The 230686-nt window shown below is 60.7% G+C and carries 204 protein-coding genes and 5 tRNA genes (2 of these 209 cut by a window edge); 67 read left to right on the top strand and 142 right to left on the bottom strand.

Annotated features, from left to right (window positions below; translation table 11 throughout):
- Positions 1–1129: the 5' portion of a peptidoglycan D,D-transpeptidase FtsI family protein gene (locus Q4S41_RS03000; RefSeq protein WP_305029613.1), read on the bottom strand. Its footprint begins 692 nt before the window's first position; 1129 of the gene's 1821 nt are visible here — the first part of the coding sequence; its start codon is at positions 1127–1129; the stop codon falls past the left edge of the window.
- A 193-nt stretch (positions 1130–1322) separates the two neighbouring features.
- On the opposite strand from Q4S41_RS03000, the gene Q4S41_RS02995 reads away from it, so the two are divergent.
- A complete protein-coding gene (locus tag Q4S41_RS02995; protein ID WP_305029612.1) occupies positions 1323–2207 on the top strand; it encodes a class I SAM-dependent methyltransferase in 885 nt (294 codons plus the stop codon).
- 85 nt (positions 2208–2292) lie between these two features.
- Complete coding sequence (locus tag Q4S41_RS02990) at positions 2293–3246, top strand: Ppx/GppA phosphatase family protein (protein ID WP_305029611.1); 954 nt, start codon at positions 2293–2295, stop codon at positions 3244–3246.
- A gap of 107 nt (positions 3247–3353) precedes the next feature.
- Here the strand turns inward: Q4S41_RS02990 and Q4S41_RS02985 are convergent, their stop codons facing one another.
- A complete protein-coding gene (locus Q4S41_RS02985; RefSeq protein ID WP_305029610.1) occupies positions 3354–7601 on the bottom strand; it encodes a CARDB domain-containing protein in 4248 nt (1415 codons plus the stop codon).
- A gap of 315 nt (positions 7602–7916) precedes the next feature.
- Between Q4S41_RS02985 and Q4S41_RS02980 the strand changes: the two genes are divergently transcribed.
- From Q4S41_RS02980 to Q4S41_RS02970, 3 genes are all read left to right on the top strand, one after another.
- Positions 7917–9878 (top strand): sensor histidine kinase, encoded by a 1962-nt coding sequence (locus tag Q4S41_RS02980; protein WP_305029609.1) that lies wholly within the window; start codon positions 7917–7919, stop codon positions 9876–9878.
- A 72-nt stretch (positions 9879–9950) separates the two neighbouring features.
- Positions 9951–10718, top strand: a complete 768-nt coding sequence (locus Q4S41_RS02975) for a LytR/AlgR family response regulator transcription factor (RefSeq protein WP_305029608.1) — start codon at positions 9951–9953, stop codon at positions 10716–10718.
- A gap of 78 nt (positions 10719–10796) precedes the next feature.
- Positions 10797–11858, top strand: coding sequence for an Ldh family oxidoreductase (locus Q4S41_RS02970; protein WP_305029607.1), 1062 nt, complete (start codon positions 10797–10799; stop codon positions 11856–11858).
- 8 nt (positions 11859–11866) lie between these two features.
- Here the strand turns inward: Q4S41_RS02970 and Q4S41_RS02965 are convergent, their stop codons facing one another.
- From Q4S41_RS02965 to Q4S41_RS02950, 4 genes are all read right to left on the bottom strand, one after another.
- Positions 11867–13273, bottom strand: coding sequence for an MFS transporter (locus Q4S41_RS02965; protein ID WP_305029606.1), 1407 nt, complete (start codon positions 13271–13273; stop codon positions 11867–11869).
- A 172-nt stretch (positions 13274–13445) separates the two neighbouring features.
- Positions 13446–15209, bottom strand: coding sequence for a hypothetical protein (locus Q4S41_RS02960; RefSeq protein WP_305029605.1), 1764 nt, complete (start codon positions 15207–15209; stop codon positions 13446–13448).
- Between the two features lie 211 nt (positions 15210–15420).
- Positions 15421–16263 (bottom strand): murein L,D-transpeptidase catalytic domain family protein, encoded by an 843-nt coding sequence (locus Q4S41_RS02955; RefSeq protein WP_305029604.1) that lies wholly within the window; start codon positions 16261–16263, stop codon positions 15421–15423.
- Between the two features lie 158 nt (positions 16264–16421).
- The gene (locus tag Q4S41_RS02950; protein WP_305029603.1) at positions 16422–17150 is read right to left on the bottom strand and encodes a murein L,D-transpeptidase catalytic domain family protein; all 729 of its coding nucleotides are present in this window, start codon (positions 17148–17150) and stop codon (positions 16422–16424) included.
- Positions 17151–17683: 533 nt separating this feature from the next.
- Here Q4S41_RS02950 and Q4S41_RS02945 point away from each other — a divergent pair.
- Positions 17684–20071 (top strand): alpha-amylase family glycosyl hydrolase, encoded by a 2388-nt coding sequence (locus Q4S41_RS02945; protein WP_305029602.1) that lies wholly within the window; start codon positions 17684–17686, stop codon positions 20069–20071.
- Between the two features lie 73 nt (positions 20072–20144).
- Here Q4S41_RS02945 and Q4S41_RS02940 read toward each other — a convergent pair whose 3' ends face one another.
- The 6 genes from Q4S41_RS02940 to Q4S41_RS02915 form a co-directional block, all read right to left on the bottom strand.
- Positions 20145–22448, bottom strand: coding sequence for a TonB-dependent receptor (locus Q4S41_RS02940; protein ID WP_305029601.1), 2304 nt, complete (start codon positions 22446–22448; stop codon positions 20145–20147).
- A gap of 53 nt (positions 22449–22501) precedes the next feature.
- A complete protein-coding gene (locus tag Q4S41_RS02935) occupies positions 22502–22735 on the bottom strand; it encodes a hypothetical protein (RefSeq protein ID WP_305029600.1) in 234 nt (77 codons plus the stop codon).
- Between the two features lie 151 nt (positions 22736–22886).
- Positions 22887–23273 carry a hypothetical protein gene (locus Q4S41_RS02930; RefSeq protein WP_305029599.1) on the bottom strand — a complete coding sequence of 129 codons (387 nt, stop codon included), beginning with the start codon at positions 23271–23273 and terminating at the stop codon, positions 22887–22889.
- 103 nt (positions 23274–23376) lie between these two features.
- Positions 23377–24069, bottom strand: coding sequence for a HupE/UreJ family protein (locus Q4S41_RS02925; RefSeq protein ID WP_305029598.1), 693 nt, complete (start codon positions 24067–24069; stop codon positions 23377–23379).
- A 97-nt stretch (positions 24070–24166) separates the two neighbouring features.
- Positions 24167–25495 (bottom strand): tetratricopeptide repeat protein, encoded by a 1329-nt coding sequence (locus Q4S41_RS02920; protein WP_305029597.1) that lies wholly within the window; start codon positions 25493–25495, stop codon positions 24167–24169.
- A 119-nt stretch (positions 25496–25614) separates the two neighbouring features.
- Positions 25615–27861: a DUF4331 family protein gene (locus tag Q4S41_RS02915; RefSeq protein WP_305029596.1), complete on the bottom strand. Its 2247-nt coding sequence runs from the start codon at positions 27859–27861 to the stop codon at positions 25615–25617.
- Positions 27862–28168: 307 nt separating this feature from the next.
- On the opposite strand from Q4S41_RS02915, the gene hscA reads away from it, so the two are divergent.
- Positions 28169–30040 (top strand): Fe-S protein assembly chaperone HscA, encoded by a 1872-nt coding sequence (gene hscA / locus Q4S41_RS02910; RefSeq protein WP_305029595.1) that lies wholly within the window; start codon positions 28169–28171, stop codon positions 30038–30040.
- Positions 30041–30089: 49 nt separating this feature from the next.
- Complete coding sequence (locus Q4S41_RS02905; RefSeq protein ID WP_305029594.1) at positions 30090–31445, top strand: O-antigen ligase family protein; 1356 nt, start codon at positions 30090–30092, stop codon at positions 31443–31445.
- Between the two features lie 43 nt (positions 31446–31488).
- Here Q4S41_RS02905 and Q4S41_RS02900 read toward each other — a convergent pair whose 3' ends face one another.
- The 60 genes from Q4S41_RS02900 to Q4S41_RS02605 form a co-directional block, all read right to left on the bottom strand.
- Positions 31489–31965, bottom strand: a complete 477-nt coding sequence (locus tag Q4S41_RS02900; protein ID WP_305029593.1) for a hypothetical protein — start codon at positions 31963–31965, stop codon at positions 31489–31491.
- A 101-nt stretch (positions 31966–32066) separates the two neighbouring features.
- Positions 32067–35723 carry a CARDB domain-containing protein gene (locus tag Q4S41_RS02895; protein ID WP_305029592.1) on the bottom strand — a complete coding sequence of 1219 codons (3657 nt, stop codon included), beginning with the start codon at positions 35721–35723 and terminating at the stop codon, positions 32067–32069.
- Between the two features lie 110 nt (positions 35724–35833).
- Positions 35834–36148: an FtsB family cell division protein gene (locus tag Q4S41_RS02890; protein ID WP_305029591.1), complete on the bottom strand. Its 315-nt coding sequence runs from the start codon at positions 36146–36148 to the stop codon at positions 35834–35836.
- 76 nt (positions 36149–36224) lie between these two features.
- Positions 36225–37496: a phosphopyruvate hydratase gene (gene eno / locus Q4S41_RS02885; RefSeq protein WP_305029590.1), complete on the bottom strand. Its 1272-nt coding sequence runs from the start codon at positions 37494–37496 to the stop codon at positions 36225–36227.
- Between the two features lie 69 nt (positions 37497–37565).
- Positions 37566–38201: a TlpA family protein disulfide reductase gene (locus tag Q4S41_RS02880; RefSeq protein WP_305029589.1), complete on the bottom strand. Its 636-nt coding sequence runs from the start codon at positions 38199–38201 to the stop codon at positions 37566–37568.
- A gap of 101 nt (positions 38202–38302) precedes the next feature.
- Positions 38303–38905, bottom strand: coding sequence for a 50S ribosomal protein L17 (rplQ, locus tag Q4S41_RS02875; RefSeq protein ID WP_305029588.1), 603 nt, complete (start codon positions 38903–38905; stop codon positions 38303–38305).
- 169 nt (positions 38906–39074) lie between these two features.
- A complete protein-coding gene (locus Q4S41_RS02870; protein ID WP_196291022.1) occupies positions 39075–40064 on the bottom strand; it encodes a DNA-directed RNA polymerase subunit alpha in 990 nt (329 codons plus the stop codon).
- A 90-nt stretch (positions 40065–40154) separates the two neighbouring features.
- Entirely contained in the window at positions 40155–40760 is a 606-nt protein-coding gene (gene rpsD, locus Q4S41_RS02865; RefSeq protein ID WP_196291021.1) for a 30S ribosomal protein S4, read from the bottom strand.
- 26 nt (positions 40761–40786) lie between these two features.
- Positions 40787–41179, bottom strand: a complete 393-nt coding sequence (rpsK, locus tag Q4S41_RS02860; RefSeq protein WP_035567868.1) for a 30S ribosomal protein S11 — start codon at positions 41177–41179, stop codon at positions 40787–40789.
- 133 nt (positions 41180–41312) lie between these two features.
- The gene (rpsM, locus tag Q4S41_RS02855; RefSeq protein ID WP_196291020.1) at positions 41313–41690 is read right to left on the bottom strand and encodes a 30S ribosomal protein S13; all 378 of its coding nucleotides are present in this window, start codon (positions 41688–41690) and stop codon (positions 41313–41315) included.
- A 111-nt stretch (positions 41691–41801) separates the two neighbouring features.
- Positions 41802–41918, bottom strand: a complete 117-nt coding sequence (gene rpmJ / locus Q4S41_RS02850; RefSeq protein ID WP_046246595.1) for a 50S ribosomal protein L36 — start codon at positions 41916–41918, stop codon at positions 41802–41804.
- Positions 41919–41939: 21 nt separating this feature from the next.
- Positions 41940–42158 (bottom strand): translation initiation factor IF-1, encoded by a 219-nt coding sequence (gene infA, locus Q4S41_RS02845; protein ID WP_035567874.1) that lies wholly within the window; start codon positions 42156–42158, stop codon positions 41940–41942.
- Between the two features lie 5 nt (positions 42159–42163).
- Positions 42164–42949: a type I methionyl aminopeptidase gene (gene map / locus Q4S41_RS02840; protein WP_305029587.1), complete on the bottom strand. Its 786-nt coding sequence runs from the start codon at positions 42947–42949 to the stop codon at positions 42164–42166.
- Positions 42950–42956: 7 nt separating this feature from the next.
- A complete protein-coding gene (gene secY, locus Q4S41_RS02835) occupies positions 42957–44276 on the bottom strand; it encodes a preprotein translocase subunit SecY (RefSeq protein ID WP_196286032.1) in 1320 nt (439 codons plus the stop codon).
- A gap of 15 nt (positions 44277–44291) precedes the next feature.
- Entirely contained in the window at positions 44292–44741 is a 450-nt protein-coding gene (rplO, locus tag Q4S41_RS02830) for a 50S ribosomal protein L15 (RefSeq protein WP_196291018.1), read from the bottom strand.
- A gap of 13 nt (positions 44742–44754) precedes the next feature.
- Positions 44755–44934 carry a 50S ribosomal protein L30 gene (gene rpmD / locus Q4S41_RS02825; protein ID WP_190925707.1) on the bottom strand — a complete coding sequence of 60 codons (180 nt, stop codon included), beginning with the start codon at positions 44932–44934 and terminating at the stop codon, positions 44755–44757.
- A 5-nt stretch (positions 44935–44939) separates the two neighbouring features.
- Positions 44940–45431, bottom strand: coding sequence for a 30S ribosomal protein S5 (gene rpsE / locus Q4S41_RS02820; protein WP_035567955.1), 492 nt, complete (start codon positions 45429–45431; stop codon positions 44940–44942).
- A 90-nt stretch (positions 45432–45521) separates the two neighbouring features.
- Positions 45522–45872: a 50S ribosomal protein L18 gene (gene rplR, locus Q4S41_RS02815; protein ID WP_245115532.1), complete on the bottom strand. Its 351-nt coding sequence runs from the start codon at positions 45870–45872 to the stop codon at positions 45522–45524.
- A gap of 9 nt (positions 45873–45881) precedes the next feature.
- Positions 45882–46436: a 50S ribosomal protein L6 gene (gene rplF, locus Q4S41_RS02810; protein WP_245115530.1), complete on the bottom strand. Its 555-nt coding sequence runs from the start codon at positions 46434–46436 to the stop codon at positions 45882–45884.
- Between the two features lie 27 nt (positions 46437–46463).
- Positions 46464–46862, bottom strand: coding sequence for a 30S ribosomal protein S8 (gene rpsH, locus Q4S41_RS02805; protein WP_068191741.1), 399 nt, complete (start codon positions 46860–46862; stop codon positions 46464–46466).
- A 281-nt stretch (positions 46863–47143) separates the two neighbouring features.
- Positions 47144–48004 carry an NAD(P)-dependent oxidoreductase gene (locus Q4S41_RS02800; RefSeq protein WP_305029586.1) on the bottom strand — a complete coding sequence of 287 codons (861 nt, stop codon included), beginning with the start codon at positions 48002–48004 and terminating at the stop codon, positions 47144–47146.
- A gap of 146 nt (positions 48005–48150) precedes the next feature.
- Positions 48151–49314 carry a signal peptidase I gene (lepB, locus tag Q4S41_RS02795; protein WP_305029585.1) on the bottom strand — a complete coding sequence of 388 codons (1164 nt, stop codon included), beginning with the start codon at positions 49312–49314 and terminating at the stop codon, positions 48151–48153.
- A gap of 254 nt (positions 49315–49568) precedes the next feature.
- The gene (locus Q4S41_RS02790) at positions 49569–50348 is read right to left on the bottom strand and encodes a hypothetical protein (protein WP_305029584.1); all 780 of its coding nucleotides are present in this window, start codon (positions 50346–50348) and stop codon (positions 49569–49571) included.
- Between the two features lie 79 nt (positions 50349–50427).
- Positions 50428–50697 carry a 30S ribosomal protein S14 gene (gene rpsN, locus Q4S41_RS02785; protein WP_035567891.1) on the bottom strand — a complete coding sequence of 90 codons (270 nt, stop codon included), beginning with the start codon at positions 50695–50697 and terminating at the stop codon, positions 50428–50430.
- A gap of 12 nt (positions 50698–50709) precedes the next feature.
- Positions 50710–51264, bottom strand: coding sequence for a 50S ribosomal protein L5 (gene rplE, locus Q4S41_RS02780; protein ID WP_305029583.1), 555 nt, complete (start codon positions 51262–51264; stop codon positions 50710–50712).
- A 15-nt stretch (positions 51265–51279) separates the two neighbouring features.
- Positions 51280–51624, bottom strand: a complete 345-nt coding sequence (gene rplX, locus Q4S41_RS02775) for a 50S ribosomal protein L24 (protein WP_196291011.1) — start codon at positions 51622–51624, stop codon at positions 51280–51282.
- 3 nt (positions 51625–51627) lie between these two features.
- Entirely contained in the window at positions 51628–51996 is a 369-nt protein-coding gene (gene rplN / locus Q4S41_RS02770; RefSeq protein WP_035567895.1) for a 50S ribosomal protein L14, read from the bottom strand.
- Between the two features lie 9 nt (positions 51997–52005).
- Entirely contained in the window at positions 52006–52302 is a 297-nt protein-coding gene (gene rpsQ, locus Q4S41_RS02765; RefSeq protein WP_196286022.1) for a 30S ribosomal protein S17, read from the bottom strand.
- 5 nt (positions 52303–52307) lie between these two features.
- Positions 52308–52520: a 50S ribosomal protein L29 gene (rpmC, locus tag Q4S41_RS02760; protein ID WP_196291010.1), complete on the bottom strand. Its 213-nt coding sequence runs from the start codon at positions 52518–52520 to the stop codon at positions 52308–52310.
- Between the two features lie 3 nt (positions 52521–52523).
- Positions 52524–52949: a 50S ribosomal protein L16 gene (rplP, locus tag Q4S41_RS02755; RefSeq protein ID WP_046246580.1), complete on the bottom strand. Its 426-nt coding sequence runs from the start codon at positions 52947–52949 to the stop codon at positions 52524–52526.
- A gap of 108 nt (positions 52950–53057) precedes the next feature.
- Complete coding sequence (gene rpsC / locus Q4S41_RS02750; RefSeq protein ID WP_196291009.1) at positions 53058–53945, bottom strand: 30S ribosomal protein S3; 888 nt, start codon at positions 53943–53945, stop codon at positions 53058–53060.
- A gap of 6 nt (positions 53946–53951) precedes the next feature.
- Positions 53952–54365, bottom strand: a complete 414-nt coding sequence (rplV, locus tag Q4S41_RS02745) for a 50S ribosomal protein L22 (RefSeq protein WP_305009690.1) — start codon at positions 54363–54365, stop codon at positions 53952–53954.
- A 1-nt stretch (position 54366) separates the two neighbouring features.
- Positions 54367–54645 carry a 30S ribosomal protein S19 gene (rpsS, locus tag Q4S41_RS02740; protein WP_068191730.1) on the bottom strand — a complete coding sequence of 93 codons (279 nt, stop codon included), beginning with the start codon at positions 54643–54645 and terminating at the stop codon, positions 54367–54369.
- A gap of 3 nt (positions 54646–54648) precedes the next feature.
- Positions 54649–55476, bottom strand: a complete 828-nt coding sequence (gene rplB / locus Q4S41_RS02735; protein ID WP_196291007.1) for a 50S ribosomal protein L2 — start codon at positions 55474–55476, stop codon at positions 54649–54651.
- Between the two features lie 51 nt (positions 55477–55527).
- Positions 55528–55815: a 50S ribosomal protein L23 gene (gene rplW / locus Q4S41_RS02730; protein ID WP_208178125.1), complete on the bottom strand. Its 288-nt coding sequence runs from the start codon at positions 55813–55815 to the stop codon at positions 55528–55530.
- On the bottom strand, positions 55815–56453 hold the full coding sequence (rplD, locus tag Q4S41_RS02725; RefSeq protein ID WP_305029582.1) for a 50S ribosomal protein L4: 639 nt from the start codon (positions 56451–56453) through the stop codon (positions 55815–55817). Before rplD ends, rplW begins: the two co-directional genes overlap by 1 nt.
- Positions 56454–56462: 9 nt before the next feature.
- Positions 56463–57083 (bottom strand): 50S ribosomal protein L3, encoded by a 621-nt coding sequence (gene rplC / locus Q4S41_RS02720; protein WP_196291005.1) that lies wholly within the window; start codon positions 57081–57083, stop codon positions 56463–56465.
- 162 nt (positions 57084–57245) lie between these two features.
- A complete protein-coding gene (locus tag Q4S41_RS02715; protein ID WP_305029581.1) occupies positions 57246–58520 on the bottom strand; it encodes an O-antigen ligase family protein in 1275 nt (424 codons plus the stop codon).
- A 96-nt stretch (positions 58521–58616) separates the two neighbouring features.
- On the bottom strand, positions 58617–58922 hold the full coding sequence (rpsJ, locus tag Q4S41_RS02710; protein WP_035567915.1) for a 30S ribosomal protein S10: 306 nt from the start codon (positions 58920–58922) through the stop codon (positions 58617–58619).
- A gap of 98 nt (positions 58923–59020) precedes the next feature.
- On the bottom strand, positions 59021–61159 hold the full coding sequence (gene fusA / locus Q4S41_RS02705; RefSeq protein WP_305029580.1) for an elongation factor G: 2139 nt from the start codon (positions 61157–61159) through the stop codon (positions 59021–59023).
- Positions 61160–61266: 107 nt separating this feature from the next.
- A complete protein-coding gene (gene rpsG, locus Q4S41_RS02700; RefSeq protein WP_035567919.1) occupies positions 61267–61734 on the bottom strand; it encodes a 30S ribosomal protein S7 in 468 nt (155 codons plus the stop codon).
- A gap of 90 nt (positions 61735–61824) precedes the next feature.
- Positions 61825–62256, bottom strand: a complete 432-nt coding sequence (rpsL, locus tag Q4S41_RS02695) for a 30S ribosomal protein S12 (RefSeq protein ID WP_068191715.1) — start codon at positions 62254–62256, stop codon at positions 61825–61827.
- A 102-nt stretch (positions 62257–62358) separates the two neighbouring features.
- Entirely contained in the window at positions 62359–62922 is a 564-nt protein-coding gene (locus Q4S41_RS02690) for a hypothetical protein (protein ID WP_305029579.1), read from the bottom strand.
- An 80-nt stretch (positions 62923–63002) separates the two neighbouring features.
- Entirely contained in the window at positions 63003–63143 is a 141-nt protein-coding gene (locus tag Q4S41_RS02685; RefSeq protein ID WP_305029578.1) for a hypothetical protein, read from the bottom strand.
- Between the two features lie 34 nt (positions 63144–63177).
- Entirely contained in the window at positions 63178–63501 is a 324-nt protein-coding gene (locus tag Q4S41_RS02680; RefSeq protein ID WP_046245258.1) for a DUF3467 domain-containing protein, read from the bottom strand.
- 58 nt (positions 63502–63559) lie between these two features.
- Positions 63560–63892: a hypothetical protein gene (locus tag Q4S41_RS02675; RefSeq protein ID WP_305029577.1), complete on the bottom strand. Its 333-nt coding sequence runs from the start codon at positions 63890–63892 to the stop codon at positions 63560–63562.
- Between the two features lie 95 nt (positions 63893–63987).
- A complete protein-coding gene (rpoC, locus tag Q4S41_RS02670) occupies positions 63988–68340 on the bottom strand; it encodes a DNA-directed RNA polymerase subunit beta' (RefSeq protein WP_305029576.1) in 4353 nt (1450 codons plus the stop codon).
- A gap of 390 nt (positions 68341–68730) precedes the next feature.
- Positions 68731–72600 carry a DNA-directed RNA polymerase subunit beta gene (gene rpoB, locus Q4S41_RS02665; protein WP_305029738.1) on the bottom strand — a complete coding sequence of 1290 codons (3870 nt, stop codon included), beginning with the start codon at positions 72598–72600 and terminating at the stop codon, positions 68731–68733.
- 267 nt (positions 72601–72867) lie between these two features.
- Positions 72868–73248, bottom strand: a complete 381-nt coding sequence (rplL, locus tag Q4S41_RS02660; protein WP_241937049.1) for a 50S ribosomal protein L7/L12 — start codon at positions 73246–73248, stop codon at positions 72868–72870.
- Between the two features lie 62 nt (positions 73249–73310).
- Entirely contained in the window at positions 73311–73859 is a 549-nt protein-coding gene (rplJ, locus tag Q4S41_RS02655; RefSeq protein WP_305029575.1) for a 50S ribosomal protein L10, read from the bottom strand.
- Between the two features lie 15 nt (positions 73860–73874).
- Complete coding sequence (rplA, locus tag Q4S41_RS02650; RefSeq protein WP_201985338.1) at positions 73875–74573, bottom strand: 50S ribosomal protein L1; 699 nt, start codon at positions 74571–74573, stop codon at positions 73875–73877.
- 20 nt (positions 74574–74593) lie between these two features.
- Positions 74594–75037, bottom strand: coding sequence for a 50S ribosomal protein L11 (rplK, locus tag Q4S41_RS02645; RefSeq protein ID WP_198067444.1), 444 nt, complete (start codon positions 75035–75037; stop codon positions 74594–74596).
- A 189-nt stretch (positions 75038–75226) separates the two neighbouring features.
- A complete protein-coding gene (gene nusG / locus Q4S41_RS02640; protein ID WP_196290995.1) occupies positions 75227–75793 on the bottom strand; it encodes a transcription termination/antitermination protein NusG in 567 nt (188 codons plus the stop codon).
- A 12-nt stretch (positions 75794–75805) separates the two neighbouring features.
- Positions 75806–76000: a preprotein translocase subunit SecE gene (gene secE / locus Q4S41_RS02635; protein ID WP_201985341.1), complete on the bottom strand. Its 195-nt coding sequence runs from the start codon at positions 75998–76000 to the stop codon at positions 75806–75808.
- 62 nt (positions 76001–76062) lie between these two features.
- Positions 76063–76133 (bottom strand) — tRNA-Trp (locus tag Q4S41_RS02630).
- 148 nt (positions 76134–76281) lie between these two features.
- Positions 76282–77472: an elongation factor Tu gene (tuf, locus tag Q4S41_RS02625; protein WP_046245268.1), complete on the bottom strand. Its 1191-nt coding sequence runs from the start codon at positions 77470–77472 to the stop codon at positions 76282–76284.
- A gap of 172 nt (positions 77473–77644) precedes the next feature.
- A tRNA-Thr gene (locus Q4S41_RS02620) sits at positions 77645–77716 on the bottom strand.
- A 16-nt stretch (positions 77717–77732) separates the two neighbouring features.
- Positions 77733–77805, bottom strand: a tRNA-Gly gene (locus tag Q4S41_RS02615).
- A 21-nt stretch (positions 77806–77826) separates the two neighbouring features.
- A tRNA-Tyr gene (locus Q4S41_RS02610) sits at positions 77827–77906 on the bottom strand.
- A gap of 171 nt (positions 77907–78077) precedes the next feature.
- The gene (locus Q4S41_RS02605; RefSeq protein ID WP_305029574.1) at positions 78078–80666 is read right to left on the bottom strand and encodes a M1 family metallopeptidase; all 2589 of its coding nucleotides are present in this window, start codon (positions 80664–80666) and stop codon (positions 78078–78080) included.
- Between the two features lie 97 nt (positions 80667–80763).
- On the opposite strand from Q4S41_RS02605, the gene Q4S41_RS02600 reads away from it, so the two are divergent.
- The 3 genes from Q4S41_RS02600 (at position 80764) to frr (ending at position 82772) form a co-directional block, all read left to right on the top strand.
- Complete coding sequence (locus tag Q4S41_RS02600) at positions 80764–81267, top strand: biotin/lipoyl-containing protein (RefSeq protein ID WP_305029573.1); 504 nt, start codon at positions 80764–80766, stop codon at positions 81265–81267.
- Positions 81268–81309: 42 nt separating this feature from the next.
- Entirely contained in the window at positions 81310–82104 is a 795-nt protein-coding gene (pyrH, locus tag Q4S41_RS02595; RefSeq protein WP_305029572.1) for a UMP kinase, read from the top strand.
- A 104-nt stretch (positions 82105–82208) separates the two neighbouring features.
- Positions 82209–82772: a ribosome recycling factor gene (gene frr / locus Q4S41_RS02590; protein WP_305029571.1), complete on the top strand. Its 564-nt coding sequence runs from the start codon at positions 82209–82211 to the stop codon at positions 82770–82772.
- 125 nt (positions 82773–82897) lie between these two features.
- Here frr and nadD read toward each other — a convergent pair whose 3' ends face one another.
- The 6 genes from nadD to Q4S41_RS02560 form a co-directional block, all read right to left on the bottom strand.
- Positions 82898–83464, bottom strand: a complete 567-nt coding sequence (gene nadD / locus Q4S41_RS02585) for a nicotinate (nicotinamide) nucleotide adenylyltransferase (protein WP_305029570.1) — start codon at positions 83462–83464, stop codon at positions 82898–82900.
- A complete protein-coding gene (gene gmk, locus Q4S41_RS02580; protein WP_305029569.1) occupies positions 83461–84045 on the bottom strand; it encodes a guanylate kinase in 585 nt (194 codons plus the stop codon). Before gmk ends, nadD begins: the two co-directional genes overlap by 4 nt.
- Before the next feature lie 29 nt (positions 84046–84074).
- Positions 84075–84374: a hypothetical protein gene (locus Q4S41_RS02575; RefSeq protein ID WP_305029568.1), complete on the bottom strand. Its 300-nt coding sequence runs from the start codon at positions 84372–84374 to the stop codon at positions 84075–84077.
- 77 nt (positions 84375–84451) lie between these two features.
- The gene (locus Q4S41_RS02570) at positions 84452–85096 is read right to left on the bottom strand and encodes a sigma-70 family RNA polymerase sigma factor (RefSeq protein WP_305029567.1); all 645 of its coding nucleotides are present in this window, start codon (positions 85094–85096) and stop codon (positions 84452–84454) included.
- A gap of 291 nt (positions 85097–85387) precedes the next feature.
- Positions 85388–86425: a glycosyltransferase family 9 protein gene (locus tag Q4S41_RS02565; RefSeq protein WP_305029566.1), complete on the bottom strand. Its 1038-nt coding sequence runs from the start codon at positions 86423–86425 to the stop codon at positions 85388–85390.
- The gene (locus Q4S41_RS02560; protein ID WP_305029565.1) at positions 86422–87186 is read right to left on the bottom strand and encodes a glycosyltransferase family 2 protein; all 765 of its coding nucleotides are present in this window, start codon (positions 87184–87186) and stop codon (positions 86422–86424) included. Before Q4S41_RS02560 ends, Q4S41_RS02565 begins: the two co-directional genes overlap by 4 nt.
- Before the next feature lie 134 nt (positions 87187–87320).
- On the opposite strand from Q4S41_RS02560, the gene Q4S41_RS02555 reads away from it, so the two are divergent.
- From Q4S41_RS02555 to Q4S41_RS02545, 3 genes are all read left to right on the top strand, one after another.
- Positions 87321–88514, top strand: a complete 1194-nt coding sequence (locus Q4S41_RS02555; RefSeq protein ID WP_305029564.1) for a hypothetical protein — start codon at positions 87321–87323, stop codon at positions 88512–88514.
- Positions 88515–88643: 129 nt separating this feature from the next.
- Positions 88644–88874, top strand: a complete 231-nt coding sequence (locus Q4S41_RS02550; RefSeq protein ID WP_305029563.1) for a hypothetical protein — start codon at positions 88644–88646, stop codon at positions 88872–88874.
- Positions 88875–88985: 111 nt separating this feature from the next.
- Positions 88986–89519 (top strand): GNAT family N-acetyltransferase, encoded by a 534-nt coding sequence (locus Q4S41_RS02545; RefSeq protein WP_305029562.1) that lies wholly within the window; start codon positions 88986–88988, stop codon positions 89517–89519.
- Between the two features lie 86 nt (positions 89520–89605).
- Here the strand turns inward: Q4S41_RS02545 and Q4S41_RS02540 are convergent, their stop codons facing one another.
- The 3 genes from Q4S41_RS02540 to Q4S41_RS02530 all read right to left on the bottom strand — a co-directional run bounded on the left by Q4S41_RS02540 (position 89606) and on the right by Q4S41_RS02530 (position 93656).
- Positions 89606–91732 carry a T9SS type A sorting domain-containing protein gene (locus Q4S41_RS02540; protein WP_305029561.1) on the bottom strand — a complete coding sequence of 709 codons (2127 nt, stop codon included), beginning with the start codon at positions 91730–91732 and terminating at the stop codon, positions 89606–89608.
- Positions 91733–91791: 59 nt separating this feature from the next.
- Positions 91792–92583: a hypothetical protein gene (locus Q4S41_RS02535; RefSeq protein ID WP_305029560.1), complete on the bottom strand. Its 792-nt coding sequence runs from the start codon at positions 92581–92583 to the stop codon at positions 91792–91794.
- A 92-nt stretch (positions 92584–92675) separates the two neighbouring features.
- On the bottom strand, positions 92676–93656 hold the full coding sequence (locus tag Q4S41_RS02530; protein ID WP_305029559.1) for a glycoside hydrolase family 43 protein: 981 nt from the start codon (positions 93654–93656) through the stop codon (positions 92676–92678).
- 270 nt (positions 93657–93926) lie between these two features.
- On the opposite strand from Q4S41_RS02530, the gene Q4S41_RS02525 reads away from it, so the two are divergent.
- Both Q4S41_RS02525 and Q4S41_RS02520 read left to right on the top strand, forming a co-directional pair.
- Complete coding sequence (locus tag Q4S41_RS02525; protein WP_305029558.1) at positions 93927–94730, top strand: S1/P1 nuclease; 804 nt, start codon at positions 93927–93929, stop codon at positions 94728–94730.
- Between the two features lie 193 nt (positions 94731–94923).
- Complete coding sequence (locus Q4S41_RS02520; RefSeq protein WP_305029557.1) at positions 94924–96600, top strand: SBBP repeat-containing protein; 1677 nt, start codon at positions 94924–94926, stop codon at positions 96598–96600.
- Positions 96601–96643: 43 nt separating this feature from the next.
- On the opposite strand, the gene Q4S41_RS02515 is transcribed toward Q4S41_RS02520, so the two are convergent.
- Positions 96644–97684 carry a DUF1259 domain-containing protein gene (locus Q4S41_RS02515; protein WP_305029556.1) on the bottom strand — a complete coding sequence of 347 codons (1041 nt, stop codon included), beginning with the start codon at positions 97682–97684 and terminating at the stop codon, positions 96644–96646.
- A gap of 81 nt (positions 97685–97765) precedes the next feature.
- On the bottom strand, positions 97766–99256 hold the full coding sequence (locus Q4S41_RS02510) for an amidase (protein WP_305029555.1): 1491 nt from the start codon (positions 99254–99256) through the stop codon (positions 97766–97768).
- A 145-nt stretch (positions 99257–99401) separates the two neighbouring features.
- Between Q4S41_RS02510 and Q4S41_RS02505 the strand changes: the two genes are divergently transcribed.
- Positions 99402–99782, top strand: a complete 381-nt coding sequence (locus Q4S41_RS02505) for a glyoxalase superfamily protein (protein ID WP_305029554.1) — start codon at positions 99402–99404, stop codon at positions 99780–99782.
- A 145-nt stretch (positions 99783–99927) separates the two neighbouring features.
- Here the strand turns inward: Q4S41_RS02505 and Q4S41_RS02500 are convergent, their stop codons facing one another.
- Entirely contained in the window at positions 99928–101499 is a 1572-nt protein-coding gene (locus Q4S41_RS02500; RefSeq protein WP_305029553.1) for a pectate lyase family protein, read from the bottom strand.
- A 216-nt stretch (positions 101500–101715) separates the two neighbouring features.
- On the opposite strand from Q4S41_RS02500, the gene Q4S41_RS02495 reads away from it, so the two are divergent.
- Positions 101716–102192: a carboxypeptidase-like regulatory domain-containing protein gene (locus tag Q4S41_RS02495; RefSeq protein ID WP_305029552.1), complete on the top strand. Its 477-nt coding sequence runs from the start codon at positions 101716–101718 to the stop codon at positions 102190–102192.
- Between the two features lie 153 nt (positions 102193–102345).
- Here Q4S41_RS02495 and Q4S41_RS02490 read toward each other — a convergent pair whose 3' ends face one another.
- On the bottom strand, positions 102346–103128 hold the full coding sequence (locus Q4S41_RS02490) for a rhamnogalacturonan acetylesterase (RefSeq protein WP_305029551.1): 783 nt from the start codon (positions 103126–103128) through the stop codon (positions 102346–102348).
- 116 nt (positions 103129–103244) lie between these two features.
- Here Q4S41_RS02490 and Q4S41_RS02485 point away from each other — a divergent pair, with 116 nt between their 5' ends.
- The 3 genes from Q4S41_RS02485 to Q4S41_RS02475 all read left to right on the top strand — a co-directional run bounded on the left by Q4S41_RS02485 (position 103245) and on the right by Q4S41_RS02475 (position 107702).
- Positions 103245–104912, top strand: coding sequence for a glycoside hydrolase family 43 protein (locus tag Q4S41_RS02485; protein ID WP_305029550.1), 1668 nt, complete (start codon positions 103245–103247; stop codon positions 104910–104912).
- 155 nt (positions 104913–105067) lie between these two features.
- Complete coding sequence (locus Q4S41_RS02480) at positions 105068–106678, top strand: sensor histidine kinase (RefSeq protein ID WP_305029549.1); 1611 nt, start codon at positions 105068–105070, stop codon at positions 106676–106678.
- Complete coding sequence (locus tag Q4S41_RS02475) at positions 106656–107702, top strand: response regulator (RefSeq protein ID WP_305029548.1); 1047 nt, start codon at positions 106656–106658, stop codon at positions 107700–107702. Before Q4S41_RS02480 ends, Q4S41_RS02475 begins: the two co-directional genes overlap by 23 nt.
- Positions 107703–107755: 53 nt before the next feature.
- On the opposite strand, the gene Q4S41_RS02470 is transcribed toward Q4S41_RS02475, so the two are convergent.
- From Q4S41_RS02470 to Q4S41_RS02455, 4 genes are all read right to left on the bottom strand, one after another.
- Entirely contained in the window at positions 107756–107920 is a 165-nt protein-coding gene (locus Q4S41_RS02470) for a hypothetical protein (RefSeq protein ID WP_305029547.1), read from the bottom strand.
- A 285-nt stretch (positions 107921–108205) separates the two neighbouring features.
- Positions 108206–109063, bottom strand: a complete 858-nt coding sequence (locus Q4S41_RS02465) for a universal stress protein (RefSeq protein WP_305029546.1) — start codon at positions 109061–109063, stop codon at positions 108206–108208.
- 265 nt (positions 109064–109328) lie between these two features.
- Positions 109329–109562: a hypothetical protein gene (locus tag Q4S41_RS02460; protein WP_305029545.1), complete on the bottom strand. Its 234-nt coding sequence runs from the start codon at positions 109560–109562 to the stop codon at positions 109329–109331.
- Between the two features lie 24 nt (positions 109563–109586).
- Positions 109587–111047, bottom strand: a complete 1461-nt coding sequence (locus tag Q4S41_RS02455) for a BON domain-containing protein (protein ID WP_305029544.1) — start codon at positions 111045–111047, stop codon at positions 109587–109589.
- A 341-nt stretch (positions 111048–111388) separates the two neighbouring features.
- On the opposite strand from Q4S41_RS02455, the gene Q4S41_RS02450 reads away from it, so the two are divergent.
- A complete protein-coding gene (locus Q4S41_RS02450; RefSeq protein ID WP_305029543.1) occupies positions 111389–113173 on the top strand; it encodes a glycoside hydrolase family 15 protein in 1785 nt (594 codons plus the stop codon).
- 167 nt (positions 113174–113340) lie between these two features.
- On the opposite strand, the gene Q4S41_RS02445 is transcribed toward Q4S41_RS02450, so the two are convergent.
- Both Q4S41_RS02445 and Q4S41_RS02440 read right to left on the bottom strand, forming a co-directional pair.
- Positions 113341–115515, bottom strand: a complete 2175-nt coding sequence (locus Q4S41_RS02445) for a bifunctional alpha,alpha-trehalose-phosphate synthase (UDP-forming)/trehalose-phosphatase (protein WP_305029542.1) — start codon at positions 115513–115515, stop codon at positions 113341–113343.
- A gap of 293 nt (positions 115516–115808) precedes the next feature.
- Positions 115809–116408, bottom strand: a complete 600-nt coding sequence (locus Q4S41_RS02440; protein WP_305029541.1) for a TlpA family protein disulfide reductase — start codon at positions 116406–116408, stop codon at positions 115809–115811.
- A 284-nt stretch (positions 116409–116692) separates the two neighbouring features.
- Between Q4S41_RS02440 and Q4S41_RS02435 the strand changes: the two genes are divergently transcribed.
- The 12 genes from Q4S41_RS02435 (at position 116693) to Q4S41_RS02380 (ending at position 129202) form a co-directional block, all read left to right on the top strand.
- Complete coding sequence (locus Q4S41_RS02435; protein WP_305029540.1) at positions 116693–119116, top strand: heavy metal translocating P-type ATPase; 2424 nt, start codon at positions 116693–116695, stop codon at positions 119114–119116.
- Between the two features lie 113 nt (positions 119117–119229).
- On the top strand, positions 119230–119433 hold the full coding sequence (gene ccoS / locus Q4S41_RS02430) for a cbb3-type cytochrome oxidase assembly protein CcoS (protein ID WP_305029539.1): 204 nt from the start codon (positions 119230–119232) through the stop codon (positions 119431–119433).
- A gap of 69 nt (positions 119434–119502) precedes the next feature.
- A complete protein-coding gene (gene ccoN / locus Q4S41_RS02425; RefSeq protein WP_305029538.1) occupies positions 119503–121725 on the top strand; it encodes a cytochrome-c oxidase, cbb3-type subunit I in 2223 nt (740 codons plus the stop codon).
- A 133-nt stretch (positions 121726–121858) separates the two neighbouring features.
- Positions 121859–122065 carry a hypothetical protein gene (locus tag Q4S41_RS02420; RefSeq protein ID WP_305029537.1) on the top strand — a complete coding sequence of 69 codons (207 nt, stop codon included), beginning with the start codon at positions 121859–121861 and terminating at the stop codon, positions 122063–122065.
- Positions 122059–122397: a hypothetical protein gene (locus Q4S41_RS02415; RefSeq protein WP_305029536.1), complete on the top strand. Its 339-nt coding sequence runs from the start codon at positions 122059–122061 to the stop codon at positions 122395–122397. Before Q4S41_RS02420 ends, Q4S41_RS02415 begins: the two co-directional genes overlap by 7 nt.
- Positions 122394–123269, top strand: coding sequence for a cbb3-type cytochrome c oxidase N-terminal domain-containing protein (locus Q4S41_RS02410; protein WP_305029535.1), 876 nt, complete (start codon positions 122394–122396; stop codon positions 123267–123269). Before Q4S41_RS02415 ends, Q4S41_RS02410 begins: the two co-directional genes overlap by 4 nt.
- Positions 123270–123431: 162 nt before the next feature.
- A complete protein-coding gene (locus Q4S41_RS02405) occupies positions 123432–123911 on the top strand; it encodes a FixH family protein (RefSeq protein ID WP_305029534.1) in 480 nt (159 codons plus the stop codon).
- Between the two features lie 3 nt (positions 123912–123914).
- Positions 123915–124640 (top strand): sulfite exporter TauE/SafE family protein, encoded by a 726-nt coding sequence (locus Q4S41_RS02400; RefSeq protein ID WP_305029533.1) that lies wholly within the window; start codon positions 123915–123917, stop codon positions 124638–124640.
- A gap of 44 nt (positions 124641–124684) precedes the next feature.
- Positions 124685–125605, top strand: coding sequence for a universal stress protein (locus Q4S41_RS02395; protein WP_305029532.1), 921 nt, complete (start codon positions 124685–124687; stop codon positions 125603–125605).
- Between the two features lie 149 nt (positions 125606–125754).
- Positions 125755–126705, top strand: coding sequence for an oxygen-dependent coproporphyrinogen oxidase (hemF, locus tag Q4S41_RS02390; RefSeq protein ID WP_305029531.1), 951 nt, complete (start codon positions 125755–125757; stop codon positions 126703–126705).
- Positions 126706–127099: 394 nt separating this feature from the next.
- Positions 127100–127546: a hypothetical protein gene (locus Q4S41_RS02385; RefSeq protein WP_305029530.1), complete on the top strand. Its 447-nt coding sequence runs from the start codon at positions 127100–127102 to the stop codon at positions 127544–127546.
- A 414-nt stretch (positions 127547–127960) separates the two neighbouring features.
- Positions 127961–129202, top strand: a complete 1242-nt coding sequence (locus tag Q4S41_RS02380) for a dipeptidase (protein WP_305029529.1) — start codon at positions 127961–127963, stop codon at positions 129200–129202.
- 928 nt (positions 129203–130130) lie between these two features.
- Here Q4S41_RS02380 and Q4S41_RS02375 read toward each other — a convergent pair.
- The 12 genes from Q4S41_RS02375 to Q4S41_RS02320 all read right to left on the bottom strand — a co-directional run bounded on the left by Q4S41_RS02375 (position 130131) and on the right by Q4S41_RS02320 (position 150110).
- Positions 130131–130637: a phosphoheptose isomerase gene (locus Q4S41_RS02375; protein WP_305029528.1), complete on the bottom strand. Its 507-nt coding sequence runs from the start codon at positions 130635–130637 to the stop codon at positions 130131–130133.
- An 8-nt stretch (positions 130638–130645) separates the two neighbouring features.
- Positions 130646–132301 carry a carboxylesterase/lipase family protein gene (locus Q4S41_RS02370; RefSeq protein ID WP_305029527.1) on the bottom strand — a complete coding sequence of 552 codons (1656 nt, stop codon included), beginning with the start codon at positions 132299–132301 and terminating at the stop codon, positions 130646–130648.
- Positions 132302–132320: 19 nt separating this feature from the next.
- Positions 132321–135158 carry a glycosyl hydrolase 2 galactose-binding domain-containing protein gene (locus tag Q4S41_RS02365; RefSeq protein ID WP_305029526.1) on the bottom strand — a complete coding sequence of 946 codons (2838 nt, stop codon included), beginning with the start codon at positions 135156–135158 and terminating at the stop codon, positions 132321–132323.
- A gap of 71 nt (positions 135159–135229) precedes the next feature.
- Complete coding sequence (locus Q4S41_RS02360; protein ID WP_305029525.1) at positions 135230–136933, bottom strand: DUF5060 domain-containing protein; 1704 nt, start codon at positions 136931–136933, stop codon at positions 135230–135232.
- Between the two features lie 55 nt (positions 136934–136988).
- A complete protein-coding gene (locus Q4S41_RS02355; protein ID WP_305029524.1) occupies positions 136989–137951 on the bottom strand; it encodes a glycosyl hydrolase in 963 nt (320 codons plus the stop codon).
- A gap of 77 nt (positions 137952–138028) precedes the next feature.
- On the bottom strand, positions 138029–138895 hold the full coding sequence (locus tag Q4S41_RS02350; RefSeq protein ID WP_305029523.1) for a hypothetical protein: 867 nt from the start codon (positions 138893–138895) through the stop codon (positions 138029–138031).
- A gap of 132 nt (positions 138896–139027) precedes the next feature.
- Complete coding sequence (locus Q4S41_RS02345) at positions 139028–140500, bottom strand: RagB/SusD family nutrient uptake outer membrane protein (RefSeq protein WP_305029522.1); 1473 nt, start codon at positions 140498–140500, stop codon at positions 139028–139030.
- Positions 140501–140523: 23 nt separating this feature from the next.
- Positions 140524–143544: a SusC/RagA family TonB-linked outer membrane protein gene (locus Q4S41_RS02340; protein ID WP_305029521.1), complete on the bottom strand. Its 3021-nt coding sequence runs from the start codon at positions 143542–143544 to the stop codon at positions 140524–140526.
- Positions 143545–143850: 306 nt separating this feature from the next.
- Positions 143851–145122, bottom strand: a complete 1272-nt coding sequence (locus tag Q4S41_RS02335) for an AGE family epimerase/isomerase (protein WP_305029520.1) — start codon at positions 145120–145122, stop codon at positions 143851–143853.
- Complete coding sequence (locus tag Q4S41_RS02330) at positions 145119–146342, bottom strand: glycoside hydrolase family 130 protein (protein WP_305029519.1); 1224 nt, start codon at positions 146340–146342, stop codon at positions 145119–145121. Before Q4S41_RS02330 ends, Q4S41_RS02335 begins: the two co-directional genes overlap by 4 nt.
- A gap of 44 nt (positions 146343–146386) precedes the next feature.
- On the bottom strand, positions 146387–148057 hold the full coding sequence (locus Q4S41_RS02325) for a glycosyl hydrolase (RefSeq protein WP_305029518.1): 1671 nt from the start codon (positions 148055–148057) through the stop codon (positions 146387–146389).
- A 220-nt stretch (positions 148058–148277) separates the two neighbouring features.
- Positions 148278–150110, bottom strand: a complete 1833-nt coding sequence (locus tag Q4S41_RS02320; protein ID WP_305029517.1) for a sodium:solute symporter family protein — start codon at positions 150108–150110, stop codon at positions 148278–148280.
- 266 nt (positions 150111–150376) lie between these two features.
- On the opposite strand from Q4S41_RS02320, the gene Q4S41_RS02315 reads away from it, so the two are divergent.
- From Q4S41_RS02315 to Q4S41_RS02305, 3 genes are all read left to right on the top strand, one after another.
- Positions 150377–151252, top strand: coding sequence for a helix-turn-helix domain-containing protein (locus Q4S41_RS02315; RefSeq protein ID WP_305029516.1), 876 nt, complete (start codon positions 150377–150379; stop codon positions 151250–151252).
- A gap of 505 nt (positions 151253–151757) precedes the next feature.
- Positions 151758–153419: a glycosyl hydrolase gene (locus Q4S41_RS02310; RefSeq protein WP_305029515.1), complete on the top strand. Its 1662-nt coding sequence runs from the start codon at positions 151758–151760 to the stop codon at positions 153417–153419.
- A 26-nt stretch (positions 153420–153445) separates the two neighbouring features.
- Complete coding sequence (locus Q4S41_RS02305) at positions 153446–156067, top strand: SGNH/GDSL hydrolase family protein (protein WP_305029514.1); 2622 nt, start codon at positions 153446–153448, stop codon at positions 156065–156067.
- 127 nt (positions 156068–156194) lie between these two features.
- Here Q4S41_RS02305 and Q4S41_RS02300 read toward each other — a convergent pair whose 3' ends face one another.
- On the bottom strand, positions 156195–157529 hold the full coding sequence (locus Q4S41_RS02300; protein ID WP_305029513.1) for a phage integrase SAM-like domain-containing protein: 1335 nt from the start codon (positions 157527–157529) through the stop codon (positions 156195–156197).
- A gap of 12 nt (positions 157530–157541) precedes the next feature.
- Positions 157542–158084 carry a hypothetical protein gene (locus Q4S41_RS02295; RefSeq protein ID WP_305029512.1) on the bottom strand — a complete coding sequence of 181 codons (543 nt, stop codon included), beginning with the start codon at positions 158082–158084 and terminating at the stop codon, positions 157542–157544.
- Positions 158085–158403: 319 nt separating this feature from the next.
- On the opposite strand from Q4S41_RS02295, the gene Q4S41_RS02290 reads away from it, so the two are divergent.
- The 3 genes from Q4S41_RS02290 (at position 158404) to Q4S41_RS02280 (ending at position 160399) form a co-directional block, all read left to right on the top strand.
- The gene (locus Q4S41_RS02290) at positions 158404–158724 is read left to right on the top strand and encodes a helix-turn-helix domain-containing protein (protein ID WP_305029511.1); all 321 of its coding nucleotides are present in this window, start codon (positions 158404–158406) and stop codon (positions 158722–158724) included.
- Between the two features lie 98 nt (positions 158725–158822).
- Positions 158823–159335 carry a hypothetical protein gene (locus Q4S41_RS02285; RefSeq protein ID WP_305029510.1) on the top strand — a complete coding sequence of 171 codons (513 nt, stop codon included), beginning with the start codon at positions 158823–158825 and terminating at the stop codon, positions 159333–159335.
- Between the two features lie 197 nt (positions 159336–159532).
- Positions 159533–160399: a hypothetical protein gene (locus Q4S41_RS02280; RefSeq protein ID WP_305029509.1), complete on the top strand. Its 867-nt coding sequence runs from the start codon at positions 159533–159535 to the stop codon at positions 160397–160399.
- A gap of 27 nt (positions 160400–160426) precedes the next feature.
- Here the strand turns inward: Q4S41_RS02280 and Q4S41_RS02275 are convergent, their stop codons facing one another.
- From Q4S41_RS02275 to Q4S41_RS02250, 6 genes are all read right to left on the bottom strand, one after another.
- The gene (locus tag Q4S41_RS02275; RefSeq protein WP_305029508.1) at positions 160427–161122 is read right to left on the bottom strand and encodes a M48 family metallopeptidase; all 696 of its coding nucleotides are present in this window, start codon (positions 161120–161122) and stop codon (positions 160427–160429) included.
- A gap of 4 nt (positions 161123–161126) precedes the next feature.
- Complete coding sequence (locus tag Q4S41_RS02270) at positions 161127–164372, bottom strand: type I restriction endonuclease subunit R (protein WP_305029507.1); 3246 nt, start codon at positions 164370–164372, stop codon at positions 161127–161129.
- 10 nt (positions 164373–164382) lie between these two features.
- Positions 164383–166263, bottom strand: coding sequence for a DUF262 domain-containing protein (locus tag Q4S41_RS02265; protein ID WP_305029506.1), 1881 nt, complete (start codon positions 166261–166263; stop codon positions 164383–164385).
- Positions 166264–166338: 75 nt separating this feature from the next.
- Positions 166339–167622, bottom strand: a complete 1284-nt coding sequence (locus Q4S41_RS02260) for a restriction endonuclease subunit S (protein WP_305029505.1) — start codon at positions 167620–167622, stop codon at positions 166339–166341.
- A gap of 8 nt (positions 167623–167630) precedes the next feature.
- Positions 167631–169250: a type I restriction-modification system subunit M gene (locus tag Q4S41_RS02255; protein WP_305029504.1), complete on the bottom strand. Its 1620-nt coding sequence runs from the start codon at positions 169248–169250 to the stop codon at positions 167631–167633.
- Between the two features lie 166 nt (positions 169251–169416).
- A complete protein-coding gene (locus Q4S41_RS02250; protein ID WP_305029503.1) occupies positions 169417–169980 on the bottom strand; it encodes a hypothetical protein in 564 nt (187 codons plus the stop codon).
- Between the two features lie 77 nt (positions 169981–170057).
- On the opposite strand from Q4S41_RS02250, the gene Q4S41_RS24540 reads away from it, so the two are divergent.
- The 3 genes from Q4S41_RS24540 (at position 170058) to Q4S41_RS02240 (ending at position 175216) form a co-directional block, all read left to right on the top strand.
- A complete protein-coding gene (locus Q4S41_RS24540; RefSeq protein WP_369811236.1) occupies positions 170058–170306 on the top strand; it encodes a helix-turn-helix domain-containing protein in 249 nt (82 codons plus the stop codon).
- Positions 170307–170807: 501 nt separating this feature from the next.
- The gene (locus Q4S41_RS02245) at positions 170808–173657 is read left to right on the top strand and encodes a T9SS type A sorting domain-containing protein (protein WP_305029502.1); all 2850 of its coding nucleotides are present in this window, start codon (positions 170808–170810) and stop codon (positions 173655–173657) included.
- Positions 173658–173773: 116 nt separating this feature from the next.
- Positions 173774–175216, top strand: coding sequence for a hypothetical protein (locus tag Q4S41_RS02240; protein WP_305029501.1), 1443 nt, complete (start codon positions 173774–173776; stop codon positions 175214–175216).
- Positions 175217–175259: 43 nt separating this feature from the next.
- Here the strand turns inward: Q4S41_RS02240 and Q4S41_RS02235 are convergent, their stop codons facing one another.
- From Q4S41_RS02235 to Q4S41_RS02155, 17 genes are all read right to left on the bottom strand, one after another.
- Complete coding sequence (locus Q4S41_RS02235) at positions 175260–176261, bottom strand: DUF2971 domain-containing protein (RefSeq protein ID WP_305029500.1); 1002 nt, start codon at positions 176259–176261, stop codon at positions 175260–175262.
- Between the two features lie 85 nt (positions 176262–176346).
- Complete coding sequence (locus Q4S41_RS02230; protein WP_305029499.1) at positions 176347–176997, bottom strand: Abi-alpha family protein; 651 nt, start codon at positions 176995–176997, stop codon at positions 176347–176349.
- Between the two features lie 31 nt (positions 176998–177028).
- The gene (locus tag Q4S41_RS02225) at positions 177029–177925 is read right to left on the bottom strand and encodes a hypothetical protein (protein WP_305029498.1); all 897 of its coding nucleotides are present in this window, start codon (positions 177923–177925) and stop codon (positions 177029–177031) included.
- 38 nt (positions 177926–177963) lie between these two features.
- Complete coding sequence (locus Q4S41_RS02220) at positions 177964–179058, bottom strand: TIGR02391 family protein (protein WP_305029497.1); 1095 nt, start codon at positions 179056–179058, stop codon at positions 177964–177966.
- Positions 179059–179076: 18 nt separating this feature from the next.
- Positions 179077–179457, bottom strand: a complete 381-nt coding sequence (locus Q4S41_RS02215; RefSeq protein WP_305029496.1) for a TfoX/Sxy family protein — start codon at positions 179455–179457, stop codon at positions 179077–179079.
- Between the two features lie 176 nt (positions 179458–179633).
- Positions 179634–182081: a hypothetical protein gene (locus tag Q4S41_RS02210; protein ID WP_305029495.1), complete on the bottom strand. Its 2448-nt coding sequence runs from the start codon at positions 182079–182081 to the stop codon at positions 179634–179636.
- A gap of 788 nt (positions 182082–182869) precedes the next feature.
- On the bottom strand, positions 182870–183058 hold the full coding sequence (locus Q4S41_RS02205; RefSeq protein ID WP_305029494.1) for a hypothetical protein: 189 nt from the start codon (positions 183056–183058) through the stop codon (positions 182870–182872).
- 26 nt (positions 183059–183084) lie between these two features.
- Entirely contained in the window at positions 183085–184149 is a 1065-nt protein-coding gene (locus tag Q4S41_RS02200) for a serine/threonine-protein kinase (protein WP_305029493.1), read from the bottom strand.
- A 2-nt stretch (positions 184150–184151) separates the two neighbouring features.
- Complete coding sequence (locus Q4S41_RS02195) at positions 184152–184619, bottom strand: hypothetical protein (protein ID WP_305029492.1); 468 nt, start codon at positions 184617–184619, stop codon at positions 184152–184154.
- A gap of 119 nt (positions 184620–184738) precedes the next feature.
- On the bottom strand, positions 184739–185206 hold the full coding sequence (locus Q4S41_RS02190) for a GAF domain-containing protein (protein ID WP_305029491.1): 468 nt from the start codon (positions 185204–185206) through the stop codon (positions 184739–184741).
- A gap of 132 nt (positions 185207–185338) precedes the next feature.
- Positions 185339–185412, bottom strand: a tRNA-Asn gene (locus tag Q4S41_RS02185).
- 112 nt (positions 185413–185524) lie between these two features.
- Positions 185525–185977 carry a hypothetical protein gene (locus tag Q4S41_RS02180; protein ID WP_305029490.1) on the bottom strand — a complete coding sequence of 151 codons (453 nt, stop codon included), beginning with the start codon at positions 185975–185977 and terminating at the stop codon, positions 185525–185527.
- Positions 185978–186072: 95 nt separating this feature from the next.
- Complete coding sequence (gene ftsY / locus Q4S41_RS02175; protein WP_305029489.1) at positions 186073–187044, bottom strand: signal recognition particle-docking protein FtsY; 972 nt, start codon at positions 187042–187044, stop codon at positions 186073–186075.
- Between the two features lie 206 nt (positions 187045–187250).
- Complete coding sequence (locus Q4S41_RS02170) at positions 187251–187415, bottom strand: DUF4295 domain-containing protein (protein WP_196295226.1); 165 nt, start codon at positions 187413–187415, stop codon at positions 187251–187253.
- An 8-nt stretch (positions 187416–187423) separates the two neighbouring features.
- A complete protein-coding gene (rpmG, locus tag Q4S41_RS02165) occupies positions 187424–187606 on the bottom strand; it encodes a 50S ribosomal protein L33 (RefSeq protein WP_035567317.1) in 183 nt (60 codons plus the stop codon).
- 398 nt (positions 187607–188004) lie between these two features.
- Positions 188005–188244, bottom strand: a complete 240-nt coding sequence (gene rpmB, locus Q4S41_RS02160; protein WP_305009768.1) for a 50S ribosomal protein L28 — start codon at positions 188242–188244, stop codon at positions 188005–188007.
- An 85-nt stretch (positions 188245–188329) separates the two neighbouring features.
- Entirely contained in the window at positions 188330–188512 is a 183-nt protein-coding gene (locus tag Q4S41_RS02155) for a DUF5522 domain-containing protein (RefSeq protein ID WP_305029488.1), read from the bottom strand.
- A gap of 80 nt (positions 188513–188592) precedes the next feature.
- Here Q4S41_RS02155 and Q4S41_RS02150 point away from each other — a divergent pair, with 80 nt between their 5' ends.
- The 8 genes from Q4S41_RS02150 (at position 188593) to Q4S41_RS02115 (ending at position 195718) form a co-directional block, all read left to right on the top strand.
- Positions 188593–189099, top strand: a complete 507-nt coding sequence (locus Q4S41_RS02150; RefSeq protein WP_305029487.1) for a hypothetical protein — start codon at positions 188593–188595, stop codon at positions 189097–189099.
- A gap of 65 nt (positions 189100–189164) precedes the next feature.
- Positions 189165–190418 carry an ornithine--oxo-acid transaminase gene (gene rocD, locus Q4S41_RS02145; protein WP_305029486.1) on the top strand — a complete coding sequence of 418 codons (1254 nt, stop codon included), beginning with the start codon at positions 189165–189167 and terminating at the stop codon, positions 190416–190418.
- 116 nt (positions 190419–190534) lie between these two features.
- Entirely contained in the window at positions 190535–191674 is a 1140-nt protein-coding gene (locus Q4S41_RS02140; RefSeq protein WP_305029485.1) for an NAD(P)/FAD-dependent oxidoreductase, read from the top strand.
- Between the two features lie 413 nt (positions 191675–192087).
- Positions 192088–192279, top strand: a complete 192-nt coding sequence (locus Q4S41_RS02135) for a hypothetical protein (protein ID WP_305029484.1) — start codon at positions 192088–192090, stop codon at positions 192277–192279.
- 180 nt (positions 192280–192459) lie between these two features.
- The gene (locus Q4S41_RS02130; RefSeq protein WP_305029483.1) at positions 192460–193257 is read left to right on the top strand and encodes a hypothetical protein; all 798 of its coding nucleotides are present in this window, start codon (positions 192460–192462) and stop codon (positions 193255–193257) included.
- A 65-nt stretch (positions 193258–193322) separates the two neighbouring features.
- Complete coding sequence (gene hemB, locus Q4S41_RS02125) at positions 193323–194315, top strand: porphobilinogen synthase (protein ID WP_305029482.1); 993 nt, start codon at positions 193323–193325, stop codon at positions 194313–194315.
- Between the two features lie 177 nt (positions 194316–194492).
- The gene (locus tag Q4S41_RS02120) at positions 194493–194999 is read left to right on the top strand and encodes a GNAT family N-acetyltransferase (RefSeq protein WP_305029481.1); all 507 of its coding nucleotides are present in this window, start codon (positions 194493–194495) and stop codon (positions 194997–194999) included.
- Positions 194999–195718, top strand: a complete 720-nt coding sequence (locus Q4S41_RS02115; RefSeq protein WP_305029737.1) for a DUF92 domain-containing protein — start codon at positions 194999–195001, stop codon at positions 195716–195718. The genes Q4S41_RS02120 and Q4S41_RS02115 overlap by 1 nt, the downstream gene beginning before the upstream one ends.
- An 18-nt stretch (positions 195719–195736) precedes the next feature.
- Here Q4S41_RS02115 and Q4S41_RS02110 read toward each other — a convergent pair whose 3' ends face one another.
- Together Q4S41_RS02110 and Q4S41_RS02105 are read right to left on the bottom strand one after the other, a co-directional pair.
- Complete coding sequence (locus Q4S41_RS02110) at positions 195737–196174, bottom strand: hypothetical protein (RefSeq protein ID WP_305029480.1); 438 nt, start codon at positions 196172–196174, stop codon at positions 195737–195739.
- 179 nt (positions 196175–196353) lie between these two features.
- The gene (locus tag Q4S41_RS02105; protein WP_305029479.1) at positions 196354–197757 is read right to left on the bottom strand and encodes an APC family permease; all 1404 of its coding nucleotides are present in this window, start codon (positions 197755–197757) and stop codon (positions 196354–196356) included.
- A 127-nt stretch (positions 197758–197884) separates the two neighbouring features.
- Between Q4S41_RS02105 and Q4S41_RS02100 the strand changes: the two genes are divergently transcribed.
- The 4 genes from Q4S41_RS02100 (at position 197885) to Q4S41_RS02085 (ending at position 201869) form a co-directional block, all read left to right on the top strand.
- Positions 197885–198817: a cation diffusion facilitator family transporter gene (locus Q4S41_RS02100; protein WP_305029478.1), complete on the top strand. Its 933-nt coding sequence runs from the start codon at positions 197885–197887 to the stop codon at positions 198815–198817.
- Between the two features lie 151 nt (positions 198818–198968).
- Positions 198969–199907, top strand: coding sequence for a cation diffusion facilitator family transporter (locus Q4S41_RS02095; protein ID WP_305029477.1), 939 nt, complete (start codon positions 198969–198971; stop codon positions 199905–199907).
- Positions 199908–200142: 235 nt separating this feature from the next.
- Positions 200143–201381, top strand: a complete 1239-nt coding sequence (locus Q4S41_RS02090) for an amine oxidase (protein ID WP_305029476.1) — start codon at positions 200143–200145, stop codon at positions 201379–201381.
- A complete protein-coding gene (locus tag Q4S41_RS02085) occupies positions 201378–201869 on the top strand; it encodes a methylated-DNA--[protein]-cysteine S-methyltransferase (protein ID WP_305029475.1) in 492 nt (163 codons plus the stop codon). The genes Q4S41_RS02090 and Q4S41_RS02085 overlap by 4 nt, the downstream gene beginning before the upstream one ends.
- 136 nt (positions 201870–202005) lie before the next feature.
- On the opposite strand, the gene Q4S41_RS02080 is transcribed toward Q4S41_RS02085, so the two are convergent.
- Positions 202006–202890, bottom strand: coding sequence for an alpha/beta hydrolase (locus tag Q4S41_RS02080; protein ID WP_305029474.1), 885 nt, complete (start codon positions 202888–202890; stop codon positions 202006–202008).
- Between the two features lie 203 nt (positions 202891–203093).
- Between Q4S41_RS02080 and Q4S41_RS02075 the strand changes: the two genes are divergently transcribed.
- Both Q4S41_RS02075 and Q4S41_RS02070 read left to right on the top strand, forming a co-directional pair.
- The gene (locus Q4S41_RS02075) at positions 203094–203864 is read left to right on the top strand and encodes a hypothetical protein (RefSeq protein WP_305029473.1); all 771 of its coding nucleotides are present in this window, start codon (positions 203094–203096) and stop codon (positions 203862–203864) included.
- Positions 203865–203947: 83 nt separating this feature from the next.
- Positions 203948–204682: a hypothetical protein gene (locus Q4S41_RS02070; RefSeq protein WP_305029472.1), complete on the top strand. Its 735-nt coding sequence runs from the start codon at positions 203948–203950 to the stop codon at positions 204680–204682.
- A gap of 186 nt (positions 204683–204868) precedes the next feature.
- Here Q4S41_RS02070 and Q4S41_RS02065 read toward each other — a convergent pair whose 3' ends face one another.
- The 4 genes from Q4S41_RS02065 to Q4S41_RS02050 all read right to left on the bottom strand — a co-directional run bounded on the left by Q4S41_RS02065 (position 204869) and on the right by Q4S41_RS02050 (position 213215).
- Positions 204869–206275 carry a hypothetical protein gene (locus Q4S41_RS02065; RefSeq protein WP_305029471.1) on the bottom strand — a complete coding sequence of 469 codons (1407 nt, stop codon included), beginning with the start codon at positions 206273–206275 and terminating at the stop codon, positions 204869–204871.
- A gap of 493 nt (positions 206276–206768) precedes the next feature.
- Entirely contained in the window at positions 206769–208946 is a 2178-nt protein-coding gene (locus Q4S41_RS02060; RefSeq protein ID WP_305029470.1) for a hypothetical protein, read from the bottom strand.
- Between the two features lie 273 nt (positions 208947–209219).
- Positions 209220–211673 (bottom strand): M4 family metallopeptidase, encoded by a 2454-nt coding sequence (locus Q4S41_RS02055; RefSeq protein WP_305029469.1) that lies wholly within the window; start codon positions 211671–211673, stop codon positions 209220–209222.
- Between the two features lie 210 nt (positions 211674–211883).
- Positions 211884–213215 carry an amidohydrolase gene (locus Q4S41_RS02050; protein WP_369811235.1) on the bottom strand — a complete coding sequence of 444 codons (1332 nt, stop codon included), beginning with the start codon at positions 213213–213215 and terminating at the stop codon, positions 211884–211886.
- A gap of 159 nt (positions 213216–213374) precedes the next feature.
- On the opposite strand from Q4S41_RS02050, the gene Q4S41_RS02045 reads away from it, so the two are divergent.
- Positions 213375–214082, top strand: coding sequence for a phosphatase PAP2-related protein (locus Q4S41_RS02045; RefSeq protein ID WP_305029468.1), 708 nt, complete (start codon positions 213375–213377; stop codon positions 214080–214082).
- A gap of 774 nt (positions 214083–214856) precedes the next feature.
- Here the strand turns inward: Q4S41_RS02045 and Q4S41_RS02040 are convergent.
- Together Q4S41_RS02040 and Q4S41_RS02035 are read right to left on the bottom strand one after the other, a co-directional pair.
- On the bottom strand, positions 214857–215636 hold the full coding sequence (locus tag Q4S41_RS02040) for an SDR family NAD(P)-dependent oxidoreductase (RefSeq protein WP_305029467.1): 780 nt from the start codon (positions 215634–215636) through the stop codon (positions 214857–214859).
- Between the two features lie 136 nt (positions 215637–215772).
- Positions 215773–216588, bottom strand: coding sequence for a phytanoyl-CoA dioxygenase family protein (locus Q4S41_RS02035; RefSeq protein WP_305029466.1), 816 nt, complete (start codon positions 216586–216588; stop codon positions 215773–215775).
- 336 nt (positions 216589–216924) lie between these two features.
- On the opposite strand from Q4S41_RS02035, the gene Q4S41_RS02030 reads away from it, so the two are divergent.
- The 5 genes from Q4S41_RS02030 to Q4S41_RS02010 all read left to right on the top strand — a co-directional run bounded on the left by Q4S41_RS02030 (position 216925) and on the right by Q4S41_RS02010 (position 221534).
- On the top strand, positions 216925–217665 hold the full coding sequence (locus tag Q4S41_RS02030; RefSeq protein ID WP_305029465.1) for an energy transducer TonB: 741 nt from the start codon (positions 216925–216927) through the stop codon (positions 217663–217665).
- A 45-nt stretch (positions 217666–217710) separates the two neighbouring features.
- Positions 217711–218127: a TonB family protein gene (locus Q4S41_RS02025; protein WP_305029464.1), complete on the top strand. Its 417-nt coding sequence runs from the start codon at positions 217711–217713 to the stop codon at positions 218125–218127.
- A gap of 93 nt (positions 218128–218220) precedes the next feature.
- The gene (locus Q4S41_RS02020; protein WP_305029463.1) at positions 218221–219783 is read left to right on the top strand and encodes a hydroxymethylglutaryl-CoA reductase; all 1563 of its coding nucleotides are present in this window, start codon (positions 218221–218223) and stop codon (positions 219781–219783) included.
- A gap of 140 nt (positions 219784–219923) precedes the next feature.
- Positions 219924–220670 carry a hypothetical protein gene (locus tag Q4S41_RS02015; protein WP_305029462.1) on the top strand — a complete coding sequence of 249 codons (747 nt, stop codon included), beginning with the start codon at positions 219924–219926 and terminating at the stop codon, positions 220668–220670.
- 132 nt (positions 220671–220802) lie between these two features.
- Entirely contained in the window at positions 220803–221534 is a 732-nt protein-coding gene (locus Q4S41_RS02010) for a hypothetical protein (protein ID WP_305029461.1), read from the top strand.
- Between the two features lie 228 nt (positions 221535–221762).
- Here Q4S41_RS02010 and Q4S41_RS02005 read toward each other — a convergent pair whose 3' ends face one another.
- From Q4S41_RS02005 to Q4S41_RS01995, 3 genes are all read right to left on the bottom strand, one after another.
- The gene (locus tag Q4S41_RS02005) at positions 221763–222284 is read right to left on the bottom strand and encodes a hypothetical protein (protein ID WP_305029460.1); all 522 of its coding nucleotides are present in this window, start codon (positions 222282–222284) and stop codon (positions 221763–221765) included.
- Positions 222285–222350: 66 nt separating this feature from the next.
- Positions 222351–223556, bottom strand: coding sequence for a homogentisate 1,2-dioxygenase (locus Q4S41_RS02000; protein WP_305029459.1), 1206 nt, complete (start codon positions 223554–223556; stop codon positions 222351–222353).
- A 92-nt stretch (positions 223557–223648) separates the two neighbouring features.
- Positions 223649–225322 carry a S41 family peptidase gene (locus tag Q4S41_RS01995; RefSeq protein WP_305029458.1) on the bottom strand — a complete coding sequence of 558 codons (1674 nt, stop codon included), beginning with the start codon at positions 225320–225322 and terminating at the stop codon, positions 223649–223651.
- Between the two features lie 420 nt (positions 225323–225742).
- Between Q4S41_RS01995 and ruvX the strand changes: the two genes are divergently transcribed.
- The 3 genes from ruvX to Q4S41_RS01980 all read left to right on the top strand — a co-directional run bounded on the left by ruvX (position 225743) and on the right by Q4S41_RS01980 (position 228055).
- Positions 225743–226168 (top strand): Holliday junction resolvase RuvX, encoded by a 426-nt coding sequence (ruvX, locus tag Q4S41_RS01990; protein WP_305029457.1) that lies wholly within the window; start codon positions 225743–225745, stop codon positions 226166–226168.
- 134 nt (positions 226169–226302) lie between these two features.
- Positions 226303–226911, top strand: a complete 609-nt coding sequence (def, locus tag Q4S41_RS01985) for a peptide deformylase (protein ID WP_305029456.1) — start codon at positions 226303–226305, stop codon at positions 226909–226911.
- Positions 226912–227077: 166 nt separating this feature from the next.
- Positions 227078–228055 carry a zinc dependent phospholipase C family protein gene (locus tag Q4S41_RS01980; RefSeq protein ID WP_305029455.1) on the top strand — a complete coding sequence of 326 codons (978 nt, stop codon included), beginning with the start codon at positions 227078–227080 and terminating at the stop codon, positions 228053–228055.
- Positions 228056–228090: 35 nt separating this feature from the next.
- On the opposite strand, the gene Q4S41_RS01975 is transcribed toward Q4S41_RS01980, so the two are convergent.
- Complete coding sequence (locus Q4S41_RS01975; RefSeq protein WP_305029454.1) at positions 228091–229002, bottom strand: ion channel; 912 nt, start codon at positions 229000–229002, stop codon at positions 228091–228093.
- 160 nt (positions 229003–229162) lie between these two features.
- On the opposite strand from Q4S41_RS01975, the gene Q4S41_RS01970 reads away from it, so the two are divergent.
- Positions 229163–229537, top strand: a complete 375-nt coding sequence (locus tag Q4S41_RS01970) for a DMT family protein (RefSeq protein ID WP_305029453.1) — start codon at positions 229163–229165, stop codon at positions 229535–229537.
- A gap of 12 nt (positions 229538–229549) precedes the next feature.
- Here the strand turns inward: Q4S41_RS01970 and Q4S41_RS01965 are convergent, their stop codons facing one another.
- A protein-coding gene (locus Q4S41_RS01965; protein WP_305029452.1) for a hypothetical protein crosses the window boundary here: on the bottom strand, positions 229550–230686 show its 3' portion. It continues 378 nt past the right edge of the window; the window shows 1137 of its 1515 coding nt (coding positions 379–1515); the start codon falls outside the window, past its right edge; it ends in the stop codon at positions 229550–229552.

The following is a 230686-nucleotide window of genomic DNA, read 5'->3' as shown; positions in this document are numbered from 1 at the left end:
CGACTGGCTGCGCGAGGGTATCGGGTACGTTGTTCACCACGTTGCGCAATACTTGGTAGAAGTAGGGGTTGCAGCTGTATTTGAGGGCCTGGGTGAGGTTGCGGGCGTTGGGGTGCTCGTGCACGCAGTTGATGAGCGACTGGTCGCAACGAAAACCGGTTTCGGCCGTGATGCTACCCAATTGCAGGGCCACGGCCGCGTTCACCAGCTTAAACACCGAGCCGGGCGGACTGGCCTGCAGGGCGGCACGGTTGAGCAGCGGCATGTCCTCGCTGAGCAGCAGGGCACTGCGCTCGCGGCCCCGGCTGAGGGCGGTGATGGTGGCGGGGTCGTAAGTGGGGGCCGACACATAGCAGAGGATTTCGCCGGTGGCGGGGTCGAGGGCCACAATGTAGCCTTTGCGCTCGTGCATGATGCGCTCGGCGTAGGCCTGCAATTCGGTGTCGAGGCTGAGATGCAGGTCCTGGCCGGGGTGGTATATGGTGTCGGCGGCCCAGGTGCCGTGGGGCTGGTTCAGGGCGTCCAGCAGCGGGTGGTAGGCGCCGAAGCTGCCTTTCAGCAGGCCGTTGTAGTAGGTTTCGAGGCCGCCGTTGCGCAGGCGGTAGAAGCGGCCCCGCGCCAGGCGCTGCGCCTGGTAGAGGAAGGGCTGGGCGTTGGCATAGGCGTAGCCCAGCACGGGCGCGGCCACGTGCGTGGCGTAGTTGCGGGCGGTGTATTCGCGCAGCGTGAACCGGGGCCACTCGCGGCGGTGGCGGCGCAGGATGTCGTATTCGGAAGCCGTTAAATCGAGCTGCAAGGGCAATTCGCGGCGGCGCAGGTCGCGGCTGCGGTACTCAAAGGCGCTGTCGGGCCAGCCCAGCAGGCGGTTGAGGCGGGTGGAATCGAGCCGGCCCCAACGCGGCAGCACGAGCAGGTAGCGCGGGCCGGTATAGGCCAGCACCGAGTCGTTGCGGTCGAGAATGCGGCCCCGATGCGGCCAGAAGGCCGTCCGCTTCGGCGTGTAGGTTTCGGGCAGAAGAATAGCGCCCACGCCGGGCACGGGCGTGCGGCGCCACCACCACACCACGGCCAGGCCGATGAGCAGTAGAACGAGCAGTGCAGCTAACTTCTGGCGGTTGGCGGGCAGCATCCGGCAAAGCTAGTGTTCTGCCCGCAGGTGGCCGGGCGGGCTTCGCCTAATCGAATTGGAGAAGCCGCCAACGTGGCTGCGGAGGCGACCAACTGCTCTTTTAGCCTTCAGCGTTGCGGCAGGCAGTTGCTACGGCACCGTTGCCCAAACGTCCTGCCCTACCGGGCCTCGCCCCTACCTTTGCGCCCTGCTTATGTACGACTTCCTCACCACCTCCCCCTGGCCCGACTACGAGCTGATTGACTCCGGCAACTTCCAGAAGCTGGAGCGCTTTGGCAAATACATCTTGGCTCGCCCCGAGCCGCAGGCCATCTGGGACCCGCACCTGCCGCTCAAGGAGTGGGAAAAGGCCGATGCTGCCTTCGCCCGCGCCCCCGGCTCCACCGAAAAGGGCCAGTGGCGCCTCAAGCCCAGCATGCCCGAGCAGTGGGTCATCGCCTACGAGCGGCCCGATGGCCTGAAGCTGAAGTTCCGCCTGGGCCTGTCGTCGTTTAAGCACGTGGGCCTGTTTCCGGAGCAGGACCCCAACTGGCAGTTTATCTATAACCAGACGAAAAAGCGCCGCGCCAAGCTGCCGCGCGTGCTCAACCTTTTCGCTTACACCGGCGCGGCCACGCTGGCCGCCCGCGCCGCCGGGGCCGACGTGACGCACCTCGACTCGGTGAAGCAGGTGAACTTCTGGGCCCGCGACAACATGGAGGCCAGCCAGCTCGACGGCGTGCGCTGGCTTGTAGAAGACGCCATGAAGTACGTGCGGCGCGAGGTGAAGCGCGGCAGCAAATACCAGGGCCTCATCCTCGACCCGCCCGCCTACGGCCGCGGCCCGAATGGCGAGAAGTGGCAGCTCGAAGACGAGCTCAACGAAATGCTCAAGCTCAGCCAGCAGCTTCTCGACCCGGAGGACCATTTCTTCGTGGTGAACCTGTACTCGCTGGGCTTCTCGGCCCTGATTCTCGACAACCTGACCACCGCCATTTTTCCCGGCGAGAAAGCCGTGCGCGAGCTGGGCGAGATTTACCTGCACGATGCCGGGCAGCGGAAATTGCCGCTGGGCACGTTCTGCCGGTTCGCCACGTAGCGTGGACTTTTAGTCCGCGCCGGCCTATTAGCCGTATTGCACCACTGCTTCGCTAAACTCGCGGACTAAAAGTCCACGCTACTTCATGCACACACCGCACGCCCATCGCCGCGTCGCCCTCATCGACATGGGCACCAATACCTTTCACCTGCTTATCGTGGAAATGCCCACCCGGCCCGACGAAAAACCGCTGGTGCTGCTGCGCACCAAAGTGGGCGTACGTCTCGGCGAGGGTGGCATCAGCCAGGGCGTCATCGCGCCGGAGCCCTATGCGCGGGCCCTGCACACGCTGGCCGGCTTCAAGGAAGAAATGGAATTGCACGAGGTGGAAGAGGTGCGCGCCACGGCCACCAGCGCCATGCGCGTGACCAAAAACGGCCCCGAGCTGGTGCGCGACATCTTCGAGCAAACCGGCATCCAGGTCAACGTCATTCCCGGCGACCGCGAGGCGGAGCTCATCTGCGAAGGTGTGCGCCAGGCCGTGGACTTGGGCACTGAGCACCACCTGATAATGGACATCGGCGGCGGTTCCGTCGAGTTTATCATTGCCAACCAAGCCACCATTTTCTGGAAGCAGAGCTTCGAAATCGGGGCCCAGCGCCTGCTCGACAAGTTCTTTCCCGACCCCAGCGGCGTGTTTCCGGCCGCGGCGGTGGAAGCCGAGCAGCAATACCTCGGCACCGTTCTCGAACCGCTTATCGAAGCTGTGCGGCGCTACCAGCCGGTGAGCCTGGTGGGTGCCTCGGGCAGTTTCGATAGCCTGGCCGACATGCAGCTCGGCGAATTACGTACCGACGCCAACCTGCCGCCGCGCACCGAACTACGCCTGAGTAGCTTCCAGGAAAGCTACCGCCACCTGCTGGCCGGCAACCACGAGCAGCGCGTGGCCATTCCGGGCATTCTGCCGATGCGGGCCGATATGCTGGTGGTGGCCGCCGTGCTCATTGACTACGTGCTGGGCATCACGGAAATTACGCGCATCCAGACCTCGGCGTATGCGCTGAAGGAAGGCGTGCTGGCGGAAATGCTGGGTCTGTAGCCGCTGACTAACGGTCCTTCTCGCTAAAAAAGCCGGAGGCATTTCCCACGCGAATCAACGCGGGAAATGCCTCCGGCTTTTTTAGTGGCCGAATTACTCGGGCTGCTTTACTCCACCACCACCTTGCGAGTCAGCGTTTCGGCGCCGGCCTGCACCAGCAGGGTGTAGAGGCCCGGGGCCAGCCCGCGGGTGCTCACCTGCTGCTCCGGGGCGGCCGTGAGCGGCTGGGCGCGCACCACCTGGCCCAGGGCGTTGAGCAGCTGCAGGCGGCCGGTGCGGGCTTCGAGGCCGCTCAGGCGCAGGGTGAAGGCGCCGGTGGCCGTGGGGTTGGGGAACACCGTGAGGGCGGCGGCGTTGGTTTGGGGGCGGGTGCCGAGGGGCGTGAGGCCGATGGTGAAGGGGCCGGTGGGGTCGGCGCTGGCGTAGCCGCTCACGGCCAGGTAGTAGCGCTGGCCGGCGGTGAGGCCCGTCAGGGCCACGGTGCCCAGGCTGGTATTGGCGCCCGCGCTGGCGCGGCAGGCCACCTGCACAAACCCGGTGGAGCAAGTAGCGGCCGTGAACACGCGCACCAGGCCGGCCGCGTTGCCACTGAAGTACAGCGTGGGGTTGCTGACAGATGGCGTCCAGGTAAACCACGCATCCTTGGGCAGCTGCGCACCCGAGCAGGTGGGCAGCGAGTTCAGGATATCGCCGCCCCCGCTGGTGGTGCAGTTCGCGTTGGAAGCAGTGATTTGGCCGGTAAGGGCGAGGGCGCCGCAGGGCTCGTCGTAGGCCGGGGTGGGCTGGTCGAAGGTGATGGTCTGGGTGTTGTTGGCGGCGTTGCCGTCGGGCTGGCCGTTGGGCAGGCTGCCGGTCACGGTGAGGGTGTAGGTGCCGGCCTGCGTGAGGACGATGGGCGCCGTGAAGGCCAGCTGCTGGGTGGCGCGGTAGGCCAGGTTCAGGCCCGTGAAGGTTTGCGAGTTGGTGGCGGGCGTGGCGCTGTTATTCACCGCATAGCTCAGCGTGACGGACGTGAGCGGGGCCGTGCCGTCGTTACGAATGGTCACCGTGACGGGGTTCGTGCCGAGCACGGCCGGCGTGGCGGGGGCGTTGATGCTCAGTACGGCCACGTCGTTGGTCACCACGGTCAGCTCGTAGGCGCCGGGGTCGGGCAGGGCGGGGCGCAGCACGCCCACGATGTCGCGCGGCACGCGGGCCAGCAGCGCGCCGGTGCCCGTGCCGTCGAGGGCCGCGTTGAGGGGCAGCAGGTCGCCGGTGGCGGTGTTGGCAAACTGCGGGGCCAGGGCCACGCTGTTCTGGTCGTAGGCGGCGCTATTCACGGCGCGCCAGTTGGCGAGGGTGGCCTGGTTGGCGTTGTAGTAGCCGGTGTAGGCGTTGGTGCCGCTTACCGACAGGTCGTTGTAGTCGGAGGTGATGGTGGACGTGGCGGCCCCGAAGTACAGCGCGTACTTGCTGCCCGTGCCGCCACGCGTCACGCTCAGCAGGTTGTTGCGGAAATCAATCAAGTTGGCCACCCCCGTCTGGTAGAAGCCGTAGCAGACCGACGTGCCGGTGTAGGCCGCGTTGTCGAAGGCCACGGTGTTGTGGTAGTAGCGGGTGTAGCCGGTGCCCGAGTTGTAGAGGCCGTAGTCGATGCCCGTGCCGGTGAAGTTATACACCACGTTATTCACCACGTCGTTTTCAGTTCCCAGCGTGCCGCTGTTGGCCGTGTAGTAGATGCCGTAGGCGCTGCTGCCGGCCCCGCCCGTGGGCGCCCCGGTGAAGGTGTCGTGGATGCGGTTGCTTTCGACGGCCGACGACAGGTTGTTGAAGGCGTAGATGCCGTAGAAGGTGGTGGTCACCGACCGGTTCAGGCGGTGCACGTTGTTGCCGGTCACTCGCGCGCCGGCAGTGGTTTCCAGGTCGATGCCGCGCTGGTAGAAGTCGCGCACCTCGTTGCCGATGACCCGGATGCCGGTGGCCCGGCTGGCAGTGGCGTACCCTATTATCGCCAGCCCGCTATAGCCGCCGCTGATGAGGTTGCCTTCTACGCGCAGGTTGGTGGCGTTGCCGGACGGCACCAGCGAGCTGGAGCTGCTGGGGCCGCCGGGCACCAGCGAGATGCCCATGCAGCCGGCCGAAGTAGTGGACAGCGAACCCCGTATCACGCAGGCCAGAATCCGGTTGTTTTCGGCCGGGCCCTGCAGCTGCACGCCCGTGCCGTAGGTGATGGTTGCCCCCGGGGCGCCCGCCACATCAATGGTCAGGTTTTGCAGGGTCACGTAGTCGGTGTCGAGGAGCGAAATGGCTGCCGACTGCACGACCGTACCGACGTAGGTCAGGGTCTGCTTGCCGGCGCCGCCGTCCACCACCACGGTGTCGGTGGCGCTCACGCCAGGTATCACGCCCAAGATGAACGGGCCGGTATAGGGGCCGTTCAGCACGTTGAGGCGCACGGGGCCGCTCACGCCGCCGCCATTCAGCGCCGCCGCCGCCGCCCCGAAGCTGGCGAAGTTGGTGCCGCCCGTGGGCTGCTGCTGGTTGATGGTGTAGGTGCCGCGCAGGGCCGTGTAGAGCACCGTGGTGCGGGTGTTGTTCGTGGCGTTGGCGTCGGGCTGGCCGTTGGGCAGGCTGGCCGTCACGGTCAGGGTGTCGGAGCCGGCCAGCAGCGTGGCCGACGTGGTGAAGGTGAGGCTCTGGCTGGTGCCGGCGGCCAGGCCGCTCAGCGTGAAGGTCTGGGCCACGGGCGTCCCGCCGTTCAGCACGTACTGCAGCCGCACCGACGTCAGCGTGGTGCTGCCGTTGTTGAGCACGGTGGCCACCACCGGCCGCGCGCCCGCCACCACCGGCGAGGTAGGCGCGTCGATGCTGAGCACGGCTACATCGAAGGCCGGCGGTGTAAACTCGTAGGCGCCCAGGTCGGGCGCGGCGGCGCGGGCGGTGCCCGCAAAGTCCTGCGGCACGCGGGCGAGCGGCGTGGCCTTGCCGTCGAGGGGGCTGGCGGTGGGGCGCAGGTTGCCGGTGGCCGCGCTCACGAAGCCCGGCTCGGCGTTGGTGCTGTTCTGGTCGAAGGCGCTGCCGTTGGCGGTGCGCCACGCGGCAAACGTCGGGAAGCTGGCTAGGGCGTAGGCGCCGGTCACGAAGTTGGCGCCCTGCCCGCTCAGGTCGTTGTAGTTGCAGATGGTCGAACCCGTGGTGCCGTTGGAGAGAAATACGGCGAACTGCGGCATACCTCCGCCCCGGTTCACCCGCACGATGTTGTTGAGGAACTCCACGTTTGGCCCCAGCAGCTGGTAAAAGCCGTAGGCGCTGTTGACGGACGTGCTGGCGGGGTCCGTGATGTCGACGGTGTTGTGATAGTAGCGCGTGTAGGCCGAGCTGTTGTTGTAGAGCCCGTACACCCCGCCCGAGCCGGAGATGTCATACACCAGGTTGTTGATGACGTAGTTGGGGCTGGTGGCGGTGGCCGCCGTGCCCGTGCCCACGTAGATGCCGTAGGAGGTGCCGCCCGTGCCCGGTGCGAACGCGCCGTGCAGGCGGTTACGCTCCACGGCCGCGCCGCTGATGCCGGTGGTAAGGTAGATGCCGTAGTAGGTCGTGACCGAAGTCGCTGTGGGCCGCGTGGCCTCGTTGCCGGTCAGCTGCGGGGCGTCGAGGTAGCCCGCGTACAGCCCGTACTGGTAAAAGTCGCTCACCGTGTTGTTGCTGATGACCACGCCCGGCGTGGGCGCCGCCGCCGTGTTGCCCATGGCCACAATGCCGTAGTAGCCGCCCTGCACGGTGTTGCCCGTGATGGTCACGTTCTGGTTGGCCGTGGCGCCGGCGGCGGTGATGCTGGTGGTGGAAGCCCCCGACACGATGCCCGCGCAGTTGAAGGCCACGCCGCAGGTCACGGTGCAGTTGCTCACCACGTTGTTGTCGGCGTTGTTCACCAGCTGCACGCCCCAGCTGGCCGTGCTGCCGGCCAGGGCCGTCACGTTCAGGTTGTTGAGGGTGATGTAGTCGGCCCCGTCCAGCGTCATCACAGCCGGCGCGGCCGCCACGGTGGGCGTAAACTGAATGGTGCGGCCGTTGCCGTTGAAGGTGATGCGGTTCGTGGCGCTGCTGCCCGTGATGGCCGGCAGCCGCAGCTGCTCGGTGTAGGGCCCGCTGCTCACCGCAAAGGTCACGGGCCCGCTCACGCCGCTGGTGGTCAAGGCCGTGGCTGCCGCCCCGAAGCTGGCGTAGTTGGTGCCACCCGTGGGCAGGGCGCTGTTGATGGTGTAGGCGCCGCTGAGCTGGGCCAGGGCGGCCGGGCCGCTCAGCAGCAGCGCCAGCAGCGCGCCGCCCAAGCGGTACCAGCGGGCCGGGCGGGGCATCGTAGTTGTTTCAGACATAAGAGGGAAATGAAGTATGTTTTGGGCGAATAACACGCTGGCTAGCAACCGCTGCACTCCACACGCAAGCACCAACTGGGGCGGTTGCGATGGGCGCTCTTGCCGCACAAGGTAGCCCGGCCCCAATGCCGCCAAAATCGCCCCGGCGCGAGTCCGGCGGTTTCGGGTGCGAGTCCGGGTTTTCAGAGTGCGAGTTAGCTTTAAAGCCCATCCCGGCGCAGGCCTCACCCGCCGCCCGGCCGGGCAGGCACCCCGATTCAGGGTTTTCGGCCGCGCCACCGTATCTTGGGTAATCCCGCTTGTTTCGTTTTGTCCGTGCGCCTTTTTCGCCTTTTGTTTCTGCTGTTGCTGCCCTTCGGAGCCGGGGCCCAGGCGCCTCTCGACAGCCTGCGGCAGCGCCTGGCCACTGCGCCGCCCGACTCCAACCGCGTGCTGTTGCTCAACCACTTGTGCTGGCAAACCAGCACCTACAACGTGGCTCAAGCCCTCGCCTATGGGCAACAGGGCCTGACGCTGGCCCGGCAGCTGCGTTTTGGCTTGGGCGAAGTGTACCTGCTCAACGCCTTGGCCCGGGCCGCCTTCCTGCAGCACGACGAGCTGGCCGCCATTCGCTACTACCAGCAGGCCGTGCGCCGGGCCGAAAACACCCCCCGTGCCGACCGCCAGCTCATGCTGGGCCTCTTTGGCCTGAGCCGGATGGCCATTCAGCAGCAGGACTTTGCCGAAGGCGAAAAGTACGGCCGCCTGGCCATGGCGCACCTGCAGCGCCACCGCCCCGTGTCGCTCACCGACCAGGGCCTGGGCCAGTACAGCCTGGCCTCGCTGTACTACGGCTGGCTGCGCTCCGGCCAGCCCGCGCCCGACTCCGTCGACCGCCTCTGCACCCGCTACACCCGCCAGACCCTGGCCACCTTCCGGCGCCTGCCGCCCGACATCAACCTGGCGTCTTGCTTCGGCGACATGGGCAAGGTGCACGCCCTGCACCGGCAGTACGACTCGGCCGAGTACTGCTTCCAGGAGTCACTGCGGCTTTACCGGCGCTTCGGCGACCGGTTTGGCCAGTCCGATACCCACCTGAGCCTGGCCAGGGTGCTGCTGGCCCGCCACCGCCCCGCCCAGGCCGCCGCCCTGCTGCGCCCCGCCGTGGCCTGGGCCCGCCAGCTCAATGCCATTGGCCTCGAAGCCCAGGGCGACCAGCTGCTGGCCGCCGCCCTGGCCGAAACCGGGCAGGGCCTGGCCGCCTACCGCCTGGCCCACACCGGCCAGGCCCTGCTCGACAGCCTGCAATCGGCCGAGCGGCGCGAAACCCTGGCCCGCCTGCGCGTGCAGTTCGACACCGAGCGGCAGCAAAGCCGCGTGCGCGAGCTCACCCAGCGCAGCCGGCACCAGCAGCAGCAGGCCGCCCGGCAGCGGCAGTACCTGTGGCTGCTGGGCGGCCTGCTGCTGGCCGTGGCCGGCGGCCTGGGCGGGGCCGGCCTGCTGGCCTGGCGGCTGCGCCTGAGCCGGGCCCTGCTGGCCAATCAGAATGCCGAGTTGCAGGCCACCCGCACCGAGCAGGACCGCCTCTACGCCCTCATCGCCCACGATTTGCGCAGCCCCGTCGTCGCCTTCACCGCCCTGGCCGACCTGCTGAAGCGCTATGTGGAGCGCCACGACACGGCCCGCCTGCTGGGCCTGGGCGAGCGCATGCGCCAGGCCGCAGAGGGCCTGCGCGGCCTGCTCGACAACCTCCTCAGCTGGGCCCTCACCCAGCGCGGCGAGCTCACGCCCCAGCCCGAGCCCCTGGCCGCCGCCCCCCTGCTGGCCGAGGCCGCCGAGCTCTACCAGCCCGGCGCTGAAGCGGCCGGCGTGCGGCTGGTAGTAGCCCCCGATGCCGCCGGCCACCTTCTCGCCGACCGCAACATGACGCACACCATCCTGCGCAACCTCATCAGCAACGCCCTGCGCGCCACGCCGCCGGGCGGCACCGTCACCCTCACGGCCGGCCCCGCCCAGCCCGGCCAGCTCTGCCTGGCCGTGCGCGACACCGGCGCGGGCATGGACGCCACGCAGGTGCAGCGCCTGCTGGCCGAGGCGCCCTTGGCCCTGCCGGCCGGCCGGCGCAGCCCCACCGGCCTGGGCTGGCGGCTGAGCCAGTCGTTTGCCCGCGCCCAGGGCGGGCACCTCGGCCTGGTGAGCGCACCGGGGCAGGGCACCACCGTGGTGCTCACGCTGCCGGCGGCCGTGGGCGTGCCGGCGGGCGTGAACATTCCGCATTTGGCAGGGGAAGCGGTGTAGGGGCGGGCTACGTCGGGCGGGCTACGTACTTTCGGCAGCGTTTTGGTGGTTGCCGAAACCCTGGATAAACCTATGCCCGATTTAGCTATTCGCGTGCTGGTGGTGGAAGACGAGCCAATTTACGCCGACCAGCTGGAGCTATACTTGCAAGACCTGGGGTGCGAATGCATCGGCCCGGCAGCCGATGCCCGCATTGCCCTCTCCCTGTTTCGCACCGAGGCCGTGGATATGGTGCTGCTCGACGTGCACCTGCGCGGCCCGGTCGATGGCATCGAACTGGCCGCCCAGCTGCAGGCGCTGCGGCCCGTGCCGCTCATTTTCCTGACCTCGCGCGCCGACGACGAGGCGTTTGCCCGCGCCCGTCCGCTGGGCCCGGCCGCCTACCTCATCAAGCCCGTGGCGTTTGGCGCCCTGCAGCGCGCCATGGCGCTGGCCATCGACAGCTTCACGAGCGCGCCTGCGGTGGCCGGCGGGGCGGCGGCCGGGGCGGCCCTGGCAGCCCCGGCCGCCGCCCCGCCCCCCGATTCGCTGTTCATCAAGGAAAACGGTCTGCTGGAGAAAATCCGCGTGAGCGAGATTCAAAGCGTAGAGGCCGACAACAAGGTGTGCCGCCTGGTGCTGGCCGGCCGGGTGGTGGCGGTGCGTATGCCGCTGCGCGACGTGATGCGCCACCTTCCCCCCGACCGGTTCGTGCAAATCCAGCGCAGCTACCACATCAACCTCGACTACCTCCAGCGCTTCGACCCGGTGCGCAATCTGGTGCAGGTGGGCGAACAGCTACTGCCGGTGGGCGAAACCTACCACCACGAGCTGCTGCGCCGATTGCATAAACTGGATTAGGTTCCGGCCTTCCTGGTGCGCGCCCCTGGCAGCAGCACCGCAGGGCGTTTGCCCACATCCACCCGTAATTTCGCCGCCATGACTTTCTCCTACAGCCAGCTTTTCACCTTCACAGAAGCCGTTTTCCGCAGCATCGGCTGCTCCGACGAAGACGCCACTCTTGCCACCGAAACCCTGCTCTCGGCCGACCTGCGCGGCGTCGACTCGCACGGCGTGGCCCGCCTCGTGGGCTACGTGCGGCTGTGGGAGGCCGGCCGCATCAACGCCAGCCCCCGCGTGGGCGTGACCTACGAAACGCCCAGCACCGCCGTGGTGGACGGCGACGGCGGCCTTGGCCTCGTGGTGGGGCCTAGGGCCATGCGCATAGCCATCGAAAAGGCCCAACAGGTGGGCACCGGCTGGGTTTCGGTGAAGAACTCCAACCACTTCGGCATTGCCGGCTACCACGCCATGCTGCCCCTGGCCCACGACATGATTGGCGTGGCCATGACCAACGCCTCGCCCCTCGTGGCCCCCACCTATTCGCTCGACCGCCTGCTTGGCACCAACCCCATTGCCGTGGCCGTGCCCGCCGGCGAGCAGCCCGATTTCGTGCTCGACATGGCCACCACCACCGCCGCCAATGGCAAGCTCGAAATTGCCCAGCGCAAGGGCACGCCCCTTCCCGAAGGCTGGGCCCAGACCGCCGACGGCCAGCCCAGCACCGATGCCAACGCCGTGAAGAACGGCGGCGCCCTGCTGCCCTTGGGCGGCGCCACCGGCTCGCACAAAGGCTATGGCCTGGGCGCGGTGGTCGATATCTTCTCGGCCGTGCTTTCCGGGGCTAACTACGGGCCTTGGGTGCCGCCCTTCGTGGCCTTCCTGCAGCCCTCGCCCAACCCTGTGGGGCAGGGCCTCGGCCATTTTTTCGGGGCCATGCGCGTGGATGCGTTTCGGCCTGCCGACGAGTTCAAAGCCCACATGGACAACTGGATTTCGACCTTCCGCAACGCGCAGGCCGTGGAGGGCAAGAAAGTCCTCATTCCCGGCGACCCAGAACGTGAAATGGCCGCCGTGCGCCTGCTGGAAGGCATTCCGTTGCTGGATGCCGTGGTGAAAGACCTGGAAGGCGTGGGCGCGAAGTTTGGGGTGAAGCTATAGGGCACGTCTCAACTCAGGGCTGGCTGCGGTGCGACGACGGAGGCATTTGAGCCCTCTGACGTTGCCAGCGCCGGGTTCGACTCTTCCACGAAAAACCAGAAGAACGCCAGTGCCACCGCCGCCACGGCGGCCAACGCCAGGAAGCCCACCCGGTAGCCAAAGTGCTGCACCAGATACCCCGCGCCCACCGTGCTCAGCGAAGCCCCGATGCCCAGCGCGGTGGCAATAGCGCCTTGCACGAAGTTGAAGCGTCCGGTGCCCCGCGTGAGGTCGGCAATCATAATCACACTAATGACGCCGAAAATGCCGCCCGCCAGCCCATCGAGCACCTGCACGCCCACCAGAAAGTAGGCATTGCTGCTGAGCGTGTAGAGCACCCCGCGCACCGGCAGCACCGCAAACGCCAGCAGAAACACCGGCTTGCGGCCCGCGTCGGGCGCCCGCCGGCTCACCCAGGCGGCCACCGGAATCATCACCAGCTGCGCCACGATGATGCAGGCCGACATAAACAGCGCCGAAGCCTTCTGGTTGCTCAGGGCCAGCTTCTGGCCCACCAGCGGCAGCATGGCGGCGTTGGCGAAGTGAAACAATATCACCGCAATAGCAAAGCGCCGGATGCGCGGGTTGCCCAGCACCTGCCGGAAGCCAGCGGTTTGGGAGCCGGCTTCTTCGGGGGCTGACTCGGTTTCTGCCGGACTTTGAGCAGCGGCCGAACCGTTGTTTCCAGATGCAGTTGGGGCGTCTGCTGCGCCTTTTGCAACCGGCGCACTTTTCGTCGCCTCGATTTCGTCGGTCTTCGGGTCATCGCCTCCCTGGCCCCGGGCGAGGTCGTTGTCGATGTCCTTGGGGTTGATGCGCAGGGCCGACCAGCTACCCAGCGCGCACATCAGGGCCACGAGGTAGAAGATGCCATCGTAGCGCCAGTAGTAGCCGATGAGGCCGGCCAGCACGGCCGCCAGTACGTTGCCGCCGTGGTTCCAGGCCTCGTTGTGGCCGGTTTGCTGGGCGAAGCGGCGGTGCCCTACCAGCCCCAGCGTGATGGCCGCCACCACCGGCGCGTAAATGGTGGTGGCCGCCCCGGTCAGCATCTGGGTGGCATAAATGACGGGCGGCGACACAAACGTGACGGCCGCCACGCAGCTCACCGCCACCACCACCGAAGCCAGCACCAGCAGCCGCCGCTTGTGCGTGGAGGTGTCGACCAGCGAGCCGGCGGGCGTCTGGAGCAGCACCGCCACCAGCCCGGGCAGCGCCATGGCCAGCCCAATGCTCCCCGGCTGCCAGTGCCGCACCGAGAGCAGGTAAATGGCCAGGTACGGCCCCACACCGTCGCGCACGTCGGCCAGAAACAGGTTTAGCGGGGCCAGAGCGCGGATGCTGCGCCGCTTGCCAGCCACGGAGACGGAATGAGCCATGAAGCGTTTCGGCCTCGCCGGGCCGGGAATCAGGGTAAAAGATTTTGCTGCTTACCCTACCGCTTGGCTGACCCGCAGTGTCGAGGTTGCCCGCCTAGTACTCCCCTGTCTGGGCGAAGGTTAGCCCGACGGCAAAATCTTAATGCTCCGTCCGCTTGCCCATTTGCCCTTGTTAATCCAGCTGGGCCAGCTCGGCGCGCAGCTCGGCCATGGTGACGGGGTGAAAGTGCAGGTTTTCCAGGGGCTTTTCGGTTATGCTCGCCTCCTGCAACGCCAGGTAAGTCACCCCGTTTTCGCGCCGGAGCGCTACAACGGTGACGGGCTGCTTCAGCGGGGCGCTGTGAAACACCGCCGCTGCCTCCTGAGAAGAATAATCATCCGACACGATGCTGCGCCACTCTTTAAAGAACAGCTTCACCACGGCACCCTTCGGCCGGGCAACCTGATAATAGACGGTCCGGTTAGAAGCCAGCTTCTGGCTTCTAACAAAAGCATCGCAATTAATCCATTCCAGCTTTAGACTGCTCAACTCGTTGTACACGCCCTTTTCCGAAATAGCGGCGCGGGAGGTGTCGGTAAACTGCGTCCGGAGCCTCACCAGTTCCGCCGCGGCGCGCACCCGGGCCAGCGAATCGAAATAAGGCTTGTTGGCCCTATAGAGGGAATCGGCGGCGTGCTGCTTTTGCACCGCAATGAGTCTTGTCTGCTCTTCGCTTAGTTTGGCCAGGCGCTGGGTTTCGTTAATCCACTTGCCCATTTTAATGACAACCGGCCCGGTTTCCGGGAAGAAGATGGTAAAATGGCGGGCGGCTTCTACCGCTACCAATCGGTGCATCCGCGTTGATGGGTATTCCCGTTGCACGGCGGGCGCGTTCCAGCCGCCGAGTTGCGCGATGGCGGCCAGCACGTCTTTATTGAGCTGCTTGTCGGTCGTAGCGTCGCTGGTTTCGGTTTGGGTCCGGCCCACCACGCCGGTGGTATCGAGCACCAACCGGGCCTGCACCACCCGCAGGATGCGCTGCCCGGTTTGCTTGGAAGCCTCAATTAATACGGCTTTTTCGGCGCGCGTGATGCGGCGGGTGCGGCGCAATCGGGCGCGGGTGGCCTCAGCATAACCAATTTGAACCTCCAAGTCTTTCCGCAGCTGCTTATCGCCGCCTTCATAATCGGGCCACGAGGCGTGCGTGGCATCGCGCACCCTCCGGCGACGTAGCTGCCGCCCCTGCGGGCGCCGCATCGTGGCGGCGCGCCAAGCAGTTCCCGAAGCACTGGCCGCCAGCCTGAGCACACTATCAGCCGGGGGTACCGGGGGCTGCGGCAGCCGCCAGTCCACGGCCTGACCAGGCCCACTCATCACCCCTTCAAAAAGCCGCATGCCCGGCTTCTTCTCCTTGGCCGGCAGGCGCAGGTGCACAAAGGCGCCCGGCCGCAACGCCACCGGCCGCCCGTTGGCCGTGGCCGTGAGGTGCAGCATGCCGCCGGTTTCCAGCAGCTCCGGCCCCGAGGTGGTGCTGAGGCCCGCGAGCACCATGTCCGTAGCCGTGTAAAATTCCCGCAGCGTAAGCTGAACGGTAGCGCTGCTGTCGGACAGCGCCCAGGCATTGGCCGGCACCAGCAACTGAGTGCCTTGCGGGCCGGTCACCAACGTGTCGCGGTTGGGGCGAATAACAAACGTCTGAGCCGCCGGTAGCCCGGCTTCTAAAAAGCGGCGCAGCTCCGCCATACGCTCAGCGTCATTAGTTGCCGAGGCAATACCGTCCGCGGGCTCATCCGGCACATCGGCCAAGACCGTGGCGCCGTGTTTGATGCGCTGGGCGGGCCGTGGGCTGGCCACATGGTCGCTACGCCCAGCCACTGCGGAGTCAACCAGTGTTTGCGTCCCCATATCGGTCGCCTCGCGGGTGGTAGTGTCGGGCACCTGCGCCACACGACTCACCGTATCGGCAGCAACGGGCGCGGCCGTAGTAGCTGATTCTTGTTTTTCTTGTTTGCCACGTTCGCGACCGCAGCCCGACAGCAGCAAACAACTTAATGCAACCAGAAAAGGGTAAATTTTCAGCATACAAAAGACCTAAAAACGCGAATGGCGCGCCAACCAAAGTTAGCGCGCCATTCGCATTCTAAAACCAAGGGCTATAGCCCAATACCTATGACAGGCCGTGAGCCGAAGCCTGCGGCGCCAGCGCCGCAATAGCCTTCTCCTGGTTCAGGTACTGCGACGAATAGCCAGCGTCCGACTTGTTCAGGAACAAGCAAGTGCCACCGTTCACGGCATCAATAATCTGCGCGTACTGGTCCATGGGCAGGGCCGGGCAACCGAGGCTGCGGCCCAGGCGGCCGTTTTGCTTGATAAAGTCTTCGCTCACGTAATCGGCACCGTGCATCACCACCGAGCGGGCGGCGGCGTTGGTGTTGAAGCCCTCGTCCAGGCCCTGCAGGCGCAGGGAATGGCCGTGCTTGCCCTCATACTCGCTACCTGTGGCATAAAAGCCAAGGCTGCTCATGTTGCTCTGGTCGGTATTGGAGAAGTTAGTGGCTTCGTTTTCGCCGGAGTTATGGCCGTGGGCCACGAGGGTGTGGAACAGGATTTCGTTCTTAGCCAAATCGAGCACCCACAGGCGCTTTTCAGTGCTGGGCAGGTCAAAATCAACCACCGTCAGGGTCTGCTTGTCCTCGGCCAGTTTGCCAGCCTGGCGCAGGTTGAGGTAGCCGGTCATGGCCTTGGCAAAGGTTTCGAAGCGCAGGCCTTCCTGCTCCGCCCCGAGGGCGTTGTAGGTGGTGCGCAAGGTTTGGTCGAACTGGGCCTGGGGCGAGAAAGCAAACTTGATGTTCTGCATCTCACTGGGCGAGCTACCGGCCATCGACTTGGTTACCGGGCCAGCCATGGGCGTGGCCAGGAACAAAGAGGCCAGAAAAGGCAACACCCGACGGGCCAGGCGCTGACGACGCAAGGATTTCCGTTTCCGCTGAACTATGCTGGTCTGGTGCATGATAGTGAAAGAATTGCTGGTGAATAAACCCGTGTTTTGGCCTTTAAAACAGACCTCAACCGATTTAGGAACTTATACGTGTGCGCCGCCCTGATGGGCGAGGTCTAAACGTTTCTCTTCACCAAATAATTCCAATCCGCTATTCTTCGCCCCTGCCCCTACCGCCAGCCTCGCTGCAGGAAGCGCCGCCCAGCCGCTGGCCCGTCCAGCCAGCGCGACTTGATGCCGGGGCCGCTGAGCAGCATCATGCTGCCCACCCGCATGGTGGCAATGATGTCCTTGAACTGCTCGGGCGGCAGGGCCGGGCAGCCGCGGCTATAGCCCAGGTGGCCGTATTGCCGGATGTATTTGGGGCTGGCATAATCGGCGGCGTGCAGCACCACGTAGCGGTCAAAGGCATTGCCGTTCTGGCCCTTGTCCAACCCCTCGATGCGGCGCGAGTAGCCGTGGATGCCGTCGTAAGTGCCAGCCGTGCGGTAGAAACCCAGCGAGGTGCAGGCCGATTTTTCCTCGTTGGAAAAGCGGCGCGCGCGCAGGTGGCCCGAGCCTTCGCCGTGGGCCACGTAGCTGCGGTGCAGCACCTTGGCTTCTTTCAAATCGATGACCCAGAGGCGCTCGGTGGTGTTGGGCAGGTCCATGTCGGCCACGGCCAGCAGGCCGGCGCGCTCGATGCGGCCGGTGGGATGCAGCGTGAGGTAGCCCACGCAGGCCTGCTCCAGCACCTCGGGGCGCAGCTCAGCAGCGGCCGGGCCGAGGGCGGCGTGCAGCTGCCGGATGGCCTGGTGCAGGGTATCGGGCACGCCGGGCGTGGCAGCCACGGCCGTGAGGCGGAGCGCATCGGGCACGGGTCCCGTGGGGTGGCTGGCGGCTGCGGTGTCAGTAGCCACGGCTGCAACTGCTGTGGCTGGCATACGCGGCGCGTCGGTGCTACGCAGCTCATCGGCTCGCAGCTGGCAGCCGACTATTAGCAGCGTGGCTGCCACCATACTGCTGAGGCTGCGGAGGCCACCTTTTTCTATCCGACTTCTATTTTTTTTCTGCAGCCCAACCATGGGGTGAAAGTTACGGCCGCCGGGTACTGGCCTCCAACTGATGAGGCTGAAAACGCCGTGCAAAGGGCGTCCGATACCGGCTGTTTGAGTTGACTCACAGGCTTATCTGTTTTTTCACTAAACCGGGCAAATAGTGCCAGCTGCGCAAACGAATGCACACCGATATGTGCATTCGTTTGCGCACATCAATAATTATTATTTAAAAATTTCAACCACAGCCATGTATAACATTTTGGCCTCTCTTCGCTGCTTCCCCAAACGCCTATACCTTGGCAATCACTAAGCGAGTGGCTTTCCGGCTTTGGGCCGTTGAGACTGCTGCTGCTGGCATCCTCCGCACTTCCTTCACCAAACCCCAATTCCCACACATGATGCACTTTTCTCCTCATTTTCCATTCCGCAAACGATTCCGGTTTGCGCTACTGTTGGCCCTGGCGCTGCTGGGCGTCGGCAACCAGGCGGCACAGGCCCAAAAGGTGGTCGTTCAGGCCTTCTGGTGGGACTACTGGAACAGCAACTACCCCAACGGCTGGGCCAACTACCTCGCCGACCTGGCCCCGCGCCTCAAGAGCATGGGCGTGGACGCCATCTGGATTCCGCCCACCATCAAAAACGGCAACCAGGGCAACGGCTACTCGCCCTTTGACAACTACGACCTTGGCGACAAGTGGCAAAAGGGCTTTCTGGCCACGCGCATGGGCACCAAGGACGAGCTGCTGCGCGCCGTGGCCGTGCTGCACGCCAACGGCATTGAGGTGATTCAGGACATTGTGCTGAACCATAATGACGGCGCGGGCTCCTCCAACGGCGCGGGCGGGCAGGACCCCGGCGCTTGGGACGACGGTACGACCAGCAAGTACAAGAACTTCCGCTACGTGAGCTACGGCCGGCCCGTGACCGACGAAAGCGCCGCCGACTACTTCGGCCGCTCGGGCCGCTTCTCGAAAAACTGGCAGAATTTCAACCCTAACCCCGGCAACAACTCGACTTCGGGCGACTGGAACGCGCCGTATTTCGGGCCCGACATCAGCTACTATTCCGGCTCCTACGGCCAAAGCTCCAACGCCACCACCTTTAACCCGGTGCAGGGCAGCGACTACATGCGCAACGGCAACCGCACCTGGCTGGCCTGGTACAAGAAGCAGGTGGGATTCGACGGCGTGCGCCTCGATGCGGTGAAGCACTTCCCGGACTTTGCCTCCGAGGACTTCCTCTACAACCTGCAAAGCAATGCCGGCTGGGCCAGCGGCGGCGCCACCATGTACGCCGTGGGCGAATGGGTAGGCTCGGCGGGCCAGATGGACGGCTGGGTGGCCAACGTGAACAACCGCTCGGGCACGTTCGACTTCTCGCTCCGCAACGGCCTTTACAACATCGTGAGCCAGGGCGGCAGCTTCGATATCGGCACTTTGCCCGGCTACCAGCAGGGCACGCGAGTGGTGAACATCAACGGTACCTACGTGCACCGCACGGTACCATTCGTGAACAACCACGACACCATGCGGCCCCAGCTCGACGCCAACGGCAACTACACCGGCTGGAACACCGGCTCGGAGCTGGCCCCGCACATCGACCCGTTCGACCCGCGCCTCTCGGCCGTGTATGCCGCCGCGCTGGCCATGGATGGCTCGCCGATGCTGTTTTTCGAGGACTTGTTCAACGTGGGCAGCACCAGCAAGCGCTACTCGCACAGCCCCAAAAGCACCACCGACCTGCCCACCCGCGACGACCTCGTGAACCTGGTGTGGTGCCACCAGAACCTGCATTTCAAGGATGGCGCCTACAAGGTGCGCTACCAGGCCGCCGACCACCTCGTGATTGAGCGCAGCACCAAGGCCATCATCGGCATCAACGACAGCTACGCTTCTTGGCAGAACAACACGGTGAGCTGCGACTTCCCGGCCGGCACCGTGCTCAAAGACTACTCCGGCGCCAACGGCACCGCCACCGTGACGGTGAGCGCCTCGCAAACCGTGGCCATCAACACGCCGCCCTGCAACGGCACCGCCGCCGGTGGCCGCCGCGGCTACTCGGTGTGGGCGCCCACCAACGCCGCCACCGGCTACACCCGCCCGGCCCTGGCCACCACCCAGGAGTGGGAATTGGCCAACGACCTCGGCGACTCCGACAGCCGCAGCCTGATGCAGGGCGGCGCCCTGCCGGCCGCCTCCACGGCCTACCGCACGGCCGGCCGCATCTACGTGGCCGCCAACAAGAGCATCACCTACAACCTCTACCCCACCGATGCCACGCGCAGCCTGACAGTGGCCGTGCTCAACAGCGCCGGCACCGTGCTCAGCAGCCAAACCGGCACCGGCAACCTCACGGGCACCTACACGCCCACCGCCGAGGGCTGGTACACGCTGAAAGCCAAAAACGCCAGCACCGCCAACCCCGCCCAGGGCGCCTTCGTGAAAGTGACCTACACCGCCCCCACCGTAGTAACCGGCGCCATGACCGGCCGCCGCGACGCCAACGTGCTGGCCACCGCCCAGGAAGCCCCCGCCGCCGAGGTATCGGTGTACCCCAACCCCACGGCGTCGGACCGCATCGACGTGGTGATTTCGGCCAACCGCGAGCAGGCCGCCACCATCCAGCTGCACGACATGACTGGCCGCCTGGTGCACACCGAAACCGTACGCCTCTACAACGGCGCCAACGAGCTGCGCCTGAGCGTGAAAAAGGCCCTGCCAGCGGGTATTTATCAGTTGAGCGTGCCTGAGTTCCACGTCAGCCAGAAGGTGGCAGTGCAGTAAACCCCGTTTGACTGCGCTACACAAAAAAGCCTCTCCAGATATTTGGAGAGGCTTTTTTGTGTTTGTTATTTTTCTAGAAAAACACGCTCACGTTCACCTTCGCATAAAACGGGGTGCCGGGCGTGAAATGCAGTTCGTCGACCGGCGTGGTTTCGGTGCGCAGGCGGGTTTCGGTGGCAAACTGGGCCTCGTTCCAAGCCACGTTGAGCAGGTTTTCGGCAGTGGCTCCGATTTGGAAGCGCGGCGTGGTATAAGCCAGCACGGCATCGAAGAGGAAGTAGCCGCGGGCCATGATGCTGCCGTCGTCGTTGGCCGGGCGCGAGTCGATGTGGCGGTAGCGGAGGCTGCCGCTCAGGCCCCGGGGCGCCTTGTAAGTGAGGCCGCCAATGCTGGTGAAGGTGGGCGCGAGCGGAATGTAGTTGGCTTCCGAAGGCGCGTCGAGCTGGCGGCCGTGGTTGTAGTTGAAGTCGCCATCGAGAAACAGACGGCGGCTGAGCTGGTAGCGCAACGACACATCCAAGCCGTAGCGCTGGGTGGGGCCGGTGCTTTCCACCACGGCGTCGTCGCCCACATACACCAGCTCGTCCTGCAGGTGCAGGCTCCACAGCGCGGCATTCACCACGAGGCTGGGCAGGGGCTTGAAGGTGCTGCCCACCTCCGAGCCAATGGCGCGGGGCAGCACGTTGGCGTTGGCGTCGCGAATCACGCCCCGCGCATCGTTGGAGTGGAAGCCAAAGCCGGAGCGCGCAAATAGCTGCACGGCGGGCGTGAGCTGGTAGTAGAGGTTGAGCTTGGGCGACACGCGGGCGTGGCTGACGCGGCCCCGCAGCGGCTCCAGCTCGCCGGTATTCTCACCCACCGAATTGCCGCGAAAGTCGAAGGTGAAGAAATCGGCCCGCACGGCGGCGTTCACCGTGAGGCGGTCGGTGAGGCTCAGGGTTTCGTCGAGGTAGGTGTTGATGTTCTGCTCGAATAACTTACCTTGGCTGGTGGTACCGAGAATCCGGCGTTGCGCGGCTGTGTAGAGGCCCAGGTTGGAGAAGTCGTTGCGGGTGCCCACGCCGAGGGTGCTGTGCAGCTGGCGGGCGCCCAGCTGGTCGTCGCGGTCGTAGGTGGCGGTGTAGCCGAAGAGGTGGCGGTCGTCGGTCTGCTCGATTTCGTCGCCATTCACCGGGTCGCGCAGGAAGAAGGTGAAGTTGGAAAACAGGCTGAAGTCGTACTTCGAGTAGTAGGCCTGCTGGCGCAAAACCGCATCATGCGGCAGTGCGGTGGTGAGGGCGATGCTGGCGTTGGTCCGGCTGGTGTTGCCGCCCTCGCTGGGGTCGATGCTGCCGTAGCGGGAGATGCTGCCGTCACGCACGGCACGCTCGGGAATCTGCCCGCTGGCATCCCAGCGCGAGGTGAAATGCGAGCCCAGCAGCGTGAGCGACGTATTTTCCGACAGCTGGCCGGTGTATTTGCCCAGGCCATTGAAACGCTTGAAGTGCTGCGGCTGGTCGAAATAAGCGTTGGTGAAATTGTACTCAGCGGCCACATAGGCACTTTCGGGGCGCTTACTGAGCAGGTGGCGGCTGCTGCCCAGCAGGTCCAGTAGCACCAGCGCCCGACGCGTATCAAACTGGCCCACTTCCAGCTTCACCTGGCTGTGGTCAAGCCGGGTTTTGGTGGTAAACTCGCCCGCGCCGGCCGTGGCAAAATCGCCGAAGCGCGCCGTGTAAGGTCCTTTGTAAACCTTCAGTTGCTCCACCGTTTCGGGTATCACGAAGTGGAAATCGGCGTAGCCCTGGCCGTGGGCGTGGCTTACCATGTTCACGGGCAGACCATCGACGCTCACGGCGAAATCGGTGCCGTGGTCGCAGTCGAAGCCGCGCAGAAAAATCTGCTCGGCCTTGCCGCCACCCGCGTGCTGCGCAATGAACAGGCCCGGCACGAGGCGCAACAGGTCCTGCGCCGAGTTCACGGGCCGCAACAATTGGTCGATGTGCGAGATGGCGGCCAGGCTCTGGTTGAGGTCGCGGGGCTGGCTCACGGTCACTTCCGAAAGGCTCAGGGTGGCGGTGGCGGCGGTCAGTTTCAGGCTGCGGGTTTCGCCGGCAGTCAGGGTCACGGGCACGGTTTGGGCACGGTAGCCCAGCGCGCCGATGCGCAGCGAATACGTGCCGGGCGCGATGCCGCCGAGGCGGAACTGGCCCAACGCATCGGTGGCCGTGCCACCGGGCTGGCCCTGCAGGCCCACGCTCAGGCCCACCACCGGCAGGCCAGACAGGGAGTCGGCCACGGTGCCGCGCAGGGTGGCGGTGGTTTGGGCGGCAGCGGTTGGCGCCAGCCCGCAAATCGAGACGAGCCAGGCGAGAAGAACAGTAGCGAGTTGTTTCATCTGATGCAGAAGAAAGCTGAGCGGCCCCGCCGGAGCGAAGCCGCTCGTTCGGATTAGAAGTTGGCTTTGCTCATGCAGATGGCCCGGCACTGCACTTGGTGCTGGGTGCGGTGCTGGCCCAGGTGGCCACGCGTTTGGCTGCGCATAATGGCCTCGATGGGCCGGGCCTGGTGGCCGTTCAGCCCTAACGGATTGGCAGCAAGGCGGCCGGCCGCCGGCAATTGCACACGGGAAGTAGCGCCCGTAGCAGTGGCTACGGGTTGGAGGGAATTGGCCCGAAAAATCATTGGCGTGAGAGTTGAACGCGCCCGGGCACATGGGCCGGCAGGCGGCGTCGGATGAATTGGATAAGCGAAATCGGCGCGGCAGCCTAGCGGCAAACGCGCACCACGGCCCTATTTGCCCTCGCTTCGAAGGTAGATAAGGCCCGAAATCAACTTATCCCCGACGGGGCGGCAACTCAATCTGGCCCCGGTACCCAACGGGCACGGCCACTACGCGGGCCGCCGACCGGGATTCCGAGGCAATAAAAACCGGCCAGGCAAATGCCACACGCACCTCCGAGAGGCAGTGCGTGTCCAGGCCTTTAAAAGAATTGAGCAGCTGCTGCAACGGCAGGCGTTCGCCGGTTTTCTTCACGGTGTACTGCACGCCGTTGCAGTCATCGAAACAGGCCAGACGTAGAGTGTGCTTCAGCTGGCAATCGGGGCTGTGCACATAGGCAAAAGGCCGGGTAATGGGCCGCGCCGGGCGTTCCACGAGGCCGGCCCCCACTACCAGCAGGTAGTTGAGCAGCAACAGCAGCGTGAGGAACTGACGGGACATAAGCGGCAACCAAAGGAAATTAACGCGGGCGAATGCTCGGCTATAGCCCGCATCTACCAAGTACGGAAAGCAGACGGCAAACAGACTGCCGCGGTGGGCATTATTAAGCAAAAAAGACGCGCTCGACGGTCCAGTAGGCGGCCACCAGCCCGATAACCACCGACACCGGCACCACCACGCGCTGCTTATACCAGGTTTTGTGAGCGGCCCAGCGGCCCACCAGCGCCCAGCACAGCAAAATCACCGAGACCTGCCCCAGTTCCACGCCAACGTTGAAGGAGATGAGCGAGCCAAAATAGTCTTTCTGCGGCAGCCCCAGCCCGGTAAGCGCCGAGGCGAACCCCATGCCGTGCACCAGTCCAAAGCCAAACACGATGAGCAGCCGCCAGGGGTTCAGCTTGTCGGTGATGATGTTTTCGATGGCCACGAACAGGATGGACAGCGCAATAATGGGCTCAATTACGGCCGAGGGGGGCGAAATCAGCCCGTACATGGCCATTCCCAGCGTGATGGAGTGCGCCACGGTGAAGGCCGTGGCCTGCATAAGCACCGGTTTGAGGCGCGGCTCCAGAATGTAAAGGCTGATGATGAACAGAATGTGGTCGAACCCTAGCGGAATGATGTGCGTGAAGCCCAGCTGCAGGTACGTCCAGAAAATCTCCGTGCGTGAAAGCTTGCTCAGGTCCGTGTTGAGGACGTGCGCGGCGGCTGGCAGGGCCAGCAACAGCAGCAGCGGCAGCAACACAAAAGCGCGTCGCAGCAAACGTATTTCAGCAGGCAGTACGGTTGGTTTCATAACGAGCGGTTCCGGCGCAGGGTAGCGCGGACTCTGGGAGTCTGCGCCTGGGTGAACGTTCTGCAATACGCGGACTCGCGGAGTCCGTGCTACAGTTTTACCGCGCCGCCAGCATCTTCCGGCCCTCCGCTTCCACCTCAGAGTTGAGGTAGGGGGCGGTTTTGAGAGAGTTTTGAATCAGGGCCTGGCCCTCGGCGGTTTTGCCCAGCTTGGTGAGGATGAGGCCGGCCCGGCCCAGTAGCACGGGGTTTTTGGAGCCGGTGCGGCGGGCCACCTGCATGTACTTCTGGGCTTCGGCAAACTCGCCGCGCTTGTAGAGCACCCAAGCCATGGTTTCGTTCACGTCGATGTTGTCGGGCCGGCGGGCGTACTCGATTTTGGCGTGTTCCAGGGCCTTGTCCAGCTCGTTGGTTTTGAGGTAGGCGTAGGCCAGTTCACGGTCGGCGTAGTGGCCCATCTGCTCGTTGTCGTCGGCTTCTTTAGCAGCACTAGCCAGCATGTCGATGGATTCCGCGGCCATTTTTTTTGATTCGGCAGGTTGGCCATTGAGGCGGTACAAATCAGTCAGCTCGTCGGTAAACGCATAATCCTTCACCGTGACGCGCGCCTGCTGAAAGTACTTGATGGCCGTTGCGTAATCCTGGCGGGCGGCGGCAATGCGGCCCAGGCCGGCCAGCGCGTAGGCGTAGCCGGGGCGGGCAGCCAGCGCCATCAGGTAGTAGCCGTGGGCGTGGGCGGTGTCGCCGCTCACTTCATAGAGGTGGGCCAGCGCTACCCGGGTCCACTCCGTTTGCTCTAGGCCAATGTAGCCGGCTTTGGCCGCCATGTCCATGGCCTGAATAGCGCCCGGCACGTCGCCATAAATCTCGCGCAGGTAGCTCACGCGGGCATACGCCGACAAGTCGGGGCGCAGGGCATTCATCTTGTCGGCCATCTTCACTGCCTCGTCGTAGTGGCCCATTTCCACGTTGGCGTCGGTCAGCAAGCCGTAAACGAAGCCGCTGTTGGGGTTCAGCTTCTGAGCCTGTTCGGCAATGCCCAAGCCCTGGGCAAAATGGTGCTGGGTGAGGCACAGCGAGGCTTTGCAGCACAGAGCCTCGAAGTTTTCGGGCTCAGCCCGCACCACTTCTTCCAGCAGTTCCATAGCGGCACCGTCGTAGTAAGGGTGGTCGCCGGTCACGCGGGCTTCCTGCATGTAAGCCTGGGCCAGCAGCAGGCGGCTTTTCTGGTCGTTGGGATTGGTGCGCAGCTTGGCCAGCAGGCCTTCAATGGCGGCCTTTGTATTTAGCCATTCGCCGCCGGCCGCCAGGTCGCCGTGGCGCATTTTCAGCTCCGGCGTGCGCGGAGCGGGTTTCTTGAAAACAAAAATAGCGGCAGCCAGCAGGCCGAAAACCACCAATAAGGCAGGGTATAGATACTTTTTCAAAGCAGAAGACTGTTGGAAGAAACCGGATTTCACGGCGGAAATAAAGGTATGAAAAAAGCCGCCGCCAGTCCCTGCTTGGGCCCAACGACGGCTCTGTTCAGACAAGATACGGACCTACTTTACTGCCGCTCGATGCGGACCGACTGCACGACCGTCTGGCCGCTGTACAGCGTGGCGATGTACTGGCCAGCAGCCACATCACGGCCCGGAGTCCAGGTCAGCTCGTTCACGCCCTGAGCAAAGGTTTTGTCCTTGGCAACGGTAGCTACCCGACGGCCCGTCACATCGCTGATAACGAGGCTCATCGTGCCTTTGGCCGGCAGCTCAAAGTGCAGCGTAGTGCTCCCGATGAAGGGGTTCGGGTAGGCCTGGGCCACGGTCAGGTTCGGCGAGAGGCCGAGGTTCGTAGAACGCTGGGCCAGGGCCACACGCTGCGCGGTGGTGCCGCTCCAAGGCGTTTGCACAAACGGGAAGGTAGTGCGGAAGGTGGTGTCGTTGCGCTCCACATTCGTGCTGAAGCTCAATACGTTGCCCAACTGCGCCGTTACGGGCGTAGTGGAAGTACCCACCGTGTAGTCGTCGTACCAGAGGCCGATGGCAGCCAGCACCACGCCGCTCACGGCTTGCAACTCGATGCGGGTCACGTCGTCTTCGAGGCGCCGGCCGTTCGGGAAGCCGTCCATGTTCGGGATGGCAATGTAGTTGGCGCCGCTGGCAGTGTAGCGAACATCGGTGAGGCCAAGTGCAGCCGCAGCAAGCAAGCCCTCCGAGCTAAAGTCGGGCGAGGTGCGTGAGGTAGGCTGCACCGCCAAGTTGATGCGCAGCATATCGCCGAAAGTCGGCAGGAAGTTGTTGATGAAAGGCTTGCCAGCCGTCAGCGGGTTGTTGCCGGTTTTGCCGGTAGCCAACTGGTACGGAGGCAGGTTGGGCACGCCGGTATGGAACAGGGGCAGCAAATCTACCGAACGCGGAGCACCGCTCGCGCCGCCGTTCAACAGCACTTCGCCAAATCCACCCTGTGCAACGGGGGCAAGGGCCGTGCCGTTCGTCAGCGCGTTGCCCAAAAGGGGAGCCAGGCCCGGTGCGCCGTTCCGGAAGTCGAAGCCAGCAGCAAAAGGCGCGGGCAACAGGCCCGCCAGCGACTTGGACTGAATGCGCAACAGCCCCAGGCCCCGGGTCGGTCCTACCGGGCCTTGGATGGCTTCGCCATAGTAGGTCTGGCCGGCCGGCTTGGGAGCGGCGCCGTTTACGGGCGTGTTGTCAGCCATATACAAACCCAGCTCGGGATTTTTCAGGTTGGCCTCAAACATGGCCTGCCGCGAACCGGCGGCCGGCGTGGCCACCCCATACGGAGTGTCGTTGTTCCAGGCGTCCTTCATGCCAACTGGCTGCACCACCTCGTTGGTGAGGGGCATGCCAAGGCGCGATACCTGCACATAGGTGCCGGTTTGGGTCTGCGTACCGTCGGTATTGATGGTGCGCAACGACAGGCGGCTGGCCGAAGCCCACACACCAATGGTGTAGGGCGACACGGGCGAGGCCGGCGAGGTGGTGCCCGCCAAGGGGTTGGTAGTGGCCGTGAGAGCCGGGGTGCCGGTCCGAACCAGGGCGGCCACCGGAATCTTCATCACAATGCTGTGCACGTTCTTGCGGGCTAGGCCATCGCGGGCGCCACCGGGCGAGCGCACTGCCCCCAGGTCGAAAATAGCACCCAGGTCGGTGAAGAAGGCGTCGTCGGAGGGACCGCAGTATATCTGCATGTTGCCCCCGGTAGTAGCCACCTGCTGAACAGTGCTTTCCAGATAGGTTTGGTAATTGGTTTGGCCCAGGCCAGCTGGCGTACTGGTGATGGACCGCGGCCCGATGTTAGGGGCAGGCACCTGTCCGGCCGCCACTAAGGTTGTGAAGGCACCACCGGCCAAGCTTTGCTCCAGCTGATAGGTGGTCTTCATGTTTTCCTGGCCCAGCCGTACCCGGAAAAAGGTCGTCGGGGCCTGGTTGGTGCGGGTGAACGTGAAGCGGTAGGTAATGTCGTCGCCCGTTGTGGCGGGGTTGTTTTTGACGTGGATTTCGTAGCGAATGTTTTCGCCGAACGAGTTGAAGTTGGGGCCGCCCTGCGGCAGCTCAAACGGAATGTAGTTGGCAATGATGGTAGCCGTGGCGTTGCCGTCGTTGTTCGGGGCATCGGGCGAGCGGAACACATACAGGTCGGTGTTGTCGGCCAGAGGGTCGTCGGCGATGAGCGGGGCTTCGCGGTGGCTCGAGGCCTCCAGCGTGTTGTGCTGGCCACTCAGGGCCAGTATCCCTCCCACCGCAGTTGCGAGTAGCGCAACGGGAAGTAGAGGACGAGTAAGCAGATTTTTCATGTAAAAGAACGGGTTATGGTGAAAAAAAAGGAGGCAATACGGAAGCTGAACACTGATTGCCGGAGCAGTCAGATGATTAGTTTCCCGGTAGTTGTGTGCTATTGTTCTCTCTTTACGTGCCCAACAATCGTTTCGGTTTGGAACTTTTATAAAATAGCCGAATAAAATTCGGGCTTTGGCCAACCTCAATTGCCAACTCTGCATCATTTCCGGGCCGGGGTGGTTTAGGGGCTACTTTTGTGCCACGCCACGCGGCGTTATTTTTTTATTTCCTTTTGGGCCAGCCGCAGCGCCGGCCTCAGCATATATGGCTACAGTCGCTATCAATCTTGCCACCGGCAGCCTCCAGCAAGAAGAAATTATTGTGGGCATCGACCTGGGCACCACCAACAGCCTGGTGGCCTACGTGCACCCCGAAACCCGTCAGCCCATGGCCATCAACGACCTGGGCCGCGGCACCATCGTGCCCTCGGTGGTGCACTTCCCGGCCAACGGGGCCGAGCCCGTCATCGGCACCGAAGCCCGCGAGTTTCTGCTCACCGACCCGCAGCGCACCATCTATTCGGTGAAGCGCCTGCTGGGCAAAAGCTACCGCGACCTGGGCCAGCACGCCACCCAGCTTGGTTACAAGGTCATCGATGACAATTCCGAAGGCTTGGTCAAAATCCGCGTCGATGACCGGTTTTTCTCGCCCATCGAGCTGTCGGCCGATATTCTGAAAGAGCTGCGCGCCCGCGCCGAGCACGCCCTCAAAACGCCGGTCAACCGCGCCGTCATCACCGTGCCGGCTTATTTCAACGACTCGCAGCGCCAAGCCACGCGCGACGCTGGCCGCCTAGCCGGCCTCGAAGTGCTGCGCATCGTGAACGAGCCCACGGCTGCCGCGCTGGCCTACGGCATCGGCCTCGACCCCGACGAGGAAAAAACCGTGGCCGTGTACGACCTCGGCGGCGGCACCTTCGACATCAGCATTCTGCGCATTCAGCAAGGCATCTTTGAAGTGCTGAGCACCAACGGCGACACCTACCTGGGCGGCGACGACCTCGACCGCGCCGTGGTAAACCATTGGACCGCCACGTTTGGCCTCCCGGAAAGCTTCCACACCAACCCACACCTGCAACAGCAGCTGCGCTTGGCCGCCGAAATGGCGAAGAAATATCTCAGCCAGCACGACGACTTCACCACGCACCTGACCGACGAAGCCGGGCAAAACACCACCGTCACGCTCACGCGCGCGCAGTTCAACGACCTCGTCCGCCCGCTGGTGGACCGCACCATCGCGGCCTGCCGCCAGGCGTTGGCCGACGCCAAGCTCACCACCCAGCTCGATGCCGTGCTGCTGGTGGGCGGTTCCACGCGCGTGCCGCTCGTGTACGACGCCGTATCGGAGTTCTTCGGCCAGCCGGCCAACAACTCCCTCAACCCCGACGAAGTGGTGGCGCTGGGCGCGGCCATTCAGGCCGATATTCTGGCTGGCAACCGCCGCGATGTACTCCTGCTCGACGTGACGCCGCTCACGCTGGGCATCGAGACGCTGGGCGGCCTGCTCGACCCCATTATTCCGCGCAATTCTAAGATTCCGACCAAGGCCGGCCGCCAGTACACCACCAGCGTGGACGGGCAGGTAAATCTCAAAATTGCCGTGTACCAAGGCGAGCGCGACCTCGTGAGCCAGAACCGCAAGCTGGGCGAGTTCGTGCTCACCGGCATTCCGGCCATGCCGGCGGGCCTGCCCAAGGTGGATGTCAACTTTCTGCTGAACGCCGACGGCATTCTGAAAGTAGAGGCCATTGAACTCCGCTCGAACACGCGTCAGCAAGTCGAAATCAAGCCCCAGTACGGTCTCACCGACGAGCAGGTGGAGCAGATGCTGATGGACTCCCTAGTAAATGCCAAAGACGACGTGGCCGCCCGCCTGCTCATCGAAGCCCGCACCGCCGCCGAGCAGTTGCTCTACCAGGTAGACAATTTCACCCGCAAAAACCGCCAGCACCTCACCGAAACCGAGTTGGCCGACACCGAAGCGCAGGTAGCCACGGTACGTGCCGCCTTGGCCGGCACCGAGCGCGACCCCATCCTCAAAGCCATGGACGAGCTGGACGAGCTGACGCGCCCCTACGCCGAGCGGGTGATGAACATTTCCATTCAGCAGGCCATGGCGGGCAAAAAAATCGGGTAGCGTCGACGAGTTTCATTGCACCGGGCGGTGGTGCGTTTATTTTTTCTGCATGACTCCTTCGCGTTTCCGGCATCTATTGTTAGGGATGTTTTACGTGGCGCTGGCCAGTGTGCCGTTGTCGGTATCGTGGTTTTCGCCGCGTTGGCACTTTGGGCTGCTGCTGGCGTCCGAGCCACTCATGGCTGCCACGGTGGGCGTTTTGGTGGTGGGCCTGCTGGCCGGCTGGGTGGCCTGGCCCCGCACCACGCGGCGCCTCGATAAGCTCATTGGCCTGCACGTGGGGGCGTTGTTTCTGTCCACGGTTTTTTCGGGCGATGTGCTGGTTTCGGCCAAGTATTTTGCCACGGTGCTGCTCTACATTGGGTTTGGCTACGGGGTGCAGCGGGTGCTGCGGCTCGAGCGCACCGAATGGTACCGAGCGCTGGGCGCGCTGGCCCTGGGCACCGGCCTGCTGGCCGCCTACACATTGGTGCGTCACGCGGTAGTTGGCATTTCCTATACGGTTTCGTACTTCGTGGCCCAGCCCTTCCTCGAACATGGTCACACCAACCTCACGGTGCTGCTGGAGCCGCTCATCCTGCTGCTGAACATGGTGCTGCTCTATCACCCGCGGGCGCAAAACCAGCGCGGCCGCTTCCTCATCACGCTACTGCTCACGGGCGTGCTCATGGTGGTGGCGTTTTCGTACTCGCGGGCGTCCTACATCTCGCTGCTGGCCCAGGCGCTACTGCTGCTGGCCTTCTCGGGGCGCGAGGCGGGCGTGCGGTTGCTGCTTCCTTGGGCGGTAGCCAGCTGCTTGGTGCTCAGCGCCTGGCAGGTTATCAATATCGCGCACCCGCACCCGCCCACGGCCACCAAAACCAACCTCTTGCACGAGTTGGGCTCGGTGAGCGACTTTTCCTCGGCCAATGAATCGAACGCCGAGCGCATGAGTCGTTGGGTGTTCAGCCTCGACCTGTTCCAGCAGGAGCCCGTAGTGGGCGTGGGCCCGGGCACTTTCCCCGACCGCTACCTCGATTTTGTGCGCCACGACCCGGCCCACCCCAACTATACCCCCACCCTGCGGCGCATGAACGCCCACAACCTTTACCTCGACTGGCTGGCCGAATCCGGCGCTCTCGGGCTGCTCTCAGGCCTATTGCTGCTGGGCTACTTGCTGGTCCGCCAGTTGAAGTGGGTGTTTCGGGGGCAGCAAACGCCCGCTCAGGTGGGTTTCACGGCCTATCTGCTGTTTTTCCTGCTGCATTCTTTCACGCAGGACTTTTGGCAGGAGCCGCGGGTCATCGTATTGTTCTGGCTGGCGGTGGGCCTGCAGCGGCATTATGCGCGGGCGGCCATGGCCGTAGTGCCCGCCACCGGGGGCACGTTCGCGCCGTCGGCGCAGGCGCTGGATGCCCATGCCTGACAATCCACCCATTACCTTTCGAAGCCAAGGTGGCGTTCACCCACTATTTTTTGGGGCTTTCCGAAACGGGCCGGCTACCGGTTACTCTGGCTGGAGTGCGCAGACTGAAGCCCAGCACGGCCCGCGTTGCCGTGTCCCGGAATGTCACTTCCAGCAGTTCCGATGGGCTCCTGGCCGCCGAATCGGTGGCGAAAGAGAAGGTGTAGAACAGCCGGGAGCCTCCTCGGTCGCCCAGCCGCACGCCCAGTTTATACAGTTCGATAGTATTTCCATGTCGTTGGCCGCTTTTCCAAAGTGGCCGGGCAGCCGCCGCAAAGCGGGCGAGGCTAAGGCCCTGGCGCACTTCCGGCGCCAGACGGGCATAGGCGGCCGGGTAGTTGGCGCGGAGCACAGCCTGCAGAAACAATCCGGCTGCCTGCGCTTGCCCGGGCCGACGCTCGGCCTGCGCTGGAAGTATTCTGCCCAGAGGCAGGCCTGTTCCTGCGGCCACCAGCACCAACACAGGCCAATAGCGCATCATTTCTACCATGGCCCAAAATAAGCGAAGGCGGCCGGTCCGGCTGTTACGCCGGGCCTGCCGCCTTCGTTCCAGCGCCGTCGGCACTGGTTTCAGCTATTTACTTATTCAATCACCACGCGGCGCGTCACGCTCAGGCCGCTGCCGGTGAGGCGCAGGGTGTACACGCCCGTGGCCAGACCCTGGGTGGGGAGTTCGGCTTGGTTGGCACGGCCGGCACCCAGTTGCATGGCCTGGGTCAGCACGCGCTGGCCGAGGGCGTTGTAGAGGTCAACCGAGGCGGCACCGCTGTTACCAGTGCCGCTCAGCTGCACGCGCAGGGCGTTGCCGCTCACCACCGGGTTCGGCGCCACGGCCACGGTGTAGCCCGTCGTCTGGTCGCGGGTAGCGGTGCCACGGGTTACCGTCACGGCCAGGGCAGCCAGGTTATTGCTCTCGTTGGTTTCCGTTTCCACGTTCAGCGGGTCGGCCACGAAGAGAACATAGTAGGCACCTACGGCGGTGTTAGCCGGTACAGGAGGCGTCAGCTGGCGGTTGGCGCTGGCACCCGAGGCGAGGGCCGAGCCGGCGCTGGTGCCCAGCAGTACGTCGCTGGCGTCCAGCGTTTGGTTGGTGGAGAGGTAATACCCCACGGCCGACGTAGCGGCCGAACCCACCCCCTGATTCTGAATCGTGGCGCTCAGCGACAAGTTGCCACCGGCCGGCACCGACGAGGGCGAAGCGCCAATCTGGGTCAGCAGCAAGTCGGGCAATACCGTGGGCGCATTCACGCACGACACCACTGCATCGAAGCCCGAAGCCGTCACGCTACCGTCGCTGGTAAATACCAGCGTGAGGGCGCCCGACGTGTTGGTGGCGCTGGCCTGAATGGGCAGCGTGGGCAGATAAGTCAGCGTGGCCAGCAAAGGCGACTGGGCGTTCGGGCCATCGTAGATGCGCAAGGCATCGCAGCAGGTTTCAACGGCAAATGAGTTGAAGGTGAGCTGCACGCGGCTGCCCGTTGTGCCGGGGTTGATAACGAGGGTGCCGTTGGCGTTGTCCGAGTAGTTGCCGAAGCCCCCGTGGTCGTACACCGTCGTGCTGCAGGTCGTCACCGTAGCGGTGCCGGTATAAGGCACCACCGTGCCCGTAAACGGCCCCGTCACCGTGAACTGGTAGTAGGCCACGTTGTTGGTTTCGTTGGTTTCGCTCACCACGTTAGTGGGGTCGGCCACGGCCAGCATGTAGTAATTGCCCGCCGTCGTTCCGGTCGGAATCGTCACCGTACCCGCCGAGGAGAGGTACTGGTAGCTACCAAGTACCCCACCCGTGGTCGTGGTCAGCAGCACATCGTTGGCGTCCAGCGTGGTGTTGGTCGACAGGTAATAGCCCACGTTGCTGCTCGGCGAGCTGGTGTTGCCCGCGTTGTAAACGTAGGAAGAAACCGACATCGTGGCGCCGGGCGCTACCGAAGTGGCGCCCAGATACATTTGCGTAATCTGCAGGTCGATGGACGGCACCGTTACCTGAATCGTGGTGTAAGCTACGTTGTTGGTTTCGTTGGTTTCCGAAACCGCATTGGCGGGGTCGGCCGCAAACAATACGTAGTAATAGCCGGGCGTCGTGCCCGACGGCACCGTGGCCGTAGCCGTGCGGTACGAGCTCGAGTTGGCCGCAAGCGAAGTGCCAGTCACCGTAGTCAGCAGCACGTCGCTGGCGTCCAGCACCGAGTTGGTCGACAAGTAGTAGCCCATCGTGCTGCTCGGCGATACCAGCGTACCGGTGTTGTAGATGTACGAAGACAGGCTGAGTGAAGCGCCCACGCCCACTGTGTACGGCGTTGCGTAGGGCTGGCTCACCTGCAGGTCGATGCCTGGGGCCGTTACCGTCAGGGTCGTGTAGGCGACGTTGTTGTTCTCGTTGGTCTCGGCCACCAGGTTGGTGGGGTCGGCCACAAACAGCAGGTAATAAGTACCCGAAGCCGTAGCGGCCGGCACCGTGATGGTGGAATAGATGCTGACGTAGTTGCCGGCGGTCAGGGAGGCGTTGTTCTGGCTGCCCACCAGCACGTCGCTGGCGTCAAACGTGGTGTTCGTCGACAGGTAGAAGCTCATGTTGGCCGGGCTGGCCGTGGCGTTGCCCTGGTTATACAAGTAGGCCGAGGTGTTGGCCGAACCACCCGACGCCACCGTGCTCGGCGATACGTAGACCGACGACACCGTCAGGTCAATCGAAGGCGCAATCACCGTAAAGGCCACGCTGCGCACGTTGTTGGTTTCGTTGGTTTCCGTCACCAGGTTGGTGGGGTCGGCCACAAACAGGATGTAGTAGCTGCCGGGCGTGGTGCCGGCCGGAATGGTGAGGTAGCCCGAGCGGTACGACGACAGGCTGGAGCCCAGTGCGGTGCCCGAAGCCGTGTACAACAGCACGTCGTTGGCATCAAACGTGGTGTTGGTCGAAAGGTAGAAGCCCATGTTGCTGCTCGTCGCCGTCACGTTGCCCTGGTTATAAATCGAGGCCGAGGCCTGCGTGGTGCCACCGGCGGCGCTGGAGCTGGGGTACAGCGACTCCTGCTGCACCACTAGGTCAACGCCCGGAGGGGCCACCGTGATGGCCACCGAAGCCACGTTATTGGTTTCGTTGGTTTCGCTTACCTGATTCTGGTAATCGGCCACGAACAGGATGTAGTACGTACCGGGCGTGAGGCCCGTCGGAATGGCCGCCGTGCCGTAGCGCGACGATGAGTAAGTCGTCGTCAGCGAGCCGCCGTACTGCGAGGTAAGCAGCACGTCGCTGGCATCGAGCGTGGCATCGGTCGAGATGTAGAAGCCCACGCTGCTGCTGGCCGCCACCGCGTTGCCCGAATTCAGGATGTAGCAGTTCATGTTGATGGGCGTGCCCACAGCAGTATTCAGCGGCGAAACAGTGGCCTGCTGAATGGTCAGGTCGATACTCGGCGCTACCACCGTCACGTTCACCGATGCTACGTTGTTGGCTTCGTTGCTTTCCGTCACCTGGTTCTGGTAGTCGCCCACAAACAGGATGTAGTAGTTGCCCGGCGCGGCCGTGGCCGGAATGGTGGCCGTGGCGTAGCGCGTGCTCGACACGCCCGAATTCAGCGTGTAGCCCGTCGTATTGGTCAGCAACACGTCACTGGCGTCCAGCGTGGCATCGGCCGAGAAATAGTAGCCCACGCTGCTGCTGGGGGCCGTGCCCGCGCCAATGTTGTAAATGGAGCAGCTCAGCGAAACCGAGTTGCCGGCCACCGTACTCAGCGGGCTCACCGAAGCGCCCTGCACGGCCAAATCGGCCAGCGGCACGGTCGTCACGCAGGCGATGGATGCCGCGAAACCGCTGTAGCTGTAATAGCTGTCGCTTTGCAGCAGTACCGTCAGCGTGCCCGCCGCGTTGGTGGCATACACCGAGGCCGGGGGCAGGTTGTAGTTGGAGTACTCGCCAATCAGCGGGGCCGAGGTCGAGCTGCCATCGTATATCCGCACTACGTCGTAATAGGGGTCGATGTTGAACGCCGAAAACTGCAGGCGAATTTTGTTGCCAGCGGTAGAAGGCGTTAGCGTCGTGCCGCCGTAGGCATTCAAGGCGTAATTGCCCGTCGCGCCGCCATCGTCATAAAGGGTGCCGGAGCAGGTCGTCACCGACGTGATGCCCGTGGTGGGTAGGTTGTACGTCTGGGCGTTGGCCGCCTGGCTCCACCACAAAATGGCGGCCAGCAGCACCAGCCGCATCTTGCCTTGAAACAGCAAAGGGTAGGTTTGTTTCATGTGAAAAGTTGATGATAAAAAGGAATGAATATTGTTTTGAAGGGCAAAAAAAGAGCCCGATGCGCCCACAGCAAAAAAGCTGCCAGCCGCGTCGAGCCCTGGGTTAGTCGTTAATTGTCGTTTTGGGGCACCAGCACGAATACATCCTCGCCGGGGCGTTTCATGAGGTATTTCTCCCGCGCAAATTTTTCCAGCAGTGCCGGCGAACTCATTAGCTCGGCTCGCTCTTTTTTCACCACCTCAATATTGTCGAGGTAGTATTGCTTCTCGTTGCGCAGTTCCTGCCACTTGCGGTAGATGTCGAACTGCTTGCCCAAATCGTTTGCATCGAACACCAACATCCAGACCAAAAAGCCCATGCCGGTGAGAAAGTAGAAACTGCGGGCCACCCGGAGTACCGGGCTAATGAAATGAGGTAGATTCATCGGGGATAAAGGTAATACAAAAGGCCAATTCCGCTAGCACGGAATTGGCCTTTTATTCAACTAACCATCAGAATGGTTACATCTTCTTCCCGGGGAAGTAAGCTACCTCACCCAGCTCCTCTTCAATGCGTAGCAGTTGGTTGTATTTAGCCATCCGGTCCGAGCGCGAAGCCGAACCCGTTTTAATTTGACCCGTGTTCAAGGCCACGGCCAAATCGGCAATTGTGCTGTCCTCCGTCTCACCCGAGCGGTGGCTCATGATGGACTTGTAGCCGTTGCGACGGCCCAGGTTCACGGCGGCAATCGTCTCGGTCAAGGTACCAATCTGGTTCACCTTGATAAGAATCGCGTTGGCAATGCCTTCGTCAATGCCACGCTGCAAACGGTCCACGTTGGTCACGAACAAGTCGTCGCCCACTAGCTGCGTCTGCTTGCCCACGCGCTCCGTCAGCGACTTCCAGCCGCTCCAGTCGTCCTCGTCCATGCCGTCTTCCAGGCTGATGATGGGGTATTTCTTCACCCAGTCGGCCCAATAGTCCACCATTTGGCTCGAAGTCAGTTTGTCGCCGGTGCTCTTCTTGAAGTGGTACACGCCATCCTCGTAGAACTCCGACACAGCCGCATCCATCGCAATGAACACGTCCTCACCCGGACGGTAACCGGCCGTTTCAATAGCCTGCAACACAATCTTGATTGCGTCCTCGTTCGACTTAATGTTCGGCGCAAAACCGCCTTCGTCACCTACGTTCGTGCTGAAGCCCTGCTTTTTGAGCACGTTCTTCAGGTGGTGAAAAATTTCCGTGCCCCAACGCAGTGCTTCCGAAAACGAAGAAGCGCCCGTCGGCATAATCATGAACTCCTGGAAGTCAATCGAGTTGTCGGCGTGCGAGCCACCGTTCAGGATGTTCATCATCGGCACCGGCAGCGTGCTGGCTCCCACCCCACCGATGTAGCGGTAGAGCGGCATGCCGGCGTCCTGCGCCGCAGCGCGGGCGGCGGCCAAGCTCACGCCCAGAATGGCATTGGCCCCCAGATTGGCTTTGTTGGGCGTGCCATCCATCTCCAGCATAATCTTGTCGAGCAGCGCCTGCTCATATACCGAAAAGCCCACTAGCTCTTCAGCAATTTTGCTGTTCACGTTGTCCACAGCCTTCAGCACACCCTTGCCCATGTACATCGACTTGTCGTCGTCGCGCAATTCTACAGCTTCGTGTTTGCCGGTGCTGGCGCCCGAAGGAACGGCGGCGCGGCCTACTACGCCCGAATCAAGTGTTACGTCCACTTCCACGGTCGGATTACCGCGGGAATCAAAAATCTGGCGAGCGTGAATTTGTGAGATGAAGCTCATAACTTAAGTGAGATTAGTTCGGCGCAAACTTACGCCCCTGGTTCCCAATTGCCGCACTCAACTGTAGCATCAACGATTTGCCCGCAGCACCGAATCCAGCACGCTGGCGTTGAAGCACCCCGCGCCAGCCGTCGCATACAGCACCTTATGCTGCTGGTTCAGCAGCAAGTGCGTAGGAAATCCTGTCGGACCAGTATAACCCGGGTACAGTTCATTCAGCAGCTTAGAATAACGCTTGATGCCGGTGAACTCATCTCCGTACTTCTCCATATCGAGTATGTACGTCGGAAACGCTACCTGGCGCGCAACCAAGAACCGTTTCACCTGATTGAGTTCGACCCAGCTTTCCGGCGTCACCATCACCAAGCCCACTCCCGGCCGTGCCTCGTGCATGCGCATAATTGCAGGCAATTCCGCTACGCAAGGCTTGCAAAAGCTCCCGTAGATATAGACATGGGTAATATCCTTCTCCCCTACTAATCGTTGGATACCCGCCGCGTCCACCTTAAAGACCTGCGCTCCGGCCGCAGTCCCTCTTCCAACACCCGTTGTTGCTTGCTCCGGCCTACCGGAATCGGGCAAAGAAGCAGGTTGTAATTCCGCTTGCTCTTTGCTTGAAAGCTTGCTAAATCGAGGGTTTACCTGACACGAATGTAGCAACGCAGCACATGCCACTGCTAAAACTGCTGTTTTGATTGAAAGCATGGTTCATTGAAATGACAAGCTAAAACGAAGCGATAAATAAACACAAAAAAGGGACGCCCCTCGCGGAGCGTCCCTTTCAACTTGGCAGCAATTGCTACGAATTAAGCACCAGCTTCGTCAGCCTTAGCTTCTTCGCGGCTCTCGCCATCCTTAACGGTTTCAGTAGCCGTGTCAGCCGGAGCCGACTGCTCAACTACAGCATTAGGAGCAACAGCTTCGCCCTTCACTTCGGTAGCCGAAGTAGCAGCGTCGCCAGCAGCTTTCTTGCCACCACGACGCGAACGACGGGTAGTGCCAGCAGCAGCCTTATCAGCAGCAGCTTGCTTCGACTCAATCAGGGTCTCGTTGAAGTCCACCAGCTCGATGATACACATCTCGGCGTTGTCGCCCAGACGGGTATCGCTCAGCTTCAGGATGCGGGTATAGCCACCGGGACGGTTAGCAATTTTGCCCGAAATGTTGCCAAACAGCTCCTTAATCGACTCTTTGTCCTGCAGAGCAGCGAACACCATACGGCGCGAGTGCGTCGTGTCTTCCTTCGACTTGGTCAGCATCGGCTCCACGTACTTGCGCAGGGCTTTGGCTTTGGCCACAGTCGTCGTCAGACGCTTGTGCAGGATGAGCGACGAAGCCATGTTCGACAACATGGCGTGGCGGTGGGCGGTAGTCCGGCCCAGGTGGTTGATTTTTCTTCCGTGACGCATTGGTCGTTTGAAAAAATGTGTGCTTGCGGGCGGCGACCACGGCGGGCCTCAAGGCCTCATTAGAACCGCTGCCCCTGGGGCACACTGGTGAAATAGTAAATGGATAAAAAAGAAGATGTGCTAACCCGCCGGACAAGTCCAGCCAATCAGCACATCTTTAATCGATATTCTAGTCTTCGTCCAGGCGATACTTGCCCAGGTCCATACCGAACTCCAAACCACGCTCTTCCACGAGGTTTTCCAGCTCGGTCAAGCTCTTCTTGCCAAAGTTGCGGAACTTCATCATGTCGGCAATTTCGAGCTGCACCAATTCGCCCATCGTTTTGATGTCGGCAGCCTTGAGGCAGTTCTTGGCGCGTACGCTGAGCTCCATGTCCTCCAGCGGAGTCTTGAGCATCTTGCGCATCTGCATGGTTTCTTCATCAATCGGCTCGTCTTCGGTCACGCGAGGGCCTTCGAGGGTCATCGTGTTATCCGAGAACAGCATGAAGTGCTGAATGAGAATATTAGCCGCACCTTTCAGCGCTTCCTCCGGGTGAATCGAACCGTCGGTCTGAATCTCGATAACGAGCTTCTCGTAGTCGGTTTTCTGCTCCACGCGGGTGTTCTCGATGCTGTACTTCACGTTCTTGATGGGCGTGTAGATAGCGTCGATGGCAATCTGACCGAAAACCTGGTCAGCCGGCTTGTTCTCGTCGGCGGGCACGTAGCCACGGCCACGGGCAATCGTCAGCTCCAACTCCAACTCTACGCTGGGGTCGAGGTGCGCAATCACGTGGTCGGGGTTCAGTACTTCGAAACCGCTGGCGAACTTGGCAATATCAGCGCCCGAGAAGGTATCTTGGCCTTTCACGCGCACCGTAATTTTATCCGAGATGGCGTCGCTCACCTTCTTGAAGCGAACCATTTTCAGGTTCAGGATGATTTCGGACATGTCCTCAATCACCCCTTCGATGGTCGAAAACTCGTGCAGCACGCTGTTGGTGCGCACCGACGTGATGGCGAAACCCTCCAGCGACGACAACAGAATGCGACGCAGCGCATTGCCGATGGTGACGCCGTAGCCCTTCTCGAGCGGCTTAAATTCAAACGTCCCGGTGAAGTCGTCGGATTTCTCCATCACCACTTTCTCCGGCATCTGAAAAGCTAAGATTGACATATGTGGGGCGTAAAAAATTTGAAAAAAGTTGGTGAAGTATAAGCACAAGTGCGGCCCGACAAACTGCCGGGCCGCTACCAGTAGCGTTACTTACTTCGAATACAGTTCGACGATGAGCTGCTCGGTGATTTTCTCCGGAATCAGCTCACGGGCGGGGGCGTTGAGGAACTTGCCAGCCAACTCCTTGCCGTCCCACTCCAGCCACGAGAACTGGCGCGAGTTGCGAACCGACAGGCTCGTGGTGATGGCTTCCAGCGACTTCGACTTCTCGCGCACGGCCACGATGTCGCCGGGACGGAGGTGGTACGAAGGGATGTTCACCACTTCACCGTTCACGGTGATGTGCTTATGACCAACGAGCTGACGGGCAGCGCGACGCGTCGAGGCAATGCCCAAACGGTACACGGCGTTGTCCAGACGGGCTTCCAGCAAGGCGAGCAGGTTGTCACCGGTGATGCCGGGCAGCGCAGCCGCTTTGTGGAACAGGTTTTCGAATTGCTTCTCCAACATGCCGTACATGTACTTCACCTTCTGCTTCTCCATCAGCTGGACAGCGTACTCCGACTGCTTCTTGCGACGGCCGCGGCCGTGCTGGCCCGGAGGATAGGCTTTCTTGTTGAGCGCTTTGCTCGGGCCGAAAATCGGCTCGTTGAAGCGACGGGCAATTTTTGAGGTAGGGCCGGTATAACGTGCCATTGTAATCTAATTTCTGAAGTGGAAAACTAAACGCGACGACGCTTGGGGGGGCGGCAGCCGTTGTGCGGCAGCGGCGTTACGTCGCGGATGGTGGTCACCTCAATGCCCACGTTGCCGAGGGCGCGGATGGCCGACTCACGGCCCGAGCCGGGGCCTTTTACGAATACTTCGGCTTTGCGCATGCCTAGGTCGTGGGCCACTTTGCCGCAGTCGCTCATCGCCATTTGAGCGGCGTAGGGCGTGTTTTTCTTCGAACCACGGAAGCCCATTTTGCCGGCCGAAGCCCACGAAATAACTTGACCGTTGTTGTTGGTGATGGAGATGATGATGTTGTTGAACGAGGCACGGATGTGTACCTGGCCCACCTGCTCCACCACGACAACGCGCTTCTTGGCTTTGTCTTTTCTTTTTTGTGCCATTTGGTTATCGCAAAAAATGCGGGAGGTGTTAGTGTCAGTTAAGAGTTAGGAGTTAAAAGTTATGAGTTGAATAAACGCCCAACTCATAGCTTTTAACTCTTAACTTTTAACTCACCCTGATTCCCGTGTGAATTTATTTGGTTGCCTTCTTCTTGCCGGCCACCGTTTTGCGCTTGCCCTTGCGGGTACGCGAGTTGTTCTTGGTGCGCTGACCACGAACTGGCAGACCTTTGCGGTGACGCAGACCACGGTAGCAACCGATGTCCATCAAACGCTTGATGTTCGTCGTTACTTCCGAGCGCAGCACGCCCTCAGTCTTGTGCTCGGCGGCAATGATGGCGCGGACAGCACCCGACTCCTCGTCGGTCCAGTCCTTCACCTTCTTGTTGACGTCGACGCCAGCTTTTACCAGAATCTTGCTGGCGTTGCTCCGGCCAATGCCGAAAATGTAAGTCAGCGAAATTTCGCCGCGCTTGTTGTCCGGGATATCAACCCCTGCGATACGAGCCATTGTGTGTGGTTATGTGTTTGCGGACAGAAACCCGGCAACTACTTGGAAGGCGGGCCGAAGGCTAACAACCAACGACCCAGTACCCAAGGTTCCGGGGTTCTAAAAATTGAATTAACCCTGACGCTGCTTGAAGCGCGGGTTTTTCTTGTTGATGACGTAGAGCTTGCCATTACGGCGGACCAGTTTGCAGTCCACGCTACGCTTTTTCACCGAGGTTTTTACTTTCATGACCTGTGAAGGGAAACGGGTTTATTTATAACGATACTTAATCCGGCCCTTCGACAAGTCGTAGGGCGACATTTCCAGTTTCACCTTGTCGCCGGGCAGAATCTTGATGTAGTGCATCCGCATCTTGCCCGAAATGTGGGCAATCAGCTGGTGACCGTTCTCCAATTCCACGCGGAACATGGCGTTAGAAAGGGCTTCCAGGATGGTTCCGTCCTGCTCAATCGAGGCTTGTTTTGCCATAAGGGCTACTGCTGCAATGCTTTTTCGATGTATTCAAAGGAGGTGAGAATCTCCGCCTTTTCTTTTCTAACTACTACGGTGTGCTCGAAGTGCGCCGAAGGCTTGCGGTCCCGGGTGCGGATGGTCCAGCCATCCGCTTCCTGCACCACGTCCTTCTTGCCCAGGTTCACCATCGGCTCAATGGCGATGACCAAACCCGTTTGCAAAAGCGGCCCGGAACCCCGCTTGCCATAATTTGGCACATCGGGGCTTTCGTGCAGCTTCGCGCCAACTCCGTGACCTACCAACTCGCGCACCACCCCGTAGCCCAACGGGCCCACATGGTTCTGGATAGCGTAGCTGATGTCGCCCACGCGGTTGCCGCTCACGGCTTGTTCGATGCCTTTGTACAGCGCCGCTTTCGTTTCCTTGAGCAGCGTCAGCACTTCCGGCGCCACCTCCCCGATTGGGTAGGTGTAAGCACTATCTGAATGGTAGCCATTCAGCAACACCCCGCAATCCACCGAGATGATGTCGCCGCTTTTCAGCGGCTCGTCGGTGGCGAACCCGTGCACCACCACCGCATTCGGCGAGAGGCACAGGCTGTAGGGGAAATCGTATAAACCTTTGAAAGAAGGAATGCCGCCATTGTCTCGGATGAATTCTTCCGCGCGCTTATCAAGCTGCCGCGTCGTTACTCCTTCCTTGATGAGACTCGCGACTTCGCCGTGAGCCCGGGCTAGCAGTTGGCCGCTCGCCCGCATGAGGTCAATCTCTTCTTCGGTTTTGTATTGTATTGGACCTTTTGCCATTGCTTGATTACGAGGCGATGGAAATGGGCTGGGCCGTGCGACCGCGCAGCTTACCCGATTTCATCATGCCGTCGTAGTGCTGCATCAACAAGTAGCTCTGCACCTGGTTCACTGTGTCGAGCACTACCCCCACCATGATGATGAGCGACGTGCCGCCATAGAAAGCCGAGAACGGACGAGTTACACCCAGCAACAAAGCCAGCGCGGGGAAGATGGCGATGAGCGCCAGCGCCACGGCACCCGGTAGGGTGATGCGCGTCAGGATTTCATCGATGTATTCCGAGGTATCGCGGCCAGGCTTTACGCCGGGCACGAAACCACCGCTCCGCTTCAGGTCATCGGCAATCTGGTTAGGGTTAACGCTGATGGCCGTGTAGAAGTAAGTGAAGATGATGATGAGCAGGCCGAAAGTCAGGTTGTACTGCCATGAGGTGTAATCCGAAAACTTCACGCCGATGTAGCTGGCGGTATCACTCTGGTTCTGCCATACCGACGCCACAATGGCGGGCACGAACATCAGCGACTGGGCGAAGATGATGGGCATTACGCCGGCTGCATTCACCTTGAGGGGAATGAACTGACGCTGCGCATCAAGCTGCGTGGTGCCGCCGACCTGCTTAGCGTACTGCACCGCGATGCGGCGAACCGCTTGCGTGAGCACGATAACCGCCATTACCACGAGGAACAGTACCACCATTTCCAGCAGGAAGATGAGGGACTTGTTCACGCCTTTGGCAGCAGCCTCACCGATGATAGCACCGGGGAGACGCGACACGATACCAATCATGATAATCATGGAGATACCGTTGCCGATGCCTTTGTCCGTGATTTTCTCGCCTAGCCACATGCAGAACAACGTGCCAGCCGTGATGATAATCATGGTCGAAACGGTAAAGAACGTGCCGGGATTGATGATGGCTTCGGCGTTAATCGTGGCGATGAAACCAACCGATTGGGCCAACACAATCGGAATCGTGAGAATCCGGGTGTACTGGTTGATTTTCTTACGTCCCGACTCGCCTTCCTTCTGGAGCTTCTGGAAGTAGGGCACGGCGATGGTGAGCAGCTGCAACACAATCGACGCCGAGATGTACGGCATGATGCCCAGCGCGAAGATGGACGCGTGGCTGAATGCGCCGCCGAGCAGCGTATCCAGAATGCCAAACAAGCCTTGGGCGCCGGTCTTGAGCTGCGTGGGGTCAACGCCCGGCAACACCACGTAAACGCCTAGGCGATAGATGGCAATGAAGAAAAGCGTATTGAGGATTCGCGTACGCAAATCCTCAATCGCAAAAATGTTTTTTATCGACTCGATAAACTTATTCATTGCCGAAGGTAGCTATTAGAGCGTTACCGCTTTGCCGCCAGCTTTCTCGATGGCTTCAACAGCCGATTTCGAGAAGGCGTGAGCATGAACTTCTACAGCAGTGGCGATTTCGCCACGGCCGAGAACTTTGATTTTGGCGTTTTTCGAAACCAGACCGGCGGCTACGAAGTAAGCGGCATCCAGGGTGGTGGCGCTGTTCTTCTCGAGGAGGCCAGCGAGCACATCGAGGTTGATGGCTTTGTACTCGACGCGGTTGATGTTCGTGAAGCCGAACTTGGGCACACGGCGCTGGAGGGGCATCTGGCCACCTTCGAAGCCGGACTTGCGCTTGTAGCCCGAACGCGACTTGGCGCCTTTGTGACCACGGGTCGACGTGCCACCGCGCGTGGAGCCTTCGCCCCGGCCAATCCGCTTCTCGTTTTTAGTCGAGCCGTAGGCGGGCGATAGATTGCTGAGATTAAGCATGACGATAATAGTCTTACAGTTCGGTTACTTGGAGCAGGTGCTGCACGCTCTTCACCATGCCCAGGATGGACGGGTTCGATTCGTGGGTAGCGGTGCTGTTGAGTTTGTTCAGGCCGAGGGACTGAACGGTGCGCTTCTGACGCTCGGGGCGGTCAATGGCGCTGCGCACGAGCTTTACTTGAATTTGTGCCATGTCAATTAACCGTTAAAAACGCGGGCCAAAGAAATACCACGGGCTTGAGCGATTTGCAACGGGTCGCGCATTTTGGCGAGGGCTGCAAACGTCGCTTTTACCACGTTGTGAGGGTTCGACGAGCCTTTCGACTTCGCCAGCACATCCTTGATACCGGCGCTCTCGAACACGGCGCGCATAGCACCGCCGGCGATTACACCCGTACCGGCAGCAGCCGGCTGGATGAGCACGAAACCACCGCCGTAGCGGCCTTCCATGAGGTGGGGAACGGTGTGCTTGTACATCGGCACTTTCACCACGTTCTTCTTGGCGTCGTCAATGCCTTTGGCAATGGCGTCGGTTACTTCGTTGGCTTTGCCGAGGCCGTAGCCTACGTTGCCGTTGCCGTCGCCTACTACCACGATGGCAGAGAAGCTAAAGCGGCGACCGCCTTTCACCACCTTCGCTACGCGGTTGATGGCTACTACTTTTTCTTTGAAGTCGGAGTCAGCACCCATGCGGGAGTTGTCCTTGTTCCGGTCGCGGTCGTTGCTGCGCTGACGGTCTCCGCCAGGACGATTGTTGTCGCGTTCTTGCGCCATGATAGTTTAGAAATTGAGGCCGCCTTCGCGAGCACCTTCAGCCAATGATTTTACGCGACCGTGGTAGAGGTAACCCGAGCGGTCGAACACCACTTTTGTGATGCCTTTCTCCAGGGCAACCGCGGCTACCTGACGGCCTACAGCGGCGGCCAGGGCCACACCGTTGCCACCTTCGGCGGTTACTTTTTTCGACGTAGCGGCAGCCAGGGTGCGGCCGGTCGTGTCGTCGATAATCTGAGCATAAATGCCCGTGTTGCTGCGGAACACCGACAGGCGCGGACGCTCCGAGGTGCCGGACACTTTCGTGCGGATGATGCGCTGAATCCGCTTGCGGCGAGTTGCTTTATCAAATGCCATGATGCGAATTTATTTAGAGGCCGTTTTACCAGCTTTGCGACGGATAATCTCGCCCACGAAGCGCACACCTTTGCCTTTGTAGGGCTCCACTTTGCGCAGCGAACGAATTTTGGCGGCCACTTGGCCCAGCAACTGATTGTCGATGCTGTTGAGCGTCACAATCGGGTTCTTACCCTTTTCGGTTACGGCCGTAGCGGATACTTCGCCGGGAAGGGCGATGTACACGTTGTGCGAGTATCCGAGGGCCAGTTCCAGCGTGCTGCCCACGAGCGAGGCTTTGTAACCTACGCCCACGAGTTCGAGTTTCTTCTCGAAACCAGCGCTAACACCGGTCACCATGTTGTTGATGAGCGAGCGGTAGAGGCCGTGCATGGCCTTGTGGCGCTTCTGCTCGGTGGGACGGGTTACGGTGAGGGTACCGTCTTCGATGGCTACGGTGATGTCGCGGTCTACTTGCGTAGTGAGCGAGCCTTTGGGGCCTTTCACCGTCACCGCGTTGTCTTTGTCGACCGAAATAGCGACCCCGGCGGGGACGGAAATCGGCAGTTTACCAATACGTGACATAATTGAATTTGCTAAAGCGGTTCCGGACTAGTACACGTAGCACAGCACCTCGCCGCCCACGTTCTCGGTTTTGCACTCTTTCTCCGTCATCACGCCTTTCGAGGTCGAGATGATGGCCACACCCAGGCCGCTGAGGACGCGGGGCAGGTTGTCGGCGGCCACGTACTGACGCAAGCCGGGCGTCGAAACGCGCTGCAGCTTGGTGATGGCGGGGGCCTTCGTGGTGGGGTTGTACTTCAGGGCGATTTTGATGGTGCCCTGAACCGACGAATCATCAAAACGGTACGACTGGATGTACCCTTTGTGGTACAGCACTTTCGTGATTTCCTTTTTGATGTTGCTGGCCGGAATTTCTACCACCCGGTGGTTCGCCTTGATGGCGTTGCGTACCCGGGTCAGGTAGTCGGCAATGGGGTCAGTGTTCATTATTTTTTAAATACGTCCGCTTTTTTCGGAGCGCAAAGATAAGAAAATTTCGCCGGGTGCCCAACGGGACCAACGAAATTTCGGTTAAGACTACTTGGCACGTCCGGCGACGGTCCGGCCAATGGTTTCTTTTGGCAACCTGCCAAATGGTTTTCGAGGCAAGCCTCAGGTTTTGGGAGTGCAAAGGTAGCAGGCTTTCAGGGGCTTTTGCAAGTGCTTGACAGAAATATTCTTGACTGCTGGACAGCCGACACCCAAAAACCTCCGAATCTGAAGAAGCGCTATTGCTGCTTCAGGTGCTTAAGAATGGCAATCACGTCTTCGTCGCCATGCGTGGCTTCTGCCTCCTGGAAGGTCTGGTGAACCACGTTGGCCAGCGGCGTATCCGAGCCCTCGGCTTTGGCCAGGCGCAGGTCTTTGGCGAGCAGCTTGAGGGCGAAGGCGGCCTGGTAGTTCTCGTTGAGGATGGCGTCGCCCTTGAGGTTGATAAAGACGCTGGCAAGGGCGCTGCTTTTGATGAGGTCGAGCAAGTCGGCCGTTTCCAGCCCGTGCTGCTGGGCGAACAGGACGGCTTCAGCCAAGCCTTGGGCCTGGAAGCCGAGCAGGGTGTTCATGGCGAGCTTGGCATTGTTGCCTGCGCCGGTGGGGCCCACGCGCAGGGCCAGCTTGCCGAGGTGTGCGAACAAGGGCTGCGCTTTCTTGAACGCGGCTTCATCGCCGCCGACCATGATGGCGAGTTGGCCGGTTTCAGCCTGCTTCACGCTGCCGGATACGGGCGCGTCGAGGTACTCGTGGCCGTGGGCGCGGCTCAGCTCGGCCATCTCTTGGCTGACACCGGGCGAGACGGTACTCATGTTGATGATGAGCTTGCCGGCAGTAGAAGACTGCAGCAGGCCGTGCTCCCCGGTAAATAGCTCCCGGGTGGCCTGGTCATCCGATACCATGAGGAAAACGACTTGCGCGGCATCGAGCACGGCGGCGGGCGTGGGCGCGACGGTGGCGCCCTCGGCGCGCAGGGTTTCGGCCTTGGCAGGGCTGCGGTTGTAGGCGATAATGGGGATGCCGGCGGCGAGCAGGCGGCGGGCCATGGACGTGCCCATGTTGCCTAAGCCAATCCAGCCGGTGGTGATTGGTGATTCCATGACGGGTTGTGAGGGGTGGATAATGTGAACCAGCGCGGGGGCTGTCGTAGGCTATAACGGCAAATGGGGTTGCTCCGAATACCGGAACAACCCCATTTGTTTCACTTACTCCAATTTTCTGGTGGCCTGCGATGCGAGGCCCGCAGTTATTCAATGGGTCGGAACAGCCGGCTCCACCGGACTTTGTGCAGCACATCCGCATTGGGGTCGAGCGACAGCCACGTGAACACGGCTTTGCCCACGATATGGTCCTCCGGCACGAAGCCCCAGAAGCGGGAGTCTTCGGAGTTGTGGCGATTGTCGCCCATCATGAAGTAATAGTTCTGCTTGATGGTGTAGCGCGTGAGGGGCTGGCCGTGCTGGTATATCATCCCATCCTGCCAAGTGATGCCGAGGTTGTGCTCGTACTGCGACACGATTTTGTAGTACATCGCGGCGTTGGCTGGCGTGAGGGCAATGGTCTGACCCTTGCGCGGCACGGGCAGCGGGCCGTACTCGTCGAGCTGCCAGCGGCGGGGAGTAGCACTGGCGGCTTGCGATACGTCGAAGTCGGCCACATCGGGGAACAGCTGCACGGGATACTGCACCACCTCCAGTGACTTCGTGTAGGGCTGCCGGCGGAAGTAGGCGGCCACCTCTGCGGGGCAGCTGATGAAGAAGCCGGGCTTGCCCGTTTCAGGGCTGATGATGGCGCGGGGCAAGCCGTCGGGCTCGCGGTAGTCGACCACGCCTTGGGCGCGCAGCGCCGCCACGATTTCATCGTTGGGCGCGGGCACTTCCAGGAAATAGGTGGTTTGCGGGCGGCCGGCTACCGCGCCGGGCTGGCCGTTGAGAAACACCTGGCCGCTGCGGATGCTCAGCGTATCGCCCGCCACCGCGATGCAGCGCTTGATGAGGTTGGTGCGCACATCAGCGGGGCGCTGCTCATGCGGCACGTGAAATACCACCACGTCGTTGCGCTTCACCGAGCTGAATCCGGGAAAGCGGTAAGTGGGCAGCTGGATAAGGTCGGAATAGCTCTGGGGGCCGTGCTCCCATAGAGTTTGGTGCGTGAGGGGCACTTGCAGCGGCGTTTGGGGCGTGATGGGGCCGTAGTGCAGCTTGCTCACCATGAGATAATCGCCCACCAGCAGCGTGCCCTCCATGCTTTCGGAGGGAATGGTGTAGGCCTCCACCGCCGACCAGCGGAGCAGCGTGGCCGCCACCACCGCAAAAATCACTGAGTCGGCCCACTCCCGGGTTTTGGTTTTGGGCGGCTTGGGTGGGGTGTTGGCGGTGGTGGGTTTGGTTTGGAAGAAGGGTATTCGCATGGGTTTCGGCTGAAGAGTGGGTGAGACAATAGCCACGGCAGCGCCGTAGCAACAGGGGTTGCTTTAACGCACTAGCAGACCAAATAGTACAGCTTACCTATATACCTCCTGCGTTTTATATACTCTCCCCTCCCCCACCCGCCCGGCGCGCATCTGAAGAGAATTAGAACGGGCTAAAGGTTCGGCAGATTCATTGCAACATTGTCCACCACCCGCTGCCCCAGTAGCTGGGGAAACGGAAGTGGCTGAGAGGCCTACTCCAACGAATCCACTTCTGCGCCCGATAAGCCAGTGTTTTCTATAATAAAGTCTCGGTCTACACCGACTTCTTTCATAAGTTTTGCAATAGCTAGCACGTCTTCTTTAGTTTCTTCCTGCTGAAATTTTCGGCACCAATTCCAGAACTCATCTTTGGAATTGCTGTCATCCATTGAGGCGGGATGCTTCACAATTTCAAGCGCAGTTTCTGGAATGGTCACCTGAAACGTTTCTTTTACCCAGTTCTGAAACTCGATATTGGGCTGTACAACGAACTCGTCGTTATCCTGCGGTGAAGCGCTAAAAGCGTCATCCCAGCAGATTTCATCATAACCGATGGCCAGCAGCCGCAAGAAGTCGATGCTGTTATCTGCCAGTACACAGTTTAGCAACGAACCCGACCCTGACCCGAGATGGACAATTTTCACTTCTCCAATGTCACTTAACCAAAACGCGGCCATTGACCCTTCGCCTCCCGTCTTGGCAAATACACACAGGCGCTGGTTGACTTCGTCGTGTTCTGCCCCGAACCAATGGTGCAAATACTTGCTTCCTTCAGCCTTGAACTCAATATCCGTTCCACCTCCACGGCCATTTTCGGTCTGACTCTCTTGAAGTTTTTCATCAGAATATAGAAACCCAATACGTTCGTCGTCGGCGTTATCAATGAAAAAACCTTGTTGTTCTATCCATTGGTAAAGTTGCTTAATAGGTGTAGGCACTTCCATTGCAGAAGGCATCGCTGCTGTCAGTTGCTCAAGTAGTTTTTGGCTCATAATCGGTGTAAATGAAAAATTCCCAAGCCGAAGCTAAAGCTTCAACTTGGGAATCAAACTTTACTGCGAAAATCGAAGCTTACCAGCTCGACTTGGTCACACCAGGAATTTTCCCGGCCAGTGCCATTTCGCGGAAACGCACGCGGCTGATGCCAAACTTGCGCATGTAGCCGCGGGGACGGCCGTCAATCATGTCGCGGTTGTGCAGGCGCACGGGCGAAGCGTTTTTGGGCAGCTTGTCGAGACCTTCGTAGTCGCCGGCAGCTTTCAGAGCCTTGCGCTTCTCAGCGTAGCGGGCCACGGTGGCAATGCGCTTGCGCTCCCGTGCTTTGATGGATTCTTTAGCCATGAGTTCGGGAGATTAAGCTTCTTTTTTAGCGTTGGCGAAAGGCATACCGAAAGCTTTCAGCAGCTCGTAGCTCTGCTCATCGTTCTCAGCTGTGGTCACGAACGTGATGTCCATGCCCGAGATGCCTTTGATTTTGTCAATCGAGATTTCGGGGAAGATGATTTGCTCCTTCACGCCGAGCGTGTAGTTGCCACGACCATCGAAACCTTTGTCGTTGATGCCTTTGAAGTCACGTACGCGGGGCAGGGCCACCGTCAGCAGACGGTCCATGAACTCGTACATTTTCTCGCCGCGCAGCGTCACTTTCGCCCCGATGGGCATGCCTTCGCGGAGCTTAAAGTTCGACACCGATTTCTTGGCGATGGTGGCAATGGCTTTCTGGCCGGTGATAACCGTCAGTTCTTCCACGCCGTTGTCGACCAATTTCTTATCGGCTACCGCCGCGCCAATGCCGCGGTTGATGCAGATTTTGGTGATACGGGGTACCTGCATGATGCTCTTGAACTGGAATTTCTCCTGGAGCGCGGGTACGACGTCTTTTTTATAAATGTCTTTGAGACGGGCCATGATGGTGGGGGCTGCTTAAGCCGTTTTGGCAGAGGCACGCTTGGCTTTGGCCGGAGCAGCAGCCGGAGCTGCGGCCGCGGCGGCACCTTTACGTACCCGCTCACCGGTGGTGGGGTTGATAGCCTGCACGTTGCTCACGTGCATGGGCGCCTCCATCTTGGTGATGCCGCCCTGGGGCGATTTGGCGCTCGGCTTGTTGTGTTTCGTCACCAGGTTCAGGCCCTCAACGGTTACGCGCTGAGTCACCCGGTTCACCGACTTGATAACGCCGGTTTTGCCCTTTTCGTCGCCAGCAATCACCTTCACGGTATCGCCCGACTTTACGTGCAGCTGCACGGGGTCTGCTTTTCTGATAGCCATGGCTTAGAGTACTTCGGGGGCTAGGGATACGATTTTCATGAACTGACGCTCACGCAGCTCGCGGGCCACTGGGCCGAAGATGCGCGTGCCGCGGGGCTCGTCGTTGTTGTTGAGCAACACGGCGGCGTTGTCGTCGAAGCGGATGTACGAACCGTCTTTGCGGCGCACTTCCTTCTTCACACGTACCACGACGGCCTTGCTCACGGTACCTTTCTTGGCGTTGCCCGAAGGGATAGCCGACTTGATGGCCACCACAATCTTGTCGCCAACGCTGGCGTATTTCTTGCCCGTGCCACCCAAAACGCGGATGCAGAGGACTTCCTTGGCGCCGCTGTTGTCGGCCACCGTCAGGCGGGATTCTTGCTGTATCATCGGTTCAGATTATTTAGCGCGTTCAACAATTTCAACCAGGCGCCACCGCTTGGTTTTGCTCAGCGGACGGGTGCTCATGATGCGCACCGTGTCGCCTTCGCCGCACTCGTTTTTCTCGTCGTGGGCGTGGAATTTCGTGGTTTTGGTCACGAACTTGCCGTACTTGGGGTGCTTTTGTTTCTGCACCACAGCCACGGTGATGGACTTGTCCATCTTCGAGCTCGTTACCGTGCCGGTGATTTCCTTGCGCATGTTGCGCGAGTCTTCAGCTACGGCTTGGTCTTGGGTTGTTACGTCGGTTGCCATCGGAATTAAGCGGGGTTAGAGGCCTGCTCGTTGTTCCGACGAGTCTGCTCGGTGAGCAAGCGGGCGACGTTTTTACGGTTGGCCTTGAGGCGGGCGGGGTTTTCCAGGGGCGAAATCGCGTGGGCGAAACGCAGCTGCTGGCCCTGAGCCTGCTCGGTTTTGATTTGCTCTTTCAGCGCTTCAGCGGAAAGGCCTTTGAGGTCGGTCTTGTTCTTCATGACTTAAGCAGCGTCCGTATAGTCGCGGCGAACCACGAATGAAGTTTTTACGGGGAGCTTCTGAGCCGCCAGACGCAGCGATTCTTTAGCTACTTCCAGCGACACACCGTCCGACTCGAACATGATTTGGCCGGGCTTCACGCAGGCTACCCAATACTCGGGCGAGCCTTTGCCTTTACCCATGCGCACCTCAGCGGGCTTCTTGGTAATCGGCTTGTCGGGGAAAATGCGAATCCATACTTGCCCTTCGCGTTTCATGGCGCGGGTCATGGCGATACGAGCAGCCTCAATTTGGCGAGCCGTAATCCAAGACACTTCCAGCGACTTGATAGCGAACGAACCGAAGTCTATGGAGCTGCCGCGGTAGGCGAGGCCTGTTACGCGACCCTTTTGCATCTTGCGATACTTGGTCCTTTTCGGTTGTAACATTTGATTTTAAATAAAGAGAGTGTTCTGTAAGAGAGAGGGGCGAACAGCCGAACATTTCGCTTCGTTCACCTGAAAGCGGCAAACGAAGCGAAATGACTTGACTTTGTTCTAGCGACGCGGGCCGCGAGCAGCACCGCCGGCAGCACCACCGCCTTGGGCGGGGCCGTTGCGACGGGGACCGGCGTTGTCGCCAGCGCCACGGGGGGCGCGGTCGCCACCGCCAGCGTTGCCACGACCAGCACCACCGTCACGACGCGGGCCACGGTCGCCTTCGCGACGCTCGCCGCGGGGGCCACGGTCGTCACGACGACCACCGCCACCTTCGCCGCCACCGGGGTTGGTGAGCTGCTGGTTGGGCGAGAGGTCGGGCTTGCCGAACACCTCACCGCGCATTACCCACACCTTGATGCCGATTTTGCCATACACGGTCTGAGCTTCCGACAAAGCGTAGTCGATATCGGCGCGCAGCGTGTGCAGCGGCGTACGACCTTCTTTGTACTGCTCCGAACGGGCAATCTCCGCACCGCCGAGACGGCCACCGCACTGAATCTTGATACCTTCGGCACCAACACGCATGGCAGCTTGAATCGACATTTTCATGGCGCGACGGAAGGAGATACGAGCGGCCAACTGCTGGGCGATGCTCTCGCCTACCAGCTTGGCATCCAACTCCGGACGCTTAATTTCGAAGATGTTGATTTGAACGTCTTTGCTGGTGATTTGCTTCAGCTCGTCCTTAATCTTGTCTACTTCCTGGCCGCCTTTGCCAATCACCACACCCGGACGCGCCGTGTTGATGGTGATGGTAATGCGCTTCAGGGTGCGCTCAATCACAATGCGGCTGATGCCACCTTTCTGAATACGAGCGTTGATGTACTTGCGGATTTTCTCGTCCTCCACCAGTTTCTCGGCGAAGTCCTTGCCGCCGTACCAGTTGGAGTCCCAGCCTTTGATTACTCCCAAGCGGAAGCCAACCGGATTTACTTTCTGTCCCATATTAACTTAGGATTTGGCGTCGGCCTTAGGGTTTTCGGTAGTGGCGGCTGCTTTAGCGCCTTTGCTGCCGAGCTTCTCCACTTTCGTGTCGATTTTCAGCGTCACGTGGTTGCTGCGCTTGCGGATGCGGTGGCCACGACCCTGGGGGGCGGGGCGCAGGCGCTTCAACTGGCGGCCTTCGTCCACGAAGATTTCGCTGATGTAGAGGTTTGCGTCCTCAATCCGCTCTTCTTCGTTGTGCTGCTGCCAGTTGGCCAAGGCCGAAAGGAGCAGTTTCTCAATCTTCTCGGCGCCGATGTTGGCTTCAAAGCGCAACAGGCCGAGGGCCTGGGTCACTTTCTTGCCGCGCACGAGGTCGGCCACCAGTCGCATCTTACGAGGCGAGGTCGGCACATTGCGGAGTTTTGCTACTGCTTCCATCTTAGCGCTTGCCTTTATCTTTTTTGGCGACGTGACCACGGAAGTTACGCGTCGGGGCGAATTCGCCCAACTTGTGCCCTACCATGTTCTCGGTCACATACACCGGGATGAACTTATTGCCGTTGTGAACAGCGAATGTGTGGCCAACGAAATCCGGGGAAATCATCGAGCGGCGCGACCAAGTCTTCACCACCGATTTCTTACCAGCCGTTTCGAGTGCCGTGACTTTCTTTTCCAGCCGGAAGTCAATGTACGGCCCTTTTTTGAGTGAACGTGCCATATATTACTTCTTGCCTTTGCGGCTCACAATCAGGTTCTCCGAATACTTGTTCTTGTTACGAGTCTTCTGGCCCTTAGCCAAAATGCCGTTACGGCTACGCGGGTGACCACCCGACGATTTGCCTTCGCCACCACCCATGGGGTGGTCGACAGGGTTCATTACCACACCACGAACACGCGGACGACGACCAGCCCAGCGGTTACGGCCGGCTTTGCCCATCACAGTGTTCATGTGGTCGCCGTTCGACACGGTACCAACGGTGGCCATGCAGGTCACGAGCACCATGCGCATCTCGCCCGAAGGCAATTTCAGCGTGGCGTACTTCTCTTCGCGGGCTACGATTTGGGCGTAGGTACCGGCCGAGCGAGCCATGGCCGCGCCCTGGCCGGGCTGCAACTCAATGTTGTGGAGGATGGTACCGAGGGGAATCTCACGCAGCGGCAAGGTATTGCCTACTTCGGGAGCGACGCCGGGGCCCGACACAATCTTCGCGCCTACCGTCATGCCGGCGGGAGCGATGATGTAACGCTTCTCACCATCGGCATAGTTGACGAGGGCGATACGCGCGGTGCGGTTGGGGTCGTACTCGATGGACTTCACGACGGCCGGAACACCGGCTTTGTCGCGCTTGAAGTCCACGATGCGGTACTGGGTTTTATGACCACCGCCGATGTAGCGGTTGGACATTTTACCGGAAGAGTTCCGGCCACCCGATTTGGAGAGGGAAGTCATCAGCGACTTCTCCGGGGTCGACGTCGTAATCTCGTCGAACGCCGGCGCAACGCGGAAGCGCTGCCCTGGGGTTGTTGGTCTGAGTTTTTTAAGTGCCATTACTAGCTAGTTGTGCTTTTGCGGCGAAAAATTTGAGGCGAAGCTTGCGGCCTAGAGGTTGCCGTAGAAGTCGATTACATCGCCTTCTTTCACGGTCACAATGGCTTTCTTGCCGTGGGCGCGACGACCGGAAACCTGGCCGCCTTTGGTGCCTTTCGACTTCATTTTGCCAATGGTGCGCATCGTGTTGATTTCGGTTACCGTCACGCCGTACAGCGATTCAATGTCCTTCTTGATTTGCACTTTGTTGGCGGTGCGCTCCACTTCGAACGTGTAGCGACCTTTCTCGTTCAGGCCGGTGGCCTTTTCGGTAACGATGGGGCGTTTCAGGGTGCTCATTATTCGGCGGTGCTATAGAGTTCAACCAATGAAGCCATGCCGTCTTCCGAAATCAGGAGCGTGTCCGTGTTCAGCAGGTCGTGGGTGTTGAGGCCTACGGGCGTCGACACTTTCACTTTCTGCAGGTTGCGGGCGCTCAGGAGCACGTTTTTGTTGACCTCACCGGTCACGAGCATGGTCTTTTTGCCATTGTTCAGCTTGAGGCCGTCGAGGATGGCAACGAAGTCCTTGGTGCGGGGAGCAGCCAGCGAGATGGTTTCCACCAGGGAAATCTTGCCGTCCTTCGCCAGGCTCGACAGGGCCGAGAGGCGAGCTACGCGCTTGGTCTTCTTGTTCAGTTTGAAGCCGTAGTCGCGGGGCTGGGGACCGAACATGCGGCCACCACCTACGAACACACCCGACTTCATGCTGCCGGCGCGGGCACCGCCCGTACCTTTTTGCTTCTTCAGCTTCTTCGTGGTGCCGTGCACCTCGTTGCGCTGCTTGGACTTGTGCGTGCCCTGGCGCTGGTTGGCCAGGTACTGCTTCACGTCCAGGTACATCACGTGCTCGTTTACTTCGAGACCGAAGATGGCGTCAGACAGGGTCACTTTGCGGCCGGTGTCTTCGCCTTTGAGGTTATATACTGCGAGTTCCATCGTACTAGTCTATTTCTCGATTACCACGTAAGAATTCTTCGCGCCGGGAATCGAGCCGCTCACCAGAATCAGGTTCTTGTCGCCTACTACGCGCATCACCTTCAGGTTCTGCACTTTCACGCGGTCGTTGCCCATGCGGCCACCCATGCGCATTCCTTTGAATACGCGCGAAGGCCACGAGCAAGCACCGATAGAACCGGGGTGACGCAGGCGGTTGTGCTGGCCGTGGGTCTGGCCACCAACACCCTGGAAGTTGTAACGCTTTACAACGCCCTGGAAACCCTTGCCTTTGGAAGTGCCTACTACGTCCACAAACTCGCCCTCTTCGAAGAGAGTCGCGTCGATGGTAGCGCCAGCGGCGTAGGTCGATTCGGCGTCGAGGCGGAATTCAACCAATTTTTTCTTGGGGGTAGTACCGGCTTTTTTGAAGTGACCAACCAATGCTTTGGTGGTGTTCTTCTCTTTTTTCTCGCCGTACCCAATTTGAATGGCGGTGTAACCGTCATTCGCGATAGTCTTAACCTGCGTCACTACGCACGGACCCGCTTCGATGAGCGTGCAGGGAATGTTTTTCCCATCCGGAGTGAAGAGGCTTGTCATACCGATTTTTTTACCGATGATGCCAGGCATTCTATTTGGTTATTAATGAACACAAAAAGAAAACGGCCGAGTGCCGTTTTCGCTAAGGGAGTGCAAAGATAGAAAAAAAGCTGGCGCTATCCCAATGTGGCTGAGAAATATTTTCTCAGTGAGGCTGTTAGCTCCGGTGGATGGCGTGTTTTGCTGGGCGATTTAGGCCGGGCGCCAGACGGGGTCGTTGTCGTCGCTCGGCAGGGAGCCTTGCAAAGCCAGCATCAGGAAGAACAAGACGAAGGCTAAGCCAATCTGCGTTTCCAGCGTGTATTCGACTAGGAAGGAAAGAGCGATGCTGACGTACTGGGCCAGCAACAATGGGGCGCACTTATGCCGGGCCCACCAAGCAGGATAGAACATTGCCCAGCAGAAGACCAATAGCCCTACCACACCATACGCGGCCAGATTATATAGATACTGGTTGTGGGGCAGGATATAGTATTCACTGGTCATTTCCGGATAGGTTTCGGCGTAGCGGATGGCCATTTCGCTTTCCAAATCTGGCTTACCGACACCAAAGAGCTTATTGTCCTCCCAGACGTTCAGCGCGGCTTTATAGGAGTAGAGACGTCCGGATATAGAGAATTTCTTTCCCTCGTCGCTAGTCTTCTGACGAGCTACAGTAACGTCAGTTTTGGTATTCGATATCTTATTCCGGAAGGTCGGAAAAGCTACATAGCTGAAGACAGGTAATAAAAGCAACGCAGCGGCAAGTATTCCGGCTCGCCTCCACTGCTGCTTACGAAGCACCAGCCACAGCACCGCCAGTCCACCTAACGCATAGAAGGTCATTTCGCCACTACGCACCGCGAGCATGTGCAGGAAAAGAACCAGCGCCACTATAATTCCAATCATCCAAGGCCGCCAAGCTGTCCGTACTGCTTGGCGCTCCAGTAATGTGATACCGGCTGCGATGGCAAGCGTAATCATTAGACTGAAGCGGATGTGGTCAGGTTCCGTCGGCATCACTTTCGAGCGGTAGTAGCTCTCGTTAATCTCAGCCGCGTGCAGGGCATAGTTGATAGTGGCCCCTACTGCGGCCAGCGTCGTTATGGCGATGAACAATAACCATAGCCAACGCAAGTAGCGGCCCGGAAAAGGCGGTAGTATCCAGAATGCCAGCGGCAGCATCAGGAAAGGCAATTGCATTCCTAAATCGAACCGGTATTCATCCATATTGGCCGCCTCGGTATGGAGGCCTGCGGTCAGGTGTAGCACATAGACCAAGGCAATACTTCCAAAGACTGGCCATAGTCTCAAGTTCGCAACGCGCTTATGCACCAAGGCGTAGACCACCCCGGTCACGGCCAGTCCTCCCATTGCAATTCCCAACGCCACTCTCAGCCAGTTGGCCAAGAAAATGCTGATGATGATGCAGACACAGAAGAAGAAGGCAGAACGGTGTAGTCGCTCAAGAGAAAAGACAGCAAGCATGAAGAATCAGTAGTGGCCGCGCAAGTTCCAAAGAAAAAGCCCCACCGCAACGAATTGCGGTGGGGCTTTAACTCAATTAAGACTGAAATCGGTGCCTCAGACTTTGATTTCTACGTCAACGCCGCTGGGCAATTCCAGCTTCATCAGGGCATCAACGGTCTTCGACGAGGTCGAGAAGATGTCTACGAGGCGCTTGTAGGTGCAAAGCTGGAACTGCTCCCGGCTCTTCTTGTTCACGTGGGGCGAGCGCAGCACGGTGAACTTCTCCTTTTGGGTCGGCAAAGGAATCGGGCCGCTAACGATGGCACCGGTGGCCTTCACAGCTTTCACGATTTTCTCGGCCGATTTGTCTACGAGGTTGTGGTCGTAGCTTTTCAGCTTAATGCGAATTTTCTGGTTCATTGTGATTGGTGGAAGCCGATTGCCTCCGTTTTGAAAAGCTTTGATTTAATGATTAGCGGTTAGTAGCCGACAAACAGCAGCTACTAACCGCTAGTCACTTATTTACCTCCTTTGGTTTTGGCAACAATAGCATCGGCCATGTTGCTCGGCACTTGCTCGTAGTGCGAGAACGTGAGCGAAGCCGAAGCACGACCCGACGAAATCGTACGGAGCGCGGTTACGTAGCCGAACAGTTCCGACAGCGGAACATCGGCCTTGATAACCTGGGCACCGGCTTTGGTGTCCATGCCTTTCATCAGACCACGACGACGGTTCAAGTCACCGGTTACGGGACCCGTGTACTCGTCGGGGCAAACCACTTCAACCGCCATGATGGGCTCCAGCAATTTCGGGCCGGCCTTCTTGGCAGCTTCACGGAAACCGTCACGGGCGGCGAGTTCGAACGACAGGGCATCCGAGTCAACGTCGTGGAACGAGCCGTGGTATAGGCGCACCTTCATCGTTTCGATGGGGAAGCCCGCCAATGGACCACGCTTCATGGCTTCTTCGAAACCTTTCTGGATGGGCTGAATGAATTCGCGGGGGATAACACCGCCCACAATGGCGTTGTCGAACTCCAGACCAGCCTTTTCAGGCTCGGTTTCTTTCGGACCCAGTTCAAACACGATGTCGCCGAATTTACCGCGGCCACCGGTCTGCTTCTTGTATGTTTCGCGGTGGTCGACCACCTTGGTAAGAATTTCCTTGTAGGCCACCTGCGGGGCACCCTGGTTGATTTCCACTTTGAATTCACGACGCATGCGGTCGATGATGATTTCAAGGTGAAGCTCGCCCATGCCGCGGAGGATGGTCTGGCCGGTTTCCTCGTCCGTGTTCACGCGCAGCGTGGGGTCTTCCTCGATGAGCTTGGCGATGGCCATGCCCATTTTGTCGACGTCAGCCTGCGTTTTCGGCTCGATGGCGTAGCCAATTACCGGCTCGGGGAAGCTCATCGACTCGAGAACCATCGGGTTCTTCTCATCGGTCAGCGTGTCGCCGGTTTTGATGTCTTTGAAACCAACACCTGCAGCAATGTCACCGGCCTGAATCTTGTCGATGGGGTTCTGCTTGTTGGAGTGCATCTGCATGAGGCGCGAGATACGCTCCTTCTTGCCGGTGCGATTGTTGAGCACGTACGAGCCCGAGTCGAGCACACCGCTGTAGCAGCGGAAGAAGCACAGACGGCCTACGAACGGGTCGGTAGCAATTTTGAACGCCAGAGCGGTGAAAGGCTCCGAGTTGTCGGGGTGACGCTCCATTTCCTCGCCGCTCTCGGGGTTGGTACCGATGATGGCGGGCATGTCGAGGGGCGACGGCAGGTAGGCCATCACAGCATCCAGCATCGTTTGAACGCCCTTGTTTTTGAAGGCCGAACCGCAGAGCACGGGCGAGAATTTCATGTCGATAACCGCCTGGCGGATAACAACCATCATTTCCTCTTTCGTGATGGAATCGGGGTTGTCGAAGAACTTCTCCAGCAACGCGTCATCGTACTCGGCTACGCTCTCGATGAGCTTCTGACGCCACTCGGCTACCGTCTCCACGAGGTCCTCGGGAACGGGAACTTCGTCGTACGATTTGCCTTCGGTTTTGTCGTCCCACACGATGGCTTTGCCAGTCAGCAGGTCAACAACGCCTTTGAAAGTTTCTTCGGCACCAATCGGAATCTGCAGGGGAATGGGGTTTGCGCCCAGCTTCTCCTTGATTTCGTTCACGGCTTTGAAGAAGTCAGCGCCGGCACGGTCCATCTTGTTGACGAAGCAGATGCGGGGCACTTTGTACTTGTCAGCCTGACGCCATACGGTTTCCGACTGCGGCTCCACGCCCGAAACGGCGCAGAACAGGGCCACGGCACCATCGAGCACACGCAGCGAACGTTCTACTTCTACCGTGAAGTCAACGTGGCCGGGGGTGTCAATCAGGTTGATTTTGTACTGCTTGGTGTCAGCAGTCGGGTCACCCTTGATGTCGGTGGGGTAGTTCCAGAACGTGGTGGTGGCAGCCGAGGTAATCGTGATGCCGCGCTCCTGCTCCTGCTCCATCCAGTCCATCGTGGCGGCACCGTCGTGCACTTCCCCGATTTTGTGGGTTTTACCCGTGTAATACAGAATACGCTCCGACGTCGTGGTCTTACCGGCGTCGATGTGCGCCATAATCCCGATGTTGCGGAGGTAGTAAAGTTCTTTGTTAACGGCCATGATGTTGGTTAAGGCTTAAAATTTGGGGTCTCAGGTCTTGGGTCGTTTAACAGAACAGTCCGTCAAATAAATCCAAGTCCCTAAGACCCCAAACCCAAATTTCCAGTTTAGAAACGGAAGTGCGAGAAGGCCTTGTTGGCCTCAGCCATGCGGTGGGTGTCGTCTTTTTTCTTAACGGCAGCACCTTCGCCTTTGGCGGCAGCGATGATTTCGCCAGCCAGCTTGTCCTTCATGGTCTTCTCACCACGACGACGGGCGTACTGAATCATCCATTTGGCACCTACCGAAATGCGGCGGTCGGCGCGCACTTCAATCGGAACCTGGAAGGTGGCACCACCTACGCGGCGGCTTTTCACTTCCACGGTGGGCATCACGTTGTTCAACGCTTTGCGCCACATTTCGAGGCCGCTCTCCTTGGTGCGCTGCTCCACGAGGTCGCAGGCGTCATAGAAGATGGTGTACGCCAGGTTTTTCTTGCCGTCGTACATCATGTAGTTCACGAAACGGGTTACCAGCGTCTCCTTGTACTTAGGGTCCGGCAGCAAGATGCGCTTCTTCGGTTTTGACTTTCTCATGATAGTAGTAAGTATGTAGTAGTAAGTATTGAGTAGCGAGCAGCAGGACTGGCCTGCCACTCAATACTTATTACTCGCTACTAATTCTATTTATTTCTTTTTAGCGGGTGCGCCTTTGCCACCCTTGCCAGCTGCTGCGGCGGGTTGACCCGGCTTCGGGCGCTTGGCACCGTACTTCGAACGGCGCTGCGTGCGGCCGCTTACACCGGCGGTGTCCAGGGCGCCACGGATGATGTGGTAGCGAACACCTGGCAAGTCTTTAACCCGGCCGCCACGAATCAGCACAATGCTGTGTTCCTGGAGGTTGTGGCCTTCACCGGGGATGTATGCGTTTACTTCCTTACCGTTGGTAAGGCGCACACGGGCCACTTTGCGCATAGCCGAGTTCGGCTTCTTAGGCGTGGTGGTGTACACACGGGTGCACACGCCCCGACGCTGCGGGCACGAATCAAGGGCGGGCGACTTCGACTTGGTAGTCAAAGCCTCACGGCCTTTCCGTACGAGTTGGTTAATGGTTGGCATTTAGCGAATGGTTTGTTTGGAGCCGTTTGCCCCTAAAATTTGGCTTGCAAAGGTAAGATTATTTCACCGCAATAGCAAACAGAGTGAGGATGTTAATTTTGACTACGCCATTTTCCCGACCCACACCACCCCTATTTGCACGGCAATCATCTTTTCCCCGCTGGGTGATTCCGTTGGCCAATGCGGCTTCTTCAATGCCCAAGAACCTAATGAAGCGAAATCTTCCGGGTAGAATGGAGTGACGTAAGCAAGAGCAGTCCATTGCAAATCCCTTACTCCTGGCAATACTTGGTATTCCATTGGGAGTGACAGTGCCACTGGCTCTCCAAAAAGCCCTTCGTAGTGCGCTTTTTGTTCTTCAATACCAGCTACAAGCTGTGAATCACCAAAATGGGGTTCAAATAGCCAGATTGCCAGATAGAAGTCAGCATATTGCTGCTTCAATTGCTTGTGCCATTGCTGAAAGTCCACAACCAACTTACCCAACCATAGCTTTCTTATAGCAAGTGGAGGCTTATCCGATACGTGCCAGGGAGCCAATCCTAACTTCTCGTAATCGTAGTGATGTTGCTCAAGCCAATCGGTATCCAGTGCCACATCACTAGCAGCCCGTTTTATATGTACGCGCATGTGTCTACCAAACCCGCGTAATCGTTTTGCTCTCATAGTTGAATTATTCTAAAGCAAATAAACACAACAGGCCCGCCGAAGTCCGGCGGGCCTGTTGTGCATTTAATCAGTAGATTCTATTTCTTCTCAGTGTCAGGTGAGGGCGTAGATACTTTTCGCACCCGCAGTCGCCGCGGGTTCTTCACGAAGCGAATGCTACGCAACAGTTCCAGCATGAACTCCGCCTTCTCAGCGGGCACTTCAAAGACGATTTCCATAGACACTAAAGATAAACGAGCGGCAAGAAATTTCTTACGCCTCCCCTACCGCGCCGCCGAAGTTCATCGGGTAGCTAGGCGCTTCGCTCTGCATCTTGATGGTGCCGAAAGCGGCTTCAAACCGCTCGATGTTCTCGGTCAGGGCTTGCAACAGGCGCTTGGCGTGCTCGGGCGTGACGACGATGCGCGCCTTCACCTTGGCCTTGGGCAGGCCGGGCATCATGCGGATGAAGTCAATCACGAACTCGCTGTTGCTGTGCGCAATCATGGCGAGGTTGGCGTATTCGCCCTCGGCCATGGCTTCGGAAAGCTCGATGTTGATGGCGTTGGGGTCTGGGTTTTGGTCGGTTGGTTGCATAGGGTGAGTGTGTTTAAAGTATAAATAACGTCGTGCTGACCGACCTAGCGAAGTCTCTTCATTTATTTGTTCGCATTCTTTTACGACTCAACCTGTGCTCTGTGAAAATACCTACTAAAGCTGGAACGAGTAAAAAGGCGCAAATGGCTGCTTCCAGACCATCCCAATGAGCACGCAGTATATGTGTGCTCATTATTCCAACCAGAATACTAGGAATCCATGCAACAACACGCCAAAACGTATTCTTACTGAAGATAAAGATGAACAGTATTGCAACGTAAACCAGCAGAAGTAAAATGCCCAATATATACCAAGCCCCTACTGCCACATAAGCCATTAACCCGAGAAGAGTTAGTAAACTAGTTTCGATTTCTGAATTTAGAATTGACATAAATCAGGTGGCTAGTTCAGATTGATATCTCGTCAAAACAGAAAAAGCCGACCGGGATACCCCAGTCGGCTTTTCCATTACAAACCTACGGCGGATTACTCAGCCGACACTTCGCGCTTGCCAGCACGGCTGGGGCGCTTGGCGGGAACTGCCGCTTCGGCCGCCTGGGCGGCTTGGGCAGCTTCCATCTCCTCTTTCGAGCCTACTACCTGACGCGTGTACTCGCGCAAGCCAGTACCGGCCGGGATGAGGTGACCAACGATTACGTTCTCCTTCAGGCCCAGCAGCTGGTCGGCCTTGCCACGGATGGCGGCTTCGCTCAGCACCTTGGTCGTTTCCTGGAAGGAAGCGGCCGAGATGAACGAGGCCGTACCCAACGAAGCTTGCGTGATGCCCTGCAGCGTGGGACGCGATACCGAAGGCTGGGCGTCGCGCACTTGCACGAGGGCCAGGTCGCGGCGTTTCAGGCTGCTGTTCTCGTCGCGGAGGCGGCGAGCCGTCACAATCTGACCGGGCTTCAGGTTGGTCGAGTCACCGGCTTCGGTCACCACTTTCATGTCGATAATCATGTCGTTCTCGGCCATGAAGATGATTTTATCAATCACCTGGTTTTCGAGGAACGACGTGTCACCGGCATCCAGAATCACGACTTTCTGCATCATCTGGCGGACGACCACTTCGATGTGCTTATCGTTGATTTTTACACCCTGCAAGCGGTACACTTCCTGAATCTCGTTCACGAGGTACTCCTGCACAGCGCCGGGGCCCTGAATGCTCAGGATGTCCGAAGGCGTGATGGCACCATCCGACAGCGGCATACCGGCGCGGATGAAGTCGTTGTCCTGCACCAGAATGTGCTTCGACAGCGGCACCATGTACTTTTTCTTCACCCCATCTTTCGACTCGACGTAGATTTCACGGTTACCGCGTTTCACGGTGCCGTAAGTTACGACGCCATCGATTTCCGATACCACAGCGGGGTTTGACGGGTTCCGGGCTTCGAAAAGCTCCGTTACGCGCGGCAGACCACCAGTGATGTCGCGGGTCTTGCCCACCGAGCGAGGAATCTTGGCGAGGATGTGACCAGCCGTGATTTTCTCGTTGTTCTCGACGTTCAAGTGCGAGCCCACCGGGATGCTGTAGGCCTTCTGGCCTTCGGCATCGCCCTTTTTGCCGGGGCGGATGATGATGGACGGGTTCTGGTCTTTGGCCTTCGACTCGATGATTACCTTCTCGCGGTGACCGGTCTGTTCGTCCGATTCCTCACGGTAGGTAACGCCTTCGGTGATGGCGTCGAACTGCACGGTACCATCAAACTCGGCCAGAATAACGGCGTTGTAGGGGTCCCAGGTGTTCAGTTCCGTGCCTTTTTCCACTTCCTGGCCTTCCTCTACCAGCATGAAGGAGCCGTAAGGAACGTGGTTGGAAGTGAAGACGCGGCCCGTGCCTTTCTCCACGATGCGGATTTCACCCGAGCGGCCCATTACCACGGCGCCCTTCACGCCTTCCGGCGTCACGGTGGCTACAGTGCGAACGTCCTCGAACTCGACCATACCGGCGAATTTGGCTTTGATGCTCGATTCAACGGCGATGTTGGAAGCCGTACCACCTACGTGGAAGGTACGCAGGGTCAGCTGCGTGCCGGGCTCACCAATCGACTGAGCGGCGATAACGCCGACCGCCTCGCCACGTTGCACCATGCGGCCCGAAGCCAGGTTGCGGCCGTAGCACTTGGCGCAGATGCCGCGCTTACTTTCGCAAGTCAGCACCGAGCGGATTTCCACCGATTCGATAGCCGTGGCATCGATGCGGCGAGTGGTGTCTTCCTTGATTTCCGAGCCGGAAGTCAGGATAACCTCGCCGGTCAGCGGGTCCACGATGTCGTGCACCGTCACGCGGCCCAGGATACGCTCGGCCAGGGGCTCCACGATGTCCTCGTTGTCCTTCAGGGCGAAGGTCTCGATGCCACGCAGCGTACCGCAGTCCTGCTCGTTCACAATCACGTCCTGCGACACGTCTACCAGACGACGGGTCAGGTAGCCGGCGTCAGCCGTCTTCAGAGCCGTGTCAGCCAGACCTTTACGGGCACCGTGCGTCGAGATAAAGTATTCGATTACGTCGAGGCCTTCTTTGAAGTTCGACAGAATCGGGTTTTCGATAATCTCGCCAATCGAGCCTTGCAACGACTTCTGGGGCTTGGCCATCAGGCCACGCATCCCGCCCAGCTGACGAATCTGCTCGCGCGAGCCGCGGGCTCCCGAGTGCATCATCATGTAGATGGAGTTGAAGCCCTGGTTTTCCTTCTCCAGACGGCCCATCAACGTTTCCGTAATCTGGTTGTTGATGCGCGTCCAGATGTCAATAACCTGGTTGTAACGCTCGTTGTCCGTAATCAGACCCATCTGGTAGTTCTGGGTTACAGCTTTCACGTCGTTCTGGGCTTGCAGCACCAGTTCGTCCTTCTCCTTAGGGATGTTAATGTCGCCCAGACCCATGCTCAGACCGCCTTTGTAGGCCGACTGGAAACCGAGGGTCTTGATGTCATCGAGGAACTGCGCGGTGCGGGCCATGCCCGTACGCTTAAACACCAGCGAAATGATTTGCTGGAGCTTCTTCTTGGTCAGCAGCTCGTCCACGAAACCTACTTCCTCGGGTACGAGCTGGTTGAACAGCACGCGGCCGGCCACGGTGTCAACCACCTTGGTCACGAGGTCGTCGTTTTCGTCGCGAATCTGGGTACGTACCTTAATGAAAGCGTGCTTCGAGAGCTGGCCTTCGTTGATGGCAATAACAACCTCTTCGTCCGAGTAGAACACGCGGCCTTCGCCGAGAATCTTCTCGTTGTCGGTGCTGCGCTTGCCTTTGGTTACGTAGTACAGACCCAGAACCATGTCCTGCGACGGTACCGCGATGGGCGCGCCGTTGGCAGGGTTCAGGATGTTGTGCGACGCCAGCATGAGCATCGAAGCTTCCAGGATGGCAGCTGGGCCGAGGGGCACGTGCACAGCCATCTGGTCACCGTCAAAGTCAGCGTTGAAGGCCGTACAAACCAGGGGGTGTAGTTGGATAGCCTTGCCCTCGATGAGGCGCGGCTGGAATGCCTGGATGCCCAAGCGGTGCAACGTAGGAGCCCGGTTGAGGAGCACCGGGTGGCCTTTCAGCACATTCTCCAGGATGTCCCATACCACTGCGTCCTTGCGGTCCACAATTTTCTTCGCCGACTTCACCGTCTTCACAATGCCGCGCTCGATGAGCTTGCGGATGATGAACGGCTTGAACAGCTCGGCCGCCATGTTCTTGGGCAGGCCGCACTCGTGCAGCTTCAGCTCTGGACCAACGACGATTACCGAACGACCCGAGTAATCGACACGCTTACCGAGCAGGTTCTGACGGAAGCGGCCCTGCTTGCCTTTCAGCATATCGGACAGCGACTTCAGGGCACGGTTGCCTTCGGCGCGCACGGCGTTCACCTTACGCGAGTTGTCGAACAACGAGTCAACAGCTTCCTGCAGCATGCGCTTCTCGTTCCGCAGAATCACCTCGGGCGCTTTGATTTCAATCAGGCGCTTGAGGCGGTTGTTGCGGATGATAACGCGGCGGTACAGGTCGTTCAAGTCGGAAGTGGCGAAACGGCCACCATCCAACGGCACGAGGGGGCGCAATTCCGGCGGAATCACCGGCACCATGCGGATTACCATCCACTCGGGCTTGTTCTCGATGCGAGTAGCCGCGTCGCGGAAAGCTTCCACCACGCGCAGACGCTTCAGGGCTTCCGCCTTACGCTGCTGCGAGGTCTCGTGGGCAGCGGAGTCCCGCAGCGAGTAGCTCAACTCGTCCAGGTTGATGCGCTCCAGCAACATGTGCAGGGCATCGGCACCCATGCGGGCGATGAACTTGTTGGGGTCCTCGTTGGGCAGCATCTGGTTCTCCCGGGGGAGCTTGTCGATGATGTCCAGGTATTCGTCCTCGGTGAGGAAGTCGAGCACTTGCACGCCTTCTTCCGCCAGCGAACCGGGCTGAACAACGACGTACCGCTCGTAATAGATGATTTGGTCGAGCTTCTTGGTGGGCAGGCCCAGCAGGTAGCCGATTTTGTTAGGGAGCGATTTGAAGTACCAGATGTGGGCAACGGGCACTACCAGTTCGATGTGGCCCATGCGCTCACGACGCACCTTCTTCTCGGTCACCTCCACGCCGCAACGGTCGCAGATGATGCCCTTATAGCGAATGCGCTTGTACTTACCGCAGTGGCATTCCCAGTCCTTTACCGGACCGAAAATCCGCTCGCAGAACAGGCCACCCATTTCGGGCTTGTACGTGCGGTAGTTAATGGTTTCAGGCTTCACCACTTCGCCTGTGCTGCGCTCCAGAATTGCTTCGGGCGAGGCCAGCGAGATGGTGACTTTGGAGAAGTCCTGAACTACTTTCTTGTTTTTTGCGAAAGCCATTTGATTGGGGTTAAGCTAGTAGCTGTTGGCTTTGAGCTGCCTGATTCTTCGCCGTTCGCCAGAAGGGCGCAAGAGAATCAAAACAGGTTGACGCTTCAAAAAGTGCCTTTGCTTAACAGATAGGTATGTCGGGCAAAGGCACTCTGAAAAGGTCGAAAAATTAAAACTGATGACAGGACAGAATGATGAAAAGGCCTTCGATTAAGATTCACTGGGGGTTTTGATGCTGCACTGACCATATCTCGGAACAGCCCCCGCTCCTCTTTCACCGAAGCGTTTTCTCACCTTTCGTTACCAGAGTCGCTCAATCAGCGCCTCCTGTTGCCTGCCGGCAGGCAAACCGCGAGTTGCGGCCGAAGCTTGCGCCCCGGCCGCAACTGCAGCAATTCACTATTCCATCGTGATTTCGAGTGCCAGACCACGGAGTTCGTGGAGCAACACGTTGAACGACTCGGGGATGTTCGGCTTGGGCAGAACGTCGCCTTTTACAATGGCTTCGTACGCCTTGGCGCGGCCCACCACGTCATCCGATTTCACGGTCAGGATTTCCTGCAGCACGTTGGAAGCACCAAAGGCCTCCAGTGCCCACACCTCCATCTCGCCGAAGCGCTGGCCACCGAACTGTGCCTTACCACCCAGCGGCTGCTGCGTGATGAGCGAGTACGGCCCGATGGAACGAGCGTGCATCTTGTCGTCAACCAAGTGACCGAGCTTAAGCATGTAAATCACGCCCACCGTCACCGGCTGGTCGAAACGGTCGCCCGTCAGACCATCGTGCAGGTACGCACGGCCCCAGTCGGGCAAGCCAGCCTCGGTCAATTCACGAGCCACTTCATCCTCGGTAGCGCCGTCGAAAATCGGGGTAGCGTAAGTGCGACTCATTTTCAGACCAGCCCAGCCAAGTACCGTCTCGTAAATCTGACCGATGTTCATCCGGCTTGGTACACCTAGCGGATTCAGCACGATGTCCATCGGCGTGCCATCGGGCAGGAAGGGCATGTCCTCATCGCGCACGATGCGGGCTACCACGCCTTTGTTACCGTGGCGGCCGGCCATTTTATCACCCACCTTCAGCTTGCGCTTCTTGGCGATGTACACTTTGGCCAGCTGCACGATGCCGGCGGGCAGTTCGTCGCCCACTTCCAAGGTGAAGCGCTGACGTTTGAATTTCGCGGTGATGGTGTTGCGGCGCTTGGCGTAGTTACGCACCAGCTCCAGCACCAAGCCATTCACGCGGGCATCAGCCGTCCAGCCTTCCAGAATCAGGTCCTTAAACAGGTTCACTTCTTCCGGAACGGCGTAGTTGCTTTCGTCCTTGTACGGGTTCTTCTCGGGGAACATGCCCTCGTTGATGTTCTTGCGGTTGAACTTCACGCCCTTGGCAATCATCTCCTCGCCGAAGCGGTGCTTGATGCCCTGCGACGTTTTGCCTTCCAGCAATTGCACCAGCTTGTCAATCATGATGGCTTTCACGCCACGCAGTTCCTGTGCGTAGGTCGACTTCAAGTCTTCCACTTCCTTCTTCGACTTGGCCCGGAGGTTTTTGTCTTTCTTAGGACGCGAGAAGAGTTTCGTGCCGATAACCACACCCTGCAAGGAGGGCGGCGCCTTAAGCGAGGCATCCTTCACATCTCCGGCCTTGTCGCCGAAGATGGCGCGGAGCAGCTTCTCTTCCGGCGTGGGGTCCGTCTCGCCTTTCGGCGTGATTTTACCAATCAGAATATCGCCTTCCTTCACCTCCGCGCCGAGGCGGATGATGCCGTTGTCGTCGAGGTTGCGCACAGCTTCTTCGCTCACGTTCGGAATTTCCGAAGTCAACTCTTCTTCGCCACGCTTGGTCTCGCGCACTTCCAGCTCAAACTCCTCAATGTGAATCGAGGTAAAGATGTCGTCGCGCACCACGCGCTCAGAGATGACGATGGCATCCTCGAAGTTGTAGCCCTGCCACGGCATGAAGGCCACTTGCATGTTACGGCCCAGGGCGAGTTCGCCCTGGTTGGTACCGTAGCCTTCGCAAAGCGCCTGGCCTTTGGTCACCCGCTCACCGCGCTTCACGAGCGGCGTCAGGTTGAGGCAGGTGTCCTGGTTGGTGCGACGGAACTTGATGAGGTCGTAGGTAATGCGCTCCGCATCGAAGCTCACCATGATGTCGTCCTCCGTAAGGTCGTACTTCACGACAATCTTGTTGGCGTCCACGAAGTCAATCACGCCTTCGCCTTCGGCCATAATCAACGTGCGCGAGTCGCTGGCAATGCGGCCTTCCAGACCCGTGCCCACAATCGGAGCTTCGGGGCGGAGCAGCGGCACAGCCTGGCGCTGCATGTTCGAGCCCATGAGCGCACGGTTGGCGTCATCGTGCTCCAGGAACGGAATCAGCGAAGCAGCGACCGATACAATCTGGTTCGGGGCCACGTCCATATAGGAGTACTCCGACGGATTCACCACCGGGAAGTCACCTTCGAAACGGCCTTTCACCAGCTCTTGGGTCAGGTTGCCGCCCTCATCCAGCAGGGAGTTAGCCTGCGCGATGTGGTGGGTGTCCTCTTCCTCAGCAGTCAGGAATTTCACGTTGGCGCTCATGTCCACCTTGCCGCCTTTCACGTCGCGGTAAGGGGTTTCGATGAAGCCCATGGCATTCACGCGAGCGTGCACGCACAGCGACGAAATCAGACCAATGTTCGGTCCTTCCGGCGTTTCGATGGTGCAAAGACGGCCGTAGTGCGTGTAGTGAACGTCACGTACCTCGAAACCAGCACGCTCACGCGACAGACCTCCCGGCCCGAGCGCCGATACGCGACGCTTGTGCGTCACCTCGGCCAGCGGGTTGGTTTGGTCCATGAACTGCGACAACTGGTTCGTACCGAAGAACGAGTTGATAACGCTCGAAAGAGTACGAGCATTAATCAGGTCCACCGGCTTGAAGTCCTCGTTGTCACGCACGTTCATGCGCTCCTTGATGGTACGCGCCATCCGGGCCAAGCCCACGCCGAACTGGGCGTAAAGCTGCTCGCCCACGGTCCGCACGCGACGGTTGCTCAAGTGGTCAATGTCATCGACAATGGCCTTTGAGTTGCTCAAGCCAATCAGGTACTTCACGATGAGTACAATGTCCTCATTCGTCAGCACCCGCGACTCCTGGTCCATGCCAATCTGGAGCTTCTTGTTAATCCGGTAACGGCCCACTTCCCCGAGGTCGTAGCGCTTATCCGAGAAGAACAGCTTCTGGATGATGTCACGAGCGGTTTCTTCGTCAGGCGCCTCCGTGTTCCGGAGCTGGCGGTAAATCTGCTCAACAGCTTCCTTCTCCGAGTTGGAGTTGTCCTTCTGCAGCGTGTTGTAAATAATTGCGAAATCCGCAATGTTCACATTCTCACGGTGCAGAATCACCGACTTCGCGCCGGCCTCCAGAATCACGTCAATGTCAGCTTCCTCAATAGTAGCATCGCGCTCCAGCAACACCTCGTTGCGGTCAATCGATACCACTTCGCCGGTGTCTTCGTCCACGAAGTCTTCCGTCCAGGTGCGGAGCACCCGGGCAGCTAGCTTGCGACCAACGGCTTTCTTGAGGTTTTTCTTATCGGACTTCACTTCCTCCGACAAACCGAACAGGTCGAGAATGTCTTTGTCCGTGCCGTAGCCGATGGCGCGAAGCAGCGTCGTCACCGGGAATTTCTTCTTCCGGTCGATGTATGCATACATCACGTTGTTCACGTCCGTGGCAAACTCAATCCACGAACCTTTGAACGGAATAATCCGGGCCGAATAGAGCTTGGTACCGTTCGTGTGCTTGCTCTGGGCGAAGAACACGCCCGGCGAACGGTGCAGCTGCGATACGATAACGCGCTCGGCGCCGTTGATAACGAACGAGCCCTTCACGGTCATGTACGGGATGTTCCCGAGGAACACCTCCTGCTCAATCGTCTCGAAGTCCTCGTTGTCCTTATCATTGCAAATCAAACGCAGCTTGGCTTTCAGCGGAACCGAATAAGTCAAACCACGGTCGATGCACTCGTCAACCGAATATTTCGGCGGGTCGACGTGGTAATCGATAAAGTTGAGCACGAAGTTTTCGCGCGAGTCCGAAATCGGGAAGTTCTCGGCGAACACTTTGAACAATCCTTCGTTAGAACGACGCTCGGCAGCGGTTTCCAACTGAAAGAATTCCTGGAACGAGCGCACTTGCACGTCCAGGAAGTCCGGGTACTCGATAACCTTCTTAATCTTGGCGAAATTGATTCGCTCGGCGGCCGTTTTCTTCAGGGCGGCCGTCTTTGCTTTCGGTGTAGCCAATGCGATGGGGATTAAAAGATGGACACAGAAGCGTAATAAAGGAGGCCGGGGTGGCGGCCCGTCAGCGGTGCGGTACACTCCCTAACCACCTCTGCAACAAGATGGTTAGCTGACATAGCAAAAGCGCGAACCGGGTAGCTCGCGCGGTTGACACGCTACAAACAGGAAAAGACCTGGCTAAGTTGCCAGGTCTAATCCTTATTCGAAGCGGGTCCGGAGATGCTTCAGGAGCAGAAACTACTTAACTTCTACTTCAGCACCGGCTTCCTCGAGCTGCTTTTTCAGCGACTCAGCCTCGTCTTTGGTTACGCCTTCTTTCAGGGGCTTGGGAGCACCGTCAACCAGTTCTTTGGCTTCTTTCAGGCCCAGACCGGTCAGGTCTTTCACCAGTTTCACCACAGCCAGTTTCTGGCCACCGGCAGCCTTCAGGATAACGTCGAACGACGTCTTCTCCTCAGGAGCTTCCTCAGCAGCAGCGCCACCGCCGCCAGCCATCATTACGGGAGCAGCAGCAGCAGGCTCGATGCCGTACTCGTCCTTCAGGATGCCTGCCAATTCGTTTACTTCTTTCACCGTCAGGTTTACAAGCTGCTCAGCGAATGCTTTCAAATCTGCCATTTCTGTAGATTGTTAAAAAAATGTGTTGTTGAAAATTTAAAGAGGGGCGAAAAAGCTGCGGATTAAGCGGCCTCTTTTTCGCTGAGGGTTTTGAGGATGCCGGCCAGCTTGTTGCCGCCGCTCGACAGAGCAGAGATAACATTTTTGGCAGGCGACTGGAGCAGACCGATGAGTTCACCGAGCAGTTCCTGTTTGCCTTTGATGGTGGTCAGGCCTTCGAGCTGGTTCGAGCCGATATAGATGCTGGCATCTACATATGCGCCTTTCAGCACGGGCTTGGGCTCAACACCGCGGGCATAGTTTTGCGATTTGTAGAAGTCGCGCAGCATTTTGGCAGGAGCCGAGCCGCTCTCCGTAGAGAACAACACGCCCGATTGGCCTTTCAGCGCGGCATCCATTTCCGACGTATCGTGGCCGAGCGTATCCAGCGCCTTGCGAATGAAGGTGTTTTTGTACACCTTATATTCCAGGCCGCGGTTGAACGCCAGACGACGGAAGTCGTTGATTTTCGCTACCGACATCACCGAAGCATCGACGATGTAGAACGAGTTGTGCGATTGCATTTTTCCGCTCAACTCATCCACGAGGGCTTGTTTTTCTTCCCGAGTCATGTTTGGTTTGTTTAATTAGCTAGCGGAATTTACTTGGCTGTCAACCGGAACGGCGGGCGACATCGTGCTCGAGAGCGTGATGCTCTTGATGTAGGTACCTTTCGACGAAGAAGGCTTCAGGCGACCCAACGTCTGGATTACCTCCAGGGCGTTTTCGGCCAGCATTTTCGGGTCGAACGATACTTTACCAACCGAGCAGTGAATGATACCGGTCTTGTCAACTTTGAAGTCGATTTTACCAGCTTTCACTTCCTGCACAGCCTTGGCTACGTCGGTCGTTACGGTACCCGACTTCGGGTTCGGCATCAGACCACGGGGACCGAGCACACGGCCCAGACGACCTACCTTAGCCATTACGGCGGGCATGGTGATGATTACGTCGATGTCGGTCCAGCCTTTCTCGATTTTCGAGATATAGTCGTCCAGACCCACGAAGTCGGCGCCGGCGGCCAGCGCTTCAGCCTCCTTGTCGGGAGTCACGAGCGCCAGAACGCGAACGGTTTTGCCGGTGCCGTGGGGCAGGGTGGCCACGCCACGAACCATCTGGTCCGCTTTGCGGGGGTCCACGCCGAGGCGAACGTCAATATCTACCGAAGCATCGAATTTGGTGTAGGTAATGTCCTTCACCACGATTGCTGCTTCCACGAGGCTGCGCACTTGCGTCAGGTCGTGTTTGGCAAGGGCTTCCTTGCGCTTTTTGCTTACTTGTGCCATCTGTTCTTTTCTCCGTTTAATTATTCAGCAAAAGGAGAATCGCCCTTGATGGTAATGCCCATGCTGCGAGCCGTGCCGGCCACCTGCTTCATGGCAGCTTCCACTTGGAAAGCGTTCAAGTCAGGCATTTTGGTTTCGGCAATGGTACGCACCTGGTCCCACGTCACGGAGCCCACTTTGTTACGGTTCGGCTCTTTCGAACCGCTCTGCAACTTGGCAGCTTCCATGAGCAGCACCGGAGCCGGTGCCGTCTTCACCACGAAGTCGAACGACTTGTCGGTGTACATGGTGATGAGTACAGGACAAACTTGGCCGGCTTTATCTTGGGTGCGAGCATTGAACTGCTTGCAAAACTCCATGATGTTCAAGCCTTTGCTACCAAGTGCAGGTCCTACCGGCGGCGAAGGGTTCGCGGCGCCTCCCTTTATCTGCAGACGCAGATAACCTCTGATTTCTTTGGCCATTTGATTGGTTTGGCTGTGGCTCCTGCGTCGTAACTCGCGCTTGCCTCAGTTTAGTAAACTCCTGTTTGGAAGCCCCGCCGACCCGGAGCAATTAGCCGGCGTGGTGTTTTTTATATTGGTAGTCGGTACTTGGTATTCAGTATTCGGACAATTTTATCTGACTACTGAATACCTGATACTCAATACCAGTTATACTTCTTTTTCTACTTGGGTGTAGCTGAGTTCTACCGGCTGCGAGCGGCCGAAGATTTTCACGACTACGTTCAGCTTCTTACGCTCCTCGAACACTTCATCCACGTTGCCGGAGAAGCCGTTGAAGGGGCCGTCTACCACTTTCACGAGTTCACCCACTACGTAAGGCTTGTCGAGGGTAGCGTCGGCCTGCTGCTCGGCTTCATCCACGATGCCGAGGATGCGATTGACTTCCGAAATGTGCAGCGGAACGGGTTTGTTGTTCGTTGCGTCCTTCTTGTCTTTGTCGCCGAGGAAACCAATCACGCCGGGCGTGCTGGTGATGATGTGGTCAACTTCACCGTGGCCGAGGTCGGCGTGGATGATGATGTAACCGGGGTAGAGGTTCCGCTCGCGGACGCGCTTCTTGCCGTTGCGCATCTCAAACACCTTCTCCACCGGAATTAGTACCTGCGGAACAAGCTCGGTCAGGTTGTGCCGACCGAGCTCCGTTTCGAGGTAATTTTTGGCTTTCTTTTCCTGGCCGCTCACGGAGCGCACCACGTACCATTTCAATTCGCCCATCTTGATTGCTGACTAGCGAAACGAGTTGTAAAACGCTTTAAGTACCGACTCAAAGCTGACATCCATGACGCCCACGACGATGGCAAACACGAGCGAACCAATTAGCACCAAGCCGGCGCTTTTTTGCAGTTCCGTCGTCGAGGGCCACGTCACGTTGTAGCGCATCTCTTCGATGGTGGTGCGGAAATAATTGCTCAGTTTGTCCATTGTGATGGGAAAAACAGCGTTGCCGCTGAAATAACATGGAGCGGACCAACTGGCCCAGATTGCACGAGTGGAGAGATTCGAACTCCCATCAAAGGTTTTGGAGACCTCTATTCTACCCTTGAACTACACTCGTTTATTGACATTCCCGAAAAGCGCATTTCGCTAAAGGGAGTGCAAAGGTAAGAGAAACAGAAGAGAAAACAAACACTTGCTTCTGTTTCAGCGTAAAAAAGCCGCTCCCGAAGGTTCGAGAGCGGCTTTTTTTGCTGTTAAGCCGGAGCTTAGTCGAGAACTTCGGTTACCTGACCGGCACCTACCGTACGGCCACCCTCACGGATAGCGAAGCGGAGGCCTTTCTCCATGGCCACCTTGTTGATGAGCTCAACCGTGATGGTGATGTTGTCGCCGGGCATTACCATTTCAACGCCCTCGGGGAGGGAGATGATGCCAGTAACGTCGGTGGTACGCAGGTAGAACTGCGGACGGTAGTTGTTGAAGAACGGCGTGTGACGGCCACCTTCCTCTTTCGAGAGAACGTACACCTCAGCCTTGAACTTCTGGTGAGGAGTTACCGAGCCGGGCTTGCAGATAACCATGCCGCGACGGATGGCTTCTTTTTCAATACCGCGGAGCAGCAGACCTACGTTGTCACCAGCTTCGCCACGGTCGAGGATTTTGCGGAACATTTCCACACCCGTAACCGTCGACTTCAGGCCGGCAGCAGCGCCCATGCCCAGGATGTCAACTTGCTCACCCGAGTTAATGATGCCGCGCTCGATACGACCGGTAGCAACAGTACCACGGCCGGTAATCGAGAACACGTCCTCAACAGGCATCAGGAAGGGCAGGTCGGTCAGACGAGCGGGAATCGGAATGAACGAGTCAACGGCGTCCATCAGCTCGTTGATTTTGGGAACCCAGTTGGCATCGCCGTTCAGGCCGCCGAGGGCCGAACCCTGGATAACCGGAATGTTGTCGCCGTCGAAGTCGTAGAACGAGAGGAGTTCGCGGATTTCCATTTCCACCAGCTCGAGGAGCTCGGGGTCATCCACCATGTCTACTTTGTTCATGAACACCACCAGCTGAGGAACACCTACCTGACGGGCGAGCAGGATGTGCTCACGGGTCTGGGGCATCGGGCCGTCGGTAGCCGCTACCACGAGGATAGCGCCGTCCATCTGGGCAGCACCCGTTACCATGTTCTTCACGTAGTCAGCGTGACCGGGGCAGTCAACGTGAGCGTAGTGACGGTTTTTGGTGGAGTACTCTACGTGAGCGGTGTTGATGGTGATACCACGCTCTTTTTCTTCGGGAGCATTGTCAATCGAAGAGAAGTCACGCTTTTCGGCCAAGCCCTGGTTAGCCAGCACCATGGTGATAGCAGCGGTCAGGGTGGTCTTGCCGTGGTCGACGTGGCCGATGGTACCGATGTTTACGTGCGGCTTGGACCGGTCGAAATTTTCTTTAGCCATTGTAAAGAGTAAAAAAAGAGGTGGTGAAGTGAATTTGAGAGGTAAAATCGGACCCTACACGAAGAAAGCGAGACTCAGCCCCTACTGTAATAGAAAACTGTGCGTCGCTTGCCTGAGAGAACCGAGCCAACGGCCAGAATAATTCCGGCCGTTGGACTTGTGTAATAATCTGAGCCATTTATGGGATTTGAACCCATGACCTCTTCCTTACCAAGGAAGTGCTCTACCACTGAGCTAAAACGGCTTATTCTGAAAACGTGAGCGGGAGACGAGGTTCGAACCCGCGACCTGCAGCTTGGAAGGCTGCCGCTCTACCAACTGAGCTACTCCCGCAGATGGCATCTTGTAAAAAAGTGGGGGTAACAGGACTCGAACCTATGAACCCGAAGGAGGTGAGTTACAGTCACCCGCAATTGCCGCTATGCGATACCCCCAGTTTTGGTGCTTCTCGGCCGATTGCCGAGAGGCGTTTCCCCTTTGATTTCCTGACTGCTGAACCAGTAGTGTTTCGTAAGGAGCTGCAAAATTAGAGGTTTTCTGACACAAGGCAAGTGTTCGGGCAAAAAAAGGTTGTTCTTTTTTCCGGCGAATATCGGAACTTGCTTTTACATAAGGTTATAAAATGCTTTGAGCCGGTCGTCTGTTTCCTTCTCGCGGATGTTTTGGAGTGTGGCTTTCAGGTTGGGCATGGATGGCAGCAGCAAAGCGAGGCCGTGGTAGGCGCCCAGGCGGATTTCGTAGCGCGGGGCGTTGCGGGCATAATCTTCTAAGATTTTGAGGCCTTTGTCGCGCTCCACAGGCGGGATGTGCGTCATGAGTGTGCCGAAGGACTGGAAGTAGGCGTAGAGGTCGGCATCGGTCACGTCGGGCAGGCGGCGCAGGAACCATTGGTACTGGTCGAGGCCGCCGTTGAGGGCATAGTAGTCGGCGATGGCGACGATGAGCGGGCTACTGGTGGTGTTGTCGATGGCGGCGACTTGCTGGCGGGTGCTGGGCTCGGGCTTCTTGGCGAGTACTTTAATGGCGGCGGCGGCAACCAGGGCGGAGCTGTCGGCGATGGCGGCGCCGTAGATGGGGCCGTAACTGCCGTCGGGGAAGGTGGCGAGGGTGACGATGGCTTGGGCGCGGACGCGCGAGTTGCGGTCGGTGGTGGCGAGGCGCTGGATGTCTTTGCGCATGCCTTCGGGCTCGGGGCCGCGGTAGCGGCGGAGGTGGTCGAGGGCGAGGCGGCGCACTTGCCAGAACTTGTCGTTCATGGCGTTGCGCAGGAGGCTGCTCACGGCGAGGTCAGCGGTTTTGTTTTGCAGCAACTCCATTACCTCGGATTTCTGCTGGTAGGTTTTGGCGTGATAGAATTGAAAGACCAGTTCATCCTGGCTGCGGTCTTCGTCGATTTGGGCTAAGAGTTGGTTTTCGCTGTCGAATTTGACCAGAACTGGCTTCTGGCCGGCGGGCAGCGTGAAGGTCTGGTCAGCTTTGGTGACGGTGATGCGGTGCTCGGTGGGCTGGTTGCCGTTGGTCCAGACGGCGACGCTGACGGGCAGGCGGTAGACGGGCTGGAACAGCGTATCCTGGGTTTGCTGCACGCGCAGGGCCACCTGGCCGTTGGCATAGCTGTGGGTAATGTGTAGCTCCGGGTGGCCGCGCTGCATAAACCACTGATTGAAAAACCAGGTCAGGTCCTCACCAGTGGTTTCTTCGAAAGCGGTGCGCAGCTTGGAGATTTCGACGGCCGTCAGCTTGTTCTCATTGAGGTAGCGGCCTAGTGAAGTGAAGAAGGCGTCGTCGCCCACATACTTGCGGAGCATGTGGAGCACGCGGCCACCTTTGTCGTAGGAGTGGCGGTCGAACATGTCCTCGCGGTTGTTGTAGCGGTAGCGGATGAGGGGCTCGCGCTTAGCGGTGGCTTCTTCGAGGTAGTTGTTGAGCTTGATTTCTTGCACGAAGCTGGCTTCGTCGGCGCCGTATTTATATTCGGCCCAGAGGTATTCGGAATAGTCGGCGAAGGACTCGTTCAGGGGCAAGTTGCTCCAGCTTTCGCAGGTCACGTAGTCGCCGAACCAGTGGTGGAACAACTCGTGGGCGATGACCGTCTCGGCCGTCTGGTAGTTGGCGTCGAGCAGCTCGCGCTTGGTGGCCTGGATGGTGCTGCCGTGGGTAGTGGCGGTGGTGTTTTCCATGGCGCCGCTCACGTAGTCGCGCACGGCCACCTGGGCGTATTTGTCCCAGGGGTATTCCACGCCTAGCTTTTTGGAGAAGAAGTCCAGCATTTCGGGCGTGTGGCCGAAAATGGCGCGGGCAGTGCCGGCGTACTGCGGCTCCACGTAATAGTCGACGGGCTTGCCGTGCCAGGAGTCGTTCACTACCGCGAAGTCGCCCACTATCATGGTGGCGAGGTAGGGGGCGTGGGGTTGCGTGAGCTTCCAAGTGTCGGTGCGGGTGCCGTCGGCATTGGCGCGGGAGGAAGTCAGGGTGCCGTTGGAAAGCGTTTTGAACTGCTTTTCCACCGTCAGGCTGATTTCCTGGGTCATGCGCTGGTTGGGCTTATCGATGGTCGGGAACCAGCAGGAACTGGCTTCCGTCTCGCCCTGGGTCCAGATTTGGCGGGGCTTGTTCTTCTCGGTGCCCAGTGGGTTGATGAAGTACAGTCCTTTGTCCGACGTAATGGCAGCCGAGCCGCCTTGCGGCAGCTCGTTGGGCTTGGCCACGTACACGATGCGCAGCTGGTAGGGCGTGCTGCGCGGGTATGGATGGTCGAGGGCAATGACGAGCTTGCGGCGGTTGTAATTGTATGTGAGGCTGCGGTTCTTTTTCTCCCCTACCAGCTCAATCTTTTGCACATCGAAGCCCTTGGCATCGAGCACCACTTCCGATTGCGGGTAGAAATGCGAGCGCAGCGTGAGGATGGCCGTGCCCAGCAGATACTGCTTTTTGTAGTCGAAGCGCACGTCGAGCTTCGTATCCAGTACATCAGTGAGAATGGTGGCTGCGGGCTGCAGCGGCGCCTCGGCGGGCAGCCACGAGGGCACGACCAAGCCGGCCGGTGCGGGCGCCGGGTTAGCCGCAGGCGCCGCCTTTTTGTGCACCAGCGCCTTGGGCGCGGGCTTGGTTCCCCGCGGCTTCGTTACCTGAGCGGCTGCCAGCAGGTGCACAAACAATAGCAGGCTGGTAAGGCCCGGAACCAGATACTTCATGCCGACAAGAACGGGCGAAAAACGCGTCAATTTCTGAATTAATTTGAGATTTGGGCTACCTTTAACCCCAGCTTTCCTCCCACCCTATTCGCTTCAGATGTTTCAAATCAGCACCGGCCCCGGTCAACTTTGGGAAGTTGACTACCGCGCCGCCGACACGGTTACGCTCAACAACGAGCCTTTTGCCTGGGACCTAGTGGATTTGGGCGAAGGCCGCTTTCATGTATTGCACGAAGGTCGCTCCTACAGCGCCGAAGTTGTATCGGCTGATTACACGACGAAAAGCATCGCACTTAAAATCAACGGCCAGCGCGTGGAGCTTAATGCCAAAGACCGGTTCGACCTGCTGCTCGAACGCCTTGGCATGAGCAACGCCGCCGCCGTTAAAGTAAACGAGCTGAAAGCCCCCATGCCCGGTCTTATCGTAGACATTCGGGTGGTGCCGGGCCAGGCCGTGCTCAAAGGCGACCCGCTGCTGGTGCTGGAAGCCATGAAAATGGAAAATATCCTGAAAGCGCCCGCCGACGGCACCGTGGGCTCCATCAAAATAAACCTGCGCGACAACGTGCAGAAAGGCCAGGTGCTGGTGCAGTTCGCTTAGCCCGCCTTTATTCATTCGTTCGACATTCTCAACCCCTCCGACTTGAAATACAACCGCATCCTCCTCAAGCTCAGCGGCGAAGCGCTGATGGGCCAGCAGCAGTACGGCATCGACGCCGAGCGGCTGATGCAGTACGCCTCCGAAATCAAGGCCGTGGCCGCTACCGGCGTGCAGGTGGCCGTGGTCATTGGCGGCGGCAATATTTACCGCGGCGTGGAAGCCGAAGCCTTCGGCCTCGACCGCGTGCAGGGCGACTACATGGGCATGCTGGCCACGGTTATCAACTCGATGGCCCTGCAAAGCGCCCTTGAGAAGCTGGAAGTGAGCACGCGCCTGCTCTCCGGCCTCACCATTCAGCGGGTGTGCGAGCCATACATCCGCCGCCGCGCCGTGCGCCACCTGGAAAAGGGCCGCGTGGTGATTTTCGGGGCCGGCATCGGCTCGCCGTACTTCACGACGGATTCGGCCGCTTCGCTACGCGCTATTGAGATTGAAGCCGATGTGGTGCTGAAAGGCACCCGCGTGGACGGCATCTACACGGCCGACCCGGAGAAGGACCCCACGGCCACGCGCTTCGACCAAATCACATTTGACGAGGTGCTGAGCAAGAACCTGAACGTGATGGACATGACGGCCTTTACGCTCTGCAAGGAAAATAACCTGCCCATCATCGTGTTCGACATGAACACGCAAGGCAATCTGGAGCGTTTGCTGAACGGCGAAGCCATGGGCACCTTGGTAAACGACGGCGGCAAACGCGATGGCCGCAAGCCACTGCTAGACCCTAAGAAAAGCCTGCTCCAACCGCTGGTAGGCAACCAACCGGAACAAGCCTAATTTTTAGTTGTCAGTTGCTTGTTATCCGTTGTTAGTTTGTATTGAAAAACTAACTGATAGCAAAGCCTGACAACGGACAACTATCAACTGACAACTTACTTAAAATGGACGAAGAAATTCAGTTTTACCTCGATGACTTGGTAGAATCGATGGGCAAAGCCCTGGCCCACGTGAACGTGGAAATGAGCCGTATCCGGGCCGGCAAGGCCTCGCCGGCCATGCTCGACGGCATCCGGGTGGACTACTATGGAACGCCCACGCCCATTGGCCAGATTGCAAACATCTCGACGCCTGACGCCCGCTCGCTGTTCATCAAGCCCTGGGAGAAAAACATGATTAGCGAGGTAACCAAGGCCATTCGGAACAGCGACCTGGGCCTGAGCCCCGTTTCGGATGCTGAAGGCGTGCGCCTCAACATCCCGGCCATGACCGAGGAGCGCCGCCGTGACCTGGTGAAGCAGGCCAAAAACGAATCGGAAACCGGCAAAGTACGCGTGCGCGCCATCCGTAAGGATGTGAACGAGGCGCTGCGCAAGCTCCTGAAAGAAGGCGCTTCGGAAGATGCCATAAAAGTGGCGGAAGAGAAAGTGCAGAAAACCACCGACACCTACATTGCCGAAGTGGAAAAGGCCCTTAGTAAAAAGGAGTCGGAGATTATGACCATCTGATTTGGTCGTTTGTCTTCTGCGTAAAAGCCCGGCGAATTATCGTCGGGCTTTTTCGTAGGTAATATTTGTAGGTACTATTTCCCGCAGTGTTCGCAGTGGAAAATGCAGTGACTCGCAGTGCTGTTCTATTTCAGCAATACGGCTTCGACGGCGGCGGGCACCAGGTAGCGGATGGATTTACCGGCACGCAGGCTTTCGCGGATGTAGGTGGCCGAGATGTCGAGCAAAGGCGCGGTCATTATCTGCACGCGGGGGAAGGCGGACAGGTCGGGCGCCTGGGTGCCGGGGCGGGGGTACACGTAGATATCAACCTCGGCCAGCAGGCGCTGGGCTTCCTGCCAGCGGGGCAGGCCGGGCAGGTTGTCGGAGCCCATCAGGAGCACGAAATCGTGCTGCGGGTGCTGCTGGCGCAGGGCATCAAGCGTGGCGATGGTGTAACTGGGGCGCGGCAGGCCGAACTCGATGGACTCGGCGCGCAGGCGCGGGTTGCCGGCCAGGGCCAGTTCGACCATGTGCAGGCGCTGGGTATCGGGCAGCAGGTCGGCGGCCTGCTTGAAGGGATTGTGGGGCGTGACGACGAGCCAGACTTCGGCCAAATCGGTGCGCGTGGCGAAGTGCTCGGCTAGGATAAGGTGGCCGATGTGGATAGGGTTGAACGAGCCGAAGAGCAGGCCTATTCGCCGGCCACTCATACCACGGCGGGTTCGGCGCTGATGAAATCGCGCACGAGCTTCTCGGCCTGGTCGGTGGCATCGTCGAGGTTGTCGTTGACGACGGTTACGTCGAACCGGTCTTCGAATGCTAACTCAAACCTGGCCTTGTACACCCGCGAGGAAATGCTGGATTGCGAATCGGTAGCACGGGCCTGCAGGCGCTGCTCCAGGACTTCGATGGACGGCGGGCGGACGAAAATGGCCAGCGCGCGGTCCTTGTAGAATTCCTTGATGCTGAGGCCACCTTTCACGTCCACATCGAGGATGGCGTGCTTGCCGCTCTCCCAGATGCGCTCGATTTCTGACTTGAGCGTGCCGTAGAAGGCCCCCTCGTAGACTTCCTCCCACTCCACAAATTCGTCGTGCCGAATTTTGTCCTGGAATTCATCTGCCGTGATGAAATAGTAGTCCTTGCCATTCTCCTCGGCCCGGCCGCGACGGTCGCGCGTACAGGCCGAAATGGAAAAACTCAGGGCCGGCACCCGCTCCATGAGCCGGTGCACAATGGTGGTTTTGCCCGCGCCCGAGGGCGCCGAAAACACAATGATTTTGCCTTGCATCGCGCAAAGCTAAGCCGTATAGCCCGTTATTAGGCCATTACGGCGCCCACACGCGCCAAAATGGAGTTGTGCAGGGTGGCGGGCGTCGACGGAGTGGGCACACGCTGCTTCAGGAAAGAGATGAAGATGCGCTGCTTCTCGATGTCGTCGAAGCAAGGCGAGCAGTCGTTCGCATGGTCGATGAGGTAGTCCTCCTCTTCCATCGTCAGGGGCTGGCCTTCGATGAGTTGGTCAAGTACAGTATTCACGCGTTCACAGTCGGGGCCGTTGTCAGGGGTAGCAGCAACGGGGGCCGACGTATTGGTTTTAGTAGTAGCGGATGGGTTCATAATTGAAACGGCTGCGAAAGGAGTGAATGCCAACGAAATGCGAGCGAATCGCCAACTGCGTGCTCTTGTCGGGGAGGTTAATTATTTTCGGCGTCGGTTAGTTCCGTTTCGTCATCAATTGCATCATTGCCATATCCCATTGATTGGGCGTATTTCTCCAGCTTATCCTTGAGGAAATTGCGGGCCCGGTGCAGGCGCGAACGCACCGTACCAATCGGAATATCAAGCACTTTGGCCATTTCCTCGTAGGTAAAGCCTTCGAGGTCGCAGAGGATGATGACGGTGCGAAAATCGACCGGCAAAGAATTTAGGGCACTGGCCACTTCGTCGCCAATCAGGTCGCGGGCCGACTGCTGGCGCATGTCGGACGAGGAGGCGCCGATTTCGCCCTCGGCCTCGACGTCGTCGGGGTTGTAATAGCCCTCAATCTCGCTGTAATCGACCTTGGCGGGCTGCTTGCTTTTCTTGCGGAAGTCGTTGATGAACGAATTCTTGAGAATGCGAAAAAGCCACGCCTTGGCGTTGGTGCCGGGCTCGAAATACTCGAAAAAGCGGTACGCCTTCAGGTAAGTTTCCTGCACGAGGTCGTTGGCATCGTCCTCGTCGAGGGTGAGCCGGTAGGCAAAGTTGTAGAGCGGGTCGAGCACGGGCATGAGCTCGGCCTGAAAGCGGCGGTCTTTTTCCTCTTTGCTCAGTTTAACCCGTTCGGGAGAATCGCTCATACAGGTGGGCGGGGGAAATTGCAGGTCGAAACCTACGAAAGAATAGGTGATTAGGACAAATTCGGCGGTAGCAGCAACTCGGAGCAAGGGGGTGGCCAAGTTGCTTTCCGCCAATGCGAAGCTACCCACCAAAGCACGTTATCGCGTGTTAAAAACACCTTAAAACGCACCAGACGGTGGGCCAAGCTTCGTCCGATGTACGGATTGCGGCGCCCGCTAGGTTGCAAAGCGGCCCGTAACTAACAAACTAACTGGATGAATCGGCCCGACTATATCGACAGATAGCAGCAATTATTCGGTCGGCAACGGCTGCCAAGCTGCTACCCGGGCCGCTACCGCGGCCGCCTCGATGGCCCGGATGCAGGTGCAGGTGGCGGGATGCTGGCGGCAGTCTTCGCAGTTGGGCTTGTCGAACACCATAAACTCCGCATGTGGTCCCAGCGGCGCCCAACGGCCCGGGTGCATGGGCCGGATGGGCGGGTAGAGGCCCAGCGCGTGGCAGCCCAGCGCGGCGGCCAAGTGGAGCGGCCCGGTGCTGCCCGCAACCAAGCCATCGGCGGCAGCAATGAAGGAAATGAACTGCGGCAGGCTGAGCTGGCCGGTGAGGTCGGCCGTGAGGAAAGCCGCGTTTTGCCGAAGCCAGTCGGCCAGCTCCTCCCCTTCCGCCGCCGTGCCGGTGACGAAGACGCGGTGGCCGGCCTGGTGCAGCAGCTGGGCGAGGCGGGCAAAATTGTCGAGGCCCCACTCCCGGGCGCTGCCCCGGCTGCGCGGGTGCAGGATGACGTTGAGCTGGCCGGGCTGCCGCTGCTGGAGTGACTGCTGAAATTTAGCGGATAAGGGCTCGGCGGCTTGCAGGCGCACAAGTTGGGCTACTTCGCTCAAAGGCGGCGTCTTGGAGAAACCCAGCGGCTGAAGCAGCTTCAGGTTCAGTTGGGATTCGTGCAGGGGCGAGTGGCGGCGGCTGAGGGCCACCAGCCGGTTGCAGGTCAGCCAGTGCTGCCAGCGGTTGCGCGTGCCGATGCGGACGGGAATGCGGGCCTTCTGGGCGAGGCGGGCCAGCGTTTTGTTCGGGAAGATGTGAATGATGGCCTCGGCACCGTAGTGGCGCAGGGCGGTTACCTGCTCCGGCTCGGGCAGCTTCAGCAACTCATCCATGTTTAGGAAATCATCCACCCACGGGCAGGCAGCCGCTACCGGCGCGGTGTAGGTGCGGCCGATGAGCACCACCCGGCAGCCGGGAAACAGCTGCTTGAGTTGCCCGGCCACGGGCAGGGTCAGCACCACGTCGCCGATGGCATCGGTGCGGGAGATGAGGAAAGTACGGCTCATGCTTCGGCGTTTTCCGTGCGGGTTTTCAGCTTCGCGAATTTTAGGAACACGCCCCAGGCCGAGATGCCGGCGATGCACAGGCCGGCGAAGCCATCGAGCACGCCCAGCCGGAATACGTAGCCGTGCACGAATTTCCAGAGCGGCTTGAGCAGCAGGTGAAACAGGCCGACCCGGGTTTTGCCGCGCAGGGCCAGTTCCTGAGCGGTAATGCTAGTGAACTTGTTGAGCTGGCTGACGTGCTGCGCGATGCTGTGGTAGCTGTAGTGCAGGGCGTCACCGGCGAGTTGTCCCGTTGTTTGGCCGAAGTCAACTTCGAATTTTTCGTGTAGGAGCAGGCCGGTCCAGCGGCCCAGGCGGCGGTCGTAGAGGCGCAGCTTGCGGTCGGGGTACCAGCCGCCGTGGCGCACCCAGTGGCCGCAGTAGTTGGTGAGGCGGGCGAGGCTGTAGGCGGCGTGCTGCCAGCTTTGCTTAGCGGCACGGATGGACTGGCGCAGCTCCTCGGTCAGCACTTCGTCGGCGTCGAGCTGGAGGACGTGGTCGAACCGGGCCTGGCTGGTGGCGTAGTTTTTCTGCTCCACGTAGCCGGCGAAGGCGTGCTGGACGACGCGGGCGCCGTGCTGCCGACAGATTTCGACGGTGGCATCAGTGGAGAAAGAGTCGACCACCAGCACGTCGTCGGCCACGTCGGCCAGCGCCTCAAGGCAGCGGGCGATGTTGACTTCTTCGTTGAAGGTGATGATGACGACGGAAAGGGAAACCACGCGGGAAAAGCCGGTTAAGCGCCGGGCTAACAGCAAAGGTAAGGGGCCCATGCCCGGGTGTATCGGCCCTGGTGTACCTTGAACGGCTTTCTTACCAAAGCACGGCTTCCACTTCCTCCTTCAACGCGTCCCCTATGCTTCCCTGGCAGGAAACCTACACCCGCGAGTACCGCACCGCCAAAGGCTACCGCATCCTCATTTATGTGCTGATGCCCCCGCTGATACTTGTGTTTCTGGCGCTGCCCTTTCTGCTGATGCGGGGCAAAAATCCGTTTCCGGCCGGCATTATCGGCTTTGGGGTACTGGGGGTGGGCCTGGCCGGTTTCTTTGTTTACGGGCTGATTGAAACGGTGAAGGGCCGCGTCATCATCGGGGCGCGGGAGGTGAGCCAGGTAGGCGCGTTCAACACCAAAACGCTGGCCCTATCGGAAATCGCCGGCTACCGGGTCGAAGGCAAATACACCCGTATTTACCCCACCGAAGCGTACCTGCCAACTTTCAAAATCGGCGATACGACCGAGCGCTATGCCGAACTGCAGCAATGGCTGGCGGCCCGCTACCCCGACCTCGACCAAGTGGACACCGAGCGAGCCACTGCTGCCATCCTGGCCGATGATGAACTGGGCCCCACCCCCGAGGCACGCGCCGCAGCCTTGACCCGGGCCGTGGCCGTGGCCCGCACCCTCAACATTGCCGGGGGTGCGGCCGGGGCGTGGGCCATTGCCTATGCCCATCCCTACGAATGGGCGGTTGGCGCGTGTTTGCTGGTGCCGGTGCTGGCGGCAGTGGCGCTGTGGCTGCTGCCGCGCACGCTGCGCATCGATGAAAAGCGCAACAGCGGCCACCCGGCCGTTTTAATCGCCGTGCTGGTACCCTGTTTGGGCCTGCTGATTCGGGCGTTGTTCGATTATGAACTGGTGAGCCATGCGCCGCTGTGGCCGCGGGTAGGCACGGCCGCCACAGGGGCCGCCCTTGTCCTGGCCATCGGCAGCCGGAAATTCCTGTTTCGGGCCGGGTCGATGGTTAGCGTGGGGCTGCATATTGGGGTGCTGGCCGTGCTGTATGGCTATGGGGCCACGTCCACCCTCAACGCGGTGTACGACCCGGCGGAAGCCGTCTTGTTCACGCCGCAAGTAGTGGGCAAGCACTACAATTCGGGCAAGCAAAACACGTATTACCTCAAGCTGAGCCCCTGGGGCCCGGTGGCCACCACCGAAGACGTGACCGTTAGCAAGGCCATTTACCAGCAGACTGTGGAAGGGCAAAAAATCACCGTTGCGCTGCGGCCGGGGCGCCTAGGGGTGCCGTGGTTTGCGGTGGTAGAATAAGGGCCGGAGTTGCACGGTTGGCTCCCGGGCCCAACGGTGGCCTGATATTCCTCGTAGGGCAGGCTGCAATTCTTCGTGCTGCAAGCCGCACTCCGTGCGTAACTTGCGCCCGCATTCGTTTCCCCACACATGAAAAAAACGCTCCTCCCCGGCCTGCTGGCCGCTGCCCTGCTGTCGTTCACGCTGCCGTCCTGCGGTCCTTCGGCCACGGAGGGTGACGACGATATTGCCACCACCACGCTGCCGCCCCTGCCCGCCGCGCCCGACACCACCAAAGGTGCCAAGCAGCCCGAGCAGTTCCGCGAGCTGAACTCGGTTAATGCCACCGAAGACATCAAAAAGATGCAGCCCCAGATGTAATCTGGTCATTTGCTGCTACCGAATGAGCAATGAATGATGCCGGCTCCGGCGTTTTTCATTGCTCATTTTTGTTGCCGGCTGCTTTTCGTTTCACTCTTTGCCTTTTGCTCCTTGGCTACTGACAACTACAACCTCCGCCGCGGCGTCGAAGCCGATTTGCCCCAGGTGCTGGGCCTGATTCATGAACTGGCGCTGTACGAGCGTGCTCCCGAAGCCGTGACCAATACGCTGGCCGCTATGCAGCGCGACGGTTTTGGGCCGGCGCCCATTTTCGGGTTTTTCGTGCTCGAAAACGAAGCCGCCGAAATCATCGGCCTTGCCCTGTTCTACACCGCTTACTCCACCTGGAAGGGCCGGATGCTGTATTTGGAAGATTTGGTGGTGACGGAAACGGCGCGGCGCGGCGGCCTGGGCCGGCTGCTGTTCGATGCCGTGGTGGCCGAGGCCCGCGCCACCGGCGCCGTGCGCCTGAAGTGGCAAGTGCTGAACTGGAACGAGCCCGCCATCGGCTTCTACCAGAAGCTGGGCGCCACCATCGAGCAAGACTGGTTCAACGGCAACCTCGATGAGGCGCAGCTGGCCAGCTACGCCGTGTCGCCGACGGCCGATGCCGCGGCCGCGCCGGTGCTAGGCCGGAATTTGTAGGCTCGCATAAATAGCGAAAGGCCGTCATGCTGAGCGCAGCCGAAGCATGACGGCCTTTTTTGTGCGAATGCACCTATGCAAACGGCTTAATACCGCACAAACTTGCGGCTGCCGGTTTTGCCCTGCGCATCCTGCCAGCGCAGGCAGTAGAGGCCCGGAATCAGGTTGGTGAGGCTGAGGGGCACCACGTTGAGGCCGGTGGTGAGGGTGACGGAGGTGGTGCGCAGGCGGCGGCCCAGCCGGTCGTAGATGCGGAAAACCACCGCGCCGTCGGCAGCGGTGGGGTATTGCAGGCGCAGGACGTCGCCCGTCACGGGGTTGGGGAAGATGGAGGCCGTGGCACTGGCGCCCTCGGAAGTGATGAGGGCAGGCGCCACGTTATCGAGCGTGCCGTCGGGGCGTAGCAGGCGGAGGCGGTAATAGTGCAGGCCGCCGGGGGTTTGGGCATCCACGTACTGGTATTGGGCGGCGGGCGGACGCGGGACGATGGTGGCCAGCCGCATCCAAGCCAGGGTGTCGCCGCTGAGACTGCGCTCCACCACGAAACTGCTCAAGTAGCATTCGTCGCGGGTGGCCCAGGTGAGCGTGGTGCCTGTGCCGGCGGCATACTGCGCCGCAAAGCCGATGAGCGGCGCGGGCAGCAGCGCCGGGCCGCCGCACCCGAGCTGACGGAAACTGCGCCCCCGCAGCACCTGCCGCCCACCGGCCACGTCGCTGAGGCTGTTGAGGGCGCGGGTGTTCTGGCCGCGGGCCACGGCGTAGTGCATCACGGCGCCGGGCAGGATGAGATGGTTGAGCTGCTGGGCATGGCCCAATTCGTGCACGGCCACCGATTCAAAATCGACCTGGCCCAGGCTGCCAACGGCCAGTGCGGGCCCGAATTGAAACGTGGCCCCATCATCAAACTGCATGTCAATTTCCTTCACCCAGAATACTACCTCCCCGCTGGGTGCGTAGCAGCCGCGGTAATAGCTGGTGGTGCGGCCCAGCACCAGGGCCGGCAGCTCGGGGCCGGCGTCGAAGGCCACCACACTTTGGCCGTCGTCGGCAATGGTGTTGGTGGCGTTGGCGGCAGCCACGTCCCAGTTCATGCCCGTTTGGCAGCGCCAGGTGGCCAAGGCCCGCTGCCAGGCTGCCGCCGCACCGGCCCCGAAATTGGGGCCGAAGCGGAAGCTGATACCGCCGGAGGTGTTGAGGGCAATGTGGTTGGGGCGCTGTAGCAGGGTGCCGTCGGTGCTTTCCACGTTGGTGAGGGCGTAGATGATGGTGACGGCGCTGGCACTTTCCACCACCGACTGGTCGGCGGCCGTGACGCGGATGGTGCCCGAGCCGGCCGGGTGGCCGTTGCTGGCGGGCGAGCCGCCATTGGCGGCCGAGGGCACCCGCACTTCGATGCGGTTATTGGTCCAGCTCAGGTAATCGCCGTCGCGGGCTTTCACACGGGTGGTACCGCCGTCGTCGGCGTTGCGGAAATCGACAAAGCCCGTGCCCCGGCTGCTGCCAAATCCGTCGCCGACGATGGTGAGCACCGCGCCCGCGCCTGCCGGCAGGCTCTGGGGCGAGAAACTGCTGATGGTGACCGCCGTGGTGCGCCGAACCGGAGTGGCCGCGGCCAGCGCCAGGGCCGGGTTAGCATGCAGCAACTGGCGGGGCTGACCGGTGAGGCTGGTAATTTCCTTAAAAAAAACCGCATCCAGGGCCGGATAGCGGCGAAATGGCTCGGCGGCGGTGCGCTCGGTGGTGTTGAATTCGATGAAGCCCTGCTGGCTGGCGTAGGGCGTGTAGGCGGCGCCGGCGGGCAGGCCGGGCCAGGGCGCGGGCGTCAGGAAAAAAACGCCCTGCTGGCCGGGCGCCAGCGCCAGCGTGTTGGTGAGCACCTGCTGGTCGAGCCCGAGACGGCCGCCTTCGGTGACGAGCACGAGGCCGGTGGTATCGGCCACCTGGCCCTTCAGCAGCGAAAACACCCGCAGCCGGTGCCGCGTGAACAGGAGCGTGTGGCTGGCGTTCCAGAACCCCTGGGCATCGAGCACCTGGGCCTCAATCACCAAAGCAGCCTGCCGGGCGCGCTGGGCAGGCTCGATGGGCGCCATGAGGCAGTGCAACTCCGGCGCAGATGCCTGAGCCCGGGCCGCCCCAAAACTGGCGGCCAGCAGGGCCAGCGCCGGGGCCAGGCGGCGGCTCAAAACACGAAAAAACGGTAACGAAATCAGCATAAGCGAAGCAGAGAAGCGAGGGCAACCAAGATACGGCAAACCCGTGGCGCCGGGCTCTTTTAACTGCCGCGTCGGGCCGGGGCCGGGTCGGGCGCCGGGTGCCGGGTTTGCCGGTGCCGGCGCCAGTCGCGCCAAATGGCACCCACAAAAACGTTGAGCCGGTAGCTGAAGTACATGCCGTCGAAATCGTCTTTGTAATCAACCTCGAACACCGACTTGCGGTAGCCCACGCTGCCGCTCACGCCTACCCAGCGCGTGGGCTTGAGCAGCACGCTCAGCCCTGCTTCCACGGGCACGAACAGGCCGTAGGACTCGGTGGTGACGCGGCCGTTCTGGTCGGTTTCGGTATAGTGGCTGCGGCCCAGGCCCGCTTCCAGCGGAAAGCTGATTTCCAGCCAGCGGCGCGGCGCGAATACGTAGCTGATGTTGGGCGTGAGGTAGGTAAGGCTGAGCTGGGGGGTGAGCACATCGGCTATTTTTTTGGTGCGCTTGCCGTTTTTGTACTGGTAGGTATAGAGGTTGGCGTAGTCGCGGCTCAGGGTGTAGGCGCCCAGGCCCAGGCGCCAGCGGTGGCCGGGCAGCACCACGCCCGCATTCAGCCCGATGATGCTCACGGCCGACGAGTGCAGAAACGACTCGCGGTTGTCGAGCGAAAACACGAAGCCCACCCGGCGCGGGGCCGGCGCGGGCGGCGGGCAGGGCGGGCCGTCGGCTACGGCCACCGAATCGTGAGGCGGCGCGGGGGCTGGCTGCTGGGCCGCCACCGGGCTGGCCAGAACCAGCCCCAGCAAGAAGCCCCACCAACGGCAACGGCTTGGGAAATAGTTAAAATAAGGGTAGAGAAGACTCATGCACTCAAAGCTAAACGCGGCCCGACGGGTACCAGCACTGAAAACGCCCAACTCCCGCCCACGCTCTACAGACAGCCGCCAGCGCCCCGGGTTTAGCCCGCAGCGGGCGCGGGCTGCGGCAGCCAGGAAGGCGAGCCGCCGGCCACCACGGGCCAGCCGTCGGGGGTATAGGTGAGGCGGTCGAGGAGCAGCACGCGGCGCGAGTAGCCCTCCGAGTCGTCGATGGCGTCGAAGGTGGGCTGGCGCGGGTCGATGGCGTGGCAGGCCAGCCAGTCGTGGCCGGCGGCATCGGTCACCACGCAGTTGTGGCCGGGCGCGCGCCAGTGGGCGTTGGCGGCCAGCAGGGCGGCGTGGGGGTTGGCCGTGGCGGCGGCATGGGTTTCGAAGGGGCCGGTGGCGTGGCGAGCGCGGGCCACCAGCACGGCGTAGTGGGCGTGCGGCCCGCAGCAGTTATCGCCCGAAAAAAAGAGGTAGTACCAACCCTCGTGGTAGTGAACCCAGGCGCCTTCGATGAGGCGGTGGTAGTCGTCGGGGTCGTCGCTCCCGCTGGGGTGCACCACGGCCTGCGCCACACTGCCGGGCCGGAAGCCGAGCCGGTCGTCGGCCAGCTCGCGCACCCAGATGGGCCCGAAGCCCGAGCCCCAGTACAGCAGCCGCTGCCCGGTGGCGGGGTCGTCGTAGGCCATGGGGTCGATGCAGGTGAAGCCAGGGCCGGGCAGCATGGGCTGGCCGCAGTCTACAAACGGGCCGGCGGGCGCGTCGGCCACGGCCACGGCCAGGCTGAAGTAGTCGGCACCGTCGGGGCGGGTGGAATAGTAGAGGTAGTAGCGGCCGCTGTGCTCGCTCACGTGCGGTGCCCATATTTTCTGGCTCTGACGGGCCCAATCGGGCTTTTCGGGCAAGCCTTCGCCCAGGTATTCCCAATGAACCAAGTCCCGTGAGCGGGCCACCTGCAGGTTGATGATGACGCCGGCCCGCTTGGTTTGGGTGCCGTAGGCGTAGTACCAGCCATCGGTGGCGCGGATGATGGTGGGGTCGGGAAAATTATCGTCGATGATGGGGTTTTGGTACATGAGCAGCGGAGGCAGGGAGATGAGGAGGCAGGAAACCAAAGAACGTCATGTCGAGCTTGCCGAGACATCTCGCGTGCCGAAGTAATCAAATCGAAAGAATTACTACCGCACGCGAGATGTCTCGGCTGCGCTCGACATGACGTTCTTTCCTTCTTATTCATTTCACATCTGTAGCTCCTCAACACTTTCGGAGGAGGTGCCGGCGCCTGTTAGCTTTGCGGTTTGGCCCGGCGCGCTGCGGGGCTGCTCCATCCTCACTTCAACTCTCTGATGTTCCGAAAACTCGTTGCGCTCCTCCTACTTTCCTGCGCCCCCTACAGCCTGCTGGCCTGGGGCGTACTTGGCCACCGGGCCGTGGCGCGCATTGCCGAAAACCACCTTTCCAGCACCGCCAAGCGCGAAGTGGCCCGCATTCTGGGCCGCGAAACAATGCCGCTGGTGAGCACCTGGGCCGATGAACTGCGCAACGACCCGCAGTTTAAGGACACGGCGCCCTGGCACTACGTGAACGTGCCCACCGGCCTCGACTATACGGCCTTCACCACTCAGCTCAAGGCCACGCTGCAGCCCGCCCCGGCCCTGCCCACCAACGCCTACGCTGCCCTGCTGCAAATGCGCCAGGACCTGAAAGACCCCAAGAAAACCGCCGACGAAAAGCGCATTGCCCTAAAATTCCTGATTCATCTGGTGGGCGATGTGCACCAGCCCCTGCACCTGGGCCACCTCGAAGACAAGGGCGGCAACAGCATCATGGTGAACTGGCGCGGGCGCGACACCAACCTGCACAGCATCTGGGACGGCGACCTGGTGGAATACCCCGGCTTCACCTTCACCGAAATGACGGCCGCCTATGACCACGCCTCCCCCGCCCAAATCAAGGACTGGCAGAAAAGCGACCCCACGGCCTGGCTCTTCGAGTCGTACCAGCTGTGCCCGCCGGCCTATGCCGCCGCCAGCACCAACCCCAAGTTCGACTGGCACTTCTACCCCACTTTCGGCCCCACCGTGGAAGACCAGATTCTCAAAGCCGGCATCCGCCTGGCCGGCATGCTGAACGAGGTGTTCGACAAGTAGCCGGCCGCCGATGGCCGTTTGGAAGCCCGTTGGGGTGCGTTCGCCGCATGCCGACGGGCTTTTTTCGGGCCAGCGAAACCGGCACGGCGCACGGCCGGCCACCACAGCGCGGCAAACCGCCAACGGGTGCGCCGCAATTCCGCAGCCATCCATATCTTCACGCTTAGGTCCACTTATCCCCCTTTCTTCTGCTATGAAGCGACTATTACCTCTGGCCTGCGGGCTAATTGGGTTGCTGACCCTGTTCCTCGCCACGCCCGTCCGGGCCCAGGTTCCGGGCTTCGACTGGGCCGTGGGCGGCGACGCGCCTACCACCTACGAACAGCAGGTTCAAAACACCGGCGTTGCCACCGATGCAGCCGGCAATTCCTACGTGACGGGCATTTTCCGCAACACGCTCAAGCTGGGCAGCACCATGCTCACCGCCGTGGGCGACTACGACATTTACGTGGCCTCCCTCGACGCGAAGGGCCACTACCGCTGGGCCGTGCAGGCCGGGGGCAACGGCTGGGACATTAGCAAAGCAGTGGCCCTCGATGCCAGCGGCAACGTGTACATCACCGGCTACCTGGAAAGCAACGACATCCGCTTTGGCGCGCTGGCCGTGGCCAACCCCGTCTTCGCTAACGGCAGCACGCCTGTGTTTGTAGCTAAGCTCAGCCCCACCGGCACCTGGCTGCGCGTGACCACGGCCACCAACCCCAGCGCACGCTTTTTATACATGCTGGGCACGGCCCTGGCCGTGGATGGGCCGGGCAATGTGTACATCACGGGCGGTTTCAACGGAAACCCGCAGTTTGGCAACACGTCCCTGGAATCCTACGGTTACGGCGTGTTTGTGGCCAAGCTCAACACCGCCGGCACCTGGGACTGGGCGGTGCGCGGCGGCGGTGCGGCCTACGATTTCGGCCAGGGCATTGCCCTCGATGGCAGCGGCAACGCCTACGTCACGGGCTTTTTTGAAGCAAGCCAGGCCACTTTCGGCTCCATTCAACTGCCCAACGCCACCCGTTCCAAGGACCTGTTTGTGGCCAAGCTCGATGCATCCGGCCGGTGGCTTTGGGCTACCCACGCCGGCACCGCCAACACGGCCACCGGCAACGGCATTGCCGTCGATGCGGCCGGCAACGCCTACATCACCGGCGCGGTAGCGGGCAGTGTGGCCCGACTCGGGGCCATTGCAGTGCCCAAAAACGACGACAGCTACGACTTGCTGGTGGCCAGCCTCAGCCCGGCCGGGGCCTGGCAATGGGCCGTGCGCGGCGGCAGCCCCAGCGACGACTTCGGCCGCGGCATCGTGCGCAGCGCCGACGGGCACCTGACGGTGGCCGGCAGCGTGTCCGGCTCCGTGGCCACCTTCGGTGCCTTGCCGCCCCAGCCGGTGGCCGGCGGCACCGATGTAGCCGTGGCGCAACTCGATGCCACCGGCGCCTGGCGCTGGGCCCTGTGCGGCGGCGGCCCCGGCGGCGACTACAGCGCAGCCATTGCCCAGGCCCCGGGTGGCGATGTGCGCATCACCGGCACGTTCGAAGGCCCCACCTTGCAGCTGGGCACCGCCACGCTGCCCGGCGGCACCAAGTACTACAGCTATTATGCCGACCAGGGCTTCGTGACCAGTGTGGCCGACTTGGCGCGCCGCTCTCCCAACGATTCCGACCTCACCCTGTGGCCCAACCCCAGCCGCGGCACCGTGTGGGCCACGGGCTTGCCGGCCGGCCAGCCCGTACAGGTTTTCGACGCCGTGGGCCGCCTAGTAGCCGCCGATGCCCGCCCCACCTACGAAGCCGCCGGCCTAGTGCTGCCCGCGCTCCGGGCCGGGGTCTACATCGTGCGCTGCGGCGAGCAAGCCCGGCGCCTGGTGCTGGAATAAGGAATAAGCGGCTGATAGCGCCCCGCTTTTACTCCCTCACCATTCAGTGCTTCATGCCGGGCATGGCACTCGCTGCCGGGTGGCCCAGTTGGTCGAGCGCAGCACGAAACCCGCGGGCCAGTTCGGCAGCGGGGCCCCGGCCGTAATAGTGCAGAAACATCATGCGCGGCGTGTCACCCAGCATGTGGTTGTGCACGGCCACCACTTCGAGCTGGTGGGCGCGGAGGGTTTTGATGACGGGATTGACCTCGTGCTCCAGCATGGCAATGTCGCCGGCCACGTGGGCGGCGGCCTGCGTACCGGCAAACGCCGCCCACGAATTCAGGCCGATGGCGGCGGTCATCTCCGTGCCCATCATCAGCGACTGCACGTCGGCTCGGCCCACGGTGTACTTATAAGTGGGGCCGTTCACCACACCGGGGTAGTGCACAATGGCATCGAGGGCGGGCAGGTCGAACAGCTCCTTGCCGGTGGGTGGGCCGGCGGCGGGCGTGGCGCTGTTGCCCGCTTGCGCGGCAGGCGGGGCGCTGGGCTGGGGCTGGTTGGCGGGTAGCAGCTTCGAGTCTTTGAGCGTGGCGGCGAATTTCCGGGCCAGCTCGGCTGGCGCGCCCATGCCCATGATGTGCATGTAGAACACACGCGGCTCTTCATAGAAAAAGTGGTTGTGAATGGCCCCGATTTCAAGTCCATTGGCCAGGGCCGCCGAAATCAGCGGGTTCACTTCTTCCTGTAGCAGCACGGTGTCGCTCATCAGCATGGCCGACTTGCCATCGAGGGTGCGCTTAATGGCCACCCACCCCCCGAAGCCGAAGGAAATAGGCACAGCCTCGCCCCTGATGGTCACCTTGAGGTCGTTGCGCGGCAGGGCCACGAGGTGAGTGGCTTCGGCCTCTTTGTAGCTGCCCTTTTTGCCCAGCGCGGCATCAATCGCCGCCTGGTCGGCGGGGCTGAGGGCGGGCGTTTGGCCGGCGGGTGGCGGCAGGTGATGCGGCGCGCCGGCGGCCGGGCTGCTCAGCAGCGCGGTGGTGCCCAGCAGGGCGGCCGCCCGCAGGGCTTCGCGGCGGGAAATAGCAGATGAGGGCATGAGCAAGCGGAGTTAGGTTGCAGGACCAAAAGGTAGCTATTTTCCCCAAGCCGGGCCACTCGCCAACTCCCAGCGTCCGAGCTATAACATCGGACGCTTCCCAAACCACGGCCGCGCCTGCTCCAGCTGGCCGGCCAGTTGAAACAGCATGTCCTCGGCCCCCAGCTTCGCGATGAACTGCACGCCGCAGGGTAGCCCCTCGGCCGTCCAGTGCAGGGGCACCGACATGGCGGGCTGGCCCGTGAGGTTGGCCACCTGGGTGTAGGGCGTTTTTTCGAGGCTTTGCTCGGCCAGCTTTTCCACCAGGCCCGAGCGGCGGATGAGGCCGCCCAGCCCGAAGGTGTTCACCAGCTTCAGCAGCTTTTGCTCCAGCGGCTTGGGCTGCAGCTCGCCGATGCGCACGGGCGGCGTGGCCAGGGTGGGCGTCAGGAGCAGGTCGTATGTTTGGTGGAAGCGGCCCATGCGGCGGGCGCTGTCGTTCCAGCTGTGGCGGGCGGCGGCAAAGTCGGCGGCGGTGTAGGTACGGCCCAGCAGGCCCAGCAGCCAGGTGGTGGGCTCCACGTCGGCGGGCCGGGCGGGCCGGCCTAGGTGCCTGGCCAGCACCGCAATGCTGGCCCCGGTTTCGCCAAAATACAGCATCAGAAACGCCGACGCCACGGCGCGGCCATCGAAAGGCAGTGGCACTTCCTCCACCTCATGCCCCAGGCTTTCGAGCAGGTTCGCCGCATCGCGCACGGCCGTGGCGCACTCCGGGTGCAACGCGCTGCCCAACGGGTGGCCCAGGCTGAAGGCAATGCGCAGCCGGCCGGGCGGCCGGCCCACTTCTTCCAGATACGGTCGGACCGGATTGGGCAGGAAATACGGCGCGCCCGCATCCGGCCCGCAGGTGGCATCCAGCATGGCCGCGCTGTCGCGCACCGAGCGGCTGAGGACGTGCTCCACGGCGGCGCCCTGCCACTTTTCGCCCTGCTCGGGGCCGGTGGGCACGCGCCCCCGGCTTGGCTTCAGCCCAAACAGCCCGCAGCACGCCGCCGGAATCCGAATGGAGCCGCCCCCGTCGCCGGCCCCGGCCACCGGCACGATGCCCGCCGCCACGGCCGCCGCCGCCCCGCCGCTGCTGCCGCCGGGCGTGTGGCCCAGGTGCCAGGGGTTGCGGGTAGGGCCGTGTAGTAGGGGTTCGGTCACGCCCATGAGGGCAAATTCGGGCGTGTTGGTTTTGCCCAGGATGTTGAGGCCCGCCGCCTGCCAGCGGCGAACCAGCTCGGCGTCTTCCTTCGGCACGAAGCCGCGCAGGGCCCGGCTGCCCGAGGTGTGCGGCGCCCCGGCATACTGCGCCCCAAAATCTTTCAGCAGAAACGGCACCCCGCCAAACGGCCCGGCCGGCAGCCCAGCCCCTGCCCGCGCCTGCGCGGCCGCATACAGCGGGTGCACCACGGCATTGAGGCGCGGGTTCACGGTTTCGGCGCGGGCAATGGCGGCGGCGCAGAGGTCGGCGGCGGTGAGTTGGCCGCCGCGCACGAGCCCGGCCATGGCCAGCCCGTCGAGCTGGTCGTATTCGGCGAAAGATATCATGGCGCTAAATGTAGCCCGTGGGCATCAAGCAGCGGCTTTTGGGCATTAAATCAACCGCTTGGTTGCCGAAAGCCCTCATTATTGTTTACCTTACCGTGATTTAACAGCACTATACTCAGAGGCATTCCTCCGCTATTGTTCCCGTATGTTTCTGCACGCTTATATGGTGACCCCGGTTTTCACTATTTCCGATTATGCGAAAGCTATTGACTTCTACATCAACTGGCTGGGCTTTCGAATCGACTGGGAAGAAGTGCGCGACAAGAAGCCGGTCTACGTGCAGGTATCACGCCGCGAGGTCATCCTCCACCTCAACGCCCTGCCCGACGACGTGCCCGCCGGCGCCAAGGCCCGGGCCGAGATGCAGGGCCTCCTCGCCTTCCACCGCCAGCTGCTGAGCAAAAACCTCCCCCTCCATCCCACCCTCCAGCCCGCTTACTGGAGCGACCGGGTGCTGGAAATGGAAGTAACCGACCCCTTCGGCAACCGCATTGTGTTTTGTGAATTCGCCACGCTGCCCGCGTGAAGGAAACAAGGAAAGCCCGAGAGCAACCAGAACGTTATGCTGAGCGCAGCCGAAGCATCTCTACTGCGTGGAGTAATTAATTACTTGCCCGGTAGAGATGCTTCGGCTGCGCTCAGCATGACGTTCTTGCGTTGTTTGCTGTAGGTTACCTTTTCGCTTTCGCCGCAGCGGGCACGGGCACGGGCACCGGCGTCCATTTCTTCGCGGCCTTGGGCGCTGCGGGCACGCTGGCTTTTGCCACCGCCGGCACGAGGCTGTTCAGATAATTCTCCAGGTTCGGGTAGCCATTGGCGGCAGCTAAGGCGCGGTCAGCGGCGTTTTGGGGGTTGAGGCCGTGGGCTTTTTCCCAGGCATCGGGCATGCCGTCGTGGTCGGCATCGGCCGGGGCGGGAGCCGATTTCAGCGCCGGCCACGCGCGCTGGCTCACGCTGTAGGGCGTGCCGTGGGGGTAGTGGCCCTGCACGTCGATGATAGTGCCCGTGCCCGTGCGCACCTCCCGAATGATGCGCTGGTCCAGTGTGTCGCGCACGGGCCGGGTGGCACCCACGCCTTGTAGCACGGCTTCGTAGGCGGCTTTGGCGGGCTGCGGGGCGAAGGGGCCCAAGGCAAAGGGCTTGGTGACTTTCGCCTGTGCGGTGTCGGCGGCGGTGCCGCCGTTCATCACCACGCCGCGCCAGTTGTGGGCCGTCACGGCGGGGGCGCCGTCCACGTAGTTGCCGGCCAAGTAGAACTTGCCGTAGGGCAGGCGGCCCTTTTCCTTGTCGATTTTATACGGATTCAACACCTGGGCTTTCACCTTGGGATTGGTGCTAGGGCCCGGCTTGTAGTAGTTGTTCACGATGTTGTAGTTGCCGCCCTCGCCGGCATACACGTTGTTTTCGCCCCAGTTGTAGATGACGTTGTTGCTGAAATCGCAGTTTTCGAAGCCCGCCGGGTGAGTATAGCGGCTGCCGTTGAAGCGCGGCGTGCGGTTTTTGCAGTGCGCAAACAGGTTGTGGTGAAACGAAGCGTGCTGCCCGCCCCAGATGCCCCCGAAGCCGTGCCGCTCAAAATCGGTATCGCCCTTCTCGTAGTGGTAGGAATAGTTCAGCGGCTCGGCCATGATGTTCCACTGCAGCGTGGTACTGTCGCCTTCGTACACGCTCAAGGCCTCGTCGGTGCTCCAGCTCATCGAGCAGTGGTCGATGATGAGGTGGTTGTTGCGCAGGCCGCCGAAGGCATCGTCGCCGCCGGCGCCGTCCACGAAGCCCTGATTCTGGTTTTTGTCGCCCATCCGAAACCGAATGAAGCGCACAATGACATTATTCGCCTTCACCGACACCGGGAAATCGGCCAGGCAAATGCCGTCGCCGGGCGCCGTCTGGCCCGCAAGAGTGGTGTTGGCCTTGCTGATGGTGAGCGGCGAAACCAGGTGAATAGTGCCCGACACCCGAAACACAATGGTGCGCGCCGGGGCTTTGGCCTCGTTCAACTGCACGGCGTAGCGCAGGCTGCCGGGTTTGCCGTCATCAAGCAGATTGGTGACTTCCAGCACCGTCGTCGGTTGCGTCGCCGTGCCCCGTCCGCCCGTGGTGAAACGCCCCGCGCCCTCGGCCCCCGGAAAGGCCAGCAGGCCCTGCGCGCGGCCCGGCCCGGCCGCCAGCAGGCTCAGCCCCAACGCCCCTACTGCACGCCGGGAAACCGCCGCTGAAAAAAATTCTTTGAAAAAGGATAGCATGTTATCGATTTTAAGTTGCAACTTAGATGTTTGGCAGTGAATAACGCGTGAAAACCGCTGCTGCTACCGAATAAAAACCGCGCCAGGCTAACGCCATCGATTGCGTGAATTCTGGCTTGGCAGGGCAACTTCCTTTAGGTAGTTGCGTGTTAAGGAATTGCCAGTTCCACCCGGTCTCAGCTGGCAAGTCCGCATTCCTCTCTTAACCCGTTTGCTATGCGCCTTTTTTTCCTCTTTTTAGCAGTGGCAGCCGTTGGCGGAACACATTCGGCCGCGGCCCAGCAAGCCGATTCACGGAGCACCGCTCCGGGCAATTCGCCCGAGCGCATCGCCCTCTCAGCCCGGCCCGAGCGCACGGCTCCTGCTCGCCCGCGTCTGGCCTGCGCCCCGCTCATGGGCACCGTTTACGACCCCAACGGCAAGCCGCTGCTTGGCGCTACCCTGCTCATCAAAGGCACCCACGAAACCTACGTAACAGACTCCGAAGGCCGCTTCCAGCTCACCGACCCGGTGTATGAAGGCCAGATTCTGGACGTGCAGGCAGCGGGCTACGGCCTCATCGAAGTGCCGCTCGACGACTGCACCCTGCCGCGCCTGGTACTGGCGCCCCTGCCCGGGGCCAAGTTCAAGCAGCACGGCAAAAAGGAGGGCCAGGTTATCCGCCTCAACCACCGCAGCACGGTGCTCAAGTAGCGTTGTGGGTGTGGGTGTTGATTGGATTTGAAATTAAGAAACGTCATGCTGAGCGCAGCCGAAGCATCTCTACCGCGGGAGTAAATAATTACTACAGCGGTAGAGATGCCTCGGCTGCGCTCAGCATGACGTTCTGCTAATAACCAGTCGAGCCTACCGCGCCTGCGGGTCTACCGTCTTGGCGGCGGAGCGCTGCACGATGCGGTTGGCCAGCTCCAGCTTGAGGGTGCGAATATCAGCCAGCACGATTTGAGCCATTTTGCGGGCGCCCAGCTCGTTGAAATGGGTGTTATCTTCCTTGCCGTCGGGGTAGTTGGGGTGCTCGCCGGGAGCGAGCTGGTTGAAGAGCAGGCGGGAATTTTCGACGCCCATCTGCTGGAGCAGTGCCTGGCTTTCGCGGTCGAGGTCGATGAGGGGCACTTTTTGCTCGGCAGCCGTGACGCGCACAATTTCGGAGTATATGTTGTGCGTGCCCTCCACTTTGCCGGCCGCATCGAACTTGCGGCGCGCCACGGGCGTGATGAGCACCGGCAGCGCCTTTTGGGCCCGGGTTTCGGTGACGTAGCGGACGAGGTTGGCCTTGAATTCGGCTTCGGTGGTATAGGTTTTCTTGGTGGGCACCTCGTCGTTGTGCCCGAACTGGATGAAGACGTAGTCGCCGGGCTTCAGGGCTTTAGCCACGGGCTGCCAGCGGTTTTCGGCCAGGAAGCTTTTGGTGCTGCGGCCGTTCTGGGCGCGGTTGTCGACGGTCACGGTTTCGTCAAAAAAGTTGACAAAAGGCATGCCCCAGCCCGTTTCGGGGTAGTTTTTCACCTCTTTGATGGACATGGTGGAATCGCCGATTAGGTAGACGGTGATTTTGCCCGGCGCCGGCGCGAAGGCGCTCAGCAGCAACAAACTCAGCCCAATGGCACTGGCAAACAAGCGGTTTATCATAAAAGCAGAAGTGTGGCGATTGAACAGGGGGAAGTTGGGGCTAATTTCTGGTAATCCGGCTTATTTCGGGCGAGCAGGCGGGTAATTCGTCGTTCTGCCCGACCTTCACCCCATCTATGAAACGACGCTCCTTCGTTCGCTTCCGGCCATTTATTGGCCTGCTGGCGGGCCTGCTTTTCCTGGCACTACAGCCGGCGCCCGCCCAAACCCCCACTTCCAACCTCTCGAAAGTGTGGGTGCCCGACCTGGGCAACGGCCGCTACAAGAACCCGGTGCTCTATGCCGACTATTCCGACCCCGACGTGGTGCGCGTCGGCAGCGACTTTTACCTGACTTCGTCGAGCTTCAACTGCGTGCCGGGGCTGCAGATTCTGCACTCCAAAGACCTGGTGAACTGGTCCATCATCGGCAACGTGTTCGGGGCCCAGCCGCCGCTGGCGCGCTACCGAGAGCCCCAGCACGGCAACGGCGTGTGGGCGCCGGCCATCCGCTACCACAACCAGGAATTCTACCTCTATTACCCCGACCCGGACCTCGGTATTTTCGTGACGAAGGCCAAAAACCCGGCCGGGCCGTGGTCGGCGCCGGTGTGCGTGAAGGAGGCCAAGGGTTGGATTGACCCTTGCCCGCTGTGGGATGCCGACGGCCGGGCCTACCTCGTGCACGGCTTTGCAGGCTCGCGGGCCGGCATCAAAACCATCCTGGCCATTAGCCCAATGGCGCCCAGCGGCCTGCGCCTCACTGGCGATGACGTGCTGGTGTTTGACGGGCACGCCGGCCACCCCACGCTGGAAGGCCCCAAGTTTTACAAGCGCAACGGCTACTACTACATCTTCGCGCCGGCCGGCGGCGTGCCCACGGGCTGGCAGCTGGTGCTGCGCTCCCGCAGCGTGTACGGGCCGTACGAGGAGAAAATTGTGATGGACCAGGGCAAAACGCCCATCAACGGCCCGCACCAGGGCGCCTGGGTGGACACCGACGCGGGCGAGGACTGGTTTCTGCACTTCCAGGACCAGGGCGCGTATGGGCGGGTGGTGCATTTGCAGCCGATGGTTTGGAAAAACGACTGGCCCGTCATCGGCGAAGACCCCGACGGCGACGGCAAGGGCCAGCCGGTGCTCACGTATCGCAAGCCGCGCATCAAGAGCCCGGCCCAGCCGCTGGCCACGCCGCCCACTTCGGATGGGTTTGGCCGCGTGCCGTTGGGCCGGCAGTGGCAGTGGCACGCCAACCCGCAGGACTACTGGGCCTACCTCAACCCGGCGGCCGGCTACCTGCGCCTCTACTCGGTGCCGCTGCCCGAGGGCTACAAAAACCTGTGGCAGGTGCCCAATCTGCTGCTGCAAAAGCTGCCTGCCGAGGCGTTTACGGCCACGGCCAAGCTCACCTTCAGCCCCCGGGTGGAAGGCGAGAAGGTGGCGTTGCTGATGATGGGGCTCGATTATGCCTACCTTGGCCTTAGCAACCAAGGCGGCCGGCTGCTGCTCAGCCAAAGCGTGTGCAAGGACGCCGACAAGGGCACGGCCGAAACCGCTACGCCCCCCGTGGAAGTGCCCGCGGCCCGCGCCGGCCAGCCCATCTACCTGCGGGTGGCGGTGCGGGCGGGCGCCATGTGCCAGTTCAGCTACAGCTTCGACAACCAGCATTTTCAGCCGCTGGGCGCCGAGTTCAAGGCCCGCGAGGGGAAATGGATTGGGGCTAAAGTGGGATTGTTCTGCTCCCGCACGGCGAAATTCAACGATGCTGGCAACGCAGATATCGACTGGTTTAATATAGACAAATAAATATATTATATTGACTTAAATTTGGATTATAAACCGGCCACGCCTGAAAATGTCGTTGCGGCGGGGCAGCCCGTCCCCAGCAAAGCCGATTTAAATGAACAGCTTTGCGCATTCGGCTCTTTGTCGTGGCCTTATGCTATTAATTTTTGCTTCCCATGCCGGCTGACTTACACCACAATCCCCTCACGGAAATCCTGTTTGAGCAGACCAAGGACTTTGTGGGCTTATATGACGTGGAGCAGGGCTGGTTTACGCGGGTGAACGAGGCGGGCTACCGGCTGCTGGGCTACCCTTCGGCCCAGGCCTTGTACGACGACCCGCGCCGGACCCTGCTCAGCCAGCGCCTGACGCCCGAGGAGTGGGCGGCCCTGTGCGCGCAAGTGCCCCCCGAGGGGCGCTACGAGTTCGAAACCGAGCTGCGGCGGCAGTCGGGCAACCTCTTCTGGGCTTCGATTGAACTCACCAACTTGCTGGTGGAAGGCCGGCGCTACTTCGTGGCCCGCCTCACCGACACCGACCGCCTGCACACCGCCGAGCGCAGCCTGGCCATGAGCCTGGGCCGGTTCGAGGCCGTGGTGAGCCACGCCACCATCGGCATCATCATGTGCAACCGGGCGGGCGCCATTGTGCTGGCCAACGGCAAGGCCCACAGCGTGTTTGGCTACCCCGAGCACGCCTTGCTGGGCTTGCGCGTGGAGGCGCTGGTGCCGGCCACCATTGGCGGCTACCACGAACGGCTGCGCACGTCCTTCAATGCCCACCCCGAGGTGCGGGCCATGGGCCACAACCGCGACCTGATGGCCCGCCGCCGCGACGGCTCGGAGTTTCCGGTGGAGGTGAGCCTGAGCTATTTCCACCTCGACGAGGAACTGTTCGTGGTGGCCTACGTCATCGACATCACCTTCAAGAAAGACGCCGAGCGCGAGCTACTCATCCAGAACAAGCGCGTGGCCCGCCTCAACGCCGAGCTGGAGCAGAAGGTGGCCGACCGCACCCACGCCCTGGAAACCACCCTGGCCCAGCTGGAGCTGCGCAGCCAGGAGCTGAGCCAGGCCCTGGCCGCCGAGCGGGAGCTGGGCGAGCTGAAGTCGCGCTTCGTGAGCATGGCCTCGCACGAGTTTCGCACCCCGCTCACGGCGGTGCTCACCTCGGCCACGCTCATCGAAAAATACCCCACCGCCGAGCAGCAGGACAAGCGCCTGCGCCACCTCGAGCGCATTCGCACCTCGGTGAAACACCTGACCGATATTCTGGAGGAGTTTCTCTCGGTGGGCAAAATCGAGGAAGGCCGCCTGGCGGCCCACCCCGCCGAGGTGGCGCTGCCCGCGCTGCTGCGCGAGGCCCGGGCCGACGCCGAGGGCCTGCGCAAGTCCGGCCAGCGCGTGCGCGAGGAATTTGGGCCGCTGGACCTGCTCTGGACCGATGCCTCGCTGCTGCGCAAGGTGCTGGTTAATTTACTATCGAACGCTTTCAAGTACTCGCCCGACCACACCACCGTCACGGTGCGCGCGGCCACGGAGGCCGGCTGGCTCACGCTCAGCGTGCAGGACGAGGGCGTGGGCATTGCCCGCGAAGACCAGGAACACCTGTTCGAGCGCTTTTTTCGGGCCCGCAACGCGGCCAACCTGCCCGGCACCGGCCTGGGGCTCTACATCATTGCCCGTTACCTGGAGCTGCTGGGGGGCACCGTCCGCCTCGACAGCGAACTGGGCCAGGGCACCACCGTCACCATCACCCTCCCTTATGAAAACCATTCTGCTGATTGAAGACAGCGACCTGATTCGCGAAAACACGGCCGAGATTCTGGAGCTGGCCGGCTACGCGGTGCTAACGGCCGAAAACGGCAAAATCGGGGTGGAGAAAGCCCTCGCCACCAAGCCCGATTTGGTGGTGTGCGACATCATGATGCCCGTGCTCGACGGCTACGGCGTGCTGCACATCTTCAGCCAGAACCCGCAGCTGGCCGGCGTGCCCTTCATCTTCCTCACGGCCAAAACCGAGCGCGCCGACCTGCGCCGCGGCATGGAGCTGGGCGCCGACGACTACCTGACCAAGCCCTTCGAGGAAACCGAGCTGCTGAGCGCCATCCACAGCCGGCTGGCGCGCTTCGGCCAGCTGCGGCCCGACTACGACCTGCGTGCCCCCGGCGGCCTGCACCAGTTCCTGGACGACGCCACCAGCGTGGGCCACCTCTCGGGCCTCACCGCCGACCGCAAGCCCCACGCCCTACGCAAAAAGCAGGAACTCTACGCCGAGGGCGACGAGGCCACGCGCCTCTACTTTGTGCAGAGCGGCCGCGTGAAAACCGTGCGCCGCACGCCCGGCGGCAAGGAATTGATTACGGGCGTATACGGCCCGGGCGAATTTCTGGGCTACCTGCCGCTGCTGGAGCAGCGCCCGCACGGCGACTCGGCCGTGGTGCTTGACGACGCGGTGCTGCTCTACATTCCGCAGGAAGACTTTATGCAGCTGCTGCACCGGCACCCGGCCGTGGGCGAGCAGTTTGTGCGCCTGCTGGCCGGCCGCGTGAACGAGCGCGAGCAGCAGCTGCTGGGCATGGCCTACGACTCGCTGCGCCGCCGCGTGGCCACCACCCTGCTGCGCCTGCACGAGCAAGGGCCCGAGGCGGCCATCCAACTCTCGCGCGACGACCTGGCCGCCGTGGTGGGCATCGCGCCGGAGTCGCTGATTCGGACACTGAGCGAGTTCAAGCACGACGGTCTGATTGAGCAAACAGCCCACGGCATTCGGGTGGTGCAGGCCGACAAGCTGCGCCAGCCCAACTGGTAGCGCAACCAGAAGTGGCCGGCAGGTTGAGAGCCGTTGGCTTTTGCGGATGGCTTTCAGGCCCAGGCCACTACCAGCTGGCTGGGCACTGGCACATACAGCGGCGCGGCCGCTTGCTTCACCAGCGCCGGTGTGGCCGTTACGCACCAGCCGGCCCCCACAGCCGGGGTGATAGTAGAAGCACAGTATACAAGCTGCAGGAAATCGACGGAAGTAGGCATAAGACAGAGGATTGGCGAAAGACAAAAATTTATATCAATCCGGAAATGACACCTGACGAGAATCAGCCGGGCAGCTGATTTTTATCAGGTCTTTTCGTTCGATATCAGCGAATGATACTCAGTAGGTTTCGCGCAACCCACCCAGCTTGCGGGCAGCCGATAACGTAAAATCGGCGGCGCAGGCCGGGTGCGATGCGGGCCACCAGCCTTGGGGAGTGGTTGCATCACATTTCACTGATACAGCGCGTGCTAGCCTGACGGGCGGGAGTAGTTGCGGGGGACCGTTCAACCCATGTTCGGCATCCAGCCGGGCAGTTCCGGGGCTTCGGCCGGCAGCAATAGCACGGGCACCTGGGCGTGGCGCAGCACCCGCGCCGTGACGCTGCGATGAAACAGCCGCCCCCAAAAGCTGCGGGGCCGCGAAACCAGCACCAGCAGGTCGGCCCGGGTTTCGGCCAACGCGTGCAGCACGCCGGCGGCGGGCGTCAGGAGCGGCTCGTCGTAGAGGTCCAGCGGGGCCGCGGCGGGCAGCAGCCTGCTGTGGCGCACATTGGTGAGGGCCATTTGGGCGGCCCGGGCCAGGTGTTGGGCGTGGGCCTGCCCGTGCACCACCGTGTAGGAGGCCATCCAGGAAGCCAGCAGCGGCGCCAGGCGGCAAGCGGCTGCGTTCAACTTAAACGGTTCGGCATCGGCGGCGATGAGCACGCGGCGCGGGCGCCGGGGCGGTGGAGCGGCTTCGGGCACCAGCAGCAGCGGCAGGTGGGTGGCGCGCAGCGCGGGCAGGGCCTGGTTGTGCAGCACATGGTCGAGCAGGTTGTGCTCGGCGCTCAGGCCCATGGCCAGCAGCAGCGGGTTGCAGCGCAGCACGGCCCCGGCCACGGCATTGGGCAAGGTGCCGATGGATACTTCTACCTCGGCCGGTACCGACAGGTGCACGGCGCGCAAGGCAGCGGCGGTTTCGGCCCGGCTGCGTTGGGCGCGGTGGGTGGTCAGGGTCACCAGGTCGGGGTCGAGCACGGGGTTGTGAAACAGGTGCAACAGTGCCAGGCGCACGTGCAGCCCCGCGCCCAGGGCAGCGGCGTGGCGGGCCGCCTGCCGGGCGGTATCCGATAAGTTGGCCAATACCAGGAAGGTGGGATTCATAACGAAGCAGGCGAAAGTGAAGGGTTGGGATGGAGGCTTGCTATAGCAGAAGCTGATTATGCAGCCCACTACATGCAGCCGTGCGCTGCATGAGGTTTTGCTCAATTCCACTCCATAGCCCCAATCCTCGGCGGGCGGCAGAAGCAATGGAACGGGGCTTTCCTGAATGAGCCGGGCCCAGCCGCTGCGGTGAAACAGGCTGCCGCGCAGGCAGTGGCGCCGCGCCTCCGCCCCCAGGGCCTACTGGTTTAATGAGCAGGCTTCATTAATCGAGAGGAAGCGCCAGGACGGGGTCAGGCGCGGGCCGGTCCTGGCTGGCCGGGTTCGGCCGGCCAACCGGCGGGTAGTTGGCGCGGTCCCGGGCGCGGGGCGTGAGGGCGGCATCGGCCTGCTGGCTGGCGCGGCGCACGGCGGCGCTCATGGCGGGGGCGGGGTCCGGGGCGCCGGGGTGGCCGTAGAAATGTTGGTGCCGGTAATTGGCAAAGGCGGCAGTTTTCATAGCAATGGAGAAAAAAGGAGCCCGCTAATGCGCCGGCTCGAAGCGAATGCGGAGATGGTTATTCACGTCGCGGGCGCCCAGCTCGCGGGCCGTGGCGGCGGCTTCGTGGCGGTCCAGCCAGGTATCGACGAAGCCCGTCAGGCTGACGCGGCCGTGGTGGGCCTGCACTTCCACGGGTTGACCGTGCAGGCTGGCCGACCAGAAATAGCGCGCCCGGATGCGTTCGGCCAGGTCGCAGTCCTGGCAGGCGGGTGGCAGCGGCGCGGGCAGGGCCAGGTTGCCGGTGAGGTGGCCGGCCAATGCATCGGCGGTGGCCACACCGTCGCCGGGCACGCTGATGCGGTTTTCGACCTCCACCACGCCCGTGATGGCAGCGGCCACTCCGGCGGCCTGCTCCTGTTCGAAGTAGCTGTCGACGCGCCCGTAGAGGTAGGATTTGCCGCTGAGCACGTTCACACTCAGCTCAAAGCCGTGCAGGTAGGGGTCGCGGCGCAGGGCATCGGCCAGGCGCTGGCGGATGTCGGCGTCGGGCCAGAACCGGTCGGGGCGCACCTTCAGCAGGTTGTGCACCTGCCACACGCCCACCACGTGGCGGGCGGCCTCCGCGGCGGCATCGCGGGCGCACAGGCTGCCCACCGTGCCGGCCACCGTCACGGCGCCCTCGTGCACCTGCACCAGCGGCTGAAAGGCCGCGAGGCGCGGGTCGCGGCGGAATACCTCGCGCACCGCCTGGGCAATGTCGGCGTCGGCGGGCGGAGCACATTCGGCCCGTTCCGGCACCGGCGCAAGCACCGAGCGGGCCACCACTAAGGCGCGGGCATCTACCCGCGCGGCGCCGGCCTGCTCCGCCAGGGCCACAATGCGGGCTTTGGCGGCGGCCGAGCGCACGGCCCCGGCCAGGTGCACCACCCGGTCGGTGGTGCGCACTTGCACCTGGTTTTTATTCACCCGAATGTCCCATTCCAGTTGCTCACGCAGCTGCGTGGTGATGTCCTCGTCAGCTTTTGGCAGCTCGCCCCCGCGCACCGTCAGCGGGCTGTCGATGATGCGGCGCACGCCGCGCACGCCCTGCACCAGGCGCAGGGCCAGCTGCTTTTCGGGCCACCACTGCACGGTGCCGGTGAGGGTGACGGTGCCGTCGGCCACGGCGTGGCGCAGGTTGTAGTCGCGGGCGGTGGGGTCGTCGGCCAGGGCCCGGCCCACGTTGAGGTAGAGCTCAGAGTCCGGGACTGCCACGGCGGCCACCGCCAGCCCATTGAGCACGGCGCGCACCCCGCGCACGGCCAGGGCCAGTTCCTCGGCGCGGGCCCGGGCCAGCAGGTGGTCGACGGTGCCGGTGAGCTCCACAATGCCCTGGCGGGTAGCCACGGCTATCGGCTGGGTGGCCAGGCCGGGCTGCGTGGTCAAAACCAGCTCGATGGCGGCTGTGATGTCGGCATCGGTCAGGTGCTCGGCCGTGAGCACGGGGGCTTCCAGGGTTTGCATCGAAAAGGCAGGTTGGGCGATGGATGAATCGAACAGCATGGCCCCTGGGCTGCTGGCTATGGGCCAGCCACAGCCCGGCAAATGGCCGGGACAGCGCCAGGGCAATACCCCAATTTCGCCTTCTCCCCCAGCCAATGTCCTGACGGTGATTACCCGGCCGGTTGATTGTTGTCATCCCCCCTGCCAGTCGATAAAAGCAGCCGCCTGGCGGCGCAGCAGGTACGGCGCAATCGGGCCTTCGAACCCTGCTCAGGCACCGGGGCGGGCAACCTCTGGCCGAAAAACGGGGTACACCCCGGCAGCCGGCCCGGTGGGCCACCGCTTCATTTGTGCCCCTCCTGATGACGAAACACACGTATGACATGGGCCTGATTGGCAACTGCGCCTTTCTCGCCCTCATCAACACCGATACGTCGGTGGCCTGGCTGTGCTGGCCGCGCTTCGACAGCAGCTTCGTGTTTGGCAGCCTGCTCGATACCCGGAAAGGCGGCGAATTCAGCGTGCGGCCGGCCCACGGCGGCGCGTTCGAGTCGGAGCAGTATTACCAGGAAAATACCAACGTGCTGCGCACCGAAATCACGACGGCCGACGGGTGCTACCGCGTCACGGACTTCGCGCCGCGCTTCGAGCAGTATGAGCGCAACTACAAGCCGCTCATGTTCGTCCGGAAGCTGGAGCCGCTGGCCGGCGCGCCCCGCGTGCGCGTGGTGTGCAACCCCGTGGGCGAGTACGGCAGCAAGGCGCTGACGCACCGCCGCAGCTCCAACCACATTGCTTACCTGGGCCTGGAAGAAGAAATCCGCCTCACCACCAACATCGCCCTCACCTACGTGCTCGACGGTGAAGACTTCGTTCTGAACGAAACCAAGTACCTCGTGCTCACCTACGGCGCCCCGCTGGAAGCGCCGCTGGAAAGCACGGCGGAGCGGTTTCTGAGTGCCACTGGCGACTACTGGCGCAAGTGGGTGAAGAACATGAGCATCGGCAACTTCCACCAGGACGCGGTGATTCGCTCGGCGTTGGCCCTGAAGATGCACCAGTACGAAGACACCGGCGCCATCATCGCGGCCAGCACCACCAGCCTGCCCGAGGCCCCCGGCAGCACCCGCAACTGGGACTACCGCTACTGCTGGATGCGCGACACCTACTACATTCTCACGGCCTTCAACAACATCGGCCATTTTGAGGAGATGGAGCGCTACTTCCACTACATCGCCAATATTTCGACCAAAGTGCAAGGCAAATACCAGCCGCTCTACGGCATCAGCGGGTCGTCGGAGCTGGTGGAGCAAGAGCTGGATTTAGCCGGTTATCTCGGCAACCAGCCGGTGCGCATCGGCAACGACGCCTACACCCACGTGCAGAACGACGTGTACGGCCAGGTGCTGGTGGCGCTGCTGCCGCTGTATGTGGACCAGCGCTTCGTGAACCGCGAGCGGGCCAACCCCGCCACCCTCATGTACGAGGCCCTGCACCTGATTCGGGCCACCATGGACGTGCCCGACGCCGGCCTCTGGGAGTTTCGCAACCTGGCGCAGTACCACTGCTACACCTACCTATTTCACTGGGCCGGCGCCCACGCCGCCCGCCAAACGGCCCGCGCCCTCGGCAACGAGCAAATGGAAACCCTGGCCACCGAGCTGCTCGATGAAGCCGCGCGCCGCATCGAGCAGTGCTACAGCGAAGAGCTGGGCGCCTACACCAACGCCATCGGCTCGCCGCATCTCGACGCCAGCACGCTGCAGCTCATCCTCATGGGCTACCTCGACCCGGCCTCCGACCGCGCCCGGCGCCACCTCGAAGCTCTCGAAAAGGAGCTGATGACGCCGGAAGGCCTGTTCTACCGCTACCGCCACGCCGACGATTTTGGCACGCCCGAAACCACGTTTCTCATCTGCTCTTTCTGGTACGTGGAGGCCCTGGCCTGCGTGGGCCGGCTGGACGACGCCATTCGGGAGTTCGAAAAGCTCATCGGCTACACCAACCACCTGGGACTGCTCTCGGAAGACGTAGACGCCAAAACCGGCTCGCAATGGGGCAATTTCCCGCAGGCCTACAGCCACGTCGGGCTGATGAATGCCGCGTATCGCATCGCCAAAAAGCTGGATAGACCGAATTTTGTGTAGGGTCATTTTTGGGTAAAAAACAGGAGACCAAGGCACGTCATGCTGAGCGCAGCCGAAGCATCTCTACCGCAGGACTAATCCCATTGATTAGATTGCGTTGTGCGGTAGAGATGCTTCGGCTGCGCTCAGCATGACGTTCTTCTTTGGCTTAGGCTCAATGCCAGCATCTACAGCAACTCCCGCAGCAGGCTGCGCACGGCTGCCGTGCCGCTCACGTGGAACCGCGCCAACGAGCGGGGCGCGCTGCCTACCTTCAGCGTGTAGGCATCGGGCGGGAGGGCGCGGAAGGTGTCCTCGTCGGTGCGGTCGTCGCCGATGGCCAGGATGAAGTCGGGCTGGTAGGTGGCCAGGGTGCGGGCCGCGGCCGTGCCTTTGTTGATGCCGGCGTTCTTGATTTCGACCACCTTGTTGCCCTCCATCACCTGCAAATTGGTGTTGGAGGCCATGAAAGTGAGGTGGCTGGTGAGCTCGCGGGCGCGGCTGGCCCCCAGCTCGGCATCGGCGCGGCGGTAGTGCCACACCAGCGAGTAGTCCTTCTCCTCAATGAAGGAGCCGGCCGTGCGGCTCACGTACAGCTCCAGCACGGGCCGGATGTCCTGCTTCCAGTCGGCCCGCAACTCCTGAAACAGCGCCCATTCTTCGCCCGGGCTGCGCAGCCACACGCCGTGCTCGGCAATGAAATCGAGCGGCAGGTGGCCCAGCCAGGCTTCCAGGGTCTGGCGGTCGCGCCCGCTGATGATGACCACGCGGTTGCGCGGGTTGTCGGAAAGCGCCCGCAGCAGCAGGCGCAACTCCTCATCGGGCCGGGCGCGCTGGGGGTTGGCGTGGAAGGGCGCCAGCGTGCCGTCGTAGTCGAGCAGCAGCAGGCGGCGCTCGGCGGCGTGGTATTCCTGCCTGAGCTGCTGGGCGGCGGTGGGCGTGAGACTGGTGGTGGCCAAGTTTTGCTGCTGGCTTTTGGCATAGGCCAGGCGGTCCATAAACAGCTTGGTCCAGGCAAACACGTCGTACTGGCGCACCAGGGCCTGCATGTTGGTCATGCGGGCCATTTGTTCTTCCTCGGGCATCACCAGGGCTTCGTGCATGGCCTCGGCCAGCTGGCCGGTGTCGGTGGGGTTGATGATGAGGGCGTCGGACAGCTCACGGGCCGCCCCGGCCCGCTCGCTGAGGATGAGCACGCCGCGCTGGTCGGCCTTGCTGGCCACGTACTCCTTGGCCACCAGGTTCATGCCGTCGCGCATGGGCGTGACGAGCGCCACCTCGGCCAGGCGGTAGAAGGCCGCCAGCTCCTCCAAAGGAAAAGAGCGGTAGAAATAATGCACCGGGTTCCAGGTAATGGTGCGGTACTGGGCATTGATGCGGCCCACCAATTCATCAATTTCCACCTTCAAATCGGCGTATTGCGCCACCTGGTCGCGGGAGGGCACCACCACCATCAGCAGGCTCACCTGGCCGCGCCACTCGGGGTAGCGCAGCAGCAGCAGCTCAAAAGCCCGCAGCCGCTGGGCAATGCCCTTGGTGTAGTCGAGCCGGTCGATGCTCAGAATCACGCGCACGTCCTTCAGCGCCTCGCGGTACTCGCGCACGTGGTTTTCGGCGGTTTCGGAAGCGGCGGCTTCGGCGTAGCGTTGGTGGTCGATGCCCATCGGAAAGGCATCGACGAGCACCGTGCGGGTGGGCGTTTCAATCTGGCCGTGCTGGTTGGGCAGGCCCAGCAGCTGCGATACCGCGCTCAGAAAGTGGCGCATGTAGCCGAAGGTGTGGAAGCCGATGAGGTCGGCCCCGAGCATGCCGCGCAGCAGCTCGGTGCGCCAGGGCAGCACCCGCACCAGCTCGTAGCTGGGGAACGGGATGTGCAGAAAGAAGCCAATAGTGGCCTGGGGACGCGCCTGGCGCAGCATTTCGGGCAGCAGCAGCAGCTGGTAGTCGTGCACCCAGGTGGTGTCGTCGGGGCCGGCCTGGGCCAGCACGGCCCGGCAGAATTTCTCGTTCACGGCCACGTAGGCGCGCCACATGTCCTCGTCGTAGAGCGCCAGCTGGGCAAAGTAGTGAAAGGTGGGCCAGAGCGTGCCGTTGCTGAAGCCCTCGTAGTAGTCGCGGATTTCGGCCTCGGTCAGAAACACCGGCGCCATGCTGTCGGCGGCCAGCTGCTCGGTCACGAAGGCCGCTTCCGCTTCATCTTCCACAAACAAGCCGGGCCAGCCCACCCACACGTTGCCATTGGCCCGGTAGATGGACCCCAGGCCGGTGGCCAACCCGCCTTCGCTGGGCTGAAAAGCAAGTCCGTTGTCGGTGCGCAGGGCTTTTGTGGGCAGGCGGTTGGAAACAATTATCGTTCGTGACATAGCAATAGGGCAAAAGGAAATTCCCCGTGTTTACGGCGAAAAGCCCCATTTAGCCGATTCCGACCCCGGCAGAATGCCCGGTGCGCCCCGGTGCTTCGCCGCCACAGCGGTGGCCTATCGGGCGGGTCCGCGCTGTGCGCGTGGCCGCTACCGGCTGGTTTTTGAACCCGCGAAACTGCCGGCTAGCAGGCGCTGATGGTCCGCTGCCGCGGCCACATCCGGCCACTGGTAGCGGCTCGGGCCACGTGGCCCGGCTCAGCGGCGAGCTTATGTGCCCAAAACCTACCGAAAGCCTACCGCACCGATTTTGCCAGGTTATCCAGCGCCGCTTTAAAATCGGGCGTGTCGTACTCGGCCATGCCGTCGTGGCGGGCGGCCACCTGCCCGTCGGGCCCCAGAATGACCGTGGACGGAATGGAATTGGAGTCGAATGGTGCGGGCAGCTGGCCAGTGCGCAAATACACCGGAAAGGTGTAGCCCTGGCTTTCCACAAACTTCCGGGCCTTAGCGGCGTCATCATCGAGCGAAAGCATCACGAAAGCTACCTTCGACTTATCTACTTTCCTGTACAGCGCCTCGATGCCCGGCATCTCGGCCCGGCAGGGCGGGCACCAGCTGGCCCACAAATTCACAAACACCACCTTGCCTTTCAGGTCGCTCAGGTTGACAGCCCGCCCGTTGAGCGTCGCCATCGGCAGATTGTGCGGGTAGGCAGCGCCGCCAGCCAGCACCACCGGCAGCGGAGTGGTCCGCGCCACGGGCGCAGCATTCCAGAGCCCGGTGGCCAGCAGGCCCCGCTGCACCCCACCCAGCACGATGGGCCGCAACGGCGTGAGCATCACCAGGGCAAAGAAAGCCAGTGGCAGCCAGGAGTGAATGGTTTTACGGTTCATGAGTGAGGTTTTAGGCACATGACACGGCCAAGATGACCATAATTCCATCATTGCAACGGCCGGCAGCCACGAATACTCACCCATAGCTTCAGGCAATAGCAAATTATCACTCTAGGCCCCATTGTGCAGCATCTTAGCAGGGGCGGTGGCAAATCTATTATGCTGTTTTTACTTAGCCCCAGCCGATAAGAACGGCTGAAATGAATCAGCCTCCCACCTGACTTTTATCAGCCTTTGCAGGTGAAGCCAACCGGAGCTTTGGGGCTGCCATCAGCCTCCTGCCCGTGCCCCTTACCGCTGCCCCCGACACCCTGAACCGCGTGGCCTGCACCCACTGCGGCGACGACTGCCCCGACGACCCCATCCGGCTAAGCAGCCGGCCCGCACTGCATTTCTGCTGCCAGGGATGCAAGGCGGTGTACGAGTTGCTCGACGCCAGCAACCTGTGCGGCTACTACCAGCTCGATGCCCAGGCCGGCCAGAAGGTGAAAGCCGTGGAACTGCCCGGCCGCTTCGACTACCTCGACCTGGAATCGGTGCAGAGCCAGCTGCTGGCCTTCCGCTCGCCCGCGTTGGCCCGGCTCACGCTCAGCATCCCGCAGATGCACTGCGCGTCCTGCATCTGGCTGCTCGAAAACCTGTTCAAGCTGAACGCGGGCATTCGGGAGTCGCGGGTAAATTTCCTGCGCAAGGAGCTCACGGTGAGCTACCAGCCGGCCGCCACCAGCCTCAAGGACGTGGTGACTTTGCTGGCCGCCCTCAACTACGAGCCGCAGATTACGCTGGCCGAGCTGGGCGCGCAGCCCCACCGGGCCAGCCGCACGCTGTACTACCAGCTGGGCGTGGCGGCCTTTGGCTTCGGCAACGTGATGCTGCTGGCCTTCCCCGACTACTTTTCCTTCACCGAAAGCCTGCACGCGCTGTTTGGGCGGGTTTTCGGCGGGCTGAGTTTGCTGCTGGCCTTGCCGGTGCTGCTGGTGAGTGCGCGCGGCTTTTATCAGTCGGCCTGGCAGGGGCTGCGGCAGCGTTACATCAACCTCGATTTTCCCATCTGCCTCGGCCTCACGGCGCTTTTCATCACCAGCGTGTTCGACGTGCTCACGCAGCGCGGGCCGGGCTACTTCGACTCGTTCACGGGCCTGGTGTTTTTCATGCTCATCGGCAAGTGGGTGCAGCAGCACAGCTACGACGCCCTGCGCTTCGACCGCGACTTCACCTCCTACTTTCCGGTGGCCGTGACCCTGCTCACCAAAGCCGGCGAGCAGTCGGTATCGGTGAAAGAGCTGCAGGCCGGGCAGCACATCCGGGTGCGCCACCAGGAAATCATTCCCGCCGATGCCGTGCTGCGGCGCGGCGCCGGGCTGATTGATTATAGCTTCGTGTCGGGCGAGAGCGTGCCGGTAGCCAAAGCCGTGGGCGAGGTGGTGTACGCCGGCGGGCGGCAGGTGGGCGAGGCCGTGGAGCTGGAAGTGGTGCGCGAAGTGTCGCAGGGCTACCTCACGCAGCTCTGGAACAACCCGGCTTTTGAGAAAGAAACCCGGCCCACGCTCGAAACCTACGCCAACCGCGTGGGCCGCTACTTCGTGGCCCTCACCCTCACACTGGCCGTGGGCGCGGTGCTGTATTGGTATCCCCAGCACCCGCAAATGGCCCTGCGCGCCTTCACCTCGGTGCTGATTATTGCCTGTCCCTGCGCCCTTTCGTTAGCCACGCCCTTCGCCATGGGCGCCGCGCTGCGGGTGCTTGGCCGCCGGAAGTTGTACCTGAAAAACGCCGCCGTCATCGAAACGCTGAGCCGTGCCGACACCCTGGTATTCGACAAAACCGGCACGCTCACCGATGCCAGCCGCGCCGCCGTCAGCTTCTCCGGCCCGGCCCTTTCCCCCGCCGATGCCCAGCGCGTGGCCGCCCTCGTCCACCACTCCACGCACCCGCTGAGCCAGCGGCTGGCCGCGCATTTGGGGCCGGCTGATTTCAAGGTGGAAGAATACACCGAAACACTCGGGCAGGGCATCAGTGGCCGGGTGGGCGGCACGTGGGTTCGGGTGGGCTCGGCGGCTTTTGTCGGAGCCAATGCTTCCAAAAAAGCGCCGGGAGAAGCGAATAGCCAAGTGTACGTGGCCCTGAACGGGCAGCCGGCCGGGTGCTACGACATCCGCAGCCAGTACCGCGAGCACCTGCCGGCGCTGTTGCAGCAGTTGGGCCAGCGCTACCGGCTGGCGCTGCTCACCGGCGACAACGACGCGGATGCCCCCCGACTGCGCCAGCACTTCGGGGCCGGGGCCGAGCTGCGGTTCCAACAGTCGCCGCTCGATAAGCTGGCTTTCGTTGAAGCCTTGCAGCGGCAGGGCCGCCGGGTGGTGATGGTGGGCGACGGCCTGAACGACGCCGGCGCCTTGCAACGGGCCGACGTCGGCATTGCCCTGACCGAAACGCTCACCAACTTCTCGCCGGCCTGCGACGCCATCCTCGAAGCTAGCAGTTTTGGCCAACTGGGCACCATTCTGCGCTTCGCCCGCGCCTGCCAGCACATCGTGCTGGCCACCTTCGGACTCTCCTTTTGCTACAACGGCATTGGCCTGAGCCTGGCGGTGCAGGGCCTGCTCACGCCCATTGCGTCGGCCATCCTCATGCCCATCAGCTCGCTCAGCGTGATGGTGTTTGCCACGCTGCTGGTGCGGCTAGCGGCCCGGCGGCGGGGGCTTTAACTGGCTAAACGATGTAGAGACGCGACACTTCGCTTCTCGGCGTCCGCGCCGTTTGGCCCTTTTATCGTGCAACGCCGAGACGCGAAGTGTCGCGTCTCTACACCACCCCAACCATGACTATTATTTTCCTGCTCATTAGCATCAGCCTCGTGGTAGCCCTGCTTTTTTTGGGCGCTTTCCTGTGGGCGGTGCGCTCGGGCCAGTACGAGGACACCTACACGCCGGCCGTGCGGATGTTGTTTGAGGAAACGGAGGATAAGAATATTCAGCGCCCATTGGCAGCACCTTCTACTGAAATCAATCAGGCAGCTACCTGATTTTCGTCATCCTCCTGAAAATAGGCCTGCGGGACCTTTGAAGCAGTAAAAAACACTCTTCTAAGGCCTATGCAAGCTGAATTACAAGGACCTACTGCGGCCACGCTGCCGCGGCCCGTGGCCCCGCCACCCCCCCGCGGAATCGAAACCTTTTTCTACGACAACAAGATTGTCCGCGACTTTGGCATTGCCACGGTCGTCTGGGGCATTATCGGGATGCTGGTGGGCGTGCTGGCGGCTTTCGAGCTGGCCCGGCCCGAAGTCAACATGGGGACGGCCTACACCACCTTCGGCCGCATCCGGCCACTGCACACCAACGCCGTCATTTTTGCCTTCGTGGGCAACGGCATTTTTACGGGCGTGTACTACTCCTTGCAGCGCCTGTGCCGCACGCGCATGTTTTCGGGCGTGCTCAGCAAAATCCACTTCTGGGGCTGGCAGCTGATTATTCTGTCGGCCGTGGCCACGCTGCCGCTGGGCTTCACCACCAGCAAGGAATACGCGGAGCTGGAATGGCCCATCGACATTGCCATTACGCTGGTGTGGGTGGTGTTTGGCTGGAACATGTTCGGCACCATTGCCCGGCGGCGCGAGCGGCACTTGTACGTGGCCATCTGGTTCTATATCGCCACCTTCCTCACCGTAGCCGTGCTGCACATCGTCAATTCGATGGAAATGCCGGTGAGCTTCCTGAAAAGCTACTCGATGTACGTTGGTGTGCAGGACGCGCTGGTGCAGTGGTGGTACGGGCACAACGCGGTGGCGTTTTTCCTCACCACGCCCTACCTGGGCATGATGTACTACTTCCTGCCCAAGGCCGCGGGCCGGCCGGTGTACAGCTACCGCCTGAGCATCATTCACTTCTGGGCCCTGATTTTCATCTACATCTGGGCCGGGCCGCACCACTTGCTTTACACCGCCCTGCCCGACTGGGCCCAGAGCCTGGGCGTGGCCTTCAGCATCATGCTGATTGCGCCGAGCTGGGGCGGCATGATAAACGGCCTGCTGACCTTGCGCGGCGCCTGGGACAAGGTGCGCACCGACCCCGTGCTGAAGTTCTTCGTGGTGGCCATCACGGCCTACGGCATGGCCACTTTCGAGGGCCCCATGCTGAGCCTCAAGAACGTGAATGCCATTGCGCACTTCACCGACTGGATTGTGGCCCACGTGCACGTGGGCGCCCTGGGCTGGAACGGCTTCCTCACCTTCGGCATGCTTTACTGGCTGTGGCCGCGCCTCTACCGAACGCCGCTTTTCTCCACGAAACTGGCCAACACGCACTTCTGGCTGGGCACGCTGGGCATCCTGTTCTACGCCATTCCGATGTACTGGGCCGGCTTCACGCAAGGGCTGATGTGGAAGCAGTTCAACGCCGAGGGCATGCTGCAATACCCCAACTTCCTCGAAACCGTGCTGCAACTGGTGCCCATGTACTACCTGCGTGGCATCGGCGGGCTGCTCTACCTGAGCGGCGTGTTTCTTCTGCTATTCAACCTGTATAAAACGGCCAAAGCCGGCACGCTGCTGGCCAACGAGCCAGCCGAAGCCCCCGCCCTGCTGCCCGAAGCCCAGGACCCGCACGCCCAGGGCGGCCACTGGCACCGCTGGCTGGAGCGCCGGCCCTTCCAGCTGGCCGTGGGGGCCACGGTGGCCATCCTCATCGGCGGCGCGGTGGAGATGATTCCGACCTTTCTGGTGAAGTCGAACGTGCCCACCATTGTCTCGGTGAAGCCCTACCGGCCGCTGGAGCTGCAGGGCCGCGACCTCTACATCCGCGAAGGCTGCTCGAACTGCCACACCCAGATGGTGCGCCCCTTCCGCTCCGAAACCGAGCGCTACGGCGAGTATTCCAAAGCCGGCGAGTACATCTACGACCGGCCCTTCCTGTGGGGCAGCAAGCGCACCGGCCCCGACTTGCAGCGCGTGGGCCAGAAATACCCCCACTCCTGGCACTATAACCACATGATGGACCCCACCAGCATGTCGCCGGGCTCCATCATGCCGCCCTACCCGTGGCTGTACGAGCAGAAAATCGACTACAGCATCCTGCCGGCCAAGATTAAGGTGCTGCGCAACCTGGGCACGCCCTACCCCGCCGGCTTCGACCAGGTGGCTGTGGACGACGCTCAGAAGCAAGCTCAGGGCATCGTGGCCGACCTGAAAAAAGAAGGCATTGAGGTAATGCCCGACAAGGAAATCGTGGCCCTGATTGCCTACCTGCAACGCCTGGGCACCGACATTAAAGTGAAGCCGGAGCAGGCTACAGCTGCCGCTACAGCATCCATTCAGTAGAAAACCGCTGGTCATGCTGAGCGCAGTCGAAGCATCTCTACTGCGCAAGTAATCAACACCGAATCAACGAAGCGGTAGAGATGCTTCGACTACGCTCAGCATGACGGGCTTTATCCATCCAAAACCAACCACCATGGACAAGAACGTCTTGCAATCCATCGCCGGGGTCGAAATCTACCCAATAATCTCCCTGGCCATTTTCGGGCTCTTCTTCCTGGGCCTGCTGGTGTACGTGCTGCTGAGCAAGCGCCAGCACCTCGATACCATGAGCCAGCTGCCGCTGCTCGACAACGACGACTCAACCCTTCAAGCCACCCTTAACCACAACGTGTTATGCTAACTCTTCGCTCCCTTTCGCTGACTTTCCTGGGCCTGCTCACTGGCTTTGTGGCCGCCGCCCAAGCGGCCGCTCCGGCTGCTGGCCCCACACCCACCACGGTGCTGAGCTGGGTGGTATGGTGGGCGGCCGGCGTGGTGCTGCTCATGGCCGTCATCACCGGCGCCTCGGTGACTTCGGCGGCCCAGCGCCGCTCCGAGGCGCAGCCAGCCGAGCCGGCAACTCCCGAGGCCGCTGGCGCCACGCAAGCCGCCGCTGTACCAGCGCCCGCTCGCGCCGCCGTGGCCGAAGTTGCGGCTGAACCAGTGGCCACGCCAGAAGAAGTGTACGCATGAAACCGCTCCGCTTAGCCTTATTCGCGGCCGGCCTGGCCCTGCTGGCCGCCCGCCCGGCCCTGGCGCAAGCGGCCGAAGCCGGCGCTACCGCGGCCACCGACGCGCAGCGGACCATGCTCTGGTTCGTGCTGACCACACTGGTGCTGGTGCTGATGGTGTTTGTGCTGCTGTTCGTGGCCTTGCTCAGCTGGATGAAGCCGCAGTTGCGCCAGCTATACGCCCTGCCCACGGTGCACGACACCTGGAGCGGCCGCGTGCTGGGCCTGCTGGTGGGCGACGCCCGCCTGGTGCGGGGCGACGTGCGCGACGAACTGCTGGACCACGACTACGACGGCATCCACGAGTTCGACAACGACCTGCCGCCGTGGTGGAAATACGGTTTCTACGCCACCATCGTCTTCGCCATCGGCTACGTGACATACTACCACGTGCTGAAAACCGGCCAGCTGCAAGGCGCCGAATACGCCGCCGAAATGCAGCAGGCCGCCCTGCTCATCGCCGCCACGCCCGACGACCCCAATCAGGTGACCACCTACACGGCCCTCACCGCGCCGGCCGACCTGAGCAGCGGCAAAAGCATCTTCGCCACCAACTGCGCCCCCTGCCACGGCGCCAACGCCGAAGGCAAAGTAGGCCCCAACCTGACCGACGACTACTGGCTGCACGGCGGCGAGCTAAACCACGTCTACAAAACCATCAAATTCGGCGTGAACGGCAAGGGTATGGTGGCCTGGAAGGGCAAGCTTTCCGGCAAACAGATTCTCCAGGTAACATCCTACGCCCTCAGTTTGCACGGCACGCACCCCGCCAATGCCAAGCCGGCGCAGGGCGAAAAAGAGCAGTCAACAGGCAAACCAGTGGCGAATCTGTAGCAACGGCTTGCAATGGCAGTTGCCCGTCATGCTGAGCGCAGTCGAAGCATCTCTACTGCGCAAGTAATTCAATCGATTCAACGAAGCAGTAGAGATGCTTCGACTGCGTTCAGCGACCGTTCTGATTCGTTCTGCATGATGTGCTGACAAATCCTTTAAACCATGACCACCTCCGCCCCTACCACCTCTAAGCGCAACCTGTGGCCCTACGCCATCATTGCCACTTTCGTGCTGTTTGCGGTTTACATCGGCAGCATGGTGCAGCAGGCCATGCGCACCAACGTGGAGCTGGTGAGCACCGACTACTACAAGCAGGAACTGGCTTTTCAGCAGCGCATGGAAACAGTGGCGCGTACCGCCGCGCTGCCCGCACCTGTGCGGTTGCGCTACGACGGGGCCGCCCAGGTTCTCACCCTGCAGCTGCCCGCCACGCTGGCCAGCCAAGCGGTGCAGGGCCAGATACACTTCTTCCGGCCTTCGGACCAAAAGCTGGATTTCGCGCTGCCCCTGCGGCCCACCGCCGACCTGGAGCAGCGCATCAACACTCGCCAAATGCGGCCCGGCTACTGGCGCGTGCGCCTCGATTTCACCGCGGGCGGGCAGGCCTATTTCGTCGACCAGGAACTCACCGTTATTCCGTAAAACATGCTCTGGGCTGGCTTTTTGTTTGGGTTGCTGGGCAGTTTCCACTGCGTGGGCATGTGCGGAGCCATTGCGCTGGCACTGCCGGGCCGGGCAGAAGCGTCGTCGCTGCGCTACGCCGGCGGGCGGCTGCTCTATAATCTGGGCCGCGTCACCACTTACGCCGCGCTGGGGGCCGGGGCGGGCCTAGCGGGCCACGGCCTGCGCCTGGCCGGCGCGCAGCAAAGCCTGTCCATTACCTCGGGAATACTGATTTTGCTCTTGGTGGCGGTGCCAGAGCGCTACACCGGCCGCGTTGCCAGTTTCCTGGGACTGAACCGGCCGCTGGCTTGGGTGAAAACCACGCTGGGCCGCCTGTTTCAGCAGGCTTCCGGGCCAGCGCTGTATGGCACCGGTGTGCTGAATGGCTTGCTGCCCTGCGGCCTCGTGTACCTGGCGCTGGCCGGAGCCCTGAGTGCGCCGGGCGTGGCGGCCGCGGCGGCCTACATGGTCTGCTTCGGGCTGGGCACCCTGCCGCTGATGTTCGGGCTTTCGCTGAGCGGCCAGTTGGTGCCGCTGGTTTGGCGCGGGCGCATGCGCCGGGTGGTGCCCTACGCCGCGTCGGGGCTGGCGGTGCTGTTCATCGTGCGCGGGCTGGGCCTGGGCATTCCCTACCTAAGTCCGCACCTAGGCTCTCCTACGCTCAAAACCAGCGCTGCCCAACCGGCTACCGTGCATGTGTGCCACTAGCTTTTGATTTTTTCATTCCTCATCTCAGGCTTTACTGCAAATTCATGAAAACCATCCTCGTTCCGCTTGACCTGACCGCCGCGGCCGAACCTACGCTGGCCTACGCCAACAAGCTGGCCGTGCGCTGGCCCGCCGAAGTAGTGCTGCTGCACTGCCTCCCCGGTGCTTCTGCCGATGCGCCCGCCACGCTGGCCGCGGAGGAGCAGCGCCTGCGCAGCCTGGTGGAGCGCCTGCGCTACCAGCAGCTCACCCGCCAGGATGGCCGCCGCATTCGCTACCGCTACCGGGTGCTGGCGGGCACTTTGCCCGAGCATGTGCAGGCCGAAGCCGTGCGCTGCGCCGCCGACTTGGTGGTGATGAGCCTCGAACACATCGACTGCTGCCACCAGGCCACCCCCAGCACGCACGCCGCGTCGGTGGCCGAGGGGCTGGCCTGCCCGGTGCTGGTAGTGCCGCCGGGCCGGCGCTCGCTCCCGCGCCGCGTGGTCTTTTCCGCTGAATTTGGGCTGCTCGATAAAAGCGTCCTGCGCCGGCTTTCGGGCCTGGCGGGCGCTTTCCCGGCGCCGCTGGAGCTGGTACAGTTCTACGCGCCCCTCGACCGGCCCCAGCGGCGCCCCCTGAAGCAGGCCCTCACGGCGGCCGCCACCCAGCTGGCCTGGGCCGCCCCGGTCACCCAGCACCTGGTTGAAGACGAGTCTCGGCTGGAAGGCGTCGATGAGTTTTGTGCCCGCGAGCACGCCGATTTGCTCATTATCGCGCCCACCAATGCCGGCCAGCTGGTGGAATACTTCGCCAGCTGCTACGCCAAAACGCGCGCTTACCACACCCAGATTCCGGTGCTGATGCTTCGCGCCCTCGGCTACAATGCGGCCAAGGAAGCCTGCTGTGCCCGCTGCGCGCAGCACCCGGAGCCGCAGCAGGCGGCCAGCGTCCGCTCGGTTTATCACACCATTCCGTGGGTTTAGCCTCCAGCTAGATAATCACTCAGACGAACGTCATGCAGAGCGCAGCGAAGCATCTCGCGTGCTACCACTAATCACTGATTACTGTCCCAAGCGAGATGCTTCGCTGCGCTCTGCATGACGTTCAGCACATTTTTCAATTCTCATTCACTATGAATACCTCCGTTGATTTCGCCGTTGCCCCCCCGCGCACCATCGTGGAAAACTGGATGCGCCATTTTCAGGACTGGCTGTGCTACCGGCTGGAGCTGGCCGATGGCAGCGGCACCAAATTCGCCGAAACCCCTTGGGAGCACGCTGGCGGCGGGGGCGGCCGCACCCGGGTGCTGCAGGACGGCGAAGTGCTGGAAAAAAGCGGCGTGGCCTTCTCGGCCGTGTGGGGCGGGCTCACGGAAAAGGTGGCGCAGTCGCTGCAGCTGCCCGACCGGCGTTACTTTGCCACCGGTGTGAGCGTGGTGCAGCACCCGCGCAGCCCGCGCGTGCCCATCTCGCACATGAACGTGCGCTATTTCGAGGCGGGCAACGGCGAAGCCTGGTTCGGCGGCGGGCTCGATTTGACGCCCATTTACGTGGACGTGGCGCAGGCCCGCCGGTTTCATGAGCAGATTCGGGAGGTGTGCGAGCGCCACCACCCGGACTACTATCTGCGCTTCAAAACCTGGGCCGACGAGTACTTCTACGTGCCGCATCGCCAGGAAACCCGCGGCGTGGGCGGCCTCTTCTTCGACCGCCTCACCGTGGGCCAGGACGGCTCGTTTGAGGAGCTGTTTGCCTTCGTGCAGGACGTGGGCGAAGTGTACGGCCGCGCCTACCAGGCCATCATCCACGACACCCGCGCCCTGCCCTGGTCCGCGCGCGAGAAGCACTGGCAGCTGGTGCGTCGCGGCCGCTACGCCGAGTTCAACCTGGCCATCGACCGCGGCACCCGCTTCGGCCTCGAAACCGGCGGCCGCACCGAAAGCATCCTCATGAGCCTGCCGCCCCAGGCCGAGTGGCACTACAATCTCCGACCCGAGCCCAACTCACCCGAGGAAACCTCACAACGCTGGCTCCGCAAGGGCATTGACTGGCTGCACGCCGACGCCGGCGCCCCGCTGCAGTAAGTAAAACGTCGGCAGCGCGATGCACTTCGCACGCACCCAGCCGATGCCCTTGTGATGAAATGGCAGCGGTATTTCAGGCTTGAAAACGACAACGCCCGGCTGAATAACCAGTCGGGCGTTGTTGTTTTCGGCCAGGCAAACTCGCCGATTGGCTTAGGCCAGCTTGAAGGTGAGCACCGGCGGGAAGGCGTGGGTGGCAACGGTTTCGGCAACGCTGGGGTGCAGGAACCGGCTTAGGCCAATGCGGCCACCCCGTGTGGTCACACGTCCTTGTTGTTCAGCGCGCTTTACCGGGCTAACATGACCATAATCAGGGGCTTGTTTTGACTGGCGTCATGTACTAACCCGAGACGACGCGGGACCTTTACCGTTGCCATCAGGGCCCTCTCTCGCTATGAAAACCTTCCTCTTGCTGTGCGCGGCCCTGCTGCTGGCCGGTGGCAGCCAGGCCCAACTCATCTCCCCCGACCGAGTGCCGCCGCTGGCCTTCGTGGCCTTGCAGCAGCACTACCCGCTTGCGACCCAAGTGCGGTGGAAAAGGACGCAGGGCCTGTACCAGGCCAGCTTCACCCAAAGCCAGGCCGTGCAGCTGGTTCGGTTCAGCAACGACGGCGACGTGGAGGCCACCGGCGCCCCCCTGGAACTCAGCGCCCTGCCGGCCAGCGTGCGCCGCACATTGATAGACCATTACCCGAGCCGGAAAATCTGCCAGGCGGCCCGCTTCGTGAATGCCCGCACCGCCGTCATCACCTACGAAGCCGCCACTTGCGAAAGCAACCTCAGCCGCACCTTGGTCTTCAATGCCGACGGCACCAAGCTGCGCCACCCCGGGCATTTTTAGCCGCCACCCACCCGGCGAAAGCCCTCCAGGCCGCCAGCGCAGCCCCGGCCGCCAGCAGCGCCGACGGCTGATGGGCTTCTGCAGCTTCACGACCCAGCATGCCAGGCCCGATACGGCCACGGGTAGGCCCAGTTCCGCCCACGCCAGCCCCAACCCCTTACTACAGCTCTGGAAACTAAGGTGTATAAAACCGCGCCGCCGGCACACTGCCCGGCAGGATGCGCCGAATATTCCATCGGTGGGCGGGTACCCTATCGTCGGCAAAGCCGGACAATGTGTCGGGGAAAAGTGCCCGCTACTCGAACCTTAGCGGCCGACGTTTCTTTTCGGCGCTTCTTGCCCTAAAATTTCAGGGCTTACCTCCCGGCAGCAAACAATCGCTCCGACCGGCAGCCCGCCGCCCCCCTCCTACAGATGAAGCCTCAACCAACCTGGACCCGTCGAAACTTTCTACTCACCACCGCCGGAGCCAGCGCCGCGCTGCTGCTCACCCCCCTGTCCGCATGGGCCATCGACGAGGTAGACCCGCGGGTGGCGGCGCTGGTGGCCGCTACAATGGGCATCGATACCCACAACCACGTCGACGTGCCCCTCGCCCAAGCGGAGCTGCCGGGACCGGACCTGGACATCGTGGGCGAAATGAAAAAGACCGGCCTGTCGGCCATCTGCCTGACGTTCGCGGTTGACTACCAGGAGCTGAAGAACCCCGGCGACGCCTACGAGCGGTTCCTCAACGGGCTGACGGCGCTGGACCAGCAGCTGAAACGCAACGGCCTACAACGCGCCCTGAACCTGGCCGACCTGCAAGCCGCCCACCAAAAGCACCAGCCCACCGTCATCCAATCGGTAGAAGGCGGGCACTTTCTGGAGGGTAAGCTGGAGCGGCTGCAAGGGGCTTACGACCGGGGCCTGCGCCACCTCGGCCTGTTGCACGACCACGACGCCTCGGTGCCGCTGGGCGACGTGTTCACGAACCCCGCGCAGTGGGGCGGGCTGACGGCCTTCGGGGCCGACACCATTCGCGAATGCAACCGGCTGGGCATCCTCGTCGACCTCTCGCACGCCAATGTAGAAACAGTAACCGCCGCGCTCAACGTGACGACCAAGCCCGTGCTGGTCTCCCATACCGGCCTCGATACCCAGCTGGGCCCGAATCCTACCATGGCCCGCATGATGAAACCCCGGCTCATCAGCCGGGCGCACGCCAAGTTCGTAGCCGACGCGGGCGGCGTGATTGGGGTGTGGACCCACCTGTCGGATACGCCGCTGGCGTATGCCCAGAACGTGCGGGCCCTGGTGGAGGTCGTCGGCATCGACCACGTTTGCATCGGCACCGATACCAAGCTGACACCTTCTTACCAGCCCGCCCGCGTCCCCAAACCGGGCGGCCCAGACCCGCAAGGGGGCGGCACGCCGGGCAACCGAGCCGACGGTCCGCCGCCCGGCGACAGAGGCCCCGGCAGACCGGGTGGGGGCCCAAAGGGCGGCCGCGTGGGGGAGCGCACCAACGGCGCGTGGGCCAACCAATCGGTTGGATTCTACTACGCTGTGGTAGATGCGCTGCTAAAAACCGGTTTTACGGCGGCGGAAATCGGCAAATTCGGCGGGGGTAACTTCTGCCGCGTGTTCGATGCCGCCACCGCCGGCCATCGCTGATGCTCGCCGGGGTGTTGTATCAAAAGCAGGAAGAGGCGCGGCAAGCAGTCGCGCACTCCCTCAACGCGGTCACCAACGCAGTCGTCTGAAACATGGTCTACGCGCAACCGGCCTCACAACGCCAACAGGCCACGGCTCCACTGGTGTTACCCGAGCCTGGCTCAACTCACACCGGTTCGTTTTGCCCGTTTGAACCGCTTGGGGCGCTATTTTTTCCAATTGCCCGCCAAAACGTTGGTCAGTGGCCCGTACCTCTTGAGGCGTTTAGCATAATTCTTTATCGATTCACTATCGCACCTCTAATTAGGCCGTTAAGAGCAATGCAGCGAGGAGTTTCTTAATGCGTATTGCTCTCAGCAAACCGAAGGGCACTTCACAAGAAGCAGGTGTGTAAAATGTCTCTTGAACACGCATTCTCACTGAGCATTTCATGAGTCGGCCACACCAGCAAAAATGCCCTTGCAAATCCACGATTTGCAAGGGCATTTTATATATTAGCGCTCCCTCCTGGGAACAGTCATTTGCCGGTCCATACCACTACATGCCGGCGCCGTTGATACTACGGCACTTTTACCGAAAGCACTCCCCCATTTGCAAGCAGCATTCGGCACTGATATTCTTAGAAACCGGGGGCAATTTTCATTTCTGCCCCCGGTTTGCCCCCGGTCCGGGAGCATTACGTGTGTGCACTGGGTCAGGGACCGCAGTGGGACCGGTGAAGGGAGCGCGCCTCTAAGCCAGGTACAGCTGCGAACCGTAGTATTCCAGCGGGCCACAGCCATGTACATTGTGCAGAACATGGCCCAGGGCATTTCTCAAAAAGTTCCAACACTACTGACCACTAGTTAAGTAGTCTAATTATTCTGACCTAGAAACCAAGCTCACCATCCAAGTACAGTTTTAATAAGAGATGTACTTCGGACAGGACCTAGCGTCCAAAGTCATCCTGCACGCGCACGATATCCTCCTCGTCCGACGGCTGGTTCGCATTAGTATGCTGCCAGATTTCGGCTACCACGCCCCAGCCCGTTAAGCCTACCAAGCGGTGGCGCTCCCCCTGGCGGAGGATAATCCGGCGGCCCGGCGCGTACGACTGCACCTCTCCTTCAGCATTGGTATCGCTAGTGGCTACGCCCACGGGGCCCTGCACCACCTGCCAGATTTCGGCCCGCCGGTGGTGGTACTGCCAACTCAGGCGCGCCTCCGGGGCAACTAACAGCATCTTGGGGCTGAGCTGGCCAGCAATGCGCAGCGTCTCCACCGGCAAGCCATTGAAATACGTGTCGGCGAATTGCTGGGCCTGGGCTTCGTCGATGACAAAAAAGCCGCCCCAGGGGCGCGACTCATCGCGCTGACTGATGCGCAGGCCCTGCGCCTGTAGCTGGTCAGCTACTTGTTGAAAAAGCGTTTCTTTTTGGGTATTCAGCGTTTCCATCAGGAGCATTACTTGGTAATTGATTGGTCCAGAAATTCGTAGCGCGCCCGGTTAGGCTCCGGCACGGCCTGGGTGGTAAGGTCGAGGCGCAGGATTTGGCCAGTGGGGGGGCGGTTGGCGGCGGGCCAGACAGGCAGGCCCGCGCCGTTGGGGTTGCCGGTTTTGATGAAATTGACGAAGTAGGCCTGCATGGTTTTCGAGAGCTCATAATCGGCCGGCGTCCAAGCGTACACCTTGTTGGTAGCCAGATTACCCAGCGCGTATTCAATCTCGGCCGAATGCACCGCGCCGGTGGGGGGAGGCGTTTTGGGCGCGGTAGCGTCTTGCTGCACCACCCCGCCGGCCAGGCCGGCCGTGGCGTTCCCCATTGCGGGCGTCATAGCCGGGCGCGGGTGGGCGTAGAGGTATCGGTACACGGGCTGGCCGCTGGTTTGGCCGTGCAGGTCGGCCCATTTCCAGGTGGCGTAGGCCGTGAAGCGGTCGGCAGCCAGGTCAGTGGCCACGGCGGCAACTTCGGCATCGGTGGCGGCTGGGTAGCGTTGCAGGGCCTCGGCGGTGCGGGAGCCGTAAAGCTTTTCCACGGCGGCGCGGTAGTTCTCCAGCGTGGGCGGGGCCGAACCCAGGAGCGAGTGATAATCGACTTCCTGGGAATTCCAGCCTACTAGCAGCGGCACCCGGACCTGCTCGCCCGCTGCGTAAGTCGCCAGCGGCGCTTTGGTGAAGAAGTAGCCGTCCACCACCGGCCGGAAGCGGGGAGCCTGGGGCCGGCCAGCCGCTTCCAGCAACTGCTGCGCGGGCAGGGCACGCAGGGCATCGAGCGAAGCGGCTCCTACCTGCGAAGCAAAAGTTCCTCCGGCTTGCTCAGCCTCAGCCAGGGGCGCGGGAGCACGGTCGGCGCTCAGCAGCGAGCCGCTTTCGCCAATGGCCTGTCGAAAGGTGTTGCGCGAGCCGGACGCTGCCAACTGGGCACTCACTGAAACCGACCCAGCCGACTCGCCGCCGATGGTAACACGGGCTGGGTCGCCGCCAAAGGCCGCAATGTTCTGCTGTACCCAGCGCAGGGCCGCCTGCTGGTCAAGCAAGCCATAATTTCCAGCCGCGTGGTGCGGCGACTCCTGCGTGAGGGCGGGATGCGCGAAGAAGCCAAACACGCCCAGCCGGTAGTTGACCGTGACCGCCACAATGCCTTGGCGGGCCATGCTCTCGCCGTCGTAGCGCGGTTCCGAGCCGTCGCCGGCGTTGAAGCCGCCGCCGTAGAAATACACCAACACCGGCCGCCGCTCCTGGGCCGACTTGGCGGGCGTCCAGACGTTCAGGTAGAGGCAATCTTCGCTCACGCCGCTGGAGCGGAAGTTCATGTCGCCATACAGCGGCAGCTGCATGGCGCGGGGCCCGAAGTCTTTGGCCGGGCGCACGCCAGCCCATTTTGCCACGGGTTGCGGCGGCTGCCAGCGCAGCTTGCCCACCGGCGGCGCGGCAAAGGGCACACCTTTAAACTCGTGAATACCGCTGGCAGCCGTGGCGCCTTCCAGCAGTCCGGTGGCCAAGCGTACCTGATTGGCGGGCAGCGTAACGGCTGGTTTCCCTTGTTGAGCGGCGGCCACCCGTATCTGTAGCGCTAGCAGGGGCAAAAGATGATAGGTTTTCATAGAAGACAAGCGCATGGCACGAAGAGCGAAATGGTTAGCGGCCGTTATATGCTTCAGCAAGCAGCCGCAAAGCGGCGGGCGAGGCCGAAGCCGGGTATTGCACGTCGATAACTCGATGTTCGCCCGGTAGCAGCGTAAAGTAGCCGTCTGAGAAATAAGCTGGCAAAACCGGCTGCTGTTGGTCGCTCAGCAAGGTTAGGCGCACGGCCACGGCGGGCGTAGTCGTGGGGTTCACCAATTCGTAAGTAAGCGAATGCGTGGCCGCATCCTGCCGAATCAGGCGCGGCGCCAGCGGCACCGGTGGCAGCGCGTTGAAGGCTTGAAAATCACCCGCGGGCGTCGCCTTTTGCCAGTAGTCGTTCGTAGAAATCAGCTTATCGGCCGCGTCCGTCAATTGCAGGCGCAGCAAGTACACGGGGGGCAGCGGGGCCGGTAGCTGTGGTGTAAAAACGGCCGTAGTCTGGTTGGCTGATGCCTGCCCGGGGCGGGTTTCGGTAGCAAGCTGCTTCCCCGCTACGTCGTAAAACGTGCATACCACTTTGCCATTCGTCAGCGGCCGCAGCGTGGTGTTGACCACCACGGCCTGGTGGTCGTCCAGGTTCCATTGCACGTGCAGGGGCTCGCAGGCTTTTTGCGCGCCGTAGTAGGCGGCGTGGGTGGCGTAGTCCCAGGAATACAGCTGCCAAATCATGCTGGGCCAAGCCGGGTGGCTCATCCAAAGCAGCACGCCGCTGGCATCGTGCCAGAGGCGGCCGTTCCAGGCCTCAAACATGGCGCGGTGGTGGTCGTAGTTGAGAAACTGCACCTTGCGGGCGAAGTCCTCCGGGCCCGTGGGCGTCCCATAGAGGCGGGTGACGTCACCCAGGTACTGCGGCTGCGCGTGCTCGGCGTGCAGGTCGTGGTAGTACCAGGTGTCGTTGATGGGCCACTGGTCGGCCGCCGGAATGAACTGGCGGATGGTGCGGGCCTCGGGCACGGAGAAGGTCCCGATTTCGGTGGTGAAGCCCTGGGCAAGGCGCCGGGCGTATTCGGCCGGGTCGGTGAAGTAGTTCCAAGGGCCGCTGGTGCGCAGGTTTAAGTTGCGCGAATTGGGCTGGTAGTAGCGGGTGCCGTCCTCGGTGGCGATGAGGCGGGCCAGGGGGTCTTCGAGGGCGACGGGCGCGTAGCCCTCATTGCGCGGGCACCAGAGGGCAATGCTCGGGTGGTTGCGGTAGCGCCGCACCACGTCGGTGGCATTGTCCATGAACAGCGCGTTATCCGTCGGCTCGATGTTAAAGCCCTGGGTTGAGAGCCAGAAGTCGTTCCACACCAGCATGCCGTACTCGTCGGCCAGTTGGAAGAATTCTTCCTCGGTGCTCTCGCCGGTCCAGTTGCGAATCATGTTGAGGTACGCTCGCTGGTGCAGCTTAAAGTAAGGCTCCAGCCGCGCCCGCGACACGCGCTTGCGGGCATCGTCTATGCCCCAGTTGCCGCCCCGGCAGAAAATGCGCTGGCCGTTCACCTTCAGCACGAGGTAAGGCGCGGCCGCCGGTTCCGCTACGGGCGTGAAAGCGCGCTGGTCAGCCCCAGGCCTCAGGCGAGCCACGGCGACCTCGGGAGCGACTTCACGGCGGTTCACGTTGTCAAACAGCAGCTGGCCCGCCGGCGAGCGCAGTGGGTTGAACTCGACCCGCTGCCCCTCCCCCACCGGCATGTCCACCGTCATTTCATAGGTCAGCTCGCGCACGCCAAAGCGCACCGTCTGCTGGTCCGAGGGCTGATTACCGGCCGCCACGCTTAGCTTCATGGTGTAGAGATTGGGCCGGCCGTAGCCATTGGGCCACCACAGACGCGGCTGGTTCAGCCGCAGCGGAGCAAACCTGGCAGGATTGAAAACTACGAGCTTATCGCCGAGCGCGGGCACCGTCACAATCTGGCGGAAAGTCTGGCCTTCGAGCTGGCCGGTCACAGCCACCGTCTGCGGCTGGCGGCTGGCGTTGTGCAGCGTGGCGCGCACGGTAACGGACGCGCGCGTCGTATCGGGCAACGGCAGGTGGGTGATAATCTGCGGGTCGTGCAGGGTAATGGGGCCGCTGAAATGCAGCTGCACGTCCTGCCAGATGCCGCTGTTGCGGTCGCGGATGCCGGGCATCCAGTCCCAACCCTCCGAGGCCATGAAGCTGGGCCCGTCGCCGGCCAGCGCGCCGCCGTTCGGCCCCTGCCCGGTGCGGGCCGATTCCTCGTGCGGAATGCCCGGGTGCGGCGGCGGCAGAATTCGCACCGCCAGCACGTTCTCGCCGGTGGGGTTCAGCCACCGGCACACCTCAAACTCACCCCGCCGAAACGCGCCCTTGATGGTGCCCAGCCGCTGGCCGTTCAGCCACACTTCCGCTTGGTAATTGACGCCCGCAAACGTCAGCCAGGCGCTTTGCTTGCGCTTGGCAACCGGCACCCGAAACGCGATGCGATACCACCACGGCTGGCGCGCTAGCGTGTCAGGAATGCGCAGGTTATTCAGCCCAATGTAAGGGTCGGGGTACACGCCCTGGTCGATTAGCGTGGTGAGCACGGTTCCCGGTACGGTAGCATTGTACCAGCTGCCGCTGCGGAAACCGACTTGGCTGATAGCCGCGCCAGCCGCCGGCACGTCATTCGCCGCGGCCATTTCCCAGCCCTGGGTGAGGCGCAGCCGGCCATCGGGCGCGGCAGCCAGCACCGTGCGTGGCGGCACTTTCGGCCGGCGCGTGGGCGGCAGGTAAGGCGCTTGCGCCCGGGGCAGCGTGGCCGGGTCCTGCGGCCGGGCCAGGCCGTAATTAAGCTTGGGCTGCTGCCCGTGGGCTGCGGGTTGTTGCAGCAACAGGCCCGCCCCAATCCCCACGAGCAGCCAACCCAAGCGAAGCCTGCGGCCCACCACCGCCGGCTTACTATCGTTAAAATAATTCGTCCATCTGCTCATGCCATTGCTCACAAAGCGCGGGCTTTGCCTCCGGCCGTGATGATGAGCACCCGCTCCTGCTGCGGCCCCAGAGTGAGGGCGGGCAGGGTGATTTGCTGGTCGTTTCGCCCCAGGCCGGCCAGCTTTTGGTACTGCCGGGTGGCGGGGTCGAATGACTGGGCGGCCAGCTTTTTGGTCCCAGCGGCGGGGAAAGCGACCGCCGGGGATACGGACGCGGCGGTATTGTTCAGCAGGTACACGAAGTAGGTATTGCCGCAGCGCAGGCCGAAGCTCTGTACCACGTCGCTGGCCACGTCGAAGGGCTCAAAGTCGCCGTGGCCGGCGGCCAGCATCCGGTCGCTGATTTCGCGCACGCCCCGGAAGTAAGGCGTCATCTGCTGGTCGTCGAAGAGCTCCCACCACCACGTCATCGGCAGCACGGGCGTGGGACTGAACAAACCGTACCAGAGCCCGCGCCGGTAGTCGTAGTTGAAGCTGTCTTTGTAGGCCGGGTTGGCATCTTCCCAGCGATAGCCGAACTCGCCCACCACGTAGGGCTTGCCGAATGTCTGGATGTAGTCGGGGTAGATGGCCGGAATTTTCTCGGTGTGCTTGTAGATGTGCTTCTGGTTGAAATCGAAATACGGCACAGAATTCATCCCCACGATGTCGCGGTGCGAGATGCTGGTCGTAACGAGGTGCTGGTAGGGGTCGATGTCCTTGAGGTATCGGCTCATTTCGGCGTGCCAGTGCGTCACGGCGGCGTGCGGAATCAGCAGGCTGTCCTGCTGCGTGTACACGGCATTATCCACCTCGTTGAAGAACTCCCAGGCGGCGATGTTGGGGCTGTAGCCCCAACGGGCCACGATGTAGCGCAGCTTGTTCTTATACTTCTGCTGCGCGGCGGGTAGCGTAAAAAATTCGGTGGGCGTGCGGGCCGGGCCCCCGTTGGCCTGGTTGTAGGGGCTGTTGCGCCAGCCGCCTTTTTCCATCAAATGCCCGTGCCAGTCCAGCGTGAGCATGAAGTACAGCCCCAGCGAATCGGTGAGCTGCACCAACTCGTCCATGCGCTTAATGGCGCCCGGGTGGAAGTAGTCGGTGGAGTTGACGTAGCGCTTCGTGGAACTGACCTTTTGCCACTCCAGCGGCAGGTTCCAATAGCACATCCAAGTGCGGAAGAAGTTGGCTCCGTTTTTCGCCAGCGTGGGCAGCAGGTAGTTGTAAGTAAACTTCTGGTCCTCGAACGAGCGGGATTCCCAGGCTACGTTCTCCCCGATGCCGCGGAACAATTCGCCGTTATCGAACCGAAAGGTGTACAGGTCATTCTTGTGTAGAAAACCAGGCTTCTTGCCCGCCACGACCGTGAAAGAGCTAACCGTCGATTCCTCCGTGCCCGCCTTGCTGGTCAGCCGAAAAAAGCCAGTATACGCCCCCAGCATCTGCGGGGCAAACCGCACCTTCCAACGCGAGAGCGGCGCGGCGTTCTGCTCGCAGTAAGCGGGCACTACCACCGGCAGCCCGTTCGGCGCGGTCAGCACCAAATCCAGGCTCACCTCTTGCTGATTGTACGGGTTTTTGAATGCCGAATTGAGCGTAATCTCCCACTCGGCCTTCTCGTACTCACGCACCGACGCGGTGGTCAGCTTCGCTGAATTGATGATTTTTTGCGCGTAGCTCGCCGGGGCTGCCAGCCATGCCAGCAGCCCAAGGAGCAGCCCTTTCCAGTTGTTCATAGCTGTTGTATAGCGGGTTGCATATTCGTGTGCAGCCGTATTACCTCATCCCCGGCTACCACTTCGGCAGTTCATCACGCGTCAGCACCTGCGGCGCGTCGTAAATGCGCTTGATAGCCTCGACGGAATTCTTTTCTTGCACCAGTTCGGCCCAGCTCATGAAAAATGTCCAACGGGGCTGCGCTGCCAGGATTTCCGGTGTCGGCAGGGTGGCGCACTCGCCGATGGCCATGGGCTTCGAGCCCACAATGGGCAGGATGTAGTCGTACCACGATTTGTTGTAGCCCTGGTCGTACACGTCGAAGGCGAAGACGTCCCAGTAGGCTTCGCCGGGGTTGTATTGGGCAAAGTCGCGGCTCATATCCTGCATGTCCCACACCCAAATGAGGTTGGTCAGGCCCTTGGTTTTCTGCAGGTAGTCATGGGTGATTTGGTAGAGGCGGGCGGTTCCGTTCGGGCCGGGCCGGCCGCCCCACCAGAACTTGCCTTGGTTCATCTCGTGCAAGGGCCGGAAAAGCACCTCCACGTTGTGGTCCTTCAGGTACTGCAGATACACCACAATGCCATCCATGCGGGCTTTCCAGGCCTTATTCAGGGGCGTGCCGTCGGTAGTGAGTTCCTGCCACTGCGCATCGGTGAGCAGTTGGTTGAGCAGGCCGGGGTCCCAGGCGCAGGGCTCGCCAGGACCGGGCGGGCAGGCGTGCCACATGATGTTCACCACCGCGCCCTTGCGGTACTGCTTGCGCGCCTGCTTTATCATTTTCCAGCGGTTGTCGATGTTTTCCTGCTGAAACAGGAAGTCGCCGCTCCACAGCGCGGGGTACTTGCCGGTGGTTCTATAGATGAAGTCCGTCCACTTCGTCGGCTCGGCGTTGGGCTCCTTGTTGTGCTGGCCGGCCAGGGTTTTGGTGCCCGAAATGCTGTTCAAATAAGGCAGCACCTTGGCTGATTGGGCGGCGGCGTTAGTTGCCAAACCGAGCGTTGCCAACAGGTAGTACTTGAAAAAGGAAGAAGCCATGCCAGCCAGAAAACAAGAGCGGCCCACGGGGGCACCGGAGCCGCTCCTGCGCGGTGATTTAAGTAATTTAAAGACAGTTATTTGCGGAGCATGTACCAGTAAGTCTTGGCGCCGCCGAGCTCCTTTTTGCCGCCGTCACCGTTCCAGTCGATGTCGTAAGGCTGCACGTTGAAGGGCATTTTCAGCGAGCGTTTGTCGGCGCTGAATTCCAGGGCTACGGTTTTGGTCTGCGCCGTGCCGGGGTTGAAGGTGATGGTATTGTCGGCGAAGTTGCGCATCCAGGTGCCCTGATTGCGGGGCAGGCGGCGGAACTTGTAGTTGTAGTCGGTGGCGCCGTACATGAAATTGGCAAACTGCCCATCGGGACCAGCCTGGTGGTTGAAGGTACCCGTGAGCTTGCCGTCGGCCGTGACGCCGGTTACGGCGAAGGTCAGCGTGTTATCCAGTTCCTTGCTGGCGTCGGGAATGTTGCTGGCCAGCGTTTTGGTGCCGTTCCAGCCCCAGCTTTCGCCCTCGCCGATGAAGTACTGAAACTGCAGGTTGGTTACCGACCACGTTCCGTCCAAATCCGACACGTAGTCCCGGATTTCCACCGTCCAGGGCCGGGTTTCACCCGACTGCGAGGTGACGTTGTAGGTTCGAGTCCGGTTCGTGCCTGAGAAGTCGGTGGGCTGGCCCGAGCCGGGGCTCACCTCGGCGTGGTAGGAGGTTTCGATGCGTGGCATCACCTTGGTCAGGTCGGTGCCAGGCACTACGTACACTATCACCTTGCCCATGTCGGCGGTACGGGTGATTTCGGCCACGCCAATCTGGTTTTTATCAAGTACGAAATCGGTGATGGCGCGCTCGTTGCTCACGATGTCTTTGAACGGGTCCTGCTTGCAGCCGCCCAGGAAGCTGGCAAACGCGCCAGCAGTTAGTAGGGTAATTTTTAGGGATTTCATATTGGTGGGATTTTTAGATTTGGATTGTGGTCGCGCGGAGAGGGATGTAGCGTAAACTCTGCGAGTCCGCGCATTGCCGGGACGTTAGCCCAGGCGCGGACTCGCAGAGTCCACGCTACAAGCCACCCGGTTCTACAGCAGCGCGTTCAGGTCCACTTCGCGCGTCGGGATGGGGAAGTAGTATGGGTCGCCGGTGATGGTTTTGCCGTACTGGCGTACCAGCACTTCTTCCATTTTGTGCGTGCGGCGTAGGTCGAACAGGCGGTTGGCTTCGAAGCACAGTTCCCAGGACCGTTCTTGGATGACGGCGTCGCGGAAGGCCGTGGCGCTCAGGCCTGGCGTGAGGGGCGCGATGTTGGCGCGGCTGCGGATGCGATTGATGGCGGTGTAGCCGTCGGTGGTGGGGCCGCAGGCTTCGGCGTAGAGCAGCAGCACGTCGGAGTAGCGCAGCACGGGCGTATTGGCGCTGGTTTGCTCACCCACCTGCTGCGGGTCGAGGTACTTGCGGGTGAAGGGGCGGCTGTAGTCGGTGATGCCGAGCGTGCGCGTCGCGGTGCCCACGGTCACGGTATTCGGGATGAGCTCAATTTTGCGCTTGTCGGCGGGGTCAAAGCTGTTGTAGAGGGCGCCTTCGGTGAGGAAGTGGTTGTAGCCAGACTTTACGGGAGTGCCGTCGCTGAGCGTGAACGTGGCTCCGTCAATGTAGGGGATAAACATCAGCGGCAGCTTCGAGTAGTTGCCCTCCGACAGGCCGGTGCGGTCCACGGCTACGTCGAAAATGTGCTCGGGGCCATTCTTTTTGGTCACGTCGTAGATGTCCTTCAAGTTGGCGGAGAGGCCGTAGCCGGAGGCGCCGAGGGCGCTGTTGGCCATCGTCTTGGCTTCGGCGTATAGGCCCGTGGCGTCGGTCACGAAGTCGTAGCCGGGCGTGCCGGTCAGCTTGGCTGAGGCTAGGGTGGCGTCCACTTTAGCCAGCAGGCCCCAAGCGGCTACGCGATTGGCGCGGCCGTCGCGGCGGGTCAGGTCGGTGAGGGCGATGCTCTGCTTGAGGTCGCTGGTAATCAGGTTGTAGATATCCTGAATAGATGCCTTGGCCGCGTCGGTCTGACTGAGCGAGGTGACGGGCGCAGTACGCAGCGGCGCCGAGCCAAACAGGCGCACGATGTTGAAGTAGTGCAGCGCCCGCAGGAAGTAGGCTTCGCCCACCAGCTCGTTGCGGTTGGCTTCGGCCATGTTGCTGATGCCGGGCACGTTGGCAATCACCGCATTGGCGCGGTTCACGCCGATGTAGGCGTAGCGCCAGGTGGTGGTCAGGTCCGTGTTATCGGCACGCACGGCCAGGCGGTCGAACTCGAAGTTGCTGGCGCCGGCGTCGGGCTTGAGGGTGATGTCTTCGGTGGGCAGCTCCGTGACGGTGATGAAGCCACGTGCGTAGTACTCAATCTCGGGCAGGATGGCGTAGGCGTAGATAAGCGCCGCGTTGGCATCAGCCTCGGTTTTGTAAAAGTTGCCCTGCGAGACGAAGCCGTAGGGGTCTTCCTGCAGCGAGCAGCCGGCCGACAAAAGCAGCGCCCCGGCCAGACCTAGTTGTTGGAGGAGTTTCATGGTGGGAATGAGAATGCCGGTGATTAGATGCCAATGTTCAAGCCCAGCGAGAAGGCGCGGGGGCGCGGGTACGAGCCGTACTGCTGGCCGTTGGCCGGCACCTCGGGGTCGAAGCCCTTGTGGAATTTGGTGAAGGTGTAGAGGTTGTTGCCGGAGAAGTAAATCCGCAGCGTCTCCACGTGCTTGATGAGGTTGGACTTGAAGTTGTAGCCCAGCGTCACGTTCTGCACGCGCAGAAAGGAGCCGTCGGTCACGAACCAGTCGGAGCCGTAGTAGGCGCGGTTCGAGTTCACGCTGGGGTAGGCGTTGGTCGGGTTGTCGGGCGTCCAGCGCTGGAGCTGACCGCTGGGCGAGAACTTGCGAAAGTCGAACACGTCGTTGCCCTGCACCCCGTAGAGCTGGGCCGAGAGGTCGAAGCCTTTGGCGCGCAGCGTGGTGTTGAAGCTGTAGAGGAACTTGGGGTTGGGGTTGCCGATGATGGTGCGGTCGTTGTCGTCCACCTTGCCGTCGCCGTTCAGGTCCACATATTTCAGCTCGCCAGGCTTGGCCATGTCGCCGGTCAGGCCGGTGGCGGCGCCCTCAGCGGCGCTCTGAATCACGCCGTTGGTTTTGTAGCCGTAGAACACGTTGATGGGCTGGCCCACGATGTAGGCGTTGAGCGGGGCGCGCAGCATTTCGATGCTCGCGCCGTTCCACACAAATTGGTCGGTGCCCATGCTGATGAGCTTGTTGCGGTTCACGGTCAGGTTGCCGCCCACGGTCCACTGCACGGCGGGCGTGCGCAGCACCTCGGCGCTCAAACCCAGCTCGACGCCCTTGTTTTCAATCACCCCGTCGTTCACCCACACCCGGTCGTAGCCCGACGACGGCGTGATGTAGGTTTGGCGCAGCAGGTCGCGGGTGCGCTTGTAATACACGTCCACACTGGCCGTGAAGCGCTGGTCGAGGAAGCCCAAATCGAGGCCGGCGTCGAGTTGCGAGGTGGTTTCCCACTTCAAATCGGGGTTGGGCACGCCTTCCCAGATTTTGTTGTAGCCGTCGTAGCCGAAGGTGCCCGGCCCGAAACCGGTCTGGAAGTCGCCGCCGGTGTAGTAGCGGGCTGAGCCCAAGCGGTCGAGCGTCTGGTAAGGGCTGATGCCCTGGTTGCCGGTTAGGCCGTAGCTCAGGCGCACTTTGGCCTCCGAAATGGTCGGGATGGCCTTCATGAAGGCTTCTTCCTGTAGTTTCCAAGCCACGGCGGCCGAGGGGAAGAAGGCCCATTTGTTGTTCGCCCCGAACTTCGACGAGCCATCGGCCCGGCCGGTGAAGGTGAACAGGTAGCGGTCGAGCAGCGAATAGTTCAAGCGACCGATGTAGGAGTTGAGCAGCGACTTGCTCAGGCCGTTGGTGGTGTACTGCGTCTTGGCGGTGCCCAGGTTCTGGTTGGCCAGCACGTCGTTGATGAAACCGCGGCCTTCCAGGTACGAGGTGCGCGAGTTGAACGTCTGGGTGGTGTAGCCGGCCACCGCGTTGAAGCTGTGGATGCCCACCGACTTGTTGAACGTGAAGTAGTTCTCGTTCAGAATCTCGTTGCCGTTGTAGTTGTTGATGGTGCCGAAGCCGTTGTACAGGTAGCCGGTGTTGGTGATGTTGCGCGGCTGGTAGTTGTCGTCCACCGCGTTGCCGAACTTGTCGCTGATTTGGGTGCGGAAGTTCAGCCACTTCGTGAGGTCCCAGCTCACGTAGAGCGTGCCCAGCACGTCGAATCCCTTGCTGGTGTTGGTCACCTCCTTTTGGTAGGCGATGGGGTTGCCGAAATCGCGCGGCCCAATCTGGAAGTAGGTGCCGTCGGGGTTGTACACCGGGAACACGGGGTTGCGGTCGGCCGAGAGGCCGCCGCCCACGCGCTGGGTGTGGGTCAGAATCAGGTTCACGCCCGCGCTTAGGTTGTCGAACAGCTTCTGGTCGAGGTTCAGGCGGCCGTTGTAGCGGTTGTACACGTTGCCGATGTTCAGGCCCTCCTCGCGGTAGTAGTTGCCCGACACCGAGAACTTGGTGCGCTCGTTGCCGCCGTTGGCCGTTAGCGTGTGGGTCTGCGAAAACGGGTTGCGGTACACCAAATCGGGCCAGTAGGTGCGGTAGGGCCATTTCGGCTTGCTGGGGTCGGTGCCCTTCAGCTCGGCTACCGAGGGATAGTAGGTGCCCAGATACGTCTGGCCGGTGTAGAGCAGCGGCAGGCCGGCGTTGCCGCGCGCCTCGTTGTCGATGATGGCCACGTCCACCGGGTCCGACCACACGTCGAGCTTCGTGGGCAGGGTCGAAATCGTATTCATCGTGCTCAGCGTAATGCTGGTTTTGCCCGCCTTGCCCTTCTTGGTCGTCACCAGAATCACGCCATTGGCACCCCGCGAGCCATAGATAGCCGCTGAGGAAGCATCCTTCAGCACCTCAATGCTGGCAATGTCGTCGGGGTTAATTTGCTTCAAATTGCCGGCGTCGCCCCACGGAAAGCCGTCCACTACCAGCAGCGGGCTGTTCGAGCCGTTGATGGAGCTGGAGCCGCGAATGCGGATGGTGGCGCCCGCGCCCGGCTCGCCGGAGGGCACAATCACCTGCACGCCGGCCACCTTGCCTTGCAGCAGCTGGTCCACCGACGAGGCAGGCGTCTTATTCAGCTCGCTGCCCTTCAGCGTACCCACCGAGCCGGTCAGGTCGCTTTTGGCCACCGAGCCGTAACCCACTACCACCACTTCTTCCAGGCTCTTGTTTTCGACTTTCAGGTTGCCGTCGATGGTGGTTTTGCCGTTCACCGGTGTTTCCCAGGTCTGGTAGCCCACGAAGGAAAACGTGAGCACCGCGTCGGCCGAGGGCACCGTGATGGAGTACGACCCATCGCCCTGCGACGACGTGCCCGTCGTGGTGCCCTTCACCAGCACCGTCACGCCCGGCAGCCCGTCGCCAGAAGCGCCGTCGCGCACCACGCCGCGCACCGTCAGGGCCTGTGCCCAACTCAGCGCCGGGGCCAGCACCGCGCACAGCCATAATAGGAGTAATTTCTGTCTCATAAACGTGTGTTCAAAGGGTAAGTGAATGGGTGGGATTTTTGACGGTAAGCCCTCCCGCGGCCTGGCGCAGCGCCGGCCCCGGAAGCGCGGGATTCACACACTTCAGGAAGGCGGCCCCCAGCCGCCGGGCAACAAACGTTTCCGGGTCGGCACGGGCCTCGTTTTCAGGCAGTAGCCGTACGCAAATGCCGGTTTGTTTAGGTAATACAAACTTAATCTCTGCTTTCAGCTAAGAATGATACTTTTTTAGCAAAGTATTGCCCTATTCAACAGTTTATAAGTATCACCACGGTTTCAAGCCCCTGATTAGGCGGTTTTGAGCAACTTCAAGTCCCGTTTGGCGGCTTCGAAATGCAGTAATTGATTTTTACACCGCCGGCTCACCTCCAGGCAGGCGCGCACGTTGTGGTAAGGGCACTTCCAGAAGCCTATTTTGTCGTGCTCGCGCATGGGTTGGTAGTCGTCGTACACGCCCCAGCGCCACTCGCCGCTTTCCAAGTCCAGCAGGTGCTGCTGGGCAAACCGCCAGGCCCCGTTCGAACGGTGCAGCATGGCTTCGTCGTGGGTCAGCTCGTAGGCGTGCAGGAAGCCCACCATGGCCTCGGCGCTCACCCACCATTCGCGGTGCAGGTCCTGGTGCTGGGTGGCGCGGTTCAGCTCGTGGGGCAGGCTGCCGTCGGGCAGCAGGGCGGCGGCGGCGGCCCGGGCCAGGCGCTGAGCGAGGGCGTTGGTGCGGGCCAGCAGGGCGGCGTCGCCCAGGGCCTCGGCGGCTTCGGGCAGCAGCCAGGCGGCTTCGATGTCGTGGCCGTAGGACACGAGGTCGGCCACCGGTGTCCAGTCGCGGGCGAAGAACAGGCGCAGGTGGCCGGCTTCCGCGTCCACGATGTGCGTTTCGAACACTTGCAGCAAGTGGCGCAGGCGCTCAGCTAGCCGCGCCTCGGGCCAGATGTGGTAGAGGTTGGCGTACGCCTCCAGAATATGCAGGTGCGTATTCATGGTCTTGGGCGCGTTCAGGTCCTTGTCGCTCAGGCGCTGGTCGTCGAGCTGCTCGCCGGTAGGCGCCAAGGCCTCAAAATAGCCGCCGTGCTCGGCGTCGTAGCTGTGCGCCTCCATCCACTCGAACAGTTGCTGGCTAGCTTGCAGCGCCCCCGGCTCCTGGGTGGCGCGGTAGTACTCGCTCAGCCCGTAGATGGCAAACGCCAGCGCGTAAACTTGCTGGCGCGAATCCTGCGGCTGGCCCTGCGCGTTCACCAGCCAATGCAGGCCGCCGTACTCCTGGTTGAGGAAATGGGTGCGCAAATACTGGTAGGCGCGGGTGGCCGCGGGGCGGTATTCTACCCGCCCGGTGTGGCGGTAGAGGGCCGAAAACGTCCACAGAATGCGGGCGTTCAACACACTGCCTTTGCCGGCATTGGGGTCAATACGGCCGGCGCTGTCCATGCGGCCGATGAAGCCGCCCCGGCGCTCGTCCACGGCATTGGTCAGCCAAAAGTCAGCAATGCGGGCTGCTTCGGCTTCCATGTCCTGCTGGTAAGCGGCCAGCAGGGCCGGCGCGTTGAGCGAAGCGGGCGCGCTCATCGGGCCACGCCGTTGTAGGCCAGCTCGCGGCCCGCCGGCGCGCCATCGGCAAACGCCTGGTTGGCATCAATCAGCGTATTGATTTGCCGGACCGAGGCTGCCGAGGAAAACTCATCGGCTGGGGTGTGCAGCACGTAATCGAGCAGTTGCGCCACCGTGGACGTGGCCACGTGCGTGCGGGTATCCGACGAGGCGTAGTAAATAAACACCGTGCCGTCGTCGTCCAGAATCCAGCCGTTGCTGAAGGCCACATTTGATACGTCGCCGACCCGCTCCTCCCCTTCCGGCGCGATGAAATAGCCGCCGGGCTTGCGCAGCAGCTTGTCGGGCTGCGCCAAATCGGTCAGGAACACATACAGCACGTAGCGCAGACCGGCGGCGGTGTTGCGCACGCCGTGGGCCAGGTGCAGCCAGCCCTTGTCGGTTTTGATGGGCGCCGGGCCCTGGCCGTTTTTGGCCTCGTACACTGTGTGGTACTGCTTGCCGTCCACAATCCACTCGCGGCTCACCACCGCGTTTTCCATCGAGTCCGTCAGGCCGAAGCCGATGCCGCCACCCGCGCCGGCTTCGATGAAGCTGTCCTGCGGCCGGGTATAGAGGGCGTATTTGCCCTGCACAAACTCGGGGTGCAGCACCACGTTGCGCTGCTGGGCCGAGGGCGTTTTGAGGTCGGGCAGGCGCTCCCAGGCGATGAAGTCGCGGGTACGGGCAATGCCGCACTGCGCCACGGCCGACGACTCGTCGCCGGGCCGGGCCGCTGGGTCCTTGCGCTCGGTGCAGAACAGGCCATAAATCCAGCCGTCTTCGTGCTGGGTCACGCGCATGTCGTACACGTTGGTGTCGGGTTCGCTGGTTTCGGGCATGGTGATGGGCCGCCCCCAGAACTCGAAGTTGTCGACGCCGTTCGGGCTCTCGGCCACGGCAAAAAACGACTTGCGGTCGAGCCCTTCCACGCGGGCCACCAGCAGGTAGCGGCCCTCGTGCTTGATGGCCCCGGCGTTGAACACCGCGTTGATGCCCAGCCGCTCCATCAGAAACGGGTTGGTGGCAGGGTTAAAGTCGTAGCGCCAGGCCAGCGGCGCGTGCTGCGCCGTGAGCACCGCGTGCTGGTACCGGTCATAGATGCCGTTGCCGAGGAGCTGCTTTTCGTTGGCACGGCTGATGAGAGCGGCGTGTTGCGCTTCAAGCGCGTGCTGGCGGTGGCGGAAGTTGTTTCCCATTGAATAAGGCAGTATAAGGATGGTAACGGAAGGGTGGAAGAAGGCTATTGCTTGATGAATTTGATGGTTTGTGCCGCGCCCTGGTACTGCGCGCGGAGCAGGTACAGGCCGGCCGGTAAATCGGCTGTGGGTAGGGTTTGAATGGCTTGGCGCACCGTATAAGCACTTACTTTTTGCCCGGTGTTGTTGAGCACTGTGAGCTGCGTACCCACCGGCCAATCGGCACCCAGCGCGACGGTCAGCGTACCGGCGGCAGGGTTGGGATACGCTTGCAGGCTGCCGGCGGCTTTGGCCGAAGCGGCGGACGTTACCAGGCTGCCGTAAGCCTCCAGCTCGCGGATGGAATAGCCGTAGACCGTGCCCCGGGCTGTGCCCAGCACTTTCACGTAGCGGCCGGTCACGTTCAGGTTGGGGTAGTTGGTGTGCAGGTCGGTATTGTTCGTGATGGTCACGGCCGTAGTCCAGTTCACGTTATCCGGGGATACCTGAATCTGGTAATCGCGCCCGTAGGCGTTTTCCCACACGATGCTGAAGCGGTTGAGGCGGTAGCTCGCGCCCAAGTCCACCACGATGTTTTGCGGGTCAGCATACACCGACGACCAGCGGGTGGTGCGGTCGCCGTCGACGGCCAGCGCGGCCACGTTGCCCTGCCCCGCTTCGGTGGACGAAACCGTCACCGGCTTGTTCAGGCATAGGTTGCCGGCCGAAGGGTTGGGAACGCCCCAGCCCGGCATCTCGTCGCGGGTCAGCACGTTGGTAGCGGTGTAGAGCAAGAATAAGTTGGCCGAGCTGTTCTGCGAGAACACGAGGTCGGCCCAGCCCAGGAAGTACGTCCACTGCGGTTGGGCGCGCAGGGCGGCGGCGGTGGGCAGTACGCCGGTTTCACCGATGGCAATGGGCTTGCCAGCAGCCACGCCCAGCATGGCGTTGTATTTGGCCTGCGTCAGCCCGTCGCCGTTGTAGAAATCCAGCGAAGCCACGTCAAAGTAGCTGGTGCCGGGGCTATAGGAATTCACGTCGCTCGGCAGCGTGGGGAAATCCTGGATGTTCCAGACCCAGACGATGTTGGTCAGGCCGCGCGTGACCTGCAGGTAGTCGTGGGTAATCTGGTAGAGCTTGGCCGAGCCCGTGGGCCCCGGTCGGCCGCCCCACCAAAAGGCCGCCTGGTTGGTTTCGTGCAAGGGGCGGAAGGCCACTTCCACGCCCCGGCTTTGCAGGTACTGAAAGTAGGGCACCAGCTCGTCAAGCCAAGCTTTCCAGCGGTTGTTGAGCACGGTACCGTTAGTCGTCAAATCAGCCCAATCAGCGTTCGACATCGTGCTCATTACCCCACTGCTAAAGGTGCAAGGCGACACGTTTTGCGCCGGATTGCAGGCGTGCCAGGTCAGCGTCACCATCGCGCCGCGCTGCCACTGCTTCTCGGCTTCATAAATCATCTGCCAGCGGTCGGCGTAGTTGCTGAACAGGAAATCCCCGCCCCACAGGCCGGCCACTTTGCCAGTCACGAACTCTAGCTGGTCGGTGTAGTAGGTAGGCGAATTTAGCGGCTCCTTGTTATGAATGCCGCCGATGGTGGACGTCCCGCGAATGCTGTAGAGGTAGTTGAGCGAAGTGAAAGGCGTCTGCGCCGCCGCTGCTCCGGGCAGCAACAGGGCCAGGCCCGTTGCCAGCCGCCGGCTGCTTGTCTTGAAGAAGTTGCGTAGGAGAGCGGACATAATGGGTGGGATTGGAATGGAGCAAAGCGTCTTCAAATTTCGCCGGGTAGGCAGGCGGGACGGTAATGCTTTTTTACCGTTGTGTGGTACTGATTTGGCGGGGCGAAACCTCACCCCCGGCACCTCTCCCGCGGAGAGGGGTGCCACGGCGGCGCAGACGTCAGCCTTCCCTGGGAATCATCAGGCTCCCCTCTCCTGAGGAGGGGGGCCAGGGGTGAGGTTAGTCGTCCCCCAGCCGCTCCCACCACGTCTTTTTCAGTATCGAGCCCACAATCACCAGAATCACCACCGTCACGAGCAGCGGCAGGTGCTGCGAGAGCAGCAGGTACATGGGCAGGATGGTGAGGCAGAGCTGCGCGATGATGCCCAGCACGATGTTGAACATATTGCGCCCAAAGTTGCGGTTAGGCTGGAAGGCTGGGTCCTCGGCCTGCACGGCAGCCAGTACCGGGCCCCAGAAGCCCCAGGGCCGCACCGTTTTGTAGAAGGTGTGCAGCACGGCCGGCTCGGTGGGCGGAGCCAGGTAGGTACCGATGACGGAGCCAGCCAGCGAGATGCCAAACAGCAGCGGAAACCAGTACAGCAGGTTGCCGGCCGGAATCAGCAGCCCGAAAATCATGGCCGCCACGATGCCCGTGAGCATGCCCACGAAAAAGCCCGTGGCGTTGAAGCGCCACCAGTGCCATTTCAGCACGTTGGAAGCCACGTACCCGCCGTAGAGCGCCGACACGATGAACTGCAGCACCGTGTTCACGTCTTTGGCAATGAAGCCCAGGGCTACGCCCACGGCCACCACTACCACGCCTACCAGGTAATTCATCGAGATGATGCGGCTGGTACTGGCGCGCGGGTTGATGTACTTGAGGTAGATGTCGTTGACCACGTAGGCCTGGGCCGCATTCACCGTGCCGCTGAAGGTGCCCATGAAGGCTCCGAGCAAGCCGGTGAGCACCAGTCCCATCAGCCCGACGGGCAGGAAGTTGTTAATAGTGAGCGGCAGGATGCGCTCGAAATCGATGGTACCATCGGGCGCTTTCAGGTTCATCTGCTGGTAGTAGAGCAGGCCCAGGATGGTGAGACCGATGATGAGCGAGTAGCGAATGGGCAGTAGGATGATGGACACGAAACCGCTCATCTTGCTCGCGTCTTCGGGCGAGCGGGTGCTCAGGATTTTCTGCATGTCGTAGTTCGGCGCGGGGCCGGCCAGCGAGGCAAACACGCCCTTGAAGGCCATCATCATGAAAAACACGCCGAACAGCGAGTAGCCGTCGCTGGCAATCTTGCTGTTCACTTCCGGGATGATGCGCTGCCAGTCGAGCCCGAGCCGCCAGCCGAAGAAGGGGTTGAACCAGCCCTCGGGCACGGCCAGCGGTTTGCCTTGCAAATTGACGTAGGCGATAACGGCAATGGCCACGCAGGCCACCGTCATGATGGCGTACTTGATGATGTCGCCGAGCACGATGCTGTGCATGCCGCCCACGATGGAATAAAACATCGCAAAGAGCGTGAACACAATGCCGTACACGTGCGGCACGTACTGCGGCGCCACGGCGAACGGCACGTAGCCTTTCACCAAATCCCATGGGATGAAAATCTCCATGAATTTGCCCAGCCCCACGAAGCCGTAGGCCAAAAATCCCAGGCAGCTCAGCAGCGCAAACGCGATAACGACTTGGTGCGAGGCCCACACCCCCGGCCCCTTCTGCCCGAAGCGCGTGGCCAGCCACTCGGCCCCGGTGCCGGCCCCCGAGCGGCGCAGCCAGCGCGAAAGGTACATCATCAGAAACACCTGGTTGAACACCGGCCACAGCCACGGAATCCAGATGGATTTCATGCCATACACGAAGCATAAGCTTACCATCCACATCGTGCCGCTGATGTCGAACATGTCGGAAGCGTCGCTCAGGCCCAGCTTGTACCAGGGCAGCGTGCGCCCGCCCAGCATATAGCTGTCCTTGTCGAGGCTGGCCTTTTTACGGTAGTAGAGGCCGATGAACACCGTGGCCAGCAGGTAGGCCGCGATGATGAGCAAATCGAGTAAGTGAAGCCGCATGGTGCGCTGGGTGGGATGGGCCATTGCCGCCGGCGAACCAAGCGGCAAATGGCCATAAGCGAGGGAATGAACTACTGGCAAAATTATCCGCAGTGGCGGCGGCCTGAGTAATGCTTTTTTATCATTCTCTTGCCCGTTCGGCACCAGCAGCAGTTTCAATGGCGGCTTTTTGTGGCTTCTGTGTTTTGAAACGCTATTTTCGTTTTGCTATTCCGGCACAAGCTACAGATACTATCTTACCCAAAATCCACCCATCCGGCGCCGTCATGCAGCAAAATATCATGCGGGAGATTACCCCGCTCACGCAGAACGATTGTTTTATGCTCTTCTCGCGGGTGAAAAAGGAGTTCTCCTTCCCGCTGCACTGCCACGAGGAATTTGAGTTGAACCTGATTCTGAATGCGCCCGGCGCCAAGCGCATCGTAGGCGACCACGTCGAAGTCATCGAGGACCTGGAACTGGTGCTCATCGGCTCGAATTTGAACCACGCCTGGTTCACGCACCAGTGCGTGAGCGAGGAGATTCAGGAGTTGACCATCCAGTTTCACAAAGACTTGCTGGACGAGAAGTTCCTGCGCCGCAACCAGCTCAGCTTCATCCAGAAAATGCTGGAAAACGCCCAGCGCGGCATCCTCTTTTCCCGGGAAGCCACCACCCAAATCCGCGACCGGATTCTAGGTCTTGAGCACAAAGTCGGCTTCGACTCGGTGCTGGAGCTGCTGTCCATTTTGCACGACTTATCCACCTCACGCAACATGCGCGTGCTCTCCGATTCGTCCTTCACCGCCGAGCGCCCGCAAGCTAATAGCCGCCGCATCGAAAAGGTGTTCGAGTACCTCAACACCTACTACAGTCGCCCCATCACGCTGGCCGAGGTGGCCAAAATCGCCAATATGCCGGAGGTGTCGTTCAGCCGCTTCATCAAGAAGCGCACCGGCACCACTTTCATCGATAGCCTCAACGAAATCCGCCTGGGTCACGCGTCCCGCATGCTCATCGACACCACCCACAGCGTGGCCGAAATCGCCTACAAATGCGGCTTCAACAACATCTCCAACTTCAACCGCATTTTCAAGAAGCGCAAGAAGTGCACGCCTAAGGAATTCCGGCTGAGCTTCTCCGGGACGCGGCTATTTATCTGATGTTTGCTTGAGGGAAGGCAGGTTTGAACGTCATGCCGAGCGCAGCCAAAGCATCTCGCGTGTAGCAGCAATTCAATCGTTCAACGATACGAGCGAGATGCCTCGGCTGCGCTCGGCATGACGTTCAAACCTGCTAAAACCAGTGCGTTACTCCATTATTATTTCCAGATTTTATCCTTCTCTGATTCTATTTTAACCAACTGCTTGCCCGGCTGATTTTTCTGTTTTCCTTAGTACCGGTACTTCCCAATGTCCTTCCGCTGCGACAGCTGTCAGCGGGCTGTCAACACGGAAGCAACCGAAGATTTTGGAGTTGCCAGCGCTCCACCCTGAGGGCATTGCCCGCCGCCGCTTCGCTGCTCTTTGACGAGCAGCCACTTTGGTTCTGAATGCCTTTTGCCTCGTCTTCGACAGGGCCGAAAGCCCTTGCTCTCCGCCGCCGGCCTCGTCCGGAAAGGCGAATGATTCCGCACGCTCATCATTCACCAAATCCCACCCTGCTGTTATGAAAAACTTTACGCGTCTACTGCCCGTGTGCGCCAGCTTGTTATGCAGTTCGGCCGCTATGGCCCAAACCAGTTACAAGAGCCTCAATTACCTCTACGGCATCTCGGGCACTAAAACGGCTTCTGGCATGCACAACCGCGAACCCAACTCGGCCCCCGCCACTTGGACCAACCAGATAAACGCCACCACCGGCAAGTACCCCGCGCTGTGGAGCGGCGACTTCCTGTTTGCCAGCGCCGACGTGGCCAACCGCCAAACGATGATTAACGAGGCCAAAGCCCAATGGGCGGCGGGCGCGCTTGTGAACATCATGTTTCACGCCTGCCCGCCCACCCAGGCCGAACCCTGCGCCTGGGAAGGCGGCGTAAAAAGCAGCCTCACCAACGCACAGTGGACCGAGCTGATTACCAACGGCACCACGCTCAACAACAACTGGAAGGCCCGGCTCGACGTGATTGCCGGCTACCTGCAGGACCTCAAGAATAATGGCGTGGAAGTATACTTCCGGCCGCTGCACGAAATGAACCAGGGCATTTTCTGGTGGGCCGGGCGACCGGGCAGTAACGGCACGGCTAGGCTGTTTCAGATTACCCGCGACTACCTGCGCAACACCAAAGGCCTTACTAACCTTATCTGGGTGTGGGACTTGCAGGATTTCAGCAGCCTCTCGTCGGACCTGACGAACTACAACCCGGGCAGCAGCTACTGGGACATCCTAGCCATGGACATGTACTACTCCGACGGGCAGGGCTACACCAGCGCCAAATACAACGCCATGGTGAACGCGGCAGGCGGCAAGCCTATTGCCATCGGCGAGTGCGAAGTGCTGCCGTCGCCGTCGCTGCTGGCGTCGCAGCCGAAATGGGGCTTCTTCATGGGCTGGTCGGAGTTGGTGTACAACTCCAACTCCACAGCCAATATCCAGAATACCTTCTGGGCCAGCAACGTGGTGGTGCGAGACGAGATGCCGGGTTGGAACGCCCCCAACATCGCCTACCAACGCCCCGTCACCGTCACGTCTACCTATAACAGCACCAATACCGCCGCCAAAGCAGTGGATGCCAACGGCACCACCCGCTGGGAAAGCGCCTACGCCAACAACCAATCCATCTACGTGGACCTGGGCGCGACCTACAACATCAACCGGGTGCGCCTGGCCTGGGAGGCCGCCTACGCGCAGGACTACCAGGTACAGGTATCCACGAACGGCACTACCTGGACCACCATCAAGGACGTGTGGGGCAAAACCTCCGCCGCCGCTGATGACCACGCCGGCCTGAACGCCAGTGCCCGCTACGTGAAGGTGTACTGCATCAACCGGGCCACCACCTACGGATTCTCGCTGTACGAATTCGAGGTATATGGCACGGCTACCGGCGCCCGCACCGCGTTGGCATCTAACGACACAAAAGCTGCGCTGACGGGTGAAGTAACCGCGTTTCCCAACCCGGCCAGCAGCCAAGTAACCGTGCAATTGGGCCAATACGGCGCGTCTGGCAGCCAGCTCATTCTCCGCAACGGCCAAGGCCAAACGCTGTTCAGCGAACCGGTGCAAGGTGCCGAGCGCACGATTGATTTAACCAACTACCCGGCTGGCCTTTATCTGCTCACGCTGTCGAATGATTCGGGCCGAGTGACGCGCAAAATCACCAAAGAATAGGGCTCGGCCTGCATCACTGAATAGACATGAAAAAGCTTCTATTTCTCGCCATCAGCCTGATGTTGGTGGGCCCAACGCGGGCGCAGACGGTACGCTCCATTCTGGCCGATTTCGGTCCCAACGACGGCACGAACGGCAACATCACGCCCAGCCCGGACAGGAACGGCAACTACTGGAACAACGTCTTGAACCTGACCGGCGTAGCCGATACCTTTCGGCTGGTGGACAAGTTGAACCAGCCCACCGGCGTCAAGCTGAAGGTGGGGGCCAACTTCCAGACCAACGGCATCCTCAACGGCGGGCTGCTGGCCCCAAGCGCCGCTTTGCTGGGCGAATACGCCATCGCCACGGCCACGCAGGACTACTTCTTCCTGCAAACAGCCGCCACGCTCCGCATCAGCGGCCTCGACCGCAGCAAGCGCTACGTGTTCCACCTCTTCGGCAGTCGCGAGCTATCCACCGAAGTGCGGACCACCCAATACCGCTTCACGGCCAGCAATGTATCGAGTGTGAGTTTGACCACCAGCGGCCCCAACGTAGGCGCCAATGGCTACGCGGGCAACAACAATACCCTGGCCCACTCGGACACGCTCACGGCCGATGCCAACGGTGTTATCAGCCTGGAAGTGAGCCGTACAGCCGGCACTTACGCCTTTCTTAATCTCATGCGGCTCGATATCGTCACCGGCCGCAGCACCCCGGCCGTCAACTACACCTTCCAGAACCCGGGTTTCGAGCTGGGCAATCTGAACTTCTGGACGACGGTGGCGCAAGGCACCGGCGCCGCGGCCAGCATCAACGCCACCACGCGCCACGCCGGCAGCTACGCGGCCCAGCTCACGGGCGGTAGTCTGGGGCTGGAGCAGCAAATTAGCTACCGCAACACCACGGGTGCCACCAACTACAAGCTGAGCGGCTACTTCTACAATCCCGCAGCCAGCGCGTTACGTGGCAGCCAGGCCGCGCACCTGGAACTGCTGTACTTCAATAGCAGTGGGGCATTGCTCAGTCGGTTCATGTCGGATTCGCTGGTCGCCACATCAGCCACGAACGTTTGGACGAAGCTGGAAGCAGTGGGTGTTATTCCGGCGGGCACGGCTTTCGTGAAAGGCAAGGCCATGTGGCGCAACGCCGCCGGCGCGGCCGGCAGCGTGTATTTCGATGACCTGCTGCTCGAAAACTACGTGCCCCAGAACCCACTCAAGCTGGTGTACATGGGCTCATCGGTGCCTTTTGGTCAGGGCGCAACCAACAATTACGGCTACACGGCCATGTACTCGGCGCTGCTGGCCCAGCGGGCCACGGCCGGCACCGGCCAGCCCTGGGTCACGGCCAATATCAGCGTGCCCGGTAACAATACGGTGGACGTGCTCAACCGCTTCGATGCCGACCTGCTGCCGCAGGGTAGCAAGTACGTGGTGTTTGCGCTAGCCCTCGGCAACGAAGGCATTCTCACCGGCGGCCAGCCCATTTTCAACCAGTTCCGCACCAACCTGATTCAGCTCATTCAGCGGGCGCGGGCCAATGGGATGGTCCCCGTCATCACCAACGGCTACACCCGCAACGACTACGGCCCCACCGAATACGCCTACACCCGCCAGATGAATGCGCTGATTCACGGCTGGAACGTGCCCAGCGTGAACCTGCTCGGGGCTGTAGACGACGGCGCCGGCCGCTGGGCCCCCAGCTACTGGACCGATGCGCTCCACCCCAATGACCGGGGACACGCCGAAATGACCCGCACGCTCGTGCCTTCCCTATTCGATGCGCTGCACGCCAACAAGCCGCAGCCCACCCGGCGCGCTAGCAACGGCGTCACGCTCGCCAATACCACCACCGCGCCTGCCAGCCTCATTCGGCTGGTTCCCGAAGACGTGGTGCACCCTTTCACGACGGCTGTCCGCTTCAAAACCAGTACGACCGGCCAGCTGGTTGAAATCCGGGACAGTGCGGGGCTGGCCGCCGGCACCCTACGCGTCAGCCCCTCTGGTGTGGTGGTGTACCAATCAGCCAAAGGCCGCACCATCACGGGCACCGTGCCCGTCGCCAACAACCGCTGGCACAAGCTGGTGCTCACCCACTACTACGCCCGCGGCGCCACCATGCTCTACGTCGATAGCGTGCGGGAGGGCGCCGTATCAGAGCGCCTGCGCCCTACCCGATTCGACTTCGGGGGCATCACGTCGCCGGCCCGCGTACAGTACCGCGACCTGTTCTTCTACCGTTCGGGCATGAATCAAGATGAGGTGCTAGCCATGGCCGCCGATTCGTTGCTGAAATCAAGCCTGGAAATCTATGCTCCTCTGGATGCCCGCCGTGTAGCTACCACCGATTCGTTAGCCAACCTGGCCCAAAGCCTGAACACGCTGGCACGGGTTAGCAGCCCGTTGGCCACGCGCGCAGGTCTGCTCTCAGACCAAATTAGCCTGTACCCCTCTCCTGCTGCCGGTGATGTCCGCATCGCGGCCCCGCAGGACTTACAGGCAACCACGGTGACAGTGTATGACTTGACCGGTCGTGCAGTGCTCACCATGCAGCCCAACAATGGTCGTTTTAACGTGGCTTCACTGCCGACCGGCCTGTACTCTGTTGCGCTTACTATGCATGGCCAGGTTATTTATAAACGCTTGATAAAATCAACCTTATAGCCGATACGCTTGCTTTGCATAAAACCTAAAAAACGGAACCGGCCAGCCGCGAAGTGGTGGGAAAACGGAAGGGCTGGCCGGGGATGTTTTTATAAGAATCTCAAAGCGTATTATTGATTAAGTTATATTATTTGGTAAGCGTCTGTTTGGACGACCTTGCGAGGGGCAATTGCTTAGAAACCGTGATAGGAACCGTTGAAGGAAGCACGCGCTCCCAAGCCTGGAGCAGTTGCGGACCGTAGCGCTCCAGCGTATCGTAGCCATACACGCTGTCTGAAACGTGGCCTAGCGCAATTTCCTTTAGAGTTTGGTCGCCTTCGCCGCCGAGTACAAGCATGTCGGCACCGGTGTGACGGGCGGTGTGCGTACTCAAGGCCTTATAAACAGGTATCACCTCCTCGGTGCGCACCTTACCAGAAAAACCTACATCAACAAATTCGCGATTAAGGCGCGATATGCGTCCCAGCTTTTTGAGCCGAATGTTACGCTCTTTTTGGCTGACTAATGGTAATTGACCGCCGTATCGCTGCCAGATGACAGCTGCTGCCGGAGGCAATGGAATCAGTACCGGCTCGCCGGTTTTATTCTGGTAGAGTTCTACGCACAGCGTTGGGCCGTAGCCAGGCAACTCTCGTGGGCTGACGTGGTGAGGCCGCAGCCCTCGCAGGTCCGTATCGCGTAGCAATAGAAACATCTGGAATAGGAACACATCACGCTCAGCGTCCACCTGTCCCTCAACAGATGCGTCCATTAGTGCCCGCACTTCGCTCACACGCAATGAGAGCGCCCGGCCATAGCGTACCGTGAGCTTTCCCATCCACGAAGGAATGGCTTGGTTCACCATGCGCAGGCAGTCTTTGAAAAACTTGTAATGCCGCAGCACGGTCGAGTCGCGCAGGCCCTGCCCGTACAGCCAAGCCGTGTACTTTGCCAATTGCTCGCGGGTGAGTGTAGCCAGCCGCAATTTAGGGTCAAACTCGGCCAAGGCGCTCACGACCTGATTGGTTCCGCGCAGATAGCTCTCGCTGAGCAGGCCTCGGTTCTCGGCCTGCCACCGCTCGGCAAATGCGGCCCATGTAGCGGTGGGCGTGAGAGGTGCTGGACCTGTCACCTCAGGTTTCGTCGCTTCTTTGCGACGCTGGCTGCCCGCGCCTACACTACGCACCGCCTCCTCTATTTCAGCTTGGGTAACATCGGCCTCCGCCCTACCCGCGCCATCGGCCGACGTGAATACGCCTTGCACGGCGGCAAGCAAGCGTGATAGGCGCAAATTGAGTTGATTAGCGTTGTCAGCGGCTGTGGCAATTCGCTTGCTTTTGGTAGGCTGCCAATGCGCCGGCAGCACCTTTACACCGGTGGGCATTTTCCAACGATTACCACCAGACCAATGCAAGTCCCCGAAAACATTAGCCCGACCGGCTTTATCAGGTCGGTCCAGTCGCTGGCGAAAAATCAACTCCATTTCGAATTATGGTTACTTTTTATCAATATTTTTTTTTCGAATCGGACTTATTAAAGGCTCGTTGTTTCTGCCTTCCCTTTTTGTGAAAACCCTTGAAATGGATTGATTAAACGCTTCTAGGACTTCTTCACTTATCCTGACTCCGCTGTGGGGACTTGTGAGTTCTTTCATCAGAAACGCCATAGATGCCATGCCGTCACGCAGTTCGTTGAATTCTTTCAACTGCACATACATGTCTTTTTGGTCCGTTGGTGGCTCACTAACAGATAGAGCACGTGAAGCCGCTTCTTTAGGACTCATCGGAGCAGGACTTATTTCCTGACCAACATCAAGCATTTTTCCAGTTCCAAACACCAACCATTCCATCCTTACTTGTGGATAAGTTGTTAGCACTTTTTTAAACACTTTAAATGACGGGTCTCCTTTGCGGCCAGCTAGAAGTTCTTGAGCGCCTTGAGGCGAAATGCCCACTTTCCGAGCAAAAGATGCTTTCACCCCACTTTCGAAAGTCTCGACTATCATATTAAGGCGCTCATTTATAGTCTCTTGCTCCATATTATTAAAAATTTATCCGCATTTGTTTAACCACTCTTGTTGGCGCTAGCCAAATAGCTCTCTATATTTGTAGTACAACAAGCAAGTATGTAACAAATATAGACAAATGCGTTCAAAACCAACTATCAGTAGCCTTCTTTCTCAAGGCGATTTAAGTATCATTGCCGCAAAGCTCAATCTTTCGCCTAGTGCTGTAAGCGCTGCGTTGCGTCGTGGAAATGCGGGCCACCCTGCAGTTCGAGCAGCTATATCCCTTGCCGAAGCGAGCGGAGCTCTAGCGGCTGCTCAAGCATTGGCGGCCCTCAATTGTGACTGAGCCATGGTGCGCATTGACCTTCCGTCTGCCACGATTCAATTCGAGGACGCTGCTGCTACACTGCGGCTGCTAGAACACGAGCAGTCTGCCCGCTTGGCTGCTGAGGCCGAGCAGATGGCATTATCTGCCGTCTACTGCTTATCTGGAGCACCTGACCCTGAGTTGCCTTATGGTGGGCTCCTCACACGACGTCTGCGCATCTCCGAGCGCACGGCTTACGACTTGGTACGCGAAGGCAAGATTCGCTACACCTGTGCAGGCAAAAAGAACTACCGCGTAAGCGAAATGGCCGTGCGGGAGTTTCTAGGCGATACGCCGACTTAAACATCTCATTTCCGGGCTTTAGGCTACCGTTGGAAAATCCAATGTGGCCACGCCTTTGCCCAAATTTTCCATAACCACTTTCTTCATTTTTCCTCTTTATGCCCCTAATTCAATTCACATTCACCAACGTTGCTGCTACTCCATTAGCGGATAACTTCTTTGTTTTAGAAGAGGCTTTCACTTTAAGTGAGGTAGAGAAATTAAAAAGTCTTTATCCAGAAAAAATGCCCCAGTTAGAAGCCTTAGTTTCTCTGGCTGAAGGTTCTGAGCCTGATTTAACTTGCAGTACCAGCCAAAAGGAAACTGCGAAACGCTTTGCCAAAGCTGACTCGGAGTTCAACCTCTTTCTTGACGAGGGTCAGGTTAAAAGCAAGGATTGGCACCAATCCTCTATCCTTAAAGTGCGCGCCCTCTTCTGTGATGACGACGGTTCTCACGACTGGATTAAGCACCCTTTTAAGGCAGCTTCGGTGATATACGCCGTGCTCACATTAAATACTGGGCATCCTTACAATCCGGTGACCTTCTCAGTGGCCGATGAGCAGGATGGCGGAGAAATGCCATCAGTAGCTGCCATAAGCAATACTGCTAGTCCGAAAGTCGCTGCATAGCCCTATCAAGCAAACAGGAAACGACATCCGCCAATATTTCAAAGCTTGCCGCCGCACTTGCGTGGTTTTGAGGAAAAGGGCTCGCCTTTACCGCTCCCTTTTCCTCAAAACCACGCAAGTGCGGCGGCAACTAATCCCTGCTTTCAAACTCTTAAACCGCACAAGACTACACTCTAATTGTCTTGACAACCAACCCCATGAATTACATACAACTCATTAATCGTTTTTGGGCTAAAGACCTGGAGTATGCTTTCAATTCGCTCGAAATTGCCCTTTACATGCGTTTGCTGGACCGCTGCAATCGGTTAGGCTGGAAAAACCCGTTTCATCTCTCAGTCGAGAGATTGATGGCCCACATGGCACTCTCTTCAAAGAAGCCATTCGATACCGCCCGCAAGCGCTTGCGTGACGCCGATTTGTTGCGTTACACAAACGGCAACGGGCGGGGAAGCACGACGGAATACACTATCATCGGCGTAGGCCCTGACTCTGATTCATCCCCCAATGGAAGCAATGGAGGCGCTCCCAATGCCCCCCTTTCGGGTGTGGTTTCAGCACAGATTGAGGACGGTTTCGGGGCGTTTTCGGGTCTAGTACATAAGACGAAACCAGACGAGACTAAACCAGACCAAAACAAAAAAAATGAAGCTCACGCTTCAGCAGCGAGTAATGATTCTTCTTTTTCGCCGACGGGGCGCTGGCGCGCAGAAAAAAAAAAGGAGGACCTTGATTCCTTTGAAAAGTTCTGGAATGCTTACGGCAAAAAAGTCGACCGGGCTTTGTGTCTTAAGCGGTGGAATGCTCTCACCGATGCGGACCGCTCAGCTATTCTGGCAAATGTGCCTACCTACGTAAGGAACAAGCCCGATAAGCAGTTCCTTAAGAACCCAGCCAACTACTTGGCTGGCCGTTGCTGGCTCGACGAGATAACACCATCCCCTTCGCATCGAGGCACCTCAAACGGGCCGTCTGCCGCTCAAATACAACGGATGATGGATAGCCCACCATCGCCATTTATTACATTTTCCAAAGCCGATATGGAAAGGATGATGAGAAATATGTGAGAATGCTTTGGCGATAGCCAATCAACACTAATCGCACCTAGCCCGGCTTATCTGCACATCCAGTTCTTTCCAGTTGGGCAGATGACGGCTCATTTCCGTCCAGAAGGCTTTTGAATGGTCCTTTACCTTCGTATGGCATAACTCGTGCACGATGACGTAGTCAATCAGCGAATAGGGCAGCTTCACCACGTTTGGGTTTAGCAAAATGGTGTTGGCGCCGGTGCAGCTGCCCCAGCGCTTTTCCATCGTGCGAACTTTGAAATCGGCGTAAGCCAGACCCGTTTTGAACGACCATTGCCGCATCCGGCGCGTGAGCTTCTCCTGGGCTTTGGCTCGAAAAAAGGCGATGAGCGCCTGCTGAATGGCGGTTTGCCGGTCAACGGCCGGGCTGACGTGGATGCGGAAGCGCGAATGGTTGAAAACAATGCGAGCGTTTGGCTCGCATTCATCAACCACTACCTCAGTGTAGTACTGCCGGCCCAAGTAGGTGATGCGGGAGCCCGTCACAATGTCCTCAGTAGCGACGGCCTGCACCAAGGCCAGCTTCTCCAGAATCCAGCGGGCTTTTTGAAGCACTAGTTTATCGGACTGGGGCGTGGGCAGGCGCAAGCCTTTCAGCACCACGCCCTGGTCCTTATCTACGCTCAGGTAGTGGGCCTTGAGGTCGGGACGCTCCTGCACGGTGTAGGCAATGGTGCGGTCGCCGTATTGTACGCTGCGCATAGGGCTAATTCTTACGGAGGATTTCAACCAGCTCGCGGGCTTTCTGGCGTGCTTCGGCCCGTTCCATTTTGTCAGCGAGCAGCTTGCGAATTTTGCTTTCTATATCGTTGCGGACTTCGCCTTTGTCGCGCCAGCCCACGATTTCCAGTTCGCCGCTCACCAGCTCGAACAGCTTGGTGGTGGCGGTGGCAGCTTCGCCGTCGAAAATGGTTTTCATGGAGTTGAATACCGCTACTTGGCCTTCGGTGAGGAAGCCGTGGGCGTTGCCCTCCTGGTTTTCGTTGATGACTTCGTCCTGCAGCTGCGTGAAGGCCAGCAAGAGTTGGGCTTGGTCGATGCGCTGAGCTTCGTACTCTTTCAGCAGCTCTTCGAGACGCTGGGCCAGGGGCTTGTAGTAATCGGGGTTGCGGTCCATGCCCAACCGGATGACGTGCTTGAGCTGGTTGCGTATCTTCAGCATCTTAGTGCTGGGCGAGGCATTCAGGATTTCCTGTTTGAACTTCTCCCGGTCAATGATGCTGACGGGCTCGGCCAGCAGGTTCTGCACACCCTGCGAGGTGAGGTGGTCGTTGATGAGCTGTTGCAGCATCTTGCTTTCGTCGGGGCTCACCTTTAACTCTTCATCATCGGGGTAGGTGTTGCGGGCACGCACCTTGATTTCGTTGAAGAGCTTGAAGTCGCCTTCGTACTTCAGCGCGGCTTTATTGGGCAGAACGATGTTCACCGACTTGTTGAAAGCCCGCAGCAGGGCCTTGAACTCGTCGCGGCGGTGGAAGGGCTCGATAAACTGGATGCACTCTTCGATGAAGGCCTCGCGCTGGTAACCTTTGTTGGCCTTCAAGGGCTTGCAGAAGGCCAGCAGCTTGGCGTGGTTCAGCTCCAGCTGGGGAATTTCCTCGCTCAGATTGCGCAGCAGGTCGTCGGGGCGCAGGTCGCCGCTGAAAATCTCCAGGGCCTTGATGAGGTGCTGGGTGACGCCGTTGTAATCGATGATGTAGCCGGCGGCCTTGCTCTTGTAGGTGCGGTTGACGCGGGCAATGGCCTGGAGCAGGTTGTGCTCCTTCAGCGGCTTATCGAGGTAGAGGCAGGAGGCAATGGGCGCGTCGTAGCCCGTAAGCAGCATGTCCGACACGATGAGGATGGCCGTGTTGTCATGCTTCTTGCGCTTGCCCGACTGGTCCATTACCGACTCGTCGCCGAAAGGCAGCTTGAAATCCTCGGTGACGCTTTTGATATCCTCGGTAGGTGTGACGAGCAAGGGCAGTGGGTCGTGCGGATTTTCGCGGTTCCAAGCCAGGCGCTCGAAGTAATCGCGGGCAATGGGGTCCGACTTGGGCGAGCCTAAGCTGACTACGACTTTGGTGGTGAAGTCGTGAAAACCGGATTGCCGAAGCACCAGCATAGTTTGCTGGTAATCGAGGGCGGCCTGCCGACCCGAGCACACCAGCAAAGCCTTGTGCCCATCGGGAAAAATCTTGTCGCGGAAGTGCTCCAGCAGGTGCATGCTGATGTCGCGGATGCGGCCGGCGGAGCGCTGGTATTTCAGCAGCGCCTCGTCTTTCAGCTTATCCTTCTTCTCTTCAGATTCGTGGCCAAACCGCTCCTCAAACTCCTTGTCCAGCGCTTCCTTGTGCACGTCGAGGCGGGCAATGCCGGCGTCGTAGAGCAAGGGTACGGTGGCGCCATCGGCCACCGATTCCACGATGGTGTACACGTCGAGATACTCCTGGCCGTAGAACTCGGCCAGCGTGGACTTGTCTTCCTTGGAAATGGGGGTACCTGTGAAGGCAATGAATTTGGCTTCTGGCAGCACCGTGCGCATGAAGGCGGCCAGGAAGCCGTAGTGACTGCGGTGGGCCTCATCTACCAGTACATACAGATTCTGCTTGCGGCTCAAGGGCACCAGCTCAATAGCAACCCGGCTTACCTCTTTCCACTTCCCATCCACCAATTCTTCTTCAACCGTTACCAAGCTGTTGCCGTCAATGGACTGAGAAGTACGCATCGGCCGGGGGGCGGGGGTAGTTTCATCGGCTGACGCTTCGCTTGGCGCGGCTAGGTCATCCGGCTCTACTGAATCGTTGGCGGTATCGGTAGCGTCTTGGTCGGCTTGCTGGAATTTCTGGAGTGTGCTGGTAATGATGCCGCCGTAATCGTTGCGCAGCAGCATATCGAGGTGGCGCACTGAACTCGCCTGCTGCACGCGTTTGAAGCCAACGTTGCGAAAGGTCTTCGTAATCTGGCGGTCCAGTTCCTGACGGTCGGTTAGGATAAGCACCGTGGGGTTGTCGAAGCCGTACTCCTGAGCTTGCAGCTTGCGCGTGAGGTAGGCCATAGTGAGCGACTTGCCACTGCCCTGGGTGTGCCACACCACGCCGCCCTGCTGGTGGGCCTGCAGCTTAGCAATGGTCTTGTTCACGGCCCGCACCTGCTGGTAGCGCGGCAGCTTCTTCACCACGTGCCCGCCCTCCTCCAGCTCGAACAGCACGAAGTGACGCATGAGGTCGAGCAGCCGCGTGGGCTCGAACAGGTGGAAAAGGAGTTTGTCCTGGGCGGTGGGCTTGGCACCATCCAGCAGCGCTAGCAGTTCGGGCTCATCGTCGGGGGCGCGGAACCGGGAATAGAACGGCTGCGGCGTGCCAATTGCCCCATAGCGCCCGCCCACTCCCCAGGCGCCTACGCAAAGCTGATTGTAGTGAAACAGCCGCTCGGAGTTGCCCTGGTAGAAGTTCAGCTCGCTCCAGGTGCTGCCGATGGGCTCCTTGATAACGCCGCTCGCCTTGCACTCCACCACGGCCAGCGGCAGGCCGTTCACATACACTACCAAGTCGGGAATTGAATTGCCGGCCAGGCCGTGAAACTTGAGCTGGTTCACCACCAGCCAATCGTTGTTGGCGGGCGTCTGGTAGTCGATGTAGCCGATGGGTAATGGCTCCAACTTGCCGGCCACGTCCTGATTGAGGGTCCATTCGGCATTGCCACGCAGAAGCTTCCACACGCCTTCGTTTATCTCCATCAGCGAGGAGCCCGACACGGTCGTTATCCGGTCGTAAGCCTTTTGCTGGTTGTGGGCATCAAGCAGCGGGTTGAGGCGGGCAATGGCGGCTCGCAGCCGCTGCAGTAGGACCACCTGCGTGATGTCGGGCCGCTCGGTGGCCAGGGCCGCGCCGCTCAGGTATTGGTAGCCCAAGCGTTGCAGCAGCGCCAGCGCCGGTTGCTCGGAGGTAAGGTATTCGGAGTTTGTGGTCATCGGGCCGGTGCTAGGAAGCGGGACTGGTACTCATGGCTTGCGCTTCCGCGGCCCACATTTCATTTAGCACATCATCCGAAACACAATCGGCATAGAGGAAGCGTATCAGCCGTTCAGCTTCCCGCGCGGTGCGGGTGGCGGCTTTGGCCGGCGTCCAAGTTCGCAGCATCGCATGGTTTGACTCGGCTGTTTCGCGCTGGAGCCGCTTGATGATTTTTACTTCACTCGCCTCGTAGCCGTTCGTGCATTTGTAGTGAAAATCGTGGTTCGACACTTCACCGGAGCGGTTCAATCCTCGTTCCAGCAGAATCAGGTTGCCCAGCTTGTGCTGCTGGCTTTCCCACGCTGCGTCATCCGGGCTGGGCTCTTCCGGGTTGCAAGGCCGAATGTGCTCCACGTCGAACAGCGCATCTTCGCCGAAGAACTTCCCTTGTAGCCCGGTCTCATCCCAGTCTTCGTGGTCGAGCATCGCCCCCAGCCTAACGGCCAGCTGGCAGCGTTTGGCATTGTCGAACATCGGGTCATTGAGAAGCTGCCATTTCAGCCATCCCGGTTCACTGCTAGCAATGTACTCCCGCAACAGGCCATTGATGCCTTCCTGGGTAGCATCTGCGGCGACCAGTTGGTTGAGCATGTCGTAGGTGAAGCCTCGGGCATGGTTCACCATCTTCCGATAAAGCAGGGACTGGATGCTATAGTAGCGGACCAGCAACGCCTTCCATTCCCGGAATTGCATCGGGCTATAATCTGCTTCCTGGCTAAATCGGTACAGGTAGACTACATCGACGAGCCAGAACCCGCCATAACGCGTCCACCAATTCAGGGTGTACCAAACGTGGTAGCTGCCTTCGTAATAGCTCTCCCAGGCCAGCCGCGCATCCAGAATGCGGTTGAGGTGGCTTAGGGGGTCATCGCCCAACGCTTCCTTCAGCTTGTTGAACTCGGGCCGTTTCTCACCGAGCAGCAGGTAGGCAAATAGCTGCTCGAAAAAGGTATCGGTGCTCATGCCGTGCAGGGCCTGGCTCCCGTCCTCTTGCGCAATGAGGATGTACTTGTACACTTCCAGCAGTTCCCCGATGGTGGTTATCGGGTGGCCGTTGGCAAACTTGCTGGCATTGATACGACCGTAGAAGTCGTCGATGCGGTCGAAAATTCGGTCAGGAGCGCCCGCATCGGCTTTATCGGCGCGGCGCGCCAGGTATTCGTAGAGCTGAATCTTAAACACGTCGCCCGCGTTCAGGTCCATCCCGGCGGTGTTGATGGTGTTGAAGATGTCGAGCGTCTTGGCCAGCCCGGCCCGCGTTTCAATCACCACCACGTGCAGGTCATACAGCACATAGGTTAGCAACGCCTGCGTAACAACCAGGGAAGCCCGGCCCTCTTCGTCGGCCTCCTGGACAGTGCTCAGCGCATTGTAGATGTGTGCTGCGTTAGCGATGTAGGGGTTGGCGTGCTGGGCAGCATCGGCGGGAAGCGTGGCCAGGTCGAAGACTTCCTGCAACCACTGCTGCTGTGCGCCCTTGTTGACGCGGGTGCTGAGCCACTGGCCGCCACGCAATGTGGCAGGCACCTCTACAGCCGGGAAGCAAAGCTCCAGCACCTTGAAGAAAAGCGCCAGCGTGGTTAGCCGCTGCTGCCCATCGATGATGTCGTAGTGCAGCAAAGTGCCGTGCTGGTCTTCCCGGGGCATCAGCTGCGCGGTACCCAGAAAGGCAGGCTCACCGCCGTTCTGATACGCGGTGATAATTGTTCTAAACAGCCGGCTTACCTCTTCCTCGCCCCAGGAGTATGGCCGTTGATACACGGGAATCACGAAGCGCGGCCCATCTAGTAGCCCAGGCTTCTTGCCCTTTAGTAAGGTGCACGAGCGGGCATCAATGGCAAATTCCATGGGGTTGTGGTAGAGGGTAATCGAATGAGTTAGCCAAGGCGGCCTGAGGAAAGCAGCCCCGGCCCGAAAAGTAACTTACGTCAATGCTTCTTCCGGCTGCGCCACCCGCACCCGCCGCTGCCCCGTAAGCAGCTGCTGCATCAGCCCGCGTTTGAGCTCTTGGTACTGGGCTTTCTTGTCGGTGAGGACTTGCAGCTTGTCGTCGACGGTATTCAGAGCTTCGGCTATTTTACGCTGCTCAAAAAGCGGTGGTAATGACAGGTTAAAATGTTCTAGCTCCTTTTTAGTAATATGAACCAATCCGCTAGCACCATGAGCCCTGTCTTCAATATCTGAAGTCAGGTATTTTAAAAAGTAAAACCCAAAATCCGAGTCTAAAACAGAAACATTTTTTACAAGAATCTTGAAAATATGCTGGTTAAGTACACCTATCTTACCATTCCAACGGAAAGGACCAAATGAAGTACCTCTGCTACCAGACCAAGAGAAAAGCAATTGATTGGGCTCTACCAAGTTCCTATTATCTACCGGACCATCATAAAAGTTAAAAACTGAGCTTCCATTTAGATTCTGTATCCTAATAATAGGAAGCCCAGTCTTAGACCATTCAGAAGGTTTGAACGCTTTTCCATTTAAAAAATCAAAGACTGAACCCAATGAAGCAACCTCCCAACTCTCCGGTATTTTCCCCAGCGGCGAATCTTTAAACGCGGTATGCCCGATACCTTTCGTCAGCAGGCGCTGCATCAGTCCCTTTTTCAGCTCCTGGGTTTGCGCTAGCTGTTCGTCAATCACGGCCATTTTCTCATCCACCGTGGACAGGATTTCGGCTATTTTCCGCTGCTGGGGAAGCGGTGGAAGCAACACTTCTAAGGACAGAAAACTGCCCTTAGAAATATTCTTCATGCTATTGCTGGTCCCAGTCGCTGTGCTCTTTATGGTTTCTTTAAACGAGTCAGAAACTAATACAAAGCTTAGCCATCTGCTACTAATTTTCTTCTTTGGGTTAAAAACGGTCATCCAAAGCCGGTCGGGAATAAACAAGTCAGGATAGTCTTTATCAACATAGCAACTATCACCAACCAAAGCAGGAGTGTTCATCCTGCTGACCAAAATTGAGCCTTTTGCAGGGTTCAGCTTTGCCCTTTGCACATCCTTTTCGATAACAAGCTTATGCTGATTTGGCAAGAAATGGCCGTTTGCTACAGCACTTGTTTTAAGAATGCCGATTTCGCCGGGAATCTGAATTCTTTTATCCTCTGAGTTGACGCTTACTCCAGATTTAAGGTCAGAAATAATGTCTCCAAGCTTCACCACCTCCCAATCCGCCGGAATCTCCCCGATTACCGTTTGCTTCATTTCGCTCTTCATATCCCAATCTCCTCCAGCAAGCGTTCCAGTTTCTCGTCAATCTCGGCTTCTTTAGCTTCCAGCTCGCGCAGGGCGGCGTGCACGGTGGGCAGGTCGATGGCGGCGGCAGCGGTGCTGCGGTCGATGTATCGGGAGATATTCAGGTTATAGTCGTTGGCTTTGATTTCGGCCAGTGGCACCACCCGCAAGTACTTGTCCTCGTCCTGGCCCGCGTTATAGGCCGCCAGCACGCGCTCCACGTGGCGGTCTTCCAGCTCGTTCTGGTTTTTACCTTCCTTGAATTCCTGGCTGGCATCGAGCAGCAGCACGTTACCGCGCCGGGCGGGCGCCTTGGTTTTGGCCAGCACCCAGATGGCCGCTGGAATGCCTGTGTTGTAGAACAGCGCTGAGGGCAGGCCCACAATGCCTTCCACGAGGTCGGCTTCGAGCAGCTTCTGGCGAATGCTGCCCTCGGCCCCACCCCGAAACAACGTGCCGTGGGGCAGCACCACGCCCATACGGCCGTCCTGCTTCAGTACGGCCAGCATGTGCTGCAAAAAGGCCATATCGGCGTAGCCGCGTGGCGGAATGCCGTAGTGCAGCCGCCCGAAGTTATCGACCACCACGCTGGCGTAGTTGGGCGCGACTTCTTTTTCCTTGCCGTGCTTGTCGAGCTTCTTTTCCTGGCTCACCTCAGCGGGCGTCCACCAGCGGTCCTGCGAAAAAGGCGGGTTAGCAATTACCCGGTCGAAGAGCATCAGCTCGTTGTCGCCGTTCTTGTGCTGGGGGCTCACCAGGGTGTCGCCCTTGCGCAGGTCCGCGCTGTCGAAGTTGTGCAGCAGCATGTTGAGCTTGGCGATGGCCCAGGTGCCTAGGTTCTTTTCCTGCCCGTAGAGCGACACGTTGATGTTGTTGCCCACCTTGCCGCCCGGCTGCTGGGCAATGTAGCGCGCCGCCTCAATCAGCATCCCGCCCGAGCCGCATGTAGGGTCGTACACCCGGTTTTTGGCCTCGGGCTTAATGAGGCCCACCACCAGCTTCACCACCCCGCGCGGGGTGTAGAACTCGCCGCCCTTCTTGCCCGCATCGTCGGCAAACTGCTTGATGAGGTACTCGTAGGCATCACCGAGCAAGTCAGGGGTATAGAGGTCGGCGTTGCGCAGCGAGTGACGGTTGAAGTGGCTCAGCAGCCGTTGCAGCGTGTGGTCCGAGAGTTTTTCCTTGTCGCCGAACTTGGTGGCCGTCATCACGCCCTCCAGTTGGGTGTTGTCGCGCTCGATGGCGGCAAAGGCCTTGTCCAGCACTACGCCGATGTTTTCGGTGGCCTTCTTCACTGTGACCCAGCGGGCTTCGGCGGGAATGTGGAAATAGGTATCTTCCTCGGCGTCTTCGCGGCTCACCCCATCGCGGGCCACAATGGCGTCCACTTCCTCCTCAAACACGTCGTTGGCCCGCTTGAGGAAGAGCAGCCCGAAGATATAGTTCTTAAAGTCGGAGCTGTCGATGCTGCCGCGCAGGATGTTGGCCGAATCCCAGAGCCAGGATTCGAGGGTTTTCAGGTCGAGTTGGGGCACGGTGGTAGCAGACTTAGGAATCGCCGGCGCAGGGGCGCTGGCGAAGAAATCCAGTTGAGACATAGAGGAAGGCGTTCAGCCTAGGGCTGACTTGGGCAATTTACCAAAAGTAACGCCGCTGGCTTTCCCCAAGCACCAATGCCCATCACCTACTTATTCCCTTTCCCTCTAAGATTTTGACCTTCACTCCCTAAGTTATAGCACAGCTGTTGTGTACATCTCGCAAGGTCTACTGCTGCACTAGCGCATCCACGATTTTCCCATTGTGACGGTACATCGTAAAGGCTGGCCCATCGTACCGGTGGTTCTTCTTCATATCAAGTTGCGTCAATGGAGCAACGGTTTTCATTTTCCTCGTCAGGTTTGAAGGGGTAAGCGCACCGCGCTGATACACCTGATGAATAACCTCCTGCAGTTGTTTCAAATAAGGCAGGGCGTCCTTATGAAAATCGATTTCTACTCTGCTGGGACTTGAGCGATATCCGAGTCGAGTAAAGAAGCACAACGAGCAATAGCCCGATTCCTCAAAGTCTGCAGACTCATATACACCCACACCAAATCCATTAGCTCGGCCTATGGCTTCTCTAAGCCATTCGTATGGTATTGTTTCTGCATCCATAAATACCTCGTCAAAGCGAAGTACCATGACGGGAGTTGACTGATGTAAATCAGCCTGAGCAATTATGGCAACTGCCAAACACCACGCACCGTGACTTGGCGATGTCGGATATAAAAAGTTGAAATGTGGCTTCATAAGCATCGTTTCAGCACAAGCAAGCAGTAAGGAACCCAAATATAAGATGAAAGCACGTCTCTAATGACCGTACGGTCATTGTGTCCATTTCTACTTATATCGGCCTTTGCGGTTGAATGCCGGCCGTTAAGTATCCCCTTTTTCTGAATGAGCTTGCCCGACGGCTTAAGACTGCCAGGGAGGAGCGGCATCTGACACAACAAGAAGTGTACGACGCCACGGGTGTGCACGTAGGCCGGCTTGAAGTAGGCCATAGAGACCCTGCGCTAAGCACAATAGCCGTGCTTTGTCAGCATTACGGAGTCAGCCTAGCAGCAATGGTCGCCGATTTAGACCAACACATTAAAAGGCAAAGCCAGCCTTAAACACTGTAATACGAGAGAGCATTTTCTCGATAGAAACGAAACTGCACGATAAAAACAGAGGTAAGGCAATAGCTTTTGGCACGCGCGTTTCCCCTTGCTCACTGGGTGGGGGGATATTACTGAGGTGACCTCTGCCCCGATGTAAATTTTAAAAATTTTAATTTTTTTCGGGCCGGATTTGCGATGCAGTACCTGCTTTGCTGCCTAAGTTGACGCAGGTATTGGAGAGGCTGAGTCACTTTATAGGGCATGAGAGACAATATGCGCGACCTTCCAATCGCAGCACTCATGCCCGCGTAGCGGGCAACTATGCACTGTCTCGTACACGGCTTACTAGATAATGACTTAAAATGACTTTCAGTCATTGGCCTGCTCCTCTGGGGTGACGTTGCCCCAGCGTTTGAATCTTACGATTATGGTGAAGGCCATTGGAACAACCCATAGGCCCTCACGTAACCCTCATGACTGAATGGTTACATTCATACACATATTACTGGTTATATGCGCAATCCTTACTTGCTTATCCTGGCCGGCCTGCTGACCAGCTTCGCCGTCCGTGCCCAAGCGCCCGCTCAGCTGCCCACCCTTCTCGATGATTTCAATCGTGCTGACAGCCCCACAGTCGGACAGGGCTGGGTGGAAACAGAAACCACGACGGGCACGGGTGCAGCTATCGTCAGCAACCAACTTAAGCTAAGCAGCGGCGTGTTGGGCAAAGACTTTGTGTCGCGGGACGTCTCGAGTCGCTATAGCCCGGTGCTACGCCAGAATGCTGACCAGCTGACTTGGCTATTTAATATGCAGCAGTCGCGGCCAAATCCGTCGGGGTTCGGGCCCAACAACTACGGGGCCGCCTTTGTGCTGGCCGGTAGCGCGTCGGACTTTACCACGGGCAACGGCTACGCGGTGGTGTATGGTAATTCGGGCGCGCCGGATAGCTTGAAGTTGGTGCGCTACACAGGAGGGCTGGCTGGGCCGACGAATCTGCGCACCTTGGCGGCGGTGAGCGTGCCAGCCGCGACGGGCGCTACGACGGGACCGGCGCACACGGTACGGGTGCTCTACGCGCCGGACGAGGACAACTGGACGCTGGAGGTGAGCGCCAACACGACAACCTTTGATGACCCGACCACGGCTACCTACGTGCGCATTGGCGTGCGCAAGGACTCCTCGCTGGCCACCACGGCCCTGCCGTGGGTAGGCTGCTTCTGGAACCACGCCACCACGGCCGCGGAGAATGCGGTGTTCGATAACATCTACGTGACGGCACCGTGCACGCTGGGCCCCGAGCCCACTCAGGCCGCCACGGCCGCCGTGTCGTCGGGCCTGTCCAGTGGCGGCGTTACGCTGAGCTGGACGGCGGGCAACGGCACCGGGCGCCTCGTGGTCGTGCGGCCAGCCAGCGCCACGACGACCGCACCAACGGACGGCAGCGTGTACAACGGCAACGCCGTTTTCGGCAGCGGCTCCCAGCTGGGCACGGGTGGCTTTGTGGTCTATGCCGGTACTGGCAGCACGGTGAACGTGACAAACCTGCAGCCTAACACGGCCTACGCCTACCAAGTGTACGAGCTGCTGGGCACGGGCTGCACGACCAACTACCTCCAAGCAACCCCGGCCACGGGCACGTTTACTACTTCCCCATGCGTACTGGCCAGTTTCCCCACCCAGGACGCCACGGCGGCCACGGTGGCGGCGGCGGGGCGCACGGCGGCCACGGTAAGCTGGACGCCAGGCAACGGGGTCAATCACTTGGTGGTGTTGCGCCCCAATTCTTCGGTGCTGACACTCCCCACGAGCGGCACGGGCTACACGGCCGGGGCCGCGTACGGCAGCGGCAGCGCGCTCGGCAGTGGCTACGTGGTGTATGCAGGGGCGGGTGCTTCCAGTGTGACAGTCACCAACCTCGTGCCCGGCGCGGCGTACCGCCTGGAGGTCTACACTTACAACGGCACAGGCTGCTCGGCGGCTTATCGGACGTCCTTCTTCGCCACGGCGGTGTACACAGTGCCCGTGCCGCCCGTTGGCACGCTCCTCGCTTTCCGCGGCAACATTCACGCGCACAGCAGCTATTCCGATGGCAACCAGGATGGGGCGGCGGTGACGCCGTTGCAGGATTTTCAATACGCGGCGGCTTCCCTGCACTCGGACTTCTTGGGCATCTCGGAGCACAACCACAGCCAAGCCGGCATGAGCCTGCCCAATTACGCGCGGGGCTTGCAGCAAGCCGACCAAGCGACGACGGCCAGCTTCCTGGCGCTCTACGGCATGGAGTGGGGCGTTATCTCAGGCGGGGGCCACGTGGTAGTGTACGGGGTGAACCAACTGCTGGGCTGGGAACCGGGCAATTACGACGTGTACGTGGCCCGCAACGACTACCAAGCCTTGTTCCGCGAAATCAACCGGCGGCCAGGCGCGTTTGCCACGCTGGCCCACCCCAACCGGACGGACTACGGCAACTTGGCCGGCACGGCATTCAGCCCACGGGCCGACTCGGCCATTGTGGGCACAGTATTGCGCTCGGGGCCGGCCACGTCGACTAACACCAGTTACACCAATCCGTCACGGGGCAGCTACACGCCCTACTTCCAGACGCTGCTGGCCAAAGGCTACCACGTGGGAATCGGCATGGACCACGACAACCACAACACGACGTTTCTGCGCACGGCCCAGAGCCGATTGGTGGTGTTGGCGCCAGCGCTGACCAAAGCTGACATGATTGACGCACTGCGACAGCGGCATTTTTATGCCTCGGACGACTGGAACGCGGAGGTAACGTTCACGCTCAACAGCCAGCTAATGGGCAGCATTTTTGCCGACGTCACCCCGGCCTCAATGAGCGTGAGCGTGAGTGATGCCGACAACGAGGCGGTGAGCTCGGTGCGCGTGCTGCGCGGGGTACCCGGCAGCGGGGCCAAGCCGGTGGTGGTAGCTTCGGCTACGGCCGGCGCCACGGCGCTGAGCTACGTGGACCCGCAGGGCGTGAACACGACGGCCTACTACTACGCCGTGGTGGCGCAGGCCGACGGCGACAGCATTGTGACCTCGCCCATCTGGTACACCCGGCGCATCATCACGGCCACGACGCCCAGCGCCTCGGAAGTGGCGTTGTCGGTGTTCCCGAACCCGACGGCGGGCACGGCAACCCTGTCGTACTACCTGCAAACGGCTGGTGTCGTGCAGGCAGAGGTGGTTGATGCCGTGGGGCGACGGGTGGTAAGCTTGGCGACTGGCGAACGGCAATTGGCCGGCGCACATACGATGGCAGTACCGGCCCTGACGCCGGGTCTGTACACGGTGCGGCTTACACACGAAGCCGGTACCGCTTATAGAAAGCTGGTGGTAGAATAAAATTTCCGCCCAAACGTAAACAGTCCCAGCTTCTTGACAGAGGCTGGGACTGTTGCTTTTAGCCTAACGAGGCGTTGTAGATTTGGCCATCCTCGTTACCGTACTGCTGCTACGCTATGGAATTCAATCCCATCCGGAACAAAATCCGTCAGTTCACATATGAATCGCTAGTAAATGAACTACTGGCGATTCTAAAGCTGCAAGAGCGGGATACTCGTCCATCAGCCTTCTGGCACCCTTTGATTTTGCTAAAGTGGGCAATGGAGTTTGCCGAATGTAAGCGCCCCTATAAAACAGCAAGCAGGCAGGATGTACTCAACCTAATGGAGATGGTGAGCAAACTGGAATTGTCTCACGCCACGTTTGACCTGCGCCAGCATGGGCGGGCCCATAAGACTTTTGCTATCCTAGCATTTCAGCAATTTACCTACCAAGAAAAGACCTTCGTAGATACATTCTCGCGCCAGTTCGTGCTGTTCAAGCAGCTCAAGCACAGCCACGACCTTGCGGCCGAGTTTGAGAAATTAAGTGGACTTTCGCTGCACCAAGTACTGCAAGCCTTCTACTTTCTTCACCTTTTCATTTTCAGCGACGACCCCACCCTTTACAAGTACTGGGGGTACATTGACAAATTCATCTACCAAGGGCTGATGGATTTCTTTGGCCCAACCTTCACTTCGACTTTTCTTGACCTGCTGACGGTGTCTAGGGATACTATCGGGCGCGCAGTTGAGGAAGATACACGCCAAGTCAAAGACTATAATTTGCAGGTATTTGACGTGTCGTTCTTTACGCGAAAACCCCTTTTCTTATACAAGAGAACCGCTTTGATACCCCACCATGCGATTCTTCATCAAACATTTGGGCACTTCATCTATGATTACATGAAGCACCGGGACGAGGCATTCACCACCGAGTTGGGCGCCCGAATGGAGAGGTATATGAAGTTAGGCCTCGATGAAATAAGGATGCCGTATCAGGATGAAAACAAGTTGCGGCGAATGCTGGGTAAAGGGCATAAGGTAGTGGATTTTGTGCTTGATGAGCGCGTGTTAGTTGAGGCCAAAGCCATTGAATTGAAACCTCATGTGAGTGTTAATCCGGAGGACTGGCTGCTTAGCCGAGAGTTGCGCCAGACGGTAGGCAAGGCCTATGCCGAGCAAATGCAAGCTGTTGCGGCATCGCTGCCTTGTGCAGCAGAGCGTTATGGAATCATTGTGACGTACAAAGAACTGTTCTTAGGCGACTCAGCCGATATGTGGGAACAGTTTCTGGAAGGGGAAGCCCTGCGCGCTTTGGGCCCTGATTACAAAAACAGGTTGCACATACCCATCGAGAACCTGTTCATTATGGACTTGCCCACTTGGGACTTGTTGCTTCAGGTGCTGAAGGACCACGAAGTGAGTCTGGTAAGCCTGTTGCAAGAGGTCAAAAGGGCGCATGCAGACCCTAAGACAAAGAAGTTTTACTTTGGCATGCACTTGCATAGCTACCCCCTGAGTCAATTCACCCACCAGTACTTGGTCGATGCTCGTAAAGAATTGAAGAATTTATGCTGAAAAGCAACAGTTTCAAGCTCCTGGTTGAGGCTGCGGCTTTGTATTATATTGTCTGCAAGTCGGAAATAAGAGCATATAGTTTATCAATCTCCTCTCTAGTAAAGTAGCGGTTATAATAGCTTTCATTATACCGATAATGAACATAAATCTGCCCCGGCCGGTCCTGACCTATGCAACGCTCAGCGTACTCTACTTTTGAACAATATGGGTCTCGACGCTGCACCTCGACCGCCCTATGTATGTAGGGCAACACTTCCTCCTTCTCCGTTCCTTCTGTATACGTGTCGAATGGGTTTTCCCCTATAGGACCTACGCGGTACAGGTAACGAGGCGCATCGGCAAATATGTCGGTCACAGGCACTGCCCTAAGGCCGTAAGCAACGGCGCTCCGGTGCATTTTGTAGTAAGCAATTCCGCGCCCTTGCATGCGCTCCATCACCGCCTCCATCTGCTCTAGGGGCATATGCAGCCCGAAGTGAATGGACTTGATAGCCCTAAAATCGTGAGGCATCGGCCCCACTGCGTCGGTAATGATTCTGGTTTCGGCTTCGTGTTCCCACTCTGGATGCTTCGTGCCAATTGTCTTTTGCAGAAAAGTAACGATGTTCCTGCCCGTTATGTCCGCTAGGTCCAAGGTGGCGGGCCGTTCTGAGTATTCGACTTGGATTTTGTAGTTGGTATAGCGGGCATCGCTGTTGAATTTTTCCAACTGCTCTACTTCGTAGCCTACACAAAAGCCCGTATGATTACTTGCGTAGTGAGACCAGAGCTTTAAATCGTCAGGTCGTGCAGCTAAGGAGAAAATACCCGCTTTGCCAGTGCTGGACAAGGCACGGTGTAGCGATTCCTTCATCCCTATCAAGTTGGGCTCTCGGCCAATCAGCAGCTCCACAAACTTGATGAAATCCTTAATAGGCGCAATGGAATATGTGGCCTCAAAAGGGTCGTTGAGCTTATCTATACCAGCTGCGAAAAAGTAGTCACCAGCAATAGAGTCGAGGTCTCGGTTGAAGGTATAGCCGCCACGGTACTTGTAGGCAATCATCGAGGAATAGTTGTTATGTTGCCAAGCTACGAAAAAGCCCCAACTGATGGGCCGGGGGTTTCCGCAACTTATACTGAAGGCTAAGCTATAACGCAGGCGTAGTGACGGCACTTAAAAAGGCTCGGCTGAAGGGAGTAAGCTGAAGATAGTCAACGCCGGGCCCCATAGTGGTGTATTGGGCATTAGGGGCAAAAGGGAATGCCCCCTTCTTTTTAACATCCTGTAGCCCTACGCCTAAGCACAGGCCCAGCCGGGCTATGTTGCCCGTTATGATAAGAAACTCGTCTTCCTGGAGTTTAGGAAAACGCCTTAAAAGCAACGGAATGGCGATGTATCCTGATATAGATGAATCCTCTGGGTGTAGCTGCAGCAAAGCCATTTCCTCCAAAACTTGCGCATCCATCGGAGTGAGTTGGCGCAGCACCTCGACAAAGCCCGGCTGCACTTGCGCCCGCTTTTCCGGGTCCGCCGCATTCGACAGCAGCGCCGCCCATTTCTCCGCTAATGTTTCATCCGATTCTAATGCCGCGGCCTGCACCAGGGGTATCAGTATTTTTGGCTCGACCGGCTGGGGTTCCCGGCCAACAGCGGCGAGCATCTGGTGGGCCCTCGTGCCAAGTTGCTGGGCGCGCTCCCAGGCCACTTTGCCTATCGATTCGGCCGCCGGGCCAACGAACTTGCCTAGGAAGGCGCCACCCGTGGCAAGGGCCAGGGTAGATAGTGGGTCAGTGGGCATGGCAGAATGAGTAAAATTTATATAACAAAAATCAGCTAACTATATTATCGAACGCTGTTACAGCCTTTTCCCACAACCCCTCCTCTCTCAACATTTTTATTGTGCTCAGCTCCTGAAACCCTGTTACGCGCATTTGTGACAGCAAAAAATTTATTGCCGCTTGAGCGGTATCAAACGTATTCATCCCTTTTCCCAGGTAGTAGGATTTAGGTAAATGGTGAATCGCTGAACATAGAATTCCTCTTTTCCCAAGCTTGTCAAGAACAAACGCATCTATCCTTCTGGCCAGATTCAAGCATGTGCTTGAGGCCCAGATGGCATGGATAGGATTGATGGGAATTTCATCTCCAATGGCCAGTTTAGGCAGAGTGGCCGTCCAATCCTTTTTCCTATCTCTTCTAGACACAATTGTCAACTCATTTTCAACGTGCTTATTAGCAAGCAGCTCAACTAGCTTTCGTGATGCGTGTCCCGCTCTATGAGCACAGCAGTTTCTCAGGACGTTGACGAATTCCCCTAGCGCTTGCTCCCTTTCAGTTAGGCTTAGCCCAATGCTATTGGCAAAACCAATGAACCGGGGTGGTTTATCATTGTCGACATTGCTTTTCCCGCTTATGGCCAACAATGTCCTACCACTTATATTGTTAATGGCATCTATCTCAGCTGATAAAGCTGTAATATAGTGGTCTAGGACAGAAATAACCCGAACAACACCCATTCTGCCAAGCTCATAAGTAAATACATCTCTTTGCGTGGCATTCATCTCAGCAATTGGGGGGTTACCCCAATATGGAAGGTAACTATCAAACAGTTCTGTGAGAGCGGGTGCTTTGCCTAGCGTTGATTCTTCTGACAAATACCATAGGCTTGCCGTTGTAACCTTGATAAGTCTGTTCATTGCCCCATGTTCATGGTCGAGCATCTTCATCTGAATCGAATTAGCGCGGCTGATATCCATTTTTTCTATCAATTATCTTTAGTGATGTTATCAGAGGGTGCCGTAGATTCATCTAGCTTATAGAACAAAGCACTAATAAATCCCAACCATTCAAGGGCGCGGGCCGCGGGTACCTCAGTCAGGTTGTGGGCATAGTGGTTGCGGATGGCCTGCATCACGCCCTGGTAGAGCAGCATGAAGCCGGTTTGCTCGTTGTCGTTCGGGCTCAGACGCACTAGCGGATTCTTGGGCGTAAAAGCCACATCCATGAGTTGCTTGCCGTTGAGGTCGAGGCGCTGGGCCTTTGCGGCCACCGCCTTGTCGAGCGCGGTGCAAGTGGCGCTGATGGCGTCGGCGTAGTGGGCGCTGGCGAAGCGCGAGCCGGCGGCCTGTTGCACGGCGGGGTGAAGCGTAGAAAGAGAAATAGGCGTAATGGTGGTGGGCTGAGCAGGTGAGGATGGAGGTGGTCCCTCTAATAACTCCTTTGCTTTCTGCTTTCCTTCGCGAGTAAGAAGCACACTATAATACTCGCCACGGATTCCGAAGGGCCACGAATTAAGGTCGGCCCCTGGGTCAATACAACTAATGAGTTCTTCAGCTAAAAGCGATTCGATAAGCTCAAAAAACTCTTTTGCGCTTCCGGTATAGGCGAGGGGGAAATCATTGTAGACAAAAATATCTCGTCGTTTATGCTCCCTTCCTCCCTTTTGGTAGAGAAATTTTAAAAAGTGGTCTTGTTTTTCCTCAAACGTATCTGGTGTGTTGTAAAGTGGCCTAGCGAACAATTCTCCTGTGATAAGAAATGGGGACTGATTATTTTCCGCTGCTTCGCGGCAAAGTCCAGCTAAATCAGGCCGTGGGACAAGTTGCTTCCGCTCAACGTCTAGTTTTAGTTTGATAGCTTGTCCTAGGCTAAAAATGGCTTGACCGATTGGCTTAAAGGAGTACAGGACTTGTTGGCTGCCTGTCGGCACGGTACTAGCGTTTCCAAGTGTTGGAATGCCGGTTAAGGGACATATCGGAAAGGGAAATTCCATAATTAAGAAAGCATATTTATCCTGCTTCAGCCGGTCAATGATGTATTGCAGCCTTCGCCAGCGTGCCCAACTTCGCGTAATCGGCATCGGTTAAGGAGAGGGGCGCTAGCTTGGCTTCTGCTTCTTGGGTTTGGGTTGCGGTAACTCTGCAACGGTCACCTGGACCAGTTCCCTCAACCAATCGCGGTCCTCCATACCCTCCTCGATTAAGAAGCTCGGCTTGGCTCCGGGGTAAGGCGGTGCCTCCACTACTCTGGATATGTGGATTCTGCCTGCTGCTGTAGGTTTCACATACAACTTATTGTCACAGACCAGCGCAAACAGCTTGTCCCCGTAATAGAGGCCGTATTCCCCAAACATCTTCTTCGCTACAACTTGCCCAGAAGCATCTAGTTGGTCTAATATAAAATCGACGAATTGTTGGTTTGAGGCCATGCCAAAAGCGAAGTTGGTTGCGCGCGATGGCGCGAGCAGTGTGAGACGCAAAACGGAGGCAAGGTAAGAAATGGGTATGTGAAAGCCCCACTGGGTGGGACTTTCTTATCCTGACTTTATTCCCTCGGATGAAGCGCTGTAAGGGTTAGCGCGCCAGTTGGAGCCACGCCCAGCCTACCCCACACTCCGGTTTATGAAAGTCACACCAGAATTGCCGAGAGTTGGTTTTAATTATGCCCACCTTTCCGGTGCACTGGCCCGCTGGGATGACCGTGGTGGGCTGGAGCCCCCGGAGGCGGCATGAGCAGGTTGCCTAGTGGCTGACAAAGGTTGGGGCCGAGCACCGCGATGTGGAACGACGCCCGGCGGGCATCGCCGAATCCGGTGAAGCGGCCGCCCACCACCACGCGGCCACCCGGAACGGAGGCCACGGAAAGCGCCGGGCCGTTGAGGCCGCTGCCGAGGGCGTGCCAAGCCGCGCCATCCCAGCGGGCCACGTTTCGAGCGGCCACCCCGCCGAGCTGGGCAAAGTCGCCGGCTACATACAGGTTGCCGCCAGGGGCAAAGGCCAAGCTGTGCACGCCCTCGCAGTTGCCAGCCGCTTCTTCCGCCTGAGTAGGCGTCAGGGCGTGCCAAGCCGTTCCATCCCAGCGGGCTATGTTGCGGGCCGGCACCTCCACGCCGGCCTGGTAAACCGCCATGAACACGCCGCCAGCATACAGCTCGCCATTAGGAGCGACGACCAGCGCGAATACGCCGCTGTTCGTATTTTCACAATGCTCATTGCCGTTGCCAAAGCCGCCCACCCGGCTCCAGGTGCGGCCATCCCAACGCATCACCAGCTCCTCGCTGTAGCCCTTGCGCAGGCTGATTTCGCCAGCTGCGTAGAGGTCACCGTTTGGCGCGATGGCCAGGGCCGTAATCCGAGAGTCGGGCAGGCCCGCCCCCACGGCTTCCCAAGCCGTTCCGGTCCACCGGGCCACGCTGGGCGTGGGCAAGCCGCCGGCCGCGCGGAAATTCCCGCCCACGTACACGCCGCCCCGCCGGTCGGCCACCAGTGCCCACACGTCTACCAAATCGGTCGGCGAATTGGCGCGCAGCCCCGTGCCGAGCGGGTACCAGGCCCGGCCATCCCAGCGCGCTACGCGGCAGGCCTGCGGGCCTTGGGAGTAAGCGCCAGCCCCGGCGTAGAGTTGCCCGTCGGTGGCCACCGCCAGGGCCGTAATGACCGGCCCCCAAGCGTTGTCGACCAAGCAGCCCAGCGGCAGCGGCTTCCAGGCGCGGCCATTCCAGCACGCCAAGCTGCGGGCGGGCGCATTGCCGACCCGGCCAAAGGAACCGCCGACGTAGACCCGGCCGCCAGCGGCCACGGCCACGGCCAGCACGTCACCGTTCACGCCCTGCGCCCCGGCTTGGGGCAGGCCGTCCCAATGGTGGCCCGCCCAGCGGTCTAGGTATTGCGCCCCCCGCGACGAACCATTTGCCAGCAACCGGCCGCCCGCATAAACTTCGCCGGTCGGGGCGACGACCAGGGCGGCCACGTCACTGAATTGTTCGGATGGCCGCACCGGGTTCGTTGGCAGCGCAGGGTCAAGGGGCTGCCAGACGCGGCCGTCCCAGGTGGCAATGCGGCTACCGCGCCACGGGTCGTCAGCCTTCCAAGTCCCGGGCTGCTGAAAGTTGCCGGCGGCGTACACCCGCCCGCTGGCCACCGCCAGGGCCTTGACGGTCCCAATGATGCCTCGGTAGGGCCCCAGGCCGAGCAATTGCCAGGCGTGGCCGTTCCAGCGGGCCACGTTGCCCGCCGGCTGGCCCTTGTCGATGGAATTGCGGCTGTCCCCGGCGGCGTACACCTCCCCGCCCGGAGCGACGGCCAGCGCCTGTACTTCCCCATAAATCCCCTGACCGATTTCGGAGCCGTAGTAGTTGTGGGACGTGCCGATGGTGAGCCAAGTGGTGCCGTCCCAGCAGGCCACGCGGCCGCGCACATCGAGCTCGGCGGGCTGCCCGTCCCAGAGGTCGCCTCCCGCGTAGACCCGGCCATCCACGGCGGCGACCAGCGCGTTGACCGTACCCGGCACGCCCTGGCCCGGCACCGTCCAGACCCGGCCGTTCCAGCGGGCCACGCTGCTGGCCACGGTATCGGCGGGGTAGGCGCTGGCCGCGTACTGAAAGGTGCCGCCGGCATACAGCGTGCCATCGGCCGCGACTGCCAACGCCCGCACAACACGGCGCGGGGGGGGCGCGAGCGGGTACCGGTTTTCCTGCTGGTCATCTTCCGCGTTGAAGCGGTGAGTCTGCTCCCAACGGCGCGCGGCTTGCGCATCCCGCTGCAGGGAAATGGAATCCTCTAAGTGCCTAAAGTCGCCGACGGCGCTCCAGCGGCGGCCGTCCCAACGGGCCAGGCAGGAGGCCGACACTCGTCCGGCCCGGTCGAAATCGCCGCCTACGTAAACGTCCCCGTTAGGGGCGACGGCCAACGCCCGCACGCCGGCGTCATACTCGTACTGCCAGTGGCCGTCATAGAAACGGTACGGAGCACCAACCCCGTTTTCATCGCCTGTGCCCAGGCTGTGCCAGCGGTGGCCGTCCCAGCGGGCCACGTTGCGGGCCGTCACTCCACCTACCGCTGTAAAGCTGCCACCAATGTAGAGGCTGCCTTGAGCCCACACCATCGCCCAAACTTCCCCATCGGTTCCTTCTGGCACCCCGAACCCCTGCTGCCAACACGAGTCGGGCGCGGCTGAGGTGCCTTGCGCCAAGCCTGCATGGGGACGTACCCAAACTAGTAGGCCAAACAACGGGCAAATAAGACGTAGTAGCTTGGGAATTGACACGTCTAGCTAACGCAGAAACGCGTGAAATGAGATATAATGCGGCGTGAGTTCATTAGAAAGCACCAACTTTGTACACGTTCAACAAGCATCAGCTCTGCTGAGCAGCTTATTAAAGTTCACAGCCCCGTATTCTTCCTGTCAGCGTACTATCTCAGCTGTCCTGCCGGTAGCCATAGGCCAACTGCACCTTTTTGGAGAGCAGGCTGAAATTAACGAGGTTATGGCATGCTAGTAGGGAGCTATGCTTCTCCTAATAGCACCACTTGCAAAGGTCCATCCGCTGCTGAGCTGCCGCTAGGCTCATGGGCACCACCGAGGCGCCGCACTGGGCTAAGCCGCGGCAATCGGGCGAGGCGTGGTACTTGACCGTGTTGCCGCTGGCGCAGTAGTACACCTTCGGCCCCGTGGCTGACCTGCTTTTGGTCTTTACCTTGACTTTGGCCGCCGCGTGGTGGGTGACGGTTTTGTGGGTGGTACGGGGGTGGGTGGTCAGGGCTGAAGCCGTGAAGCAGAGCGCTAGGAAAGCCGCCTAGAATAGCAGGTGTTTCATGCAGGCAAGGTAGGGGGCGGGCATGAAAAAGCCCCGCTGGGTGGGCGGGGCTTTTAAGTAATTTCTCTGTTGGCTTTTACAAGGAAGCATCAAGCGGACGTATCTCCCAATATCCAGCCCCCTTATCAGTAATCTTATGATTGTTAGTTAAATCCACGTTATTTGAATGCTTAAGTCGCTCATTTAAGGGTGTACCAAGATAAGGGAAAGCATTAGCCTTCCTTGCTGATTGTGATGCATCTGCTTTTAAGGTGCGTTTCGCCATGACATTAATAGGTATATACGGCACTCCTATTCTAACGATAGAAGCAGTGCCTGTATCTGTTTGCCAATTTCTTTAGCAGACAGACCACTTACGTCAAAAGTTCCTTTTGAAACGTTTTGCCTCTTTTGGCTACGCTTCAAGAACTTAGTAGTACTCACACTACTTCTATTAGCATTACTCGTAAATATAACACTAAAAATACTTGAGTCTGTTTCTAAAGTCCATTCATCTTGACCGGATGAAGGTGTGAAAGACCAGTCTAATAGCTGGTCTATAGGGCTGAGTAGGTTTATCAAATCAAGAACTGTATCGGGCCGTTTGGCTTGGTCTATGTCCATCGCTTTATTGATGGCTTTCCTCAATGCCATTGGGATATGGGCAGGATACTCCTTTCTGTCAGGAAACCCTCCCGTTATTATCGCTTCTTTCAACTCATCTTGAGTACTATACCTGCTACTTTGGGAGTAAAAAACCTGATTACCATTGCATAGACGATAAAGAGCTACGCCAGCGCTATATATATCATAGGTAGAAGAGTGAACCAGTTGGGCGAAAACCTCTGGCGGCATGTTCAAAGCATAGTTCAAACCTGGTTGCGCCATTCCATGCTGATTCATTTGACCAGTTATGCCGAAATCGGCCACCAACGCTTCGTTTGAATCAGACAGTAAAATATTGTCCGGCTTTATATCAAAGTGGACAAGGCCCTTGACATGGATATTATGAAGCCCTTGAAGGAATTGTAAGGCATACCTAATAATTTCCCTTACCGTCAGGAAACGCGCATCTATCAATGTCTTGAGGGAGCCCCTGGCATATAGTGGCATTGCCAAATATATGTATTGGTCGTCCTGACAAGCATACTTTATCTGAACAACATGCTGATGACTGGAGTCATAAAGCCGTTTGGCTTCAGCAAAAAACTCTTCAATGGCAGGGAGCCGAGCCTTCTCGATTTTCTTAATGACAATCTCAGCGTCCAACTGTTTGTCATGAGCAACAAACACTGTTGAGTTCTTACCCTGCTGGCCAATTTCACGGGTCAGCTCAAAATCGAGTGAAGCAGTAGTGGAAAGGGATGGGAAAGCCATAATTAAAGCGCAAGCGAAGCTAGACCAACCAAGATTGCTTCTTTGCATCCTGCGTTGAATGTGTTAAACCCGGCGATGGGTTCAATGGTAGCGCCTTGCTTGACCATTGGCTTATATGCATCCCTCTCAATGCCGAGACGGGAGCACATGGTTGATATTTTCCCAATAAGGTACTTTTCCACCGAACTGCTTGCTATTAATTCCTGGATGACGGCTTCATAAGAAAGTCGGTCAGGATTAGGGTCCGCAAGGTCTTCTGTAACACGTATACCAGCACGGTTGCACTGAAATTCGGCGATAATATCCTTGAATGCCTTCCGAATAAAGCTCAGCTTTTCAGGAACCGTCAGTGAGACAGGTACAATGAGTTTGCTCGGCGTTAGTAAATCAAGCCTTGCTTCGGTTTTTTTAATCACCACATAGAGAATCTCTTTGGGCGCAGCCTTGATTCCGATAGCAATTAATGTCATTGTATAGAGGCACTTAAAATTGGGGCTGCAATCTAAGGCCAAATGCTGGATTCAACTACAAACCTCGGGCGTGAGCTGGGAAGTCTGGTTGAGGCGGAAGCTGGGCCCCATGTCTAAGTCTAAGCCGATGGCGCGGCAGTGGTCGTGCTCTCGAAGCGTCCCCGCAACAAGTCGGCGGCGGCTTCCAGCAATGGCAAGTCGGTAGTGCGTTCCTGGCAGCGTTGCATGTCGTAATGACAAAGCGTGCCAACGGGGCTGCCTTTGGCATCGCGAATCGGCACGCCGCAATACGAAACTACAGGCGTTGAGATTTCCTGCGCGCGGGAGTCGGTGGCCGCGTCCTGAATTTCCAGCGGGGCCTGCTGGCGGCCCACCAGCGAGCAATACGTCACCGCCATCGGCACGTCGTCTCCTCGTTGTACAGCGGGCTCGTAGCGGTCAAATAATGCCTCGTTGCGCAACGTCTCACCGTCGAAGCGAAACACGCCCGTATAGCGGTGGGGCGTGCGGCTGTTCAGATACTGCAAGGCAGCGTGGACACCTTCGGCTCGAAGCAAGGCACTAAACTCTTGGATTTCGGGCTCCATGAACGAAGGGAATTGCTGTTTTAAGGAATATCAGGCACACACCCATGGGCACATCAAAAGAATGATACCGGGGGCTAAACCGGGGGCAATAATTAAAAAAGGCCACTTACGTTACCGTAAGTGGCCTTTTAGCGCTCCCTCCTGGGCTCGAACCAGGGACCCTCTGATTAACAGTCAGATGCTCTAACCGGCTGAGCTAAGGAAGCTTTTTTCTAGTCCGAAACCCGGTTGTTGTTGTTTCGGAGTGCAAATCTACAACGGGCTTTCGAAGATACGCAAGCCGATTGCAACTTTTTTTCTTAAAATTTCCAACTCCGTTTAGTTCGTGATGTTGAGTTGCGAGCCTTGTTGGCTGACACTGTATTGTTTGAGCGGCCGCGGCGCCGGGCCGCCAGTGATTTGGCCCTGCAAATTAAATTGCGAGTTGCAGCAGGAATCGCGCATGAACAGGCTCGAATTCCGGTCCAAGCTCACTGTTGCGCAGGCATCGTAGGGTCGGTAGGGGCAGTTGCGCTCGAAGGCCAAGTACGAATTTGCGTTTTGCCGCACCACTATCACGCCCTTCACGCCACCGCTACCGGCGGGGCCTTTCACAGGCAGCGTCACGGCGCCGTTGTCGAAACGCAGTCGGGTGTATTCCTGACTGGTGAGGTTGATGCTGAGGTTGACGGGCGCATAGGGAATGGCCGGCTGGTCGTCGTTTTTGCTGCCACAGCTGGCCAATGCGAATGCCGCGCAAGCAGCGGGAAGCACCCAGGAATAACGGCTCATACGTTTACGATTTGTGGGTATAGCAATAAGCCACTTTAAACGCCAATTAGTTCGGCGCTTGAAGTGGCTTACCAGCAAACGCCAACTAACGGCGCTTATTTCTTAAACAACGAATTCACGTACGTGTGCCGGTCGAATAGCTGCAAATCGGTCATCTTCTCCCCCACCCCGATATAGCGCACCGGGATGCTGAACTGGTCCGAAATACCAATAACCACGCCGCCGCGGGCCGTGCCGTCGAGTTTGGTGATGGCCAGGGCCGTGACTTCAGTGGCCTTGGTGAACTCCTTGGCTTGCATAAAGGCATTCTGGCCCGTACTGCCGTCCAGCACAAGCAGCACTTCGTGCGGCGCATCCGGAATCATCTTCTGCATCACGCGCTTGATTTTGCTCAGCTCGTTCATCAGGTTCACCTTGTTGTGCAAGCGGCCGGCCGTGTCGATGATAACGACGTCAGCCCCCGTTTCCACGCCTTTTTTCACCGCGTCGAAGGCCACGGAGGCCGGGTCGGTGTTCATGCCGTGGCTCACCACGGGCACGCCCACCCGCTGTCCCCAGATGATGAGTTGGTCGACAGCCGCGGCCCGGAAGGTGTCGGCGGCGCCCAGCACCACCTTTTTGCCGGCCGAATGGAAGCGGTGCGCCAGCTTACCGATGGTCGTGGTTTTGCCCACGCCGTTCACGCCAACCACCATGATGACGTAGGGCTGGCCGGTGCTACCCGCGCTGTCGAGCACGGCCGTCGAGCCGGATTTATTGTCTTCCAGCAGCGCCGCGATTTCCTCGCGCAGGATGCGGTCCAGTTCCGAGGTGCTCACGTACTTGTCGCGGGCCACGCGGGCCTCGATGCGGTCGATGACCTTCACCGTGGTTTCGATGCCCACGTCGGCGTGCACCAGCAGGCTTTCCAGGTCATCGAGCACGGCTTCGTCCACGGTGCTTTTGCCCACCACGGCCTTGCTCAACTGCTCGAAGAAGTTGGTTTTGGTTTTTTCCAGGCCCGCGTCCAGCGAAGCCTGCTGGACGGGGGTTTCCTTGTCCTTTTTAAAAAAATCGAAGAGGCCCATGGGGGTTCTGTCATGCTGAGCTTGCGAAGCAATTTATCACGTTCGCCGCACTCGGATTGGTAACGCTGCTGAAAGCCGCCGTGATAAGCGGCTTTCGGCGTCAGCCTGACAAAAGTCAACCTGACGAGGGGTATTACACGCAAAAAGTCCCACGAAGGTGGGACTTTTTAACTGCTTGCAAACGCAAAGCCGAAACCGGGAGACAATTACTTGTTGCCGGTGGCGAGGTATTCCTGCACTTTGTCGAGGAGCACCATTTCCTCCTTGAAGGTGTAAGCACCGGTTTTCTCCGATTTCACGGCACGAATCACCTTAGCCCAGTTCTTGGCGTTCTCTGTGGTTTTCAGAGTTGCTACTACTTTCTTAGCCATTGTTCAGGTTATTTAATTTCCTTGTGAACGGTCATTTTCTTGAGGATGGGGTTGAATTTCTTCAACTCAATGCGCTCGGGGGTGTTCTTGCGGTTCTTGGTGGTGATGTAGCGCGAGGTGCCCGGCATCCCCGAGGTTTTATGCTCGGTGCATTCCATGATAACCTGCACCCGGTTTCCTTTCTTGGCCATCTCGACGGGGGGTATGTTTTTTAAATTTAGGACTGCAAAGGTACGGGGATTTTTGGAAACAGCAAAGCAACCCGACGCAACTTTCAGTTGGCGAAGCAGAACGGAGGAATATTGCGCCCAAAGAACGTTATGCAGCGCGTAGCGAAGCGTCTTTACTGCATCAGTAAATCCTTTCGATTGGGTTGCGTTGCGCGGGCAAGATGCTTCGCTGCGCGCTGCACGACGGCCTTGTAGTGCCGTTCATCACAGCCGCCAACGGACAAAGCCAGCGCCGCTGCGGTTGCCTAAGAGACAACCGCAGCGGCGCTGGCTTTGGGCAGCAAGCCGTGAGTCTTCAGTAATCAAGCTGCCTAAGCGGGCGCTTATTACTTGCTACTCAGTGCTTAAGGCTGAAAAATCTAGTAAACGATGAAGCCCTGCTCCTTGGCCTTCTTCAAGGTGGCCATGATGCCGTTCTTGTTGATGGTGCGGATGGTGGAGGTAGCTACTTTCAGGGTCACCCAGGCGTCCTGCTCGGGGATGTAGAAGCGCTTTTTCTGCAGGTTCGGATAGAACTTGCGCTTGGTCTTGTTGTTAGCGTGCGAAACGTTGTTACCAACGCGGGTACGCTTGCCGGTCAAATCACAAACACGGGCCATGATATCGGAGGGTTAAATTTATTACAAAGCAGGGAAACGGGCCGCAAATATCGGCAAAAGTCTGGCATTCACCAAACACCCCGCCCTATTTCCGACCGGATGCGCCCTGAGCGCCTGATTTGGGCCGAAATTTCCAGGGACAGTGGCGGCAACCGCTCTGGCAGCATGTGCCCCGGCGTCGGTGGTACTGCTCGGTGAAGACCAGATAGCCTTCGGGCGTGTAATAAAAATCGCCGGGCTGGAGCGGCTGGGGCTGGGCTGGGGGCATCGGTGAATCAAAGTTACGGCGGCGGCCGTTGGAAGAATATTCGGTGGTATCTTGCTATTGCTAATCTTCAACTATTTCTCATGAAAGCACCTTTTCGCCTCCTGCTGCTGGCGGGTCTCGCCGGGGTTTCCCTAGCCGAACTGGTACATGCGCAGGGCACTACGCCCGTGGTCCTCACCGCCGATACAGCCCCGGCCAGCGTGCGCCCGGCCCTGACCCGTGACGAAACCGCCTTGGCCGACCCCGTGCGGGAAGCCCTGCGGACGCTGCCGCAAGCGAAAAAGCGGTTTCTGGCCGGCCTGCCTTCCGGCGACCAGTTCCTGCTGTCGGTGCGGGTGATTGCGACGGACACCAGCTTCCGGCAGGTTTCGGCGCGGGTGCTGGGCTGGCACGGCAACACCGTGCAGGCGCTGCTGCTGCCCGATGCCTCTGGTTCGGCCAGCGCGGCCGAGCCGGTGCCGGTGAGCTTCCCCGAAACCGCCGTGGTGGACTGGACGCTGCTGCGCGCCAGCGGCCGGCAGGAAGGCAACTACGTGGGCCGCTACATCGATACGTCGCGGCAGATGGAAAACCTGCCCTTCCGCTAGGGATTTCGGCCCTGGTGGCCGAAAAAACGTAAGTTCGTGGACTCATCTCTAGTTCCCACCGGCTTATGAATACCTCCGCCTCCCCCACCGCCACCAGTTCCCGCGCCGAGCAGCTCATGCAGCTCGAAGACCAGTACGGCGCCCACAACTACCACCCCCTGCCCGTGGTGCTGAGCCGCGGCGAGGGTCCGCTGCTGTGGGACGTGGACGGCAAGCAGTATTTTGATTTTCTCTCGGCCTACTCGGCTGTTAACCAAGGGCATTGCCACCCGCGCATCATCGGGGCGCTGACCAAGCAGGCGCAGCAGCTCACGCTCACGTCGCGGGCTTTTTTCAACGACCAATTGGGCGCGGCGGAAAAGCAGCTGTGTGAGTTGTTTGGCTACGACAAGGCGCTGCTGATGAATTCCGGCGCCGAAGCCGTGGAAACGGCCCTGAAGCTGGCCCGCAAGTGGGGCTATCAGGAAAAGGGCATTGCGCCGAACATGGCCCGCATCATCGTGGCCGAGCACAACTTTCACGGGCGCACCACAGGCATTATTTCATTCAGCACCGATGGCGACAGCACGGGCGGCTTCGGGCCGTATATGCCGGGCTACCAGGTGGTGCCATACGATGATTTAGAGGCCCTGGAGGAAGCTGTGAAGGAGCCGCACGTGTGCGCTTTCCTGGTGGAGCCCATCCAGGGCGAGGCGGGCGTGATGGTGCCCTCGGAGGGCTATCTGAAAAAGGCGGCGGCTATTTGCCAGGCGCATAATGTGCTCTTTATTGCCGATGAAATCCAGACCGGGCTTTGCCGCACGGGCCGGATGCTGGCCTGTGATTACGAGGGCGTCGACCCGGATATTCTCATTCTAGGCAAGGCGTTGAGCGGGGGCGTCATGCCAGTGTCGGCGGTGCTGGCCAATGATATTATTATGCTCACCATTCAGCCCGGGCAGCACGGTTCCACGTTTGGTGGCAACCCGCTGGCCTGCGCCGTGATGCGCGCCGCGCTGGATGTGCTGATGGACGAAAAGCTGGCCGATAAAGCCTTCGCCTTGGGCGAAATCTTCCGCGAGCGTATGCGCCAGGTGCAGGCCAAACGCACCGAGCTGGTGGACCTGGTGCGGGGCAAGGGCCTGCTCAACGCCGTGGTCATCAACCCCACCGACGATGGCCGCACGGCCTGGGACGTGTGCGTGACGCTGATGGAACGCGGCGTGCTGGCCAAGCCCACGCACGGCGACATCATCCGCTTCGCCCCGCCGCTGGTGATTAACGAGGAGCAGCTAAATGCCGCCTGCGACGTGATTGAGGAGGTGATTCTGGCGTTTTAGCCTGATTTAAGCAGTCTGTCATCCTGAGCGCAGCGAAGGACCTTATCACGTATGAGCAGTTCAAGCGGGAAAAGGTCCTTCGCTGCGCTCAGGATGACAGACTTTTTATTTGCTTTATGCTCAATTCCACTCTCTCTTACTGGGAGCACCAGTCCTTCTTCGGCCCGGCCGAGGTAGCCATTGTTGGCGCGGGGTTGGTGGGCCTGACGGCGGCCCTGTACCTGAAGCAGCTGCGGCCCGCGTGGCGCGTGGTGGTGCTGGAGCGCGGCGCGCTGCCCAGCGGCGCCAGCACGAAGAATGCCGGGTTTGCCTGTTTTGGGTCGATTTCTGAGTTGATAGAGCAAGAAAAGCGGGGCGACTTGCAGGGCGTGGTGGCGGCCCGTTATGAAGGCCTGCGCCATTTGCGCGAGTTGCTGGGCGACGCGGCGCTGAACTACCAGCCGGTGGGCGGCTACGAGCTTTTTCGGCACGAGGAGGCAGGTTTGGCGGCGGAGTGCCGCGAGAAAATCGATTACTTCAATCAGTTGCTGGCGCCGGTGGTGGGGCACGCCGTTACGTTCCGCGATGCCAGCGCGGAGGCGGGGCGCTTTGGGTTTGGCGGGGTGGGCACACTGCTAAAGAATGAGCACGAAGGCAGTCTCGACGCTGGCCGTATGATGCGCGCCCTGCTGGCCCGCGTGTGGGCCGCCGATGTGCCCGTGCTCACCAATTGCGCGGCGGAAACGCTGGAAACCACGGCCGCCGGGCCGCGCCTGCACCTCGCCAATGGCGCGGTGGTGGAGGCCGGCCGGGTGCTGCTGGCCACCAATGCCTTCGCTACCGAGCTACTGCCGGAACTGGCCGTGACGCCCGGCCGCGGCCAGGTGCTGGTGACGGAGCCGCTGCCCGATGTGCAGTTGCCCGGCACCTTTCATTACGACTACGGCTACGCCTACTTTCGCCAGCTGCCCAACCACCGCATCCTGCTGGGCGGAGGCCGCAACCTTGATTTTGCCGCCGAAACCACCACCGCGCCCGGCCTCACCGATGCCGTGCAGGACTACCTCGAAAACCTGCTGCACGAGGTCATCGTGCCCGGCCGGCGGCCCCGCATCGACTACCGCTGGAGCGGGGTAATGGGCTTTGGGCCGGCGCTGGCGCCCCTCATCGAGTGGGTGCGACCGGGTGTGCTGGCCGCCGTGCGCTGCAACGGCATGGGCGTGGCCCTGGGCGCGGGCACGGGCTGGCAGGCCGCGCAAAAGCTGGCCGTCGGGTAGCGGAAACTGGCGCATATTCGTAGAGCACAGTTCAGGTTCTTTATTTGGCTTCTCCTATGCCTTTTGTTACGCGTTTCCGTTGGTCTTCTTCCCGTGCGCTGGTCGTGCTGCTGGCCATGGCCGGCTTGGCTACTAGTTGCCAGAGCAGCCGGGCCGGCTTTTCTTTTCAGCCAGCAGCGCAACATGTTTCGCTTCCTGTTCGCCCTGGCGTTGCGGTAATTTCGGGGGTTGATTCAGCTGCGGTAGCGCCGGCCTACGCGCCGCGGCTTGCTACCTCGGCCCGGGCAGCGCGTTTGCCTCAGCAGCAGGTGCATCTCCGCAACCGGGTTGCGGCTGAGGCAGCGGTGGCGCATGAAGCCACAGCAACTGGTGTTGCCTCAGTCATCAAGCGAAAACCTGCCCGGCTGCGCCACTTGCTCACGCGCCCACACGCCACGGCAGAGGCCGGATTGGGAACCACGGTGCTGGGCGTGCTGGGCTTGGTGCTGCTGCCCATTGCCCTCGTCGGGCTGCTGCTCAGCGGCGGCGGGCTGGTGTGGGGGATTCTGGCGGGACTGGCGGCGCTGGCGGTGCTGGTGGCGTACATCGACCCGTTTGGGCGGTAAGCGCGATGCCCGCAGGCTGGCATCTGTAAAGTCAAATAACAAGCGTAATAATCATTTAAACAACAGCGCTTTACACTATTACAAATTATTACTGCAGAGTACCTAATATTCAAAAATTGATTAGGCCGTCTCCTGGCTGGCCGCTGAACTTGGAGCGTTGTTTTTTTCCTCCTTGTTCCGATGATACGAACTGCTGGCATAGGCTGCGGCCTTCTATTTCTGATGGGTTGGGCGACGGGCTGCCGGGGTGAACGGGTAGCTTTTCAGTTCCAACCGATGGCGACCCAAGCCGCCGTGACAGCGCCCGATACGGTTTTGCCTCGGCAAACAGACATTGTCGCCCATCTTGCTGGTCGCTTGTCAGTTAACAGGCCGGTTGTTTCCCCGTTTCCGAGGCGGAGCTACAAGCGCCAGCGTAACCCAGCTAATTGCCGCATGCTTATTATTGGCACCTATCCCGCTGCGCGTAGCCGACCATCACCCCTACGACTTAAGTTTCAAAGCCACTCTCCGGCCGGTGTGGCAATGAAGGCCAAGGGTCGAATTGATGAATCGTCTTGGGACAACATTCTGTTTATGCTCGGCGGGATAATATGCGTAGCTGCCGTGATTATCGGCATCAAACTGGGAGGCGGATTGGGTTTGCTGATAGGCGTACCAATGTACATCGGCGGCGCTTATATGATTGCGCGAGGCTATGGCGGACCTAACAAACCAGCTTCGACAAGCTCGTCCTCAGCCCTGAAAGGGCTCCGGCGCAAGCCCCACACCATAGGCGGCAAACAACAGCCCAAGCTCTCACACAGCCTAGCTTCTACAGAGGACCTTGGCGAAATAACCTTTACTGTGGGCACATTGATGGTGCTGGTTGCGCTTATTTTGGGCCTCACGGGTGTATTGTCGGGCAACGCGGCCTTGCTGCTGGGGGTAGTGAGTTTTCTTTTGGCAATTGCCGCTTACAACGGCTTCAAATGGTGAGGCCGGCCCCCAACCTTACCTTTGCGGGGGCTGTTCTAAGCTGTCTTACCTCAATTTTATTCGCTGTGTCCTTTCTCCCAACCCACCGCCCCCGCCGCAACCGCAAATCCGCCGTCATCCGTGACATGGTGCAGGAAACCCGCCTCACCGCCCATGATTTCATCTACCCCGTCTTCATCACCGAAGGCCAGAACCAGACCGAGGAAATCAAGTCGATGCCCGGCATTATGCGCTTCACGGCCGACCGGGTGATTGACGAAATCGGGCAGTGCGTGGAACTGGGCGTGAAGGCTTTTGCGCCGTTCCCGAACATCAACGAGGTGCTAAAGGACCCCATGGCTCGCGAAAGCACCAACCTCGAAGGGCTTTACCTGAAAACGGTGGCCGACATCAAGCGCCAGTTTCCGGAGGTCGTCATCATGACCGACGTGGCCATGGACCCCTACAGCTCCGATGGCCACGACGGCGTGGTGGACCCCGATTCGGGCGAAATCCTCAACGACGCCAGCCTGGAAGTGCTGGGCCAGATGGCCCTGGCCCAGGCCCGCGCCGGCGCCGATATCATCGGGCCGAGCGACATGATGGACGGCCGCGTAGCCTGGATTCGGCGGGTGCTGGACGAGAACGGCTTTTCGCACGTGAGCATCATGAGCTACACGGCCAAGTACGCGTCGGCGTTTTACGGCCCGTTCCGGGATGCACTGTCGTCGGCGCCCAAGAAAGGCGACAAAAAAAGCTACCAGATGAACCCCGCCAACCGCCTCGAAGCCTTGCGCGAACTGGCCCTGGACGAGGCCGAAGGCGCGGATATGGTGATGATTAAGCCCGCGCTGAGCTACCTCGACATCATTCGGGAAGTGAAAAACCACACCCACCTGCCCGTGACCGCCTACAACGTGAGCGGCGAGTACGCCATGATAAAAGCCGCCGCCCAAAACGGCTGGGTCGATGGCGAGCGCACCATGATGGAGGTGCTCACGAGCATCAAGCGCGCCGGCGCCGATGCCATTCTGACGTATTTCGCCAAGGAAGCCGCCGCCGTGCTGCGCCGCGGGTAGGCAGATTCTGAGCAAGAACGCCGTCATGCTGAGCGCAGCCGACGCATCTCTACTGCGAAGAGTAAATGAATTACTTTCTCGGTAGAGATGCGTCGGCTGCGCTCAGCATAACGGCGTTTTTTGAAGGTGCTAATTTTGCACAACTCTTACACTGCATTAACTCAGTCTTTTCGATAGATGCTCACCACCCGCCGCGCTACTTCTGACGACATTCCCGCCATCCTTGCCCTGGTGCGGCGCGTGGTGCCGCTGATGCAGGCCAGCGGCAACTTCCAATGGTCGGCCGACTACCCGAACGCGGCCGTTTTCACGGCGGATATCGAGCAGAATCAGCTTTGGGTGGCGGAATTGGACGGCACGGTGGCCGGCGTGGCCGCCCTCACCCAGGACCAGGACGCCGAGTACGCCCAGGCCGACTGGGACGTGACCCAGCCGGCCCTGGTGACACACCGCCTGGCCGTGGCCCCCGCCGCGCAAGGCCGTGGCGTAGCGCTGGCCCTGATGGCACAAGCCGAAAAACAGGCCCTGGCGCAAGGGCTGCGCGTGCTGCGCGTCGATACCAACTCCGAAAATGCCGCCACGCAGCGGCTGTTTCCGAAGCTGGGCTACCGGTTTGCGGGCGAAATTACACTGGCGTTTCGGCCGGGGCTGCGGTTTTTCTGCTACGAAAAGCGGCTGGCGTGATGGATTTATGGCGGCTGGGTTTAGTGGGGCTGCTGCTGGCGGCGGGCATGCTCTACAGCGTGCGCGCGGGCAAGCTGACCACGGCCGCCGCCGTGACGGGCGGGGTGCTGGGGCTGCTGATTTATCTCGGCAGCGGCTTTGGCGGGCTGGCGCTGTTGGCGCTGTTTTTTGGGTTGGGCACGGCGGCTTCCGGCTGGCGCGTGGCGGAGAAGCGCCGCTTGGGGCTGGCCGAAGAGAACAAAGGCCGCCGTACAGCCAGCCAGGTGGTGGCCAATGCCGGCGTGCCGGGCCTGCTGGGCTTATTGGCTTGGCAATACCCACCTGCCGCCCCACTAGCCGGCCTGATGCTGGCCGGCAGCTTTGCCGCCGCCACGGCCGACACGCTCTCCTCGGAACTGGGCAATGTGTATGGCCGGCGCTACTACAATATCCTCACGCTACGGCCCGACGCACGCGGCCTCAACGGCGTGGTGAGCCTGGAGGGCACCCTGCTGGGGCTGGCCGGCACGGCGGTGCTGGCGGCGGCCTACGGCGTGGGCTTCGGCTGGGGGCCGGCGCTGGGGTGGCTGCTGGCAGCGGGCACGGCCGGCAACCTGATGGATTCGGTGCTGGGCGCCACGCTGGAGCGACGCGGCGTGCTGGGGAATAATGCGGTCAATTTCATCAATACCCTGACCGGGGCGCTGGTGGCGGGCGGGTTAGGGTGGTGGCTGGGGTAGCCGCCGCAACTGATGGAGCTATTTGGCCGTTGCGAAGTCGGCCAGGACGGTTAGTTCACTGGCTAGCTGGCGCTCCCATTCCAGTTGCTTGTCGAGAAACAGGCCGTATTTGGTTTCGTCGGCGTACTGAATGACGCGCTTGTTGGCCTCATCATAGGCCGTTTGGAACAGTTCGTTGGCATCGGGCTTGCCTAGCAGGATGATGCGCTTGGCCGAGGCCCGCAGTTGCTGGCGCAGGCGGCGGGCTGCCACTTCGTAGATGTCCCACTGGGTTTGCATGTAGCGTAATTCCAGCGCAGTATGCAGGGTATCGGCCGGGTCGAGGTAGGAAACGGAGTGTTGGAAGAAGTTCTGCACCATGTGGTTGGCGCCCTTGCCCAGCAAATCCATGTTGAGGCCCTGCATCCGAATGCCGAAAAAGGCAAAGCTCTGGTTCAGGTTGTTTTGCGGCCGCACTTTCGCTTGGAAGTCGCTAGGCCGGAGCCGGCGCGTGGGGCTCCACAACAAGTAATCGGCCGACAATGGCTTGACTGGCTGCCATAGCTGCGCCTGGCTTTGAAACCCCACTAACAATAACGCCAATAGCAAAGCCCAACGAGCCATAAACAGTCAGTTAGAAACTTGATAGAGCTACTTTATTTCGGTTCAAACGGCCAGCGCCCCAGCCGCCGGCTCCAGAGCAGAAACGCCACCGTGCCCAGCGCCATCATACCCAGCGCGGCTACCTGGAAATAAAGCTTGAAATGCACGCCGCCCCACGTCACCTCGGCCGGCGCGATGCCCACGAACACGAACAGCCACACCACAATGGCCAGGATGACGGGCAGCGGGTAGAACGGCATTTTGAACGGCAGGGCCGCCGTGCCGCGCCGCCGCCGCAACAGCACCAACCCTACGGCCTGGCCCACAAACTGCACCAGAATCCGCATGGCCAGAATGGCCGAAATGACCTCGCCCAGCCGGAACAACAGGCTGAACACGAAACCCACGCCGCCCAGCAGCAGCAGCGAGATGTAGGGAAAATGTTTGGTGGGATGCAGCTTGCCGAACACGGGCAGGAACTCGCCATCGGCCGCCGCCGCGTAGGGGATGCGCGAGTAGCCCAGCAGCACCGCAAACAGCGAGGCAAACGCCACCAGCAGCACCATGCCCGTGGCCACCATGGCGGCGGCCGGCCCGTAGAGCCGCTCCACAAACACGCTCACGATGAATTGCGACTTGTCGCCGGCGCTGGCCTGCCAGCCCTGTACTTCCTGCCAGGGAATGACCGTGCCCACGCTCCAGTTCAGCAGCAGGTACAGCGCCGCAATGCCCAAAATGCTCAGGAAAATGCTGCGCGGAATCACTTTCTCGGGCCCTTTAATTTCGGCGCCGAGGTGGCACACGTTGTAGTAGCCGAGGTAGGAATAGATGGTTTTGACGGCCGCCTGGCCCATGGCCACCGAAATCAGCAAGCCCGGCAACGCCGGAAAGCCGCCGGCGGGGAAAATGTCGACGTGGTGGTTGGGGTGGGTGAGGCCGCCGAAAATCAGCCAGCCCATGAGGCTCAGCACGCCCACCCAGAGGGCCACGCCCAGCTTGCCGATGTCCTCGATGCGGCGGTAGAGCAGCACGATGAGTAGCAGTACCACGCCGCCAGCCACGGCTTTGGGCTGCCACCACTCGGTCATCGGCACGAGGTAGCCGAAGTATTGGGCGAAGCCGATGGCGCCCGAGGCCAGCACCAGCGGCGACTGAATGAGCGTTTGCCAGACGTAGAGAAACGACATGTAGCGGCCCCACTTCTGTTCGCCGTAAGCCAGCTTGAGGAAGCGGTAGCTGCCGCCGGCTTCGGGGTAGGCGGCGCCCAGCTCGCTCCAGATGAGGCCGTCGACGGAAGCCAGGGCCGCGCCCACCAGCCAGGCCAGCAGGAAGTTGGGCCCCATAAAGCCCATCACGAGCGGCAGGGTGACAAAGGGGCCGATGCCCACCATGTCAATCATATTTAGAGCCGTGGCTTGAACCAGGCCGAGGCGGCGCTGCAAAGTGGGTGCGGACATAGGGCGAAAGTAGCGCGGACTTTTAGTCCGCGGGGCAACCGTAACAACTCGCAGACTAAAAGTCCCTCCGGGTACGACCGCGCGATTATTCACCAACCCCGGCCACCGCCGCCGCGTAAGCCCCGGCATGAGTTCACCCGCGACTTCTTCCAAGCTTGCCATTTACGGGGCCATTGCGGCCAATGTCGCCATTGCCGCCAGCAAGTTTGTGGCAGCGTATTTCACCGGCTCGTCGGCCATGCTTTCCGAGGGCATTCACTCGCTGGTGGACAGCGGCAACGGCCTGCTCATCCTGCACGGCGTGCGCCAGGCCGAGAAGCCGGCCGACAAGCGCCACCCCTTCGGCCGCAGCAAGGAGCTGTATTTCTGGGCGCTGATTGTGGCTATTCTGGTGTTTTCGGTGGGCGGCGGCATGTCACTCTACGAAGGCATTGAGCACCTCAAGCACCCGGCCCCCATCTCCGACCCCACCTGGAACTACTGGGTGCTGGGCTTGTCGCTGCTCTTCGAAGGTATTTCCTGCTTTCTGGCGTTCAAAGCCTTCAACGCCGACCGGGGCGACGCTGGGTTCTGGGCCACGCTACGCCGTAGCAAGGACCCATCGGTGTTCGCCATTCTGCTCGAAGACCTGGCGGCCCTGCTGGGTTTGCTGATTGCGCTGGCCGGCGTGTACCTGGGGCATTTGCTCAACAATCCTTACCTCGACGGCGCGGCTTCCATTGCCATTGGCGTGCTGCTGGTGTGCGTGGCGCTGTTTCTCATCTACAAAACCAAGCGCCTGCTGGTGGGCACCGGCGTGGACGACGAAACCGTCGATGCCATCGAGGCCCTCGTGCGCGCCCAGCCCAACATCGACCAGGTGGGCCCGCCCCTCACTTCCTACCTCGGCCCGGCCGATGTGGTGCTGGCCCTCGACGTGGAATTTTCGCACCAGCTCACTTCAGAGGAAATCGAGCTGGCCATCGACCAGCTGCAGGACGTGATACGGGCCGAATACCCGGAGATGAAGCGCATTTTTGTGGAAGCCAAGTCGCTGTCGAGCCGGGAGAGGGCAGCGTAGGCCAATGACCTCAAATAGAACGTCATGCTGAGCGCAGTCGAAGCATCTCTACCGCTTCGTCAGGCTACCGTGGATTACTGCTGCGGTAGAGATGCTTCGACTGCGCTCAGCATGACGTTCTTTAAAATCCTATTTAAACAGATTCCGCCGCATGGCCAACGCTAACGCTTCTAAACTTTCCCTCTACGGCGGCATTGCGGCCAACGTCGCCATTGCCATCAGCAAGTTCGTGGCGGCATATTTCACCGGCTCGTCGGCCATGCTCTCGGAGGGCATTCATTCGCTCGTCGATACCGGCAACAGCGGGCTGCTGCTCTACGGCACCCACCAAAGCGAACGGCCTGCCGACGCCGAACACCCCTTTGGCCACAGCAAGGAGCTGTATTTCTGGGGTTTGATTGTGGCCGTGCTCATCTTCGCCATCGGCGGCGGCATGTCGTTCTACGAGGGCATTAAGCACATTCAGCACCCCGAGCCGCTCGAAGACGCGGGCTGGAACTACGTGGTGCTGGGCGTTTCGTTCCTCTTCGAGGGAATTGCCTTCTACCTCTCGGTGAAAGCCCTGTTAGCGCAATCGACCGGCAACGTGGGCTTCGTGAAGATGCTGCGTACGAGCCGCGACCCGGCCGTTTTTGCTTCCGTGATGGAAAACCTGGCCGCCCTGGTGGGCCTCGCGCTGGCCGGCATCGGCGTGTTTCTGGGGCACTGGCTTAATAATCCGTATTTCGACGGGGGCGCGTCCATTGCCATCGGACTGCTGCTGATGCTGGTGGCCGTGTTTCTGGTGGGCCGCACCAAGGGCCTGCTGGTGGGCACCGGCGTCGACGCCCCCACCCTGGCCAATCTGGAGCGCATTGCCCGCGCCCAGCCGCAAGTGCGCGAAATCCGCTCGCCCCTCACCATGTACCTCGGCCCGAACGACGTGATTATGGCCCTCGACGTGGACTTTGCCGACAACATGAGTTCGGCCCAGGTGGCCGCCGCCGTGGAGGAGTTGCAGGATGCCATCCGGGCCGAACACCCGGAGGTGCAGCGCATTTTCATCGAGGCGAAAAACCTGGTGCAGACCGCGTCGGTCAATGGGCAATAGAACGTCATGCAGAGCGCAGCGAAGCATCTCGCGTGCCGCCGCTAATCCTATCGATTTAGTTACTTACTGCACGCGAGATGCTTCGCTGCGCTCTGCATGACGTTACGGTGACGTTCCAGTGACGTTCGATTAACCTCAACCTTAACCCTGGGCGCGTTTTTCCGGTTTAAGCATTACCCTTGCCCGCGCCCGCCCAACCAGCGGACGCGGGCATTCGCCTATTAACCCGCTTGCTATGGACCTTACTACCCCCGATGCCAACCCGTTCCGCTCCTTTTGGTGGGGCGGCTACGAGTGCACCGACCAGCTCAACGCCTTTGGCCACCGCGTCGATTTCCTGCCCCTCACCGGCCACCTGCAGCTGATTGACGAGGATTACGCGGCCCAGCAGCCTTTCAACATTGGCACCGTGCGCGAAGGAATTCGCTGGGCCATGATTGAGAAAACGCCCTACCAGTACGATTTCAGCACCGTGCAAATGATGCTGGACGCCGGCAAGCGCCACGGCGTGCAGCAAATCTGGGACCTGTGCCACTTCGGCTACCCCGACGACCTCACGCCGTTGCACCCCATGTTTGCCCGGCGCTTTGCCGCGCTCTGCCGCGCTTTCGTGGACTTTTACCGCTCGCAGCGGCCCGATGATGTGCTCATCGTCACGCCCATCAACGAGGTCAGCTTCATCAGCTGGCTGGGTGGCGAGGCCAACGGCACGTCGCCTTACTGCCACGGCCAGGGCTGGCGCGTGAAGTACGGCCTGATGCGCGCTTACATCGAGGGCAGCTACGCCCTGCGCGAGGCCGACCCCAGCATCCGCCTGCTCACCACCGAGCCGCTCATCAGCATTGTGGCCCCGCCCAACCCCTGGCCCCAGCACCGCCGCGAGGCCCGCGAATCGCACGAAAACCAGTTTCAGGCCACCGACATTCTCTGCGGCCGGCTATGCCCCGAGCTGGGCGGCGCTCCCGAGTTACTCGACATTGTGGGCTTTAACTATTACTACGACAACCAGTGGCAGCTTCACCCCTACCGCAAACTGGGCTGGAACGACCCCCAAATGGACCCGCGCTGGGTGCCGCTGCACAAGCTGCTGCGCAAGGCCTACCAGCGCTACGGCCGCCCCTTCGCCATCACCGAAACCAGCCACCCCGGCGTTGACCGGCCCATCTGGTGGCGCATGATTGCCGACGAGTGCGCCCACGTGCTGCGCAAGGGCCTGCCCCTGCAAGGCGTGTGCATCTACCCGCTCATCGACCGCCCCGACTGGGACCACACCCACGAGTGGCACCGCTCCGGCCTCTGGGATGCCGACCTCTCGCAGCCCGGCCCCGGCCGCGTGCTGCACCAGCCCAGCGCCGAGGCCCTGCTCCAGGCCCAGGCCGTGGTGAATGCCGCCAAGCCCCTGCGCCGCCGGCAAAGCGCCACCAGCAGCGTGCAAGCCAGCTTGTCGTTGGCGGCGCCTATTTTCAAGCCATGAACGCCACGGCTTACCTCGACTCTCCGCTCGGCCTGCTGTCCCTCACCGGCTCCGATGCGGGCCTGAGCGCGGTAAGCTTTCACCACACCGAAGGGCACTCGCCCACGGGTTTCGGGGCTGTGCCAGTGTGTTTGCGCGAAGGCTACCGCCAGCTGCAGGCCTATTTCGGCCGCGAGCTGCGCGCGTTCAACCTCACCTACGCGCCCGATTTCGGCACCGACTTTCAACGGCAGGTGTGGCAGGCGCTCACAGGCATAGCCTACGGACGCACGGCGTCCTACCTCGATGTGGCCAAGCTGTTGAATAACCCGAAATCCGTCCGGGCCGTGGGGGCGGCCAACGGCCAGAACCCGTTGGCCATCGTGTGGCCCTGCCACCGCGTCGTCGGGGCCGACGGCAGCCTCACAGGCTACGCCGGCGGCATGCACCGCAAGAAATGGCTGTTGGAATTTGAGCAGCCGGTGCGGCAGGGCGGGCTGTTTGGGTGAGCTTGAGGCGGATAATTTTCTGTCATCCTGAGCGCAGCGAAGGACCTTATTACGTTCGCCTCGTCACATTTACTGCAAACTGGTCAAGCGTGATAAGGTCCTTCGCTGCGCTCAGGATGACAGAAAATTATCCACCTCACGCCCCCACCATCTTCAGCAGCCCCTGGTAAATCACATTGTGCTGCCAATACAGCTGCAGCACCATGGGAATATGGTGGCGGCCGGGAATGATGATATAAGGCGCGGGCTGCCCGATGGCCTTGAGCTTATCCCGAAAGCGCCCCGAGCTGCCGCTGATGCTCGGGTACGTCTCGCCGCCGAGGTAGAATAGGAAGGGCGGAATGCCCGGCCGAATTTTGTAGATGGGCGACATTTCTTTCCACACCGCCGGGTCGTTGCCGAAGGGGACTTTGTACTGGGCGTCGCCTTCGTACTTCATTTCCTTGAGGTAGCTATACATATCGAGCCCCGCGGGGTCGTCCATAATGGCGCCTTTCACCGGATTTTGGGGCAGGCCGTTGGCGGCCAGTAGGGCGTCGTCGGTAGCCAGCAGGGCGGCCAGGCCACCCCCGGCCGAGTGGCCCATCACGAAGACGCGGGCCGGGTCGCCGCCGTATTGCTTGATGTTGGCCACCGTCCAGGCCAGGGCGCGGGCGCAGTCGGCGGCCTGCTCGGGCACGTGCACGGGCGGCGCCAGGCGGTAGTTTATCACCACGGCCACTACGCCCTGCTTGGCCAGCCGCCGGCCGATGAAGGAGTAGATGTTCTTGTTGCCGCTGGTCCAGCTGCCGCCGTGGATGAACAGCACCACCGGGTAGCCCGCCGCAGAGAGGGCCGCTTTTTTGGGCGAATACACGTCCAGTACGTGGCGTTCCTTGTCAAAATCGGGGGCGGAGCTGGCTACATAAGGCACGTTTTTGGCCCGGTGGCTGGGGCGGGCCATGGCATATTCGGTGGCGAAGACGACTACCACGGCAGTTAGCAGCACGGCCACCGGAGCCAGCAAGAGGAAACGACGCATAAAACGGAGCAGGAATTGAAAACCGCCAGCCCGATAACCGGCGGCGGTGCGGCTCACCTACGCCCGGCCGGCCGGCGCAGTTTGCCCGACGCGCTGGCGAGGGGCCCACGGCGTGCGTGCCGTGCTTGGCTTTATCTTTGTCAGCAACCGCGTTCGGCCCATTTTAATAGCGGCCGGGTCCACTCATTAATTTTATTTTCAACGTGTTTATTTCTGCTTCGCTCAAAACGATTTCGCCGGCGCTGACGGCTGTGCTGCTATTGGGGCTGCTGCTGACGGCCCCTGCCCAGGCCCAGCGCCGGAGCAAAACCTCGGCCGCCAACGCCGACGGCAGCCTGGCCACCACGCCCACGGCCCCGGGCCGCCCGGCCCGCCTGCAGCCCATGTTTGGCGGCCTCAGCCCGGCCCAGGCCACCCAGATTATCGGCGAGGCGCAGCTCAAGGCCATTGCCGCCAGCTTTGCCTCTACGGCCGAAGCCAGCGCGTTTTTCACCAACAAAGGCTACGAATACCTGCGTGAGCGCCAGCCCGACACGGCGGTTTACCGCTTCAACCTGGCCTGGCTGCTCGACCCCAAAAATGCCGAAGCCTACCGCGGCCTCGGCATCGTGGCCAGCAGCCAGCCCACCCCCGATGCCGCCATCCGCATCCTCATCCAGGGCCTGGCCCTGGCCCCCACCAGCTCGGCCATGCTGAGCGACCTGGGCACGAGCTACCTGCTGCGCTACAGCCAGGCCAAGAAGAAAAAAGACCTCACCACCGGCATGGACCTGCTGCAGCGTGCCACCACCACCGACCCCGCCAACGCCGAGGGCTGGCAGCAGTTGGCCCGCGGCTATTACTACCAGGAAAAGTACGCCGAAGCCTGGGCCGCCGTGCACAAGGGCCAGAACGCCAGCGTGAGCAGCCTCGATTTTAACCTCATCGGTGACCTGCTGACCAAGCTGCCCGACCCGCAAGGCATCTTCAAATAAACCGGGGGCCGGCAGACGGATTTCGGTAGTTCCGGCGTTGCCGCCCGTATAAACGCAGTTCCACCATTCTTTTTCCCCACAGCATGCGGTTTCGCTCCATCCTTCTGGGCGTGCTGGCGGCTGGCTTTTTCAACAGTCAGTCGGCTCACGCCCAATACCATTACTCGGTGCGCCACTACAACCGGCAGGGCCGCCCCTACTACCGCGGGCCGCTGCACGTCACGCTCGGCGGGGGCACGGGCCTCTACAACGGCGACCTGGGCAACAGCCCCGGCGACAACTTTTTTGGGCCGGCCGTGAGCGCCGGCGTGCTCTACCGCCTCACGCCCCACCTGCACTTGGGCAGCGAGGTGAGCTACCTGAAGCTGGGCGCCCGCGACAAGGCCAAGGAGCGCGGCCTGGCCTTCACCAGCACCAACGGCCTGGGCACGGTGTTCCTGCGTTTCGACCTGCTGCCCGACGAGTCGGTGTTTGCGTCGTCGATGGCCGAGGCGCCTATTTTCCAGGTGTACGTGCAGGGCGGCGCCGGCCTGCTGCTCTACGACCCCCGCTCTTACTTGGGCACCGCGCGGCCCACCGACGAGACGGTGTACCTGGCCCCCGAGCGCAACGACTACCCATTTCTGGCCGGCGTAGCGCCGGTGGGCGGCGGCTTCAGCGTGCGCCTCATCGACCGGCTCAGCGCCAACCTGGAAGCCAACTACTACTTCACCGCCACCGACCAATTGGACGATATCAGCCTGAAGCTGGGCGGCGCCTCGCGCGGCAACGACGGCTTCGGCACCGTGATGCTGAAGCTGGACTACTCGCTGAAATAGCTGTTTGCGTTTAAGCAATTTTGTCATCCTGAGCGCAGCGAAGGACCTTATCACGTTTGAGCGCTATAAATTCGGCGCTAATAAGGTCCTTCGCTGCGCTCAGGATGACAGGAAACAACAAAAAGGCCCGCCAGCAATGCTGACGGGCTTTTTTGTGGCAAACTGACCATCCGATTCCGGCCGATGTTAAGGCACCACGAGCTTTTTGACAAACGCCACGCCGCCCGCCGTCACACGCACGGCGTACAGCCCCGGGGCGCGGCCGGCCAGGTCAAGGCGCAGGGCAGCGGTGCCGTCGGCGGCCACTGGCAGGGCGCGGGCGGGGCCGAGGGTGCGGCCCCGCGCGTCGAGCAGCTGCACGCTGGCCGGGGCGCGGGGCGGCAGCCCGGCCAGGGCCAGCGTGGCCTGCCCGCCGGGGGCCGGGTTGGGCCACACGCTGGCCCGGGCGGCCAGGGCGCGGCCCGCCTGGGCGGCCGTGGGCGAGCCGAAGGGGTAGAGCACCTGCGTGGCGGAGCAGCCCAGGTTGTTGGTCACGGTGAGCGTGACGGGGCTGCCGGGGGCGGGCACGGGGGCGAAGCGGTGGGGCGGCGGGGTGCGGCCTTCGTAAAACGAACCGTCGGGGAAGTGCCAGCGCCAGCGTTCGAGCGTGGCGTAGCGCGGGCCGGCGGTGGAGAGGTCCACCAGGCGCAGCGTGTCGCGGGCGGGGCTGAGGGCGAAGCCGGCGCTGGCCACGGGCGGGCGTTGGCAGAGCAGCGCGGCGGCGGGGTAGGGCGCGCCCAGCCCGGCGAAGCGCGTGAGCAGCCCGGCCTGGTCCTGGCTGGTTTGCCCGTTCACCGTGTGCGAAATGACGCGCTGCGCCCCCAGGGTGAGAGTGCCGTCGGGTTGCAAAAGGGTAGGCGAAAAAACACCCGTAACGTTGAAATATACTTCCCACACCGCACCGGCGCCGGTGCGGTTGGGGGCGTACTCGACCAGGTAAGCCCGGTTAGGGTCGCCGAGGGTAGTACGGTTGCGGCCACCCAACACCAGGTAATTACCGTTGGCCAGCACTTGCACGCGGCTGAGGCTGGCGGCGGGGTACTGGGTGGTCTGCCCGCTTAGGCGCTGCTCCCATTGCACGGTGCCCAAGCTGTCGAACTTGGCCAAGAAGCCGCGCGGCTGGGGGCAGCAGTTGAAGACGGGCAGGTAGCGGTCGGGGTAGACGTTGCCGGCCACCACGAAGCCCCCGTCGGGGGTGGCCGGCACGTCCAGGGGCTCGTACTGCTCGGAGATGGGGCCGAAGTACTCGTTGGCGAGGCGGATGGTGTCGCCGTTGGCCTTGAGGCGCTGGAGCCAGCCGCTGTAAACGGCGGTGGGGCCGTAGGGGGCCTGCCAGGCGCGGCCCTTCTGGCCCACCAGCACGTAGGACCCGTCGCGCAGGGCCGCCATGGCCCCCACGGTCAGGCCGTCGGCATTGGGTGTGTTGCCCGCGTACTGGCGCTGCCACACCAGCCGCTGGGCCGAGTCCAGCCGCACCACTTGGGCGCCGGGAAAGTTATTGAACAGCGACCCGCCGGCCACAAAGGGCGTGAGGTTGATGGAATGCGCCCACATGCGCCTTGTTGGCCCACGGCCAGAAGCGTGCCGCCATTATCGATGCGGCGGTAAGTGGGCCGGTAGCGCAGGCGGCCGCGCCAGTTGCCCAGCGAATCAGTCCGCACGTAAAACAAACCATCATTTCCCGGCGATACCTGGGCCGTGTCGGCGGTGCCCGTGAGCAGAAAATCACCGCCTTTCAGGGGCAGCATCCGCATATAGCCGCCCGGTAGGGAGTAGCGGCGGCTAGAGAGTGTATCGCCCTGCGCGTTGAAACGCCAGAAGACAGCCCGAAACTCGTTCGGTCCTGTGCCGGTGAAGCGGCTGGTACCACCGATGGCGGCCAAACGTCCGGTGCTCAATTGCCAGAGTTGGCCGGGGGTAACATTAGTCCGAACCGCCTCATTAAACGTGCGCTGCCACACTTGGGTGGGCTGGGCCTGCACGGCCGTGCCGAGGGCTACCCCCAGCACGGCCAGTAAAGTAATATGAAGGAACGCATAACGCGGCCTTATTCAACTACGAGACGGTGCGTGGCGATGGGCGCACCATCCACCAGCAGGGTATAGAAATACGTACCCGCCGGGTAGCGGGTCGCATCAGGGCGCAGTTCCTGCCTGGATGTGTCCAACGACAGCGTTTCTACTACCCGGGCATCAAGGGCGCGACGCACTAGCAACGTGGCGGATTGCGCGCCTTTCGGTAGGCGGTAGGCAATGGTCGTCGAGCCATGCGTAGGATTAGGGGTGTTCTGTGCTAGCGAGGAATTGGTTGCTGGCTGAGCGCCCGCCAAAGATGCGCCGTTACGTTGAAGTCCATTTGGTGTGAGGTTAACGCAAGCGGTGCCCGAAACGTAGTCCGGAGTTGTATTGGTGAATGTTAAGCTGACTGAAGGATTGACTAAGGTTGCAAGTGTAAGTTGACTATAGTTTTTATAACTGTAATAGCTTAGCATCCCAACGGGTGCATTGTTATAAAGCGCATAGAAGCCGCTATTGCTTGTTCCAGTATCATCGAACCGGTTCTTGAGAACTGTCGCCGGGTTTCCTGGCTGCACATTCGGGTCTTCCAGCCGAATAGTCGAGGCCGATTCATTAATAATGCCGTAGCTGACGCCGCTGCGGGCACTGAGGCTCACACCGCGCTCGAAGGTGTTGCAATCAGCCAGCACCTGCCCGCTACCGCTGAGCAGGGAAAACCCCTTGGCGCACTCGCTGAACAGGTTGCGCTCCACGTCGGTGGCCGTATTAGCGGGCACCTCCAGGGCCAGGCCCACGCCCAGGGCGCGGAAGGTGTTGCCTTGCGCCAGGGTCAGGTTCTGGCTTCTCACGCCGATTTGCTCGGTGCGGTAGTTGGCGTAGCCGAAGCTGGCATAAGGCGTGGTATCGTCCTGCCGGAAGGCGGCCCCCGTCACGCTCACCGGCATTTGCACCACGCCGATGCCCAGCGTGGCGTCGGTGTACAGGGCCGGGCTGTAGTCGGCCAGGGCCTGGGTTACCTGGCCGGTGCCCGGGTGCTTGGTCGCCGTCGGAAACACGAACTTGCCGCTGGTCACGCCCAGGCGGCTGGGGGCATTCTTGGGGTCGGGGGTGCCCTGGCTGGCAATGCCGGCCAGCTGGAAATCGACCCAGGCGCAGGTATCGGCCTGCATGGCCACGCCGGGCTCGGCCAGGGTGAGGCCCACTAAGGCGCGCTGCAGCGTGTTCTGGCGGAAGCGCAGGGCGCGGGCGTCGCCCAGCACGCGCACATGGGTGGGGGCGTGCGAGGAGGAGGTAGAAATGGGCGCGTAGGGAATCTTGAGCAGCTGCGGGTCGGCGTCGAAGGTGCAAAAGCGCACGTACTCGCGCGTCGGGGCCGGCGAAGCGCTGTAGTCCAGGGTCAGGGCCCGGTAGTTGTGCAGAAACTCCAGGTTCGAAAGAAACAGGGCGTTGGTGCTGGCCGGAGCGGTGGCGTCGCGGGTAAACGTGAGGCCCCGCCGGCTGTGCATCAGGCGTGGGGACAGCGTACCCACGGCTTTGGCGAACAAGCCGTGGCCGGAGCCGGGGTGCACCAGCCCGCCCCACATCTCGTCGCAGGCGGCCGTAATGGTGGCCCCTTCCAGGTAGAGCTGGGCGTCGTCGAGCACCACGTCGGCGTTTGGCCCCATCAGCAACACACCGCCCACTGGCAGGCGGTAGGCGTTGCCGTGGAGCGTGAGCGTGCCGCCGCCGACGTGGAATACGGTGCCCGGCGCCCGCGGCATGGGCGGCGAGGTGCTGAAATCGTATTGAAAGGGGTCGCCGTAGGCGTATTGGGCCAGGTTGTAGTCAAAGGTATAATTGGTGCCCAGCTCCACCACTTTGGGCGAGGACTCGGCGTATTGGCAGCAGTTGGCCTGCACCGTAATAGTGGTGCTGTAGGCGTTCACCGCGCCCGTGCTGGCCGTGAGCGTGTAGGTAGTCGTCACCAGCGGGTTGACCACCACGCTGGGCGAGGTCGCGGACGAGATGTTGCGGTTGGGCGCCCAGGCGTAGGTGTAGGTGGTCGACAAGTCGCAGGGGTTCGGGCCAAACTGCAGCACCGCCGAGCCGCCCTGGCAAATGCTGGCCTGGCTGGCGTAGAACGAGGGCAGGCAGTTGGTGGTGGACGGCCCGCCGGCGGTGGCTTCCGTCGTTTTCTGGGCGTGGGCCGAAAGGCTGAGCAGGGCCATGAGCAGCGTCGGGCTAAGCCAGCCGCGCCGGGCGCGGGCGACGGGGTGCGCGGCGGGGGGGGTAGAAATTTTTCATGGGCAACTGAAAAAGGGGTTGGGGAATGGAAAAGAACTTACCGGGGCAAGGCACTGAAAAACACAAGCTTTCCAAATCCGGCGCTTCCCTCCTGCCCCGCCGTACCGGCCGGGGCCAACGCCCGCCGCATCCCGGCAACAAAAAGGCCCGTCAGCAATGCTGACGGGCCTTTTTTACATTTCAGGCTTAGCAAAAAGCTATTCTTTCACGAAGCGCTGGTGGAATACTTTCTGGCCGTCGCTCACGCTGATGGTGTACATGCCCTTGGCCAGGCCGCTGATGTTGAGGATGCCGTTGCTGAGCGTGGTGCCGGCCATGCGGGCGCCGCGCACGTCGCTCACCGTCACGGCGGTTACTTCGGCATTGCCGGGCAGCACCAGGCGCAGGGCGTCGGTGGCCGGGTTGGGGAACAGCTCCAGGGTGCGGGCCAGCTCGTTGCCGAGCGGGGTCGCGTCGCCGGTCAAGGTAGTGGGGGCAATGGCCGCGCCGCCGGTGATGTTGAGGGTGTAGTCCTCGGCTTCGCCGTAGCTGAAGGTGCCGCAGCTGGTGGTGGCCGAGTTGTCGCTCATTATCACGCGCATCACCGTGCTGCCGTTGCGGGCCGTGGTGGGCACCGTGAAGGTGGCGCTCAGGGTGCCGGCGCTGGCGCTGCTGCCGCTCACCACCAATTCGCCGGCGTCGGTGAACACGCCGTTCTTGTTGTAGTCGATGTAGACTTTCCAGTACTCGGTGTAGGCGGTGCTGGTGAAGCCGGCCGAGAAGTACACCGTCTGGGCCGAGCCGGCGGCTACGCTGGTGCTCAGCGCGGTGCCGTTGTAGTAGCCGGCGTCTTTCGACGACGTGCGGTTGATGCTGCCCAGCTGCACCAAGTCAATCCATTCATACGCCTGGCTGGTGCCCTTGATGGTGCAATACGTGGTGGTGGGAGGAGGCGTGGTGCCGCCCGAGGCAGCGCCCACACCCACGGCAAACCAGGCGTCGGTCACGGCCGTCACCTGGGCCGAGCCCGCGCCGTAGAGGTCCGTGGCGGCCTGGATGGCGTAGGTCCGGGCCTGGGCGTAAGTCGAGGAGGCCGTCATGTACACGCTTTCCATGCGGAAAGTGATTTTAGCGGCAGCATCAATGCCCACCCCGGTTACGCTGTACACGCCACCGCCTTCGTTGGTGCCCGATTTGCCCACGGCCAAGATGTAGTACCAGTGGTTGAGCACGCCCGAGTTGGTGTGCACGCCGCCCTGGTCGTTAGCATTCGAAGGCGAAGAAGTGGTAGCTACCCAGTACTGGCCCTTGTAGTAAGCCGGCTGACCCAGCGACTTGGGGTCGCTCATCGAGCGCAAAGCGGCCTGCTGCTTGTCGATTTCCTCGCCAATCAGCCAGGTCGACTTCGCTTTCACGCCGCCCGAGGTGAAGCCCAGACTGCCCACCGCATAGGCCTCAATGCTGGCGCCCCAGATGTCGGACAGGCCCTCGTTCATGGCGCCCGACTCGTTGGCGTAGGTCAGGTTGGCGGTTTTTTCGCACACGGCGTGGCCGATTTCGTGGCCGCACACGTCCAGCGCCGTCAGGGGGCGGAAGCGCGTGGCGCCGTCGCCGTAGGTCATGCGCACGCCGTCCCAGTAGGCATTCTCGTAGCCGGCCCCGCCGGGCACGTCGTCGAAGTGCACGTAGCTTTTGATGATAGCACCGGCGTTGTCGTAGCTGTTGCGGCCGTGCACGTTCTTCCAATAGTCGTAGGTGGCTTGGGCGCCCACGTGGGCATCGCCGGCCACGTTATCAAAGTTGGCGTTGTTGTACTCGGTCGACGTCCAGTTGTTGTCGGCGTCGATGAAGTCGGTGGCCGAGGTGTAGCTGTTGCTCTTTTTGCAGTTGAACGTCTGGATGCCGAGGCCGCGGGTGGTTTCGCGCAGAAAGTAGCCGCCGGTGGTGGTGCCATCGGCGGTGCTGCGGGTGCCGCTGTAGGCCGTGGCGAAGGTGCCGGTAGCCGCCGCGTGCTTGATGATGTTGTCCTGCAGCACCACCTGGCCGGTGCGGGCATCCACGTACACGTAGGAGCGGCTGATGGGCTGCGCGGCGTACACGTTGAACTTCCAGGCCAGCACCAGCGGGCCGTTTTCGGCGCTCTGGCGCATGTCGCGCACAATCACCAGCTCGCCCTTCGGGGTAAAGTCGGCGGCGTTGGCTTCTTTGGTCTGCCACATATACTTGGTGGCGCCCACGTGGGCCAGGGCGCTGTTCAGGGCCGTGCTTTCTGTCAGGCCGGGCGTGGTGCTCAGGCCCGAAATCTTCTCAAAATCGCCGCTGATGCTTTCCACCGTGCCGCCCTTGGCGTGCACCGTGTAGTCGGCGTGCTCAACGCGGATGCCCTGGTAGTACTGGGCAAATTTCTGGTGCGTGAAGCCGAGTTGGTCGGTTTCGGTGCGGGCCACGCGCATCTCGTCGGCATTGGTGAGAGCCAGTTGCTGGCGCAACACCTGCTCGCCGTTGAGGCCGCGCAGGGCCATCTTGCCTTCGGCGTTGAACTGCACCAGCACGGGCTGCTTGTCGTCGCCCAAAACTTTGGTTTGAATGCGCGCAGCATCCTGCGCTTGAGCCGAGGTAGCGGCCATGGCACTGAGCAAGGCTATTGCTGCAGCTGAGTATTGTTTTCTCATGTATGAAATGTGGTTGATGGTGGGAAATGACCCGATGCTCAATTTCAAATTTTGCATCGAACCGGCCGCAACCTAGCCATTATTTCATCACGCAATCGTTGCCGACTAATAAAATTCGCATTAATGACAAAATTTTATACAACTCCGACGCAATAAATTGCACTCACTCAAATTGAAATATTCCTTTCCCCCGAAACGGCTAAAATGGACCTATTTTTGCACGGTCCGGGCACTGTTGAGGTAGTCGGCGGCCAGCGTAGCCAGGGTCTTCACGCCCAGCGTCAGCCCGCTTTCGTCGATGCGGAAGCCGGCCGTGTGGTGGTCGGCGGCGGTGGCCGGGTCCTGCCCTTTGCTCATACCGCCCACGAAGAGAAACAGGCCCGGCACCTTCTCTTGGTAAAAGGAAAAGTCCTCGGCACCGGTCACCGCTTTTATTTCGTGGACGCTGGTGGTACCTGCCACGGCTTGCAGCGTGGGCAGCATCTGGGCCGTGAGGGCGGGGCTGTTGATGGTGACGGGCACGTAGGGCTCGATGCTCACGTCGGCGGTGGCCCCGGCGCTTTCGGCAATGTTGGTGGCAATGCGGCGGATGCTGGCCCAGATTTGCTTTTGCACTTCCGGGTTGAGGGCGCGAATGGTGCCGCTCATTTCCACATCGGGCGGGATGATGTTGTAGCGCACGCCGCCGTTGATGGTGCCCACCGTCACCACGGCCGCGTCGTCAATCAGCTTCACCTCGCGGCTCACGATGGTTTGCAGGCCCATAATGATTTGGGCGGCCGTCACCACCGGGTCCACGCTGCTCCAGGGCGCGGCGCCGTGCGCGCCTTTGCCGTGCACCTTGATGGTGAACCGGTCGGAGCTGGCCATTTCGCCGCCGGGGCGGTAGGTGAGATTGCCCACTTCGGAGTCGGCCCTGATATGTAAGCCGAATACGGCATCCACCTTGGGCTTGTCGAGCACGCCTTCCTTCACCATAAGTTTGGCGCCGCCTTCCACGCCGGGCACGGAGCCCTCCTCGGCGGGCTGGAAGATGAACTTGACGGTGCCGGGCAGGTCGGCTTTCACCTGGCTGAGCACTTCAGCGGCGCCCATGAGCATAGCCACGTGGGTGTCGTGGCCGCAGGCGTGCATCACGCCCACGGGCTGGCCCAGGTAGGTAGTTTTCACCTTGGAAGCGAAAGGCAGGCCGCTGGTTTCGGTGAGGGGCAGGCCGTCCATGTCGGCGCGTAGGGCCACCACGGGGCCGGACTTGCCCCCGCGCAGGATGCCCACCACACCGGTGCGGCCCACACCGGTTTGCACTTCCAGGCCCAGCTTCTTGAGATGCGCGGCTACAAGGGCGGCGGTGCGGGTTTCCTGGTTGCCCAGTTCGGGGTGCTCGTGGATGTCGCGCCGCCAGGCAATGACTTTGGCTTCTTCCTGGGTGGCCAGTTGGGCAATGCGGGCATCGAGGGCCGCATTCTGGGCCTGCGCCGGGTGGGTGAAAAGGCCCAGGGCCATTGCAGCCGAAAGCATCGAGATAGTAGCGGTTGAACGCATGGGCAAAGCAGTTTTTAGCGATGAATGGGCCTACGGTGGCACCTCTGGGCAACCCGCAATGTTACGCCAAGGCTACCGGCTCCCAAGCTACTGTCGAGCCTTCGGCGTAGTTTTGCGGAATAATTTATTCTTGGCTAATTATCTGACTGCCTTCGCGCTGTGGCTATTCTCTTAAAACCGGCCGATTCCCTTCCTGCTTCCATTGCTTCATCACCGGCCCGCCCGGCGCCTTGGGTGGCGGCCTGGGCCCGGCCCGGCTTCCGTCTGCGGCTAGGTGCAGTGCTGTTTCTGCTACTAGGCCTGCTGCCGGTGGTGCCGGGGTTCTACCATTTCATTCAGGCGCGGCCCGGCCACTTGCTGGCCGACCCGCTGCTGGCGCTGCTGCCGGTGCACGACGTATCGGCGCCCACGTTTGCGCTCATCTATGGGGCCATTGCGGCCACGCTGCTCTACCTGCTGCCCCGGCCCCAACGGCTGCTGCGGGCGCTGTGGGCCTATTATTTCCTGCAGCTGCTGCGCATGCTCACGCTGTGGCTGCTGCCGCTGGAGCCGCCCACCGCACTGGTCATCCTCCACGACCCGGTGATGGACCGCATTTTTGAGGTGACCACCCAGCCCATCGTGCGCGACCTGTTTTTTTCGGGCCACACCGCTACCATGGTGCTCCTCACGCTGGCCGGCCGGGGCCGCAAGTGGCGCTGGGCGCTGGGCCTGATGAGCGTGGCCGTGGGCCTGCTGGTGCTGGTGCAGCGCGTGCACTACTCGTATGATGTGCTGGCCGCGCCACTGTTTGCGTGGCTGGCCTACTGGCTGGCGGGCCGAATTACGAAGCAGCAGCCCGCCATTCACGAATCTACCCTTGTTTGAGCAATTTTCGCAATACATCCGAAGGCCCCGAAAACGTAGATTTTCGGGGCCTTTTTTGTGGAGCAATTTGAAGGTACTTATCTTTTAGAACAACTACCGTTTTGCTGAACAGAGCGACATACTTTTTCAACCTCGCTGCCCTACTTTATGGCCTTGGATTTTCTTATTTTGCCCGCGTAAGGACGTGTCCAGCACATGGTGCAAATCGGCCCGCAGCGTAACGGCCCCGGCAATAAAAACGGGCGCTAAGGTAACTGACTGATAAAACACCAGTTAACCGCTCGGATGGTTATCATCGCCGCGCGGCCAAGGAGGTCCAGTGCGCGACGGAGGGAGGGAAAACCAGTCATGAGGAAGTGGGGAAAAGTGGAGTAAGGCTTTTGTGCCAACTGTGTCAGGAAAAAGAGCCGGCGACGGCCCAAGTTAAAAAAGGCGTTTCAATTCCAAACTACTCACAAAACATCTGTTAATCCGACGAAGATAGAGCGATGGGCAACAACCGCCGGGTTACCTGCTTGCTTTTCGCTCCTTTTCTCCAACCACTAGCACCACTAGCAGCAGTCCGCTACTAGGTGCCGGCAAGCTACTGCGGCACTTGGTGAGTTTACGAAACCCGTCTACAAATCTAAGTTTAGGAAACGCGCCAAGTAGATGAGTTTCGCAAACCCGGTGGCCTCCAAAAAACGTCCTGATTCATAAAAATAAAAGCCCCAAATCCACTCAGACTTGGGGCTTTTATTTTTATGAGACCGGGCTCAAAATGATAGCCCATGCCTACAAATACTTCTCATAAATCCCGGCCGCTATTTTCTCCACGATGCCCTTAGGCACCACGCTGGTGAGGCCGGCCGATACCTTGTTGAGCACGCCGGGGATGATTTCGGCCTCGCCGGACAACAGGCCGCTCACGGCGGCTTCGGCCACGGCTTCGGGCGTCATCGACACCTTGTTGGCGGTGGCCTGCAGCTCGGCGCCCATGCCGGCGCGGTCGGCGAAGCTGGTGGTGGTGGCGCCGGGGCTCAGGCAGGTGACGGACACGTTGCTCGCCTTCAGCTCGTAGCGCAGGCCGCGGCTGAAGCTCAGCAAAAATGCCTTGCTGGCCGCGTAGAGCGAGAGCGAGGGCACGGCCTGGTAGGCGGCGGTGCTGGCCACGTTCAGGATGTAGGCTTTGGGCGCTTGGTGCAAAGCCGGTAGCAGGGCATGGGTAAGGGCCACGGGCAGGGCCATATTCAACTGCATCATGTTCTGTTGCTCGGGCATACTGAGTTGCTCGAAGCGGCCCCAGAGGCCGTAGCCGGCGTTGTTCACCAGCACCGCCAGTTGCTCGGTTTGCTGGGTGGCCCAGGCGGCCACGGTTTCGGCGGCGCCGGGGGCGGCCAGGTCGAGGGCCAGCAGGCGGGCCTGGCGCTGGTGCTTCCGACCAATTTCGTCGGCCAGGGCGGTGAGTTGGTCTTCGGAGCGGGCAACCAGCAGCAGGTCGTAGCCGCGCCGGGCCAGCAGAAGGGCAATGGCGCGGCCAATGCCGCGCGAAGCGCCGGTAACGAGTGCGTACATGTTTCTGAGATAGTTAGAACGTCATGCTGAGCGAAGTCGAAGCATCTCGCGTGCCACCACTAACTCAATCAATTGGATTACTTCGGCACGCGAGATGCTTCGACTTCGCTCAGCATGACGTTCCGCTAGACCTACCCTATTTCACCAGGTGCAGGAAGCGCAGGTAGAACGGCGTGGGGCTGTCTTCGCTTTTGGGCTGGTACTTGCCCGCGATGATGGGCACGTACATCACCCGGCGGCGGCTTTCGGCACCGATGAGCGGCGACTGGGCCACGCGGTGCCACATGCGGCCGTCGTGCACGGTGAGGTCGCCGGGTTCGGTTTCGATGGCCACTTCGTTGGGGTCGTAGAAGACGTCCTTGTAGTACTTCTTGCGAAACAGCATCTTGTGCAGGCCCTGGCGGTGGGTGCCGGGTATCACGCGCAGGCCGCCGTTGGTGGCCTTGGTGCCGTCGAGGTGCAGGCCCACGTTGAGCATGGGCCCGATGCGCTTGCCGTAGAACACGTCGCGCAGCGAGTCGGTGTGCCAGCCCATCTGGCTGAATTCGGAGCCTTCCACGTTCACGTAGTGGTTCACCACGAGGCCGTCTTTCTCGTTTTCGCCCACCCGGCCGCCCTCGGCTTCAAGCAGCGGGAACAGGGCTTTGAACCGGTCGTCCTGCAGCAGTTTGTGCAATACGTCGCTGTGCTGCGAGGCAAACGCGAAACGCTGCACGATGCGCGAGCCGTCCACGTCGTGCCCGTACTTGATGGGCACGCCGTTAACTTTTTCCACGCCCTCGGCCAGCCATTTGGCTTGCACGTCCTGGGTGGCTTTCAGAATTTGCTGAACGTATTCGGGGGAGGCGAAAGGGCGAAAATGAAGGAAACCGTATTTAGCGAAAAAAGCCCGTTGCTCGGCCGTGAGGGCGTTGCCGAGGGTAAAGCGTGGGTAGTCAGCAGATAAAGCCATAGCAGAATAGAGGCGGCCGGCAGGGGTTCCGGCCGACGCGCAAAGGTAATACGTGGGGCGTAGCCGCTGGCCCGCCGGCAGCGGTTTCGGAGGCTACGCAGCGGGTAGTAACCGGAGCGGCACGCAGGAGTTTTAAGGAGCAAACTACGGGCTCGCTGGGTGAACAGATTGTGAACGGTACCCCGGCCCGGCCCCTGCCGACGGTCAGCCCCGCTAAATACCTTAACGGCCCAAACTTAGCTGCCCGGCCCGCGTGCTAAACAGCCGGCCGCCAGCGTTAGCCCGTTGGCCGTGCCCGTTTCAGGTGGTCCCCAAAATGGCGTAACATTCTTTTCTATGCTCCTGCAACTACCCACATTCAATGCGGTGCTAAGCCCTTGCTCCGTCGACAGGGCCGCCTTGGTCGCGCATCCGGCGGGCCATTTCTGCGGCCAGTGCCAGCGCGTGGTGCAGGATTTCAGCCAAAGCACCGACCCCGTGGCCGCCCTGGCCGCCGCCCGCGCCACCTCGCCCGACGGGCGGGTGTGCGGCAGCTTTCGGCGGCAGCAAGTAGCCCCCGTGCCCACGCTGTCGCGGCGGCTGCGCTGGTTTGTGGTGGCGCTGGTGCTGGTGGTGGGCCAGGGGCTGAGCGCGCGGGATGCGCTGGCGCAGGTGCGGCGGGGAATTGATTACACCCAGGAAATTGCAAAAAACCGGAGCGAGCGGCTGGCCGCCGTCAAACGCGATTCCGCTGAATCGGCGCAACACCTAAACCAAGTTTATGGCGCCGTCATTGAGAAAATGCCCTCTTTTCGGGGCGGCGGCAATAGGGAGGTGGTTAAGTTTATTCAGCAGCAGGTGGTCTGGCCCCGGCAAGACGGGAAAATCGTTCAGGCCCAGGGCCGGGTCTTTGCCTCGTTCACCGTGGACGCAAGTGGCCGGGTGTGCCACCCCAAAATCGTAAAAAGCCTGCAGCCCTTCTTCGACGCGGAAGTGTTGCGGGTGCTGCGCATCATGCCCAACTTCAAACCGGGCCGGCAAAACGGCAAACCCGTAGCGGTGGACATGGTCGTTCCGGTTACATTCAAGATGAAGTGATAATTAATCAAAGCCCCTCGCGGTTCATTCATTCCCCAGGCAACCATGGCACACCGGTGGCTCATCCTGCTCACGGCCACTTTAGCCGCCGGCTTGGCCCGGGGGCAGACTCCTAAAGCGGTAGCTGCCCCACCAGTGACCAACGTGTATACCTACGTGGAACAAATGCCCCAGCCACCCGGCGGTGGCGGCAATGCAGCCATGGTAGCGCTTATTCAGAAGGCCATCCACATTCCGCTCTTTCATGGGAATTACCCGGAAAGCAGCCGGGTGGTGGTCGGATTTACGGTGACGGAGGCCGGCCAGGTGCGGGGCGTACGCATCCACAAAAGCATCGACCGCCGCGTCGACTCGGCCGTGGTGCATGCGGTGAGGGCGCTGCCGCGCTTCACGCCCGGCCGCCAGCAGGGCCGCGCGGTAAGTGTCAGCTTTAGGATACCCATCACCTTTTGCTGGCAGTAGGATTTGGGCAATATTTGGACATTCCAGCCAAATATTGCCACCTTCACTTCCCGGCACACCTCATCCATTCATCTCCTCAATCCCACCTTTCCGATGGTCTTCACCCCCAGCCCCATGCTCCTCAAGCTGCTCTACACGCGCGGCAGCCTGCACAACCTGCCCGAGCAAGCGGGCGTGGCCTTCAGCATCAAAAACCGGCTCGACAACGTGAAAGTCACCGGCTTCCGGCAGGTGCAGATTGGCGAGGTGGTGGTGCCGGCCGAGAAAATAACGGTGGATATGGGCGACGGCGAGCAGCGTCCCGCCTCTCAGATTGACGCTGACGGCCAGGCCATCGACCTGCCGGTGGGCCGCACCCTCATCATTCGGCTCGATACGCCGGCCCTGTCCGAGGGCATGCACGCGGTGCAGGCCTGGTTCTCGACCGATGCCTTCGGCGACCTGCACGTGGAAGTGGAAGATGCCATTGTGAGTGCCGCCAACCACAAGCCGCGCATCCCGCGCTCCGAGGAAGACGACTACTCCGAGGCGGCCATTGCGGCCCGCCAACGCTTTGCCGAGGAGTTCTCGGGCAAGCAGTTCAAGCACCTCAAAAACTATTCTTTCGATGCCCACATGCTGCAGGGCAACTGCGAGCATTTCATGGGCGTGGCCCAGATTCCGGTGGGCCTGGCCGGGCCGCTGACGGTGAACGGCGAGCACGCGCAGGGCGATTTCCTGATTCCGATGGCCACCACCGAGGGAACCTTGGTGGCCAGCTACAACCGCGGCATGCAGGTGCTCAACCTGTGCGGCGGCGTGAAATGCACCGTCATTGGCGACGCCATGCAGCGGGCGCCGGTGTTCGTGTTCAGCGATGCGCGCGGGGCGCGGGATTTTGGCCGCTGGATTGAGGAGCAGATTGACCAAATTCGGCCACAGGCCGAAAGCACGTCGAGCGTGGCCAAGCTGCAGTACATCGACACGTACCTGAGCAACAAATTCGCTTATCTGCGCTTCAATTTCAGCACCGGCGACGCCGCGGGCCAGAACATGGTGGGCCGCGCCACCTTCGCCGCCTGCTCCTGGATTCTGGAGAATTACAAAGGCCCGAAAATCGAGCATTTCTACCTTGAATCAAACTTCGCCACCGACAAAAAGGCCTCGCAAATCAACGTGATGCGCACCCGTGGCAAGCGCGTGGTGGCCGAAGCCGTGGTGAAGCGCGACGTGCTGATGCAGCGCATGCGCGTGACACCCGAGCAGCTGGCCTACCACGGCCAGGTGAGCAACGTGGGCGCGTTCATTTCGGGCGCCAACAACAACGGCGCGCATTCGGCCAACGGCATCACGGCCATGTTCATCGCCACGGGGCAGGACGTGGCCAACGTGAGCGAGTCCTCGGCCGGCATTCTGTATTCGGAAGTGACGCCGGAGGGCGATTTGTACATCAGCATCACCATTCCCTCGCTCATCGTGGCCACGCACGGCGGCGGCACCGGCCTGGCCACCCAAAACGAGAGCCTGCAGATGCTGGGCTGCGTGGGCCGCGGCACGGTGCGCAAGTTTGCCGAAATCGTCGCTGGCGTGGTTTTGGCCGGCGAGTTGAGCCTGGGAGCCGCCATTTCGAGCTCCGACTGGGTGAGTAGCCACGAGCAGTACGGCCGCAACCGGTAAATTCCTATAAGGTTGAAAAGGCGGTTATCCTGAGCGTAGCGAAGGACCTTATCACGTCTGAACGCTAATCTGTTCAGACGTGATAAGGTCCTTCGCTGCGCTCAGGATGACAAACCCACAAAAAATAATACTTTCTTTCCATGAAACTACCCACTACCCTCCTCCTGGCCGGGCTGGCCCTTGTTATGAGCGGCCTGTTGACTGTGGCCCAGGCCCAGCCCACCTACTCGCGCGACCTTGGCGAAGTGGCGCTCGGGATTTACCAGCAGGCCAACTCGCCGGGCGCGCTGGAGCGCATGCGCAAAGACCTCATCAACGCGCCGGAGGCCTACCTCGTCAGCATCGACCAGCCCGGCGTGCTGGTGCTGCCCAACAAGCGCCGCGTGCGGGTGCCGGCCATGAAATACAACGTGGCCCTGCACCTGCTCGAAGTGCGCGACTCGACCGGCAGCCACGTGTGGCCCCCGGGCAGCCTCGACGGCTTTTACTTGGGCCGCGGGGCCGACACGCGGCATTTCCGCACCTTCATGGTGCGCAACGGCGGCACCGAGCGCAACTTCGTGGAAATGCTCACGGCCGACGACAACGCCTTTCTCATCCTGGCCGTGCTGCACCACTACGTGCACGACGACGCCGTGATGGACCCTGTGCTGCACACCGAAACCCGGCCGGCCCGCACCGAAATTGGCCAGGTGGTGCTGGCCGGCTCGGCGGCCACGCCGCAGGACCCGCTGCGGCCGGTGGCGCTCAACCGCAAGGAGGTATCGCGGCTGTTTGGCACCCGCGCGGCGCAGGTCGAGGCCTATGCCGCCAAGGAAGGACTGCGCTACACCGACCTGGCCCAGGTGCTGCGCATGGTGGAATACTACAACCAGCAGGGCAAATAGCCATATCCGCGGGCTGAGTAGGTGAAATTCAGCTGATAAGGCACCATCCGATGGCACATTGCTTGCATTATCAACGCCGATAATGTCGTAAATTTGTACCCCTTTTTAGCTTGTCTTTTGTCATCAGTAGCAGTGAAAACCTCTTCTTATTTATTTGCCTTTTTCCTGGCCATAGCGGGCGCGGGCACCGCCGCTGCCCAAACCTCGCGTGATGTGGCCGACGCCCGCGTGGCCTACCAGCAAGCCAACACCGGCCCGACCGCCGAAGGCTATCGGGCTTCGCTTAAGCAGCAAACCAGTGGGTTTGTGGGTGGCCAGGGCTTTCAGCTGGGCTCGTTGCGCACCGCCGATGGCCGTACCCTGCTGGTGCCCGGCCTGCGCTACCACGCCGGACTGCACCTGCTCGAAGCCCAGGACTCCATCGACCTGGAAGCGACGCACCTGTGGCCCGCGGGCAGCCTGCGGGGCTTCGACCTCGGCGAGGCCGGCGACCCGGCCGCGCCCCTGCGCCGCTTCCGCTCGCGCCTGGTGAAGGAGGGCAGCGCCGGCACCCGCCGCGAATACGTGGAAGTCATCACCGCCATCGATGCCGGCCCGCTGCTGCTGGCCTGGCTCTACACCCCCGCCGACGCCACGCCCAACAGCAAGCGTCCGCTGGTGGGCACCCTGCTGGCCGGCCCCGGCACCGTGGGCACCGAGCCCCTGCGCCCCCTCGAACCCACCGAATCGGCGGTGCTGCGCCTCTTTGGCAGCCGGTCGAACGACGTGCGCAGCTTTGCCACCGCCCAGCACCTCGATTACACCCGCCCCGCCGACATTGCCAAGATGATGGACCACTACAACCGCATTGCGGTGGTGAAGTAGGGTGCTGGCCATCCGGCAGAAATTGAGAATGTCATGCTGAGCGGAGTCGAAGCATCTCTACCGCGCAACGCAATCCAATAAACAGGAATTACTGTTGCGGTAGAGATGCTTCGACTCCGCTCAGCATGACGACCTTTTACTCAGTGCGACATTCCTGAATGCCCTCTCAGCCAACAAAAAAGCCGGCCCTCACAGGCCGGCTTTTTTATTACACGCTTCACAATACCCTTACAGCGGGTCGGCCGTCACCTTGAAGCGGGCGTCGGAGCGCACGGTGAAGTCGTTGGCATTGAAACCGTTCAGGGTAGCATTTACGGTGAGCTGGTAGGTATCGGCTTTCAGGTACTCATCGAGGCGGGCCTTGGTGGGGTCCAGTTTGATGGAGTTCACGCCTTTGGGCACGTTGGTGATGCTGGCCAGCAGAATCTTGTTGTTGGTATTGGGGGTGTTGATGAACACATCCAGCTTGTTGAGAAAATCGAAGTTGGAGTTGGCCGGGTTGGTCACGGTCAGCACCATCTGGTCGAGGTACACGTCCTTTACCTTGTCCTTCGAAGTCTTGTTGTTCTTAAAGGAATCAGCCGAATTGGTGGTCACCGTCACGGCCGGCAGCTGGGCGTTGACGAAATAGCCCGGAATAACCACGCTCTGCGACGTATCGACGGTGAAGGTCAGCAGCTGGTCAACTTTCTTACAGCCCACAACGGCCAGAAACAACAACAGCGGTGCTAGGAGGAGGATTTTTTTCATGGTCTATAGAGTAAGTTGGCTATGTATACGAAAAGGACGAGCTGGTAAGTTCCGCCGGCCCGGCCGTTAGTCCATCATGTCGGCCGACTTGGGCGGGTCGGGCACGAAGCCGGGGTTCCAGCTCATGGGGTAGCGCGAGTCCACATAGGGCAACGCCGTTTCGGTGAGGTAGAGCGGGCGGAAAGTGTCCACCATCACCGCCAGCTCGTGGGTTTCTTTCTTGCCAATGCTGGCCTCCACGGTGCCCGGGTGCGGGCCGTGGGGCAGCCCCGTGGGGTGCCAGGTGAAGGAAGCCAAATCGACGCCCTTGCGCGACATGAAATTGCCGGCCACGTAGTACAGCACCTCGTCGGAATCGACGTTGGAGTGGTTGTAGGGCGCCGGAATGCTGAGCGGGTGGTAGTCGAACAAGCGCGGCACAAAGGAGCAAATCACGTAGTTATGCCCCTCAAACGTCTGGTGCACGGGCGGCGGCTGGTGCAGGCGCCCGGTGATGGGCTCGAAATCGTGAATACTAAAGGCATAAGGGTAGAAGTACCCGTCCCAGCCCACCACATCAAAGGGGCAATGCGCGTAGGTGAGCTGGTGCAGCAGGCCTTCTTTCTTGACCTGCACGAGGTAGTCGCCTTCCGGAAACTCCTCGGTAATCAGTTCGCTCGGCGGGCGCATGTCGCGCTCGCAGTAGGGCGAGTGCTCCAGCAGCTGGCCGAAGTGGTTGCGGTAGCGCCGCACCGTTTCCACGGGGCTGAACGACTCCACAATCATCAGGCGCACCGGGCCTTCCTCGAAATGCAGCTGGTGGATGACCGTGCGCGGCACCACCACGTAGTCGCCGGGCTCGAAGGCCACTTTGCCCATCTGGCTCCACAGCTCACCCCGGCCTTCGTGCACGAAAATCACCTCGTCGGCCTGGGCATTTTTGTAGTAGTAGCTCATCTGCTTCTCCGTCGGGTTGCAGATGCTCATCGTCACGTCGGCGTTGCCGAGCAGCGTTTGGCGGGCGGCCAGGTAGTCGCCGCCGGTGGTGGTTTGGGCCAGCGTGCGCAGGTGCTCGGGCTGCAGCGGCCGGTCCTTCAGTAGCTTGGGCGCGAAGGGCCGGGGCTCGCCCACGTGCTTAATCTGGGTGGGCGGGTGCACGTGGTAGAGCAGCGACGACACGCCGTGAAAACCCAGCGTGCCCACCAGCTGCTCCGAATACAAGGAGCCATCGGGCTGCCGGAACTGGGTGTGGCGTTTGCGCGGAATCTGGCCGAGGCGGTGGTAATGCGACATGGTTCGGGGTGGGATTTCAGGGGTGGGTTGGGCCCGTGAAGTTACGAGTACCTCCCGTCATTGCCAGCGCGACGAAGCAGTGCCCCCCTACCCTACTTCCCCAGCAGCGCCAACTGGGCCGAGCTGTCGCTCACAGCGTGCAGGGCGCTTTGCAATTCGGCGTCCTGCTCGCGCAGCACGGTGTAGTAGGGCACCAAGCCGTAGGCGCTGCGGGCGATGTAAGCTTTGAGCTGATTGCGCAGCAGCGGCGCGCAGCGGCGTACGGTGGCCACATCGGCCTTCACGCCGTCCTGAGCGGCCTGGGCAGCGAGGCTCAGCAGTTGCGCATCGGAGATGCGGAACGTGGCGTTGAACTGCTCGAAGCGCAGGCCCTCCAGCTCGGCTTTGTGGCCTTGGTAAAAGTTCAGGGCGAAGGCGCGGGCCACGCCGTGGGCCAGCAGCTTGGTGTAGTAAGCCGAGTGCGCCACCGAATCCTGCGGCACGAATACATCGGGCATGATGCCGCCGCCGCCGTACACCACCCGGCCGTGGTCGGTACGGAATTTCAACTCCTTGGCAAAGCGAATGCTGTCGGCCGACTGCAGCTCGCCGCGGGCGGCGCGGTTGGCCACGTCGGCGCTGTATTCGGCGTAGTTGGCGCCGTAGGGCTTCTGAATGGAGCGGCCCGCCGGCGTGTAGTAGCGGGCAATGGTGAGACGCAGCTCGCCGCCGTCGCTCAAGGCAATGGGCTGCTGCACGAGGCCCTTGCCGAAGGTGCGGCGGCCCACTAGAATGGCGCGGTCGTGGTCTTGCAGGGCGCCGGCCACCACTTCGGCGGCCGAGGCGCTGCCTTCGTCCACCAGCAATACCAGGGCGCCTTCCTCGAATTCGCCAGCTACTTTGGCGTAGGTCTGCGAGTCGTACTGTTCGCCCTTGCCGTCGGTGTACACGATTTTGCGCGAGCCGCCGATGAACTCATCGGCCAGGCGGGTGGCGCGGTCGAGGTAGCCGCCGGGGTTGCCGCGCAGGTCGAGCACGAGGCGCGTGAGGCCCTGCCGGCGCAGGTCGACCAGCGCGGCCTTGAACTCGTCGTAGGTATTCGAAGCAAAACGGCTCACCTTGATGTAGCCGGTTTGGTCATCCACCAGGTAGGCCGCATCAATGGAAGAGTTGGCAATGCGGCTGCGCGCAATGCTCAGGCGCAGCGGCTGGGCCAGGTGCCGGCGGCGCAGCTCCAGGGCGAGGCTGCTGCCGCGCGGGCCCCGTAGCAGCTCGCTGAGCCGGGCCGTGCTGAGGTGGGCGCCCGACACGCGCTTGCCGGCGATGCTTAGAATCTGGTCGCCGGGCTGCACGCCGGCTTGCTCGGCCGGGCCGCCGCTGAGCGGGGCCACCACCGTCATGGTATCGCGGAAAACGTTGAATTCGATGCCTACGCCGTCGTAGTCGCTTTGCAGGAAGGCGTCGGTTTTTTCCCGGTCGCGGGCCGGAATGTAAACGGAGTGCGGGTCGAGCTTTTCCAGCATCTGCACCACGGCGTAGTCGGCCAGGCCTTCGGTGTCGACGGAATCGGCGTAGTCGCGGTCCACGTAGCTCAGGATTTCCTTGAAGCGCAGGTAGCCGCGGGCCGTAGCGTCGGGGTTTTCGGAAGAGGGCCGGAAGGGGTTGTTGGCCACCAGCACCCCGCAGCCCATGGCCAGCACCAGCAAGGCAGCTTGTCGAAGCCAGCCGCGCCGCGATGACGCGGCGGGCCGCCCATTTTTGGGAACAGCGGAGAAAAGGCCGGACATTAGAAGTATAGAAGTGTAAGAATAGAATAACGCTTAATGAAAGTCAAAACTATTGAAATTTTCTTAGTTGAAAAGCATCAAACAAATACAAAACGCTATTTCTAAAATAAATCCATCATATTACTCTCAAAAAGCAAATAAAGCAGCTGTTTACCGCCATATTACAATTACAATGCAGCGTAATAAGCCATTGAAATTCGAATGCAATTTGTAACTTTATTTATACCGACATGAATCTGTTTCGATGAATCCGTTTTATTTCCCGGTGAGTTAGGGCTTTTACAAAGCCAGCGCGGGCGCGTTGGCAGGAGGTGTATTACGCCAACGGATGAGCTTTGGATTGCCGCCCTCCCCCCTTCCGTATCTTTGCAGCCGCAACGCTGGTTGCTACCACCTCTTTCGCTTTATCACCCCGGGCACATGGGCCGCATTCTTGCCATCGATTACGGAAACAAGCGCGTGGGCCTCGCCGTGACCGACCCGCTGGGCCTGATAGCCTCGCCGCTGGAAACCATTCATAGCAAGGACCTGCTGGCCTACGTGCAGGCCTACCACCTGCGCGAGCAGCTGCGGGCCATTGTGGTGGGCATGCCGCGCACCCTGCTCAACGAGCCTACCGACGTGACCAGCGCCGTGGTGGGCCTGCTGCGCACGCTGCGCCGCGCCCTGCCCGAGGTGCCCATCCACGAGCTGGACGAGCGGTTTACCTCGCGCATGGCGCACGCCACCATGCTGGCCGGCGGCCTTGGCCAGAAGGCCCGGCGCGACAAAGCCACGGTGGACCGCATCAGCGCCACTATTATTCTGCAGTCTTTTCTTGAATCGCCGCTGATGCGGGAAGTTTAACCTTTAATCTGGCGGTCATGCTGAGCGCAGTCGAAGCATCTCTACCGCAACACTATTTCGTTTGATTACCACTGCGGTAGAGATGCTTCGACTGCGCTCAGCATGACCGCTCTGCTTTAAAACCGACCATTGCCATGATTTACTCCATTGTCGCCATCGGCGACCCCGTGCTGAAAACCAAAGCCAAAAACCTGCCCGCCGACCTGCCCGCCGCCGAGCTGCAGCAGCTCATCGCCGACATGTACGAAACCATGTACTATGCCCACGGCGTAGGCCTGGCCGCGCCCCAGATTGGCAAGGCCATCCGGCTGTTTGTGATGGATTCGACCCCGATGGTGGAGCTGGACGAGGAAGACCTGGCCGAGCTGGAAGAAGGCGAAGTGCCCGAGCAGGGTATCAAGCGCGCCTTCATCAACCCGCAGATGGTGAGCGAAACCGGCGAAGAATGGGGCTTCGAGGAAGGTTGCCTCAGCATTCCCGGCGTGCGGGAGCTGGTGACGCGCCACGCGGACATCGTGCTGCGCTACGAGGACGAAAACCGCCAGGTGCACGAAGAAGCGTTTTCGGGCATGGCGGCGCGCATCATTCAGCACGAGTACGACCATTTGGAAGGCATCCTGTTTACCGATAAGCTCTCGGGCTTCAAGAAGCAGCTGCTGAAGGGCAAGCTGGCCCGCATCAGCAAGGGCGACGTGAAACACGACTACCGCATGAAGTTTGCCGGCGACGGCAAGCGGCGGTAGGCCTCCTTTCTTGTCATCCTGAGCGTAGTGAAGGACCTTATCACGTTCGAACGCCCGCTGTTCAGTCGTGAGAAGGTCCTTCGCTGCGCTCAGGATGACAGTTTTTATATTATTTCTTTGATTAGTTACGCATTAGTTACGCAGCCAAGTCCGTATCTTGTTAGCCGTGAAAAAATACGGTTACTTTCTGCTGATTTGTTTGCCGCTGGTGTTTGTGGCTCATCGGGCGCAGGCGTGGGGGTTTTTCGGCCACCGGCTGCTCAACCGGCTGGCGGTGTACACCTTGCCGCCCGGCATGATTGGCTTTTACAAGGCCAACATCGACTACCTGACGGTGAACGCCACCCGCCCCGACTCGCGCCGCACCGTGGTGCCGGATGAGGCGCCGAAACACTTTCTGGACGTGGACCGCTACGGCGACAGCGCCGAGTACAAGCTCCCGCGCAAGTACGCCGATGCCGTGGCCCGCTACGGCGAAGACTCGCTGCAACGCCACGGCATTGTGCCCTGGAACGTGGTGGCGATGAAAAACAAGCTCACGGCCGCCTTTAAGGCCAAGGATACCGACCGCATTCTCAGCCTCTCGGCCGACCTGGGGCACTACGTGGCCGATGCCTGCGTGCCGCTGCACACCACCCGCAACTACAACGGCCAGCTCACGGGCCAGCGCGGCATCCACGGGCTGTGGGAATCGCGGCTGCCCGAGCTGCTGAGCGCCGATTACGACCTGTTTTCGGGCAAGGCCGAATACCTGGAGAACCCGACCAATGCCATCTGGGCGGCCGTCATTCGCTCGCACGCCGCCGTCGATTCGGTACTCCTGTTCGAGAAGCAGCTGACGGCGCAAATGTCGGGTGACCAGAAATTTGGCTACGAGCAGCGCGGCAATAATACGGTACGGGCCTACTCGCGCGAGTTCAGCCGGGCCTACCACACCCGCCTCAACGGGCAGGTGGAGCGCCAGATGCGCTACGCGGCCGCCCTCATCGGCGATTTCTGGTTTACCTGCTGGGTAGATGGCGGCTCGCCCGACTTGCGCCAGTTGCCCTACACGCCCTCGGAAAAAGAGCAGCAGCGCCTGGAGCGCGAAGCCAAGGAGCTGGCGGTGAAGCCGGCGGTATCGGCGCCGGGCCACGACGAGTAACCGGTTCCGCCTGTCATTGCGGAGCAAAACAGGCGTTAGCCCAACGCTTCCGTGTTGTGTACCTGGTCCAGGTTGACGACGGCGATGCCGTCATCGCCCACTTCGTAGGCCCGGATGAAGCGGCGGTGCCACTCAATTTCGTCGTGGGTGTAGGAGTTGCGGGCGTGCACGTCCTGGGCAAAGGTGTCGTCGTAGCCTTTCAGCTGGATGATGATTTCGATGCCAAGGCGCGCGTAATCGTCGGGCTGGAGCTCGTGGAGGGGGCTTTCCGGGGTGATGTCGTGCACCAGCGTCCAGGTGAGGGGGAAGAAGCTGATGCTGCTGCGTTCCAGGGGTAGTAGGTCGTAGCGCTGGTCGTGGGTGGCTTGGTCCACGGTTTTGAGCAGCACGCGGGCCTGCAGGTCGATGAGGATGCTGTTGCGCAGGTTGGCGATGCGGAACTGCAAGCAGGGCGTGCCGTCGGCCCGGCGGCTGATGAGGGCCGTGCGGCTGAACAGAATGCGCGCCGTGGGCCGCGAAAACCGCCCGTAGAGCAAACCCGTGGCCAGCGCGAAAGTGAGCACGCCCACCAACGCCTCCACGCTGGAGAGGAAGCCGGTGCCGTTGCTGCCCGGGTACACGTGCCCGTAGCCTACGGAGGTGAAGGTTTGAATGGAGAAAAACAGGGCGCTGAGAAAGTCCTGCCACCAGCCGTGCGGGGCCGCCACGCCGGGCAGGTCGTCGAGCCCCAGTATAAGGTAAGCCAGCGCAAAGCCCACGTTCAGCACCGTGAAAAATACCACCACCACGCCGATAAACGGCCACCATGGCATGGTGATGAGCCACTGGTACGGGTCGTGCTGGTGCGGGCCGCCGCGCCGCCGCACGTTGAAGGTGCCGTCGTGGTTGATGGCGCGCTGGGTGCGGCGCGAGAATTTTTCGCCGATGCCGGGGTCGAGCGTGGGCATGGGGTGGATTGGTGAGTTGGTGGGTAACAAAATAAAAGAACGTCTTGCTGAGCGCAGTCGAAGCATCTCTACCGCTTCGTTGCAACGATTGAATTGCTTCAACAGTAGAGATGCTTCGACAAGCTCAGCATGACGTTCTAATTTGTTCCACCAGTCCACCATGAAAGGCGTTTACTCCCTCCTCCTGCTCACCATTTCCAACCTGTTCATGACGTTTGCCTGGTACGGGCACCTGCACTTGTTCAAGAAAATGGCCTGGTTTGCCAAATTGGGCATATTTGGCGTCATTATGGTGAGTTGGGGGCTGGCTTTGTTCGAATACATTTTCCAGGTGCCGGCCAACCGGCTGGGCTTCGTGGAAAACGGCGGCCCATTCAGCCTCTTCCAGCTCAAAGTGATTCAGGAGGTGATTACGCTCACGGTGTTCACGCTGTGCGCGGTGTTCATCTTCAAAACCGACAAGCTGGGCTGGAACCACGTGGCCGGCTTCGCGCTGCTGGTGGCGGCGGTGTATGTGATTTTCAAGAAGTGGTAAAAACGGGCGCGGCTACTGCGCTTTTAGCACCCTCAACACTTCGGTGCGGCCTTCGCCCTCGAAGCGCAGGTGCAGGCTGTACACGCCCGCAGGCAAGCTGGCGGTGGGCAGCACTAGCTGCTGCTTGCCGCCTGGCAACGGTGCCGCGGGTCGGGCGAGCACCACGCGGCCCAGCCCGTCGTGCAGCGTGAGGGCCACGGCTTGGGAATGCACCAGGGTGAAGGCGACGGATAATTCTTCCCCGAAAGGATTGGGGAAAGCGGCTGTGGTGACGGCCGGGCGGCGGGCGGCGGCGGCCAGGGGCCGGCAAGTCGGCCGCGGGGTGGTGCCCCAACGCTCGGTGCCTTTGCGGTAGCCAATCAGGTTGGTAGCGACGGTGCAGCAGGAGGTATTGTATTCAATGCGGTTGGTTTGGCCCAGCCCGGCAGCGTAAGTCACATAAAGCTCGCAGTCGACGCACGGCCTTTGCAGACAAACCGAGTCGTTGGGTGGGGTGCTGAAACTACCCCCGCTCCAACTATAACGGCCATCGTAGCGCCACACGGCCCGCTGGCTCCACGGTACCGAACGGCTGGCATCGCGCAGCACGCCGCCCGAGGGCTGCTGAGGACCGTTGGGCACGTATTCGCCGGTGCCGTAGGCCAGGCGGGGCATCGTCCGGCTGGAGATGACTACTGTCAAAATCTGGGGATAAGTCTGCCGGTTGGACTCGCAATGCCAAATGCGGTACGTCAGCGTGTCGCCCGTGCGGCTGGCCGTCCGCGAGAGGACGCTGTCCACGTACGTGTAGTTGTAGAGGTAGGGCGAAGGCGCGGGCGCGGCGAGATTAAAGTCATAGGCATTGTACCAAAAGGCATCGCCGGGCTGAAAATTGTAGATGGCCTGGGGCGTGAGCTGCGCGGTGCCCAGGCGACGGCTGGGCACCGCGCTCAGCACCAGCTGCCGCACCCGGCTGGCGGTCCGCAGCCGCACATCGCGCAGCGAAGGGCCTTCTACCAAGCCATTGTTTTTGCTAAGCCGCCAGACTTTGCCGGCCGACGACGTGATGGTTACCACCGAATCGACTTGCCCCAGCACTGTGGCCAGGCCGCGCGCCGTAACGCTAGCCGTTTCGACACTTCCCAGTCCGTATAGCCCCCATGGCTGATT

This window comes from Hymenobacter convexus (assembly GCF_030580955.1).
Classification (GTDB): Bacteria; Bacteroidota; Bacteroidia; order Cytophagales; family Hymenobacteraceae; genus Hymenobacter.
The sequence above is the reverse complement of the archived record's forward strand: the minus strand, read 5'-3'. Positions and strand labels throughout refer to the sequence as shown.

Bases quoted from the DNA above. Each gene is read 5' to 3' on its own strand.
- tuf (WP_046245268.1), bottom strand. From the start codon at position 77,472: ATGGCTAAAGAAAATTTCGACCGGTCCAAGCCGCACGTAAACATCGGT.
- Q4S41_RS02525 (WP_305029558.1), top strand. From the start codon at position 93,927: ATGTTCCGAAAACTCGTTGCGCTCCTCCTACTTTCCTGCGCCCCCTAC.
- Q4S41_RS02345 (WP_305029522.1), bottom strand. From the start codon at position 140,500: ATGAAACTCCTCCAACAACTAGGTCTGGCCGGGGCGCTGCTTTTGTCG.
- hscA (WP_305029595.1), top strand. From the start codon at position 28,169: ATGGCTACAGTCGCTATCAATCTTGCCACCGGCAGCCTCCAGCAAGAA.
- Q4S41_RS02235 (WP_305029500.1), bottom strand. From the start codon at position 176,261: ATGATTGCCTACAAGTACCGTGGCGGCTATACCTTCAACCGAGACCTC.
- Q4S41_RS02465 (WP_305029546.1), bottom strand. From the start codon at position 109,063: ATGAATCCCACCTTCCTGGTATTGGCCAACTTATCGGATACCGCCCGG.
- Q4S41_RS02870 (WP_196291022.1), bottom strand. From the start codon at position 40,064: ATGTCAATCTTAGCTTTTCAGATGCCGGAGAAAGTGGTGATGGAGAAA.
- Q4S41_RS02410 (WP_305029535.1), top strand. From the start codon at position 122,394: ATGAAACCGCTCCGCTTAGCCTTATTCGCGGCCGGCCTGGCCCTGCTG.
- Q4S41_RS02230 (WP_305029499.1), bottom strand. From the start codon at position 176,997: ATGCCCACTGACCCACTATCTACCCTGGCCCTTGCCACGGGTGGCGCC.
- Q4S41_RS02225 (WP_305029498.1), bottom strand. From the start codon at position 177,925: ATGAAGATGCTCGACCATGAACATGGGGCAATGAACAGACTTATCAAG.
- rplX (WP_196291011.1), bottom strand. From the start codon at position 51,624: ATGGCTATCAGAAAAGCAGACCCCGTGCAGCTGCACGTAAAGTCGGGC.
- Q4S41_RS02935 (WP_305029600.1), bottom strand. From the start codon at position 22,735: ATGATTTTTCGGGCCAATTCCCTCCAACCCGTAGCCACTGCTACGGGC.
- rpsJ (WP_035567915.1), bottom strand. From the start codon at position 58,922: ATGAACCAGAAAATTCGCATTAAGCTGAAAAGCTACGACCACAACCTC.
- Q4S41_RS02995 (WP_305029612.1), top strand. From the start codon at position 1,323: ATGTACGACTTCCTCACCACCTCCCCCTGGCCCGACTACGAGCTGATT.
- Q4S41_RS01975 (WP_305029454.1), bottom strand. From the start codon at position 229,002: ATGCCCACGCTCGACCCCGGCATCGGCGAAAAATTCTCGCGCCGCACC.
- Q4S41_RS02085 (WP_305029475.1), top strand. From the start codon at position 201,378: ATGAACGCCACGGCTTACCTCGACTCTCCGCTCGGCCTGCTGTCCCTC.
- Q4S41_RS02880 (WP_305029589.1), bottom strand. From the start codon at position 38,201: ATGCTTTCAATCAAAACAGCAGTTTTAGCAGTGGCATGTGCTGCGTTG.
- map (WP_305029587.1), bottom strand. From the start codon at position 42,949: ATGGCAAAAGGTCCAATACAATACAAAACCGAAGAAGAGATTGACCTC.
- Q4S41_RS02380 (WP_305029529.1), top strand. From the start codon at position 127,961: ATGAAGCCTCAACCAACCTGGACCCGTCGAAACTTTCTACTCACCACC.
- Q4S41_RS02330 (WP_305029519.1), bottom strand. From the start codon at position 146,342: ATGGGAAACAACTTCCGCCACCGCCAGCACGCGCTTGAAGCGCAACAC.
- Q4S41_RS02295 (WP_305029512.1), bottom strand. From the start codon at position 158,084: ATGGAGCAAGAGACTATAAATGAGCGCCTTAATATGATAGTCGAGACT.
- lepB (WP_305029585.1), bottom strand. From the start codon at position 49,314: ATGCGAATACCCTTCTTCCAAACCAAACCCACCACCGCCAACACCCCA.
- rpsS (WP_068191730.1), bottom strand. From the start codon at position 54,645: ATGGCACGTTCACTCAAAAAAGGGCCGTACATTGACTTCCGGCTGGAA.
- Q4S41_RS02500 (WP_305029553.1), bottom strand. From the start codon at position 101,499: ATGCTATCCTTTTTCAAAGAATTTTTTTCAGCGGCGGTTTCCCGGCGT.
- fusA (WP_305029580.1), bottom strand. From the start codon at position 61,159: ATGGCCGTTAACAAAGAACTTTACTACCTCCGCAACATCGGGATTATG.
- Q4S41_RS02570 (WP_305029567.1), bottom strand. From the start codon at position 85,096: ATGAGCGATTCTCCCGAACGGGTTAAACTGAGCAAAGAGGAAAAAGAC.
- Q4S41_RS02275 (WP_305029508.1), bottom strand. From the start codon at position 161,122: ATGCGCAGCGTACAATACGGCGACCGCACCATTGCCTACACCGTGCAG.
- Q4S41_RS02535 (WP_305029560.1), bottom strand. From the start codon at position 92,583: ATGAGTCTTCTCTACCCTTATTTTAACTATTTCCCAAGCCGTTGCCGT.
- Q4S41_RS02355 (WP_305029524.1), bottom strand. From the start codon at position 137,951: ATGGCTTCTTCCTTTTTCAAGTACTACCTGTTGGCAACGCTCGGTTTG.
- Q4S41_RS01970 (WP_305029453.1), top strand. From the start codon at position 229,163: ATGAAAGGCGTTTACTCCCTCCTCCTGCTCACCATTTCCAACCTGTTC.
- Q4S41_RS02100 (WP_305029478.1), top strand. From the start codon at position 197,885: ATGAGTTCACCCGCGACTTCTTCCAAGCTTGCCATTTACGGGGCCATT.
- Q4S41_RS02265 (WP_305029506.1), bottom strand. From the start codon at position 166,263: ATGGAATTTGCCATTGATGCCCGCTCGTGCACCTTACTAAAGGGCAAG.
- Q4S41_RS02455 (WP_305029544.1), bottom strand. From the start codon at position 111,047: ATGCAAACCCTGGAAGCCCCCGTGCTCACGGCCGAGCACCTGACCGAT.
- rpsD (WP_196291021.1), bottom strand. From the start codon at position 40,760: ATGGCACGTTATACCGGCCCTACCTCAAAAATTGCCCGTCGCTTCAAC.
- hemF (WP_305029531.1), top strand. From the start codon at position 125,755: ATGAATACCTCCGTTGATTTCGCCGTTGCCCCCCCGCGCACCATCGTG.
- Q4S41_RS02325 (WP_305029518.1), bottom strand. From the start codon at position 148,057: ATGTCCGCTCTCCTACGCAACTTCTTCAAGACAAGCAGCCGGCGGCTG.
- Q4S41_RS02370 (WP_305029527.1), bottom strand. From the start codon at position 132,301: ATGCGCTTGTCTTCTATGAAAACCTATCATCTTTTGCCCCTGCTAGCG.
- rplW (WP_208178125.1), bottom strand. From the start codon at position 55,815: ATGAGCACCCTGAAACGCCCCATCGTTACCGAAAAGGCCACCGGCCTG.
- rpsK (WP_035567868.1), bottom strand. From the start codon at position 41,179: ATGGCACAAAAAAGAAAAGACAAAGCCAAGAAGCGCGTTGTCGTGGTG.
- Q4S41_RS02475 (WP_305029548.1), top strand. From the start codon at position 106,656: ATGAAAACCATTCTGCTGATTGAAGACAGCGACCTGATTCGCGAAAAC.
- Q4S41_RS02210 (WP_305029495.1), bottom strand. From the start codon at position 182,081: ATGGTGTGGGCTCAAGGCAGCCTCTACATTGGTGGCAGCTTTACAGCG.
- Q4S41_RS02915 (WP_305029596.1), bottom strand. From the start codon at position 27,861: ATGAAAAATCTGCTTACTCGTCCTCTACTTCCCGTTGCGCTACTCGCA.
- Q4S41_RS02190 (WP_305029491.1), bottom strand. From the start codon at position 185,206: ATGGAGCCCGAAATCCAAGAGTTTAGTGCCTTGCTTCGAGCCGAAGGT.
- Q4S41_RS02400 (WP_305029533.1), top strand. From the start codon at position 123,915: ATGCTCTGGGCTGGCTTTTTGTTTGGGTTGCTGGGCAGTTTCCACTGC.
- Q4S41_RS02890 (WP_305029591.1), bottom strand. From the start codon at position 36,148: ATGAATCTACCTCATTTCATTAGCCCGGTACTCCGGGTGGCCCGCAGT.
- Q4S41_RS02035 (WP_305029466.1), bottom strand. From the start codon at position 216,588: ATGGCTTTATCTGCTGACTACCCACGCTTTACCCTCGGCAACGCCCTC.
- Q4S41_RS02605 (WP_305029574.1), bottom strand. From the start codon at position 80,666: ATGAAGTATCTGGTTCCGGGCCTTACCAGCCTGCTATTGTTTGTGCAC.
- Q4S41_RS02800 (WP_305029586.1), bottom strand. From the start codon at position 48,004: ATGGAATCACCAATCACCACCGGCTGGATTGGCTTAGGCAACATGGGC.
- Q4S41_RS02485 (WP_305029550.1), top strand. From the start codon at position 103,245: ATGAAACGACGCTCCTTCGTTCGCTTCCGGCCATTTATTGGCCTGCTG.
- Q4S41_RS02065 (WP_305029471.1), bottom strand. From the start codon at position 206,275: ATGTGGGCGCATTCCATCAACCTCACGCCCTTTGTGGCCGGCGGGTCG.
- Q4S41_RS02975 (WP_305029608.1), top strand. From the start codon at position 9,951: ATGCCCGATTTAGCTATTCGCGTGCTGGTGGTGGAAGACGAGCCAATT.
- rpmB (WP_305009768.1), bottom strand. From the start codon at position 188,244: ATGGCCCGTGTTTGTGATTTGACCGGCAAGCGTACCCGCGTTGGTAAC.
- Q4S41_RS02205 (WP_305029494.1), bottom strand. From the start codon at position 183,058: ATGGCGAAACGCACCTTAAAAGCAGATGCATCACAATCAGCAAGGAAG.
- eno (WP_305029590.1), bottom strand. From the start codon at position 37,496: ATGAGCTTCATCTCACAAATTCACGCTCGCCAGATTTTTGATTCCCGC.
- Q4S41_RS02420 (WP_305029537.1), top strand. From the start codon at position 121,859: ATGGACAAGAACGTCTTGCAATCCATCGCCGGGGTCGAAATCTACCCA.
- Q4S41_RS02350 (WP_305029523.1), bottom strand. From the start codon at position 138,895: ATGAAATCCCTAAAAATTACCCTACTAACTGCTGGCGCGTTTGCCAGC.
- Q4S41_RS02000 (WP_305029459.1), bottom strand. From the start codon at position 223,556: ATGTCGCATTACCACCGCCTCGGCCAGATTCCGCGCAAACGCCACACC.
- Q4S41_RS02930 (WP_305029599.1), bottom strand. From the start codon at position 23,273: ATGTCCCGTCAGTTCCTCACGCTGCTGTTGCTGCTCAACTACCTGCTG.
- Q4S41_RS02970 (WP_305029607.1), top strand. From the start codon at position 10,797: ATGACTTTCTCCTACAGCCAGCTTTTCACCTTCACAGAAGCCGTTTTC.
- ccoN (WP_305029538.1), top strand. From the start codon at position 119,503: ATGCAAGCTGAATTACAAGGACCTACTGCGGCCACGCTGCCGCGGCCC.
- Q4S41_RS24540 (WP_369811236.1), top strand. From the start codon at position 170,058: ATGCCGGCCGTTAAGTATCCCCTTTTTCTGAATGAGCTTGCCCGACGG.
- rpsE (WP_035567955.1), bottom strand. From the start codon at position 45,431: ATGGGTGCTGACTCCGACTTCAAAGAAAAAGTAGTAGCCATCAACCGC.
- ccoS (WP_305029539.1), top strand. From the start codon at position 119,230: ATGACTATTATTTTCCTGCTCATTAGCATCAGCCTCGTGGTAGCCCTG.
- Q4S41_RS02515 (WP_305029556.1), bottom strand. From the start codon at position 97,684: ATGCCCTCATCTGCTATTTCCCGCCGCGAAGCCCTGCGGGCGGCCGCC.
- Q4S41_RS02985 (WP_305029610.1), bottom strand. From the start codon at position 7,601: ATGTCTGAAACAACTACGATGCCCCGCCCGGCCCGCTGGTACCGCTTG.
- Q4S41_RS02055 (WP_305029469.1), bottom strand. From the start codon at position 211,673: ATGAGAAAACAATACTCAGCTGCAGCAATAGCCTTGCTCAGTGCCATG.
- Q4S41_RS02540 (WP_305029561.1), bottom strand. From the start codon at position 91,732: ATGCTGATTTCGTTACCGTTTTTTCGTGTTTTGAGCCGCCGCCTGGCC.
- rpsG (WP_035567919.1), bottom strand. From the start codon at position 61,734: ATGAGAAAGTCAAAACCGAAGAAGCGCATCTTGCTGCCGGACCCTAAG.
- Q4S41_RS02220 (WP_305029497.1), bottom strand. From the start codon at position 179,058: ATGCCGATTACGCGAAGTTGGGCACGCTGGCGAAGGCTGCAATACATC.
- rplC (WP_196291005.1), bottom strand. From the start codon at position 57,083: ATGCCTGGCATCATCGGTAAAAAAATCGGTATGACAAGCCTCTTCACT.
- Q4S41_RS02180 (WP_305029490.1), bottom strand. From the start codon at position 185,977: ATGAGCCGTTATTCCTGGGTGCTTCCCGCTGCTTGCGCGGCATTCGCA.
- Q4S41_RS02260 (WP_305029505.1), bottom strand. From the start codon at position 167,622: ATGAAGCAAACGGTAATCGGGGAGATTCCGGCGGATTGGGAGGTGGTG.
- Q4S41_RS02505 (WP_305029554.1), top strand. From the start codon at position 99,402: ATGTTTCTGCACGCTTATATGGTGACCCCGGTTTTCACTATTTCCGAT.
- nusG (WP_196290995.1), bottom strand. From the start codon at position 75,793: ATGGGCGAATTGAAATGGTACGTGGTGCGCTCCGTGAGCGGCCAGGAA.
- Q4S41_RS02965 (WP_305029606.1), bottom strand. From the start codon at position 13,273: ATGGCTCATTCCGTCTCCGTGGCTGGCAAGCGGCGCAGCATCCGCGCT.
- Q4S41_RS02945 (WP_305029602.1), top strand. From the start codon at position 17,684: ATGATGCACTTTTCTCCTCATTTTCCATTCCGCAAACGATTCCGGTTT.
- Q4S41_RS02120 (WP_305029481.1), top strand. From the start codon at position 194,493: ATGCTCACCACCCGCCGCGCTACTTCTGACGACATTCCCGCCATCCTT.
- Q4S41_RS02520 (WP_305029557.1), top strand. From the start codon at position 94,924: ATGAAGCGACTATTACCTCTGGCCTGCGGGCTAATTGGGTTGCTGACC.
- Q4S41_RS02080 (WP_305029474.1), bottom strand. From the start codon at position 202,890: ATGCGTCGTTTCCTCTTGCTGGCTCCGGTGGCCGTGCTGCTAACTGCC.
- Q4S41_RS02310 (WP_305029515.1), top strand. From the start codon at position 151,758: ATGAAAAACTTTACGCGTCTACTGCCCGTGTGCGCCAGCTTGTTATGC.
- ftsY (WP_305029489.1), bottom strand. From the start codon at position 187,044: ATGGGCCTCTTCGATTTTTTTAAAAAGGACAAGGAAACCCCCGTCCAG.
- rpmJ (WP_046246595.1), bottom strand. From the start codon at position 41,918: ATGAAAGTAAAAACCTCGGTGAAAAAGCGTAGCGTGGACTGCAAACTG.
- Q4S41_RS02470 (WP_305029547.1), bottom strand. From the start codon at position 107,920: ATGCCTACTTCCGTCGATTTCCTGCAGCTTGTATACTGTGCTTCTACT.
- Q4S41_RS02575 (WP_305029568.1), bottom strand. From the start codon at position 84,374: ATGAACCCATCCGCTACTACTAAAACCAATACGTCGGCCCCCGTTGCT.
- rpmD (WP_190925707.1), bottom strand. From the start codon at position 44,934: ATGGCACAAATTCAAGTAAAGCTCGTGCGCAGCGCCATTGACCGCCCC.
- Q4S41_RS02415 (WP_305029536.1), top strand. From the start codon at position 122,059: ATGCTAACTCTTCGCTCCCTTTCGCTGACTTTCCTGGGCCTGCTCACT.
- Q4S41_RS02940 (WP_305029601.1), bottom strand. From the start codon at position 22,448: ATGAAACAACTCGCTACTGTTCTTCTCGCCTGGCTCGTCTCGATTTGC.
- Q4S41_RS02385 (WP_305029530.1), top strand. From the start codon at position 127,100: ATGAAAACCTTCCTCTTGCTGTGCGCGGCCCTGCTGCTGGCCGGTGGC.
- Q4S41_RS02070 (WP_305029472.1), top strand. From the start codon at position 203,948: ATGCGGTTTCGCTCCATCCTTCTGGGCGTGCTGGCGGCTGGCTTTTTC.
- Q4S41_RS02440 (WP_305029541.1), bottom strand. From the start codon at position 116,408: ATGAACCGTAAAACCATTCACTCCTGGCTGCCACTGGCTTTCTTTGCC.
- Q4S41_RS02955 (WP_305029604.1), bottom strand. From the start codon at position 16,263: ATGCACCAGACCAGCATAGTTCAGCGGAAACGGAAATCCTTGCGTCGT.
- Q4S41_RS02280 (WP_305029509.1), top strand. From the start codon at position 159,533: ATGAATTACATACAACTCATTAATCGTTTTTGGGCTAAAGACCTGGAG.
- rplA (WP_201985338.1), bottom strand. From the start codon at position 74,573: ATGGCACAAGTAAGCAAAAAGCGCAAGGAAGCCCTTGCCAAACACGAC.
- Q4S41_RS02460 (WP_305029545.1), bottom strand. From the start codon at position 109,562: ATGAAAACTGCCGCCTTTGCCAATTACCGGCACCAACATTTCTACGGC.
- Q4S41_RS02195 (WP_305029492.1), bottom strand. From the start codon at position 184,619: ATGACATTAATTGCTATCGGAATCAAGGCTGCGCCCAAAGAGATTCTC.
- Q4S41_RS02405 (WP_305029534.1), top strand. From the start codon at position 123,432: ATGACCACCTCCGCCCCTACCACCTCTAAGCGCAACCTGTGGCCCTAC.
- Q4S41_RS02050 (WP_369811235.1), bottom strand. From the start codon at position 213,215: ATGCGTTCAACCGCTACTATCTCGATGCTTTCGGCTGCAATGGCCCTG.
- rplV (WP_305009690.1), bottom strand. From the start codon at position 54,365: ATGGAAGCAGTAGCAAAACTCCGCAATGTGCCGACCTCGCCTCGTAAG.
- Q4S41_RS02490 (WP_305029551.1), bottom strand. From the start codon at position 103,128: ATGATAAACCGCTTGTTTGCCAGTGCCATTGGGCTGAGTTTGTTGCTG.
- Q4S41_RS02925 (WP_305029598.1), bottom strand. From the start codon at position 24,069: ATGAAACCAACCGTACTGCCTGCTGAAATACGTTTGCTGCGACGCGCT.
- Q4S41_RS02290 (WP_305029511.1), top strand. From the start codon at position 158,404: ATGGTGCGCATTGACCTTCCGTCTGCCACGATTCAATTCGAGGACGCT.
- Q4S41_RS02895 (WP_305029592.1), bottom strand. From the start codon at position 35,723: ATGAAACAAACCTACCCTTTGCTGTTTCAAGGCAAGATGCGGCTGGTG.
- Q4S41_RS02600 (WP_305029573.1), top strand. From the start codon at position 80,764: ATGTTTCAAATCAGCACCGGCCCCGGTCAACTTTGGGAAGTTGACTAC.
- Q4S41_RS02530 (WP_305029559.1), bottom strand. From the start codon at position 93,656: ATGTACCAAAACCCCATCATCGACGATAATTTTCCCGACCCCACCATC.
- rplF (WP_245115530.1), bottom strand. From the start codon at position 46,436: ATGTCACGTATTGGTAAACTGCCGATTTCCGTCCCCGCCGGGGTCGCT.
- Q4S41_RS02095 (WP_305029477.1), top strand. From the start codon at position 198,969: ATGGCCAACGCTAACGCTTCTAAACTTTCCCTCTACGGCGGCATTGCG.
- Q4S41_RS02245 (WP_305029502.1), top strand. From the start codon at position 170,808: ATGCGCAATCCTTACTTGCTTATCCTGGCCGGCCTGCTGACCAGCTTC.
- Q4S41_RS02450 (WP_305029543.1), top strand. From the start codon at position 111,389: ATGACGAAACACACGTATGACATGGGCCTGATTGGCAACTGCGCCTTT.
- Q4S41_RS02900 (WP_305029593.1), bottom strand. From the start codon at position 31,965: ATGATGCGCTATTGGCCTGTGTTGGTGCTGGTGGCCGCAGGAACAGGC.
- rpsH (WP_068191741.1), bottom strand. From the start codon at position 46,862: ATGAACACTGACCCCATTGCCGACTACCTGACCCGGGTACGCAACGCC.
- rplQ (WP_305029588.1), bottom strand. From the start codon at position 38,905: ATGCGTCACGGAAGAAAAATCAACCACCTGGGCCGGACTACCGCCCAC.
- Q4S41_RS02140 (WP_305029485.1), top strand. From the start codon at position 190,535: ATGCTCAATTCCACTCTCTCTTACTGGGAGCACCAGTCCTTCTTCGGC.
- Q4S41_RS02445 (WP_305029542.1), bottom strand. From the start codon at position 115,515: ATGTCACGAACGATAATTGTTTCCAACCGCCTGCCCACAAAAGCCCTG.
- rplL (WP_241937049.1), bottom strand. From the start codon at position 73,248: ATGGCAGATTTGAAAGCATTCGCTGAGCAGCTTGTAAACCTGACGGTG.
- Q4S41_RS02340 (WP_305029521.1), bottom strand. From the start codon at position 143,544: ATGAGACAGAAATTACTCCTATTATGGCTGTGCGCGGTGCTGGCCCCG.
- Q4S41_RS02990 (WP_305029611.1), top strand. From the start codon at position 2,293: ATGCACACACCGCACGCCCATCGCCGCGTCGCCCTCATCGACATGGGC.
- Q4S41_RS02255 (WP_305029504.1), bottom strand. From the start codon at position 169,250: ATGTCTCAACTGGATTTCTTCGCCAGCGCCCCTGCGCCGGCGATTCCT.
- rplE (WP_305029583.1), bottom strand. From the start codon at position 51,264: ATGGCCCGTCTCAAAGACATTTATAAAAAAGACGTCGTACCCGCGCTC.
- Q4S41_RS02680 (WP_046245258.1), bottom strand. From the start codon at position 63,501: ATGCAACCAACCGACCAAAACCCAGACCCCAACGCCATCAACATCGAG.
- Q4S41_RS02020 (WP_305029463.1), top strand. From the start codon at position 218,221: ATGGTCTTCACCCCCAGCCCCATGCTCCTCAAGCTGCTCTACACGCGC.
- Q4S41_RS02480 (WP_305029549.1), top strand. From the start codon at position 105,068: ATGCCGGCTGACTTACACCACAATCCCCTCACGGAAATCCTGTTTGAG.
- Q4S41_RS02240 (WP_305029501.1), top strand. From the start codon at position 173,774: ATGGAATTCAATCCCATCCGGAACAAAATCCGTCAGTTCACATATGAA.
- Q4S41_RS02675 (WP_305029577.1), bottom strand. From the start codon at position 63,892: ATGTCAATTCTAAATTCAGAAATCGAAACTAGTTTACTAACTCTTCTC.
- Q4S41_RS02015 (WP_305029462.1), top strand. From the start codon at position 219,924: ATGAAACTACCCACTACCCTCCTCCTGGCCGGGCTGGCCCTTGTTATG.
- Q4S41_RS02510 (WP_305029555.1), bottom strand. From the start codon at position 99,256: ATGATATCTTTCGCCGAATACGACCAGCTCGACGGGCTGGCCATGGCC.
- Q4S41_RS02040 (WP_305029467.1), bottom strand. From the start codon at position 215,636: ATGTACGCACTCGTTACCGGCGCTTCGCGCGGCATTGGCCGCGCCATT.
- rpmG (WP_035567317.1), bottom strand. From the start codon at position 187,606: ATGGCCAAGAAAGGAAACCGGGTGCAGGTTATCATGGAATGCACCGAG.
- Q4S41_RS02690 (WP_305029579.1), bottom strand. From the start codon at position 62,922: ATGAGAGCAAAACGATTACGCGGGTTTGGTAGACACATGCGCGTACAT.
- Q4S41_RS02025 (WP_305029464.1), top strand. From the start codon at position 217,711: ATGGCACACCGGTGGCTCATCCTGCTCACGGCCACTTTAGCCGCCGGC.
- Q4S41_RS02715 (WP_305029581.1), bottom strand. From the start codon at position 58,520: ATGCTTGCTGTCTTTTCTCTTGAGCGACTACACCGTTCTGCCTTCTTC.
- Q4S41_RS02335 (WP_305029520.1), bottom strand. From the start codon at position 145,122: ATGAGCGCGCCCGCTTCGCTCAACGCGCCGGCCCTGCTGGCCGCTTAC.
- Q4S41_RS02090 (WP_305029476.1), top strand. From the start codon at position 200,143: ATGGACCTTACTACCCCCGATGCCAACCCGTTCCGCTCCTTTTGGTGG.
- Q4S41_RS02375 (WP_305029528.1), bottom strand. From the start codon at position 130,637: ATGGAAACGCTGAATACCCAAAAAGAAACGCTTTTTCAACAAGTAGCT.
- rplB (WP_196291007.1), bottom strand. From the start codon at position 55,476: ATGGCACTTAAAAAACTCAGACCAACAACCCCAGGGCAGCGCTTCCGC.
- rplN (WP_035567895.1), bottom strand. From the start codon at position 51,996: ATGATACAGCAAGAATCCCGCCTGACGGTGGCCGACAACAGCGGCGCC.
- Q4S41_RS02170 (WP_196295226.1), bottom strand. From the start codon at position 187,415: ATGGCTAAGAAAGTAGTAGCAACTCTGAAAACCACAGAGAACGCCAAG.
- Q4S41_RS02565 (WP_305029566.1), bottom strand. From the start codon at position 86,425: ATGAGCCGTACTTTCCTCATCTCCCGCACCGATGCCATCGGCGACGTG.
- rpsM (WP_196291020.1), bottom strand. From the start codon at position 41,690: ATGGCTCGTATCGCAGGGGTTGATATCCCGGACAACAAGCGCGGCGAA.
- rpmC (WP_196291010.1), bottom strand. From the start codon at position 52,520: ATGAAGAACAAGACCGACCTCAAAGGCCTTTCCGCTGAAGCGCTGAAA.
- ruvX (WP_305029457.1), top strand. From the start codon at position 225,743: ATGGGCCGCATTCTTGCCATCGATTACGGAAACAAGCGCGTGGGCCTC.
- rplR (WP_245115532.1), bottom strand. From the start codon at position 45,872: ATGGCATTTGATAAAGCAACTCGCCGCAAGCGGATTCAGCGCATCATC.
- Q4S41_RS02550 (WP_305029563.1), top strand. From the start codon at position 88,644: ATGAAAAAAACGCTCCTCCCCGGCCTGCTGGCCGCTGCCCTGCTGTCG.
- rplJ (WP_305029575.1), bottom strand. From the start codon at position 73,859: ATGACTCGGGAAGAAAAACAAGCCCTCGTGGATGAGTTGAGCGGAAAA.
- Q4S41_RS02685 (WP_305029578.1), bottom strand. From the start codon at position 63,143: ATGGAAATCGTCTTTGAAGTGCCCGCTGAGAAGGCGGAGTTCATGCTG.
- Q4S41_RS02315 (WP_305029516.1), top strand. From the start codon at position 150,377: ATGCAGCAAAATATCATGCGGGAGATTACCCCGCTCACGCAGAACGAT.
- rplD (WP_305029582.1), bottom strand. From the start codon at position 56,453: ATGGAACTCGCAGTATATAACCTCAAAGGCGAAGACACCGGCCGCAAA.
- Q4S41_RS02200 (WP_305029493.1), bottom strand. From the start codon at position 184,149: ATGGCTTTCCCATCCCTTTCCACTACTGCTTCACTCGATTTTGAGCTG.
- Q4S41_RS02285 (WP_305029510.1), top strand. From the start codon at position 158,823: ATGCCCCTAATTCAATTCACATTCACCAACGTTGCTGCTACTCCATTA.
- infA (WP_035567874.1), bottom strand. From the start codon at position 42,158: ATGGCAAAACAAGCCTCGATTGAGCAGGACGGAACCATCCTGGAAGCC.
- Q4S41_RS02555 (WP_305029564.1), top strand. From the start codon at position 87,321: ATGCTTCCCTGGCAGGAAACCTACACCCGCGAGTACCGCACCGCCAAA.
- rpsL (WP_068191715.1), bottom strand. From the start codon at position 62,256: ATGCCAACCATTAACCAACTCGTACGGAAAGGCCGTGAGGCTTTGACT.
- rpsN (WP_035567891.1), bottom strand. From the start codon at position 50,697: ATGGCTAAAGAATCCATCAAAGCACGGGAGCGCAAGCGCATTGCCACC.
- Q4S41_RS02790 (WP_305029584.1), bottom strand. From the start codon at position 50,348: ATGAGCCAAAAACTACTTGAGCAACTGACAGCAGCGATGCCTTCTGCA.
- Q4S41_RS02300 (WP_305029513.1), bottom strand. From the start codon at position 157,529: ATGGAGTTGATTTTTCGCCAGCGACTGGACCGACCTGATAAAGCCGGT.
- Q4S41_RS02105 (WP_305029479.1), bottom strand. From the start codon at position 197,757: ATGTCCGCACCCACTTTGCAGCGCCGCCTCGGCCTGGTTCAAGCCACG.
- Q4S41_RS02320 (WP_305029517.1), bottom strand. From the start codon at position 150,110: ATGCGGCTTCACTTACTCGATTTGCTCATCATCGCGGCCTACCTGCTG.
- Q4S41_RS01995 (WP_305029458.1), bottom strand. From the start codon at position 225,322: ATGTCCGGCCTTTTCTCCGCTGTTCCCAAAAATGGGCGGCCCGCCGCG.
- rpoC (WP_305029576.1), bottom strand. From the start codon at position 68,340: ATGGCTTTCGCAAAAAACAAGAAAGTAGTTCAGGACTTCTCCAAAGTC.
- nadD (WP_305029570.1), bottom strand. From the start codon at position 83,464: ATGAGTGGCCGGCGAATAGGCCTGCTCTTCGGCTCGTTCAACCCTATC.
- Q4S41_RS02130 (WP_305029483.1), top strand. From the start codon at position 192,460: ATGATACGAACTGCTGGCATAGGCTGCGGCCTTCTATTTCTGATGGGT.
- Q4S41_RS02905 (WP_305029594.1), top strand. From the start codon at position 30,090: ATGACTCCTTCGCGTTTCCGGCATCTATTGTTAGGGATGTTTTACGTG.
- Q4S41_RS02150 (WP_305029487.1), top strand. From the start codon at position 188,593: ATGAAAGCACCTTTTCGCCTCCTGCTGCTGGCGGGTCTCGCCGGGGTT.
- rplP (WP_046246580.1), bottom strand. From the start codon at position 52,949: ATGTTACAACCGAAAAGGACCAAGTATCGCAAGATGCAAAAGGGTCGC.
- rplK (WP_198067444.1), bottom strand. From the start codon at position 75,037: ATGGCCAAAGAAATCAGAGGTTATCTGCGTCTGCAGATAAAGGGAGGC.
- Q4S41_RS02060 (WP_305029470.1), bottom strand. From the start codon at position 208,946: ATGGCCCTGCTCAGCCTTTCGGCCCACGCCCAGAAAACGACGGAAGCC.
- rocD (WP_305029486.1), top strand. From the start codon at position 189,165: ATGAATACCTCCGCCTCCCCCACCGCCACCAGTTCCCGCGCCGAGCAG.
- frr (WP_305029571.1), top strand. From the start codon at position 82,209: ATGGACGAAGAAATTCAGTTTTACCTCGATGACTTGGTAGAATCGATG.
- rpsC (WP_196291009.1), bottom strand. From the start codon at position 53,945: ATGGGACAGAAAGTAAATCCGGTTGGCTTCCGCTTGGGAGTAATCAAA.
- Q4S41_RS02005 (WP_305029460.1), bottom strand. From the start codon at position 222,284: ATGAAAAAAATCCTCCTCCTAGCACCGCTGTTGTTGTTTCTGGCCGTT.
- rpsQ (WP_196286022.1), bottom strand. From the start codon at position 52,302: ATGGCAACCGACGTAACAACCCAAGACCAAGCCGTAGCTGAAGACTCG.
- Q4S41_RS02305 (WP_305029514.1), top strand. From the start codon at position 153,446: ATGAAAAAGCTTCTATTTCTCGCCATCAGCCTGATGTTGGTGGGCCCA.
- secE (WP_201985341.1), bottom strand. From the start codon at position 76,000: ATGGACAAACTGAGCAATTATTTCCGCACCACCATCGAAGAGATGCGC.
- Q4S41_RS02115 (WP_305029737.1), top strand. From the start codon at position 194,999: ATGGATTTATGGCGGCTGGGTTTAGTGGGGCTGCTGCTGGCGGCGGGC.
- Q4S41_RS02155 (WP_305029488.1), bottom strand. From the start codon at position 188,512: ATGCCCCCAGCCCAGCCCCAGCCGCTCCAGCCCGGCGATTTTTATTAC.
- gmk (WP_305029569.1), bottom strand. From the start codon at position 84,045: ATGCAAGGCAAAATCATTGTGTTTTCGGCGCCCTCGGGCGCGGGCAAA.
- Q4S41_RS02030 (WP_305029465.1), top strand. From the start codon at position 216,925: ATGCTCCTGCAACTACCCACATTCAATGCGGTGCTAAGCCCTTGCTCC.
- Q4S41_RS02395 (WP_305029532.1), top strand. From the start codon at position 124,685: ATGAAAACCATCCTCGTTCCGCTTGACCTGACCGCCGCGGCCGAACCT.
- Q4S41_RS02360 (WP_305029525.1), bottom strand. From the start codon at position 136,933: ATGAACAACTGGAAAGGGCTGCTCCTTGGGCTGCTGGCATGGCTGGCA.
- secY (WP_196286032.1), bottom strand. From the start codon at position 44,276: ATGAATAAGTTTATCGAGTCGATAAAAAACATTTTTGCGATTGAGGAT.
- Q4S41_RS02270 (WP_305029507.1), bottom strand. From the start codon at position 164,372: ATGACCACAAACTCCGAATACCTTACCTCCGAGCAACCGGCGCTGGCG.
- def (WP_305029456.1), top strand. From the start codon at position 226,303: ATGATTTACTCCATTGTCGCCATCGGCGACCCCGTGCTGAAAACCAAA.
- rplO (WP_196291018.1), bottom strand. From the start codon at position 44,741: ATGCTTAATCTCAGCAATCTATCGCCCGCCTACGGCTCGACTAAAAAC.
- Q4S41_RS02495 (WP_305029552.1), top strand. From the start codon at position 101,716: ATGCGCCTTTTTTTCCTCTTTTTAGCAGTGGCAGCCGTTGGCGGAACA.